At 38.4% G+C, this 230,686-nt stretch carries 216 protein-coding genes and 1 tRNA gene (1 of these 217 running past the window's edge); 122 read left to right on the top strand and 95 right to left on the bottom strand.

Annotated elements, in window-relative coordinates; all coding sequences use genetic code 11:
• Positions 1 to 37: 37 nt before the first annotated feature.
• Complete coding sequence (locus WAO84_RS03290) at positions 38 to 448, bottom strand: MerC domain-containing protein (RefSeq protein WP_340063604.1); 411 nt, start codon at positions 446 to 448, stop codon at positions 38 to 40.
• A gap of 146 nt (positions 449 to 594) precedes the next feature.
• On the opposite strand from WAO84_RS03290, the gene WAO84_RS03295 reads away from it, so the two are divergent.
• The 16 genes from WAO84_RS03295 to corA all read left to right on the top strand — a co-directional run bounded on the left by WAO84_RS03295 (position 595) and on the right by corA (position 16,848).
• A complete protein-coding gene (locus WAO84_RS03295) occupies positions 595 to 1,221 on the top strand; it encodes an ABC transporter ATP-binding protein (protein WP_340063605.1) in 627 nt (208 codons plus the stop codon).
• Positions 1,218 to 2,435, top strand: a complete 1,218-nt coding sequence (locus WAO84_RS03300; RefSeq protein WP_340063606.1) for an ABC transporter permease — start codon at positions 1,218 to 1,220, stop codon at positions 2,433 to 2,435. Before WAO84_RS03295 ends, WAO84_RS03300 begins: the two co-directional genes overlap by 4 nt.
• The gene (locus WAO84_RS03305; RefSeq protein ID WP_340063607.1) at positions 2,428 to 2,868 is read left to right on the top strand and encodes a hypothetical protein; all 441 of its coding nucleotides are present in this window, start codon (positions 2,428 to 2,430) and stop codon (positions 2,866 to 2,868) included. The genes WAO84_RS03300 and WAO84_RS03305 overlap by 8 nt, the downstream gene beginning before the upstream one ends.
• A gap of 4 nt (positions 2,869 to 2,872) precedes the next feature.
• On the top strand, positions 2,873 to 3,310 hold the full coding sequence (locus tag WAO84_RS03310; RefSeq protein WP_340063608.1) for a hypothetical protein: 438 nt from the start codon (positions 2,873 to 2,875) through the stop codon (positions 3,308 to 3,310).
• Between the two features lie 10 nt (positions 3,311 to 3,320).
• Positions 3,321 to 3,725, top strand: a complete 405-nt coding sequence (locus tag WAO84_RS03315) for a Fur family transcriptional regulator (protein ID WP_340063610.1) — start codon at positions 3,321 to 3,323, stop codon at positions 3,723 to 3,725.
• A 27-nt stretch (positions 3,726 to 3,752) separates the two neighbouring features.
• Positions 3,753 to 5,618, top strand: a complete 1,866-nt coding sequence (locus WAO84_RS03320; RefSeq protein WP_340063612.1) for a metallophosphoesterase family protein — start codon at positions 3,753 to 3,755, stop codon at positions 5,616 to 5,618.
• A gap of 168 nt (positions 5,619 to 5,786) precedes the next feature.
• A complete protein-coding gene (locus WAO84_RS03325; RefSeq protein ID WP_340063613.1) occupies positions 5,787 to 6,881 on the top strand; it encodes an AccI family restriction endonuclease in 1,095 nt (364 codons plus the stop codon).
• Between the two features lie 2 nt (positions 6,882 to 6,883).
• Complete coding sequence (locus tag WAO84_RS03330; protein ID WP_340063614.1) at positions 6,884 to 8,488, top strand: HsdM family class I SAM-dependent methyltransferase; 1,605 nt, start codon at positions 6,884 to 6,886, stop codon at positions 8,486 to 8,488.
• A gap of 614 nt (positions 8,489 to 9,102) precedes the next feature.
• Entirely contained in the window at positions 9,103 to 10,497 is a 1,395-nt protein-coding gene (locus tag WAO84_RS03335) for a type III PLP-dependent enzyme domain-containing protein (protein WP_340063615.1), read from the top strand.
• The gene (gene speB, locus WAO84_RS03340; RefSeq protein WP_340063616.1) at positions 10,490 to 11,431 is read left to right on the top strand and encodes an agmatinase; all 942 of its coding nucleotides are present in this window, start codon (positions 10,490 to 10,492) and stop codon (positions 11,429 to 11,431) included. Before WAO84_RS03335 ends, speB begins: the two co-directional genes overlap by 8 nt.
• The gene (locus WAO84_RS03345; RefSeq protein ID WP_340063617.1) at positions 11,421 to 12,392 is read left to right on the top strand and encodes a deoxyhypusine synthase family protein; all 972 of its coding nucleotides are present in this window, start codon (positions 11,421 to 11,423) and stop codon (positions 12,390 to 12,392) included. The genes speB and WAO84_RS03345 overlap by 11 nt, the downstream gene beginning before the upstream one ends.
• An 8-nt stretch (positions 12,393 to 12,400) precedes the next feature.
• Positions 12,401 to 12,688, top strand: coding sequence for a hypothetical protein (locus tag WAO84_RS03350; protein ID WP_340063618.1), 288 nt, complete (start codon positions 12,401 to 12,403; stop codon positions 12,686 to 12,688).
• A gap of 71 nt (positions 12,689 to 12,759) precedes the next feature.
• The gene (locus tag WAO84_RS03355) at positions 12,760 to 13,344 is read left to right on the top strand and encodes an SET domain-containing protein (RefSeq protein ID WP_340063619.1); all 585 of its coding nucleotides are present in this window, start codon (positions 12,760 to 12,762) and stop codon (positions 13,342 to 13,344) included.
• A 515-nt stretch (positions 13,345 to 13,859) separates the two neighbouring features.
• On the top strand, positions 13,860 to 14,759 hold the full coding sequence (locus WAO84_RS03360; RefSeq protein WP_340063620.1) for a hypothetical protein: 900 nt from the start codon (positions 13,860 to 13,862) through the stop codon (positions 14,757 to 14,759).
• Positions 14,747 to 15,667 carry a TraB/GumN family protein gene (locus WAO84_RS03365; protein ID WP_340063621.1) on the top strand — a complete coding sequence of 307 codons (921 nt, stop codon included), beginning with the start codon at positions 14,747 to 14,749 and terminating at the stop codon, positions 15,665 to 15,667. The genes WAO84_RS03360 and WAO84_RS03365 overlap by 13 nt, the downstream gene beginning before the upstream one ends.
• Positions 15,668 to 15,786: 119 nt before the next feature.
• Entirely contained in the window at positions 15,787 to 16,848 is a 1,062-nt protein-coding gene (corA, locus tag WAO84_RS03370) for a magnesium/cobalt transporter CorA (protein WP_340063622.1), read from the top strand.
• A 49-nt stretch (positions 16,849 to 16,897) separates the two neighbouring features.
• Here corA and WAO84_RS03375 read toward each other — a convergent pair whose 3' ends face one another.
• Both WAO84_RS03375 and WAO84_RS03380 read right to left on the bottom strand, forming a co-directional pair.
• Positions 16,898 to 18,040, bottom strand: a complete 1,143-nt coding sequence (locus tag WAO84_RS03375; RefSeq protein ID WP_340063623.1) for a saccharopine dehydrogenase family protein — start codon at positions 18,038 to 18,040, stop codon at positions 16,898 to 16,900.
• 42 nt (positions 18,041 to 18,082) lie between these two features.
• Positions 18,083 to 18,661: a DUF502 domain-containing protein gene (locus tag WAO84_RS03380; protein WP_340063624.1), complete on the bottom strand. Its 579-nt coding sequence runs from the start codon at positions 18,659 to 18,661 to the stop codon at positions 18,083 to 18,085.
• Between the two features lie 88 nt (positions 18,662 to 18,749).
• On the opposite strand from WAO84_RS03380, the gene WAO84_RS03385 reads away from it, so the two are divergent.
• Positions 18,750 to 18,923, top strand: a complete 174-nt coding sequence (locus tag WAO84_RS03385) for a hypothetical protein (RefSeq protein ID WP_340063625.1) — start codon at positions 18,750 to 18,752, stop codon at positions 18,921 to 18,923.
• 171 nt (positions 18,924 to 19,094) lie between these two features.
• On the opposite strand, the gene WAO84_RS03390 is transcribed toward WAO84_RS03385, so the two are convergent.
• Positions 19,095 to 19,460, bottom strand: a complete 366-nt coding sequence (locus tag WAO84_RS03390) for a hypothetical protein (RefSeq protein WP_340063626.1) — start codon at positions 19,458 to 19,460, stop codon at positions 19,095 to 19,097.
• A gap of 852 nt (positions 19,461 to 20,312) precedes the next feature.
• On the opposite strand from WAO84_RS03390, the gene WAO84_RS03395 reads away from it, so the two are divergent.
• Positions 20,313 to 21,230 (top strand): mechanosensitive ion channel family protein, encoded by a 918-nt coding sequence (locus tag WAO84_RS03395; protein ID WP_340063627.1) that lies wholly within the window; start codon positions 20,313 to 20,315, stop codon positions 21,228 to 21,230.
• Between the two features lie 411 nt (positions 21,231 to 21,641).
• Here the strand turns inward: WAO84_RS03395 and WAO84_RS03400 are convergent.
• A tRNA-Arg gene (locus WAO84_RS03400) sits at positions 21,642 to 21,715 on the bottom strand.
• A 114-nt stretch (positions 21,716 to 21,829) separates the two neighbouring features.
• Positions 21,830 to 22,102, bottom strand: coding sequence for a hypothetical protein (locus WAO84_RS03405; RefSeq protein WP_340063628.1), 273 nt, complete (start codon positions 22,100 to 22,102; stop codon positions 21,830 to 21,832).
• A 119-nt stretch (positions 22,103 to 22,221) separates the two neighbouring features.
• Here WAO84_RS03405 and WAO84_RS03410 point away from each other — a divergent pair, with 119 nt between their 5' ends.
• The 3 genes from WAO84_RS03410 (at position 22,222) to WAO84_RS03420 (ending at position 23,841) form a co-directional block, all read left to right on the top strand.
• Positions 22,222 to 22,605: a helix-turn-helix transcriptional regulator gene (locus tag WAO84_RS03410; protein ID WP_340063629.1), complete on the top strand. Its 384-nt coding sequence runs from the start codon at positions 22,222 to 22,224 to the stop codon at positions 22,603 to 22,605.
• A 273-nt stretch (positions 22,606 to 22,878) separates the two neighbouring features.
• Positions 22,879 to 23,253, top strand: a complete 375-nt coding sequence (locus WAO84_RS03415; RefSeq protein ID WP_340063630.1) for a hypothetical protein — start codon at positions 22,879 to 22,881, stop codon at positions 23,251 to 23,253.
• Positions 23,254 to 23,328: 75 nt separating this feature from the next.
• Positions 23,329 to 23,841: an adenine phosphoribosyltransferase gene (locus tag WAO84_RS03420; protein WP_340063631.1), complete on the top strand. Its 513-nt coding sequence runs from the start codon at positions 23,329 to 23,331 to the stop codon at positions 23,839 to 23,841.
• Here the strand turns inward: WAO84_RS03420 and WAO84_RS03425 are convergent.
• The 4 genes from WAO84_RS03425 to WAO84_RS03440 all read right to left on the bottom strand — a co-directional run bounded on the left by WAO84_RS03425 (position 23,838) and on the right by WAO84_RS03440 (position 27,879).
• Positions 23,838 to 23,999, bottom strand: a complete 162-nt coding sequence (locus tag WAO84_RS03425) for an SsrA-binding protein (protein WP_340063633.1) — start codon at positions 23,997 to 23,999, stop codon at positions 23,838 to 23,840. The genes WAO84_RS03420 and WAO84_RS03425 overlap by 4 nt on opposite strands.
• Positions 24,000 to 24,047: 48 nt before the next feature.
• Complete coding sequence (locus WAO84_RS03430) at positions 24,048 to 25,379, bottom strand: hypothetical protein (RefSeq protein ID WP_340063634.1); 1,332 nt, start codon at positions 25,377 to 25,379, stop codon at positions 24,048 to 24,050.
• 430 nt (positions 25,380 to 25,809) lie between these two features.
• Positions 25,810 to 27,516 carry a M56 family metallopeptidase gene (locus WAO84_RS03435; RefSeq protein WP_340063635.1) on the bottom strand — a complete coding sequence of 569 codons (1,707 nt, stop codon included), beginning with the start codon at positions 27,514 to 27,516 and terminating at the stop codon, positions 25,810 to 25,812.
• Complete coding sequence (locus WAO84_RS03440) at positions 27,517 to 27,879, bottom strand: BlaI/MecI/CopY family transcriptional regulator (RefSeq protein ID WP_340063636.1); 363 nt, start codon at positions 27,877 to 27,879, stop codon at positions 27,517 to 27,519.
• A 177-nt stretch (positions 27,880 to 28,056) separates the two neighbouring features.
• On the opposite strand from WAO84_RS03440, the gene WAO84_RS03445 reads away from it, so the two are divergent.
• A complete protein-coding gene (locus tag WAO84_RS03445) occupies positions 28,057 to 28,995 on the top strand; it encodes a calcium/sodium antiporter (protein ID WP_340063637.1) in 939 nt (312 codons plus the stop codon).
• Positions 28,996 to 29,252: 257 nt separating this feature from the next.
• On the opposite strand, the gene WAO84_RS03450 is transcribed toward WAO84_RS03445, so the two are convergent.
• A complete protein-coding gene (locus tag WAO84_RS03450) occupies positions 29,253 to 29,384 on the bottom strand; it encodes a hypothetical protein (RefSeq protein ID WP_340063638.1) in 132 nt (43 codons plus the stop codon).
• 524 nt (positions 29,385 to 29,908) lie between these two features.
• Between WAO84_RS03450 and WAO84_RS03455 the strand changes: the two genes are divergently transcribed.
• A complete protein-coding gene (locus WAO84_RS03455) occupies positions 29,909 to 32,095 on the top strand; it encodes a glutamine synthetase III family protein (protein WP_340063640.1) in 2,187 nt (728 codons plus the stop codon).
• A gap of 49 nt (positions 32,096 to 32,144) precedes the next feature.
• Here WAO84_RS03455 and WAO84_RS03460 read toward each other — a convergent pair whose 3' ends face one another.
• The gene (locus tag WAO84_RS03460) at positions 32,145 to 32,558 is read right to left on the bottom strand and encodes an RDD family protein (RefSeq protein WP_340063641.1); all 414 of its coding nucleotides are present in this window, start codon (positions 32,556 to 32,558) and stop codon (positions 32,145 to 32,147) included.
• 277 nt (positions 32,559 to 32,835) lie between these two features.
• On the opposite strand from WAO84_RS03460, the gene WAO84_RS03465 reads away from it, so the two are divergent.
• The 10 genes from WAO84_RS03465 to WAO84_RS03510 all read left to right on the top strand — a co-directional run bounded on the left by WAO84_RS03465 (position 32,836) and on the right by WAO84_RS03510 (position 41,420).
• Positions 32,836 to 34,017 (top strand): AIR synthase related protein, encoded by a 1,182-nt coding sequence (locus tag WAO84_RS03465; protein ID WP_340063642.1) that lies wholly within the window; start codon positions 32,836 to 32,838, stop codon positions 34,015 to 34,017.
• Between the two features lie 148 nt (positions 34,018 to 34,165).
• A complete protein-coding gene (locus tag WAO84_RS03470) occupies positions 34,166 to 34,609 on the top strand; it encodes a Rieske (2Fe-2S) protein (RefSeq protein ID WP_340063644.1) in 444 nt (147 codons plus the stop codon).
• 48 nt (positions 34,610 to 34,657) lie between these two features.
• Positions 34,658 to 35,107 carry a thioredoxin family protein gene (locus WAO84_RS03475; RefSeq protein WP_340063645.1) on the top strand — a complete coding sequence of 150 codons (450 nt, stop codon included), beginning with the start codon at positions 34,658 to 34,660 and terminating at the stop codon, positions 35,105 to 35,107.
• A complete protein-coding gene (locus tag WAO84_RS03480; RefSeq protein ID WP_340063646.1) occupies positions 35,104 to 36,096 on the top strand; it encodes an FAD:protein FMN transferase in 993 nt (330 codons plus the stop codon). Before WAO84_RS03475 ends, WAO84_RS03480 begins: the two co-directional genes overlap by 4 nt.
• The gene (locus tag WAO84_RS03485) at positions 36,093 to 36,302 is read left to right on the top strand and encodes a DUF4266 domain-containing protein (RefSeq protein ID WP_340063647.1); all 210 of its coding nucleotides are present in this window, start codon (positions 36,093 to 36,095) and stop codon (positions 36,300 to 36,302) included. Before WAO84_RS03480 ends, WAO84_RS03485 begins: the two co-directional genes overlap by 4 nt.
• Positions 36,303 to 36,327: 25 nt before the next feature.
• Positions 36,328 to 37,605 (top strand): DUF3570 domain-containing protein, encoded by a 1,278-nt coding sequence (locus tag WAO84_RS03490; RefSeq protein ID WP_340063648.1) that lies wholly within the window; start codon positions 36,328 to 36,330, stop codon positions 37,603 to 37,605.
• A 174-nt stretch (positions 37,606 to 37,779) separates the two neighbouring features.
• A complete protein-coding gene (gene prfA, locus WAO84_RS03495) occupies positions 37,780 to 38,856 on the top strand; it encodes a peptide chain release factor 1 (RefSeq protein ID WP_340063649.1) in 1,077 nt (358 codons plus the stop codon).
• Positions 38,857 to 38,926: 70 nt separating this feature from the next.
• Positions 38,927 to 39,748 carry an orotidine-5'-phosphate decarboxylase gene (gene pyrF / locus WAO84_RS03500; RefSeq protein WP_340063650.1) on the top strand — a complete coding sequence of 274 codons (822 nt, stop codon included), beginning with the start codon at positions 38,927 to 38,929 and terminating at the stop codon, positions 39,746 to 39,748.
• Positions 39,745 to 40,557 carry an ABC transporter substrate-binding protein gene (locus WAO84_RS03505; RefSeq protein ID WP_340063651.1) on the top strand — a complete coding sequence of 271 codons (813 nt, stop codon included), beginning with the start codon at positions 39,745 to 39,747 and terminating at the stop codon, positions 40,555 to 40,557. The genes pyrF and WAO84_RS03505 overlap by 4 nt, the downstream gene beginning before the upstream one ends.
• 86 nt (positions 40,558 to 40,643) lie before the next feature.
• A complete protein-coding gene (locus tag WAO84_RS03510) occupies positions 40,644 to 41,420 on the top strand; it encodes an alpha/beta fold hydrolase (RefSeq protein ID WP_340063652.1) in 777 nt (258 codons plus the stop codon).
• 199 nt (positions 41,421 to 41,619) lie between these two features.
• Here WAO84_RS03510 and WAO84_RS03515 read toward each other — a convergent pair whose 3' ends face one another.
• From WAO84_RS03515 to WAO84_RS03525, 3 genes are all read right to left on the bottom strand, one after another.
• The gene (locus tag WAO84_RS03515) at positions 41,620 to 42,975 is read right to left on the bottom strand and encodes a RagB/SusD family nutrient uptake outer membrane protein (protein WP_340063653.1); all 1,356 of its coding nucleotides are present in this window, start codon (positions 42,973 to 42,975) and stop codon (positions 41,620 to 41,622) included.
• Between the two features lie 11 nt (positions 42,976 to 42,986).
• Complete coding sequence (locus WAO84_RS03520) at positions 42,987 to 45,998, bottom strand: SusC/RagA family TonB-linked outer membrane protein (protein WP_340063654.1); 3,012 nt, start codon at positions 45,996 to 45,998, stop codon at positions 42,987 to 42,989.
• Positions 45,999 to 46,238: 240 nt separating this feature from the next.
• On the bottom strand, positions 46,239 to 47,747 hold the full coding sequence (locus WAO84_RS03525) for a helix-turn-helix domain-containing protein (RefSeq protein WP_340063655.1): 1,509 nt from the start codon (positions 47,745 to 47,747) through the stop codon (positions 46,239 to 46,241).
• A gap of 229 nt (positions 47,748 to 47,976) precedes the next feature.
• Between WAO84_RS03525 and WAO84_RS03530 the strand changes: the two genes are divergently transcribed.
• The gene (locus WAO84_RS03530; protein ID WP_340063656.1) at positions 47,977 to 48,495 is read left to right on the top strand and encodes a hypothetical protein; all 519 of its coding nucleotides are present in this window, start codon (positions 47,977 to 47,979) and stop codon (positions 48,493 to 48,495) included.
• Here the strand turns inward: WAO84_RS03530 and WAO84_RS03535 are convergent.
• Together WAO84_RS03535 and WAO84_RS03540 are read right to left on the bottom strand one after the other, a co-directional pair.
• Positions 48,486 to 49,454, bottom strand: a complete 969-nt coding sequence (locus WAO84_RS03535; protein ID WP_340063657.1) for a carbohydrate kinase family protein — start codon at positions 49,452 to 49,454, stop codon at positions 48,486 to 48,488. The two genes, WAO84_RS03530 and WAO84_RS03535, sit on opposite strands and share 10 nt — an antisense overlap.
• A 3-nt stretch (positions 49,455 to 49,457) precedes the next feature.
• On the bottom strand, positions 49,458 to 50,168 hold the full coding sequence (locus WAO84_RS03540; protein ID WP_340063659.1) for a DUF4197 domain-containing protein: 711 nt from the start codon (positions 50,166 to 50,168) through the stop codon (positions 49,458 to 49,460).
• A 50-nt stretch (positions 50,169 to 50,218) separates the two neighbouring features.
• Between WAO84_RS03540 and WAO84_RS03545 the strand changes: the two genes are divergently transcribed.
• Positions 50,219 to 51,160, top strand: a complete 942-nt coding sequence (locus tag WAO84_RS03545; RefSeq protein WP_340063661.1) for an MBL fold metallo-hydrolase — start codon at positions 50,219 to 50,221, stop codon at positions 51,158 to 51,160.
• A gap of 157 nt (positions 51,161 to 51,317) precedes the next feature.
• Positions 51,318 to 53,621: a S9 family peptidase gene (locus WAO84_RS03550; protein ID WP_340063662.1), complete on the top strand. Its 2,304-nt coding sequence runs from the start codon at positions 51,318 to 51,320 to the stop codon at positions 53,619 to 53,621.
• Positions 53,622 to 53,692: 71 nt separating this feature from the next.
• Here WAO84_RS03550 and WAO84_RS03555 read toward each other — a convergent pair whose 3' ends face one another.
• On the bottom strand, positions 53,693 to 56,143 hold the full coding sequence (locus tag WAO84_RS03555) for a M14 family metallopeptidase (protein ID WP_340063663.1): 2,451 nt from the start codon (positions 56,141 to 56,143) through the stop codon (positions 53,693 to 53,695).
• A 221-nt stretch (positions 56,144 to 56,364) separates the two neighbouring features.
• Between WAO84_RS03555 and bshC the strand changes: the two genes are divergently transcribed.
• Positions 56,365 to 57,966, top strand: coding sequence for a bacillithiol biosynthesis cysteine-adding enzyme BshC (gene bshC, locus WAO84_RS03560; protein WP_340063664.1), 1,602 nt, complete (start codon positions 56,365 to 56,367; stop codon positions 57,964 to 57,966).
• Here bshC and WAO84_RS03565 read toward each other — a convergent pair.
• Entirely contained in the window at positions 57,963 to 58,505 is a 543-nt protein-coding gene (locus tag WAO84_RS03565; RefSeq protein ID WP_340063666.1) for a pyridoxamine 5'-phosphate oxidase family protein, read from the bottom strand. The genes bshC and WAO84_RS03565 overlap by 4 nt on opposite strands.
• 117 nt (positions 58,506 to 58,622) lie before the next feature.
• On the opposite strand from WAO84_RS03565, the gene WAO84_RS03570 reads away from it, so the two are divergent.
• From WAO84_RS03570 to WAO84_RS03585, 4 genes are all read left to right on the top strand, one after another.
• Positions 58,623 to 59,993: a pyridoxal phosphate-dependent decarboxylase family protein gene (locus WAO84_RS03570; RefSeq protein ID WP_340063668.1), complete on the top strand. Its 1,371-nt coding sequence runs from the start codon at positions 58,623 to 58,625 to the stop codon at positions 59,991 to 59,993.
• Positions 59,994 to 60,395: 402 nt separating this feature from the next.
• On the top strand, positions 60,396 to 60,563 hold the full coding sequence (locus WAO84_RS03575) for a hypothetical protein (RefSeq protein ID WP_340063669.1): 168 nt from the start codon (positions 60,396 to 60,398) through the stop codon (positions 60,561 to 60,563).
• 231 nt (positions 60,564 to 60,794) lie between these two features.
• Positions 60,795 to 61,022: a hypothetical protein gene (locus tag WAO84_RS03580; protein ID WP_340063670.1), complete on the top strand. Its 228-nt coding sequence runs from the start codon at positions 60,795 to 60,797 to the stop codon at positions 61,020 to 61,022.
• 203 nt (positions 61,023 to 61,225) lie between these two features.
• A complete protein-coding gene (locus WAO84_RS03585; protein ID WP_340063671.1) occupies positions 61,226 to 61,435 on the top strand; it encodes a hypothetical protein in 210 nt (69 codons plus the stop codon).
• Between the two features lie 125 nt (positions 61,436 to 61,560).
• Here the strand turns inward: WAO84_RS03585 and WAO84_RS03590 are convergent, their stop codons facing one another.
• Positions 61,561 to 63,594: a kojibiose hydrolase gene (locus tag WAO84_RS03590; protein WP_340063672.1), complete on the bottom strand. Its 2,034-nt coding sequence runs from the start codon at positions 63,592 to 63,594 to the stop codon at positions 61,561 to 61,563.
• Between the two features lie 133 nt (positions 63,595 to 63,727).
• Between WAO84_RS03590 and guaA the strand changes: the two genes are divergently transcribed.
• The 7 genes from guaA (at position 63,728) to yidC (ending at position 72,158) form a co-directional block, all read left to right on the top strand.
• Entirely contained in the window at positions 63,728 to 65,257 is a 1,530-nt protein-coding gene (guaA, locus tag WAO84_RS03595; RefSeq protein ID WP_340063966.1) for a glutamine-hydrolyzing GMP synthase, read from the top strand.
• A gap of 12 nt (positions 65,258 to 65,269) precedes the next feature.
• Positions 65,270 to 67,219, top strand: coding sequence for a PBP1 and LysM peptidoglycan-binding domain-containing protein (locus WAO84_RS03600; protein WP_340063673.1), 1,950 nt, complete (start codon positions 65,270 to 65,272; stop codon positions 67,217 to 67,219).
• Positions 67,216 to 67,620 carry an OsmC family protein gene (locus tag WAO84_RS03605; RefSeq protein ID WP_340063674.1) on the top strand — a complete coding sequence of 135 codons (405 nt, stop codon included), beginning with the start codon at positions 67,216 to 67,218 and terminating at the stop codon, positions 67,618 to 67,620. The genes WAO84_RS03600 and WAO84_RS03605 overlap by 4 nt, the downstream gene beginning before the upstream one ends.
• Positions 67,617 to 68,168, top strand: a complete 552-nt coding sequence (locus WAO84_RS03610) for a DUF922 domain-containing protein (RefSeq protein ID WP_340063675.1) — start codon at positions 67,617 to 67,619, stop codon at positions 68,166 to 68,168. The genes WAO84_RS03605 and WAO84_RS03610 overlap by 4 nt, the downstream gene beginning before the upstream one ends.
• A gap of 29 nt (positions 68,169 to 68,197) precedes the next feature.
• Positions 68,198 to 68,431, top strand: coding sequence for a DUF3820 family protein (locus tag WAO84_RS03615; RefSeq protein ID WP_340063676.1), 234 nt, complete (start codon positions 68,198 to 68,200; stop codon positions 68,429 to 68,431).
• A gap of 139 nt (positions 68,432 to 68,570) precedes the next feature.
• Positions 68,571 to 70,205: a CTP synthase gene (locus WAO84_RS03620; RefSeq protein ID WP_340063677.1), complete on the top strand. Its 1,635-nt coding sequence runs from the start codon at positions 68,571 to 68,573 to the stop codon at positions 70,203 to 70,205.
• A gap of 87 nt (positions 70,206 to 70,292) precedes the next feature.
• On the top strand, positions 70,293 to 72,158 hold the full coding sequence (yidC, locus tag WAO84_RS03625) for a membrane protein insertase YidC (RefSeq protein WP_340063678.1): 1,866 nt from the start codon (positions 70,293 to 70,295) through the stop codon (positions 72,156 to 72,158).
• Between the two features lie 75 nt (positions 72,159 to 72,233).
• Here the strand turns inward: yidC and WAO84_RS03630 are convergent, their stop codons facing one another.
• Both WAO84_RS03630 and WAO84_RS03635 read right to left on the bottom strand, forming a co-directional pair.
• A complete protein-coding gene (locus WAO84_RS03630) occupies positions 72,234 to 73,214 on the bottom strand; it encodes a fasciclin domain-containing protein (protein WP_340063679.1) in 981 nt (326 codons plus the stop codon).
• Between the two features lie 111 nt (positions 73,215 to 73,325).
• Positions 73,326 to 75,230 (bottom strand): fasciclin domain-containing protein, encoded by a 1,905-nt coding sequence (locus tag WAO84_RS03635; RefSeq protein WP_340063680.1) that lies wholly within the window; start codon positions 75,228 to 75,230, stop codon positions 73,326 to 73,328.
• A gap of 318 nt (positions 75,231 to 75,548) precedes the next feature.
• Between WAO84_RS03635 and mnmA the strand changes: the two genes are divergently transcribed.
• Both mnmA and WAO84_RS03645 read left to right on the top strand, forming a co-directional pair.
• Positions 75,549 to 76,736 carry a tRNA 2-thiouridine(34) synthase MnmA gene (gene mnmA / locus WAO84_RS03640; protein WP_340063681.1) on the top strand — a complete coding sequence of 396 codons (1,188 nt, stop codon included), beginning with the start codon at positions 75,549 to 75,551 and terminating at the stop codon, positions 76,734 to 76,736.
• Positions 76,737 to 76,801: 65 nt separating this feature from the next.
• Positions 76,802 to 77,743 (top strand): NAD(P)H-dependent flavin oxidoreductase, encoded by a 942-nt coding sequence (locus tag WAO84_RS03645; RefSeq protein ID WP_340063682.1) that lies wholly within the window; start codon positions 76,802 to 76,804, stop codon positions 77,741 to 77,743.
• Between the two features lie 67 nt (positions 77,744 to 77,810).
• Here WAO84_RS03645 and WAO84_RS03650 read toward each other — a convergent pair whose 3' ends face one another.
• The 3 genes from WAO84_RS03650 to WAO84_RS03660 all read right to left on the bottom strand — a co-directional run bounded on the left by WAO84_RS03650 (position 77,811) and on the right by WAO84_RS03660 (position 82,649).
• A complete protein-coding gene (locus tag WAO84_RS03650; RefSeq protein ID WP_340063683.1) occupies positions 77,811 to 80,342 on the bottom strand; it encodes a M14 family metallopeptidase in 2,532 nt (843 codons plus the stop codon).
• Between the two features lie 90 nt (positions 80,343 to 80,432).
• Positions 80,433 to 80,813 carry a PUR family DNA/RNA-binding protein gene (locus WAO84_RS03655; RefSeq protein ID WP_340063684.1) on the bottom strand — a complete coding sequence of 127 codons (381 nt, stop codon included), beginning with the start codon at positions 80,811 to 80,813 and terminating at the stop codon, positions 80,433 to 80,435.
• Between the two features lie 78 nt (positions 80,814 to 80,891).
• Positions 80,892 to 82,649, bottom strand: coding sequence for an ABC transporter ATP-binding protein (locus WAO84_RS03660; protein WP_340063685.1), 1,758 nt, complete (start codon positions 82,647 to 82,649; stop codon positions 80,892 to 80,894).
• A gap of 147 nt (positions 82,650 to 82,796) precedes the next feature.
• Here WAO84_RS03660 and WAO84_RS03665 point away from each other — a divergent pair, with 147 nt between their 5' ends.
• The 4 genes from WAO84_RS03665 (at position 82,797) to yajC (ending at position 85,742) form a co-directional block, all read left to right on the top strand.
• Positions 82,797 to 83,894 (top strand): Leu/Phe/Val dehydrogenase, encoded by a 1,098-nt coding sequence (locus tag WAO84_RS03665; RefSeq protein ID WP_340063686.1) that lies wholly within the window; start codon positions 82,797 to 82,799, stop codon positions 83,892 to 83,894.
• A 76-nt stretch (positions 83,895 to 83,970) separates the two neighbouring features.
• Complete coding sequence (nusB, locus tag WAO84_RS03670; RefSeq protein WP_340063688.1) at positions 83,971 to 84,915, top strand: transcription antitermination factor NusB; 945 nt, start codon at positions 83,971 to 83,973, stop codon at positions 84,913 to 84,915.
• A gap of 42 nt (positions 84,916 to 84,957) precedes the next feature.
• Positions 84,958 to 85,437 carry a DUF1573 domain-containing protein gene (locus WAO84_RS03675; protein ID WP_340063968.1) on the top strand — a complete coding sequence of 160 codons (480 nt, stop codon included), beginning with the start codon at positions 84,958 to 84,960 and terminating at the stop codon, positions 85,435 to 85,437.
• Between the two features lie 17 nt (positions 85,438 to 85,454).
• Positions 85,455 to 85,742 (top strand): preprotein translocase subunit YajC, encoded by a 288-nt coding sequence (yajC, locus tag WAO84_RS03680; protein WP_340063690.1) that lies wholly within the window; start codon positions 85,455 to 85,457, stop codon positions 85,740 to 85,742.
• A gap of 130 nt (positions 85,743 to 85,872) precedes the next feature.
• Here the strand turns inward: yajC and WAO84_RS03685 are convergent, their stop codons facing one another.
• Together WAO84_RS03685 and pepT are read right to left on the bottom strand one after the other, a co-directional pair.
• On the bottom strand, positions 85,873 to 86,403 hold the full coding sequence (locus WAO84_RS03685) for a DinB family protein (protein WP_340063691.1): 531 nt from the start codon (positions 86,401 to 86,403) through the stop codon (positions 85,873 to 85,875).
• A gap of 37 nt (positions 86,404 to 86,440) precedes the next feature.
• Complete coding sequence (gene pepT, locus WAO84_RS03690; protein WP_340063693.1) at positions 86,441 to 87,673, bottom strand: peptidase T; 1,233 nt, start codon at positions 87,671 to 87,673, stop codon at positions 86,441 to 86,443.
• A 171-nt stretch (positions 87,674 to 87,844) separates the two neighbouring features.
• Here pepT and WAO84_RS03695 point away from each other — a divergent pair, with 171 nt between their 5' ends.
• Positions 87,845 to 88,870: a quinone-dependent dihydroorotate dehydrogenase gene (locus WAO84_RS03695; RefSeq protein ID WP_340063695.1), complete on the top strand. Its 1,026-nt coding sequence runs from the start codon at positions 87,845 to 87,847 to the stop codon at positions 88,868 to 88,870.
• Here WAO84_RS03695 and WAO84_RS03700 read toward each other — a convergent pair.
• The 8 genes from WAO84_RS03700 to WAO84_RS03735 all read right to left on the bottom strand — a co-directional run bounded on the left by WAO84_RS03700 (position 88,867) and on the right by WAO84_RS03735 (position 97,857).
• Entirely contained in the window at positions 88,867 to 89,271 is a 405-nt protein-coding gene (locus tag WAO84_RS03700; RefSeq protein WP_340063696.1) for a DUF1801 domain-containing protein, read from the bottom strand. The two genes, WAO84_RS03695 and WAO84_RS03700, sit on opposite strands and share 4 nt — an antisense overlap.
• Before the next feature lie 41 nt (positions 89,272 to 89,312).
• On the bottom strand, positions 89,313 to 90,518 hold the full coding sequence (locus tag WAO84_RS03705; RefSeq protein WP_340063698.1) for a succinylglutamate desuccinylase/aspartoacylase family protein: 1,206 nt from the start codon (positions 90,516 to 90,518) through the stop codon (positions 89,313 to 89,315).
• Positions 90,502 to 92,382 carry a glutamate-cysteine ligase family protein gene (locus WAO84_RS03710; protein ID WP_340063699.1) on the bottom strand — a complete coding sequence of 627 codons (1,881 nt, stop codon included), beginning with the start codon at positions 92,380 to 92,382 and terminating at the stop codon, positions 90,502 to 90,504. The genes WAO84_RS03705 and WAO84_RS03710 overlap by 17 nt, the downstream gene beginning before the upstream one ends.
• Positions 92,383 to 92,657: 275 nt before the next feature.
• Positions 92,658 to 92,873, bottom strand: a complete 216-nt coding sequence (locus tag WAO84_RS03715) for a heavy-metal-associated domain-containing protein (RefSeq protein WP_340063700.1) — start codon at positions 92,871 to 92,873, stop codon at positions 92,658 to 92,660.
• A gap of 11 nt (positions 92,874 to 92,884) precedes the next feature.
• Complete coding sequence (locus WAO84_RS03720; protein ID WP_340063702.1) at positions 92,885 to 95,095, bottom strand: heavy metal translocating P-type ATPase; 2,211 nt, start codon at positions 95,093 to 95,095, stop codon at positions 92,885 to 92,887.
• A gap of 105 nt (positions 95,096 to 95,200) precedes the next feature.
• Complete coding sequence (locus tag WAO84_RS03725; protein WP_340063703.1) at positions 95,201 to 95,767, bottom strand: helix-turn-helix domain-containing protein; 567 nt, start codon at positions 95,765 to 95,767, stop codon at positions 95,201 to 95,203.
• A 143-nt stretch (positions 95,768 to 95,910) separates the two neighbouring features.
• Positions 95,911 to 96,690: a carbonic anhydrase family protein gene (locus WAO84_RS03730; RefSeq protein WP_340063704.1), complete on the bottom strand. Its 780-nt coding sequence runs from the start codon at positions 96,688 to 96,690 to the stop codon at positions 95,911 to 95,913.
• Between the two features lie 264 nt (positions 96,691 to 96,954).
• On the bottom strand, positions 96,955 to 97,857 hold the full coding sequence (locus WAO84_RS03735) for a hypothetical protein (RefSeq protein ID WP_340063705.1): 903 nt from the start codon (positions 97,855 to 97,857) through the stop codon (positions 96,955 to 96,957).
• A 155-nt stretch (positions 97,858 to 98,012) separates the two neighbouring features.
• Here WAO84_RS03735 and mazG point away from each other — a divergent pair, with 155 nt between their 5' ends.
• From mazG to WAO84_RS03755, 4 genes are read left to right on the top strand one after another with little or no spacing between them, the layout of a single operon-like run.
• On the top strand, positions 98,013 to 98,786 hold the full coding sequence (mazG, locus tag WAO84_RS03740) for a nucleoside triphosphate pyrophosphohydrolase (RefSeq protein ID WP_340063706.1): 774 nt from the start codon (positions 98,013 to 98,015) through the stop codon (positions 98,784 to 98,786).
• Between the two features lie 55 nt (positions 98,787 to 98,841).
• Positions 98,842 to 100,224, top strand: coding sequence for an MATE family efflux transporter (locus tag WAO84_RS03745; protein WP_340063707.1), 1,383 nt, complete (start codon positions 98,842 to 98,844; stop codon positions 100,222 to 100,224).
• 44 nt (positions 100,225 to 100,268) lie between these two features.
• Entirely contained in the window at positions 100,269 to 100,496 is a 228-nt protein-coding gene (locus tag WAO84_RS03750; protein ID WP_340063708.1) for a hypothetical protein, read from the top strand.
• Between the two features lie 35 nt (positions 100,497 to 100,531).
• Positions 100,532 to 101,101 (top strand): phosphatase PAP2 family protein, encoded by a 570-nt coding sequence (locus tag WAO84_RS03755; RefSeq protein WP_340063710.1) that lies wholly within the window; start codon positions 100,532 to 100,534, stop codon positions 101,099 to 101,101.
• A 15-nt stretch (positions 101,102 to 101,116) separates the two neighbouring features.
• Here WAO84_RS03755 and WAO84_RS03760 read toward each other — a convergent pair whose 3' ends face one another.
• The 6 genes from WAO84_RS03760 to WAO84_RS03785 form a co-directional block, all read right to left on the bottom strand.
• Complete coding sequence (locus WAO84_RS03760) at positions 101,117 to 101,794, bottom strand: hypothetical protein (protein WP_340063711.1); 678 nt, start codon at positions 101,792 to 101,794, stop codon at positions 101,117 to 101,119.
• Between the two features lie 83 nt (positions 101,795 to 101,877).
• Positions 101,878 to 103,512 (bottom strand): ArnT family glycosyltransferase, encoded by a 1,635-nt coding sequence (locus WAO84_RS03765; protein WP_340063712.1) that lies wholly within the window; start codon positions 103,510 to 103,512, stop codon positions 101,878 to 101,880.
• Complete coding sequence (locus tag WAO84_RS03770; RefSeq protein WP_340063714.1) at positions 103,496 to 104,128, bottom strand: lipid-A-disaccharide synthase N-terminal domain-containing protein; 633 nt, start codon at positions 104,126 to 104,128, stop codon at positions 103,496 to 103,498. Before WAO84_RS03770 ends, WAO84_RS03765 begins: the two co-directional genes overlap by 17 nt.
• Positions 104,129 to 104,842 carry a glycosyltransferase gene (locus tag WAO84_RS03775; RefSeq protein ID WP_340063715.1) on the bottom strand — a complete coding sequence of 238 codons (714 nt, stop codon included), beginning with the start codon at positions 104,840 to 104,842 and terminating at the stop codon, positions 104,129 to 104,131.
• Between the two features lie 57 nt (positions 104,843 to 104,899).
• Positions 104,900 to 105,988: a methylmalonyl Co-A mutase-associated GTPase MeaB gene (gene meaB / locus WAO84_RS03780; protein ID WP_422614473.1), complete on the bottom strand. Its 1,089-nt coding sequence runs from the start codon at positions 105,986 to 105,988 to the stop codon at positions 104,900 to 104,902.
• Positions 105,985 to 106,542: a DUF2911 domain-containing protein gene (locus tag WAO84_RS03785; RefSeq protein WP_340063717.1), complete on the bottom strand. Its 558-nt coding sequence runs from the start codon at positions 106,540 to 106,542 to the stop codon at positions 105,985 to 105,987. The genes meaB and WAO84_RS03785 overlap by 4 nt, the downstream gene beginning before the upstream one ends.
• A 313-nt stretch (positions 106,543 to 106,855) precedes the next feature.
• On the opposite strand from WAO84_RS03785, the gene WAO84_RS03790 reads away from it, so the two are divergent.
• Genes WAO84_RS03790 through WAO84_RS03800 form a run of 3 tightly spaced genes read left to right on the top strand, consistent with a single transcriptional unit; the run spans position 106,856 to position 109,392 of the window.
• Positions 106,856 to 107,401 (top strand): RNA polymerase sigma factor, encoded by a 546-nt coding sequence (locus tag WAO84_RS03790; RefSeq protein ID WP_340063718.1) that lies wholly within the window; start codon positions 106,856 to 106,858, stop codon positions 107,399 to 107,401.
• Complete coding sequence (locus WAO84_RS03795) at positions 107,385 to 107,984, top strand: hypothetical protein (RefSeq protein WP_340063719.1); 600 nt, start codon at positions 107,385 to 107,387, stop codon at positions 107,982 to 107,984. Before WAO84_RS03790 ends, WAO84_RS03795 begins: the two co-directional genes overlap by 17 nt.
• Positions 107,956 to 109,392, top strand: a complete 1,437-nt coding sequence (locus WAO84_RS03800; RefSeq protein ID WP_340063720.1) for a DUF4097 family beta strand repeat-containing protein — start codon at positions 107,956 to 107,958, stop codon at positions 109,390 to 109,392. The genes WAO84_RS03795 and WAO84_RS03800 overlap by 29 nt, the downstream gene beginning before the upstream one ends.
• 5 nt (positions 109,393 to 109,397) lie before the next feature.
• Here the strand turns inward: WAO84_RS03800 and WAO84_RS03805 are convergent, their stop codons facing one another.
• The 3 genes from WAO84_RS03805 to WAO84_RS03815 all read right to left on the bottom strand — a co-directional run bounded on the left by WAO84_RS03805 (position 109,398) and on the right by WAO84_RS03815 (position 111,337).
• Positions 109,398 to 110,126, bottom strand: a complete 729-nt coding sequence (locus tag WAO84_RS03805) for a sugar-binding protein (RefSeq protein WP_340063721.1) — start codon at positions 110,124 to 110,126, stop codon at positions 109,398 to 109,400.
• A 46-nt stretch (positions 110,127 to 110,172) separates the two neighbouring features.
• The gene (gene msrA / locus WAO84_RS03810) at positions 110,173 to 110,838 is read right to left on the bottom strand and encodes a peptide-methionine (S)-S-oxide reductase MsrA (protein ID WP_340063722.1); all 666 of its coding nucleotides are present in this window, start codon (positions 110,836 to 110,838) and stop codon (positions 110,173 to 110,175) included.
• 154 nt (positions 110,839 to 110,992) lie between these two features.
• On the bottom strand, positions 110,993 to 111,337 hold the full coding sequence (locus WAO84_RS03815; protein ID WP_340063723.1) for a DUF6249 domain-containing protein: 345 nt from the start codon (positions 111,335 to 111,337) through the stop codon (positions 110,993 to 110,995).
• 136 nt (positions 111,338 to 111,473) lie between these two features.
• On the opposite strand from WAO84_RS03815, the gene WAO84_RS03820 reads away from it, so the two are divergent.
• The 3 genes from WAO84_RS03820 to WAO84_RS03830 are packed head-to-tail and all read left to right on the top strand — an operon-like array spanning position 111,474 to position 113,139.
• Positions 111,474 to 112,034 carry an RNA polymerase sigma factor gene (locus WAO84_RS03820; RefSeq protein ID WP_340063724.1) on the top strand — a complete coding sequence of 187 codons (561 nt, stop codon included), beginning with the start codon at positions 111,474 to 111,476 and terminating at the stop codon, positions 112,032 to 112,034.
• Positions 112,031 to 112,453, top strand: a complete 423-nt coding sequence (locus WAO84_RS03825; RefSeq protein WP_340063725.1) for a hypothetical protein — start codon at positions 112,031 to 112,033, stop codon at positions 112,451 to 112,453. The genes WAO84_RS03820 and WAO84_RS03825 overlap by 4 nt, the downstream gene beginning before the upstream one ends.
• The gene (locus WAO84_RS03830) at positions 112,453 to 113,139 is read left to right on the top strand and encodes a peptidoglycan DD-metalloendopeptidase family protein (protein ID WP_340063726.1); all 687 of its coding nucleotides are present in this window, start codon (positions 112,453 to 112,455) and stop codon (positions 113,137 to 113,139) included. Before WAO84_RS03825 ends, WAO84_RS03830 begins: the two co-directional genes overlap by 1 nt.
• Positions 113,140 to 113,147: 8 nt before the next feature.
• On the opposite strand, the gene WAO84_RS03835 is transcribed toward WAO84_RS03830, so the two are convergent.
• Positions 113,148 to 115,823 (bottom strand): M14 metallopeptidase family protein, encoded by a 2,676-nt coding sequence (locus WAO84_RS03835; protein WP_340063727.1) that lies wholly within the window; start codon positions 115,821 to 115,823, stop codon positions 113,148 to 113,150.
• Positions 115,824 to 115,847: 24 nt separating this feature from the next.
• Positions 115,848 to 117,113, bottom strand: a complete 1,266-nt coding sequence (locus WAO84_RS03840; protein ID WP_340063728.1) for a sterol desaturase family protein — start codon at positions 117,111 to 117,113, stop codon at positions 115,848 to 115,850.
• Positions 117,114 to 117,733: 620 nt separating this feature from the next.
• Between WAO84_RS03840 and WAO84_RS03845 the strand changes: the two genes are divergently transcribed.
• Positions 117,734 to 117,958, top strand: a complete 225-nt coding sequence (locus WAO84_RS03845; protein WP_340063730.1) for a hypothetical protein — start codon at positions 117,734 to 117,736, stop codon at positions 117,956 to 117,958.
• Positions 117,959 to 118,106: 148 nt separating this feature from the next.
• On the opposite strand, the gene secA is transcribed toward WAO84_RS03845, so the two are convergent.
• The 5 genes from secA to WAO84_RS03870 all read right to left on the bottom strand — a co-directional run bounded on the left by secA (position 118,107) and on the right by WAO84_RS03870 (position 125,235).
• Positions 118,107 to 121,472: a preprotein translocase subunit SecA gene (secA, locus tag WAO84_RS03850; protein WP_340063731.1), complete on the bottom strand. Its 3,366-nt coding sequence runs from the start codon at positions 121,470 to 121,472 to the stop codon at positions 118,107 to 118,109.
• 80 nt (positions 121,473 to 121,552) lie between these two features.
• Complete coding sequence (locus tag WAO84_RS03855) at positions 121,553 to 121,774, bottom strand: DUF2795 domain-containing protein (RefSeq protein WP_072315425.1); 222 nt, start codon at positions 121,772 to 121,774, stop codon at positions 121,553 to 121,555.
• Between the two features lie 149 nt (positions 121,775 to 121,923).
• Complete coding sequence (locus WAO84_RS03860; protein WP_340063733.1) at positions 121,924 to 122,499, bottom strand: cob(I)yrinic acid a,c-diamide adenosyltransferase; 576 nt, start codon at positions 122,497 to 122,499, stop codon at positions 121,924 to 121,926.
• An 84-nt stretch (positions 122,500 to 122,583) separates the two neighbouring features.
• The gene (locus WAO84_RS03865) at positions 122,584 to 123,348 is read right to left on the bottom strand and encodes an O-methyltransferase (protein WP_340063734.1); all 765 of its coding nucleotides are present in this window, start codon (positions 123,346 to 123,348) and stop codon (positions 122,584 to 122,586) included.
• Between the two features lie 27 nt (positions 123,349 to 123,375).
• Positions 123,376 to 125,235, bottom strand: a complete 1,860-nt coding sequence (locus tag WAO84_RS03870; RefSeq protein WP_340063735.1) for an ABC-F family ATP-binding cassette domain-containing protein — start codon at positions 125,233 to 125,235, stop codon at positions 123,376 to 123,378.
• A gap of 98 nt (positions 125,236 to 125,333) precedes the next feature.
• Here WAO84_RS03870 and WAO84_RS03875 point away from each other — a divergent pair, with 98 nt between their 5' ends.
• The 3 genes from WAO84_RS03875 to WAO84_RS03885 are packed head-to-tail and all read left to right on the top strand — an operon-like array spanning position 125,334 to position 129,206.
• Positions 125,334 to 126,131, top strand: a complete 798-nt coding sequence (locus WAO84_RS03875; protein WP_340063736.1) for a polysaccharide biosynthesis/export family protein — start codon at positions 125,334 to 125,336, stop codon at positions 126,129 to 126,131.
• Between the two features lie 4 nt (positions 126,132 to 126,135).
• The gene (locus WAO84_RS03880) at positions 126,136 to 128,595 is read left to right on the top strand and encodes a GumC family protein (RefSeq protein ID WP_340063737.1); all 2,460 of its coding nucleotides are present in this window, start codon (positions 126,136 to 126,138) and stop codon (positions 128,593 to 128,595) included.
• Positions 128,596 to 128,609: 14 nt separating this feature from the next.
• Positions 128,610 to 129,206: a sugar transferase gene (locus WAO84_RS03885; RefSeq protein WP_340063738.1), complete on the top strand. Its 597-nt coding sequence runs from the start codon at positions 128,610 to 128,612 to the stop codon at positions 129,204 to 129,206.
• Here the strand turns inward: WAO84_RS03885 and WAO84_RS03890 are convergent.
• Complete coding sequence (locus WAO84_RS03890; RefSeq protein WP_340063739.1) at positions 129,196 to 130,764, bottom strand: amidohydrolase family protein; 1,569 nt, start codon at positions 130,762 to 130,764, stop codon at positions 129,196 to 129,198. The genes WAO84_RS03885 and WAO84_RS03890 overlap by 11 nt on opposite strands.
• Before the next feature lie 537 nt (positions 130,765 to 131,301).
• Positions 131,302 to 132,513 (bottom strand): MFS transporter, encoded by a 1,212-nt coding sequence (locus tag WAO84_RS03895; RefSeq protein ID WP_340063740.1) that lies wholly within the window; start codon positions 132,511 to 132,513, stop codon positions 131,302 to 131,304.
• 221 nt (positions 132,514 to 132,734) lie between these two features.
• Between WAO84_RS03895 and WAO84_RS03900 the strand changes: the two genes are divergently transcribed.
• Positions 132,735 to 133,382, top strand: coding sequence for a DUF1684 domain-containing protein (locus WAO84_RS03900; RefSeq protein ID WP_340063742.1), 648 nt, complete (start codon positions 132,735 to 132,737; stop codon positions 133,380 to 133,382).
• 255 nt (positions 133,383 to 133,637) lie between these two features.
• On the opposite strand, the gene WAO84_RS03905 is transcribed toward WAO84_RS03900, so the two are convergent.
• The 4 genes from WAO84_RS03905 to WAO84_RS03920 all read right to left on the bottom strand — a co-directional run bounded on the left by WAO84_RS03905 (position 133,638) and on the right by WAO84_RS03920 (position 136,900).
• Positions 133,638 to 134,882: an ammonium transporter gene (locus tag WAO84_RS03905; RefSeq protein WP_340063743.1), complete on the bottom strand. Its 1,245-nt coding sequence runs from the start codon at positions 134,880 to 134,882 to the stop codon at positions 133,638 to 133,640.
• A gap of 32 nt (positions 134,883 to 134,914) precedes the next feature.
• On the bottom strand, positions 134,915 to 135,253 hold the full coding sequence (locus WAO84_RS03910; RefSeq protein WP_340063744.1) for a P-II family nitrogen regulator: 339 nt from the start codon (positions 135,251 to 135,253) through the stop codon (positions 134,915 to 134,917).
• A 196-nt stretch (positions 135,254 to 135,449) separates the two neighbouring features.
• On the bottom strand, positions 135,450 to 135,821 hold the full coding sequence (gene crcB, locus WAO84_RS03915) for a fluoride efflux transporter CrcB (protein WP_340063746.1): 372 nt from the start codon (positions 135,819 to 135,821) through the stop codon (positions 135,450 to 135,452).
• 53 nt (positions 135,822 to 135,874) lie between these two features.
• Positions 135,875 to 136,900: an SRPBCC family protein gene (locus tag WAO84_RS03920; RefSeq protein WP_340063748.1), complete on the bottom strand. Its 1,026-nt coding sequence runs from the start codon at positions 136,898 to 136,900 to the stop codon at positions 135,875 to 135,877.
• Between the two features lie 689 nt (positions 136,901 to 137,589).
• Between WAO84_RS03920 and WAO84_RS03925 the strand changes: the two genes are divergently transcribed.
• Positions 137,590 to 137,976: a pyrophosphohydrolase domain-containing protein gene (locus WAO84_RS03925; protein ID WP_340063749.1), complete on the top strand. Its 387-nt coding sequence runs from the start codon at positions 137,590 to 137,592 to the stop codon at positions 137,974 to 137,976.
• 17 nt (positions 137,977 to 137,993) lie between these two features.
• On the opposite strand, the gene WAO84_RS03930 is transcribed toward WAO84_RS03925, so the two are convergent.
• On the bottom strand, positions 137,994 to 139,061 hold the full coding sequence (locus WAO84_RS03930) for a branched-chain amino acid aminotransferase (RefSeq protein ID WP_340063750.1): 1,068 nt from the start codon (positions 139,059 to 139,061) through the stop codon (positions 137,994 to 137,996).
• Between the two features lie 241 nt (positions 139,062 to 139,302).
• Here WAO84_RS03930 and WAO84_RS03935 point away from each other — a divergent pair, with 241 nt between their 5' ends.
• The 10 genes from WAO84_RS03935 to WAO84_RS03980 all read left to right on the top strand — a co-directional run bounded on the left by WAO84_RS03935 (position 139,303) and on the right by WAO84_RS03980 (position 148,809).
• Positions 139,303 to 139,830 carry a DUF4920 domain-containing protein gene (locus WAO84_RS03935; RefSeq protein ID WP_340063751.1) on the top strand — a complete coding sequence of 176 codons (528 nt, stop codon included), beginning with the start codon at positions 139,303 to 139,305 and terminating at the stop codon, positions 139,828 to 139,830.
• Positions 139,831 to 140,496 (top strand): tRNA (5-methylaminomethyl-2-thiouridine)(34)-methyltransferase MnmC2, encoded by a 666-nt coding sequence (gene mnmC2, locus WAO84_RS03940; RefSeq protein ID WP_340063752.1) that lies wholly within the window; start codon positions 139,831 to 139,833, stop codon positions 140,494 to 140,496.
• A gap of 127 nt (positions 140,497 to 140,623) precedes the next feature.
• Positions 140,624 to 141,571, top strand: a complete 948-nt coding sequence (locus WAO84_RS03945) for a TIGR01777 family oxidoreductase (RefSeq protein ID WP_340063753.1) — start codon at positions 140,624 to 140,626, stop codon at positions 141,569 to 141,571.
• 118 nt (positions 141,572 to 141,689) lie between these two features.
• A complete protein-coding gene (locus tag WAO84_RS03950) occupies positions 141,690 to 142,229 on the top strand; it encodes a nucleotide exchange factor GrpE (RefSeq protein WP_340063754.1) in 540 nt (179 codons plus the stop codon).
• A 36-nt stretch (positions 142,230 to 142,265) separates the two neighbouring features.
• Positions 142,266 to 143,384, top strand: a complete 1,119-nt coding sequence (gene dnaJ, locus WAO84_RS03955) for a molecular chaperone DnaJ (RefSeq protein ID WP_340063755.1) — start codon at positions 142,266 to 142,268, stop codon at positions 143,382 to 143,384.
• 243 nt (positions 143,385 to 143,627) lie between these two features.
• A complete protein-coding gene (locus WAO84_RS03960; protein ID WP_340063756.1) occupies positions 143,628 to 144,551 on the top strand; it encodes an ABC transporter ATP-binding protein in 924 nt (307 codons plus the stop codon).
• Positions 144,552 to 144,559: 8 nt separating this feature from the next.
• A complete protein-coding gene (locus tag WAO84_RS03965) occupies positions 144,560 to 145,900 on the top strand; it encodes an ABC transporter permease (RefSeq protein WP_340063757.1) in 1,341 nt (446 codons plus the stop codon).
• Between the two features lies 1 nt (position 145,901).
• Positions 145,902 to 146,750, top strand: coding sequence for a mechanosensitive ion channel family protein (locus tag WAO84_RS03970; protein ID WP_340063758.1), 849 nt, complete (start codon positions 145,902 to 145,904; stop codon positions 146,748 to 146,750).
• A 40-nt stretch (positions 146,751 to 146,790) separates the two neighbouring features.
• Positions 146,791 to 147,636, top strand: coding sequence for a DUF6268 family outer membrane beta-barrel protein (locus tag WAO84_RS03975; RefSeq protein WP_340063759.1), 846 nt, complete (start codon positions 146,791 to 146,793; stop codon positions 147,634 to 147,636).
• Between the two features lie 9 nt (positions 147,637 to 147,645).
• Entirely contained in the window at positions 147,646 to 148,809 is a 1,164-nt protein-coding gene (locus tag WAO84_RS03980; RefSeq protein WP_340063760.1) for a sigma-54-dependent transcriptional regulator, read from the top strand.
• A gap of 83 nt (positions 148,810 to 148,892) precedes the next feature.
• On the opposite strand, the gene WAO84_RS03985 is transcribed toward WAO84_RS03980, so the two are convergent.
• A complete protein-coding gene (locus WAO84_RS03985; RefSeq protein ID WP_340063761.1) occupies positions 148,893 to 149,723 on the bottom strand; it encodes a hypothetical protein in 831 nt (276 codons plus the stop codon).
• A gap of 156 nt (positions 149,724 to 149,879) precedes the next feature.
• Between WAO84_RS03985 and WAO84_RS03990 the strand changes: the two genes are divergently transcribed.
• Positions 149,880 to 150,758 (top strand): PPK2 family polyphosphate kinase, encoded by an 879-nt coding sequence (locus WAO84_RS03990; protein ID WP_340063763.1) that lies wholly within the window; start codon positions 149,880 to 149,882, stop codon positions 150,756 to 150,758.
• 5 nt (positions 150,759 to 150,763) lie between these two features.
• A complete protein-coding gene (locus tag WAO84_RS03995; RefSeq protein WP_340063764.1) occupies positions 150,764 to 152,161 on the top strand; it encodes a M20/M25/M40 family metallo-hydrolase in 1,398 nt (465 codons plus the stop codon).
• Positions 152,162 to 152,183: 22 nt separating this feature from the next.
• Here WAO84_RS03995 and WAO84_RS04000 read toward each other — a convergent pair whose 3' ends face one another.
• Positions 152,184 to 152,534, bottom strand: a complete 351-nt coding sequence (locus WAO84_RS04000; RefSeq protein ID WP_340063766.1) for a hypothetical protein — start codon at positions 152,532 to 152,534, stop codon at positions 152,184 to 152,186.
• Positions 152,535 to 152,673: 139 nt separating this feature from the next.
• Between WAO84_RS04000 and WAO84_RS04005 the strand changes: the two genes are divergently transcribed.
• A complete protein-coding gene (locus WAO84_RS04005; protein WP_340063970.1) occupies positions 152,674 to 153,606 on the top strand; it encodes a peptidylprolyl isomerase in 933 nt (310 codons plus the stop codon).
• Positions 153,607 to 153,669: 63 nt separating this feature from the next.
• On the opposite strand, the gene WAO84_RS04010 is transcribed toward WAO84_RS04005, so the two are convergent.
• Positions 153,670 to 154,311: a peroxiredoxin gene (locus tag WAO84_RS04010; protein WP_340063767.1), complete on the bottom strand. Its 642-nt coding sequence runs from the start codon at positions 154,309 to 154,311 to the stop codon at positions 153,670 to 153,672.
• Positions 154,312 to 154,428: 117 nt separating this feature from the next.
• Here WAO84_RS04010 and WAO84_RS04015 point away from each other — a divergent pair, with 117 nt between their 5' ends.
• On the top strand, positions 154,429 to 154,980 hold the full coding sequence (locus tag WAO84_RS04015) for a YfiT family bacillithiol transferase (RefSeq protein WP_340063768.1): 552 nt from the start codon (positions 154,429 to 154,431) through the stop codon (positions 154,978 to 154,980).
• Between the two features lie 18 nt (positions 154,981 to 154,998).
• On the opposite strand, the gene WAO84_RS04020 is transcribed toward WAO84_RS04015, so the two are convergent.
• On the bottom strand, positions 154,999 to 155,556 hold the full coding sequence (locus WAO84_RS04020; protein WP_340063769.1) for a thioredoxin family protein: 558 nt from the start codon (positions 155,554 to 155,556) through the stop codon (positions 154,999 to 155,001).
• A gap of 105 nt (positions 155,557 to 155,661) precedes the next feature.
• Between WAO84_RS04020 and WAO84_RS04025 the strand changes: the two genes are divergently transcribed.
• Both WAO84_RS04025 and WAO84_RS04030 read left to right on the top strand, forming a co-directional pair.
• Entirely contained in the window at positions 155,662 to 156,126 is a 465-nt protein-coding gene (locus tag WAO84_RS04025) for an Mpo1 family 2-hydroxy fatty acid dioxygenase (RefSeq protein WP_340063770.1), read from the top strand.
• Between the two features lie 66 nt (positions 156,127 to 156,192).
• Positions 156,193 to 156,528, top strand: coding sequence for a tRNA-binding protein (locus tag WAO84_RS04030; protein ID WP_340063771.1), 336 nt, complete (start codon positions 156,193 to 156,195; stop codon positions 156,526 to 156,528).
• 3 nt (positions 156,529 to 156,531) lie between these two features.
• On the opposite strand, the gene WAO84_RS04035 is transcribed toward WAO84_RS04030, so the two are convergent.
• The 9 genes from WAO84_RS04035 to lysA all read right to left on the bottom strand — a co-directional run bounded on the left by WAO84_RS04035 (position 156,532) and on the right by lysA (position 166,261).
• Positions 156,532 to 157,698: an MFS transporter gene (locus tag WAO84_RS04035; RefSeq protein ID WP_340063772.1), complete on the bottom strand. Its 1,167-nt coding sequence runs from the start codon at positions 157,696 to 157,698 to the stop codon at positions 156,532 to 156,534.
• Between the two features lie 3 nt (positions 157,699 to 157,701).
• Positions 157,702 to 158,280 (bottom strand): NUDIX domain-containing protein, encoded by a 579-nt coding sequence (locus WAO84_RS04040; RefSeq protein ID WP_340063773.1) that lies wholly within the window; start codon positions 158,278 to 158,280, stop codon positions 157,702 to 157,704.
• Between the two features lie 46 nt (positions 158,281 to 158,326).
• Positions 158,327 to 159,058 carry a DUF6090 family protein gene (locus WAO84_RS04045; protein ID WP_340063774.1) on the bottom strand — a complete coding sequence of 244 codons (732 nt, stop codon included), beginning with the start codon at positions 159,056 to 159,058 and terminating at the stop codon, positions 158,327 to 158,329.
• A gap of 7 nt (positions 159,059 to 159,065) precedes the next feature.
• On the bottom strand, positions 159,066 to 161,768 hold the full coding sequence (locus tag WAO84_RS04050) for a S9 family peptidase (protein WP_340063775.1): 2,703 nt from the start codon (positions 161,766 to 161,768) through the stop codon (positions 159,066 to 159,068).
• Between the two features lie 165 nt (positions 161,769 to 161,933).
• Positions 161,934 to 162,449, bottom strand: coding sequence for an SRPBCC family protein (locus tag WAO84_RS04055; RefSeq protein WP_340063776.1), 516 nt, complete (start codon positions 162,447 to 162,449; stop codon positions 161,934 to 161,936).
• Positions 162,449 to 163,594 (bottom strand): serine hydrolase, encoded by a 1,146-nt coding sequence (locus tag WAO84_RS04060; RefSeq protein WP_340063777.1) that lies wholly within the window; start codon positions 163,592 to 163,594, stop codon positions 162,449 to 162,451. Before WAO84_RS04060 ends, WAO84_RS04055 begins: the two co-directional genes overlap by 1 nt.
• Positions 163,578 to 164,378: a M23 family metallopeptidase gene (locus WAO84_RS04065; protein WP_340063778.1), complete on the bottom strand. Its 801-nt coding sequence runs from the start codon at positions 164,376 to 164,378 to the stop codon at positions 163,578 to 163,580. The genes WAO84_RS04060 and WAO84_RS04065 overlap by 17 nt, the downstream gene beginning before the upstream one ends.
• 56 nt (positions 164,379 to 164,434) lie before the next feature.
• The gene (locus WAO84_RS04070; protein WP_340063779.1) at positions 164,435 to 164,965 is read right to left on the bottom strand and encodes a thioredoxin family protein; all 531 of its coding nucleotides are present in this window, start codon (positions 164,963 to 164,965) and stop codon (positions 164,435 to 164,437) included.
• Between the two features lie 60 nt (positions 164,966 to 165,025).
• Positions 165,026 to 166,261 (bottom strand): diaminopimelate decarboxylase, encoded by a 1,236-nt coding sequence (gene lysA, locus WAO84_RS04075; RefSeq protein ID WP_340063972.1) that lies wholly within the window; start codon positions 166,259 to 166,261, stop codon positions 165,026 to 165,028.
• Between the two features lie 166 nt (positions 166,262 to 166,427).
• On the opposite strand from lysA, the gene WAO84_RS04080 reads away from it, so the two are divergent.
• From WAO84_RS04080 to WAO84_RS04110, 7 genes are all read left to right on the top strand, one after another.
• Positions 166,428 to 167,066: an LON peptidase substrate-binding domain-containing protein gene (locus tag WAO84_RS04080; RefSeq protein WP_340063781.1), complete on the top strand. Its 639-nt coding sequence runs from the start codon at positions 166,428 to 166,430 to the stop codon at positions 167,064 to 167,066.
• Positions 167,067 to 167,169: 103 nt separating this feature from the next.
• A complete protein-coding gene (gene sucC / locus WAO84_RS04085) occupies positions 167,170 to 168,363 on the top strand; it encodes an ADP-forming succinate--CoA ligase subunit beta (protein ID WP_340063782.1) in 1,194 nt (397 codons plus the stop codon).
• A 726-nt stretch (positions 168,364 to 169,089) separates the two neighbouring features.
• Positions 169,090 to 169,233, top strand: a complete 144-nt coding sequence (locus tag WAO84_RS04090; RefSeq protein ID WP_340063783.1) for a hypothetical protein — start codon at positions 169,090 to 169,092, stop codon at positions 169,231 to 169,233.
• A 75-nt stretch (positions 169,234 to 169,308) separates the two neighbouring features.
• A complete protein-coding gene (locus WAO84_RS04095; RefSeq protein ID WP_340063784.1) occupies positions 169,309 to 170,484 on the top strand; it encodes a carboxypeptidase-like regulatory domain-containing protein in 1,176 nt (391 codons plus the stop codon).
• A 23-nt stretch (positions 170,485 to 170,507) separates the two neighbouring features.
• A complete protein-coding gene (locus WAO84_RS04100) occupies positions 170,508 to 172,478 on the top strand; it encodes a hypothetical protein (protein ID WP_340063785.1) in 1,971 nt (656 codons plus the stop codon).
• A gap of 4 nt (positions 172,479 to 172,482) precedes the next feature.
• Positions 172,483 to 173,694, top strand: coding sequence for a hypothetical protein (locus tag WAO84_RS04105; protein ID WP_340063786.1), 1,212 nt, complete (start codon positions 172,483 to 172,485; stop codon positions 173,692 to 173,694).
• A 492-nt stretch (positions 173,695 to 174,186) separates the two neighbouring features.
• Positions 174,187 to 174,624, top strand: a complete 438-nt coding sequence (locus tag WAO84_RS04110; RefSeq protein ID WP_340063787.1) for an Hsp20/alpha crystallin family protein — start codon at positions 174,187 to 174,189, stop codon at positions 174,622 to 174,624.
• A 60-nt stretch (positions 174,625 to 174,684) separates the two neighbouring features.
• Here the strand turns inward: WAO84_RS04110 and WAO84_RS04115 are convergent, their stop codons facing one another.
• A complete protein-coding gene (locus WAO84_RS04115) occupies positions 174,685 to 175,608 on the bottom strand; it encodes a LysR family transcriptional regulator (protein WP_340063788.1) in 924 nt (307 codons plus the stop codon).
• A gap of 196 nt (positions 175,609 to 175,804) precedes the next feature.
• Here WAO84_RS04115 and WAO84_RS04120 point away from each other — a divergent pair, with 196 nt between their 5' ends.
• Positions 175,805 to 176,767 carry a sodium-dependent bicarbonate transport family permease gene (locus WAO84_RS04120; protein WP_340063789.1) on the top strand — a complete coding sequence of 321 codons (963 nt, stop codon included), beginning with the start codon at positions 175,805 to 175,807 and terminating at the stop codon, positions 176,765 to 176,767.
• 19 nt (positions 176,768 to 176,786) lie between these two features.
• Here WAO84_RS04120 and uvrB read toward each other — a convergent pair whose 3' ends face one another.
• The 4 genes from uvrB to WAO84_RS04140 all read right to left on the bottom strand — a co-directional run bounded on the left by uvrB (position 176,787) and on the right by WAO84_RS04140 (position 183,388).
• Entirely contained in the window at positions 176,787 to 178,775 is a 1,989-nt protein-coding gene (uvrB, locus tag WAO84_RS04125; protein ID WP_340063790.1) for an excinuclease ABC subunit UvrB, read from the bottom strand.
• A gap of 75 nt (positions 178,776 to 178,850) precedes the next feature.
• A complete protein-coding gene (locus WAO84_RS04130) occupies positions 178,851 to 181,601 on the bottom strand; it encodes a T9SS type B sorting domain-containing protein (RefSeq protein WP_340063791.1) in 2,751 nt (916 codons plus the stop codon).
• Positions 181,602 to 181,627: 26 nt separating this feature from the next.
• Entirely contained in the window at positions 181,628 to 182,458 is an 831-nt protein-coding gene (locus WAO84_RS04135; protein ID WP_340063792.1) for an ABC transporter permease, read from the bottom strand.
• Positions 182,459 to 182,488: 30 nt separating this feature from the next.
• Positions 182,489 to 183,388 (bottom strand): ABC transporter ATP-binding protein, encoded by a 900-nt coding sequence (locus tag WAO84_RS04140; RefSeq protein WP_340063794.1) that lies wholly within the window; start codon positions 183,386 to 183,388, stop codon positions 182,489 to 182,491.
• Positions 183,389 to 183,480: 92 nt separating this feature from the next.
• Between WAO84_RS04140 and WAO84_RS04145 the strand changes: the two genes are divergently transcribed.
• A complete protein-coding gene (locus WAO84_RS04145; protein ID WP_340063795.1) occupies positions 183,481 to 184,551 on the top strand; it encodes a hypothetical protein in 1,071 nt (356 codons plus the stop codon).
• Between the two features lie 61 nt (positions 184,552 to 184,612).
• Here WAO84_RS04145 and WAO84_RS04150 read toward each other — a convergent pair whose 3' ends face one another.
• From WAO84_RS04150 to WAO84_RS04170, 5 genes are all read right to left on the bottom strand, one after another.
• The gene (locus WAO84_RS04150; protein ID WP_340063796.1) at positions 184,613 to 185,671 is read right to left on the bottom strand and encodes a nucleoid-associated protein; all 1,059 of its coding nucleotides are present in this window, start codon (positions 185,669 to 185,671) and stop codon (positions 184,613 to 184,615) included.
• A gap of 49 nt (positions 185,672 to 185,720) precedes the next feature.
• Positions 185,721 to 186,236 carry an IS1096 element passenger TnpR family protein gene (locus WAO84_RS04155; RefSeq protein ID WP_340063797.1) on the bottom strand — a complete coding sequence of 172 codons (516 nt, stop codon included), beginning with the start codon at positions 186,234 to 186,236 and terminating at the stop codon, positions 185,721 to 185,723.
• Positions 186,237 to 186,263: 27 nt separating this feature from the next.
• On the bottom strand, positions 186,264 to 187,310 hold the full coding sequence (locus WAO84_RS04160; RefSeq protein ID WP_340063798.1) for a COX15/CtaA family protein: 1,047 nt from the start codon (positions 187,308 to 187,310) through the stop codon (positions 186,264 to 186,266).
• Positions 187,311 to 187,344: 34 nt separating this feature from the next.
• Positions 187,345 to 188,769 carry a CCA tRNA nucleotidyltransferase gene (locus WAO84_RS04165; protein WP_340063799.1) on the bottom strand — a complete coding sequence of 475 codons (1,425 nt, stop codon included), beginning with the start codon at positions 188,767 to 188,769 and terminating at the stop codon, positions 187,345 to 187,347.
• Positions 188,770 to 188,836: 67 nt separating this feature from the next.
• Entirely contained in the window at positions 188,837 to 189,769 is a 933-nt protein-coding gene (locus WAO84_RS04170; RefSeq protein ID WP_340063800.1) for an ATP-grasp fold amidoligase family protein, read from the bottom strand.
• A gap of 85 nt (positions 189,770 to 189,854) precedes the next feature.
• On the opposite strand from WAO84_RS04170, the gene WAO84_RS04175 reads away from it, so the two are divergent.
• Positions 189,855 to 190,676 carry a glycosyltransferase family 2 protein gene (locus WAO84_RS04175; RefSeq protein ID WP_340063801.1) on the top strand — a complete coding sequence of 274 codons (822 nt, stop codon included), beginning with the start codon at positions 189,855 to 189,857 and terminating at the stop codon, positions 190,674 to 190,676.
• Between the two features lie 22 nt (positions 190,677 to 190,698).
• On the opposite strand, the gene WAO84_RS04180 is transcribed toward WAO84_RS04175, so the two are convergent.
• Complete coding sequence (locus WAO84_RS04180) at positions 190,699 to 191,466, bottom strand: glycosyltransferase family 2 protein (RefSeq protein WP_340063803.1); 768 nt, start codon at positions 191,464 to 191,466, stop codon at positions 190,699 to 190,701.
• Between the two features lie 35 nt (positions 191,467 to 191,501).
• Positions 191,502 to 192,317, bottom strand: coding sequence for a 2,3,4,5-tetrahydropyridine-2,6-dicarboxylate N-succinyltransferase (locus WAO84_RS04185; protein ID WP_340063805.1), 816 nt, complete (start codon positions 192,315 to 192,317; stop codon positions 191,502 to 191,504).
• 106 nt (positions 192,318 to 192,423) lie between these two features.
• Here WAO84_RS04185 and ruvX point away from each other — a divergent pair, with 106 nt between their 5' ends.
• From ruvX to WAO84_RS04265, 16 genes are all read left to right on the top strand, one after another.
• A complete protein-coding gene (ruvX, locus tag WAO84_RS04190) occupies positions 192,424 to 192,840 on the top strand; it encodes a Holliday junction resolvase RuvX (protein ID WP_340063975.1) in 417 nt (138 codons plus the stop codon).
• An 11-nt stretch (positions 192,841 to 192,851) separates the two neighbouring features.
• A complete protein-coding gene (gene def / locus WAO84_RS04195; RefSeq protein ID WP_340063806.1) occupies positions 192,852 to 193,442 on the top strand; it encodes a peptide deformylase in 591 nt (196 codons plus the stop codon).
• Positions 193,443 to 193,498: 56 nt separating this feature from the next.
• Positions 193,499 to 193,921 carry a DUF5606 family protein gene (locus WAO84_RS04200; RefSeq protein WP_340063807.1) on the top strand — a complete coding sequence of 141 codons (423 nt, stop codon included), beginning with the start codon at positions 193,499 to 193,501 and terminating at the stop codon, positions 193,919 to 193,921.
• Positions 193,922 to 194,156: 235 nt separating this feature from the next.
• Complete coding sequence (locus tag WAO84_RS04205) at positions 194,157 to 194,669, top strand: hypothetical protein (RefSeq protein WP_340063808.1); 513 nt, start codon at positions 194,157 to 194,159, stop codon at positions 194,667 to 194,669.
• Positions 194,657 to 195,370, top strand: a complete 714-nt coding sequence (locus WAO84_RS04210; RefSeq protein WP_340063809.1) for an NRDE family protein — start codon at positions 194,657 to 194,659, stop codon at positions 195,368 to 195,370. Before WAO84_RS04205 ends, WAO84_RS04210 begins: the two co-directional genes overlap by 13 nt.
• 121 nt (positions 195,371 to 195,491) lie before the next feature.
• Positions 195,492 to 196,400 (top strand): ATP-grasp domain-containing protein, encoded by a 909-nt coding sequence (locus WAO84_RS04215; RefSeq protein ID WP_340063810.1) that lies wholly within the window; start codon positions 195,492 to 195,494, stop codon positions 196,398 to 196,400.
• Positions 196,401 to 196,620: 220 nt separating this feature from the next.
• Positions 196,621 to 197,763, top strand: a complete 1,143-nt coding sequence (locus tag WAO84_RS04220) for a glycosyltransferase (RefSeq protein ID WP_340063811.1) — start codon at positions 196,621 to 196,623, stop codon at positions 197,761 to 197,763.
• A 401-nt stretch (positions 197,764 to 198,164) separates the two neighbouring features.
• Complete coding sequence (locus WAO84_RS04225; protein WP_340063813.1) at positions 198,165 to 198,698, top strand: RNA polymerase sigma factor; 534 nt, start codon at positions 198,165 to 198,167, stop codon at positions 198,696 to 198,698.
• Between the two features lie 27 nt (positions 198,699 to 198,725).
• Positions 198,726 to 199,490, top strand: coding sequence for an anti-sigma factor domain-containing protein (locus WAO84_RS04230; protein WP_340063815.1), 765 nt, complete (start codon positions 198,726 to 198,728; stop codon positions 199,488 to 199,490).
• An 83-nt stretch (positions 199,491 to 199,573) separates the two neighbouring features.
• Positions 199,574 to 199,780 (top strand): membrane or secreted protein, encoded by a 207-nt coding sequence (locus WAO84_RS04235; RefSeq protein WP_340063816.1) that lies wholly within the window; start codon positions 199,574 to 199,576, stop codon positions 199,778 to 199,780.
• A 41-nt stretch (positions 199,781 to 199,821) separates the two neighbouring features.
• The gene (locus WAO84_RS04240) at positions 199,822 to 200,910 is read left to right on the top strand and encodes a glycosyltransferase (RefSeq protein WP_340063817.1); all 1,089 of its coding nucleotides are present in this window, start codon (positions 199,822 to 199,824) and stop codon (positions 200,908 to 200,910) included.
• On the top strand, positions 200,901 to 201,470 hold the full coding sequence (locus tag WAO84_RS04245; RefSeq protein ID WP_340063819.1) for an RNA polymerase sigma factor: 570 nt from the start codon (positions 200,901 to 200,903) through the stop codon (positions 201,468 to 201,470). The genes WAO84_RS04240 and WAO84_RS04245 overlap by 10 nt, the downstream gene beginning before the upstream one ends.
• Complete coding sequence (locus tag WAO84_RS04250; protein WP_340063820.1) at positions 201,467 to 202,690, top strand: Nramp family divalent metal transporter; 1,224 nt, start codon at positions 201,467 to 201,469, stop codon at positions 202,688 to 202,690. The genes WAO84_RS04245 and WAO84_RS04250 overlap by 4 nt, the downstream gene beginning before the upstream one ends.
• 42 nt (positions 202,691 to 202,732) lie before the next feature.
• Complete coding sequence (gene lipA, locus WAO84_RS04255) at positions 202,733 to 203,608, top strand: lipoyl synthase (protein ID WP_340063822.1); 876 nt, start codon at positions 202,733 to 202,735, stop codon at positions 203,606 to 203,608.
• Between the two features lie 61 nt (positions 203,609 to 203,669).
• On the top strand, positions 203,670 to 204,671 hold the full coding sequence (gene gap, locus WAO84_RS04260) for a type I glyceraldehyde-3-phosphate dehydrogenase (protein ID WP_340063823.1): 1,002 nt from the start codon (positions 203,670 to 203,672) through the stop codon (positions 204,669 to 204,671).
• 26 nt (positions 204,672 to 204,697) lie between these two features.
• The gene (locus WAO84_RS04265) at positions 204,698 to 206,902 is read left to right on the top strand and encodes a response regulator (RefSeq protein WP_340063825.1); all 2,205 of its coding nucleotides are present in this window, start codon (positions 204,698 to 204,700) and stop codon (positions 206,900 to 206,902) included.
• A gap of 105 nt (positions 206,903 to 207,007) precedes the next feature.
• On the opposite strand, the gene lpxK is transcribed toward WAO84_RS04265, so the two are convergent.
• Entirely contained in the window at positions 207,008 to 208,024 is a 1,017-nt protein-coding gene (lpxK, locus tag WAO84_RS04270) for a tetraacyldisaccharide 4'-kinase (RefSeq protein ID WP_340063826.1), read from the bottom strand.
• Positions 208,025 to 208,068: 44 nt separating this feature from the next.
• Between lpxK and WAO84_RS04275 the strand changes: the two genes are divergently transcribed.
• The 8 genes from WAO84_RS04275 (at position 208,069) to WAO84_RS04310 (ending at position 214,387) form a co-directional block, all read left to right on the top strand.
• Positions 208,069 to 209,163 (top strand): Nif3-like dinuclear metal center hexameric protein, encoded by a 1,095-nt coding sequence (locus tag WAO84_RS04275; protein WP_340063977.1) that lies wholly within the window; start codon positions 208,069 to 208,071, stop codon positions 209,161 to 209,163.
• A 3-nt stretch (positions 209,164 to 209,166) separates the two neighbouring features.
• Positions 209,167 to 209,946 carry a zinc ribbon domain-containing protein gene (locus WAO84_RS04280; RefSeq protein ID WP_340063828.1) on the top strand — a complete coding sequence of 260 codons (780 nt, stop codon included), beginning with the start codon at positions 209,167 to 209,169 and terminating at the stop codon, positions 209,944 to 209,946.
• Between the two features lie 62 nt (positions 209,947 to 210,008).
• On the top strand, positions 210,009 to 210,695 hold the full coding sequence (locus WAO84_RS04285; RefSeq protein WP_340063829.1) for a hypothetical protein: 687 nt from the start codon (positions 210,009 to 210,011) through the stop codon (positions 210,693 to 210,695).
• Positions 210,696 to 210,865: 170 nt separating this feature from the next.
• Positions 210,866 to 211,501, top strand: a complete 636-nt coding sequence (locus WAO84_RS04290; RefSeq protein WP_340063830.1) for a tetratricopeptide repeat protein — start codon at positions 210,866 to 210,868, stop codon at positions 211,499 to 211,501.
• A 26-nt stretch (positions 211,502 to 211,527) separates the two neighbouring features.
• On the top strand, positions 211,528 to 212,859 hold the full coding sequence (locus tag WAO84_RS04295) for a 2TM domain-containing protein (RefSeq protein WP_340063831.1): 1,332 nt from the start codon (positions 211,528 to 211,530) through the stop codon (positions 212,857 to 212,859).
• A gap of 28 nt (positions 212,860 to 212,887) precedes the next feature.
• Positions 212,888 to 213,190, top strand: a complete 303-nt coding sequence (locus tag WAO84_RS04300) for a 2TM domain-containing protein (protein WP_340063832.1) — start codon at positions 212,888 to 212,890, stop codon at positions 213,188 to 213,190.
• 93 nt (positions 213,191 to 213,283) lie between these two features.
• Positions 213,284 to 213,610, top strand: coding sequence for a 2TM domain-containing protein (locus tag WAO84_RS04305; RefSeq protein WP_340063833.1), 327 nt, complete (start codon positions 213,284 to 213,286; stop codon positions 213,608 to 213,610).
• A 21-nt stretch (positions 213,611 to 213,631) separates the two neighbouring features.
• Positions 213,632 to 214,387, top strand: a complete 756-nt coding sequence (locus WAO84_RS04310; RefSeq protein ID WP_340063835.1) for a LytR/AlgR family response regulator transcription factor — start codon at positions 213,632 to 213,634, stop codon at positions 214,385 to 214,387.
• Between the two features lie 13 nt (positions 214,388 to 214,400).
• Here WAO84_RS04310 and WAO84_RS04315 read toward each other — a convergent pair whose 3' ends face one another.
• Positions 214,401 to 215,597 carry an LETM1-related biofilm-associated protein gene (locus WAO84_RS04315; protein WP_340063836.1) on the bottom strand — a complete coding sequence of 399 codons (1,197 nt, stop codon included), beginning with the start codon at positions 215,595 to 215,597 and terminating at the stop codon, positions 214,401 to 214,403.
• Positions 215,598 to 215,821: 224 nt separating this feature from the next.
• On the opposite strand from WAO84_RS04315, the gene WAO84_RS04320 reads away from it, so the two are divergent.
• Positions 215,822 to 217,063 carry a hypothetical protein gene (locus tag WAO84_RS04320; RefSeq protein ID WP_340063838.1) on the top strand — a complete coding sequence of 414 codons (1,242 nt, stop codon included), beginning with the start codon at positions 215,822 to 215,824 and terminating at the stop codon, positions 217,061 to 217,063.
• Positions 217,064 to 217,302: 239 nt separating this feature from the next.
• On the opposite strand, the gene WAO84_RS04325 is transcribed toward WAO84_RS04320, so the two are convergent.
• The 10 genes from WAO84_RS04325 to WAO84_RS04370 form a co-directional block, all read right to left on the bottom strand.
• Positions 217,303 to 218,040: a superoxide dismutase gene (locus WAO84_RS04325; RefSeq protein WP_340063840.1), complete on the bottom strand. Its 738-nt coding sequence runs from the start codon at positions 218,038 to 218,040 to the stop codon at positions 217,303 to 217,305.
• Between the two features lie 31 nt (positions 218,041 to 218,071).
• Positions 218,072 to 218,662, bottom strand: a complete 591-nt coding sequence (locus WAO84_RS04330; RefSeq protein ID WP_340063841.1) for a cysteine hydrolase family protein — start codon at positions 218,660 to 218,662, stop codon at positions 218,072 to 218,074.
• On the bottom strand, positions 218,655 to 219,875 hold the full coding sequence (locus tag WAO84_RS04335; RefSeq protein ID WP_340063843.1) for a bifunctional alpha/beta hydrolase/OsmC family protein: 1,221 nt from the start codon (positions 219,873 to 219,875) through the stop codon (positions 218,655 to 218,657). The genes WAO84_RS04330 and WAO84_RS04335 overlap by 8 nt, the downstream gene beginning before the upstream one ends.
• A gap of 139 nt (positions 219,876 to 220,014) precedes the next feature.
• On the bottom strand, positions 220,015 to 220,722 hold the full coding sequence (locus tag WAO84_RS04340; protein ID WP_340063844.1) for a DUF2490 domain-containing protein: 708 nt from the start codon (positions 220,720 to 220,722) through the stop codon (positions 220,015 to 220,017).
• Between the two features lie 75 nt (positions 220,723 to 220,797).
• Positions 220,798 to 224,022 (bottom strand): WD40/YVTN/BNR-like repeat-containing protein, encoded by a 3,225-nt coding sequence (locus WAO84_RS04345; RefSeq protein WP_340063845.1) that lies wholly within the window; start codon positions 224,020 to 224,022, stop codon positions 220,798 to 220,800.
• Between the two features lie 244 nt (positions 224,023 to 224,266).
• Positions 224,267 to 225,061 carry an arginase family protein gene (locus tag WAO84_RS04350; protein WP_340063847.1) on the bottom strand — a complete coding sequence of 265 codons (795 nt, stop codon included), beginning with the start codon at positions 225,059 to 225,061 and terminating at the stop codon, positions 224,267 to 224,269.
• Between the two features lie 56 nt (positions 225,062 to 225,117).
• Complete coding sequence (locus tag WAO84_RS04355) at positions 225,118 to 226,458, bottom strand: M28 family peptidase (RefSeq protein ID WP_340063848.1); 1,341 nt, start codon at positions 226,456 to 226,458, stop codon at positions 225,118 to 225,120.
• A 3-nt stretch (positions 226,459 to 226,461) separates the two neighbouring features.
• Complete coding sequence (locus WAO84_RS04360; protein ID WP_340063849.1) at positions 226,462 to 227,637, bottom strand: nuclear transport factor 2 family protein; 1,176 nt, start codon at positions 227,635 to 227,637, stop codon at positions 226,462 to 226,464.
• 98 nt (positions 227,638 to 227,735) lie between these two features.
• The gene (locus WAO84_RS04365; protein ID WP_340063850.1) at positions 227,736 to 229,538 is read right to left on the bottom strand and encodes an acyl-CoA dehydrogenase family protein; all 1,803 of its coding nucleotides are present in this window, start codon (positions 229,536 to 229,538) and stop codon (positions 227,736 to 227,738) included.
• A 54-nt stretch (positions 229,539 to 229,592) separates the two neighbouring features.
• Positions 229,593 to 230,686: the 3' portion of an acetyl-CoA C-acyltransferase gene (locus WAO84_RS04370; RefSeq protein WP_340063851.1), read on the bottom strand. 94 nt of this gene lie beyond the right edge of the window; 1,094 of the gene's 1,188 nt are visible here — the last part of the coding sequence; its start codon lies off the right edge, out of view; it ends in the stop codon at positions 229,593 to 229,595.

Consider the following 230,686-nt stretch of genomic DNA (forward strand, 5'->3'; position numbering starts at 1 on the left):
TTACAGATTTCAAAACGTCTTTACGAAATGTAATTTGTCAATGATCAATACAACAATTTTCACCTTTACAACGACAATAGCGATGATTATAAAAATGTAGTGCGATGAGGCCTATTGCGGGAAGATAAATAATCCATTCCGGCAAATGCCATACCTCAAGTTTTTCATTTACTATCAGTAATGACAAAAAGAGCCATGCGTACCAAAAGGCATGTTTAATCCATTTGCTCGAAGTGACCCGGGCAGACCAATAAATAGCGAGAAAAGAAATGACAAGGAATATCAGATCTAAAGTGCCCCACCACCAAGTATGCGTTTCTTCTATTATAGAAGTACCGGTATATGCAACAAAAAGAAAGGGTGTAGCCAGGCAGTGCAAAAAACATAAACTGCTGGCAATGATACCAATAATATCTGACCTGGAAGAGAAGTTTAGCCAATTTACCATTATCTAATTATTCTTTAAGGGATTTATGATTTTAAAAAAATATATCATGCCAATGAAGCTTTAAAAGGGTATGCAAATATAAGTTAATTTCTACAAATGCAACTTGGTTGCATTTGTATTTTTTCTATTTTTGTCAAAACACCAGAATGGTCAAAACATCGAATCTTACGTATGCCTATGAAAATGGAAAGCAATTTGCTTTTCCGGATATTGATCTGGTCCCCGGAAAACACCTGTTAGTGATCGGTCGGTCTGGTGTAGGGAAGACCACCCTTTTATATCTCATGGCGGGACTTCTATCGCCCATAGATGGTACCGTATCTATTGCCGGGACTACTCTGAATTCCCTGCCTCGTAATAAAATGGATAAATTTAGGGGGGAGCATATAGGCCTTATTTTTCAACAGTATCACTTCATTAAATCGCTAAATGTTTCTGATAATCTTCGCTTAAGACAAAGTTTCCCTAAAAAGGAGAATGATAAAAAGAGAAGGCATGAGCTTGCCGAAAGATTAGGGCTTACCGAACATTATAATAAAAGGGTAACGGCATTAAGCCAGGGACAACAGCAACGCCTTTCTATTGCACTGGGCCTTATTCACAGGCCCAGGATCATTTTTGCAGATGAGCCTACTTCTAACCTGGACGATGTGAACTGCGTAAAAGTTATAGATCTGCTTAAGGAGGAAGCCGAAATATGTAAGAGCAGCCTGTTGATCATTACACATGACCTCAGAGTAATGTCCCATTTTCAAAACCGGGTCATGCTATGAAACTAAGCTATCTCGCATACAAAAACATGGTTTCCAAACCACTCAATCTGTTATTGAGCCTTATGTTATTGCTGTTAAGCGTATCACTGGTAACTTTTGTTTTACAGTTAAGTAAACAACTGGGAGGGCAACTCAACAGGAATATTGCTCCTTTTGATATGGTGGTAGGGGCAAAGGGAAGCCCCCTGCAACTGGTTTTATCTTCCGTACTTCACATAGATATGCCTACGGGGAATATTAAACTAAATGAGGTAGCCATGCTAAAAAAGCATCCTTTTATTGAAACCGCTATTCCCGTTTCTTATGGTGATAACTTTAAAGGTTTTCGTATTCTGGGCACAGAAACCCGGTACCTTGATCAATATAACGCCCGCTTATTTGAAGGGGCACTGTTCGAGAAGTCATTTGAAGTAGTTGCGGGGAGTGGTGCAGCCCGGCAATTGGGGTTGAAAGTAGGGGACAGCTTTACCAGTTCTCATGGGTTGGTTACAGCCAATAGTGAAGCACACGATGACCACCCTTTTGTCGTGAAGGGTATTTTAAGACCAACCGGAACCGTGGTCGATCAACTATTGATCACCAGTCTGGAGAGTATCTGGGAAGCGCACGATCACGGAGAAAGCGTTCATCATAAAGAAAAAGCTGATAACCCGGAAGAACACCATGAAGAAAAAGAGATTACTTCATTACTGGTAACTTTCAGGAGCCCTTTAGGAATGGTACAGATACCCAGATTTATAAATGAGAACACCACCATGCAGGCCGCTTTGCCGGGTTTTGAAGTACAACGGCTCATGAAGTTACTTGGCTCGGGAGTACAGACCATACAGGGTATTGCACTGGCGATCCTTTTGGTTTCAGGATTAAGCATTTTTATCAGCCTTTTAAAAACTATAAGGGATAGAAGGCAGGAACTCGCACTATTGAGAACTTATGGTCTTCGTACCAGACAGCTTCTCAGATTAGTACTTTTCGAAGCTATGTTCCTTGCACTTATGGGGTATTTTCTGGGATGGCTTCTGGGACGATTGGGAATATGGGGCGTTTCCCGGTACATGCAGGTTTCGTATGGGTATAGTTTGCAAATTACAGGTCCTGAATTATTTGAACTTTTTCTATTGGGCCTTATACTGGCACTTGCCATAGTAGCCACTTTGCTGGCTTCTCTTTCTATTTTCAAACTGGATGTTGTAAAAACCTTATCAGATGCTTAGATCATTTTTAACCTTTTTATTTGTAGCTTTGGTATGTACCGTTGTATCGGGACAGGAACAACTGACATGGAAAGATTTTGCCGATGTAAATTTTGAACCTGAATACAACGAGAAGTATGAGATCTATTTTTTAATGCCAAAGTTTGGTGAGAAGATACGGTCTTACCAGGGAAAACAGGTGAGCATAAAAGGGTATTTTCTTGATATTTCGGGTAATGGAGAGGTGTTCCTGATCTCTCAAAACCCAATGGCATCCTGTTTTTTCTGTGGGGCTGCGGGGCCTGAGACTATTATTGAAGTTAATTTTAAAAAGCAACCTCCCTTTAAAACCGATCAAATGGTGACGGTTATCGGGGTGCTTGAACTCAATAAAGAGAATGTAGATCATTGTAACTATATTTTAAAAGAGGCTACAGGCCGGTTAGTAAATTAAAAAAATGCGATTTTTTCTTTTGATAGTAGTATTTTGGGTGGGAACGAATGGGTATACACAGACTATTTTAGACTGGCCCGATCTTACCGAAGGTATATCCTGGGCGCGTCCCTTCCCTAAAACAAGTATTCCCGAGTTTCAGAAAGCAACTTTTTCTCCTAAAATGAAGGCTTTGGAAGGAAAGCGGGTTATGCTTACCGGGTACCTGTTAGTATTAGATGGTCAGCAAACCGTATATCTTCTTTCTAAAAACCCCATGGCTTCCTGTTTTTTCTGTGGTAATGGCGGCCCTGAAACGGTGGTCGATTTACAGTTTGCCGAAAAGCAGTCTTTTGAAATGGATGATTTGCTCTCCATAGAAGGAACACTTTACCTGAACGAAAATGATCCCAATGCATCCTATTATCGAATTAAAGATGCACAGGGTATAAGTTTTAAATAAGTGACCGTAGATGAAAAATGAAAGCTGCAAACAACTTTTAGAACAGAAAGGATTAAAAAAGACAAGGGTACGTATGGCTTTGCTCCAACACTTTATGAATATGGAACGTGCCCAGTCTTATAACGATCTGCAGGCGGCACTGGTGAGCGAAGTAGATAAATCTACCCTTTACCGAAACCTGACGAGTTTTGAGCAGGCCGGCATTATTCATCGCATTAACGACCATTCCGGAATTACAAAATATGCATTTGGGAAGTCTCCGTCCGGAGGTTACGAACACGCCCATTTTGTTTGTGAATGTTGCGAAAATGTTTACTGTATGGAGGCACTTACCCCCATTCATTTCAGTGTTCCAAAAGGTTTCAGAACCAATAAAGTACAAACTATAATCAGGGGAATTTGCGCAAATTGTTGAGCATTGTTCCATTCAATAATAAGCCATATGAAAAAATGTATTCTTTTACCTATTCTGCTAATGGCCCAAACGATCATTGCCCAGACCGTAACCATTCCCAAAAGCTACAGTAATATTAGCAAAGATGAAAAAGGGTTGTATTTTCAGGATAGCGGCCAACGCTATTATGTATCCGAAACGAGTCCGCGTTACAGCCTTCAGCAGCTATTTGGAGACCCAAAAGGTACCGATGAAGGGGTAGAATTAGATTTTGGAGATTTCAGGGGAAGCATAACCTACGGTTTGATCCCATACGGCAAGGCACCGCATCCGCTCCCGGTTTTCAGGTTTGTAAAAACATTAGAAGCAGGTAAAGTAGCTATCAACATTAAGAAGGATTTCAGATACCCTTACGATTTTGTGGATTGGGAAAAAAACCAAATGCTCTCTATAGGCTATCGTTTAACCGATGAAACGGGTATGATAGTTTACGATGGTGAAATATCCCTGAAAGGAGGTGGTCCTTTCTCGGTTACATCTTCAATTTATGAAGGGCCTTTTGTAAACATGCTTACCCATACCGGCGTTACCATTTGGTTCAATACTACTTTACCCGTACCTGTAGAATTACGTATAAACGGTGAGACTATTGAAAGCCCTGTAGGTACACATCATGAAATAACCGTTTCCGGGCTGGCACCCGACACGAAATATGAATATTCGGTGAGTTATGGTGGTTTCACACAGCAGTACTACGTAAAAACGGCTCCAAAGCCGGGAAGCAGGATTCCCTTTGTATTTGCCTATACTAGCGATAGCAGACATGCTTCCGGTGGCGGTGAACGCAAAATTTACGGGGCCAATGCTTACATTATGAAGAAAATTGCGGCTGTAGCATATGCCCATGATGCGGCATTTATGCAATTTAGCGGAGATCTTATTAACGGGTACCTCGAAACTAATGCCGAAACCCAGTTACAATACACCAACTGGAAAAAAGCCGTAGAACCTTTTTGGCATTACATACCTTTTCAGGTAGGAATGGGAAATCACGAAGCCTTAGGGTATATTTTTAGAGATAGTACCGGGAGATCCAAGGCTTTTGTTGATAAGTTTCCTTTCAGTACAGAATCTGCAGAAATGGCTTTTGCAGAAGCTTTTGTAAATCCCGTGTCAACCCTTACCAGTGAAGATGGAAGTATGTATGACCCTTCTTCGCACACTATAGATTTTCCATCATATGCAGAAAATGTATATCAGTATCGATATGATAATGTGGCTGTGGTGGTGCTGAACAGTGACTATTGGTATGCGCCCAGCCTTTCACGAAATACAGCCACATCAGGCGGGCTGCACGGGTATATTATGGACAATCAGCTGAAATGGCTGGAAAAAACCATTACTTCTTTAGAAAAAGATCGTACTATTGACCATGTTTTTGTGACCCAGCATACCCCCGTTTTTCCCAATGGAGGGCACAGCCGTGATGATATGTGGTACAGCGGGAACAATGAAAAACGTCCCTTTGTGGCCGGTAAAGCCGTGAAGAAGGGAATTATAGAAAGACGGGACGAATACCTGGACCTCCTCATTAATAAAAGCAGTAAAGTATTGGCCGTATTGACCGGAGACGAGCATAACTACAACCGTTTACAGCTAACAAAAGAAGTCACTATATATCCTGAAGGGTATCCTCATAAAAAACTGAACGTATCAAGGCCCGTTTATCAAATTAATAACGGCGCGGCCGGGGCACCCTATTACGGGCAGGAAGTATTACCCTGGAGTGACCATACCAAAGCCTTTAGCGTAGAAAATGCCGTGTGCCTCTTTTATGTGGACGGTAAAAAAGTTCGTATGAAAGTGATCAACCCCGATACTTTAAATACCATTGATGAAATTGAATTACGGTGATATGCTTTTAATAATAAGTATCTTATTAAACCCTGAAAAATATATGATCGTCTGAAAAAATGGCCTTCTGTTTTGTTTTTTACGGGTTTGGTTAGTACATTCAAGGCTAAAAAAAGCGATTAAAGTTTTAAAAGCTACTGAGCAAGAAATAAAGTATCGAAAAACAATATGACCTACTTTGAAAAATTAAGAGAAATAACGAAATCTATTCCAACTTCCATTGTGGATTTCACAATCCCTAGAGACAGAACATCACCACCAACGCAGGCATCATCTAATTTTATTACGAATAAAGAGCAGGGAGATTGGGCAGAAGATTTAATTTTTAGAGCAATAAATGAAACTTCAAAGAATTATGTTGCTGTACGTTATGGTAAATCTGACGATTTAATTGCAGGTGATGTAGGGTTTGATAAATTCTATAAAGACTTTCAAGATGAACTTGACACTATTGGAAAACGTCCAGATCTATTGGTTTTCAGGAAAGAAGATTTTGATAGAAGGCTTGGTTTTGATGTAAGTAAAATTGAACACCCTCAAATAACTGAGTATGTGAAAATGGCTATTGCAGGTCTTGAAATTCGCTCGAGTGCATTTCTGATTGACAAATATGAAAATGAAATGAGGGAGAGAACCGCTTGTCACTTGAAAAAAGCATTAGATATTAGAGATGTTTTAATGAAAGACTTTGCAGAAGAATTTGAGCACCCTAAAAAGAAACCTTATTTAGAAGTGCTTAAGAGTATAAGCGGTGAAACAATAAATGCAATAACTTTTAAAAGACCAAGTTGGAATTCTACTGAAAAATTACAGAAATTGACTTTATTATTTAAAGATTTAAAAGAACACATTAAAATTGTCCAAAAAAGGGACTATTTAAGTATTACACCAAAAGTTGAAGATATAAAAGTTGTTTATAAATGGATAGAAACATTTAATGTTCCGCATTATTATTTTCAGGTTTTCTTTGATAAATCTTATGGAATATCGTTTAGCAACATTTTATCTCTAATTACGGATCCAGATAAGGAAGGCGAACATTATGAAATTAGCAAGGATATAAAAAATCAAAATAAAACAACTATTAAAATTAATACCCGAAATACAAATCAAGTTGCTTATAAAGTTGAAGAGCCGGAACACAAAAGTGTTAGACGAGAAATGGGTAGAGGTCGATTATTATTTTATGTCACCTTTGAAAAAGGAACTGCTTATTTAGACATTCATAGTCTAAAAAAATTACTGAACATAGAAGATTTTTAAATATGGAGTTAGAAAAAGCATACTCTAAAAATACTGCTCTTGAACACCGAAAAGAGTTTGCTCAATTTTTTACACCGCAACCAATAGCTAATCTTATGGCTGATTGGTTACTTGGTAATAAGTCTTTAAAAACTGTTTTAGAACCAGCCTTTGGCCTGGGTATATTTTCAAGAACACTACTTAAGAAGAAAAAAGATATAGAAATCAAAGGTTTTGATATTGATGAGACTATTTTTAAAGATGCTTCCGAATATTTTAAAACATATAAAAATGTTTCTTTAAGTCTTGAAGACTATATGTACAATGGTTGGAAAAATAAATACGATGGTATTATTTGTAATCCACCTTATTTGAAATTTCACGATTACGACAATAAAGAAATACTCAAAGAGGTAGAAAGCTATTTAAAGTTTAAGTTTAATGGGTTTACTAACCTTTATACTCTTTTCTTGCTTAAATCTATTTTTCAATTAAAAAAAGGTGGTAGAATAGCTTATATAATCCCATCCGAATTTTTAAATTCTGATTATGGCAAACTAATCAAAGAGTATCTTTTAAAAACAAAGACATTAAGGCATCTTTTTGTAATTGATTTTAAAGAGAATGTATTTGATGATGCAATGACAACTGCTTCAATTCTTCTCTTGGCAAATGATGAATATACGTATGAAATTGAAATAACGAATATTCAATCAAAATCTGACTTAAGATTAATTGGAGAATATATCAAATCATACCCAGATGCAAAAGGAGAATTTAGTTTTAAAACTAGTGAATTAGACCCTGGAATTAAATGGAGACAATATTATCAAATTCAAAATTCAAAAAATTATAAAAACCTAATCCCCTTCTCTACATATGCTAAAGTTGTAAGAGGTATTGCAACAGGTGCAAACGAGTATTTCACGTTTAAAAAATCTAAAATTGAAAAACATTCTATTCCAGATGAAAACTTATTGCCTTGTGTTTGCAAAGCAAAAGATGTAAAAGGTAATTTTTTTACCATATCAGATTATGAGCGTTTGATAGAAAATGATGAATTAGCATATTTATTCAATGGTAAGAGTCGTGATAACAAAAAAGTTTCTGATTACATTGTTTTAGGTGAAAATGAAAAAGTAAATGAAAAGTATTTAACAAAGAAAAGAAAGCCCTGGTATTCTTTAGAAAATAGACCACCTGCACCAATTTGGGTTTCCGTCTTTAATAGAAATGGGGTCAAATTTATTCGAAATGAAGCTAATGTTTCAAATCTAACAACCTTTCATTGTGTTTACCCGGTAAACTCAAATTTATTCTCAAATGTATCAATAGATTTATTGTTTGCTTATTTGCTCACAGACGTAGCAAAGGAAATTTTTAGTGATAATAGAAGAGAATATGGAAATGGATTGAAAAAATTTGAGCCTAACGACTTAAATAAATCTAAAATGCTTGATTTATCAAAGTTAAAAGAACAACAAACGGAACAGATATTGAACTTGTATTCAAACTTTAAAGAGAGTAAGGATGAAAAGTATATTGCAAAAGTTGATAAAATATTACGTTCGGAATTTGCCAACACTGAAAACCAGGTTGAACGAAAAAAAACCAGCTTACAATATTAGCAGGTGTTGTACAAACCTTTAATTTGAATGGAAGATGTTACTTTTTTAAACTACTTAAAATATGGACAGTATGTTAAGTTAGGCTTTAATCTTAAATTCACTGTCAAACAAGCAAAAACCATAAATTTCATTATCCAGAAGACTTATATTTTAAGAGTTTTGCAGTGATAGACTGGCTAAATGTTTTTACCAACAGCGCAAAAGGACCGGAAATTATATGGTGGTATATCATGACAAACCATATAGCTAAGACCTGATAAATTAAAATACAAAAAAATATACAACGTATTGTTTTTTGTGTTTTCTTCGTAGTCCTAAAACGTTGTATTCGTTTTTAGCTGAACATAATGATACATGTTTTTAAGTTCGGGTTTTTGAAAATTAGGAAGTCAAATTCAAAGACAGCTTACCGTTTAAGTAACCGAAATTTAAAGCTAGCTTCCAAAGATCATCTTATATCAAAATATGTTGACAAAGTGTTTTTTGTCACTCTTCTCTTTTATTTTTTAAGAATTTGAATCCTGTTTCCGTATTTTAGAATGTGTAAATTTTAACGGTTTTATGTATTCTTGTATTGTAAGAATACATTATTGTTTTACTTTTTTTCTTAAAAAATGAATACTAAATACAAAGATTTAATAGAGCAAACATTTGATTTTCCTCAGGAGGAATTCGAGGTAGAAAACGGCAATTTGTTTTTTCACGGTATTGATTTGATGAAGCTTACGGAAGAATATGGTACACCCTTAAAGTTTGTGTACTTGCCAAAAATTTCAGAAAATATAAACAGAGCTAAAAAATGGTTTCAAAATGCTATTGAAAAGCATAAATACGAAGGCACATATCATTATTCTTACTGTACTAAAAGCTCACATTTTAGTTATGTATTAGAAGAGGCTCTAAAAAATGAAGTTCATATTGAAACGTCATCTGCCTTTGATATCGATATCGTAAAATCACTTAAAAAGTCGGGTAAATTAAACGACCATACATATGTGCTTTGTAATGGGTTTAAAAGAGACCAATACATCACTAATATTATAAGCCTTATAAATGAAGGGCATAAAAACTGTATTCCGATTATTGATAATTATGAAGAGTTAAACCTTCTGTTAGACGGGTATAAAGGGAAATTAAATGTAGGTATCAGGATCGCTTCTGAAGAAGAGCCAAAATTTGAATTTTATACCAGCAGGTTAGGTATTGGATATAAAAACATAGTCTCCTTTTATGAGCGTACCCTGGCAAATAACCCCCAGGTAGAACTTAAAATGCTACATTTTTTCATTAATACCGGAATTAGGGATACTGCCTATTATTGGAATGAACTTTTAAAATGTATTAGCGTATATATAAGATTAAAAAAAGTTTGTCCTACATTAAACAGTCTCAATATTGGAGGAGGTTTCCCCGTTAAGAATTCACTGGCATTTGATTATGATTATCAATATATGGTTGATGAGATCATAAACCAAATAAACATAGCTTGTAAAGAGGCTGAAGTGGATGTTCCTGATATTTTCACAGAGTTCGGAAGCTTTACCGTTGGAGAAGCAGGAGGCGCTATTTATGAAGTACTGTATCAGAAAAAGCAAAATGACAGAGAAAAATGGAATATGATTAACTCTTCTTTTATTACAACACTTCCGGATTCCTGGGCTATTAACAAGAGGTTTATTATGCTGCCTGTTAATAAATGGAACCGACAGTATGAAAGAGTATTGTTGGGAGGGCTCACATGCGATAGCGATGATTATTATAACTCAGAGCAGCATATCAATGCAATTTACCTGCCCGTTTATGATAAAGACAAACCTTTATACATAGGTTTTTTTAATACCGGAGCCTATCAGGAAAACATTGGAGGCTTTGGGGGGTTACAGCATTGTTTAATTCCCCATCCAAAACTCGTTTTAATAAACAAAGATAAAAACGGAAACATAAGTAGTAAAGTTTTTAAAGAACAACAAAAAAGTAAAGAAATATTATCAATTTTAGGTTATGAATGATAAGAGAACATATGCTGGTATTCCCGATGCGTATGCCAGGTTAGAAAAAGCAAAGGTGGTACTAATTCCTGTACCATATGATGGTACAAGTACATGGCAAAAAGGGGCTGATAAAGGCCCGGAGGCATTTTTACAGGCATCCGAAAATATGGAGTTGTACGATATTGAAACTGACAGTGAGGTATATAAACAGGGAGTATTTTTAGCAGATGCTATTGAGGAATCATCTACCCCGGAAGCTATGGTAGCAGAAGTACATGCTATCACCAAAAAATATATAAATAAAAACAAGTTTGTTACCCTGTTTGGAGGAGAACACTCCATTTCAATTGGTTCAATAAGGGCTTTTAATGAGTGTTTTGATGATCTTACTGTTTTGCATATTGATGCCCATGCCGATTTGAGGAAAGAATATAACGGATCTTCCTGTAATCATGCATGCGCAGTATATGAGGCAAGTCAAAATGCCAATCTGGTTCAGGTAGGGATCAGAAGTATGGACATTGTTGAAACCACTGTATTGAACAAAGACAAAACCTTTTTTGCTCACGATATGGTTACCAATGAATACTGGATAGAAGAGGTGCTGGAGCAGCTCACTAACCATGTATTCATTACTTTCGACCTGGATGCCTTTGACCCTTCAATACTGCCAAGTACCGGCACTCCTGAGCCCGGAGGGCTTTTTTGGTATGAAACACTGGGTTTTCTCAAAAGAGTTTTTTCTGAGAAAACAGTAGTAGGATTTGATATTGTAGAACTCTGTCCTAATACACAGGATAGATCTTCCGACTTTTTAGCTGCCAAATTGTACTATAAAATGTTGAGTTATAAATTTTGTCTGGAGAATAAGAAAGAAGAAGAATATGAGGAAGATATGAACTCTTCCTTCGATAAACTATCAAAATTTAAGGATACTGAAGATGAATACTAACACCATAACAGAGTTTATTGAGAAATATTTTCTGCACTTTAATGCTGCTGCTTTGGTAGATGCAGCCAAAGCGTACGAATTACAATTAGAGAAAAAAGCAAAGATGCTGGTATCTTTAGCGGGAGCAATGAGTACAGCAGAGCTGGGTAAGATTTTTGCTGAAATGATACGTCAGGAAAAAGTACATATCATTTCCTGTACAGGTGCTAATCTGGAAGAGGATATCATGAATTTAGTAGCCCATTCTCATTATAAAAGAGTACCCAATTACAGAGATCTTACTCCTGCCGATGAAAGAGAGCTGTTGTCTCAGGGATTAAACAGGGTTACAGATACCTGTATTCCCGAAGAAGAAGCATTCAGAAGGTTACAAAAACATATTTTTAAGATCTGGAAAGAAGCCGATACCAAAGGAGAACGACTCTTTCCTCATGAGTTTATGTATAAACTCCTTTTATCCGGTGTTTTAGAAGATTACTATGAAATAGATGTGAAAGACTCATGGATGTATGCTGCAGCCAGTAAAAACCTTCCCATAGTCGTTCCAGGCTGGGAAGACAGCACTATGGGAAACATTTTCGCTTCCTATGTTCTCAAAGGAGAACTAAAAGCCAGTACAATGAAGTCAGGTATTGAATACATGACCTTTTTGGCAGACTGGTACACAGAAAATTCATCAAACGGGGTTGGTTTCTTTCAAATAGGAGGAGGTATAGCAGGTGATTTTCCTATTTGTGTGGTTCCCATGCTTTATCAGGATTTAGAAAGAACAGAAACTCCTTTTTGGAGCTATTTCTGTCAAATTTCAGATTCTACCACCAGTTACGGATCATATTCCGGTGCCATTCCCAACGAAAAGATTACCTGGGGAAAACTCGATATTGATACCCCAAAGTTTATTATTGAAAGTGATGCAACCATAGTTGCACCTTTAATTTTTGCTTATTTACTCAAAATGTAATTCAGATTATGATTCGCAAAATAGTTGATCACCAAAAATTAACCACAGAGATCATGAACCTTTTGGTTCAAAAGTTTCCCGATGGATATGATGACAATGATATTATTACTTTCAGAAACTCTAAAAATGAAGTTATTGAAGCTGTAGAAGTACGAACAGATGACACTATATACCTTGTTAAGGTTGGAAAAAGGCTGGTAAAGGCATTAGAAGATTTTGTTGAAGACCCGAATGATAAAGACGATGATAGTTCAGAAGACCTGGATACAGAAAACAATTTTGAAGATGAAGAGTAATGCCTGTTTTCAGTTACATGAAATCATTATCAATACATAAAACCCTTGTATGCGATTAAAAACTGTAGAAAATGATCCATCCCAATACTGAATTAAAGTTTATAAGCAATGAAGTGGGGTATGGTGTGGTTGCAACACAATTCATTCCAGCCGGAACTATTACCTGGGTTCTTGACAAACTCGACAGAGAGTTTACTCAACTAGAATTCCAAAATATGGAGCCTATATATCAAAATATTCTTGATACATACACCTTTAGGAACAATAATGGTAATTTAGTACTGTGCTGGGATAACGGCAGGTATGTAAACCATAGCTTTAACTCCAATTGCCTTACCACAGCGTATGACTTTGAAATCGCTATTCGAGATATTGAAGAGGGCGAACAATTGACAGATGATTATGGATACCTCAATATTACTCAACCTTTCAGGGGAATTAATGAAGGTACAAGAAGAAAAATAGTTTATCCCAATGATCTTTTGAAGTATTATAAAATCTGGGACAATAAAATAAAAAAAGTGTTTCACAAGATCACCATGGTAGATCAGCCATTACGGGAAATTTTAACCCAGGAATCCTGGAATAGAATAGAAAAAATAATAAACGGAGAAGTAGAATTAGAGTCTATATTGGCGAATTATTACAATGGATAAAATTGTAAACCATAAAAAGCACAAAACATACTCTTCAGCAAAACGCTGCCTAATTAGCTAAAGCACTGTCTATGCCATTTAGCTTATTTCTAGAATGAAAACGTTAGTTGCCTACTTACTTAAAAATAATTGAGGAGTTAAGTGTTGTACGAATTTATTAGACCTTTTGCAATTATACTGTTATATTCCTTTTTCTGATAAACTTCTAACCTGGTACAGGTAAGTATAGAGTACTTCCTGAAAATAACGTTTGTTAATGGTTTAATAAGACTTTCCGAACTGGTTTTTCCGGTTTGGATTATTGGGTCTTAATATAATTTTTAAGGACTTCAAAGACTTAAAGAGACCCTATTATGCCAAGAGTGTTAGAAGTTTTAAGGTATCTGACAAACTATAAGCTTACTGAATAAACAGTACTCTAAATAATTTCTCAGTGCAAACCTATATCTTTATACTAAATTTGAAAGACAGGGTTTTACCAAGCCTGTCATGTCATTAAAAGTAATTTAAGAAAGATGAAAACACTGGGGATTAAGAGCATTATTTTAACAACCATAGTGTTTTTATTAACATCTGTTGTATTTGCGCATCCTACCGGAAATTTGATAACTGCTGGAGAAAATGTACTATGGTCGTACGTAAATCCATTAGACGACCCTAATCACTATGCGTGTGTAATGATTTGGAAAAAAGGCTCTGAACCAAAAGTACTTATCAGGTCTGCATATGCCGCAAGCGATTATATGCTCTGGAATAACCAGAATGAGATCTATATAATAGAAAGAAAATATTTGCAGAAAACAGACCATTTTGAAGTAAGACTCTTAAAAACAGACTTAGAGAACAAACCAGAAGTAATATGGGACTGGTTCAAAGATGATCACAGAATGGGAGAAGGTGGCTTTTTTATGCTTTCTGATAATCAAATCGTTTTTGGAAAATATCCTGAAATCGTAACATTGACCAAAGGAGAAAAACCCAAAAGATATTTTAAATTCAACCAGCCAATAAAAAGGATTAGAGCAGTTCAAAACAACCAAATTCTTCTGTTAAGTAATAACTCGTGCTATTTGACACAACAAGATGGAACCGTCCTGAAACAATGGAATAAATTGATTGATCCGGGTGTGAAGAATGCTCCATTGAACCGAAATCAAATATTTGACGCAGATTATTCTAACGGAGAGTTGTTATTTTCATACTGGGGTAATAGGTCTTTTGATTTAATAGATGTAAATGGAAAGCGTAAAACCATATTAAAGCAAACTGAACCGCTCACACCACATTGGGTAGCATTTTTAAACTATAAGAAATTGTTGTTCTCTTCTAAGCTCATTTTTGATGGTAGTATGCCAAAACCTCATTTAGTCCTGCTAAATGAACAAAATTTAAAAAAGGTACTATGGAATATGTAATAAGCAGAATTATTAGCTTTCTTATAGTTGCATCATTACTCTCGCCCCTATTTGCGACAGCTCAAAACAGGAGTACAACAGATTCTGACTCTTTTACTACTGTATTGTTTAAAATAACTACTTCAGACCATGATAACATTTCTTATTTGTTTGGAACACACCACGCTTTTGGGAGATCTTTTTTTGATTCATTAACAAAAGCTAACCAGGCCTTAAAATCCTGTGATTTATTGATAAAAGAAAACCTGAACATTCCTGGAAAAACAGCAGAGGATATTATTAATAAAAGAACCAACAAAACCAGATGGAGTAAGTATCTGGCTGAAAAAGATCTCACTTTCATTAAAAATCTTTTTGCAGGAAGCCCTACCGATTATGAAAAAATGAGTCCTCCCGAAATGTATGCCTTTCTAAACCGGCACTTCAAACAGCAAGTATGTTTAAACAAAAACACCAGCGACACCTCTCTTTCTTTAGATGATTATATAAGCGTTAAGGCTGCCGAACAAAATATAGAACTCTACGGGCTTGAAATGACAGAAGAACAAATAGAACTAATTAATGAAGACGTAAAGGGAATGCCCCGAAGAAGCCATAAAAGAAGACTTGCGAATATTATTGATAAAATTAGAACCGAAAATTCAAATTACTGTGAAGAAACGCATTGGTATTCCAACATGCAAATAGACTTCAAATTCAATGAACCCTGCAGAAATTCTCTTATGTTAACCAACAGAAACCATAAATGGATGAGCAGTATTAAAGAAAAGCTTGAGTCAAATAATTGCTTTATAGCTGTCGGATTAAGTCATTTAATGTATGAATGCGGATTAATAAACCAATTAAAAAAGCTCGGTTACACCATTACTCCCATAGAAGTAAAACAAACTATAGTCAACAAGTCGTAAAAGTAATAGCAATAAGCACACAACCTATTAATATGCTGAGGTTGCCCGTGTCTTGATACATCTCTTCTTGAATTTTGAAGGCGCATTTGCTTTAAATTCCATAATTTTATCCTTTAACAATGGGAAAATCAAAAAACATAAAGAAAGGTTTAGGTCAGGCTCCGGGAACCATTATTTATACCGGTAGTAAAGAAAACACTGAACTATTTATAAATGTGTTTGATTACGATAAGGATTTCTTCGAAGAAAAAGAGTTAAATGTCATAGAAGATACCTTTAAGTATATAGATTCCAAACCTATTACATGGATCAACATCAATGGCCTGAACCATGTTGATACTATTGAGAAGATAGGTGAATATTGTAAACTACATTCTCTGATATTAGAAGATATCGCCAACACCCATCAACGTCCAAAACTGGACGAATACGATGATTATTTATTTGTGGTACTAAAAATGCTTCACTATAGCCCGGAGGAACGATTGCATATTGAGCACGTTAGCTTTGTTCTGGGAGATGGTTTTGTGTTGTCTTTTCAAGAAGCCGATGGGGACGTATTCGACCCGGTGAGAAACAGGCTTAGAAATTCCAAAGGACGCATACAGGCCAATGGTTCAGATTATCTTTTATATGCCCTTATGGATGCTGCGGTAGATAGTTATTTTACGCTTATTGAAGAAGTTGGTGATAAGATTGAAACCCTGGAAGATTCGCTGTTTGAAAATGGTTCAGATGATGATATTACTTATGAGATACAACATCTGAAAAAAGAAATTCTAAAAATAAGAAGAGCAGTGTTACCATTGCGTGAGGTAGTGAGCAGGATCGAAAAAAGTGACCACAAATTTATATCTGAAAAAACACAGTTGTACCTAAGGGATTTGTATGACCATATCATACAGGTTTCCGAGAATATTGATATGTATAGGGATATGATCTGGGGTTTGATGGATATCTACCTGACCACTATAAATAATAAAATGAATGAGGTAATGAAAGTATTAACTATTATTACTTCCTTATTCATTCCTCTTACTTTCTTGGCAGGCATCTACGGCATGAATTTCGAGAACATGCCAGAACTCAAATTCAGGTACGGTTATTTTGTTTTATGGGGTGTTATGATTATCATCTTTGTAGGGCTTATCTATTTTTTCAAGCGCAGGAAGTGGTTATAAGATTTAATTTTTTTATTAATTAAGAACAACTTCATAATTGTTTTTTGTATCACACGTTTCCATAAACGCTTTTTACAAAATCTCCTTTCAAGAATGTATCCGGATCTATCTTACTCTGCAAGACCACCCCTTTAAGGTTTGATTCCAGCAATAGCTGGGCAGATTGTATTAAAGGTACGGCCGTAGTTGCCTGAATGGCACGTAAACGGTACCTGCCTATTAACTGAGGAAAAATTTGTTTTGAAACCTCTCGCTTTCTTAACACCCCTGAGGAGTCCTTTCCCTCTACAGCCGCATACAGTATAATTTGATCATCTTCTACGTGTGGTATTTTTTCCTCCATTACATGCTGCAAGGCCGTGATAACATCTTCCTTAGGGCTAATACCTTTTATCTGGTTTGCTACCCATTCATAATGACCGGGATGGCGCAATGTTTTGTAATCAAGAGTACGTACTTTACCGGCTAGTGCATCAGGCAGATCAGCTGCGCCTCCGGAGGTTAAATCGTCTTCATAGGCAACCCCGTTTATAATAAGATGTGTTCTTTGGGACAGTGAAGGCAAAGTAGTTTTTTGGAAATTGCGCAGGGCTAGGGTATCTTTTACATATTCTGTTGCAACTCCTACAGGACTCCAAGTAAACCCATAAAAGTGCGGAGAAGCTGCATGGTTGGTCAATGCCCCCACTTTTAAACCCAGGTAATCTACTTTATTTACCTTAAAATCATCACAAAAATCCTGAAACATTTTATGTGCCAATACATTGATATATCCGGGTGCCAGTCCTGTTTGCAAAACAAAACCTGTTTCGGCATCCTTGGCCAAAGCCAATATTTGATTGGTCTCATCTACATACTCCGTAAGGTTGGCATAATGCAAATCATATTCTTTTGCATATTGCGCTATTTGGGGAGCAAGGCTTCCGGGAAGACAATCCAGGAGTATATCACCTTGCCGTAATATAGCTTTTGCCTCTTGATTTAGTTTATCCTGGTTGAGTTCAAATGCCTTCACCGAGCAAGGTTTAGAGGTGCCATTCTCAATCCATTTAGCAATACCTTGAGCTTTAGATAAGGTTCTGTTGCCAATAAAAACAGTAGGGGAAACCTTGCTTCGCTCGGCAAGAATAAGCCCAACCGCTTCTGCAATACCACCTGCTCCAGCTATAATTATGTTAAAGTGTTTGTTCATGCTTAATTACTGATTGGTTTTTCAAGATACTTTAAAAAATACTCATTCCTGGTGCTCCTGACCTATAAGCCCTGCCGAAACAATAAACTTCATAACCTCACTGGATGAAATGTCAAGGTAGGTTATATTCTCCTTAGGTACAATAACAAGTTCTCCTGAAATATTATAAGAATGTGGAAAATAAACAGCAACTTTGTTTTCTTGCTTCAGAAAGCCCAGATCCTCTTCAGTTACAAAGCCTAATTTTTCAAGCTCATAATGCATGTGCAGTTTTACCAATACAGGTTTATTAAACTTTTTTTCTTTGCCAACAAAAGCCGAGAATAGATCAGTTAGCGCAGAATGCACAAAACGAAGCAAAGGAACCGTATTCAGGGTTTTTCTAAATAATTTTTTTAAGGGTTTGGCAATTACTGTATTTCCCAAAAAACCCACCAAAACCAATAAAATGAGTAATGTTAGAACACCCAATCCGGGTATGCTGACATCAAAGAATTCTGTCAGGGTTTTTTGTAGCAAACTATCTGTTAACATAAAGACCCTGTACAGTACATAAGCTGTAATAACCAGAGGGGCAATGTACAAAATGCCCTGGAATAGGTAGTAAAGTATTCTTTTCATCAAATTATTTTTTCAATAATGGTTTATAGACTTTGGTTAGAGGCATCCACTTGAATTTAGTTCTTTTAGAAACCAAAAGTACCATTCTATGAACTTTTTTCATGCGTTGTTTGCAGGTTTCTTTGGGAAACTTAGGGATATTGTTTTTAAAGTATGGTTTAAAAAAACATCAAATGTTTTGTACGAACCCAATTTGGCTTTGCTGTGTTTCCTTAAGGCCTGTAAAGAGTATCTATACACCATTCCCGCTATTAAATGGTAACTAACCAATACTTTTTTCAAAGCATGCTACAAGTTAATGTTTTTAATCAATAACTGTCTTTTTGCCGAACAGGGTAATGTTATAAAAATAAATAGGCAAGATGCTTATAAAAGCCTGTTTTAGAAGATGACATTTTTTCGAAGGGGCAACATTTTAAGTCGCCCCGCTTCGTTATTGAACAGGTTTCAGGGAAATAATAGTGGTTTTTGTGTATTCAATTTCTTCGCCGTCCTCATCCTCTTCAACTACAATAGTTTCCTTGTAGGTGACCTCAAATTTTTTTCCTTCAAACTTTTTAGATTGAAGGTCAAACATTTCCAGAACACTGTCACTGGCATAATCAAAAAAGATGCTTTCCTCTTCACCATCATCATTTAGGAATAGAAAACTATAGCTACCAGTTATAAATCCATCATAAGTAGCAGTAATAGTGGTTATGGTATCTGCATCAATTTGTTCATTATCCTGTGCCGCTATGGTATTGCAGGCAAACAAAATGGTCATGGTAAGGACCAGTACTTTTTTAAATTTTTTCATTTTTAAATTTTTTACAGGTTATAGAATTTATTTTTCAATTCATATACTCGCATAAATCCTGGCTTTTGATGTTAACCATACAATGGTCGATATATGATTGTTTTTACCGCTTTTGACCCCATCCTGAAGTTTGGGTCACTCCTTAGGATAGATTTTTATCTAGTAAAGACACCAGAATGCCTAGAAGCAGTGAAAGCTTTATGGAGAAGAGTGAGAACCACTCCGGAGATCTGTAAAAGTGAAGGGTAACAGCCTAAGGCCAAAGCTCATAACATAAAGTAAAAGGGGTTTATGGCTCCTGCTGGAATAGCAGGAAGGCTGTCTTTAGTAAATAATAAATCAAGTAACTTCTATCCTCACATAAGTTATGAACGGTAGGGTAATCATTTTTACGCTGTTTTTTTGTAAAGAACTTTTGTCCATTATAAAACAACAACAAAGAAGTTGTCCACATTCAGAGAAAATCTATTAGCTGTCTAGTTATGTATTAAGCACAGCTACTATAGAGTTCAGTACACTGGAGTTAAGAACAAGTAATTTTTTCTCGATTTGGTGAATTTCTAATGAGAAAAGTCCTGTAACCATATCCACTGTATAATTTTAGTGGGTTGGCAAAACTGTTTTTCTATTGAAGATCAACAGATAAATAGCTAATAATAAGATACATGTCACCAAAGCTACCCGGCTAATCATCCGTTATTATGTTTTATTGAAGCCCGTTCAGGTTTTAAGAATTCCAGAATACATTCTTATAATTATCTGAAAATTATTTGCTTATCTGATGGTTGTCATACTATAATTTAATAAACACCTGTAATTTTGTTTTTGTTATAAAGCAAATAATGACCAACTTTGAAATCACTTGAATTTATCCAGAAATGGTTGGAAGAGCATCCCATAACCACATCTGTATTGAAATACCTGATATGGGTAGTCTTTATTGTGGCCATTGTCCAGTTTTTAAGAAAATTACTTCGTAAGAACTTACCCGATACCAATACCAGATATAAATCGCAGAAAGGAATTGAGGTCATAGGCTACCTTATTCTGATTTTTCTGACCATTTCCTATTTTACCGGAAATATCAAAGATTTTGGTTTGGCAATTGGTCTCTTTACTGCAGGGATAACCATTACACTTCAAGAGTTAATTTTGAGTATAGCCGGATCTATTTATATCTTTTTGGTAAAGGTCTATACGCCGGGTGACCGAATAGAAATAAATAAAATCAAGGGAGATGTTATTGATATAGATAGTATTTATACCACCATGATGGAGATAGGGGAATGGGTTAGTAGTGACAATTATAGCGGAAGGATAGTAAAACTTAGTAATGCTTTTGTTTTTCGAGGGCCCATTTATAACTATTCTCGTGATTTTCCATTTATATGGGATGAATTTAATGTGCCTATCAGGTATGGATCAGATATTGAGCTGGCAAAGAAAATTATAATCCGGATAGCCACAGAAAACTTATCTGAATATGTCACACAATCCGTCTCGAAATGGAAAAACGTTGTAGCCCGGTATTACATTGAGGATGCCCAGGTAGAGCCTACCTTAGCTATTACCATGACAGACAATTGGATGGAGTTCAATTTGAGATATATTGTAGATTATAAAAAAAGGAGGCATACCAAGCATCTTTTGAATGAATTAATAGGGAATGAAATTGAAAAAACCAAAGGAAAAGTTGTTTTGGCATCCTCCACCATTGAGGTGATCAGGATCCCGAACTTAAATGTACAGAAAAAAGATCAGGAAATATAAGTTTAAATTTTCGGCAGAACATGTCCGGAAAACCGCGATTTGCGGGAGTTTTGCAGTGAAATACCTTCAAACTGTGAGACCTTACAGGCTTTTCACAGAAGATACTGAATAAAATCACTGTTTTGAATAAGAAACCACGAGCGATCACTTGTGTTCCCTGTCTCATTCCAAAACCTTAAACGAGGTTTGTTTTTTTATAAAAATAAAGAACCATGTCATAAGCATGGTTTTCTTATTTGCTGTGACCTCGACAGGATTAGCAGTACACTTCCTTTGTGTTCTCGCCTGAAAATAGAAAATCCAATTGCCATGCAATTGATTTTATTTTTGCTCCGAACTTTAGGATTTTTGATTCAAGTTCTCCATAAAAACAAAAATCCATCACTGCAGTGATGGATTTTTTGCTTTAAGTGACCTCGGCAGGATTCAAACCTGCAACCTTCTGAGCCGTAATCAGATGCGCTATTCAGTTGCGCCACGAGGCCAAAACCTGACAAAACTTTCCTGTTTTGCGGGTGCAAATATATTTCATTTTCTGGGTGTTTACAAATGAAAACCTAAGAAATTATGTTTTGACAGGTGGTTTGGGGAGCAAATGCTTATGCTTCGTCTGGAGAAATACCCAATATTTTGTTCTTATAACGCTGTTCTTGTTGTATTTGCCTTTCTCGTTGTTTGTATACATCCAAGATAGCTTTTTCAATAGCAGAGTTTTCATAACGACCATTAAAAACATGACTTATCATTTTATCACTGTAAGGATTTCCTCGTTTACTTAAGATATTGCGGGAGGCCAGTTTCTTTTTAACATCTGAAATATAATTGCCTTTAAGAAGCATCTTTAACTTAACACGTTGTACGTCTGTAATCATTTTACCAAAACTATATTAAGAATTATATTTTAATTATTAAATTGCGAGATAATACGAAAACAAAATTATAAATTATAATCTATAAAATCAAGATTTTCGTAGATTAATTTAGATTTTTTATGAAAATAGTTGACAGAATAAAGCTATTTATTGAGTTTAAAAATATTAGCCTTCGTAATTTTGATGAATCTATTGGCATGAGCAAAGGCTATATGAGCCGCCAGATAAAAAGCAATGCTTCCATAGGTGGAGATGTCCTTGAGAAAATAATTGATGCGTATCCCGAACTCAATCCTGTGTGGTTGTTGAAAGGTAAAGGGGCTATGCTTTCACCAGGTAGTGATATTTTAGGGCCTACAGACTTTGATAAGCATAACATATACCAAAGAGAAGATGTTATGGCCAAGGCCATTAGCATGTATCTTGACCATCCGGTAGTAAGCGATAAACTTCGTCATATAATAGACAACCAGGTAAGTAAAAATGATCCTTCAGATCCTTAAGTATTTTGTTATAATACCATTATGAGTACTATTCACCTTTAGATTTTTATACTGTTACCAAGAAGGAAAGTATCATTTTTCCATAGGTAATTACGTGTTTTTTTATCCTATATCCCTGAATCCAAACCATTTTTGTTGATTGCCAATGAAAGACATCTGCTGATATAGTTATAGTGTTTATAGATTAATTATTAAATTGCGAGAAAATAACTAATAGTTTTGTAAACTATAGTCTATATAATTAGTATATTTGACTACCCAATGTGGTTTTATATGAAAATAGTAGATCGAATTAAGAAATTTATTGAGCATAAAGAGTTAAGTCTGCGGCGTTTTGATGAAAGTATAGGTATGAGTAAAGGGTATATGAGCCGTCAAATTAAAGCAAACGCCTCCATTGGAAGTGATGTTTTAGAGCGTATGCTGGATACCTATCCTGAATTAAACCCTATATGGCTATTGAAAGGGGAGGGAGAGATGCTGCTCCCAAACGGGAGAAAGGTGTCTGAGCCTAGTGAGCGGTATTACACCTATGATGACCTGGCTAGTTTTATAGTATCGTATCTGGATCACCCCATGGTAAGTGAAAGGCTCAGGTCTATTATTCAGGAAGAGACTATGAGTGACCATGATAAACTGGCACGTTAACTTCTTTCCAATTCTTGTAAAAGGTACTTTTCATTCTGCTAATGAATAGTTAAATTTGTATAAAAAATATTTGTTATGCAACTGGACACTTACATTAGAGAGATCAAAGACTTTCCTAAAAAAGGAGTGAATTTTAAAGATGTTACACCACTGCTCAACAACCCTTTGGCATTTAAGTTTGCTACCATATCACTACTAAACCTAATTGGCAACCGAAAAGTAGATAAAATAGTAGGGATGGAGAGTAGGGGCTTTTTCTTTTCTACCCTTATGGCTCAGGAGCTCAATGCAGGTTTTGTACCGGTTAGAAAGAGTAACAAACTGCCCGGAGAAACCATATCTGAAAGTTATACGTTGGAATATGGAAACAGTACTTTGGAAATGCACAAAGATGCCATAAGCAAAGGAGAAAGAGTAGTGATACATGATGATGTACTGGCTACGGGAGGTACGGCAAAAGCCGTATGTAAATTAGTAGAGCGTCTGGGGGGTAAGATAATACAGTGTAACTTTCTAATGGAACTCACAGAGCTTAAAGGGAGAGAAGTACTGGAGGGGATAGAAGTAAAGTCATTGATCACATATTAATCCAATGTATTTCGCGTAACATACCATTTCCATGCAATCACCAACATCTGAAATTTGGTGGCCTGAGTAAGGTCTAGCCGTTTTTTGGAATAAGAGGGGAGTACCTGTTTGTTGATCCTGGCCAGAAACTTAAATACACGCTTTTTAATAGTACCCATGTTTGTAAAAATACAAAAACTCCGGCAGCCCTGCCGGAGTTTTTTAAGCTACTCCTGTTTTTGTATCATATTACGGGCGAGTTCGGCCCCTATAAGCGATTCCAGAAGCGTATTACCATTTTTTGAGCCTTCCTGACCGTTGATAAAGATCTCAGGTAATCTTAGCTCCTTGAGCTCGCGTGCTACATATACGGCAGTTTTGTACTCCCACTCAGCTCTTTCCTGTGGTGTAAGCCCTGCATTTACCAGTTTAGCATTTTCATACGCCTGTGCATCGGCCAGTGTTTTCTTAGTCTTAGCCTTAAATTGTGCCACCTCATATTTTTTACGTTCTTCAATGAGGTTAAACTCAGCAACCTTGGCTTTGGTCTCTGCTTCAATGGTTTTCTGTATCTGCTCTTTTTCAAGGCGCGCACGCTCTGCTGCTTTTTCTGCTTCTCCTCGCGCTTTTTCTTTCTGGGCCCGGTAAAACTCACGTTCTGCCTGTTGTTTCTCCAGTTGCGTTTGCGCAACTTCTTCTTTTTGTAATTGCAGGCGGGTGTCAAAGGTAGGCTCCCAGTCTATTTCATTCACTACCGCCTGTATCACCGAGAGGCCGTAAGACCGTAACGAGTTTCCGTCAACACGTACAGGCTCTCCGTTTATATGTTTAATGCGGTACCGCTTTTGTTTAGATTCCTGCCCTGAGATCCTTCGAATGGTGGCACTGTCACCAATAATTTCAGGAGTTTCCTGAATGGTGTACTCTTCGAGTACATACATACCGTTTTCAAGCTGGTCTTGAAAGTATCGGTCAAAGTCAGCAGCCTGTCCCGAAATATAATCCTGGGCAGCCATAAGTTTACAAGTATTCTTAATGGCCTGATCAATATTGGGAATAATTCGGGAAAACACCAGATTGCGCTCTGTTTTATTACGGTCTGCTACCGAAAGGAACTGGTTTTGATCTGTTATATTAATCCCAATAACTACCGAAGTAGCGATCTTGCCTTTTACCGCATCGTTAAACTCCCACTCATTAGCAGCCTGGGCGTACGCATACTTGCTTTGCTCTCCCAATTCTCCCTCTCCATTGGGGATTACATATTTTATAGGAAGCTCAAACTGGATAGGGATGAGCCTGCCCCACATTTTAGTGTTGATTCCCTGCCGAAAAACAGCTTTTTGTCCTCCCCAGGGATATTGTACCGCATAAGCCGTCCCCGGCTCTGCGTAAAAGAACATTCCTGTTACTACGCTTAAAACAACACCCAGTCCTATCAGTTGCAGGCTTCTTTTGGGTGTAAACCAACGTAAGGCTTTTATGTCTTTGAACATAATGCCGGCAAGTAAAGTTGCGGCACCGATAATGATAATACTAATTCCTAAAAATGTTAGCATGGCTGTAAAGTTTTAAAAGGTTCATAAAGTAACAATCACATAAATGATGACTTGAACAATAAATTCAATAATGGTTTTTGCAATAGCGATCATTTCCAGTAAAAGTTTTTAAAGGTTCATAATTATAGTTTACCATACTTTGAAATGTGGAATGCTTTTATCGGCCGAAAAAAACAAAACTCCATACTACTTTTTGAAGTATGTTTATTTAAGCTACAATTTTTATGGATTATTTCCAAAACCCCTTATTTTATATAGGGCGGGCGTTTTATTTTTACACCGGGATTGTTTTTGCCTCTTTTTTAGTGCAGTTGGCAAACCAGTATGTAAAGTAAAAAAGCCATAAAAAAAATGAAAGAAAACACGTTGATAATAAAAAAGCAGCACCTAGCAGGTGCTGCTTTTCGCAAGTGGAAAAAGATAACTAACGTTAATTCTTGGTAGTTATTTCAATAACAGACTGTTCGTTTTCCTTTTTGATGATTTTAACGCTTTTAATAGTATTGGGATCCAATTTTTCAAATGCTTTTCTGGCAGATGCCTTGCCATTGATAAAAAAAATGGCATCATCAGCACCTTTTAATTCTAGTTTATGGTTCTCTTTATCAGTGTGGATCATAACCGCATTTTCATCTTGGTCTTTTTTGGTGTAAACTTTTATTTTGTTTTCTCCTTTTGCGACCTCTATGTGTGAGATTTTATCTGTCTCCAAATTAATAAGTTCTTCTTCAGTAACAACATCACCATCTACAACAATTACAGCTTTCGAGTTAGCATTACCGCCAGAGGCAGTAGCGATACGTACCTTTTTTACTCTCTCATTCTCATCATTCACTACTTTCATCACATCTATTACCTCAATTTCGCCGTCCGGGCCCATTATTTCAATAATTTCATCTTCCCCATCACTCGTAATAACCTTTACTTTTTTATAGTTTGAAGATTTTACCGTATTGCCTATAGATATATTCCTGCTATTACCTTCATTGTCAAAATCTTGACGAATGGTAAAACGCTCAATAGGATCCGTCTGTTTTACATTATAACTGGCCGTTTGCCCTTTGTTATCATCCATTTGAACCTTAATACCGGTAATTTTACCATTAGAATTTCGTTTCACTTTTGAAAACTTAAGATCCACATTCTTCTCCGCAAATTTTTCGCGGTAGCTGTCGAGGTCTTTGTCTTTCGTGTGGTTGTCTATAATTACTTCCAGCTTTTCAGTTGCTTTCCCATTGATCTTTAATTTGGTTTCCTGAACCTGGGCAATGGTTTTTACATTAAAAAAAGCAATAAACGCTATAAGCAGAGGAGCTATAAGACTGTATTTCCATGCTTTTCTTTTTTGAGATCTGTTTTTGTTGAGCATAACGATTCTTTTTTTTGTTAATGAATTGAAAAATGTATTCGAGAGGGCGAGTTGAAAATTCCCGGCAACATTTTTTATAAGGATATATTGATAGGTTTTTTGTGATGAGTATTGTGAACATACCTTTTTATCGGCCATGTACTCCAGGTTTTTTACAATACTTTTGCGATAGCTCCATACAAAGGGGTTTATCCATTGAAAAATCGCAAAAACATGGGCACACAGAATATCTGCCGAGTGTTTTTGTAACACGTGTTCTTTTTCATGTTCCAGAATTACAGGTAATTCTTTTTCGTTGTGCATTAGCGGATTAAACACTATAAATCTTAAAAACGAAAAGGGAGCAGTTTGGTCAGTAGTTTCTACAAACTTAAAACCTTCTTTTTCAAATACATTACTGCGGCGTATTAACTTCCGGAAAGAGAGTATTTGAAGTACAAGACGTAACAGTAAAAACAGAACGCCCATACCGTATATAAAAAAAACTACTTCCCATAAAGTAAAGGCAGGAGAGTGGGCAAGTCCCGAGGTTTCCTGTAGGCCTGTAGTATTTTCAGAAAAGGTAGTGTTGGTGACATTGGGAACAGCAACAATAACCGTGCGTGTAAACGTTACCAGCGGCAGTACTAATGCACAGGCCATACCCCCTAAGAGAAAAAAACGATTGGCCTTAAAAAAAGTTTCTTTTTGAAGCAGTAGTTCATACATTAAATAAAATAAAGTAAGTATGCCCGCCGATTTTAAGAAATAGGTAAAAAAAGTTTCCATTTAATCTTCCTTTTCAATATGTTTAATAATCTCTTTTAATTCTTCTACGCTAATTTTCTCTTCCTTTGCAAAAAAAGATACCAGGCTCTTATACGAGTTATTAAAATAATCTTCTATTGCCGAGTTGATAAACTTTTTACGATAGGCCTCTTTTGATATAACAGGATAGTAACGGTGTGTTTTGCCAAAAGCCTCATGAGCAACATATCCTTTTTCTTCCAGATTTCGAATAATGGTAGATAGGGTATTGTAATGTGGTTTTTTTTCATCCTGAAAAGCAGCCATAACGTCTTTAACAAAAGCTTTTTCAAGCTGCCAGAGCACTTTCATTACGGCTTCTTCTTTATTTGTGAGCTTCTGCATGATTACAATGTTTATTCAAATGTAACTAAAAAACTAGTTTTAAAACTATAAAAATAGTTATTTAACGATTTTTTTAGTTTTTTGAAGCTTTAAAAAATCAGAACACGAGTTCTTTTTACCTTTTGAAAATTGTATTTTAATTTAAAATCTTACTATATCTTCGCAAAAAAATTATCTATGAATATTTTGTTGGTTATTGCCGGACTCGTTTTGTTAATACTGGGAGGTAACTGGCTCCTTAAGGCAGCCGTATCTTTATCGTTAAAGCTTGAGATACCTAAGATAATTATCGGGATGACCGTAGTTTCCTTTGCTACTTCTGCACCCGAGCTTATTGTAAGCGTACGCTCTGCTCTAAGCGGTTTTCCCGATCTTGCCCTTGGAAATGTAGTGGGATCTAATATAGCGAACCTAGGGCTCGTATTGGCCATAACTATTATTCTCTCTGCCATACATGTAGAACGTAGTTTTTACACCACTAACTGGCCCGTCATGATGATTGCTTCCGGGCTATTTTATATGTTTATTGCGTATGATGCTGTGTTGGAACGTCATGAAGGAACCATCCTTTTTGTGTTACTGCTTGTATTTTTAGTGTATTTACTGCGTTTTCAAAAACGGGCAGTTAGCGATGACTTTTCAGAAGATGATGTGCAGATGCCTTTATATAAAACAGTAGCTTTTCTTATATTGGGAGGAGGAGTGCTGTGGGGCGGATCTGAACTGCTCATCACAGGGGCTGTGGGTATGGCAGAATTATTTGGTGTTAGCGAACGAATTATTGGAGTTACTGTAGTTTCCGTAGGCACCAGCATACCTGAACTGGCAGCTTCGGTAATAGCTGTACTCAAAAAAGAGAAAGCCATTTCATTGGGAAATCTCATCGGTTCTAATGTTTTCAATATTCTGGCTGTTTTGGGAATTACTGCGATGATCACTCCCATAGAAGCCAGGGACCACGGACTTCTCAATAGTGATATTTACTGGATGTTATTATTCGCCTTTATCGTTTTGCCTTTGGTATTTCTGCCAAAAGGGTTACGTTTAGGTTGGCGTGACGGCATTGTTTTACTGGGCTTATATGTAGCATTTTTATATACTACCGTATTAAGTTAAAAGACGGTTCGGGTATCCGAACCGTTTCTTGCCTACAAAATCAGGAGATCTAAGCATATGCTTAGATCTCCACAGTTTTTACAGTCTTTATAATTCTGGCAGCAATTATATAGGTAACCGTTAGAAGCCGGCTTTCGATATTCCGGCCAGCCTTTCCAGGCTTTTTCTACAGTACCTAGGTGAATATGCATGGAACGTACCATGGTTAAAGACTCCATAAGTAAATTCTGCAATAGCTTTTGTTTCATAGTCGCACGTCAGGCATCCGGATGTTTTTCAACGAGCTCGCGCCCATAAGCATTGGGGGCTCCAACGGAACCATAATAAAGGGTCTGAGGTGCCGGATATCCGTTTTCAGGAAATCTGGGGGATCGATTTCCGGATCGCATAAAAAATATTCCTGCTCAAAACCAAATCAGAAATCATTGTCATCATCAATCTGGGATCTTCTGTTGGTAACATGTGGAGAGTCATCCATATCTAAAAACTTTACACATCACCAGATACCCGTTTTTACGCTGTGGGCCTTCACATATAAAAACAGGCTGTAACCACCGTTTTAAGAACCTCCCAGAACCTGTTGTGTAGAAGGACCGTCTTCACAATCTTCGATCTTTCTCGAAAAAATTGCTTATAATCTTCGTTTTACTTCTATAAACTCCGGGTGAGCATATAACCATTCAGCCAAATGTACGCTGGTTTTGCTTTTCTCATGATAAAAGGGTTTATGTGCCATATATAACCATAACTAAAAAGTATATTTTTTAAGTTAAGTTTAAAAAAATAGGGGGTAATATGGTTTAAAATAATTAATTTTTTTCTCATACCCCTATTTTTAAAAGGGTAAAATATAAAAAATATGGATTGAGGAGTATAAATTTATATATTTGTAAAAACAAAAAATAAAAGTTTTATGCCTACAATCAGATTTCAGGCGATACAGGAGACTTTCAACAGAAAACCGGTCGCCATTAATGAAACCGGAAGACGCTCAGAACTCTTTGGTTCTAATGTTTTTAATGAGTCTGCCATGCGGCAGTTTATGACCAAAGATGCTTTTGACAGTGTCATGAATGCTACCAAGTTCGGTACCAAAATAGATCGTAAGATAGCAGATCAAATAGCTGCTGCGATGAAAGACTGGGCACTTGCCAAAGGTGCTACCCATTACACACACTGGTTCCAACCACTTACCGGAGCAACTGCCGAGAAGCACGATGCGTTTTTTGAACCCATAGGGAATGGTACCGCTGTAGAAAAGTTTGGTGGTGGGCAACTAGTGCAACAGGAACCCGATGCTTCCAGTTTTCCCAACGGAGGTATTAGAAATACTTTTGAGGCGCGGGGCTATACCGCCTGGGATCCTACCTCTCCCGCATTTATTTACGGTACCACTTTATGTATACCTACCATATTTGTATCTTATACCGGTGAGGCCCTGGATAATAAAACCCCTCTCTTAAGAGCTTTACAGGCAGTAGATCATGCGGCAACCGCCGTAGTTAAATATTTTGACAAAAATGTAACCAAAGTAAATGCCACTCTGGGATGGGAGCAGGAATATTTTCTGGTAGATGCTGCACTGGCCAATTCCAGACCGGATCTTGTATTAGCAGGAAGAACACTTTTGGGGCATGCTCCTGCCAAAGGGCAACAATTAGACGATCACTATTTTGGGTCTATATCAGAACGCGTTATGAGTTTTATGCGCGATCTTGAATTAGAATGTATGAAACTGGGAGTTCCCGTTAAAACCCGTCATAATGAAGTGGCACCCAATCAGTTTGAACTGGCTCCTATTTTTGAAGAAGCCAATCTCGCCGTTGATCACAATGCCCTGCTTATGGATGTTATGCAAAAAACGGCAGATCGTCATGATTTCAAAGTGCTCTTTCACGAAAAGCCGTATGCCGGTATTAATGGTTCTGGTAAGCATAACAACTGGTCACTGGCTACCGATACAGGTGTAAACCTTCTGGCACCCGGAAGCACCCCTATGAAAAACCTTCAGTTCCTTACGTTTTTTATAAATACCATAAAAGCCGTACACGATAACGAAGAACTTATTCGGGCATCCATCGCTTCCGCCAGTAATGACCACCGTCTGGGAGCTAACGAAGCCCCGCCGGCTATTATCTCTGTTTTTATAGGAGAACAACTTACCCGTGTACTGGATGGGCTCCTCGGAGTTTCAAAAGGAAAACTGTCTCCTCAGGAAAAAACCGATCTAAAATTGAATGTAGTAGGGAAGATCCCTGATGTTTTATTAGATAATACCGATAGAAACCGTACCTCTCCCTTTGCTTTTACCGGAAATAAGTTTGAATTAAGAGCCGTAGGATCCAAATCCAACTGTGCCAATCCAATGACTATACTTAATACCATCGTAGCAAAACAATTAGTCGATTTCAAAAAAGAAGTAGATGCACTAATAGAGAAGAAGAGTCTCAAAAAAGACGAAGCTATATTTAATATTTTAAGAGAGTATATAAAAGCTTCCCGAAAAATACGTTTTGAAGGAGACGGGTATAGTGAAGAATGGGAAAAAGAAGCTGCCCGAAGAGGGCTTAGCAACAATAAAACAACGCCCGAAGCTTTAAAAGCCATGGTTTCTAAAAAAACAATTGCACTTTTTGAAGAAATGAATGTAATGAGCAAGGTAGAAGTAGAGGCACGTCATGAAATAGAGCTTGATGAATACACCATGCGTATTCAGATAGAAGGCAGAGTGTTGGGCGATATTGCCAGGAACCACGTTATTCCTACTGCAGTACGTTACCAGAATACCTTAATAGAGAATGTAAGAGGACTTAAAGAAGTTTTTGGTGCCGATTTCAAAAAACTGGCTTCTGAACAAATAGATCTCATTGAATCTATTTCTTATCACATTGCAGAGATCAACTCCAAAGTGAATGATATGACAGAAGAACGTAAAAAAGCCAACAACATTGAGAATGCACAGCTTAAAGCAGAGACATACTGCTTTAAGGTAAAGCCTTTCTTTGAGCAAATACGATACCACTCAGACAAATTAGAACTGTTGGTAGATGACGCTTTATGGCCGCTTACCAAATACAGAGAATTATTGTTCACCAGATAGATTAAATAGATGTTAGAAAAGGTCTGCTTTCGGGCAGACTTTTTTTTGCTTAGTTGAGAATGGTTTTTGAATCAGATACTTTCTCGTGTATGGTAAAACCACCCCAACTAAAAAACAGAAGAATACTTAATGGGAGTAAAACAATGCTGAGTATTTTAAGAAGAGAACGGATAAAGCGCTTTTTAAAATCCAGAATATGGTTGTTAGAACTCTCAACCACTAAAATGCTGGAAGCCAACTTCCCAAGTGTCTGGCCTTCAAAGATCAGATCGAAAAGAAGGAAGTACAGAAGATAGCCTCCCAGAAAAACACCAGGTAAAAAAAATGGAGGAAACCACCCTAAGTTAAAGCTCGTAGGAGAGTAATTTTCATAAAGCAGACTAAAGCCAATGTTTATTAAAGTGACAATAAACAGCAGGTCAATAACAAAAGCTACAATCCTTTTTGCGTTTACTAAATTCATTCTTATACTCCAAATAGATTACTGTATATGCTTACAAATATATAAATCATTTTGACTTATTGATTAAGAATTTACCGCTAAATTAACTTTCTGCTATCAAAAATGGTATAAAACCGTAACTACTCGATTCTTACACTGTAATCTTGAATAATTTTCTGAAAATTTTTTGATCCAAAAGACAATTTAATTCTACTTTTTTTCCGGTAAAAAAAGCTTTTGACAGTTTTTATAGTCATATGTATAATACTTATTACTTTTGCAAGACTAAATTTATATCATGAGTTCATCAACTTCCGGACAGAGATATTCACAAAGAGGGGTTTCGGCCTCCAAAGAAGATGTACACAATGCTATTAAACATCTGGATAAAGGACTTTTTCCTAAAGCCTTTTGCAAAATAGTACCCGATTATCTTACCGGAGATCAGGACCATTGCTTGGTAATGCATGCTGATGGTGCCGGCACCAAGTCTTCACTGGCCTATATGTATTGGAAAGAGACCGGTGACCTTTCTGTTTGGAAAGGAATTGCACAGGATGCACTTGTTATGAATATTGATGATCTTTTATGCGTAGGGGCTACAGACAATATTCTTTTGTCCTCTACTATTGGGCGTAATAAGAACCTTATCCCGGGAGAAGTCATAGCAGCTATTATTAATGGCACAGAAGAACTTGTACAGGAGATGGCACAACATGGGGTGCATATACATGCCACAGGCGGAGAGACCGCAGATGTAGGCGATCTTGTAAGAACCATTATTGTAGATTCAACCGTTACAGCACGTATGCCTAAAGCCCGGGTTATTGATAATGCCCGTATTGAGTCTGGTAATGTAATTGTAGGACTCTCATCATATGGCCGTGCCTTGTATGAAAAAGAGTATAACGGGGGGATGGGAAGTAATGGTCTTACCTCTGCCAGACACGATGTATTTGAAAAATACCTGGCAGAAAAATATCCGGAAAGTTTTGATCCGGCAGTTCCTGAGTCGTTAATATATTCCGGTAAAGTAAGATTGACCGATTTTGTACCCGGAAGCCCCCTGAATGCCGGAAAACTGGTTCTTTCTCCTACACGAACCTATGCTCCCGTCATAAAAAAAGTGCTGGAAGAATGCTCTTTAAAACATATTCACGGGATGGTTCACTGCAGTGGTGGGGCCCAGACCAAAATACTACACTTTATAGAAGATCTTCACGTTATAAAAGATAATCTTTTTGAAGTACCTCCACTTTTTCAGCTTATCCAAAAACAGTCTGGAACAGACTGGAAAGAAATGTATCAGGTATTTAATTGTGGCCATCGTATGGAATTATACGTAAAAGAAGAGATAGCCGGGCAAATTATTGATATTTCAAAATCTTTTGAGATCGATGCGCAGGTAATAGGAAGAGTAGAAGCTTCAGAAACCAAAAAGCTTACCATAAAGAGCTCATACGGAACATTTACCTGGTAGTTTTACAAAATGACTAAAATCGCTTTTTACCGTGGTTTTAGAAAGTCTGTTGGCAATCCATTATTTGAGAGTAATTTCCTTAGTATATTTACTTTTTGTTAATACGAAAGTATTTTTTATTTCGTTTTATATAAAGTAATTTGTGAGTATGAACAGAAAAGAATTTCTAAGATCAATTGGAGCTGGGGCTGCTTTGGCGTTGGTGCTCCCCTGCGTTCAGGGATGCTCGGGAGGAGACAGTGGGCCTGATGGCCCTGTAGATACTACGGGGGAAGTGGACTTTACGGTAGATCTTACTTCTCCGGAAGCAGATGCCCTACAAAATAATGGTGGCTTTATTATTAAACCGGAGATAAATGACAATACCGGGGTTGTAGTAGCCCGTAACCTCAATGGTGAGTTTGTAGCGGCAACCCGCAGATGTAGCCATGAGGGAAACCGGCGGGTGATCTTTCAGGATAATGAGTTTTTCTGTCCCGTGCACGGAGCACGGTTTAGTCAGTCGGGAACAGGGTTAAACTCATTTGGCAGCGGTGGGCTTGTTGTGTATAATACCTCTTTGAACGGAAACATTCTCAGGGTTTTTTCATAATATCAAAACAAGAACCCGATTAGAGAACAAAAAATGTATCTTTATACTATGCAACGATTTACAAAATATGTTTTCTTATTTTGGATAGTACTTCTGCCGCTGGTATGCACCTCTCAGGAGTGGGTTGACAATTACGACACGGCAATAGCACTGGCTAAAGAGAAAGAGCAACCTATTGTCATGGTTTTTTCGGGGTCAGACTGGTGTGGCCCCTGTATTCTTATGGATAAAAAGATCTGGCAGACCGAAACTTTTAAGGAGTATGCCTCTGATAATTTAATAATGCTCAAAGTTGATTTTCCTAAAAAGAAAGCCAATCAGCTCTCAAAAGAACTACAGGAACAAAATAATAAGCTGGCTCGTAAATATAATCGTAAAGGGTATATCCCTCTGGTAGTAGTTCTTAATGCAAAAGGAAAAGTACTGGGTACTACCGGTTTTGAAAGGAAAATGTCACCTGAAACACTTATAGAGCTACTTAAATCATTTGAAAGTTGAAAAAAAAGATCTTGGTATTTCTTTTCTTTCTGTGCTCATGGTTTTTCATAAGTGCACAGGTAACAGAAAAGCGTACTGTAAAACTTATGGGAAGCCGCTTCGATATTACGATCGCGGCTGGATCTGAAGTACGGGCCCGGGATGCTGTTAATAAAGCGATTGCAGAAATACAGCGTATAGAAAAATGCATTTCTTCCTGGGATGCCAATTCGGAAACTTCTCAAATTAACCGCAACGCGGGCATACAACCCGTAAAAGTATCCAAAGAATTATTTGAGCTCATACAGAGAAGCCTGCAGGTATCTGCTGTTACCGGGGGCGCTTTCGATATTTCTTTTGCCTCTATTGATAAAGTCTGGTATTTTGACGGACGCATGACACAAATGCCCTCCGAAGAAAGTATTAAGGCATCTGTTGAAAAAGTAGGCTATAAAAACATTGTTTTGAATACCGATGAACAAACCGTTTTTTTAAAGCTCCCGGGAATGAAAATTGGTTTTGGGGCTATAGGGAAAGGCTATGCGGCCGATAAGGTGAGAACCCTAATGAAAGAAATGGGAATACCGGCAGGTATAATAAATGCTTCAGGAGACCTTACTACCTGGGGTTACCAGCCAGACGGTACCGAGTGGAAGGTAGGCATTACCAACCCGCTTAATCAGAATAAAGTATTTTCCTGGTTTCCCGTAGTAGAAGCAGCCGTTGCTACTTCTGGCAACTATGAAAAATACGTAGTTTTGAACGGAAAGAAATATACGCATATCATAGACCCCAGAACCGGATATCCTGCTTCAGGGCTGGTAAGCGTCACTGTTTTTGCCAAAAGTGCCGAATTATGTGATGCACTGGCCACAGCCATTTTTATCATGGGCACCCAGAGTGGTATTCATATGATAGATCAATTGCCCGGTATAGAATGTGTACTGGTAGATGAAAACAATAAAATACACACCTCTAAAAATATCCAACTAAATCCAGCCAACCCATGAAAAAAATACTAATGATTGTTCTAGCCTTTTTTTCTCTAACCTCTTGTGTAGCCGTTAGAGAATATGAAAAGGTATATATTAACGATGAAGAAATGATATTAGCTGCCAGATCAATTGAACGCTTTGAAACCAATTTTCATATTTACAGAGAGGCAGCCGCAGGGGCCAACGGAGGTAAAACCGGAGGTGGATGCGGTTGTAATTAATGATTCTCTTAAAAAGTTGATTTTCATGCGAAAACACATGTTCTTTTTGTGTTTTATGGGAAGTTTGTGTATGGTTTGGGCCCAGGAAACCAATACCTCCTATAAACAGAAGGTGCTGGAAACTGCCGAAATAGACCTGCTTTTCAGTTATTATGAGCAGGATGGGGTACATGCAGCCGTAACCGGAGGTGAAGGAAGTGAAGAACTTACTGATGTAACACCAACTATAATTGTAAGTGTACCATTGAGTGATGACCATGTACTTACGTTTGATACTGGTATATCTGCGTACACCTCTGCATCATCCAGTAATATTAATCCTTTTGACGGGACTAACCGGGCAGACCCGTTTATAGAATCGTCCGGTGCTTCCCGAAGTGATGTATGGGCCTATTTTAATCCTTCCTTATCATACAGTTCTGATGACAGGAATCATGTGCTAACGGCCAATGTGAACATTGCTGCCGAATACGATTATTTTTCCGTTGGGTTTGGAGGAAGTTATACACGTCTTTTCAATGAAAAAAACACAGAGCTTGGAGTAAGTGCCCAGGTATTCTTTGATACCTGGAACCCGCAATATCCCATAGAGTTACGTGAAGGTTTTTTTGATGATCGTATTACCGGAAATGGTACATACGCTCCGGTTTTTAATGCATTTGACAACGAAAGGAGAAACTCGTATTCCCTTTCTTTTAGCTTTTCACAGATCATGACCAAAAAACTACAGGCATCCTTGTTTTTTGACCTGGTACTTCAGGAGGGCCTGCTGTCCACCCCGCACCAAAGAGTTTATTTTGGTGATGTAAATGATTTTTTTATTCAGGAATTTCAATTAGCCGATGATGTGGAAAGACTGCCCGATACCCGTTTTAAAGTACCTCTTGGTGGCAGGCTGAACTATTATGTAAATGAGCGCATAGTGATTCGCAATTATTACAGGTATTATCTCGATGATTGGGGAATCACCTCACATACTTTAAACATAGAAGTTCCTGTTAAGTTAAATGATCGGTTTACCGTGTATCCTATGTACCGTTACTATCACCAAACCGCTGCCGATTATTTTTACGAAAAAGAACAGGCACTGTCAACCATGGACTTCTATACTTCCGATTATGATCTTTCGGGGTACGATGCCCATCAATATGGGGCCGGTATCACCTACAAAGATATTTTTACCAGGGCCCGTATTTGGAAATTGGGGCTCAAAAGTATTGACCTTCGGTTTAATCATTACGACCGTAGTGATGGCCTTACAGCCAATATACTTTCCTTCGGCATGAGATTTATAGGCAATTAACAGCCGGTGTTTTTTTAGCCGGTTCACAACCCGGTAAAATACCCTAAAACAAATTCATAATTACAGGATTACTTCCTGTAAAAAGATAATGAAACGAATACAGATCTCATTAAAATATGCTAAAAAATCTTAACTTTGCAGCCGCCCTTGAGGGCTTTAATTTGCAGAAAGAATATGTTAGATAAGCTTAATATTGTAAAGCAAAGATTTGATGAAGTATCTGATCTTATTATTCAACCAGATGTCATAGCCGATCAAAAGCGCTATGTGCAGCTAAATAAAGAATATAAAGACCTTAAGGAACTTGTAGAAAAACGGGAAGAATATAAAACCCTGCTGGATAACCTCGAAGAAGCTAAAGAGATCATAGCCGATGGCAGTGATGCCGAAATGGTAGAAATGGCTAAAATGCAGTTAGAAGAAGCACAGGGAGCTTTGGAACCTCTTGAAGAAGAGATTAAATACTTACTTATTCCCAAAGAGCCGGAAGATACCAAGAATGCCGTTATGGAAATACGCGCAGGAACCGGTGGTGATGAAGCCAGTATATTTGCGGGAGATCTGTACAGAATGTACTCAAAATACTGTGAGTCTAAAGGGTGGCGCACTTCAACGATCTCATTTAGTGAAGGGACCTCGGGAGGTTTTAAAGAGATCATTTTCAACATTGAGGGAGAAGATGTATATGGCACCCTTAAGTTTGAAGCCGGTGTGCATCGCGTACAGCGTGTACCGCAAACAGAGACCCAGGGACGTGTACATACCTCGGCAGCTACGGTTATGGTACTTCCGGAAGCAGAAGAGTTTGACGTTCAGTTAGACATGAATGAAGTTAAAGTAATACGAACTACTTCTACCGGGCCGGGAGGGCAAAGTGTAAACACGACCTACTCTGCCATTCATCTTATACATATTCCAACAGGAGTAGAAGCCCGTTGTCAAGATGAAAAGTCACAACATAAAAATCTGGAAAAGGCTATTAAAGTATTGCGCTCAAGATTATATGAAAAGGAACTTGCCAAGAAGCAGGAAGCAGATTCCGCCCGAAGAAAAAGTATGGTAAGCTCTGGAGACCGAAGTGCAAAGATCAGGACTTACAACTATCCGCAAAGTAGGGTGACCGATCATCGAATCGGGCTCACGCTGTATGATCTCGATAATATTATTAACGGAGATCTTGAAAAAGTAATTGACGAACTCAAAATGGCAGAGAATACCGAAAAGCTTAAAGAAGCCAACGAAATAATATAAAAATGGAAAAGGCCCTGAAGTTTCAGGGCTTTTTTATAACACCTCTTTTTTTAAATACAATAATAACGCTATGACCACGAAACAGCTTACCGAAGAGATATTGCGTAAAAGATCGTTTTTATGTATAGGGCTGGATGTAGATATCAATAAACTCCCCGTTCATTTACAGGAAAAAGAAGATCCTATTTTTGAGTTTAACAAAGCTATTATAGAGGCAACACACCACCTGGCAGTAGCGTATAAACCCAATACGGCCTTTTATGAAGCATACGGTGTAAAAGGGTGGGAGTCTCTGCAAAAAACGGTGGAGTATATAAACCTCAAGCACCCCGAGATTTTTATTATAGCCGATGCCAAAAGGGGTGATATTGGTAATACCAGCGGGATGTATGCCCGTGCTTTTTTTGAAGAGTTACAGTGTGATGCCGTAACGGTCGCCCCATATATGGGCAAAGACTCGGTTGAACCATTTCTAGCTTTTCACAACAGGCATACTATTTTACTGGCACTTACTTCTAATTTGGGAGCCTCTGATTTTCAAATAGATGAAGAACATAGCCTATACAAAAAGGTGATCCGTACTTCAAGGGAATGGACCAATAGTGAGAACCTTATGTATGTAGTAGGCGCTACCCAAGCCAACCGTTTAAAAGAAATACGCGCCCTTATACCGGAAAGTTTTTTATTGGTGCCCGGAGTGGGTGCTCAGGGAGGCAGCCTGGAAGAAGTGGCAAAGTATGGTATGAATGAACAGGTGGGCCTGTTGGTAAATTCTTCCAGAGGTATTATTTATGCATCTTCCGGCACTGATTTTGCTCAGGCTGCAGCTAATAAAGCCCGGGAACTACAAATTCTTATGGACCAAATACTCACGGTTAAATTAGAAAAGTGATCACACTTACAGATCAAACCGGAAGAGAGCTTTCCTTTAAAGAAATACCAGAACGAATTGTTTCTCTGGTACCTTCTCTAACAGAACTGTTATGTGAATTACAACTGGAAAGTGAACTTGTGGGAGTTACTAAATTTTGTGTACACCCGGCTCATATACGAAAGGAAAAGAAAGTAGTGGGCGGTACCAAACAGGTACATTATCATAAAGTGGCGGCACTTGAACCAGATATTATTTTATGTAATAAAGAAGAAAACACATTAGAAATGGTGCAGGAACTGGAAAAAATAGCCCCGGTTCATGTATCAGATATAGTTGATATTGATGATTGTATTGAAGTGATCTTACAGTACGGCACCCTTTTTAACAGAAAGGAGGAAGCGCATGCTCTTGCACAGAATATAACTACTGAGAAAAATAACTTTTTACAAGAGATACAAAACCTGCCTTCTAAAAAAGTAGCATATTTTATATGGAAAGATCCCTGGATGGTAGCCGGTAATAATACTTTTATCAATTATTTACTGGAGATCAATCATTTTGTAAATATATACAAGGATGCATCCAGATATCCGGAAGTACAGATAGAAACCCTGGAAGAAGAATATGCACCTGATTATCTATTTCTTTCATCTGAGCCGTTCCCGTTTACAGAAAAGCAGTTACCTCTGTTACAAACACATATAAAAAAGGCCCGTATGGTCCTGGTAGATGGTGAGTTTTTTAGTTGGTACGGTTCCAGATTGTTAAAAGCATTTACATATTTTAAACAATTGCATAAAGAGCTTACCGAAATTGATAAGGAATAGATGTACAAATTCAAAAAAAGTGTATTTCCGGTTCAATTCATGAAATTAGTTTATTACATTCGTAATTAAATGATAAAGGTTGCCATTTGCTTAATTACACGATTTATCAACATGCGGCTTCAGAAAACTGGGTAACTTTTGTACATGGTGCAGGAGGAAGTTCTTCTATATGGTACAAACAGGTACGTGAATTTAGAAAGCATTTTAATGTTTTACTATTGGATCTTCGTGGCCATGGCGATTCAAAAAATTTACAGGATACTTTCAAAAAGCGCTATACTTTTGAGTCTATTGCCAACGATATTGTAGAAGTATTAGATCATGAGAAAATTGCGTCTTCCCATTTTGTAGGCATTTCTCTGGGTACCATACTTATTCGTCAGGTGGCCGAGATGTATCCTCAAAAAGTGAAGAGCATGGTAATGGGTGGAGCTATTATGAAACTTAATGTACGGTCTCAGGTATTAATGCGAATAGGGGTTATCTTCAAATCGGTAGTACCGTATTTGTGGCTTTACCGGTTTTTTGCGTTTATCATTATGCCTAATAAAAATCACAGAGAATCGCGCTTACTTTTTATAGGGGAGGCCAAAAAACTGTATCAAAAAGAATTTATCAGATGGTTCAAACTTACTTCTGAGATCAACCCTTTACTGCGTTTTTTCAGAGCTGAAGAAGTATGTATCCCTACTTTTTATTTAATGGGCGAAGAAGATTATATGTTTTTGCCGGCTGTTCGCCAGGTGGTAAAGGCACATCGTTTTTCCAGCTTATATGTTTTTGAATCCTGCGGGCATGTTGTTAATGTAGAGCAACCACAAATATTCAATCAGCAGGCACTTCATTTTATGAAAGGGGTATAATAAAAAAACCAATTCTTTTCAGAATCGGTTTTTAACAGCTAACTCAAAACAATTTCGATCAAAGTATTAAATACGATGCAAAAGTCTGATTATTATTCCATTGACATGTTAACTCAGTATTAGCAATTCATTAATTTAGTTAAATGTTACAAATTGAATGTCAGCGCTTTAATTTTTATTTTGAGTGCTGTTACTGGTGTTAATTGGGTATTAGGTTAGGGTTGGCATCCAACTCCCTTTGTGGTATGGGTAACACCAGTCTGTTATCATCGTAAGCAAGGCTCCCAACAGTTCCCTGCGTCCTTTTTATGTCGTGTAAGGTAAAGCCTTCAAATGAGAGTTCACGTCTTCGCTCCAGCAAAATAATGTTCAGATCTAAGGTTATAAGCGGTGCAGCTCCTGAACGACCGCGTAATGCATTAATCTCAATTAGGGGGTCAAGTCCGAGAGCAGACCCTAATCGAAAATTACACTCGGCCCGAATGAGGTGCATTTCAGCTATGCGCAAAAAAGGAATATTAGCAAACTGAGACTGCCATTTGGTGGTGGCAGTTCCTCCAGGGTTCTCATAGAAAAAACTACGACGTTCGTCATCAGGATCATCATAAATATCAAAGTGAAGGGGCTCAACAGATACATCCGGGTTTCCTGCACGTCCTCCAAATACCTGGCCTGACCAGTAAGTGTTCATATTATTAATACTGTTCACTCCATCCTGACTGTTTTTTTGCCAGGTAAATATATCTTCGGGGCTGTCTGAATCGTTGTTAAAGGCCTCTTCAAAAGAGGTAGCGAGGATATGACCGCTATTGGTGAGAACATCATTGGCAGCGTCTCTGGCAGCGGCATAGTTGCCTTGTTGTAAATATAATCGGGCCAGAAGGGCCTGTGCGGCATAACGATCTGCAAAAAAGCTATTGGAGGCCGGGAGCAGGGCATAGGCATCGTTGAGATCCTGAATAGCTTGTTGATATACTTCATCAATAGTATTTCTGGAGGGAAAGGTTACTGACCCGGTTGTTATTACCGGATCGAGGACTATGGGAATGGCAGGGCCACTATTTTGTTGTCCTGTTTTAAAAGGCTGCCCAAAGAGACGTGCAAGATCAAACATGATAAGTCCGCGTAGAAATTTAGACTCTCCCTCCATACGGTCACGCTCTGTGGCATCTTCAAATCTGTCCAGATTAGCCAGTACAATATTTACCTGATTGTTTACTTCAAAACCGTTAAGCCAATAATCACGAACAAAGAAATTATCGGCTACTATGGCTTTTTCATTAAATTGAGCAGGTTCTTCAAAAGTTCCGTTCCATCTCAGTTCACCGGTATTGGCAATAAGTTCAACTGCGAGATTAATATCACCGCCATACGAGGATATCTGGCCTGCCTCATCATAAGCACCAATAAGGATGCTTCGAAGGTTGGCAGCTGAACTGACTACGGCTCCCGGAAGCAGCCCTTCTTCGGGACGTACATCCAGATTATCTGCACATGCAGTGATAATAAACAGGGATATGCTTGTAAATAGTTTATGATATATATGTTTTTTCATGATGTACAATTTTAAAATTCAATACTTAATCCAAGAGTATAGGTTTTAGCGGGAGGTGCCGAATAAAAATCAAGCCCTACTTCAATATTGCTGTCCCCGTTAAAATCTGCGGTAGATTCCGGATCGTACCCTCCGTCAAAATTGGTAATTGTGAGAAGGTTAAATCCGGTGAAGTACACCCGTAATCGTTGTACAAAGAATTTTTTTGATATATCATCCGGTAAGGTATATCCCAATGTAAGGTTTCGAAGACGAACAAAATCGGATCCGTCGAGATACCGTGTGGATGCTTGTTGTCCGTTAGTTTGAAAAAGCCTTGCTTGCGGTACATTGGTAATATCGCCGGGTTGTTGCCACCTGTTTAACTGATCGGCTGTTTGATTATCAAAAAATCGCGCATTACCAGACTGAAAACGGCCTGCATCGTTATAAATGGAGGCACCCCATTCACCCTGCAGTGTAAACGAAAAATCAAAACCTTTGTAATTCATGGTGTTGGTAAGTCCGGCAATCACATCGGGAAAAGGAGAACCGGCAATGATACGTTCGGCTTCACTAAAATCAGATGTGAGCGAACGATCCAGACTGCCATCGGCGTTTCTGGTATTCCTTACAAATAAAGCATCTCCATTGTCCGGATTCACACCTGCATACTCAACGAGGTAAAAGGAAGAAATGGTTTCACCTTCTCTAACGATGTTCCTGTTTTGTATAATATCCCCTCCGGGAAGATCTGTTATTTCATTTTTGAGTGTGGAGATATTTATGGAAGAGTTCCAGCTAAAGTTATCGTTTATAATATTTTTGGTGTTCAATACGAATTCGACCCCCTGGTTTCTTAGTTCACCTACATTACGGGTTATGATGGTGAAGCCATTTGTGCCCGGAATAGGCTCATCCAAAAGCAACTCATCTGTGTTTTTAACAAAATAATCGAGCTCTCCGGTGATACGATTGTTGGCAAAACCAAAGTCTATCCCAAAATCATATTGAGAGGTTCGTTCCCATTGCAGGCTGGGATCCCCTAATTGCGTTGGGGCCAGACCGGCACGCTGATTGTAAGGTGCCACCTGAAACAGGCTTAAACTGGCAAAATCTCCAATTTCTGCGTTACCGGTTATTCCCCAACTCGCCCTCAGTTTTAATAAGGTTATGATATCTGAATCTTTTATAAAATCTTCTTCTGAAAGTATCCATCCGGCTGATGCTGCCGGGAACCATCCATAGCGGTTATCTTCACCAAAACGGGAAGAACCGTCATAACGAACACTACCTTTAAGCAGGTATTTGTTATTTATAAAGAGTGTGGCTCTTCCAAAATAGGAGAGGAAATTAAACCGGCTTCTTCCCGAACTTCCAACAATTATTTCAGAAGCACTGCTTATGGTTTGCAGTTCATCTGAAGGAAAACCCTGCCCCTGAACGAGTTGTAACCGCCGGTTACTTTCTTCAAAGCTCATACCCACGGTAAGTTCCAGATCATAGATATCGTTAATGAGTTTATTATATGTGAAATAATTGTTTAGGTTGTATTTTTCTGTATTTACGGCATTGGCGGTGCCCAGTCCGCCTATTGAGGCAAATTCCGTAAGACTTCCCGAAAATCTTTCAGCTACCTGTGAAGTATAATCATACCCCAGTTCGGTTCTGAAATCAAGGGCTGGTGTAATTTGATATTGGAGGTACGAGTTGGCCAGAATACGCCAGATATTGGTTTGGAAATTACCATTAAATTGCTCCATAAGGAAGTTAAAGTACTCGGTAGTTTGGTTATTGGGAGTAATACCATCTTCCAGATATGCCGGAGAAAGCGGAACCTGTGCCACTGCCTGCATGGGTGTTGAAAAGGCATTATCATTGGCAATACGATCTATTTTTGATTTTGAGATGTTCACGTTAAGCCCTGCTTTGAATTTCTCGGAGATGGTATGGTCTATATTGGAACGTACATTATATCTTTCCAACACATTTCCCCTCACAATACCATCAGTGCGATTGTATGCAGTAGATAGGAAAAAGAGCGTTTTTTCATTTCCTCCTGAAATATTGAAATTTACATCCTGAATTGAGCCGTTAACCAGTGCGAGGTCCTGCCAGTCGGTATCTACTTCACCGTTTCTCCAGTCAAGCCCGTTGGCATAAAAATCAAATTGTCCTTCTATACCTGCCTGTGAGAACCCTGAATTAAGGGCAGCTTCTGTAAAAAGTTCTGCATATTCTTCAGCATTTAACCAGTCTCTTTTGTTGGTGGCGGTACTCCATCCGTATGATGTGTTTAACGATATTCGGGTTCTTCCGGCTTTACCTTGTTTGGTTTTGATAATAACTACGCCGTTGGTGCCTCGTGCCCCGTAAATAGCTGCTGCAGATGCATCTTTTAAAATGTCAATAGACTCGATGTCATTAGGATTAATAGTTACCAGGGGGTTAATGGGAGAATCATTAATAGATTCATCGGTATTGTTAATTGGAATGCCATCTACCACATACAGAGGTTCCTGAGATGATGAAATGGTAGCAACCCCACGAACCCTCACTTTTACGCCTCCTTCTACTTTACCGTTTATCTGGGTGATTCGAACCCCGGCTGCCTTACCTGTAAGGGCACTTTGCAGGCTGGGGGTAGGTACATTGTTAATTTGTTCTGATGAGAGAGAGGCAATATTGTCGGTTACTTTTCTTTTGGTTTGTTTACCAAAACCTACCAGAACAACTTCATCCAGTTCTGATACTTCGGGTTGTAGTACAACATTGATCACTAATTCTGAACCTACGGTTTGTTCTGTGGTTCTAAAACCAATGAAACTAAAAACGAGGATATTTCCCGAATCGGTAGTTATGGAGTAATTCCCGTCAAAATCGGTTTGCACACCCAGAGTTGTATTTTTCACCAATACATTTACTCCCGGAAGCGGTAAGCCTTCCTGATCGGTAACTTGCCCCGTGATGGTTCTCTGCTGTGCAACAACTGTCGCTATTCCCATTATATATAGCAACAGGGTTAAGTAGTTTTTTGCTTTCATATCTTGTCTTTCTTTGGTTAATTCTTATGATATGATGCAGTGGAAGAAAGGCAGGAAGTAAAGACTGGTTTGCTAATTCAAATTAATTATTTCGAAAAATGAGCCCAAAAGTTTAGTGGAGTTAATGGGTTTTTTTCAACTACGAACGCTGCCTTTTCTTACCGGACTGCTTAGTAAAAGAACCCATTATAAACGGTTTTAAGGGAATGCCTTATAAACGTTTCCCCTGCCGATACATGCTTACCTGTAATTTACGTGTACCTGCTTTTCGAAGGTTTTAAGGAATTGGGTAGGAGTGAGCTGTGTTTCCTTTTTAAATGCTTTGTTGAAGGTGACTTTGTTGTTAAAACCTACTTCATAAGCTACATCTATGATATGAAGATTACGGTGGGAATCGTTTTTAAGCATTTCTATGGCTTCCTCAATTCTAAAGGTATTTACCAGTTCAAAAAAGTTCATATTAAAATGCTCATTAATTACCTGTGAAGTATTATGTCTGGTAGTGCCTAAGCGCTCTGAAACAGAATCCAGGCTTATGGAGCTGTCTTTAAAAATTTTCTCTGCTTCAAAAAGATGTACTAATTGTTCTTTTAGTTCTATAGAAAATCTTTCCGTAAGTCCAGATTTCCGGTATTTGGGATCTTCATGAGCGGGCATAGGCATATTAAATACTTCCGGGCGTGCATAGGCAGAAAAACCTACATATAAAACTAACATAGACATAAGTATGATCTGAGGATGAATAAGAAAATCTATTTTTATGATCTTCATAAGAATAAGGCCATAAATGAGATAGGCAAAAATGTAACTCACATTAAAGATCACTATATTTCTTTGCCACTTTTTTACGGGCGCTTCATGCTTTTTATGTTTTGCCTTTACATATATTCTATATACAAGAAAACCATATATGGAAAGAGACAGTATTTTTAGAATAACCACCGTGACCATAAATGGAAACATGAGAGTATCCCTATTTATCATCATATGCAGTTTTTCTTCAGACGAAAGCAGATAGATGGGTAATATATAAATAGAAAGAACAATAGAAGGGAGCAGGTGTAAAAGGTCTATCAGCTTAAAATGATATTGTTGGGTAACCCGTTTGAAATAGAAAAACAACAAAGGGCCGTATAAAAATGAAAATGTAGCGGTTAAATATAGAGTATGTGGTATATAATAGGTGTAATTACTCAGGTACAGGGATACATTAATAATGAATAAAGAATGCAGTAATATGAAAATACTAATTAATAGATTGGCCAGGTAATCTTTGTTTTTTTTAAGGTTAATGATCAGTGCTATAAAAATGCCAATAAGCCCTGAATAGAAATAAAAAACGATCCAGCCATTTATTTTAGGAATGTATCTCTTATAAAATGTTTTAAAAGCTTTGGTCTCTCTTATATTGTCAAATGCATGATGATCCATAACATGCGGATCGTACTTCAGGTTGAGATAGTTTTGTAAGGCCAGCACCGTTTTTTCTCCATTGCCAAGCCCTGCATGAGACATCGCAATTCTGAGATAGAAGGTCATGGAGTCGGAATAGTTGTCACCCAGTGCCTTTTCATAGTAATAAATAGCTTTTTCATAATTTTTAACAGAGAAATGATAACTGGCAGCATACATCAAAGAGTCTTTATCTGAAGTATTGAAATAAGGGTTTGACCATGCCAACGTACTGTGAACAACACCTAGAAAAATAACTGTAAATATGCCAATATGTATAGTATAAAATGTTCTCATTTCTCATGAATCAGCGTTATGTTAAATTACGAAAAAAAGAGCCTTGCCGAAGCACTTTTACCTTTGAGCAGTAATTCCCGATAATAGTTTACCTGCACGGATCAATACAAAAACCACATAAAAAATACTGTAAAACCATATATTTCTGAAGCTTAGCGCTTTTTTTTAAGTTCGAGGTCATAAACTCCTTTTATTGTATATTTAACTTTTCTTTAAGTGAAAAACGGTCATGGAATCTTTTAAAACACTTCTTTTTTGCATCTTTTTGCTAGTTATTTCTTTTGTAAACGGGCAAAATACTGCTTGTAACTGTTGCTCGGAATCCCATAGATCGTTTGATTTCTGGCTGGGAGATTGGCAAGTGGCAGATGCTGAGGGAACGTTCCTGGGTACTAATACAATTGATAAAATACAGGGTAACTGCATTGTTCGGGAAAACTGGGTAAGTGCCCGTGCGGGATATACGGGTACCAGTTACAATTTTTATAACTCACAAACGGATGAATGGGAGCAATTGTGGATTGATAACAGCGGGCAAAGTTTACATCTTAAAGGGGGCTTGGAAAATGGAGCCATGGTACTGCTTAGTGACCCTATACCACAAAAGGAAGGCTATGATCTTATAAACAGGGTTACCTGGACTCCCGGTACCGACGGAACAGTTCGTCAACTTTGGGAAACATCTACAGATGAAGGTGCTGTGTGGAAAGTAGTTTTTGAGGGTATTTACCGCCGCACTCAGGAGTAAGTTCGCTTAAGGATCTCATTGGTTTCATCCCGGTTTTTGAAAACATCAAAAGTTTTCCCTTGGGTGCGCAGGGCGCCCAGGACATTTGCATATTGAGCGGCCTTTACAATATCTTTATGTACAGTAAGGCCATAGGCAAGGCCTCCTGCAAAAGAATCACCACAACCAGTGGTATCTACCACATGATCTACTTTTACCGATGGGACATGAAATTCATTAAGGGTCTGTTCATTTTTAGTATATACCTTAGCACCTCTGGAATCCAGAGTAATATATACTACAGAAACGCCTTTTTCTAAAACATAAGAGGCGAAGGCCTCCAGGTGGTCTAGTTGGGTTTCTTTAAAAATGGCTTCTCCCAATTGTTGATAGTCGCGATCAAACCAGCAACAAACAGACTCCTCAAGGTTCATTTTAAGAACATCTATATAAGGCAGCCATTCATCTTTGTCGGCCCAGTATCTCCGGTGCCGGTTACCATTAGTATCTAACAGCGTAGTAGGGCCGTGAGCGTCAAAAATAACCATACTGTCTGAATGAGATTTAATATATTCAAGTGTTTCGGGCCTTACTTCAAAATTGGTTATAGGCACAAAAACAAAAGCATCTGCATCTAGAAAGGGTTTTACATCGTCCGGTTCAATAGTGTGCATTTTGGCAATCTGTTTTTCCTGCCGGTTGTTTTGATCGAGAAACTTTAATTCAATAATGGTACCCTGGTCATGTTTAGTGTAGAGGCCCTGTGTACGTATGTTGGCATACGGGCTAAAAACACCGGTTACAGGTTGCAGATCTTCTTTGCAAATATGAGATATAGGATATACTTCGCCTTCATTTTCAAGCAGTTTAGCCAGGGCAATTACAGGATGTGTTACGCAGCCATACTTCTCAATAACTTCTCCTCTGTGGGTAATGATCGTGTCTCTGGGTATAGGGCCGGCAACTGCTATTTTATACATACGTTAAAAATTTTTGTCCTGTAAGGCAAATACTTTTCTCAGAAGGTCGGTTGTTCTGGCAGATACTTTATTCCGTATTTCTTTTTCCTCAACTGCGATCATAGTATATACTCCTTTCAAGGCTTCTGTAGTCACATAATCGGTGAGGTTGGGATTCACATTGTTTGTAAAAGGGAGGGTATTATATTTTTGTATGATGGTTTTCCATATATCATTGGCCCCTACTTTGTCAAGTGAAGATTGGATTATGGGGTTAAATTTATTATAAAGGGCTGTTTCTGTACGTTGGGAAAGGTACAGGGTTGCTGCATTGTCCTGACCCAGAAGTATATCGCGGGCATCGATAAAAGTAATTCCCTTTACGGCATCTACAAAAATGGGGGTAGCTTCTTTTACAGCATCTTCAGCGGCTCTGTTAAGTAGTTTAAGCCCATCATCGGCGAGGCTGCCAAGCCCTATATCTCTAAGGGCCTTGTCCACTTTCTGCAGTTCATCGGGCAATACTATTTTTACCAGTTCATTCTTAAAAAAACCGTCTTTAGAAGTTAGTTTGCTCACTTGTTTGTCAATACCAAATTGCAGCGCCTGCCTAAGGCCTAAAGCTATTTCGTTCGGGCTAGGAGCTCCTGTACCGGGTAACTGATTGACTACCTGTTGTAATTCTGCACAGGAAGTAAGAACAAGAAAACAACATAAGGCCACGGTTTTTTTCATGATAAACAGTATATTTATGGTTACGGCAACGATCCCAAATTTAAACTTTTATGTTTAAAAATATATTTTATGCATTTATTATTTGTACTATTTTGCTGTCATGCCAAAGTGACAAAGAGCCGGAGAAGGTGTCTTATGCACAATATCTGGTAGTTTTAGGTACGCTTCAGGATGCCGGTTTTCCACATATTGATCATTCTAATGAATTTGAAGCGGTAGCTGAAGGTACTTTGACCAAAGGCAGAGTGGTAAGCCTGGGGCTTATTGATAAAGAGGCCGGTAAAAAGTGGCTTTTTGAAGCGACACCAGATATGCCGCAGCAACTTTATGATCTTGAAAAACATGTAAAAACATCAGAACAGATAATTGATGGTGTATTTCTTACGCACGCGCATATTGGTCATTATACCGGACTCATGTATTTTGGAAAAGAAGCCATGAATGCCAGGGGCATACATACGTATGTTATGCCCGTAATGAAACATTTTCTGGAAAATAATGGCCCCTGGAGCCAGATGGTAACGCTTCAAAACCTGGCATTACAACCTTTACAGGCCGATAGTACGGTGCACTTAAACAAGAGCCTGAAAGTAACTCCTTTCCTTGTACCACATAGAGATGAGTATTCGGAAACAGTGGGATACCGAATAGAAGGCCCGGAAAAATCGGCACTCTTTATACCGGATATCAATAAATGGCATTTATGGGAGCGTGATATTGTAGAGGAAATACGAAAGGTTGATTACGCATTTCTGGATGCTACTTTTATGTCTGAAAATGAAATAAACCGCCCTATGAGTGAAGTACCGCATCCGTATATTCAGGAAACGGTTGCTCTTCTGGAAAAGGAACCCCGAAGTGTAAAGGCTAAGGTGGTTTTTATTCATTTTAACCACTCCAATCCCGCATGGTTTCCACAAAACCATTATCGAAAACAATGGGAGGCACAGGGATTTAAATTTGCAGAAGAAGGCCAGGTCTTCCAACTATAAAATGAAGTAACATATTCTCTTTCAGTGTTACAGGCAAAGTGCTTTTACCTGTGTATTTTCAGGCAGGTATATGTGGTAAATAAAGAGATATTGTAACAAAATGCCTTTATTGAAGTCTCATAGTCACAACCTTTTTTAATTTAATTTACACGTAACTATGAAAAGCATTTCCAAGTTCATTTGTTTTTTGTTGTTTTTCCTTTCTGTGACCGCTTTATGGTCACAGGAGGTTACAGGATCGTGGAAAGGAAACCTTTCGGTAGAGGGGTCAGACATTCCACTGGTTTTTCACGTAACTGAGGAAAACGGACAACTATCCTCTACCATGGACAGTCCTTCACAGGGGGCTACCGGAATACCCATGGATAACACTTTTTTTGAAAGTAATACGCTCACTATTGAATTTAAACAGGCAGGTATTAAGTATGTAGCCGGTTTGGAAGGAAACCAGCTAAAAGGAACATTCTACCAATCGGGAATGGAGTTCCCTTTAGTGATGGAAAAGACGGTCAACACCGTTCCCGGCAACCCGGAGCTGGTCACCAGTGAAGCAGATCTTATGGCCCTGGCAGCTATAGACAGCCTGGATTACCGGTACACGGTAGAAGATTATTTTGCAAGGCCTAAAGCCCGTTCTTTTCGTTTTTCTCCGGACGGTACTTATCTGTCTTATCGGGAAAAAGATGAAAACAATAAGAACCACGTGTACGTAAAACATCTGGAAACGGGTGTTGTTACAAGGGTCATAGAAGAAAAGGAAGAACTCATACGGGGGTATGGATGGGCTAATAATTCACGACTGGTATATGTAATGGATAAAGGGGGTAATGAGAATTACCATTTATTCGCAGCCAATATTGATGGTACCCACCAAAAAGAACTTACTCCGTTTGAGGGGGTTCGCGTGAATATCCTTGAAGATCTGAAAGATGATAAGGACCATATGATTATTTCTATGAACAAAAACAATCCGCAGATCTTTGAACCGTATAAAATCAATATAGTGACCGGTGACCTCAAACAACTTTTTAAGAATGAAGATGCAGAAAACCCTATTGTGGGGTTTACATTTGATAAAGAAGGAAACCTGAGGGCCTATGGAAAAATAAAGAATGGGGTGGATGTAGATCTTTTTTATGCCAATGATGACGGTTCTTTCAAACTTATGAAAACGCTGAGTTGGAAAGATAATTTCTCTATAGCAGAGTTTAACTATACAACCGATTATCCGCATGATGCATACGTAATTTCCAATCTGGAAAGCGACAAAGCCGAGGTGTATCTTTACGATCTGAAAGAAGACAAGCAGTTAAAAAGACTCTTTGGTCACGAAAAGTACGATGTATCTGGTATGGGTACTTCCAGAAACAGGAACTATGAACTGGATTACTTCATGTATGAAGGTGAAAAGCAGGTGATCGTGCCGGTAAGCACTTACTATAAACAGCTTCATGCCAAAATAGAAAAAGAGTTTCCGGGAATGCAATATTCTATACCTGATGCTACCGATGATGAAAGTAAGTATTTGATATTTGTGCAAAGTGACCGGCTTTATGGGGTATATTATTCATATGATGCTGAAACGGGGCAATTTGAGCTGTTGTATAATCTGATGCCTCAATTAAAAGCTGAAGATATGGCCGAAATGCGCCCTATAACTTTTACGAGTAGGGACGGTTTAACGCTTCACGGGTATATTACGCTCCCCAAAGCAGCATTGGCAGGTGAAAAAGTGCCACTTATTGTAAACCCTCACGGAGGGCCTCAGGGCATAAGGGATTCCTGGGGTTTTAATCCGGAAGCACAACTGTTTGCCAGTCGGGGGTATGCTACCCTTCACGTTAATTTCCGGATATCAGGAGGGTATGGAAGAGAATTCCTGGAAGCCGGATTTAAGCAAATAGGACGTAAAGCTATGGACGATGTGGAAGATGGTGTTAAATATGTCATAGAACAGGGATGGATAGACAAAGACAAAGTAGCGATATATGGTGGAAGTCATGGAGGGTATGCTGTGTTACGCGGCCTTACCAAAACTCCGGATCTCTATGCCTGCGGTGTAGATTATGTAGGGGTCTCGAATTTATTTACATTTATGAAAACCATTCCGCCTTACTGGAAGCCCTATTTAAAGATCATTAAGGAAATATGGTATGATGAAGATATACCGGAAGAAAAAAAGATCATGAAAGAAGTATCACCGGTTTATCAGATCGATAAGATCACGAAACCTTTGTTTGTGGTGCAGGGGGCCAATGATCCCAGAGTAAATATTGACGAATCAGACCAGATCGTGAGTGCGCTGAGGGAGAAAGGTTTTGATGTACCTTATATGGTGCGTTATGATGAGGGGCATGGTTTTGCAAAAGAAGAAAATTCTATTGCATTGTATAGGTCAATGATGGGCTTTTTTGCAAAACACCTTAACAAACAAGAGTTTAAAAAACCTTTAAAGAATTAGCAAGACCTTTTGTGATATATAAAAAGGCCCGATATCGCGATATCGGGCCTTTACTTTTTTATCGAATACTTTTATCGGTTATTAACCATAAAAAGGGCATTGGCAAAAAAGAGTTTTCCATTTTCCCAGAAACCTCTGAAGAGCGGATTATCTACCATATAGACCACACAGCCGGCACCTTTTTTTTCAACTCCGAAAACCAGTGATTCAGGAACCAGTTTTTGAGCTTCACTACCTGCGAACCCTGAAACCGGTTCTCCTTCTGATTCAATATAGGCAACATTACCATTTTCCAGATATTCATAAGCACCTCCCTGTAACCGAAGGGTGAAATAGGTATCACTGTATCCAAAAGCGAGAGGGTGTGTGGGGTCTAATTGTGCTTTAAAAACAGCCCCGGTAATGAGGTGTTTTATATAATTTCGCTCTCCGGACTGGTAGTTCTCAAGATCTGCGACAGTGTCCTTGGCAGTACTTTTTTTGCGAATACCAAAACCGTTTGCGCCAACCAGTGACTCTAAAGCCCCGCCGATAGCTATAAGTTTACCTCCTTTATTGATCCAGTCATTTAGGTTTTTTAACTGATTTTCGTTGAAATAAGGACTACCCCAAAGTTCGGGGAGAACTATGATATCATAATCAGATAATTTTACCCGGTTGTAATAATCTTTATCCAGTACCGTTACAGGGTATCCCAATTGTTGCTCGAAAAAGTGCCATACCTCACCAAAATTAAGGGTAGAGACCGAACCGCCGGCAAGAATGGCAATACGTGATTTAGGGATCATATTCACTGAACCGGAGCCAAAATCTTTGCCCTCATCTACAAAACCGGTAGCAGTGGGAGTTAATGATTTTTGATGTTTTGCGGCCAGTGCAGCCAGCTTTTGTGTAAAGTTTTTCAGGTTCTTATTATCGAGCCGTGTAATAATAAGACTTCCCTGTTTATAACTTTTGCCCTCTACTATAAAGGGTTTTGAGTGAAAGCGTACCCGTATATTTTCTTTAAGTAAGGCAGCCAGGAAACGAGCATCTTCCATGCTGGACCAGTCGGTAACATAGGCGTAGGCATCGTTAGTGAGCACAACGGGTGTATTTTTATCTTCTTTTTTTGCCGAATTTACCAGACTCTCTGAAGCTATGGTTTGCAGTCCGTAAGCATAGGGCAGTGACCATGCTGTAATATCATAGGTAAGCGAATCGCTTAATTTTGTTTTTGGTTCAAAGAGAACTTTTACAAGTTTACCTTTTACCTGATTGGTGCTTACCACCAGGTCATTGGGAGTGGTTTTCATGCTTCCGTTGCGTTGCTGGGCATAGTCATACCCTTTTATCGTATTTCCCTGGGCAAAGCCATAAACTATTTCATGGGCATCAAGCAATTGGGTTAATAAGTTAATTTTATCCTGGTCACCTTGTAGCACATAACTTTTATAGGTGAAAGAAGCATCGGTATAAAACTTTTTAAACTCTGCATTCAGCTTTTCGGCATTATCTGCAGATACTTCTATAGTTGACAGGCCGGTGGTATGATGATGTGCAATACGGTCTTTAAGGGTCAAAGTATCTCCATAAGAAGTAATAACTCCTAATCCGGCACGGCCGCTACCACCCTGTTCATAGGTCATACCAATCCCTCCGTTATAGGTAGGGTAGGTGTCTCCATAACTGGGATATAGCAGGTCAAACACTTCCTTGGTAAAGTAAAACCACCCTTCACGATCAAAATACCGGGCATGATTTTTACCAATGGTAACCTGAAACTCCCGTTGCCAGGGAGTTATGATCTCATGAAAAGGTTCAGCAGCAGGTGCAAAGTAATAAGGTTCATCTACGCCCTGCTCGTGAAAATCAACATGTACATGAGGTAACCATTTATTGAAAACCTTAAGACGTTGCTTGCTCTCTACCTGTGTGATCCAGGCCCAGTCGCGATTCAGATCAAACATATAATGATTAGGGCGCCCGCTTAACCAGGGTTCACGATGCTCTTTGCTGTTAGGATCCACCTGATGCGGAGTATTAGCAAACTGATTATACCAGTTTACATAACGATCCCTTCCATCGGGGTTGATACAGGGGTCTATGATCACTACTGTGTTAGAAAGCCAGTCTTTTTTGCTGGTAAGCAGTTCATATAACGTTTGCATAGAGGCCTCAGTACTTACACTTTCATTACCATGTACATTATAACTGAGCCACACAATGGCAGTTTTAGGATTGCCTTCTCCACGTGTGTTTTTTAAATGTTCCTGTCGTAAGTTTTCCAGGTTTTTTATATTTTCTGCATTAGATATGAATGCCAGCATAAGAGGGCGCTGTTCATAGGTCATACCATATCTTTCCGTTTTAACCATTTCAGGAAACATGCCGGCTACATACTCGTAGTAGTCTATAACACGATGGTGTCTTGTAAATTGAGTGCCCAGTTCGTAACCAAGAAATTCAGAAGGTGATTTTAACTCCTGGGCAGTGAGTATAACGCTTGTTAATACAAAGAAAAATGTAAACCTAATTCTCATAAGTAACGGTTAGTTTAGAGATGAATTTCCAAAGCTACTAAATAAATTGTTTAAAACAGAACAGTTCATCTTAACGTATTTTTTAGAACAGAAATGACAAAGAATTTTATCTTTACTGCGTGCCCAAGGGAATTAGGTGTCTTTATATCATTTCTCTGGCTGCAAAATGTAAGGCTTTGCATTAAAAAGTGTCTTACTTCAAATAATTTCTAAAGATTTCTATGCCTGCTGACTGTGTTTCTTTTAAGAAGACCGGATATTTCTCAGACCTTATATGTGATTATTTGGAAGAAAATCCACATCTACAGAACTTTTACAGCCGTTTTCCGAATGTAAAAAACTTTGCTGATCAGATCATTGATAAAAAAGATCACTTTTCGGCAGATACCAGAACTGCTCTGGTAACGGCATTGAGAGAGCAATATGCACATACAGAAGTTAGTAATACCACCCGGCTTCATCTTGAAAAGTTAAGTGAAACATCTACGTTTACCGTAACTACGGGTCATCAGTTAAACCTGTTCACAGGCCCGTTGTATTTTTTATATAAGATTATCAGTACCATTAATTTATGTGAGCAGTTGTCACGTGAATATCCGGAGTACCATTTTGTACCCGTTTACTGGATGGCTACCGAAGATCACGATTTTGAAGAGATTAACTTTTTCAATTTTAAAGGTAAAAAAATTCAGTGGCATCAGGATAAGGAGGGGGCTGTGGGCCGGCTTTCCACTGAGGGATTATCTGCTGTTTTTGAGCGTTTTTCCGCAGATCTGGGAACCGGCAAAAATGCAAATGCCTTACGTGATATGTTCACAAAAGCATATTTGGAGCACGATCATTTAAGTGAAGCAACCAGATATCTGGCCAACACACTCTTTGGAGAATATGGGTTACTGGTAATAGATGGAGATTCACCGGCACTTAAACGTCTTTTTGAGCCCTATATGAAAGAAGAACTGTTGGCGCAATCATCCTATACTGCAGTTATGCAAAAAGCGGAGGCTTTAAAGGCGCTAAACTATTCCGTTCAGGTGAATCCGAGAGAAATTAATTTGTTTTATCTCGATGAAGGTTTAAGAAAACGTATTGTACGAAATGAACATCGTTTTGAAGTACTTGATACCGATATCTACTTTACCCGTGAAAAACTTCTGGAAGAGTTAAGTAAACATCCGGAACGTTTTAGCCCAAATGTAGTTCTCAGGCCTTTGTATCAGGAAGTCATACTCCCCAATCTTTGTTACATAGGGGGCGGGGGAGAGCTGGCATATTGGTTAGAGCTAAAAGAAGTTTTTAACAGAGTGCAGGTGCCTTTCCCTATATTATTGCTGCGTAATTCAGCATTACTGATTTCTGAAAAGCAGGCGGGAAAACTTAAAAAACTGGAAATTTCCTATCATAGTTTGTTTTTAAAAAAGCACGTTTTTGAGAATACTAAAGTAAAAGAGTGGTCTGATATTACCATAGACCTTACCCCTCAGAAAAATCATTTAAAGAAACAATTTGAAGCACTTCATGAACTGGCGCGACAAACCGATGCTTCTTTTTTAGGAGCTGTAAATGCACAGGAAGTAAAACAGCTAAAAGGATTAGAGAATCTTGAAAAAAGATTAGTAAAGGCGCAAAAACGCAAACTCCAGGATCGGGTAAGCCGAAGCACCGAATTACAGGATCAATTATTTCCCGGGGGGTCTTTACAGGAGCGTAATCACAATTTTTCAGAATACTTTTTAGAGTATGGCCCCAATCTTATTCAACAAATAAAGGACGAACTGGATCCCTTACATATGGAATTTTATATACTTCTTTTAAAACATTAAGGAACCAGAAAAGAACCTTTCCAGTTTGTCCCCTGTTTTCTAAAAAGTGCTCTGATATGGTTAGGCCTTTTTAATCTGAGGTATTCTATTTGCTCCGGTATGAGATCTACCGCCAGGAAATAGTTTTTATGATCAAGATATTCAATAGTAGAAGGATCTTTTATTTCTTTACCCGGAGGTAGTTCTGTGGTGTAATCTTTCCGTGCTTTTGGGGTGATCGTGTTCCAAATAGTATTCAGTACCCGGTCATCAGTGATCATACTGGCTTTGGCATGCATCGTGATCTGTAGCAGGCGGGCGGTATCATAAAACAGCAAACTTACAGTATCGCTATTTTGTAAATGTTGTACTTTTTCTGAACGCCGATCTGTATAAACGGTAAGGTTTAACTGCTCATCTACATTTCGTAATACCATAGTACGAAGCCTTGGGGTTCCACCGGGGTCAACAGTGGCCATTGTAAAATACCGAAACGGATGAGTTTTTTGGTCAATTGCTTTTTTTAGATCACTTATAAGAGAAGCATAAATAATGTCCATTTTTCACAAATTGGTAAGGCTGTATAAAGTTACACATTTTAGTACTTTTTTATGGTATTTAGCCTATAACTTTCTTTTTTATCGATGATATTGCCTATACCTTTGTAAAAAAATTTTATGCATCAGGTAGATATTGATCTGGTAGAGATGACACTAGATGTCATGAAGTATGCCATTAATCGAATTACGGACAGATCTCCGCAATTGGGGCAACCCAAAAAGGAAGAAGTGTTGAAACAATTGGTGGGAGAAACTATTACCAAAGAAGGTATTGGAGGGGAAAAAGCCTTTACACTTTTTAAAGATGTTTTGGTAAAGGCTACAGTACCTATTGACCACCCCAGACATCTGGCTTTTGTTCCTGCTTCTCCCACACGGGCGGCAGTTATGTTTGATCTGGTAACTTCAGCATCCAGTATTCATGGTGCGTATTGGATGGAAGGTGCCGGCGCCATTTTCTGCGAAAATGAAGCCATGAAATGGCTTGTATCCCTTACAGGGCTCCCCGCCGGCGCTTTTGGCGTTTTTACCAGCGGAGGTACTGCCGCCAATCTCTCGGCAATGGTTACCGCACGTGAAGCATGGCGAAAGAACAGAGAAAACCAGAACAAAAAAGGGTTGATCATGACCTCCATCGGGGCCCATTCTTCCATAAAAGCGATGGCCAAAGTAATTGATGCCGATGTTATACTGGTAGATACCGAAGACCGACTCGAAGCTGCGTATTTGCAAAAAGCCATAGCTTCACTTTCGGCTTCACAGCGAAAACGTCTTTTTGCAGTAGTGGCAACCGGAGGTACCACCAATGCAGGTATTATAGATGATCTGGAAGGTATCGCACAGATATGTGCTAAAGAAAAATTGTGGTTTCACGTAGATGCAGCTTATGGTGGTGGCGCTTTGGCCGCCCGTTCTGTAAGACATCTTTTTAAAGGGATAGAAGAGGCAGATAGTATTACGATAGACCCTCATAAATGGCTTTTTTCACCCTATGATTGTGGTGCCGTAATTTATAAAGAGCCGGAACTGGCCAAAGAGGCCCATTCTCAGGAGGGCTCCTACCTTGATATCTTTAAAGACGAAGGCGCACAAGGATTTAATCCCGCAGATTACCAGATACAACTAACGCGCAGAGTACGCGGACTCCCCCTGTGGTTTTCCCTGGCCATGCACGGAACCAGTAAATATGAGTGGGCAGTAGAGCGAGGCATTCATCTCGCTGCGGAAGCAGGTAAAATGATAGAGGTACAACCCCATCTGGAACTGGTAAGAGAACCAGGACTGTCATGCGTACTTTTTAGAAGAAAAGGATGGTCTCCTGAGGACTACAAAAACTGGACTTATAAAAATCACAGAGAAGGATTCGCCCTTGTAACGCCTACCAAATGGAAAAAAGGAGATACGTATGAAACCGTTGCCCGTTTTTGCTTCATAAATCCTGATACGACCGAAAATGATATTCAAATGATTCTGGAAACGATGGACTAAAGCAAATTTTTGAAAATGTTTCCGGTTTTCGGTACCAAAATGTATATTTCACAGGCAGAACGAAACAGTAGGAAATAGTATTTATTTCAATAGAAGTAAAACAAGGCAACAAGCGGGGATTTCCTCGCTTTTTTGTGTTCTATGCTTTTATTTGGTTCGCTATAATTAACTTTACTTATAAAGAAAATACTTGCTATATACAGACAATATGATCTGCTATCTGTGAAAAGTAAGAATATTTGTAAACCCTTTAATTTATCATTAAACAAACTTTTTATTATAAAAAAAGTAGGTTTTTACCATAAAACTTTGATATATTTGAGGTATATTAACAAATAAATTTAAGTAATGAAAAAGAAAAATCTTAAGAATCTTCGATTAAGAAAAACAAACATTTCTAAATTGAACACAGGAACACTACAGGGAGGAAGAGGTCATAGCGATCACCCATGTATTGCAGATACAGATTTAGGTAAGCCTTCTCTGCATTGCGGTACACTGGGATGTGAAAGTGCTGGTTGTATCACTCCTTTCTGGACAGATAGTGATTGTGCAGTAATTCTTGGATAACACAGAAGTTATGAAAACTTGGAAAAGCGGGCTATGCCCGCTTTTTTTATTACATCAAGTGAAATTTTGTCAGAATACATATAGGAATTTAAAACCAGGTACACCATTTTAGTAGTAAACATTCAAAAAAACATATATGAATAATAGAAAAGGTTATACTTATAGCAACATATTACAAGCGTTTATGATACCTGCTTTCTAATTTTGAGGTAGTAATTAAAAAAATAAGATATGATCAGAAAAAACCTTAAGAATTTGCAATTGAAAAGAACAAGTATTTCAAAATTGAACACCAACACGGTACAGGGAGGGCGATATGCTCTCTTTTCTCAGCACCCCTGTATTAAGAACACAGATCAGGGTAAACCTTCTATGCACTGTGGGACATTAAGTGGTGACAGTTTTGAATGCGTAACCGAATTTTGGACAGACAGTCATTGTGCAACGACTCTTGAATAAAAATTCGCTTTGATTAAAACAATAAAAAAACGGGTATGGCCCGTTTTTTTATTGTTTAAGAACTAAAGTAGGTATTTATTGAACTCTGGTTAGGTACGTATAGTTTTAATAGATAAGTTTAACAATATTTATAATACAGTTAGTTTTTTCTTACATAATTTTAAAATAATTAAAAAGGTTTACTAATTATTAACTCAAAAATCATGAAAAAACTAAAAAAGGTTAAAGGAGGTACAGTTCTGAGTAAAGTAGAGCAGAGAACTGTTAAAGCAGGTATTGAAATTGTGGCACAGAACTGTCCCGGCCCGGGTGCAGCCCTATGTCCACGAGGATGCCATTGTGTTACCCCCCAGGGTACGTATTGCGTTTTTAGCAGTGGTCCTCGAGAGGGTCAGTTTTGTTTCGCTCTGTAAACATTTAATTTTTAAAGTCTCTGTTGTACATATCTGAAAGTTATGATGCAGAGGCTTTGATTTTTTGTATTCATAATACAGTAGGGTATATTAAAAAACCAAACCAGATCTATATACCTTCCCAATTACTCTATGATATATGTTTTTCTATCAGGGCCAATGCCTTTCAGGGTTAACGATTTCCAGTTTTTGGGCAGGATCGCATTTTTTTGTTCAATACCTTTATCGGTTATATGAAGACCACCAAAACCGAAAAGGACTACCTGAAGCATACCACCGGCTCCCGTAGCAAAATAAGGGTTGTTGCTGGTCGCAGCTTCTGCCAGGGCTCCGAAAGGCGGACGTTTGTTAGGTTCGTATGAACGTTTAAATAAACGAAAAGCTTCATCGGCGTTCCCTAAACGAGCGTAAATAACCGCAAAGATGGATTGCCCCATCGCCGGGCCTTCAGGTGAAAGCTTAGGCTCATAATACGCAAGATCTTTTACAACGATCTCAGGATCGGTAACCACATCTAAAGGATAGGTGAGCAGGTTTACATCTGCCTGTTTTATAATATCACCTGTATAGGTTTTATGTTCTTTGGTGGTACCGTCAGGAAATCTGTGAATAACAATACCGTTTGCTACTTCCTCCCATTCTGCATCCCGAGTATGCCCGGTTTCTCTGGCCGCCAGAGTAGCATATTGCAATGCGGTAATCGCAGCTCCGTTGGTAAAGGCATTATCATCTACATTGGGAGCAAATTCGTTAGCCCCAACTACATTTTTAATAGAGTAACTACCGTCTTCATTCCGGGTTACCCGGCTTACCCAGTAATTTGCAATTTCTTTTAACATGGGGTATCCCCGCTCTTGTAGCCACTTTTTATCTTTTGTGACCCTGTAATAGTTCCAAAAGGCAATGGCTACATCTGCCGTAATATGATGTTCAAATGTGCCTGTTAGTGCCCAGGCAGGCGTAGCTTCTTCTCCTGTATCGTCACTTTCCCACGGGAACATGGCTCCTTTGAACCCGAAGTTAATTGCTTTTTGACGTGCTTTCCCTAATCGGTCAGAACGATAGTTTACCAGAGATCTGGCAATATCCTGATTAAGCAGCAGCAGAGGAGGGTACATCCATAATTCAGTATCCCAGAAAATGTGTCCGTTATAGTTTTGGGATGATAATCCCATTGGAGCGATGCTTAGGTTTGAATCACCACGTGAAAACGCGTATAAGTGGTAAAGTGCCAGACGTACATCCTGTTGCGAGGTCAGGTCTCCTTCAATAATGATGTCTCCTTCCCATAGTTCCTCCCACAGAGCTTTGTGTCCTCCCAACAGATCTTTTACGGGTGACAGCAGATTAAAGATCACAAAACGCTCAGACTCGGTTTGCGGATCGTGAAAATCCTGAGAGGTACATTGTGCACCTGTCCATGCAAATTTGTAGGGTTGCCCGGCGTTTAATTTTTTTTCAAACATAAGCCCATGTTCGTATTCCGAAAGTTTTTGGTGCGTTAATTCCGGACGTTGATGTTCTCTTGTCGAGTTAATATCGTGCCAGATAAACGTGGCCGAAGTGGCCACTGTATGGCGACCCAGCCTGCTATCGGCTACCGTTTGTAAAATAGGCATAGTGGTCTCCAGATCTTTAAGTATCCTGAAAGTGCTTAATGGGTTCCGGTATTCTTTTGGGGTACTGATCTTACCGGTCACCTCTATCACAACATCTTTTTTGGGAACGATCTCAATGTCTATATATCCCGAATACGGGATATTTCGCAAAGCATACAGGGTGTAGGATATACTCGCTTTATCCTTAAAATCGAAGGAAGTAGTAAAGCCTGCTTCTTTCATGTTGAGCGTTTGTGACCAGTTGGACACGTTGGTCTCTGTAATACGCTCTCCGTCTATAGTTAAGTTAAGGTTCCCAAAGTTCATGCCCATAAGTATGCGACTTACGCCTAATGGCGATTCTTTGTCATATACATTGTTTAAAATTATAGATGCTGTTTCAAAAGGCCGGTCAGAGGGTAGGATCCCTATGCGTCCATTGGCAGCAACAATACCGGTATATTTAGTCACCTTACCGGAAGTGATAGTCCACCCTTCAGCATTTTCCTGTGCATGAACAGTCATAATACCGGCCCAAAAAAACAGGATTAATCTTTTCATAAATCAATTGATATTTATTGAGTTACAACTTCCTAAAATAGGAAAACTAAATGTAATTATAGAATTTAACAGGTTGTTTATAATTATTTTGACCCTGCATTTTCCCTTTTCACTTATTGTGGTATTTTTGCGCATGCAAAACCATGTATTAATTTTAGACTTCGGTTCGCAATACACGCAGTTGATTGCACGAAGAGTGAGAGAGCTTAACATTTATTGTGAAATTCACCCTTATAATCACCTTCCAACAGATCTTTCCGGTTTTAAAGCCGTCATCCTATCCGGATCACCTTTTTCGGTGAGAAGTTCAGATGCCCCCCATCCTGATCTATCAGGAATAAAAGGTAAAAAACCTTTGTTAGGAGTATGTTATGGTGCTCAGTATTTGGCGCATTTTAACGAAGGAGAAGTAGCTCCTTCAGACAGCCGGGAGTATGGTAGAGCCCATCTTACGGAAATAGAAGAAAATGACCCTTTTCTAAAAAATATTCCGGTGGGCAGCCAGGTATGGATGAGCCATAGCGATACCATTAAGCAACTTCCCGAAGGAGCCAGAAGACTGGCTAGTACAGGTGATGTAAAGAATGCAGCGTATAAATTTGAAGGAGAACCTACCTATGCGATTCAGTTCCATCCTGAAGTTTATCACTCTACACATGGAATACAATTGCTTGAGAACTTTCTGGTAACTATTGCGGGTGTAAAACAAACCTGGACCCCTGACAATTTTGTAGATATGACTGTAAAAAGTCTCAAAGAACAGATAGGGAAAGAGAAGGTGGTTCTCGGTTTGTCCGGAGGTGTTGATTCTACAGTAGCTGCTGTATTACTTCATCGTGCTATAGGCGATCATTTACACTGTATCTTTGTAAATAACGGGTTGCTCAGAAAAAATGAATTTGAAAATGTCCTACTCCAATACAAAGGTATGGGCCTCAATGTAAAAGGAGTAGATGCTTCGGCACGCTTTTTGAAAGCTTTAAAGGGAATTAGTGATCCCGAGTTAAAGCGAAAAGCCATTGGAAAAGTATTTATTGAAGTTTTTGACGATGAAGCGCATAAAATAGAAGATGCCGCCTGGTTAGGGCAGGGTACGATCTATCCGGATGTGATAGAATCTATATCAGTAAAAGGGCCTTCGGCAACTATTAAATCACATCACAACGTAGGAGGATTGCCTGATTATATGAAACTCAAGATCGTAGAGCCATTGCGAATGCTTTTTAAAGATGAAGTACGAAGAGTGGGCGCTTCTATGGGAATAGATCCTGAACTTTTAGGAAGGCACCCTTTTCCCGGACCGGGACTGGCCATTCGTATATTGGGAGATATTACCGAAGAAAAAGTACAGATGTTACAGGAAGTAGATGCAATTTTCATAAACGGCCTTAAAAAGTCCAACCTGTATAACTCTGTATGGCAGGCCGGTGCTATTTTACTCCCCGTGCAATCGGTTGGAGTAATGGGAGATGAGCGCACTTATGAAAAATGCGTAGCTTTAAGAGCCGTAGAAAGTACAGATGGAATGACTGCCGATTGGGTACATTTGCCTTATGATTTTTTACAAAAAACATCAAATGAAATAATAAACCGGGTTAAAGGCGTTAATAGAGTAGTGTATGATATCAGTTCCAAGCCACCGGCCACTATAGAATGGGAATAAGTAATTAGGAGTATGAGGAAATTTTTGATCGCTTTTTTTGTTGTTGTTTTTTCAGTTTCAGTGTCTTTTGCACAGCAATTTAAAACACATGCCGTAAAAGAAGGGGAAACCTTGGAAGAAATTGCCAGAGTATATAAGGTGTCTATTGCAGATATTACCAGGCTTAACCCCGAAATAAAAAACGGGTTAAAGCCCAATACCATTCTGGTAATACCAGTTACATCAGTACAGGTAAAACAAACCCCTGATATAACTGTACGCGTTCCTGAAGTAACTTTTATAAAACACAGAGTGCGGCGTAAAGAAACACTCTATAGTTTATCTAAAGAGTATGATATCACAGTAGATGATATTAAAAAATACAATAAGGAACTTTACAGTAGAGAACTCAAAAAAGGAGAACGTATTCGTATTCCCCAATTTCCGCAACGCCGGGAACTTGCTGCTCAGGATACCATTCCCGAAGGCCTTATGTTATATAAAGTAAAACCAAAGGAAGGCAAATGGAGAGTTGCTTATACTCATGGTATTACCCTAAATGAGCTGGAGGAACTCAACCCCGATATGAGTGAATACCTTACCGAAGGGCAAATGCTTTATGTGCCTGAGAAAGTAGAAGAAAAAAAGGTAAGAGTAATAGACTCTCTTTACAACTATTATACAGTAAAACCCAAAGAGGGCTTTTACAGGCTTAAAGTAAAACTGGGACTTACCAGAGAAGAGCTGGAAGAACTTAATCCGGATATTAAAAATACAGGTTTGAAAGCTGGAATGGTACTCAAAACCGGGAAAACAGTTCCAGATGCCTTTCTCGTTAACAATGGGTTATTAGTAGAAAAATTTTCATTGATAGACAGCCTTAATGTTTACAATACACCTCACATCGCGATTATGTTGCCTTTTAAAGCCCAGCAGGCCTTAACCAGTTCTGATGAGGCACTTAAAGAAAGAATTACCAGTGACAGGCTTATGAGTTATTCCCTTGATTTTTATACAGGGGTGTTAATGGCTATAGATTCTATTAAGAAACTGGGACTCTCGGTAAACGTTCGTGTTTTTGATACCGAGGCTAACGACAAAGTAACCCAAAGGCTTTTCTATAATGAATCTTTTGTAGGCGTAGATGCCGTAATTGGCCCTTTATTACCTAAAACTTTTAACGTAGCTTCCAGGGAATTATCTAAAATAAATATTCCCATATTTTCATTAGTAGGAAGTAAGAATTTTGAGCCTCAGCCCAATGTTTTTTTATCCTATCCCGATGATGAGGCCATGTATGTAAAAATGGCTTCCTTTCTAGATAGACATGCCAAAGAAGTAAATATGGTTATCATAGCTGATAAGAAAAATGAAGGGGTACGACAACGACTCACAACGCGTTTTCCCCAAGCTAAAATACTGGAACCGCATGAAGATAAGTTCATCCGCATAGATGATATCACCCCGTTACTGGCAACCGATGAAGAAAACTGGGTACTCGTAGAAACCGAAGAAGTCTCCTTAATAGCAAATATTACATCAGTACTTAACTCAACTCTAAGTGAAAAGTTTGCCATAAAAATGTTTACTACCAGGAAAAGTGATGCTTTTGAGGATATTAATATTTCCAATAGCTATCTTTCAAACCTTAACTTTCACTTTCCTTCGGTTAATGGTATCATTACTTCCAATAATCGGTTTTCCAGATTGTATCAGGACCGATATGGAACGCTGCCCGGCAAATATGCCGTTCGCGGGTTTGACCTTACTTTTGATATTCTCTTAAAATTGGGGTATCAGAAAAACCTTTTAGCCCTGGCACAAAGAATAGGTGAAACCGAGTATGTGGAGAATAAATTCAATTATGTAAAGAAATGGTCCGGGGTATATGCTAACAACTCAGTATATATTCTTTACTATGAAGACCTTGAAGTAAAACAGGAACCCGACGTTCAATTATCTGACCTATCATCTGCCAAATGACTTCTACAGTAACTTATGCCGGAGATTTGCGTACCGTATGCGTACACCTTAAATCAGGAAATGAATTTATTACTGATGCTCCCACCGACAACAACGGTAAAGGAGCGGCCTTTTCACCCACCGATACAGTTGCTACGGGCCTGGCAAGTTGTATGCTTACCGTTATGGGAATAAAAGCCAGAGAACTGGAAATAGACCTTACCGGAGCTTCTGCAACAGTCACCAAAGTTATGGCATCTAATCCCAGAAGAATAGCTGCTATAAAGGTAGTTTTTAATATTAATAATCATCCTGATATTAAAACCCGAAAAATACTGGAGCATACCGCAAATACCTGTCCGGTGCATTACAGCTTACACCCGGATATTCAAAAAGAGGTGATTTTTAACTGGAACACGTGAAAAAACTGTTTTACATTCAGGCACTGTTCTTTTTGTTGCTGTGTCCAGTACAAGGGCAGGCAGACGAAGAGCCTTCTGTTAAATGGAATTCAGCCCGCCCCCTTACATGGAGCGACTTTCAAGGGCCGGTAGATCCCGGTACAGATGCGGCGGCAGTAACTGCTTCCGGTATCACATATGGATTAAGTGCTACATTTACAGGAAACAGGATTACAGTAGATTGTGAAATAGAAACTTTTTTTTATCCGCAAAAATCATGGTATCGAAAAGAGCTGGGAGACAGTCTCGTTCTCAGGCATGAGCAATTGCATTTTGATATAACCGAGTTACATGCCCGCAAAATGCGAAAAGCAATACAAAGCAGCACCTTTACCGAAAATGTTCGTGAAGAAGTTAAGCGCATCTATCATAAAACCATTTCAGAACTTCAGGCCACCCAACGCCTGTATGACCGGGAAACCAATTTTTCAAGAAATCCTGACATACAGTCAAACTGGGAACGTAAAATAGCCAATGAACTTAACAAGTACAGTGCCTACCATCAGTAGTAGTTTTTTTAAATCCCGATTCATTACTTATGGACCTTCTTTCACAAAACAAAGAGTTTTTAGTAAAACTGGCCCATTATAAAATGCCTTTTGGAAAGTACAAAGACAGATACCTTTCAGATCTTCCAGAAGCCTATCTAAACTGGTTTGCACAAAAAGGATTCCCGAAAGGAAATCTGGGGATGATGCTACAGGCTATGCATGAGATCAAGATCAACGGGCTGGAGCCCCTTATATCCCGTATTAGAAAAGAGTACAGGTAAGCTTTGGTTACACACTACCGGCAAAATTTTTAAAAATGTACTTTGGCCATGTGTTAAACAATTTTCTTTTTAATAGAAATATTCCACAATCAATTCGTACCTTTACGCCCCGTAAGTACAATTTCAAACAGTTTTATTCATGTCTGATACTAAGTACATCTTCGTTACGGGAGGAGTTACTTCATCGTTAGGTAAAGGGATCATTGCAGCTTCACTGGGTAAGTTATTACAGGCCAGAGGTTATAAGACTACCATCCAGAAACTGGACCCGTATATCAATGTAGATCCGGGTACCTTAAACCCCTATGAACACGGAGAATGTTATGTGACAGATGACGGTGCCGAAACCGATCTTGATCTGGGGCACTACGAAAGGTTTTTAAACGTAAGTACTTCACAGGCCAATAACGTAACCACAGGAAGAATTTACCAAAGTGTTATTGAAAAAGAACGCAGAGGCGAATTTTTGGGTAAAACCGTACAGGTGATCCCTCATATTACCAATGAGATCAAAGAACGTATCCAGCTTTTGGGTAAAACAGGCGATTATGATATTGTAATCACTGAGATTGGAGGTACTGTGGGAGACATAGAGTCATTACCCTATATTGAAGCTGTGCGCCAACTTATGTGGGAGCTGGGAGATACCAATGCTATTGTCATACACCTTACCCTTATTCCTTTTTTATCGGCTGCCGGAGAGTTAAAAACCAAACCTACACAGCATTCAGTAAAAACACTTATGGAAAGTGGTATTCAGGCAGATATTCTTGTGTGCCGTACCGAACATGAATTGTCTGATGACCTTCGTGATAAACTGGCGCTTTTTTGTAATGTAAAAAGAGAAGCTGTTATTCAGTCTATAGATGCTTCTACCATTTATGATGTTCCCAATTTAATGCTTGATGAAGGCCTGGATCGTGTGGTTCTTAAAAAACTGGCATTGACAGAAGAGAGTGTACCCGACCTGACACAGTGGAACGAATTCCTGAACCGTCACAAAAACCCTAAAAACAACATAACCATTGGTTTAGTGGGTAAATATGTGGAACTACAGGATTCTTACAAGTCTATTCTGGAGTCTTTTATTCATGCCGGTGCCGAAAATGAAGTAAAAGTAAAAGTAGAGACCATTCACTCCGAATATCTTGATACAGAAAGTATAGTTGAAAAAATTGCTTATCTTGACGGGGTTTTGGTAGCGCCTGGTTTTGGAGAAAGAGGTATTGAAGGTAAAATAGCTACTGTAAAGTATGCGCGGGAACACAACATTCCGTTTTTAGGTATATGTCTGGGAATGCAAATGGCTGTTATAGAATATGCCCGTAACGTTCTGGGACTGGCAGAAGCTAATTCTACTGAGATGAATAGTGATACTCCCCATCCGGTAATTGATCTTATGGAAGAACAAAAAAATATTACCGATAAAGGCGGTACTATGAGACTTGGGGCCTGGAAATGCATACTTAAAGAAGGCAGTATTGTAAAAGAAGTGTACAATGCCGAAGAAATTTCAGAAAGACACAGGCATCGGTACGAATACAACAACATTTACAGAGATCAGTTTGAAGCCAAAGGGCTGGAGGCTACCGGTTTTAATCCGGACACCGGGTTGGTTGAGATTGTTGAAATAGCTTCTCACCCCTGGTTTGTTGGAGTACAGTATCATCCTGAATATAAAAGTACCGTAGCAGCACCCCATCCTCTGTTTGTAGCTTTCGTAAAAGCAGCCTTATCCTATAAAATGCAAAAAAAGAATGCCACTATGGCATAAAATAATAATTGGAGATATCTTTGCAGACCAAAATTGAGGAACTATACTTGAGATAGATTCCTCTTTCGCATAACTAAGAAAATGTAAATGGAAGAAAAAAAACTAGACATCAATTCGATTATTGGTTTTGTTTTAATCGGACTGATCATAATGTGGTATTTCTATACCAATCAACCAGTCCCTGAAGAAGCCAGTAATCAGCCTGCACCCACCGAAGAAGTCATCTCTGGAAATGAAACCATTCAAAAAGATACTATTGAGAATCCACAGATTACCAATGAACTTCAGGATTCTACACAAATGGCAGCGTATAAAAGTGCTTTGGGCGCTTTTGGCTATTCAGCAACCCTGCCCTCTGCCACAGATGATGTAACCGTGCTGGAAAACGATGTATTGTATCTTGCCATAAGTAATAAAGGAGGGCAAATTACAGAGGCCCGGATGAAACAATACGTAACTTACGATTCTGTACCCGTGTATCTTATACATAATGGAAATTCAGCTTTCAACCTTAATTTTGGCACCACCGATAACCGGACCCTTAACACCGGTGACCTCTATTTTGAGCCCGCCATGTCTTCCAATGGAGATGATAAAGTCTTGTCTATGAAGCTCAAGGTCTCTGATGACCGCTATCTGGAGTATCGCTATGAGTTAAAACCCGGTGAGTATATGGTAGATTTTACTATTCGTACCCGCGGGCTTGAACCCTATCTCAATACTGCCATGCCTATGGATATGGACTGGAGGCTTAAGGGTATCAGACATTCCAAAAGTGTAACTTATGAAAACAGATATACACGGCTCACCTATCAATATGAAGGATCGAAAATAAGTAAATTAAGCCCTTCCGGTAATGACGATGATACTGAAACCAACGTAGATTGGATCTCTTATCGTCAACATTTTTTTAGCTCCATACTGGTTGCAGACCAACCTTTTAAAACCGTATCATTTACCTCTGAAGATTTTGTGGAAGATGAGGATGAGAATACAAAGTTTACCAAAGCTTACAGTACTTCCATACCTATGGCTATTGAAGGGGGAGAAATAAACCGCAATCTTAAATGGTATTTTGGTCCTACCGATGTGGCTGTACTCGAGAAATATGAAGGGCTTAATCTGGATGATTCCATTCCCTTTGGATGGGGTATTTTTGGATGGATAAACAAGTATGTTTTCACACCCATGTATAACTGGCTTAGCGGTTTTCTGCCTTATGGTATTGCCATTATAGTAATGACTATACTGGTACGTATAGCACTTTCTCCGGTAACATACAAATCATATGTTTCTCAGGCCAAAATGAAAATATTACGTCCTGAGATCACAGCTATAAATGAAAAGTTCAAAGATGAGCCCATGAAAAAGCAGCAGGAGACCATGAAACTCTATGGGAAAGCAGGTGTAAGCCCTATGAGCGGTTGTATCCCGGCATTGTTGCAGCTTCCTATTTTCTATGCACTTTTCATGTTTTTCCCAACAGCATTTGCCCTAAGGCAAAAAAGCTTCTTATGGGCAGAAGATCTGGCTTCTTATGATGTAATTGCCAAATTACCCTTCCATATTCCCTTTTACGGAGACCATGTGAGTTTATTTCCAATTCTGGCTTCCATTGCTATCTTTATTTACATGATGATGACCACAGGGCAGAATATGCAAACACAACCGGGGATGCCCAATATGAAATTCATAATGTATCTTTCCCCGCTTTTAATGCTCTTTTTCTTTAATAATTATGCCAGTGGACTAAGTTTGTATTATTTTATTTCAAACCTGATCACTATTTTCATAATGTTGGCGATTAAACATTTCATTCTTAATGAAGAAAAAATACATGCCAAGATGGAAGAGCATAAGAAAAAACCCAAAAAAGAAAACAAATTTCAGCGTAAGATGCGGGAAATGATGGAACAGGCCGAACAACAACAAAAAAACAAAGGCAAAAAATAAAAAAAGCACCCGGATTAAAATACCCCCAAAAAGTTAGATACTATTTGGGGGTATTTTTATACAGTAATACTATACTTAAGGAAGCATAACTGTGCTCACTACATGAATAACTCCGTTCCATGCCTGTATATCATATACACTGAACAAGGCATCACGACCGTTACCATCGGTAATTCCTGCATTGGCGCCTGTACGTATGGTAAGGATACTTCCGTTCTTCATTTCAATAGTCATGTCATTAGTAAGGCTCATTTGCCTCTTTATACTGTTGAGGTGTATATGGGTATTAAGAATACCCTCCAGTTCGGTTTTTGGTACAGCGTTCAGGTCAGAATAGCTCAATTCTTCCAGTACATTGCCAAAGGCTGTGGCAGAAGGTACAAAAAGTGTAAAATCACGGTCACGATCAGCAAGCTCAGTAAGGAAGGAAAAAGTACTCTCCCTGTCTAAAGCCAGTGCCATACTGTTTAATTGAGGGTCTGCTTTCAGGAAGGTAGCTACCGTGGGTAGATCAAGCACTTCATTAACCTTATGAATAGTTCCATTAGTAGCTTCAATATTTCCCTGAGAAACACTAAAAGCATTGTTTATACGGGTTTGCCCCTGCACTTTGGTAAAATACATTTGTACGGCTGCCTGAGAAGAAAATTCTTTTGCCAGGGTATTGGTATATCCGGCTGTGAGTTGATCGAGGTTTCTGGCACCGCTTAACATGTGGTACTGTATGATCTGGGTGAGTAATCCCGTAGGGATACTCTTTACGTTACTTATTTGCAATTGAGATAAATAGCGTTCAAAAGCGTCATTATCGGGAGCGAAAAAAGTAAAAGAACTGGGGTTATCCAGTGCCTGACTGAACCCTATTTGCTCAATAGCTTCGCTGAGGATACTGTACTCGGGTCTGGATTCAAAATAAGCGGTGAGTGTTTGGGAAACAGCACCTCCGTTATCGGGAGGGTCCGTAGTAGTATCTTCACTATTGTCAGAACTACAACTGTTAAAAAAAGATAAAAAAATAAAACATAGCAGTAGTACTGCAGGCAGGTGTTTTTTCATGAAAATGGTATTTAAGTTTGGGTTTAAAAAAATATATAAATATGGTACTAACGAAAAAAGTTCCGGCATATTTTACCGGAACTTTTTAAAGTAATATATACTTGTTACCAGTTAAGGCAGGTTTGGGATTAAAACCGAACCAATAACATGAATAACACCATTAACAGCCTGTACATTTACATTGTCAATACTAATGTTATTGTTACCATTGCCATCTGTGATTACAAAACTGCTGCCTGCACTATTAAACAATAGGGTGTTTCCCTGAAGCGTAGCAGGAGATACCAGTTCGTCACTCAGATCTTCAGCCCGTATATTAGCATTAGCGATAACGTGATGTTGCAGTACTGCTGTAAGTAATGTTCCGTCTATATCTGCCAATGTATTCCATTCGCTGTTGCTGTCAAGCAGGGTCTGGAAGGCATCGTTATCAGGAGCAAAAACAGTAAAAGGCGCATCTGTACTTCCTGAAAGTGTCGCAACAAAATCAGGCTGATCATCTCTGGTGAGAGCAGCTACCAGTGAAGAGAAATTAGCATCAGCTTTTGCAAACGTTACTACAGTAGGCAGATTAATTACATTTTCTACTACATGTATCACCCCGTTTCGTACTTGATTGTCTGCATCTGCCACAGTAGTTCCTCCGTTAGCGGCTCCGCCGTTAAGTACTACACCGGTTTCGGTGTTGATATAAATACTAAGGTTATCTCCATCAGCATTGGTAGCAAGGGTATTTTCGTAACTGGTAGAAAGGTCTCCTGAAAGAGCTGTACCACTTATCACGTGATTCAATAATACCTGAGTAAGTGTTTCTACCGGTACTTCCTGTATGTTGGCAAAAGAATTGGCCTGTAAGAAAGCATTAAAAGCTGCATTTCCGGGTGCAAATACAGTATAGTCATTATCATCACTATCCAGAGCAGCTACCAGGTTAGCTCTTTGCACAGCTTCTAATAATAATGAGAAATCCGAATTCATTGCAACAAACCCGGCAATGGTGGGATTCACGGCATCCCAAATACTTTCGGGAAGTAATACTTTATCTATGGCATGAACAATACCATTGGTTCCCTGTACATCACTTTCCACTACATTGGTTTCCATATCAGAACCGTCAATAATACTTACAGCACTACCTTCTTTAGTAAAACTAATAGAGCTGCCTTCAAAAGTTTCTTCACTAGCTTCGTTGTTAATAGCCCCGGCAGTAATGTTTTTACCTGCAATTACGTGGTAATTGAGTACTGTTTGCAGGGTATTATCATCAATTTCATCTATAGAACTTACCCCTAAAAACGTAAAAAGGTTGTTAAACGCCTGATTAGTAGGAGCAAAAACTGTGAAAGGCGAACTTGCAGTTCCAGAAAGTAAATCTGTGTAGGTAGTACCAAAAGAAGCTCTGGTAAGAGCTGATACTAAAATAGAGAATTCAGGATTAGCAAGGGCATGATTCACAACATTAGGAAGCAGGATCACCCCGTTTACTTTATGAATAACCCCGTTGGAAGCCTCAATATCTGCAGAAGAAACTGTTGCTCCGCTGTTATCACTACCACCGTTTAAGACTACGCCTCCGTCAGTATTAAAATACAGGCTGAGACTGGTGTCTCCTGGTCCCGTTTCAGAAAGGGTGTTTACATATCCGGCTTCTTCTGAAGTTAGATCTGAAGCACGGATTTCTCCAGAAATTACATGATTTAAAAGTATGTTAGTTAAGGTGTTAACTTCTACCTCATTAATACTTGAGGCACCAAGATCGGCAAGAAGGTCTGTAAAAGCCTGATTGGTAGGAGCAAAAACCGTAAAAGTCCCTGTTCCATCTAAAGTAGCATCAAGGTTGGTTCTTTGTAATGCCTGAACCAGAATAGTAAGTTCAGTATCATTAGAAGCATTTTGTGTAATGGTGAGCTGATTTGAGGGTGTGGGACCTCCATCATCATCATTACTACAGGACAAGATGGTCAAACCAACCAAAAGTAAGATCATGGCCTTCGGTAATCTTAAAAAATGTTTCATACGAGTTAATTTAAGTGAGTTAATTTTTCTTTTTAGCAATTGAAACTATGCTTTTAAATATTTACGATAATTTTCTACTTAGTAGATATGTAATTTTTCATTAGTTGCTTTTGTTTAACGTTTTTTAGCATAAGTTTAACAAAAACAACTAATGAATGTAAGTAAATACTTAATAAAAAAAGACGACTCCACATTTTGAACCATTTTTCAAAGTATCTGTTCCGGCACTTTTTTTCTTTTTTGTAAGGTGTGTTTGTTTATTGTGACTATATTTTATACGCATTGAATTTTTGTAGATTTGCATTCGAATTGAGAATTATGAAAAGAGTAGTAGTAGGATTATCAGGAGGAGTAGATTCCAGTGTGGCCGCCTATCTTTTAAAAGAGCAGGGGTATGAGGTCATTGGTCTTTTTATGAAGAACTGGCATGATGATACAGTCACCATTTCAAATGAATGCCCCTGGCTGGAAGACAGTAACGATGCATTAATTGTAGCAGATAAATTAGGGATCCCTTTTCAAACGGTAGATCTCAGCAAAGAGTATAAAGAACGTATTGTAGATTATATGTTCAATGAATATGAACGGGGGCGTACCCCGAACCCGGATGTTTTATGCAATCGGGAAATTAAATTTGACGTTTTCCTGAAAATTGCTTTGAATTTGGGAGCAGATTTTGTGGCTACCGGACATTATTGCAGGAAAGCAGTTACTGAGGTCGATGGAAAAAAGATGTACAGACTTTTGTCTGGAAAAGACCCGAATAAAGATCAGTCATATTTTTTATGTCAGCTCTCTCAGGAACAACTGGAAAAAACGCTTTTTCCGATTGGAGAACTTACCAAGCGCGAAGTACGGGAAATAGCGGCAAGAGAAGGATTGATAACAGCTGATAAAAAAGATTCTCAGGGTCTTTGTTTTATTGGTAAAGTACGCCTCCCTGAGTTTTTACAACAAAAACTGAAGCCTCGTGAAGGGGTTATAGTAGAAGTACCGCAGACATTTGAAGAGTATCATCGGGAAATACCAGGGTTTGATTTGAAAAAAGAAGAACTGGCCTTTTATTCGGAAAAGTATAAATATTCGCCCAAAGACGGAAAAGTAGTAGGAAAACATCAGGGAGCACATTACTTTACTAAAGGGCAGCGTAAAGGGTTGAATGTTGGCGGTACCGCAGAACCGTTGTTTGTAATAGAAACCGATGTAGAAGAAAATATAATCTATACAGGCCAGGGAAAAGAGCATCCGGGCCTCTTTAGAAGAACACTTTTTGTATTGAATGAAGAACTTCACTGGGTGCGTCCGGACCTTGCACCTGCCATAGATGAAGCAATGGAAGTACAGGCCCGTATTCGATATAGGCAACCTTTACAAAAAGCAACATTGTACAGAATAGATGCAGGGATGTATGTTGATTTTGAGGAACCGCAAAGTGCAATTACCGAAGGCCAGTTTGTGGCCTGGTATCATCAAGATGAACTTATAGGCTCAGGGGTGATCTCCTAAAAAAGCATTCATTTTACTTTAAGGATAGGTGTAGAAACCGTATTACTAATATTTAAATTAATAAATTGGAAAACAGAATTACAGATCTTTTTGATATACGCTATCCCATCATACAGGCAGGTATGATCTGGGCCAGTGGGTGGAGACTGGCTTCTGCGGCTGCCAATGCAGGTATCTTAGGGCTTATTGGCGCAGGGTCTATGTACCCGGAGATCCTCAGAGAACATATTCAAAAATGTAAGAAAGCCACTAAAGAGCCCTTTGGAGTAAATGTTCCCATGTTGTATCCCGATATTGACAAGATCATGGAGATCATTGTAGAAGAAGGAGTGGAAATCGTTTTTACTTCTGCCGGCAATCCTAAAACCTGGACTGGGTATCTCAAAGAAAACGGGATCAAAGTGGTGCATGTGGTGAGTAGCGTAAAATTTGCATTAAAGGCCCAGGAAGCAGGCGTAGATGCCGTTGTTGCCGAAGGTTTTGAAGCCGGAGGGCATAATGGAAGGGAAGAGACCACTACTTTTACTCTTATTCCTATGGTTCGCGAAAAAATACATATACCTCTTATTGCTGCGGGAGGTATTGCCACAGGTGCAGGAATGCTGGCTGCTATGGTACTGGGAGCTGATGGGGTGCAGGTAGGCAGCCGTTTCGTAGCCAGTGAAGAGGCATCTTCTCATCCGCTTTTTAAACAAAAAGTGATAGAGGCAAAAGAAGGCGATACCGCACTTACGCTTAAAGAGCTCGCACCCGTACGCCTTATAAGGAATAAATTTTATAATGATATACAGGAACTCTACAAAACAGCCCCTTCTGCCGAAGAGTTAAAAGCTTTGTTAGGGAGAGCACGTGCCAAAAAAGGAATGTTTGAAGGAGATATGGAAGAAGGCGAACTGGAAATAGGGCAGATAGCTGGATTAATACACACTATTAAACCGACTGCACAAATTGTAAATGATATGATGAAAGAATTTGAAGAGGCCCGTTTACGTGTAAGTACCTTGTGAAGGTATCATGACTTTTAATAAAAAAAGGCTGTAGTTTACAGCCTTTTTTATGATAATATGTTAATAATTACATCATTTCTGAAAAGAAAATAGCATTCATTAAAAGTTTATTGGTACCGTACCAAAAAGCCCTGAAGTTGGTATTATCAGTAAATACGGTAACTCTTCCTTTTCCTGTAGAATGGGTCTGAAAGGGTACGGAATTTTTAATAAGCTCGAGGTTTTCTTCAGATATATAACCGCTTAACAAAGGCTCATTGGTGTATTGAATAGGGTTGTCGTAGCTTTGTTTACCGGGCTCCAGATATAAATTGGTATTTCTAAACATTGCGATTCGGTCATTTTTATAACCAAAACATATAGGGTGTGACCTGTCAATACGAGCCTCAAAAATAGTTCCTCCCGTTACCTGAGCTCCTCTGAAATCTCTTCTTTGCTCAAAGGTTATACCTTTAGCCAGCAATTCATTCTTTTTGAATGTTAACGGAATAAAGTCATCGCTCTTTAACCAGTTTAAAGAATTACGGAAACCAATAAGCGTGCCTCCTTTTTTTACCCAGTCTTTGAGTTTGTTTTTTCCATTTTGCGAAAGTGTGGATGAAGCGGCATCAGGAACAATAAAGGTAGTGTAACGGTCCAGATCTACCCGGTCAAAATATTCGGCATCAATTTTTGTGAGTTCTATATTATAACGCTGGTCAAAGAGGTGCCATATCTCTCCGGCATCGTATGATGATACTCCTCTGCCTGCCAAAATAGCAATTTTTGGTTTTTTAACCGTATCAAAGTCATTACTGCCCAGATCAATGCCTTCGGGAGTATAGCCTGTATTCACGGCATGAATGGTAAGATGACTTTCTTGAGCAACTTTTTTGAGAAAGGTGTGTAATTCATCTGCGTTCATTTTTTGGTTTTGAACAGGGATCATGATAGTGCCATAATCATACTTTTTACCCTCCAGGGTAAACTGAGTGGGTCCCATTTTTGCGCGAACTCCTTTTTTAAGAATTTGATACAGTGCTTTTGGAGTGTAATATTCATGCCATTCAAAAAGATAGGCATATTCACTTTTTCCGGTAACATTCCCTGGTCTCAATGCAGGTTCTGAAGGTACAGATTGGGCATCAGACAAGGTATTTACGGTGGTATAATCTAAATTAAATGCCAAAGGAAATGTCCACCCTGAAATATCATAGAACAGGCTGTCTTTAAACTGTGTTCTCTTTTCAAACATAGCATTGATAATGGTACTGTTTTTTTGGTCAAGCGGTACCATATAACTGTAGCCTTTTTTATAATTTTTTCCTTTTAAAGAAATGTCATTCTTTAGTTCATGAACTTTAATCTGGTGTCTCTGTAGGATTTCGGCAAGATGGTACGCCCTGGCGGCATCTTTTTCATCTCCAAATACAAAAGCCTTATTTTTAGATTTACTTTCACCGATGTTATTCCGGGCGTTCGTAAAAAAATCACGTTGGTAATCAAGTAGTTTGGTTCGCATACTTTTTGCAGCAGCTAGGGTGCTTAATGCTGCCGTTAACTGGTTACGAATGGTAAAGGGAAACGTAAGAATACCATTCTCGCTTTCCTGAATATGGCCACGTGAACTTCCCTGCTCAAACAGTATCCCTACGCTCCCGTTTATATCGGGAAACGTAGAACCTTTACCAAAATAATAATCATCAAAATTCTCTCCGGAATAATAAAGAGAGCCTATTTTGTCTAATGCTTTTACGTGGTATGTTGCAATTTCTGCGGTTAACTCCTGATTCTTAACGGGTGTTAAAGGATGTACTCGGGAGGGTTCTCCCGGCTGAAAGAAAAAGGTAGAGTTCGTTCCCATTTCATGATGATCGGTAAGGATATTGGGTAACCATTCGTGAAAAGTGCGTATGCGGGCCCTGCTTTCGGGTAGTTGTACGGGCAGCCAGTCACGGTTCATATCAAACCAGTAGTGGTTGGTCCTTCCTCCGGGCCATACCTCACGATATTCCCGATCATTAGGGTCAGGATTAAGGATGTGGCTCTTATTGGTGTTGGCCCAGTAAGCAAATCGTTGTAAACCATCGGGATTAAATGAAGGATCAAAAAGAATAATGGTTTTGTCCAGAAGTTCATCAATTTCTTTTCCTTGTGCAGCAGCAAGATGATAAGCGGCTAATATACTGGCATTTGCCCCGCTGGGTTCATTACCGTGTATGGAAAAACCCTGATATACTATTACAGGCATATCCTGGGTATTCAAAGAAGTTCCGTTTTGTTCGGTTAGTTGTATGTGCTGTTGCCTTAGCGTTTCCAGCTTTTGATGATTAGCAGGAGAGGTAATAACAAGTAGCAGGAGCTGGCGCCCTTCAAAAGTAGTTCCGCGTTCCTGCAGAGTTATCCTGTTTGAAGAATTTGCCAGGGTACGCATATACATTTCAAGTTTGTCATGAGTTACGTGCCATTCGCCAACTTCATGTCCGATAACCGATTTTGGCGTGGGAATAGAAGTGTTATAAGAGGCGCTTTCCGGTAAATAATAAGATAGAGAGATTTTTTCCTGTGCCTGAATGTAAAAACAGCATAAAATACATACCAGGAGTATTCTTTTTTTCATGTAGTGTGTTTTTGAATTAATCAAGATGCGTAAAGATAAAAAAAACCGCTTCGTTTGGGAAGCGGTTTAGAAATCCTTAAGATTTTAAGCTTAAATATCGTCAAAATCAATATCAGTAAAGTTTCCGGAATGGTTTTGTTCTGACCCCGGTGCTGATATGTCATGACTATCTTTTTTATAATCTTTTTGATGGCGCTCTGAGATGACTTCTTCTCCTTTATTACTTATAACATAGTCTGTCATTTCCGCAAGAATACTTTTAAAGGACTCAAAATCTTCTTTGTATAAATAAATTTTATGCTTTTTGTAATGAAAAGAACCATCTTCATGGGTGAATTTCTTACTTTCGGTAATGGTGAGGTAGTAATCTCCTGCTTTTGTGGCTCTTACATCAAAAAAATAGGTTCTTCTGCCCGCTCTAAGTACCTTGGAAAAGATTTCATCCTTTTCCAACAATTCTTTATCACTCATAATCCTCCTTAAAAATTAATTTGAAATGTTATTCTCCACTCAAAAATGTGAAAAAAAACTTAAGGAAACAAAAAAATTCTATAAATCTTTTTCCGAAAGCTGACTTAAATAGAGCTCTTTGTAGTATCCTTCGGTATTTAGTAATTGATTATGAGTGCCTTGTTGTACTATCTTCCCGTCTTCAAGTACAATAATCTTATCTGCATTTTTTGCCGATGAAATTCGATGACTCACAATAATAGTAGTTTTCTTTTGTACCGAGTTATGCAGATTGGCCAGAATTTCTTCTTCTGTTTCAGTATCAACGGCCGATAAACAATCGTCAAAAAGAAATATTTTGGGATCTTTAATCAAGGCCCTTGCTATAGAAATACGTTGTTTTTGTCCGCCGCTAAGCGTAATACCTCGTTCTCCGAGTACGGTATCATATTTTTTTGTAAAGCCTTCAATGTTTTTATGAACCGCTGCTTTGCGTGCAACTTCTACAATTTCTTCATGAGTAGCATTTTCTTTCCCGAATTTTATATTGTTTTTAATGGTGTCTGAGAAAAGAAAGGCATCTTGCGGTACGGCCCCTATGGCATTCCTAAGATCGTAGAGGTTAAGCTTTTTTACAGGAGTATCGTCTATATGTATCTCACCTTTGGTAGCATCATAGAGTCTGCCAATAAGGTCAAGCACTGTAGATTTTCCGGAACCCGTTCTGCCTATAATTGCAACCGTTTCTCCTTTTTCGGCTACAAACGATACATTTTTAAGAGCAGTGATATTTGTATCTTCATAAGTAAAAGACACATTTTTAAACTCTATTTTACCTTCTACAGGTGTTTGTTGGGTAACCGCATTTTGAATATCAGGTACCTGTTTTAAGAACTCATTGATCCGTGCCTGGGATGCTTCTGCTCTTTGTACTATAGAAGTAACCCAGCCAACGGTAGCTACCGGCCAGGTAAGGTAATTAACGTAAATAATGAATTCGGCAATTACTCCAATAGAGTCTATTTCACCCTTAATATACTGGCGGCCGCCTATGAATATAACAAAAATGGTACTTATACCTATTAAAAGGGCCATTAAAGGCATAAACCAGGCATTTACCCGAACCAGATCCATGCTTTTGTCTTTCCCTTCGTTAGAAAGTACTTCTGCTTCCGAGTTGATTCGTGACTCTATACCATAGGCTTTTATCACAGATACTCCCGAAAACGACTCTTGTGAAAATGTGGAAAGCTTAGAAAGAAACTCCTGTACAACCGTACTTCTTTTGTGAATAATTCTACTTATTTTATAAATTAATACAGAAAGTATGGGTAGGGGAATAAGAGTGTATATGGCCATAGTAGGAGATGAGTAAAACATCATGGGTATGACACAAACAAAAAGAGTGATGGTTTGAATGCTGTACATAATGGCAGGGCCCGAATACATGCGTACCTGACTCACATCTTCACTAATACGGTTCATAAGGTCACCGGTACGGTTCTTTTTATAAAAACTTAATGAAAGCCGCTGGTACTGCTGAAATATTTCATTCTTAAGATCAAATTCAATATATCTGGAAACATTAATAATGGTTTGGCGCATTAAAAAAGTGAAAAAAGCAGATAAAATAGCGGCTACAACAATAATGAGTATATAAGTTACAAGTTTTCCTTTAATGATTTCCGGGTCCTGATCGGGATCGAGGAGAAAGGCTTCTACGGCAGCCAGTGAATTTTTTATGTAAGGAGGGACCACCAATGAAAAAATGCGGGCAATGATAGTAATTACGATACCTATAAGTAACTTGTACTTATATTTGGAAAAAAATTTGTTGATATATTTTAATTCTTTCATATAAAGACGAGAACAATCTTGATTAACAAATTCATAATTTTTTGTTGAAAATAGTGCTTATGGTTAGGTAATTTACTAATTTTGCATATTCTTTTTAAGAAATTCTAAAAATTTAAAGTAGTATAATTTAATAATTACTATAATTTCATGACTTCAGAAGTTCTTTCTATTAACGAACTCAAAAAAGTTGCGCCTGTTTTTGGGCAACTCTCTTTTGACAATCACGAGCAAATTGTTTTTTGCAATGACAAAGATACAGGATTAAAGGCAATAATAGGTATTCACAATACCGTTTTGGGCCCTGCATTAGGAGGTACCCGTATGTGGGCTTATAATAGTGAATGGGAAGCTTTAAATGACGTGTTGAGGCTCTCCAGGGGAATGACCTACAAGTCGGCAATTACAGGCCTTCAACTGGGGGGTGGAAAAGCAGTTATTATAGGAGATGCAAAAACCCAGAAAACTCCCGAACTTATGAAAAAATTTGCCTTTTTCGTGAATTCGCTGGGAGGAAGATATATTACTGCTGAAGATGTAGGTATGGATACAGCCGATATGGACCTGGTTAGAGAAATCACACCCTACGTTACCGGAATATCAGAATCTAAAGGAGGTGCCGGAAATCCTTCGCCCGTTACGGCATATGGGGTGTTTATGGGGTTAAAAGCTGCCGTGAAGCATCACTATGGAAAAGATGACCTTACCGGTAAAAAAGTATTGGTACAGGGTATAGGTCACGTAGGAGAATCTTTGGTTTCTCATTTGGTAAAAGAAGGTGCTATGGTTGAAATTACAGATATCAATCAGGAGCGTCTGGAAAAAGTAAGTAAAAAATATAACGTATCTATCTATGAAGGAACAGATCCTTATCTGGCAGATGTAGATATTTATGCGCCCTGTGCGCTGGGAGCGACGGTGAATAATGATTCATTGTCAAAGCTAAAAGCCAAAATAATAGCGGGTGCTGCCAATAACCAATTAGAAGATGAGCAAAAACACGGTTTAATGCTTAAAGAAATGGGTATTACCTATGCTCCTGACTTTTTGATTAATGCAGGCGGGATAATTAATGTATTTGCTGAAATAGAAGGATATAACAGAGAAGAAATAATGCATAAAACTGAAAATATTTATAATACCACTCTTGAAATACTTTCACATGCCGATGCTACAGGTATTACTACACATCAGGCAGCGCTGAGTATTGCCCAATCAAGAATAGATGCTGAGAAACTTAAAAAATGAACAGGATTTTTATAAAATAAAGTACTATTTTCGCGGGCGAAAGATCATCTTTCGCCTTTTATTTAGTTCTTAACCTATGTTAACAAGAAGGCATATAAGAGTAAAAGTAATGCAGTCTGTGTATGCTTTTAACCAATCCAGCGAGACCAACCTTGACAAAGAAGAAAAATTTTTGTCGGTTAGTATGGAGAATATGTACAATTTATACCTTGTGCTCTTAAATCTTATGGTGTCAATTCATATCATGGCAGAGCAACACCTTACAGTTTCCAGCAAAAAATACCTGGCTACCGAAGAAGAAAAAAATCCGAATCGAAAATTTATCGATAACCTGGTCTTGAAAAAGCTTAGAAACAACACAGCGCTTCAGGAAGAGATTAAACAACGCAAGTTGATTGACTGGGATCTGGAAAATGAATATGTAAAGATAATATACAATGCTATAAAAGACAGTGAAGTATATGCGATTTATATGAGATCGGGTAAGCAAGATTTTAAGGAGGATCGCGACTTTTTAGAGCAGGTATTCAAAGAATATATAGCTACAAATGACAAGTTGTACGACTTTATTGAAGATAGCCGACTTACATGGATAGACGATCTTCCACTGGTAAATACACTTATCCTGAAAATTCTGAGAAAAACAAAACCTACTACCGTAGATAGTTGGTTTCTGCCTTCACTTTTTAAAGATGAAGAAGATCGTAACTTTGCAGTAAAACTGTTTCGCAAAACCATTTTGAAAAGCGAACAGTTACAGAAGGAAATAACAGGAAGGACCCCAAACTGGGATCTGGAGCGTATTACTGAAGTAGATGCTATACTGTTGAAAATGGCTATATGTGAGTTTAAAGAATTTCCGTCTATACCGATAAAAGTTACTATTAATGAGTATCTGGAAATAGCCAAAGAATACTCAACGCCTAAAAGTAGTATCTTCATTAATGGCATTCTTGACAAATTAGTGAAAGAGTACCAGTCTGAAAATACCTTAAATAAGACAGGGCGGGGACTTATGTAAAAAAATTATTTAGTATTTTTATGCATTAAAAAAATAAAGATGATGAAAAGAACTTTTTTAATTTTAGGATTAGCAGTGAGTATGGTTTTTGTTTCTTGTAAAGACAATAATGCTGCAAGTAAGATCAAGTCTGAAAATATGGAAGTAGCTGCACAACGCGATGAAGCTGCCAAAAAACTTCCGGTTATGACTTTTGATAAATCTGAACATGATTTCGGTACGATTGCGCAGGGAACAGCGGTTGAAACTAAATTTGTATTTACAAATACCGGAGACGCACCACTTATCATTACTAATGCTCAGAGTAGCTGCGGGTGTACCGTACCAAATTATCCTAAAGATACCCCCATTGCCCCAGGTGAATCTGGAGAGCTTTTAGTAAAGTTCAATGGCTCGGGAGCTAATCAGGTCACTAAAAATGTAACGGTTACCGCCAATACTGAAAAAGGCTCGGAAGTTTTGGTTATCAAGGCGTTTGTAACTCCTAAAACTGATAATCAAGTTCCGGTAGTAAGAAAATAATAACCTCATATATATTAATGGAAGCACTTAACTCACTGGCACCTTTTATTTTAATGTTTGTGGTGATCTACTTTTTTATGATCAGACCACAGATGAGACGTCAGAAACAGGAAAAAAAGTTTGCAAACGAATTAAAAAAAGGTGACCGTATTGTTACTAAAAGCGGCATGCATGGCAAAATAATCGATCTGGGAAGTGATAATACTACCTGTGTGATTGAAACCGGAGCTGGAAAAATCAAATTTGAACGTTCCGCTATTTCCATGGAAATGTCTCAAAAATTAAATGCTCCTGAAAAAAAGTAGGGGTTTTATAAAAAAGTAAAAAAACACCGCTGTAAAAGCGGTGTTTTTTGTTTTATGTGTATGTGTTAATTATATATTATATTTTCATTCAATACAAAGAAAAAAATCACTGGGTATCGATCTGTCGTTATTACCAGTTTCCTGCATATCGCAGGGACTCAGGTTCTGTGCTTTTATCATCAACACTACTTATGTTTGTTAGATAATCATGCTTGAGCTTAATGATCTGTCGTAAATGTATAAAGTCGTGTGCCAGCCATTCTGTAAGGAAGTATTTAGCAGTGAGAGTACCCTCTTCAGGATGTTCAAACGGCGTGTTCCATAGGTCAGTAGTAATAGATTTAAGCCATTGTACCGAGGTTTCTCTTTCTATCATGAATCGTTGTAAGTTACGGCTCAGATTTTGCGAGAGATAACCTCTCGATTCTGCCCAAATTACACTGTTGGTAACCGGCATGGGCTTTCCCTGTTGATTAATGGCCCATTGGGTTTTTACTCTGAAGTCTTCACGTTCTTTATCCAGTAAGTGGCATAGAACTTCCAATAAACACCATTGGTTTTTCTGGGGTTTCCAATACTGTAGTTTTTTATCTACGTTGCTGAATAATTTTAGAAAAATATTGATATTCTTCTGAAGCTGGAAGATGATTATCTCGTTCATTTGTTAAGATTTGGGCATAACAAATATACTAAAGTTTTTAATCTCTTCGCTCTTTTACGGTTAATTCACATATTTTAACAATCACTTTCACAGCTTTTTGCATACTTTCTACGGGAATATATTCATAAGGGCCGTGAAAATTATGCCCTCCGGCAAATATATTGGGGCAGGGCAAACCCATATACGATAATTGTGAGCCATCGGTACCGCCTCGTATAGGTTTTATAATAGGCTTTATCCCCATTACCTGCATAGCTTCTTCGGCAATTTCCACGATTTTGAAAACCGGCTCTACTTTTTCACGCATATTGAAATATTGATCTTTTATTTCTGCGGTAACAACGGGGCCGTATTTTTCTTTCAGATCTTCGGTAATTTGATGAATAAGTTTTTTTCGGGCTTCAAAAGTAGCCATGTCATGATCTCTTATAATACCTTTTAGCGTAGCTTTTTCTACCATAGCATCTACTTCATAAAAATGAAAAAAGCCTTCTCTCCCTTCTGTATGTTGTGGCACCTCACGTGCGGGCAGAACGCCTAAAAACTCATTGGCAATAAGTATCGCATTTACCATTTTATTTTTAGCATAACCGGGGTGTACACTTTTTCCTTTAATAGTAATGGTCACTCCTGCAGCATTAAAATTTTCATATTCCAGTTCACCTACCTGGCTCCCGTCTATAGTATAGGCCCAGTCTGCTCCAAATTTAGCCACGTCAAACTTGTGAGCACCCCGCCCTATCTCTTCATCCGGTGTAAAACCAACACGTATTTTACCATGGGGTATTTCAGGGTTTTTAATGAGGTACTGCATCGCCTCAATGATCTCTGTTATTCCCGCCTTATCGTCAGCACCTAGCAGGGTAGTACCATCGGTAGTGATAAGCGTCTGCCCTTTATACAGTAAAAGGTCTTCAAAATAAGAAGGAGACAGCACAATATTTTCTTTTTTGTTCAATATAATATCACTGCCGTCATAATTCTCCACTATTTGTGGATTCACATTCGTTCCTGTAAAATCAGGAGTAGTATCATAATGTGAAATGAATCCTATTACAGGTATATCACCTTCTACATTTGAAGGTAGGGTTGCCATAATGTATCCATGATCATCTATCGTTACTTCCTGCATTCCTATTTCCATAAGATCTAGCACCAGTTTATGGGCAAGATCCCATTGTTTTTTTGTGCTGGGAGTTGTTAGAGAAGCAGGATCAGATTGTGTGTCAATTTTGGCATACCGTATAAAACGGTCAATGAGTTCTTGCATGGTCAGAAATTTTTTCAAAAGTAGTATTTATAATTAATTTATGTTTGACCATATCGTTAAAAGTAAAAAGCTTTATGGAGGGGTATTTTACAGTAAGGAACCAGACTTCTGTTAAGGGTTTTCCATTCGTATTTTTTAAACTATTTTTGCGCTTACAGACTTACGATTACCATGTATAAACTCCTGATTAAGCCACTTCTTTTTCTGTTTGATCCTGAAAAGGTGCACCATTTTACTTTTGCAGTTATTCGTATCCTGAACAGGATCCCTCTGGTACCGGCACTTTTAAGGGAAATGTATGAAGTAAAAGATGCACAACTGGAAAGAGAAGTTTTTGGAATACGATTTAAAAACCCAGTGGGTCTGGCAGCCGGTTTTGATAAAAATGCGGTTCTGTACAAAGAATTATCAGCTTTTGGTTTTGGCTTTATTGAAATTGGAACAGTAACTCCCAAACCACAGCCGGGAAACCCTAAAAAACGATTATTCAGGCTTACAGCCGATGACGCCATTATTAACCGTATGGGCTTCAATAATGAAGGAGTAGAGGCAGCCGTAAACAGATTAAAAGAGAACAAAGATGTAATTATTGGAGGAAATATAGGTAAAAACAAAACTACTCCCAATGAGGAAGCTATAAGCGATTATGAGATATGTTTTGAAGCGCTGTATCCTTATGTAAATTATTTTGTGGTCAATGTAAGTTCTCCAAATACCCCTAACTTAAGAGCACTTCAGGATAAAGAGCCACTTCAGGAGCTTTTGCATACCCTGCAGCATCAAAACAATTGTAAACCGGTCGCTAAACCCATTTTGTTAAAAATCGCTCCTGATTTAAGTAATGAGCAATTACTGGACATTATAGATATTGTAAAGACAACTAAAATAGCGGGAGTAATTGCTACGAATACTACCATTGATAGATCGGGACTTGAATCTCCCCGAGATCTATGTAATGAGCAGGGGGGGCTTAGTGGAAAACCACTTAGGCAAAGAAGTACGGATGTGATTAGATTTTTAGCAGAGAAAAGCAATAAAGCTTTTCCAATAATTGGAGTAGGGGGCATACATACTCCTGATGATGCTCTTGAAAAACTGGAAGCCGGCGCAGATCTCGTGCAACTGTACACTGGTTTTATTTATGAGGGCCCTGCATTAATTAGAAAAATTAACCAGGAGATATTAAAAAAACGTTAGGGTTTTCTTTTGCTTGCATCCAAAGCAACTGCCTGAAAAATGTAACTTTTTAAAAGGGGTACATCAATTTCGTTTATTTTTTGGAAACTCACAGATCGTATTTGTTTTCTATTACCCTTTTCAAGAAAAGAAACAGTATTGTCTAAAAGGTATCCATCACAAAACCCTACTTGTACAGATCCTTCCGGTACTTTTCCCCAGGGAACAGCGCCGGGCCATAAATACAGTATTCTTCGAAATTTATAGTAAAAAGGAACGTTGTATGCAATTTTTTCCTGTACTCCCGGAATGCTCTCCAGTATCAGATCCCTCAAAAACAATAAAACCTCAAGTTCCTGGGTGGGTAGATAATCAAACAGTGCTTCAGTAGTACGAAAAGATATAGGTTGAAATTTAGGCATAATACTTTGTAAAACATGATTTCAGGAGAAGTGGTTAACTTTTACGAATGATCCCATGCGGCTACGGGATATTCTTCTTCCCTGGAGGCCGCTTCTCTGTTCTTCATAAGTATGTAGGTATCGTTGAGTTTTTTATTTCGGTATCCTAAAAGGTGAAAGAATTGTTTAGCAAAAAAACGGGCAATCTTTCTATTCACTAATAATGTATCTTTTTTATCAGAATCCCACCGAACTCCCGGTAAAAAAGGAAGAATACGGTCCACGCCTGCCTTCCTCAGAAAAGCAGAGAGTTTTAAGATCAAAGGAGCAATACTGCGTATAGTAAAAAAACCATCATCTCCCTGATTTTGATACAGTGGCATAAACATTCTCCCGTTCTCCGGAGCTATGACCTCTTTTTCATCACTTTTCGCAACGGGAGTCCCTTTTACTACAGGTTGAAAGTTAACAAAACCAGGTTTCATTTTAAATTGTTCTCCTTTTTGAATACCATAGCGATAAAAAATTTCATACACACCTTTTATACCACCTGAGGCCTGTAAAAGATTTTTATAACAATCATCAAAATGGGTATATTCACGATCTACAACCCCTGAAAACACTAATGACAAATAAATAAAGGCTACATGATTTTCATACGCCTGAAGCGCATCATGTTGCCCCGCCTCAAAACCAAAAGCCACATATCCCAACTCATTAATATAGCTTAGCAAAGGGCCCTCTAGATATTCCTCAATGCCCAGTATTACAGGTACCGGGTACTGAGATGTAAATTTTCTGTTTAACAAATTGTCATTGACTGTAAGAAAAGGAATGGTTTCGCTGGAGGTGGTATGGAGGTCAATAAAATAAAAAGGACCGGTTTCTATATGAATAATATCTGTGATGATCTCGCAAATTTCAGCCTGTTCTGCAGTTTCCCCCTGTATTCCTTTTGATGCGCCATTAACCAGATGCTGGATTTTTTCATCGATCCATATTCGGTTAAGGTCCTGTTTTTGAAATCTTTCATTTTTTTCAAGAGCAGGTAAATTACCTCCTAATGCATAAATATTACCCTTTACGGGGACTTCTTTTTTTTGAAGCGTTTCCAGTACGTGTTGTAAAGCAAATACCCCGGAAGGTTCATTACCATGAATACCACCTACAAAGATAATTGTAGGCCCCCCGGGATCCCCTTTAATTTTTCCAATAATTCTTTCAATTTCAATAGTTTGGTTTAGTGCTTTGCTATATACCTTCACCATGTTCCAGTAAACTTATATCTTTTTGTGTAACAATGCCCACAAGGTCATCATCCTGAATTACGGGTAAACATCCTATTTCATGTTTTTTCATCATGGCTTTCGCTTCGTCTAAAGTGGTTTTAGGTGTTACCGTAATCACATCAGTAATCATAATATCCGCCACACACAAGTCACCGTCATGCTTTTTTTCTTCTTTTTGATAGCGTTCTATATGAGACCAGGTAAGTAATCCGGTGAATTTACGAAAATTATTTTCTACAGGCACATGATGTATATTTTTCCATTGCATAATACTAGTTGCTAATTCGGCCAGATCGTTCTCATTAATAGAGAACAGGCGGGTGGACATGATATGACTAACCAGGGGTATTTTTTTATATTTTTTTTCAGGTACGATTTCCATAGGCCATTCGTGCACCGGAGATTCGGTTTGCTGATGGTCGTATATATTTTTTGTGAGTGCTACCAGGGCATCATCTTGTGTAAAATGCTTTTTTAAATGCCTGTAGTTGTGTATGATCCATTGCGCACCGGAAGCTTTATGGGTACGCTCTTCTATAATTTTCAAAAATCGGTTACTATCCTCTTCACTCACTCCGTGTTTTGCGAGTCCTGAATAGGCTATTGGGAGTAATTCTTTTGTTATGAGATCGCTTACCATTATCTTTTCTCCCATCCACCGCATTACCGATTCCTTTCCGGTTCTGGAAGCCTTGATAAAATTTGATTTAGCATCTCTGAAATCCATACAACCGGGCATATCATCAAACTTGGAAGGTCTTCCCAGCATAACTCCCGCCCAGAAAACAAAATTGGCCATTTCATCTAGTGTAGAAGGCCCGGAGGGAATGTATCGGTTTTCAATTCGGAGGTGTGCTTTTCCGCCACCCACCCCATAGCAGGCTCGGTTCCAGTGATACACGGTACCATTGTGAAGACACAGGGCTCTTAACCTGGGTACACGGCCGTGTTCAAGTTCATGCAGCGCATGTTCTTCAATGTCCCTGGTAAGTATAATGGGATATTTTGAAATGTCATCTTTAAAAATATCTGTTACGGTACCGGTGGCCCAGTGACTTCCAAAGCTTACTCTTGCTACTTGATCTTTCAAAGCATACGAAGAATTTCTGGTATCAATACTTTGCTGGAACAAGGCTATACGCGTTTCGTTCCATAGCTCTCTTCCCAGCAAGAGCGGTGAATTGGCACATATACCCAGTATGGGGCCGGAAATAGCTTGAGCCCAATTATAACTGGATATAAAATCGTTAGGGGTGATCTGAAGGTGTAGCTGAAAGCTGGTATTACAGGCTTCAAACAAAACTGAATCATGAATGATAGAGAGCTCATCTACCCCTTTGAGATGCAATGAAAAGTCAGTACCTCTTAATTGTTTGATGACATCATTCAGAGCTTTGTATCGCGGATTGGGAGTCATGTAATCAAATTCAAGCTCATTTTTGCTTATGGTAGGTAAGATCCCGGTAAGAACAATTTTATTTGAGTGCTTTTCTGCTTCTACAGCGGCTTTTTTTAATAAAGTATTGAGCTGCTTTTCCATAATTGAGAAACAGGAGCCTCCCAATTCTACCGGGTCCAGATTAATTTCCAGATTGTAACGAGCCAGTTCAGTGGTGAAATGCGGATCGTTAACCGCCTCCAGTATTTTATCTGATTTCATTGAGGGCCGCCATTGGTCATTTACAAGGCAAAACTCCTGTTCAGCACCAATTCGAATAATGTCGTCCTCAATAAGTCCTTTTTCCAGTAATATTTCCAGGGCCTTAATATCGTCCAGAAGATGTCGTACAAACTTTGTTCTTTCTTCCTGGTTTTGTGATTGTTGAACATTGTGTTCTCCCATATATTTTCATTTTACTGCCTAAGCGCAATTTAGTTAGCTTTTATGCAATATAAAAAAAACATAGATTTTTTGCTTGAAACTACGTACATATCAACGATTATTTAACTACTCACAGATTTTTTTGCACAGAAATGGAATACCAAAAGGAATATATTAAAAACCTTTAAGGGACCTCCTTAAAAAAGAACCTGTTAGACTTATCTTTATGCCCAGATAGTTAAGTAAGCTTAAAAAGGGTTTAGTACTCACAAAGAGTAAGGTTCTGGAAAGTACGTTCAATCTTCTGTAAGCTCGGCAATAAAACCGCATTTTTCTACGATCTCTTTTATAGTTTGAGGAGAAAGTACTGAGGTTTCTACCGTTAGCAAGCGTTCGTCACCGGTAAGATCTACGTGCCAGGTATCAATGAATGACTCATTATCGAGAAGAGGGGCTACTTTAGATACGCACCCTTCACATTTCATATTCGTTTTAAAAGTTAATGTACTCATGTTCTATTGTTTTATAATTTGATCCATTTTAAACGTAAACTATTGGTAACTACAGATACGGAACTAAAGGCCATGGCTGCTCCTGCAATCATGGGGTTTAATAGAAAACCGTTGAAAGGATAGAGAATACCTGCAGCCAGGGGAATCCCTATTAGATTGTAAATAAAGGCCCAAAACAGATTTTGCCGGATACCGCGTACCGTTTGCCTCGATAATTCAATGGCCTTAGGAATATACAAAAGGTCTGCAGTGGTCAATGTAATTTTGGCTACATCTATGGCAATATCTGTTCCTTTCCCCATAGCAATACTTACATCGGCCTGGGCCAGCGCTTGTGCATCATTTATACCATCGCCCGCCATAGCAACTATTTTTCCTTCTGCCTGTAATTTTTTAATAAAAAGTGCTTTATCCTCAGGAAGCATTCCGGCATGAAAATTATTAATACCCGTTTGTCTGGCAACGGCAGCAGCGGTTTCATAATTGTCACCGGTAAGCATATACACCGCTATCTTTTTTTGTTGAAGTTTGCTAATGGCCTGTGGGGAAGTTGGTTTCACGGTATCAGATATTGCTGCAATACTCAAAACCTCTTTTTCATTGGCAAAATATACCACCGTTTTGGCTTCTTTTTGCCATAAGGTTGCTTTACTTTTCATTTCTTCATCAATGGGAATACCATGTTGAGCCAACAGGTTTGCGGTCCCTGCAAAATACATGAGACCATCGTTTCCTCTCGCTGAAACCCCTTTACCGGTAATGCTGTTAAATTTGGAAACAGTGCCGGGCACAGTACCATCTTCTCCTAGCTTTTCTACCAGAGCTATGGCCAGGGGATGTTCGGAGGCCGACTCCAGGGCCATGAATACGGAAAGAACGGAGACCGGAACATTTTTTTTAAGATGTAAATGCACTACTTTGGGGGTACCTTTGGTTATGGTACCTGTTTTGTCTAAAACAACAGCGTTCACTTGATGTGCACGTTCCAGGCTTTCTGCATCTTTAATAAGGATGTTATTTTCAGCACCTTTACCTATCCCCACCATAATGGCGGTAGGAGTGGCTAATCCCAGAGCACATGGGCAGGCAATTACCAGCACGGTTATGGAAGTTAATAAGGCATGTGTAAAAGCATCTGTACCTCCAAAGATCATCCAGATGATAAAAGTTATAATTGCTATTACCAGTATGATCGGTACAAAAACCCCGGAAATCTTATCGGCCAGTTTTTGAACAGGAGCTTTACTTCCCTGGGCTTCGCGTACCATTTGAATGATTTGTGAAAGCAGAGTTTCACTTCCTACCTTTTGGGCCCTGAATGTGAAACTGCCTTTCTGGTTTACCGTACCTGTATATACTTTATCACCTTCTTGTTTTTCTACGGCTATGGGTTCTCCGGTAATCATACTTTCATCAACGTAAGAGTGCCCGTCTTCCACAACACCATCTACGGGGATTTTTTGTCCGGGACGCACAAGAATACGATCTCCTTTTTTTACAGAGGCAATGGTAACTTCGGTTTCATGCCCGTCTATGAGCAGGGTAACCGTTTTAGGCTGGAGCCCTATAAGCTTCTTTATAGCAGATGATGTATTGGATTTGGCTTTTTCTTCAAGTAGTTTGCCCAATAAAATAAAACTTATAATTACTGTAGCAGCTTCAAAATACACATGGGGCTCAATACCTCGTTGTACCCAGAATTCGGGGAACAGCGTGTTAAAAACGCTAAACAAAAAAGCAATACCGGTACTTAAAGCAACCAGTGTATCCATGTTAGCACGCTTTTGTCTCATTTGTTTATAGGCATTAACGAAAAAATGATTGCCAAACCAGAAGAGAACAGGTATAGATAATACCATGGATATCCATTTACCGGCATTCCATTCCATAAAGAACATGCCCAGTATAAAAACAGGCAGTGTAAACAATCCCGCTCCTAACGTTCGTCTTTTAATATGCTGGTAGTACTTATTTTGTATTTCTTGTTGTGCATCTGTAGGATCTTCGGTATCAATAATAAGGTCATACCCCGCAGCACGTAACCTTTCCTGCAGGGTTACTTCACTTACAACCGTTTCATAGGATATCTTAGCGGTTCCGGTAGCAAAATTTACGTCTGCATCAAAAACTCCGGGGGTATTGTTCAAAACACTAGTTACTCCCGATGCGCAGGCAGCGCATGACATACCGGTAACAGGAAATGTTTTTTCTATTTTTTTCATTTTTAAAAATTATGTGCGGTTCAGACAAAAACCGAAAACTTTAATCGGTCTCTGCAAAAATCTCAAAAAAGCGGAGGGAGAGCATTATAGAATTCTGGAAAAGAATTATAATGAATCTAAAGGGTCGTGCCCCGGTGTTTTTAGTTTTTTAAATGCAGACGGAGTCATTCCGGTTTCTTTTTTGAATTGAGAAGAAAGGTGTGCCGTGCTGCTGTATTGCAGATCAATAGCTATTTGAGAGAGGGAGCGTTCATTATAGAACAAGAGTTCTTTTACACGTTCAATTCTCTGCTTTACCCAATATTTTTCAATAGTAATGCCTTGTACTGATGAAAAAAGTTTACTTACATATGAATAATCATGATGTAATTCCTGAGTTAAAAGCTCGGAAAGTGTCAGATCTGAATAAGCCTCAGCATTGCGGATTTTTTCCAGTATCAGAGTTTTAATTTTTTCTATATGTTTTGATTTTTCGTCCTGAAGGATCTCAAACCCCTTACTTTTTAAGACTTTTGCCAATGAGTTTTTAGCATTTTCCGAGATTGGGCTACTAGTTTCTACTTCGCCCAATTTTACATAATTAATACGTATTTTTTGTTGAGCAAAAACCGTTTTTACTGCTTCAATACACCGAGGGCAAACCATGTTTTTAATATGAATTTTATTATTCATGGAAAACGTGTTAGAATAATAACAAAGGTAAGGAAAACAAATGTGCAAGAAAGATGTAAGCGTATGTTGAAAGGGAGGGGTACAATAACAATCCGACATCTTTTGTACAAAAGATGCCGGAAAGACTAGGTTTTAAAAATAATTTACAGTGCCGGAGCAGTAACTGCCTCGTCAATAAAAACTACTTCTCCCGTATCCATGTCATATATGGCACCAATGATCTTAATCTCATTGTTGCTTTCCATTTCATTAAGGATTTCACTGTTTACACGAATTTCATTAATGGTATTTATTATATTGTTTTCGCATACCATGTGAACAAATTCGTCATTTTTCGAGTTTTTTTCTCCTTCGTAATCGGCAGCCATGGCTACAGCCGGTTGTATTTTATCAAGCATGGTAGTGATATTTCCTAGCTTTACATTGTCTATGGTAGCTTTTACAGCACCACAATGTTCATGGCCCATTACCAGTATTAGTTTTGCTCCGGCTACTTTACAACCAAACTCCATACTACCCAGTATATCTTCATTCACGAAATTACCGGCTACACGTGCTACAAAAATGTCGCCTATACCCCGGTCAAAAACATCTTCTACAGGTACTCTGCTATCCAGACATGATAGGATTACTGCTTTGGGGAATTGCCCGTTAGTACTGTTTCTCACCTGTGCAGAATGATCTCTTGTAGTAAGATCATTATTCATAAACCGTTGGTTACCTTCCTTGAAAATACGTATTACTTCATCAGGTGTAAGCTTTGCCTGTTCTTCTGCAGAGAGTACCTTTTCAACCAAAGGTTTTACTTCCGGTTGCTCTATTTCCGTTTGAACCGTTTCTTCTTTTTGTTCTTTTTGGGTATTGCAGGCATAAAACCCAAAACACAACACCAGGACTACTAGTGTACTTGAAATCTTTCTCATAATAATAATTTTAAGATTGAGAATCCCGGTTATCTTTATAATTGATTAAAAAAACCGAAAATCACAATGCAGGTTTTAATGATTGCAAAAATACTCTGAAAAAGACATACTACCTGCTAAATAAGAACAATCTTAACTTTTTATTTAAATCGGATACTCATTTTTCAAGAAGAACCCCCTTCAGGTATGGAAAAGTGTACTTTGAAAGAAGAAAGCAGGTTTTCCATAAAAAGGACTAATCATAATAATGACCATGACTTTTATCTATGCCCATACATACGAGTTATAATATGTTAAAAGATTGGCTGACGTGATTTTATAAGCAGCCGCTACTTGCCAGTACGTATCGAGAATGGAAGTGATATGTTGCGAAACGATATCTCCTTTTGTGGTTGAATCTACCGCATTTTTTTTAATTCTCTCATGATCCAGCGTTCTCATCATGGAAAGCATAATGTCATCTTTAGTATAGCTTGGAGCCTTGCCATTCCTGATATTTTGTTCCTCTTTCTGTAATCCTCCTGCATTTGTAGCTTCGTTATGCCCTCCGGTAGAACCACCTTTGGTCTCAAGAGCAGTTAGTTTAAGGCGGTTTCTCACTTCGAGTATAAAGTTTGCATAATCCTGAATGTCCTGGGCAGTTACCGTTTTTGGATCTACTGCGCTCATATTGGTATGACGCTGGTCACTTTGGCTGGTAAGCCATTTGGCAGTTTGTGCATAACCGGGTAATGAGCGTATGGTATTATGAGTAACCACCAGTCCCTGCCATGCTTGTGCAGGAGTAACACCATAAACCGCATTGATGAGTTGATGTTCGAAAGTTACATAAGCGGTCGTATGGTCTCCCTGGCTACCTCCAGAGAGAGGGCCGGCGGGCCTCTTACCATCTCCTGTAGCCGTTATTCGCCCCTTTGAATTTTCCTTGACCGAGATCATACGTTGTACAACGCCCTTAGAAGCAACCCCGGCTTTTGTTCCCTCATTTGCTTTTCTTTGTAAAGTACTGAGTTTAGCTACCTCAGAACTCATTTGTGCATAGGTTTGAATTTGATTGATTTGCGCATCTATTTTTCGCACACCTTTAAATTGAGTAATTTGTGTCGATTTAGCTTGCGATAGATCTATTTTAGCAGGAGTCGGACTTTTTTTATTGTATGATCTCATGACCTTAGCTTTTGTAAACAGGAAATTCTATAAACACACATTGCTCACCAAGTAACATATTTGAGTGGGAGCCATGTAAAAATACGCTATTTACATCACTTAATAAAACAGAAAGGTTGATAGGAGAATTGTTTACTTTTGTGCAAAGCCATATTATGAATTCAAGAGAACACCAGTTACAGTCTATTGACCGCCTGCTAACCATAATGGATGAACTCAGAGAGCAATGTCCCTGGGATCGTAAACAAACTCTACAAAGTTTACGACATCTTACTATTGAAGAGACGTATGAATTGGGCGATGCTATTTTAGACAACGACCTTGAGGAAGTGAAAAAGGAATTAGGAGACCTGTTGCTGCACATTGTTTTTTATGCCAAAATAGGTAGTGAGAAAGGGGCTTTTGATATTGCAGAGGTCGCTAACACTATATGCGATAAATTAATTGACCGGCATCCTCATATCTATGGTGAAGTTGAAGTAAATGATGAAGAGGATGTAAAGCGGAACTGGGAGAACCTGAAATTAAAAGAAGGTAAAAAAAGTGTTTTAGAAGGGGTACCTCAAAGCCTGCCCGCCCTAGTAAAAGCCAATCGTATTCAGGATAAAGTAGCCGGTGTTGGATTTGACTGGGAACAACCTGAGCAGGTTTGGGAAAAATTAAAAGAAGAACTGGGTGAATTTGAAGAAGAAGTAGAGAGAGGTGATCATCAGGCTATCGAATCAGAGTTTGGAGATGTACTGTTTAGTATGATCAATTATGCCCGTTTTCTCAATGTAAATCCGGAAAATGCGTTGGAAAGAACCAACAAGAAATTTATAAAACGCTTTCAATACCTTGAAAAAAAGGCAAAGGAACAAGGAAGAGCACTTAAGGAAATGACTTTGGCTGAAATGGATGTTTTTTGGGAAGAAGCTAAAAAAATGTAAAAATGGCCAATTGTAATTGACTGCAAAATCTATCTTTGCAAATTCAATTCAGGTCATGCCACTTACTGCCTATACAAAAGAGTTTCGTTATAATGCCAAACTGGCCCTTCCCGTAATTGCCGGTATGTTAGGGCACACACTGGTACAATTTTTTGACAATGTGATGGTGGGGCAGTTGGGTACAGCCGAACTCGCAGCCGTATCATTGGGAAACAGCTTTATTTTTATTGCCATGAGTATTGGGATAGGCTTTTCAACGGCTATTACCCCTTTGGTGGCAGAAGCAGATGGTGCGGGTAATTTTGATAAAGGTAAACAGGCTTTTAAACATGGCCTTATATCATGTGCCGTAATTGGTACATTACTTTTTTTTATCCTACTGTTGGTGAAGCCTCTTATGTATGCACTTGACCAGCCTCCCGAAGTAGTTGTACTCGCAAAGCCTTATCTGGACCTGGTGGCTTTTTCACTTATCCCTCTGGTCGTATTTCAGGCATTTAAACAATTTTCTGACGGGCTTTCACAAACCAGATATGCCATGTATGCAGCACTGGTCTGTAATGTAATCAATATTGCACTTAATTATCTTCTTATTTATGGAAAGTTTGGTTTTCCCCAAATGGGTATTCTGGGAGCTGCTATCGGAACATTAGTATCCCGTTTTCTTATGGTCCTTTTTCTTTGGGCTATGATCCGAAATAAGGAAAAGTTTAGACCATATGTAACAAACATCAACTTTAGGGTAGTTTACAGTTCGGTTTTTAGGAAAATTGCAAGTTTAGGTTTTCCTTCTGCGTTACAAATGCTTTTTGAGGTGGCTATTTTTACGGCAGCTATCTGGTTAAGCGGGGTTTTGGGTAAAAATGCACAGGCAGCCAACAATATTGCTTTAAACCTCTCGTCATTTACTTTTATGTTTGTTATGGGGCTGGGTGCTGCTACCATGATACGGGTAGGCAACCAAAAAGGGCAAAGAAATTTTAAAGACTTACGGCGAATAGCACTCTCTTTTTTTATGATGACCCTTTTGTTACAAACTTTTTTTGCCACACTCTTCCTGATTTTTCACAAGCAGGCCCCCTGGATGTACATGGACCAGGCCAATACGGCAGATTACGCTAATACTATGGAAACTGCTTCAATGGCTGCGCAATTACTCATTGTAGCAGCTTTTTTCCAGATCTCAGACGGGATACAGGTAGTAGTATTGGGGGCTCTTAGGGGGATGCAGGACGTAAAAATACCTACGCTTATTACCTTTATTGCTTATTGGATTGTGGGTTTTCCCATTTCATGGATATTGGGGCTGTACACAGAACTTAAGAGTACCGGTATCTGGATAGGTTTACTGGCAGGGTTAACTACCTCTGCTGTTTTGTTGTATATTCGTTTTAATTTGCTTACCAATAAGTGGATCACGGAAAAAGCCCCCTTATGAACACCTTTAGTTAAAAAATAAAAACAGAAACAGAAAGTATCATTATGGAAGTACCAAAATTTTTACTGGGTGATAATACTGATTATCCTGATGCCCTGTTTGTTATTCATACAGATTTTCCTCGTTTTATTATTGACCTGGCTACTGATGAGCTGGAATGGCTGGAAGATCTGGACACTTCTGAAGCCAAAGAATTGGAAGAGGAAATGATACATCTGGTTCAGGAGGCTAATGCCTTTTATGACCGTGAGATAAGCCGTTATGAAGAATAATTGTAGTAAACGTAAACTACTTTATTAAGAAAATTATGTTTGACAAGCTTATTGAAATTGATAAAGAAGTATTTCTTTTTCTAAATACTATGGGTATTAAATCCTGGGATGGTTTCTGGATGTTCATGTCTAATAAATGGGCAGCGATTCCTCTCTACGTTGCTCTTTTGCTTTTGGTAATCGGCAAATTAAAATGGAAAAAAACCCTGTTGGTCTTATTATTTGTGGCACTTATGATAACTGCTACAGACCAGCTCGCCAATTTTTTTAAGTATGGAGTAGCACGTTTACGTCCGTGTCATGACGACTCTCTGGTAGATGTGATGCGTTTGGTAAAGTCGTCTTGCGGGGGAAAGTACGGTTATTTTTCGGCACATGCCGCTAATTCTTTTGCTGTCGCTACATTCTTTTCATTAATTCTGAGTCCCTATTTTCGGTTTTTACCGGTAGTCTTGATATTATGGGCCCTGTTGGTAGCGTATAGCCGTATTTACATAGGAGTTCACTTTCCGTTAGATGTGGTAACCGGTATTAGTATTGGAATGCTTTCAGGATGGTTGTTTTCCATTCTATATGAAAAGGCTGCTTTACGTATAAAAAATTAAAAGCAAGTGCAGAGGTCAGTGCACGTTCTCTTTCGTAAATACCCAACGGTTCAACGGATAAAGAAAAATAAGTAAAAAGATTACTCCGAAAGCCAGTTCATATACTTCCCATTTTCTACTGGAGGGATTCAGGGCAACCAGCCCGGTACTTATTAAAAATGCAATCGTATGGTGCCACTGAACGATAGGTATGGCAAACTTATTTACTAATTCTTTGAACCAGGTTATTTTTCGATACATGACCGGTGCAACCAGTAAATAAATAACCATGACCAGCATAAGTAATTGACTGAAAACAATTTTATTTATTTTTTTTCCTCCCACTACAAGATTATGTAAGTTGGTTTCTCCCTGGGCATTGTTTTCAGTAAAAAATGTACTAGATTGGATATCAAAAATTCGTTGGCCCCATGATATTTCTTCTCCTGCAGCAAAGAAAAAAAGAAGTGCAAACATAAAAGTACCTAAACGCCACGGTATTTTTTTAAGAGACCAAAGAGTAAAAAGCCTTTGCAGGCAAAGAATACTGATACAGAATAAGGCAAGGGTTGTACCCCATTCTACAGGGCCGTCTTCAACCGAAAAACTATGGTCAAAGTAGTCGAGGTCAGTGAAGCCAAAATACAGAGCTAATACAAAAACCAGTCCCAGAAAAAAATATCCAATACGGTCACTTCTACGTAGCCTTTTCATAAGTTATAAATTAAATATATGTATTTCTTTAGTACGATAACTTTGCATTCTAATGTTACGGATGGTATTATTTTTGAAATAAATCATTTTTTTGAAAGTATATACAATGTACTTACCAACCTTTTTTTATGGCCTTTTTCTCCAGGTCCGGAAGCGTAATTAAGATCAAAAACTTCTGTTTGTTTCATATCATACCCGGGAGCAAATATACGTTTAAATTCATTTTCCATTGCGGGAGTCAGCAAAACCCCATACTGCTCCTCATCAGGAAAAACCATATTTTCCGGTTGAATTATGGGGAGTGGGCTGCCATAGTACCATAACATCTCCGGTGCAATATCTCCAAAACCATACACGGGGGTTTCTTTCATTATCATTTTGTCTGCCAGAGTATCTATATTATGAAAAGCGGTGTTTTTTTGAAAAAGGCGAGCCAGCGGGAGGCCAAAGGCAGTAATGGCTATAATGAAACTAACAGTGGCTATAAACACTTTAAAAATATTTTTTTTAAAAAGTTGCCTTATGATCGTAATAGCTAGTACAAAAAGTGCTGTAGCTGTTAGTACAAAGGGAAGAACGGCACTGTTGCGGTCATCATCTAACAAAAAGAAACCTGCCAGCGGAAATATCAGTCCTATTAAGGCAATGAGTGAAAAATTAAAATAGACTACCCATTTTTCCCAGCTTTTTTTAATCTCTTGAAAATGGTTGATAAGATAGGTAATATAAAAACCGGTATTCATGGCCATGGGAATAAGTACCGGTGCCAGGTAGCGGGTTTTTTTCTCTGGGATTACCGATAAAAGGATCACTGCAAAAACGGTCCACAAGAAGGTAAGGCGGTAAGCAGAGGGGTTGGTTACTTTCTTTCGTAGGTAGGGATACATAAGTGCTACCAGCGAAGGAATTGCCCAAATACCACTTTGTGTAAAAAAGCTCCAGTAGTAGTAAAAAGGACGTATATTATAGCTGGCCCAGTTCCCTGTTTCCTTACGGGTAATCTCAATAAAGGCCCCGGGATCTGTGACCCTAACGTATATAAACCACCAGCTTGCCGTAACTAAAGCTGTACAGATATACAAAATAATAGAAAGGGTTTTCTTCTCAGAGGTTTTAAAACGGTAGCTTATGCCATAAGCGATACTAAAAGGCAAAAAGAGAGCATACAGGCCAATTGGGCCTTTACTCATAAAAGAAGCCCCAAAACAAAATCCGGCAAGCAGGGCATTTTGCCATTTTTTGGGTTTTTCCCGAAGTAATCGGAACAAAAAATAAATGGAGGTCAGCATAAAACCATGGGTATATATGTCCCAGGGTGCTTCATTGGTAATGGCAATGATATAAAAGGAGGTGAGCAATATTAAAGCATTTATTATACTTTGCAGTTTGCTGCCTACCAGTTTTAATGAAAAGAAATAGGTGATAATGGCCGTAAAAACGGCCATAAGTGCCGTTGGTAAGCGTAAAGCATAAACATGGAGGCCAAATATACTTCCAGATATGGCAGTGAACCAGGTAGGTAATGGTGGCTTCTCATAACGGGGTAATCCATTCATAGTGGTAAGCAGCCAGTGACCGTCAATGACCATTTCCCGGGCTGTAATAAAATTACGGGCTTCCATAATGGTTACGGGCAATATCTGTAGATGTAAAAGAAAAATAAGTATCCCGGCACCGGCAATAGTTTTAACCGGATGTTGTTCAAGCCACTTTTTCATGGGTTTTTTTTAGTAAAAACAGGTTTCGGGTATAAATTGCTATTCCCAGGGCATGGCCGGCAAATAATACCGGATCCCGTCGTATGATAGCATAGGTAAGGATCATGGAGGCTCCAATAAGACTAAGGAGCCAGAACCCCATGGGCAAACTGGATTTTTTACGTTTCTCTGAGTATAACCATTGATATACAAATCGAAAGGTAAATATTATCTGAGCAATACTACCGAGAAGAATGAGCCAAACAGGGATACTTTCATTTTTAAAGAAATCGTTGAGATCGTACGAATTGTTGTTATACCCATACACCACTACCATTACAGGGAACACCCATAAAAAGGCTCTGAAGGCCCAGGGTAATTTTTTCCATTCTCCCTGCAACTGTATGTTTCTTATGTAAATAAAGTAGGTAAGCGTTTGTCCAAGCATAATGGCAAAATCATCGCGTAACCAGCCATACACAAAAAGCAGGAAAGAAGCCAGAAGGCTTAGCTGCCAAAAAAGTCGCGGCGTGAGAACTTTTTTGTTTTTTTCGGACAGAACCCATTGCAATAACATTCTTCCGGAGAAAAGCAGTTGTGCCAAAAAGCCTATTGCATATATTAGCCAGTCTGCCATTTATTGTTTTTTAATAACCTGATAGTTAATATATTTCTTTTTCATCCACAGGTAAGCAAAACAATCAGATAATGGCCCCAGAAGGCGGTTCCACAAGCCAAACTTTGCAGTTCCTGCCATACGGGGAAAGTGGCGCACAGGCACTTGAATGATCTTACCGTTTTGCAGTAATATCATGGCAGGAAGAAAACGATGAAGCCCTCTGAACATAGGGATCCTTTTTGCATATTCGGTTTTAATTACTTTTAGGGGACAACCGGTATCATCCATGCCATCATTAGTAAAGGCCCTTCTTATACCATTGGCAATACGCGAAGAGATATTTTTTACAAAAGAGTCTTTTCGGTTTAAACGTACACCGGTTACCAGGTCGTACTCATTTATATACCCCAGTAAAATATTAAAATCTTCGGGAGAGGTTTGTAGGTCAGAATCTATATAACCTACCAGTCTGGTCTCTACATGGTCAAACCCTGCTTTTATCGCTGCACTGAGTCCGCGATTTTGTGCAAATTGCAGGTAATGAAATGCTTCATTACGGTTACAAATTGCTTCGATCAACGATTGGCTTTTATCTAAAGAGCCGTCATTTACAAACAGAATACGGGTTTTAAGTGAGGCGATATTTAGGTAGTTGAGAAGTTCTTTTTCTACCCTATCCAGGTTTTCCTCTTCATTATATACAGGAACAATGATAGTAAAGTCGTAATTCATTTGCAGTTAAAATGATTTTGCAAAGGTATTGTTTTATTGCGTATGGCAAGCGATGAATTAGGATTGTGCCAAGCCCAATATGAGTTCTGCAGCTTCAAAAGGGCTTATTTCATTATCATCCAGAGCTTTAAGCTGTTTTTCAAGGGCTTCCTGAACTTCAGGCCGCTGATAAAACCGTGTTTTAAGTTCCTCATTTATGGTATGGCGTAACCAAAATGCATTTTGCCGTTTTCTGTTTTTTTGAAAACTGCTGTTATCACTGGTAAACTGAACATATTCTTCTACCATTTTCCAGGTGGTATCAATTCCTTTGTTGTGAAGTGCAGAGCATATCTCTACTTTGGGAGACCATCCGTTTTCTTTCGGGGGGAATAAATGAAGAGCTCTCATAAACTCGGTTTTGGCATGGTGCGCCTGCTTGAGGTAATCGCCATCTGCTTTGTTAATAACCACAGCATCTGCCATTTCCATAATACCTCGCTTTATACCCTGTAGTTCATCTCCGGCACCTGCCAGTTTGAGAAGCAGAAAAAAATCGGTCATACTATGTACAGCGGTTTCACTTTGCCCCACACCAACGGTTTCAATAATAATAACATCATATCCTGCAGCTTCACAGAGTATAATGGTTTCTCTTGTTTTTCTGGCAACGCCGCCCAGAGATTCGCCTGCCGGAGAGGGTCTTATAAAGGCATTGTCGTCTTTTACCAACTGCTCCATACGGGTTTTGTCGCCCAGGATACTTCCCCTGGAAATGCTACTGGAAGGGTCAACCGCCAGTACAGCCACTCGTTTACCCATTGAGGTAAGGTGTTTGCCTAAAGCCTCAATAAATGTGCTTTTTCCAACTCCGGGAACACCGGTAATCCCAATGCGAACTGACTCATTGGCAAAAGGAAGACATCTTTTAAGGATTTCAGCAGCTTTGTTAACATGGGAGTCATGCGTACTTTCAATAAGAGTAATGGCTCTGCTCAAAGCTACTTTATCCTGTTGAATGATACCTAATACCAATTGATCTGTAGAAGGTTGTTTTTTCCGTATTTTACGAATTCGCGCCACGGCGTCTTCTCGTGTACTCTCCTGAGGCTTCACTCCACCTTTCTCCCTAAGCGCAGATTTTTTTTCTGGATTTTTCAAGTTTATTCAATAGGTATAACAATTCGTGCTTTTTCCCACTCCAGGGTCATTTGCAAAGAAGTATCTTCTTCAAAAGCAATAGTAAATATTTCTGTAAGTGTTTCTTTTTGGTTGACCGGTACACGTATGTTTAACACATCGTGATCACTTTCTCTGCTCACCTGTATTTTGGTGCCTTTTAAAGTAACACCCCATTCATATTGTTTACTGTTAAAGATCACTTCCCAGTACGCTTCTCCGGGAATGGTCCACAATGTATATGTGCCTGCCTTTAGAGGCTTCCCGTTAATCATGATATCGGTACCAGTAGTAAATACAGTTGCTTCATTGGCGCCCGTTCTCCAAACTTCTCCATAAGGAACAAGGTCTCCAAATATTACTCGCCCTTTCACAGAGGGCCTGTTATAATACACAGAAAGATCATACCCTTTTTGCTGATAATTAATGGTAGTTTCCGGACTGTGTTTTTTAGTTTGTTTTTTCATAATAGGGGGTACTATGAGGTAAATACCTATAAAAACAATAATAATCCCGGCAACCCATTTCAGTATTTTTTTCATGGTGGTTCAGTTTTAAGATCGGTCTTCCACCCCGCAAAGGCAGCTATATTTGTTTTACAAAGATATTCAAAATGCCATAGAGTCTCTTATGCATTGTGTTTCAATACCCTTTAAACTACTTATTTTACTGTTGAAACTATCAAAAAAGTATCAGTTGGTTAAAAGACAGATAATCCTTCTTATGTTAAAAAATGTATCTTTAAAAGACAACTTTAGTTAAAAAAAATTAAAGTTTAAAGAATTTGCAACGCTACTTTTTTTATATCGTCTTTAGGGTAGTTAGCAATTGTAATTAAACTAGAAACTAGCTGGCATGTTTCAAACCGAATTGATTGAAAAGTGCAAATTAAATGACCGAAAAGCGCAACTGTCTTTATACCGGCAGTACAGCGAAGCCATGTTTTATGTAGCTATGCGCTTTTTAAAAAACACTCAGGACGCTGAGGATGTTATGCAGGAGTCATTTATAAGAGCTTTTAAGCAAATGCATCAGTTTAAAGGAGAAGTCACCTTTGGTGCATGGTTAAAACGTATTGTCATTAATAAGTGTATTGATTTTTTAAAAATAAGAAAAAATGAGGCACTTTCTTTAGACGAAACCTACATGCACCTAACTGAGGAAGAAGATGACTGGAAGGTAGAAGCGGAAATAACGGTTAGTGAAGTTAAAAATGCTATTGAGGAACTGCCTGAAAATTACAAATATGTAGTTTCATTGTATTTGATTGAAGGGTACGACCATAGCGAGATTTCAGAAATACTGCAGATTTCAGAAATCAACTCCCGAACTCAGCTAATGCGGGGAAAACGAAAATTAAAACAACTTTTAACAAGTGCAAGATATGGAGCGAGATCTTAAAGAGATGTTTAAGGAACACAGGGAATTGTCACCTCATAAGCTTAGTAAAAGGCATGAAGCACTTTTTTTGGAGAAACTGGATAAGGAGCTGCCAGTGGTAAAGCACCAAAATTCATTTTTCTTCTTAAAAATAGCAGCTGTCATTGCCATAGTAGCTGCATTAGGATATGGACTTTTTTATATGAAAGATATGAACAGTCTTCCTGATGCCGGTAATGGTATAGTAGATACCCAGCCGGTTAAGAATGAGGAAACGCCTGCCATTACTCTTGGAGACCTTTCACCTGATCTTAAAAAAGTAGAGGAGTATTACCTGGCCAATATTAATCTCGAATTGGCCAACATTGAGGTTACCAAAGACAATAAAAAGCTCTTTGACGGCTATATTCAACGGTTATCTGAATTAAACGATGAATATGTAAATCTTAATAAAGAGCTCAATACCGTAGGGCCCAATGAAAAAACCGTATCTGCCATTATTACCAATTTGCAGCTAAAACTTCAATTGCTATACCGATTAAAAGAGAAGTTAAAAGAATTAAAAGAAAACAAAAATGAAAAATTTAACGATCAACAAATTTAAAGCAGCTATTGTATTGTTACTGGCGGTTTCTTTCACATACGCACAGAAACAATCTAAAACGTATAAAGAAACCTTTAATGTGAATAAAGATGTAACTATTGATCTTAACACCAGTTATACCAATATTGAATTTGAAACCTGGGATAAAGATGTGGTAGAAGTTACAGGTTATATTGAAATCGAAGATGCTACCAAAGAGAAAGCGGAAGCTTATTTTGACGGGTGGGGCTTCAAAGCTATTGGAAATAGTAGTGAGGTTTCTGTATCCAGCAATATTTCTCCAAATATTTTTTACTACGGAAGGCGTAATGAGCATATAATAAGTGATGATGATTTTAATTTTGTGGTTCCTGAAATGGTTGACTTTCCGGAGATCGCTCCTTTTGTGGTTGAAATGCCTGATATGCCACCTTTACCCCCGATGCCTCCCTTAGCTTTTGAAAGTATAGAATCAATTAACTTTGATTATGAGGCTTATAAAAAAGACGGGGATAAATATCTTGAAAAATGGAAAAAGAAGTTTAAAAAAGAGTTTGACGGTAACTTCAAAAAGCAAATGGAAGAATGGAAAGCAGAACTTGAAGAGCGCAAGGAAAGAATGGCAGAGCAACGTGAAGAAATGAAAGTGCAGGTATTGCGTATGAAAGAAGAAGTTAAAAAAACACAAGCAGAACGTGAAAAAAAGGTTCAGGAACTGCGAGAGCAAACACAAAGCATTCGAAAAGAACTTATTGAAAAAGCAGCCCGGGATAAAAAAGATAATTTTTTCATTTACCGAAATGCAGAGGGAAGAAACTCGAACCTTAATGTAAAGAAAACGATCAAGATTAAAATGCCTAAAGGTGCCAGGCTAAAGATCAATGTACGGCACGGAGAAGTAAAATTGGCCGAGAATATGAAAAATATCAAAGCAACCTTGTCACACACAAGGTTGCTTGCCGGTACCATTGACGGGTATAATACTTTTATTAAAGCTTCGTACTCGCCGCTTAAAGTACAGAACTGGAATTATGGTAATTTAAATGTGAATTATAGCAAAGAGGTAGAGCTTGAGAACGTAAAAAACATGAAGCTTACTTCAAACTCTTCAGATATACGTATTGGCTTAATTGCGAAACAAGGAGATATAGAAAGCGCATTTAGTAAACTCACTATTGATAAAATATCAGATTCTTTTGAATATCTGGATATACATCTGGACAATACCGATCTTGTTTTTTCACTCCCAAAGACCCCGTTTTCTATAGATTGTAAATCAATAAATTCTAAAATGCGTTATCCTGAAAACTTAAATCTAAAAGTATTAGAAGAAGGTGGACAAAAGTATGTTACAGGGTTTTTTAAGGATAAGAATTCCGGAAATACGATTACTATTTATGCAGACTTGAGTAATGTGACTATGCAGTAAGAACTCTACTCAATTAGATTAAGTGTACCGAAAACATGGGCATTGACCCATCCCTGATTCTTATCTTCTCCCGGTATATACACAGAGCCAATAAAGTTCTCTCTTTCTTCGCTTCTATCGTTATCACAATAGGCCAGTGTAAATCCAATTTTCTTCGTGGGATATAATCTCGCAGGGTTTGATGTTTTTCCGTCTTTAAAAGTATCATCGTAAATATATACCTTAAGTTCCCAGATGCTCACAGTATTATGAGTAATACGTTTTGAGGTGATATGTTCATTATAGAGATGTGGTTTTTTATCGGCCCCCAGATCAACCACATTGCCATCTAATGCTATGTGATAAGCAAAAGCATTATGATTAAACTGATGCTCACCTCCCGAGTTATCTTCATCTATAAAGATCTCAATGCAATCGTCATCCCACCACAAATAAAGCGGGTCTTTATACTGGTCGAATAAAACATCATCAGTAATCTCTACCAGGAGGTATAGAGCCTCAGGAGTCCAGGTGAGTTTATAGCGACCTTTAAAATCTGTAGCTAAATATGGCTTTCCCAGCCATCGCTGGTCCAGAGGAAGCCATGAAACCTGTTCCCAGACATTATCCTCAGAGTTCCCATCAATTACGGGAGCCCTCAATGCCTTTTTTACTGTGATAAGCTGATGGTCTTCTTTCGCAGGAGAAGAACAACCGGCCAGTAAAAGCAGACATCCGTACCAAAAAAGTTTCATAATTTAAATATAACAAAAAAGAGGTGTCGATAACCAGTATCTCTTTTTAGTGCTTTTCGGCAAGTAGTTCAGGAAACTTTTCCTGAAATTTTCGCAACCTCGGTATAGAGACATTTCTAATGTAAGCATTATTCGGGTGTCTTTTTTCAAAATCCTGATGGTAATCTTCTGCTTTGTAAAAAACAGTAAAGGGGACTACTTCGGTTACGATTTTTTTTGAATAGGTGCCGGCATCTTCCAGCTTTTTTATATAATCAGTGATAATATTTTTTTCACGCTCGTTTTTGTAAAAGGCAATAGAGCGGTATTGAGGCCCGCGATCCGGTCCCTGTCGGTTAAGTGTAGTAGGATCGTGAGAACCAAAAAATACTTCAACCAACGTTTCAAAACTCACCACGTCAGGATCGTAATACACCTCAACAGCTTCAGCATGTGTGGTAAACCCTCTGCCCACCTGGTCATATGTGGGATTAGGCTCTTTGCCCCCGGAATATCCGGAAATTACTTCCTTAACACCTTTTACGCTTTCAAAAATAGCCTCAACACACCAAAAACAACCACTCGCAAAATAGGCAGTTTCATAAGATGAGAGTTGGGTGGGTTTTATTGCTTCCTGCATTACGGGCTGTTCTTTCGTGTGGGTGTTTGAATGGCATGAAAGCATTGAAAACAACAAAATTGTGAATAGGGAATTTAATGATAATCTTTTCATCGTTATATAAGATTTTGGACATTAACGGTCTTAATATTACTAAATTCCTTACGTAAATCATTTATAAATTATGTTAAGATTTGTATATGCAAAAAGTGCTGCCTATGGCAGCACTTACATCTTTAAACTGTTGTTTTTTTGTATTGATGGTAGTTTAACTCAGGTTTTTAGACAGTTTAAAACCGGTAAATAATCCAATTCCGGCCATAAGGAAAAGAGTGCCGGGATATGCTATTTCCTCATCTACCCCCATACCGTAATGTACAATAGAACCAACAAACACACCTATACCAATACCCATTAACAATAACGAAAGATTGAGTATCAGGATTTTCCAAAAAGAAGGTGTTGCGCGTTTTCTGGAACTTACAAATATGGAAGCATCGGCTCCCTTTTCTATAAGAGCAAGACGTTCTTTATTACGGGTGGAATAGTGTAAATAAAATATCCCAAAGATTACCAAAAAAAGACTTACGAAAATAATCACTTCTGCAGGCATAGTATATAATTTAAAAGGTTATTAATTTGTTTTATAGGTATGACTGTTTAATGAGCAATGAGGTTACATATGGTGTCAAAAAAATTTTTTCTGTAAAACTGTAACCTTAAAAGAGTATTCAGAGTCTTATAGACAAATGACTAACCCATCAGACCAACACTATATCGATCAGACATTACAAGGCCATACCGATGCCTTTGCATTTTTGGTTAAAGAATATGAGGATATGGTTTTTACCATAGCACGTAAATTATTGAAGGATACAGAAGAAGCAGAAGACATGGCCCAGGAAGCTTTCATTAAAGCGTTTCGTGCACTACCGTCTTACAAAGGAGATGCCCGTTTTTCTACCTGGTTATATCGAATTACATATAACCTGTGTCTTGACAGGCTCAAGAAGAAAAAAAAATTGCCGGTAAATGATCTGGATGTGGTAGCGACCATAAAAGATTCAAGCGAGGATGCCTTGTCCCTTCTGGAAGATATTGATCGTAAGATGTTGATTAAGAGTGCCATTGCGAAATTAACTAAGAAGGATCAATTGTTAATTACGTTATATTATTATGAAGAGTTATCTTTGAAAGAGATAAAAGAAGTTACAGGACTCAAAGAGAATCTTATTAAGATACGATTGTATCGAAGCCGTAAAAAGCTTTTAGAGATATTAAAAGGTAAGGAAGCGATCTTAAAGTTATGAGTATTATGAAAAATGAAGAGAACTATTTTGATGAGCAAATAAAAGCTTTGGTAAAGGAAGCCGGGCTAGATAAACCTTCGGAAAACTTTGCACGCAATGTAATGCTCAATCTTGAGAGAGTGGAAATGGAAACGGTAACGTATAAGCCGCTAATTTCAGCACCTGTGTGGTGGATGATTGCGGGCGCTTTTGCTATTCTTGTGGGAAGTTCATTTTTCGCAGAAGGTTCACAATTTCTATCCAAATATATTTCATGGCCTTCCCTCAGTCTGCCTCGGCTGGATTTTACCATTTTTGGAGAATACTCCCTATCCGGATGGATATCGTATTCTATAATCCTTACCCTTGTATTGGTACTACTACAAATGTATTTATTCAAATCTCGTTTTGACCGATCACTTGACGTTTATCAAAAGTAATGACAGAAAATCTATCACAATTACTTAAGTGCTTATCAAAAGAAGCGGTTTTGCCTATGGATGCATCCATAGAACGTACAAAGTACACGCCTTTAGACCTTTCAGTACATAATACGGCTATTACGACAGACATCCTTACAGACCCTTACCGTATGGAAAGCTATTTAAACACATTTCTTTTGAAGAGACATGCACAGGTAGCCTATGGCGGATACAATGAAAATAGGGATCTATATAAAAACCGAAATCTGTTTGGTAATGCGGCCACAGAAGCCCGCACGGTTCATTTAGGGATGGATTTTTGGTGTACCGCAGGAACTACCGTATTGACTCCTTTGGATGGAAAAGTACATAGTTTTAAAGACAATGCCACTTCCGGTGATTACGGACCTACCATTATATTATACCATGAGGTTGACAACTTTCGCTTTTATACACTTTTTGGCCATTTATCCCGTACCTCGTTAGAAGGACTCTACCCTGGTAAACTTTTTAAGAAAGGAACACCCATAGCTACTTTAGGAACACCGGAAGAAAACGTAAACTATGCCCCGCATCTTCATTTTCAGATCATTGAAAATTTAAACGGATGCAGCGGAGATTATCCCGGTGTTACCACGGTTCATGAAAAGAACCGCTACCTCGCCAATTGCCCCAACCCAAATTTACTGTTCAATTTACCCTGATATTAATATTATTCGGGAACACGTATGTGATTGCCTAAAAACAAAGCATTTAAGAACAATCGGTTAGTGCCGTACCACGCCCCCCTAAAGTTAGGATTATCTGCAAAAAGAATTACTCTTCCTTTTCCAAGCGGACTCACGATAAGGGAAGAGGAAGGTTTAAGATAATTTTCCAGATTTTCAGCACTTATAAAGCCGTCTATATGAGGAGATGAAGTGTACCGTGCTACGGTAGAAAACACATTCTCAGAAGGTGCCAGCCATACTTCATTGTTTTTATAGACCGGTATTTCTGAACGTGTGTACCCAAAACCTAAAGGGTGGGTTACATCCAGTGAAACCTTAAAAATAGCACCTCCCAGACGTTCTTTTCCTAAGAGTTCTGGTGCATTAACATACGGTTGTCTTTTAGAAGTACCGTCTTCTTTTTGATTTTCAGAATTTGTGAGCCATTCTTTTACTATCTTATCATTAATAAGAGTGCCTACATTAACCAGAGTATTGTTATTCGCGAGTAAATAGTCCGTTATACGTTTACGTTGCAGAGAGTCCAACTTCGTGTAGTCTGCCGGTATAGGATTAGTAAGTTTTTCATTAACCATCTTTTTATCGATAAGCCATTTGGAGGCTGTACCTATGCTGATAAGGGTATTGCCTTTGGCAACCCAGTCTGATATACGTTTGCGTTGTACAGAATCTAACTGGTGATAACTGCCCGATACCATGATCATAGTAGTATATTTTTCCAAAGAGACTTGATGGAAATTGCGCATGGGGATCTTGGTAACTGGCATATGCACACGCTGATCTAAAAGATGCCAGATTTCACCGGCCTCATACGGTCGTACACCATCACCTATAAGCATAAAAGCTTTTGGTTTTTGAACTGGCCTTACATATTGACTACCTAAATCAATACCTCCCTGGTTATAACCACTGGAGACATTGTAAACAGATATATTAAAGGTTTTTGCTGCGTTGTCAATAATCTTAAAAAGAGAATCGCCGGTCATGGATTGCAGTGCTACGGGTATGACCAGTGCGTTGTGCGCAAAACTTTTTGTGCCCAGATGTGTTTCGGCAGAAAATGACTTGAACGCAGTACCAAGGTTAACTCCTTTGGATTGTAAATGATAAATAAATGCAAAAATATTATAATCACTATAATCAACTATATAGGCATAGTTTGAACGAACCGGAGGAGTTGGCGAAAAGATACTCTCGGGAGTTTTTACAGGCTCCCCTAAGGATACTTTTTTAGTGGAAGCTTCGTAATTAATATGATAAAAGTTGGCTACAGACCATGCAGAAGCATCATAAAACACACTGTCCCTGTAAGTTTTATAAGTCTCAAAAAAGGATTGAACCATGCGATATTGCGGTTGCTTTGTTGGTACTACAAACGCGTCTTTACCTGAAGGATCCCTATATACTTTAATTTTGTGAATAAGTAGTTTATCTATAAAGGCTTTAAGCCTGTTCTTGTCGTGAGTTTCTTTAAAAGTATAAGCAGTGGTTTTACTACGAGCCGCATTTTTTAATGCGCTTTTAAAAAAGTCTTGCTGGTATTTTCTAAGTAGTGCCTTGTTTTCTACGGCAGCTTTTATTGTGGTAATACTAGATAGAAACTGGTTACGAATAGTAAAGGGAAAGGTAATTTCTCCAAAAGCTGTTTTTTGGGCATGTCCCCGTGAACTGGCTTGCTCAAAAAGGATGCCCAGCCCACCCTGAAGATCGGGGTAGGAGGAACCATATCCCGGATAGGTACCGTCAAAAACTTCTTTTGTAAAATAAAAAGAGCCAATACTGTCCAGTGCCTTAGCATAATACTCTCCAAATGCATTGTTGAGGTCATTATAGTTTTCCTTAGGCATTATGGGGTTAAGTGAACCATTGGCCTTCATAGGTTCAAAAAAATAAGTGCTATTTGTGCCCATTTCATGAAAATCGGTAACTACATTGGGATACCATTGGTGATACCAGTTCAATTTTCCTCTGCTTTCGGGGTGAATGGCGAGCAGCCAGTCGCGGTTAAGGTCAAACCAATAATGGTTGGTTCTTCCCCCGGGCCAGTATTCATTGTGTTCTGCATCTTGTGGATCTGTTACCAAAGGACTGCCTTTATAGCTGTTAACCCATTGGGTATGGCGGTCCCTTCCGTCAGGGTTTATGGTAGGGTCAATAAATACAACGGCCTCCCGAAGATACTTTTTAATCTCAGGTGCATTAGATGCTACAAGGGTATATGCGGTAAGCATAGATGCTTCAGAACTGGAAGGTTCGTTGCCATGTACATTATACCCCAGGTTTATAAAAACAGGTACTTCATTGTAATTGGTAACTTCTTTGTCCGGATCGGTAAAAGCAAGATGCTGCTCTTTTAATTGCTCCAGTTGTTCCATGTTCTGAGAAGCAGTCACGGTTAGCATAACAAGTTGTCTGCCTTCATATGTTTTCCCATATTCATAGATAGAAGCTTTTTCAGAGAGTGTAGCCAGTGTTTTCAGATATGCGACTATTTGGTCATGGCGCGTATGCTGTTGCCCTACAGGATATCCTAAAAACTCTTCAGGGGAAGGTATTTGAGGATTAAAAGGCATATATTTTTTCAGAAAATATTCCTGTGCCTCCAGATACTGGGTACAACATAGCAAAAGGGATACTAGAATGTAAATTTTTTTCATAAATAATTTCTTGATCTGAGTGAATTACAGTGCGAGTTTTGAAGTTTGTTTTTTATTGGCATTGGAAAAATACAGAGTAGCGACTATGGTAACTACAAAATAAAGCATTGTCCATATATACCCGTAGGGAATTGAGTCATTTATACCAAACCAGTCTCCCGTTAACAGGATAATGCCAATACCTATTAAAGACCGTGTTATTTCGGTGATGACACCCACCAGGGTTCCGTCCATAAAAGAGGTATAACCAAAAACTGAAATAAAAATGTAAAAACCGTATATCCAAAGGTTTTGTGTGGTGAGTTCTCCAAAATTATAAAGCAAAAACAATAAAAGAAAGGTGGTGCCCACAAGCTGAAAGATGGTATAATATGAAAATGCAGGTGTGGTGTGGGTAGCATATTTTTTAAAGTTATATACATTTTTAATGGTTTCTACAGGGTATTGCTTTTTTACATCTTCTGGTCGCCAACCTGTAGGCATGATCCATATCCTGAGCTTATCCAGCCAGTTTTTAGTGCGCCAGGCATCTTTGAAGATCCTCCAGAAATGTTGAAAATTAATAATCATCGGGTTCCAGGTACCTGCCGGTTTAAGTACACCATATACGGGTGGAATATCTTTTCTTTCTTCCTGAAAGGTGCCAAACATACGATCCCAGATACAAAATATCTGTCCTAAGTTTTTATCAATATATTCCGGATTGATGGCGTGATGAACCCGATGTTGTGAAGGAGTAACGATTATGTATTCCAGCCATCCCAATTTACCTATATGGCGTGTGTGGTACCAAAACTGGGCAAACAGTTGAATAGGGGCCACTATATTTATAACTTTCTCAGGAACACCTAACAGTGCTGCGGGAATTAACAACAAAGGAAAGTAACCAATGATGTTAGAAACCGATTGTCTTAAGGCACAGGCGAGATTGAATTCTTCGCTGCTATGATGAATAACATGTTGATTCCAGAATATATTTACTTTATGGCATAGTCTGTGGTTCCAGTAACCGGCAAAGTCCACAATAACAAATGTAACTATATATACTGGTATGGAAGCTTGCATTTCAAATAAGGCCAGGTTTTTTAATAAATATGGATAAGATACCAGAATAACTGCAAGCCCTAAAGTATCTTTAATAATATTGGTGATACCGGAACTAAGGCTGGAAACGGTATCCATTAGGGTGTAAAATTGTTTTTTAGTGTAATGACTGTACAGTATTTCTGCAATAACCAATATAAGAAATACCGGAATGGCTATAAGTAAGGCAGTGGCATAGGTCTCCATGGCTTATTCCTTTTAATTCTATCAAATATACGTTATATGAGAAATTACAACAAGAATAAAAAAAGGGAGCCACTTTATATAAAGTCACTCCCCATCGCTATATTAATCAATTTAAACTACTACATTAATACGATATTTTCGCTTGAATTTGACCTATAAATAAGTCAACACCACGCAAACGCATTCTCTGAACTATCGCGAGATAATTCGAAAACGAATGTGGGGCATTTTTAATCTAATAAAGAGATGGGGAAAAGCTGGGCAAATATAATTTTTTTTTGATTTTATCAAAAGCTTTGTGATAAATTTTAGTTAAGATCACAAAAAAACAGATTAAATGATGCTTTTTTCATTTTTGTGTACTAAAAAAGCATTTTCTTCTTTCAGATCTATACAAACGGTTACTTACTTACGCAAAAAAAAAAGCGGTATAAACCGTTTACAGAAGGTTTCCTTCCATTGGTCTTCAGATATCTTCAGGTTAACGATTACAGAGTAGGGCAAACAGAAGATCGATGTACTTTTGAAATAAGAATTTGTCAAGCATGAGTAAAGAATTGAATCATAAATTTTCACCGCACTTTCTAACAAGGTGTTATTCATACGAAGCATACGAGCAAGTGTCGATTTACGTAGATATAGGAACCCAGATATTGTGGGCAGAAGTGAAAGGAAAAAAACAGTTGTTAGAGACGTTACCCTGGGTGTATAAATCTTATTTATTTGAACAGGTGAAGAGAGATCGTTCTTTTTTTGAAGTGTTGAGGAAATTTGCAGCTACCCGCGCTATAGATCTGTATATAAAAAGAAAGTATGTGTATTCAAACCCTGAAATATTGAATTAAATATAGTTTGATTAGTTTTTGTTAATTGTTGTTTTTTTAGTTAGTGTTTTATTGATCTTTAATGATTAGTATGAGAAAGGAGGTGAGAGTGAGGACTCACCTCCTTTTTTTTATGGGTATATAAGTGCTTTCATGACGCGCTCATATTTTATTCTTCTACTAACACCCAGTCGCCTTTATCCAGAAGAGGCTGTGCCTGCTTGTATTTCATTTCTTTATTTTCTCCGGTCATTACGTTTTTTATTATAACGCGGTCATTACGCCCTATTTTAGGACGTTCCCTTACAATAGTTTCGGTTACCGGGGGGCGTCCACCTCCTGCACTTTGGCCTACTGCACGATTACGGGCGGCAAGTTCATCACTGTTGAGTACTTCTTCTTTTGAGGTTTGCAGGTTTTCTTTTGGTCTTCGGCTAACCCGGGCTTCCTGTATAGTATCTGCGTTCTGGTTAGGGAGTTCGCCCTTAAACAGAAAAGATAAAATATCTTTGTTAACCCGGTCTATCATTGCTTTAAACAATTCAAATGCTTCAAACTTGTATATGAGCAAGGGGTCTTTTTGTTCGTGAACAGCTAATTGAACAGACTGTTTTAACTCGTCCATTTTGCGAAGGTGGGTTTTCCATTCTTCATCTATAATGGCCAAAGAGATATTTTTTTCAAAATCGGTAATAAGTCGTGCACCTTTACTTTCATAGGCCTCTTTTAGGTTAGTTACCACGTTAAGGGTTTTAGTGCCGTCTGTAAACGGTACTACGATCCTTTCGTATTGATCGCCCTGATTTTCAAATACGCTTTTAATAACCGGAAAGGCGGCTTTGGCACTTTTTTCTATTTTTTCCTGATACCTTTCATAACTGGTTTTATAAACGGCCTGGGCAATCTCGGTGGTTCCCATTTTTCCAAAATCGGTTTCTGAAATGGGAGCGGTAAGACCGAAATACTTGATAAGTTCAAACTCAAAGTTTTTATAATCGTTGGCAGCTTTATTGGTATCGGTTATAATTTCTGCGGTATCAAATATCATATTGGCGATATCTACCTTTAGTCTTTCTCCTTCCAGAGCATGGCGTCTTCTCTTGTAGATAACTTCCCGTTGAGCATTCATAACGTCATCGTATTCAAGCAGTCGTTTACGCACACCGAAGTTATTTTCTTCTACTTTTTTCTGGGCTCTTTCTATAGACTTGGTCATCATGGAGTGTTGAATAACTTCCCCCTCTTTAAGCCCCATACGGTCCATCATTTTTGCTACCCGGTCTGATCCGAACAATCGCATAAGGTTATCTTCGAGAGATACATAGAATTGTGAGCTACCGGGATCTCCCTGACGACCTGAACGTCCTCTTAACTGCCTGTCAACTCTTCGCGAATCATGTCTTTCTGTACCAATAATGGCGAGTCCGCCGGCTTTTTTAACTTCATTAGATAGCTTAATATCTGTACCCCGGCCAGCCATGTTAGTGGCTATGGTTACTACTCCTGCTTTACCGGCTTCGGCCACAATATCGGCTTCTTTTTTATGCAGTTTGGCATTAAGTACATTATGAGGTATTTTTTTTAGAGTGAGCATTTTACCCAGAAGCTCAGATATCTCAACAGATGTGGTACCTACGAGTACGGGACGCCCTTGTTGCACGAGTTTTACGATCTCTTCACTAACGGCATTATATTTTTCCCGTTTGGTTTTATAAATAAGGTCTTCGCGATCTATTCTTGCAATGGGCCGGTTGGTTGGGATCTCCATTACATCCAGTTTGTAGATCTCCCAGAATTCACCTGCTTCGGTAACAGCGGTTCCGGTCATACCGGAAAGCTTGCTGTACATTCTAAAGTAATTTTGCAGGGTAATAGTTGCAAAGGTTTGGGTGGCTGCTTCTATTTTAACATTCTCCTTAGCTTCAATAGCCTGGTGTAAACCGTCTGAATACCTTCGTCCATCCATGATACGACCGGTTTGTTCATCTACGATCATGACTTTGTTATCCATCACCACATACTCCACATCTTTTTCAAAAAGGGTATATGCTTTGAGAAGCTGGTTCATGGTATGAATACGTTCACTTTTTACACCAAAATCTCTGAAAAGCTCTTCTTTAAGGGCAGCTTCTTCTTCTATGGGTAATTCCTGCGATTCTATTTTGGCAATCTCAGAACCTATATCGGGCATGATAAAGAATTCTGGATCAGTATCTCCGGAAAGGTACTCGATACCTTTATCAGTAAGGTCTATCTGGTTATTTTTTTCTTCGATAACGAATAAAAGCTCTGAATCTACTATATGCATTTCACGATTGTTATCCTGCATATAGTGATTTTCAGTTTTTTGAAGTAGTTGTTTTACGCCTTCTTCACTCAAAAATTTGATAAGCGCCTTGTTTTTGGGGAGTCCGCGATGAACTCTTAACAACAATAAGCCTCCTTGTTTGGTGTCTCCTTCTTTTATGAGTTTTTTGGCCTCTGCGAGCACTCCGGTTAAGTATTGACGCTGTTTGCTTACCAGATCTGATATTTTGGGTTTAAGCTCATTAAATTCATGACGGTCTCCCTGCGGTACGGGTCCTGAGATAATAAGGGGGGTTCTGGCATCGTCAATAAGAACAGAATCAACCTCATCTACAATAGCATAATTATGTTTGGGTTGTACGAGGTCTGAAGGGGAATGGGCCATATTGTCCCTGAGGTAATCAAAGCCAAACTCGTTATTGGTGCCATAGGTAATATCGGCTTCATACGCATTTCTTCTGGCATCAGAATTAGGCTGGTGATAGTCTATACAATCTACAGAGAGCCCGTGAAACTGAAAAAGAGGGCCCATCCAGGCACTATCTCTTTTGGCAAGGTAATCGTTTACGGTTACCAGGTGTACCCCATTACCGGTAAGTGCATTGAGATATACGGGTAACGTGGCTACGAGTGTTTTTCCTTCACCGGTCATCATTTCTGCTATTTTACCCTGGTGCAGGGCAATACCTCCTATTAACTGTACATCATAATGTACCATATCCCAGACAACTTCTTTGCCGGCGGCATCCCACGAATTGCTCCAGACAGCAGTATCATTGTCCAGTGACACGAAATCTTTGGTTGCTGATAGCTCTCTGTCGTAAGGAGTAGCGGTAACTGTGAGGGTTTCATTTTCTTTAAACCGTCTGGCGGTTTCTTTAATAACAGCAAAGGCTTCCGGCAATAACTCATTGAGAAGAATTTCGGTAGATCTATACGCTTCTTCTTCCAGTTTGTCAATTTCAGAATATATATCTTCTTTACGATCTATATCGGTTGTGGTATTGGCTTCTTCTTTAAGATCCTGAATACGCGTATCAACCTCTTTTCTGTTTTCTTTTATTTTCTCTTTGAAAGTTATGGTCTTTTCTCTCAACTCATCATGGGAGAGTGCTGTAAGGCCAGACTCGAAGGATTTAATTTTATCAACTAAAGGCTGTATTTCCTTAATATCTTTCTTCGCTTTATCTCCTACAAATATCTTGATTACGGAATTTAATAAGCTCATAATGGTATATTGATTATAGATCAAAATTAAGCAAAAAAAAAGCCTCCTATGAGACTTTTTGCTTTTAATTCTTGATATCTTTAATATTCATCTTCATTCCAGAGGTAGTCTTCCTCTGTAGGGTAATCTGGCCAGATTTCTTCGATCGATTCGTAGATCTCTCCTTCATCTTCCATGGATTGTAAATTTTCAACTACTTCCAGAGGAGCACCTGTTCTAATAGCATAATCTATTAGTTCATCTTTTGTCGCTGGCCAGGGAGCATCGCTTAAGTAGGATGCCAGTTCTAAGGTCCAATACATATGCTACACGGTTTAAATTTTTGCAAAAATAAATTTTTATACGAAAAAGTCAAGTAAAAAATATATTAATTACACATTATTTATAAGAACTTTGCTTCTGGTATGTTAATTCAGTAAAAATCTGTAATCCAACCTACCCGTATGGTGAATTAGTCCTGCTTTTCAGGGATCCACTTAATTTCATTGGCTTTTAAATCTTGGGACAATTTTCGTGCCAATACAAAAAGATAGTCTGAAAGCCGGTTTAAATATTTAAGTACACGTTCGTCAAATGGTTCATTTTCATAGAGTTGTGTGGCCATACGTTCGGCTCTTCTACAAACACAGCGTGCAATGTGACAGAATGACACGGCAGGATGGCCGCCCGGTAATATAAAATGTGTCATAGGGGGGAGGTCTGTATTCATTTGGTCTATCTCTTTCTCGAGCCGTTTACTGTCTTCTTCGGTAACTTTTGGGATGTTCAACCGCTCTTTACCGCTTTTAAGTACTGCTTTTTCAGGATCAGTAGCAAGAATGGCACCTAATGTAAACAGCCGGTCCTGAATATGGATCAGGGTATTGGCCGTAAATTCATCTACAGGTTGATCTCGTAACAGCCCTATCCAGGAATTGAGTTCATCAACGGTTCCGTAACTGTCAATTCGAATGTGGTGTTTGGGTACGCGGGTCCCTCCAAAAAGTGCAGTGGTTCCCTTATCTCCTGTTTTTGTGTATATTTTCATGATGTGTTTTTATGATGCTATGCTTTTATGCATGGTGACATGCAAAAATAAGGGTTTTAAAGTTTTTTATTCTTTTGCTTAGTATTAAAACCTAACGGTAAAATGTTGTTTGGCTTTTACTTCTTTAAAAAATACAAGCCCCAGAGAGAAAATGTCAATAGTAAGGGTCACTTTTGAATGGGTTTTGATGGTGTTCCATGCGCTTTCCATATCGGAGGACCAGTGTATATCGTCAAAAATCAATAATGAGTTCTTTCCCGTATGTGCAATGAGCTTTTCGAAGTAACGCAGGGTAGGTTGTTTACTATGATGACCATCTATATAAATGAGATCAAATTTCTCATTGGTAAGGGAATCGAGAAAGGCATCAAAAGTACTGTTAACAACTTTACAATTGTAAATTTTGTATGCATCCAGTGTGTTTTGAGCTACCTGAGCAGTTTTTGAGCACCCCTCTACAGTGGTTACAAAGCATTGGTCATGTGCCGAAGCCATGGCACAACTTCCTATACCCAGGGAAGTACCCAATTCCAATACGGTACGTACATTAAAATAACGTATGATACGATTTAGCAAGTAAGCATTCCTTAAAGATATACCAGCGGTTCGGGCTATCTGAGTAACTTTTCTTTTTTGAGATGTAAATACGCGTGATCCTGCACCAAAATCAGTAATAAGTATGGTGCTTTTATCTTTGAGAAGTTTTTTGCGATACTGGTTTATGGTGTTGTAACTGGTATGGGGTGTACTATTGTAAAAACACCTGGTAACCAGGTCATACACAAATGGCGAGTGTATGCCATGCTGATTTACGGAACGAAAAAGATAGCGAAAATAGGCTCTGACCATGTAAAACAAGTTTTTACCCATAGTTTGCTATTCTTCAAGTTTCATGGATAGTTCAAACCACCTTTCTGTTTTTTGTTCAATATCATTAAGTATTTCCTGTAATTTAATGGAGTTTTCATTTATTTCTGTGCCTGACCACGCATTACTGGCAAATTCACTTTCTAATGTTTGTTTGTCTTTTTCCAGCTTTTGTATCTCTTTTTCCAGTTTTTTGTATTCTTTCTGTTCATGATAGGATAAGGTGATTTTCTTATCTCTATGCCATGTTTTCTTTTCTGTTTTTACCTGAGGGGTCTCTGCAGAGGGGGTACTTTCTTCATATGCTCTGAAATCTGAATAGTTGCCCGGGAAGTCTTCGATGTAACCATCGCCTTTAAATATAAATAAGTGATCGGTAATCTTATCCATAAAATAACGGTCGTGAGACACTACAATAAGACAACCGGGGAAATCCAGCAAAAAGGCTTCGAGAACATTAAGAGTAACAATATCCAGATCGTTGGTGGGTTCGTCCAGTATTAGAAAATTGGGGTTTTGAATAAGTACTGTACACAGATAAAGTCGTTTTTTCTCGCCCCCACTTAGCTTTTCTACATAGTCATATTGCTTTTTCCTGTCAAAAAGAAATCGTTCCAGAAGTTGAGCGGCTGATATTTGTTTCCCTTTGGTCAATGGGATGTATTCTCCATAGGCTTTAATTACATCAATTACTTTCTGGCCGGGAGTAATATCTAAGCCTTTTTGGGAATAATATCCAAATTTAACTGTTTCACCTATTACTACCTTTCCGGAGTCGGGAGGTAAAGCACCTGTAAGCAGGTTTAAAAAAGTGGTTTTGCCGGTACCGTTTTTACCAATAATACCTATACGCTCTTTTGTTTTAAATACATAAGTAAATTTTTCCAGAATTTTCTTATCTCCAAAAGCTTTGGACAGATTGTGAAGTTCCACGATCTTACTTCCCAACCGGTGCATATTGATCTCTAATTCTACTTTATGTTCTTTTCTTCGCTGTTGTGCCTGTTCTTTTATCTGATGAAAATCATCTATTCTGCTTTTGGATTTGGTGGTACGGGCTTTGGGCTGCCTGCGCATCCAGGTAAGTTCTCTTGAATACAGGTTCCTGGCTTTTTCAAGTGAAGCTTTTTCGGCCTGCATGCGAATTTCTTTTTTTTCCAGAAAATAGGAATAATTGCCTTTGTAACTATAAAGCTTGCCTTCGTCTAGTTCAACAATTTCATTGCACACTCTTTCCAGAAAATACCTGTCGTGGGTAACCATAAAAAGAGTAATATTTTCTTTTGCGAAATATTCCTCCAGCCACTCTATCATTTCAAGGTCAAGATGGTTGGTGGGTTCATCCAGTATTAGAAGATCTGGTTTACTTAAAATAACCGATGCCAGAGCCAGTCTTTTTTTTTGGCCACCAGAGAGGGTTTTTACCTTCTGGTTGAGGTTTTCGAGTTTAAGTTTAAAGAGAATTTGTTTGTACTGGGTCTCAAAGTCCCAGGCCTGATGTATCTCCATTTGCTCAAATGCCTTTTGGTAGCGGTCTGTGTTTTCCGGGTTCAAAAGGGCCTGTTCATAGGCATGAAGAACTTCTAAGGTTTTATGATCTGAACTAAAAATAGTTTCTTCTACGGTGTTCTCCGGAGAGAGATTGGGTTCCTGAGGTAAAAAGGCTATTTGAATACCTTTACGGGAAACTACCTGCCCTGTATCGGGAGTATCTTTACCGGTAAGGATATTTAGTAATGAGGTTTTTCCTGTTCCGTTTTTAGCAATGAAGGCTATTTTCTGATCTTTGTTAATACCAAATGAAATATCTGAGAACAAAACCCGTTCTCCGTAAGATTTAGCTATATTTTCTACCGAAAGGTAATTCACGACTGTTTTTTTGCAAAGTAACGCAAATTGAACATATCACAGAAGCCAGTTTTATTATTAAGGCTTAAAAACTATATTTGTTGTCTAAGTAGCCCGCTATGCGTATAAGATTATTACCGGTTTTTATTTTTTTTATGGTTTTATGGCATTCGTGTGTTCCTAATAAAGAACTGATATATCTGCAGGAAAATAAAGAGAAAACAGCGCCGGTTACTGATGAGATTACTGAAATGATAAGGCCGTACAGGGTACAGGTAAATGACATTCTGTATGTGGAACTAAAAGCATCAGATCCTGAGCTGGTAGCGATATTTAATACCGGCGGGGATCAGAATATACTTTTTAATAATCCGGGGGTATTGTATTTTCAGGGATATGCGGTAAATGTACATGGTAACATCAGGTTACCTATTCTGGGAGAAGTAAATGTACTGGGCTATACCGCAGATGAAATTAGAAAAATAATAGAAGAGAAACTTATTACCGGATATCTCAATGAATCTACCAATTTGTTTGTAAATGTAAAATTGGCAGGACTTAATTACAGCGTATTGGGAGAAGTGACCAATCCGGGAGTAAATGTGCTTTTTCAAGAACGTGTAAATGTACTTGAAGCGATTGCCGGGGTGGGAGATATAACCATAACCGGTAACCGGAAAGATGTACTTATTATACGGCAGTATCCGGATGGGAAAAAAATACACCATTTGGATCTAACCGATAAAGATATTCTCAAGTCTCCTTATTTCAATGTTTTACCCAATGATATTATTTATGTAAAACCGCTTAGGCAGAAGTCCTGGGGAGTTGGTACTACCGGTACACAAACACTTACTACGGTGTTATCTATTGTTTCTATTATTACCAGTACGGTATTACTTATAAGAAACCTGTAAACATATGCTTGAAAACGAATTAGATATAAAGAATTTTCAGAATACTTTTGAAATTAAAGGATTTCTGTTCCGTATTCTTCGTTTCTGGTATATTATCGTTTTAAGCATATTTATTGCGTTGGGTATTGCCTATTATGTGAATCTGCGAGCCGAAAGACAGTACCGGATGGAAACCCTTATAAGTATTAAGGAAGAACAAAACCCATTCTTTACCAGTACCCTTAATCTTACTTTTAACTGGGGAGGTGCCAGTGATAAAGTAGAAACAATTCGTACTATATTGGGGTCGCGTTCGCATAATGAAGAAGTTGTCCGGCTTTTACAATTGTATGTACATTATATGAAAGAAGGGCGTTTCAGGCTGGAAGATATTCATACAGATGCCCCGTTTATTGCAGATATAGATGAAACGGCCCCACAACTTTTAAATGTTCCGGTTAAGATAAAGTTTCTTGATAATCACTCTTTTGAACTATCATATACCCCTGAAGAAAATGAAGCAAATACGATCAATTATGCTAAAGGGAAGGTAGGGCCCCTTGAGAAAATATCGCCTTTTAAGGGTACGTTTAAGATGAATGAACCGGTTACATTACCATTTCTTTCTTTTGTTTTAAAGGAGCGGGATGAACGAAAACTGACAACAGGTTCTGAGTACTATTTGAAATTTACTGATATTAATAAAGAAATACGTAAATACAGGGATGTACGTATAGACCTTAAAACTAAAGGTGCCTCTATGCTTATTCTTAGCAAAACAGGGGCCAACAGAGATATCTTGTCTGATTATCTCAATGCTACGGTTAACCTATTAAGTATTAAACAACTTGAGCAAAAAAACCTGTTTGCTACCAATACGGTTAATTTTATTGACCAGCGTATAAAAGGAGTCTCCGACTCGTTAAAACAGGATGAAGATCGGTTAAAAGTTTTCAGACAGGAAAATAAAATTTTTGACCTTTCTTCCAAAGGAACTGCTCTTTTCGAGAAAATGACGGAGCTTGACAGGCAGAAAAATGAAGCTGCCATAAAGCTTGCTTATCTTGACCAGTTAGACAATTATCTTCGCAACAGTACAGATTATTCAGAACTGCCTGCTCCTGCTGCTTCGGGTCTTGATGACCCTAATTTGGTACTGAATATTACAGAAATGGTGAATCTTTCCGTGCAGCGATCCAATCTGCGTTCAAAAGTAAAAAACCCGCTTTTTTATGAGAAAATAGACCGCGAGATCGATGCACTTAAGAGCGTACTGTTTGAAAATGTAGCCAATGTAAGGGCATCGGTACAAATAGTACTCAACAGTATAGATTCACGTATTAAGCGGTTTAATTATGAGTATAGTAAATTACCGGCAGAGGAGCAACAACTTTTTAATATTGAACGTAGCTATAAAATAAGTGAAGCTTCTTATAATATGCTGCTGGAAAAAAGGAACGAAGCAGGTATTGTAAAGGCAGCAAATGTATCTGATATACGAGTAATTGACCCGGCACGAAATTTAAATCAACCTGCTATCTCTCCCGATCCATTACAAAATTATATGATGGCTACCTTTGCCGGGTTACTGGCTCCTGTACTTGTCATCTTATTCATATCTTTTATAGATACCAGCATCAGAGACCCGCAGGAGATTGAGCGGTTATCATCACTCCCCGTACTGGGTGTAGTGGGGAGAAGTTATTCAAAAGGGAATCTGGCTGTTTTGGAGAAACCCCGGTCTGCCGTATCGGAAGCTTTTCGTTCTATACGAAGCAGCCTTCAGTATTTTTATCGAAGCCGTTCCCTGGAAGGGAGTAAAATTATAATGATCACTTCTTCCATAAGTGGTGAAGGAAAAACGTTTTGTTCTATAAACATTGCTTCGGTTTTTGCATTGAGTAACAAAAAAACCGTATTGGTAGGCCTGGACCTGAGAAAACCAAGAATATTTGACGATTTTAAAATTGTTAATAGCAAGGGTGTGGTAAATTACCTTATTGGAGAGCAAGCATTAGATAACATAGTACAACATACCCGTTTTGACAATCTTGATGTCATAACTTCAGGGCCCGTACCTCCCAATCCGTCTGAGTTACTTATAAGTGAGAGAATGACAACCTTTATTAATGAGTTAAAAGACAATTATGAATATATCATATTAGATACGCCCCCTTTGGGTCTGGTTTCTGATGCGCTCGGTATTTCAATGTTTGCAGATGCATCTCTTTATGTGGTGAGACAGGGAAAAACAAGAAAGGGAATGCTTCAGGTTATTAATGATAAATACCGTAAAGGAGAAGTGAAAAACATTAGTTTTGTTCTAAACGATTATCGTCATAAGTCCCAATATGCTAAAGGCCATGGGTATGCCTATGGATATGGTTATGGATATGGAGGGTATGGCCAGGGATATCATGAAGATGATAGGAAACGCTCTATCTTTACACGACTCTTTAAACGATCTAAAAAAGGCAAGGAGTGATCTCAGCCCGAAATATGAGGTTAAAGCGGGCTTTTGATGTAGTACTGTCCGCTTTTTTGTTAACTGCTTTTTTAATCCCTATATGTATTTTGTGTTTTTATATAATGTTTGATACTGCCCGCTTTCCCTTTTTTTTCCAGACAAGAATAGGTAGGGACGGGAAACCTTTTAATTTATTGAAATTGCGAACGGTAAGGGGAGGAGTGGCCGCATCTTATGCCGGACATGAACAACCGGGAGTTACGCGTTTCGGTAATTTTTTGAGAAGAACTAAACTTAATGAGCTTCCGCAAATTGCAAATATTCTTATAGGAGATATGAGCTTTGTAGGGCCACGCCCGGATGTTAAGAAGTATGCCGATTCACTTAGGGGAAAAGAACGTACTATACTTCTCTTAAGACCAGGATTAACAGGTCCCGCTTCTCTTGTGTATTTTGAAGAAGAAACCTTGTTACGGTCTCAAAAAGAGCCGGAAGCATATTATGATAATGAAATATGGCCCGATAAGGTGCGACTCAATCGTGCGTATATAGAAAACTGGTCATTTACGGGAGACCTGAAAATCCTTTTTGAAACGGTTGTATTACTGTTTCGAAAAACTATTCTTTAATGCCCGGTTGCCTAATGGTGAAGTTCTCTTTTTCTTTAGCGGCGGTTACCATAGCTTTTACTTCTGCCAGTAGCTTTTTGGCATCGTACACAATGCCGTCTTTTACAGTATAGAGAACACCTCCTGCTCGTATTACTTCGTTATTTTCTGTGAGCTTCACAGCACCGGTACCATATAGTACTTTGAGATTGGCCAGAGGGTTTTCATCCAGTATTACAAAATCGGCCAGCTTTCCTATTTTTACAGAACCTATGAGCTTTTCGGCACCTAATGCTTCAGCACCGTTAAGTGTGGCAGCTCGTATTACTTCGAGTGGGTGGAAGCCGGCTTCTCTAAGCAATTCCAGCTCTCTAATGTAACCAAAGCCGTATAGTTGAAAAATAAACCCGGAATCTGACCCGGCTGTCACCCGGCCTCCCCGGTTTTTGTATTCGTTTACAAACATCATCCAAAGACGATAATTTTCTTTCCAGGCTATTTCCTGTTCGGTACCCCAATCATGCCAGTAAGACCCGTGTGATATCATACTGGGTTGATAAAATCGCCAAAGTGAAGGTAAGGTATAGTCTTCATGCCATTCTGCTCTGCGAGCGCGATGAAGGTCGCGACTGGCCTCGTATATATTAAATGTGGGGTCCAGGGTAAAGTCTAATGCCAGGAGTTCATTCATTACGGCATTCCAGTGTTGGGAGTATGGTTCAGCGGCTTGTTTCCAAAGTTTTCCTGCTTCCTCAAACCTATGTTGCTCATTTTGATAATTATAATTTGCCGGATAATCCTGTATGGTTTGATCCCAGAACAGAGCCTCGGGTAAGCCATACCAGTGCTCCATAGAGGTTAAACCGGCTCTGGCAGAATGCAACACGTTCCATCTGGCTACGCTGAGTTGTGCGTGGTGACAGGCAGAGCGCAGTCCGAGATTTTTATTCTCTTCAAGAGCAGCTTTCATGATCTCGGGTTCAGCACCAAAAAACTTGATACCATCGGCTCCTTTTTTTGCGTTTTTACGTACCCACTCGCGAGCCATTTCCGGAGTAGTTATGGGGCGTTCGCTATCCTGTCCAAAACGGGTATATGCATATATTCTGGGGGCTATAATGGTATTGTTACTGCTCTTTTGTTTGAGCTCCAATGCCCAGTCTATACCTCGTCCGCTGGGTTCTCTTACAGTAGTGATACCATGTGCCATCCAAAGCTTAAAAACATAATCCCAATCGGCTCCTTGTGCTACTCCGCCTATGTGCCCGTGCATATCAATAAAACCTGGAAGAAGATACATGCCTTCACATTGTAATTCTTTTCCTCCGGGTTTTAACTGTGGGCGATTTGAAGGTGAGATCTGTACTCCGGGATACCCTACCGTTTTTATGTCTGTAATGCGGTTTTTTTCAACTACAATATCTACAGGGCCTATGGGAGGTGATCCATCTCCGTTAATAAGGGTTACTCCGCGAATGATAAGTTGTGAGTAAGGACCATCTCCGGTATGAGGAGCCTGAGTAAAACCGATAAAAGGTAAAAAAAGAAAAAAATAGATAAAGGATATAAAAGTTTTCATAGAGTTTTGGTTAGTAGCTTCTAAAGATACTTATTTTACTTATATGCGGTTTATGGTTTTGTAACCACATGTGTTATTTTTCAGGTTCATGTCAATCTCTATACCACAAGGCGGTGAACAGGCAATATCTGCATTGTAGGATATGCACATACCTAATAACAGGGCTTAAAAACTTTTGGCACTTCGTGTCGAGGCAATATACCTGCCATCGAACACAAATTAGATACTGTTCTTTTACCTATAGTGAGGGAAAGGTTTTCCTGCAGGTCAAGATCATGTGGAAAAGTAATAGAGCCAACATAGCCTAATAATCTTGTTTTAGCTAAAACAAAAACTCTTTCAAAATGATACTTTACAGACATGGTTTTGATCACTTCCCAAAATACGATATCTTGAAAAACATTATAGGGAGCTGGTCAATTTGGTGTTATAGGCGCCATTCATGATAAGAAAGGCAACTTTTTAAAAATCAGGATTTTCATTGGGTAATATTTGTTATTGATTTGTAAATCCAGAGATAAAGACAGTTGTTCTTTTTCATCTTTTTTCTTTTTGTAACATTCGTATTAAAACAACAGTGAGTGATAAGCCTAAGATCCCGAGACTTCCCATAAATAACCAGTTGGCTGTATAGCCAAAGCGTTTGATAACAGAGAGCCCTATCTTTGAGGTGATAATATGTGCCATTGAAAAAGACATGGTATAGGCGCCCATATAGTTTCCTGCTTTTCCAAGTTTAGATCTTTTCATGGCAAAATCGTTTGCAAAAGGAAATCCGTACATTTCAGCAACGGTTATAAAAAGAATACTCACTACCAGCATACCTGCCCACCCTTCTATAACCATAACAAAGAACCCCATTGATAAGAGAAACATGCTAAATGCCAATATTTTAAGATTGCTTAAACCGGTTCTCTCGGCGTGATGTACTAAGGGCATTTCTAACATAAAGATAAGAAGACCGTTAAGTGCCAAAATAAGTCCGGTTTGAAACTCTGAAAGCTTGTATATATCGGCGTGGTACAGAGGTATTGTTGTAAACAGTTGAAAGAAAACCAGTGCCATAATAAAACTCACTACCAGAAATAACTGGTAGGGAACATCTGTGAGAACAGAAAGGGGAGTGTTTCCATTACCTACATCTTCTACCATATCTGTAGGTTTCTTTTCTTTGACAAGTAACCTGAAAATAAGGATAGCGGCAATACAGGTAAGCCCATCTATCCAGAAAAGCGAACCGTATCCCATAGTTACAATAATCAATCCTCCAATGGCCGGGCCTGCTGCGAATCCTAAATTAATAGCAAGGCGTATAAGGGTAAGTGCCCGGGTACGGTTATCGGGACGTGCATAAGTGTTAAGCGAGACAAAAATGGCAGGCCGGAACATATCGGCTATGGTCATTATAGAAAAAATGGCCAGGCAAAAGCCCCAGAAGGTTTTAACATATTGTAAACCGAAAAACATACATCCGCTTACAAAAAGACTGAAGAACATCACTTTGTAAAAGCCAATTTTGTCAGTAAGTTTCCCTCCCAGCCAGGAACCTAACAAGGAACCTGCTCCAAAGAAGATCATGATGCTTCCTACCTCATCCAGTGTAAACTGAATATCTTCTTTTAAATATTTGGTAAGAAATGGCAATACCATAGTGCCTGCTCTGTTTATTAGTGTGATCAGCGCAAGTATCCATATTTCCCGGGAGAACCCTTTAAATGATGAAATATAACCCAAATAAAGTTTTTTCATAATTAAAACTGTTGTAAAAAAAAAGCCCGGTATATACCGGACTTCTTTTGATAATATTTACTACCTGTTAGTTGTAAACCAAAAGAAATCCGCCCTTTTCATAAGGGGTATAGACCTTCTTTTGAGAAATATGTAACATGCTAATGATTTTTAGAAATACATGTACAAATCTAAATAAAAATATCTATAAATCGTATTTTTGAATTTCATTAAATGAGGCTATGAGATTTTATTTGATTTTAGGAGTATTTTTTCTTTTCTCCTGTAAAGAAGGAAAAAAATACCATGATGAACTGGGAACAGAGAAAGTAGAACAAAGACGCAAAACTACTTTTGACAAGACAATACAGGAACATCGAAAGGAACTAAACAAAGAATTTAGGGACCCGGCCACATCTCCTCTTAAAGAAAAAGACCGAAAGAAATTTATAGAACTCGATTTTTTCCAACCTGATGAAGCCTTTAAAATAAAGGCAAAATTTGAAAGAACTCCTAATGACCTTCCTTTTTTAATGCCAACTACTACCGGTGATACAAATAAAGAGGTGCGGTATGGAATTGTTTATTTCAAACTAGGCGAAAACAGTTTTAGCCTGAATGTGTACCAAAATCAAGTATTGAAGTTCAATGAGGGGTATGAAGATCATCTTTTTCTTCCTTTTTCTGATGATACAAATGGAAATGACACATACGGAGGAGGGCGTTATCTAAACCTCACTATCCCTAAAACAGACAGTATTATAATAGATTTCAACAAAGCTTATAACCCTTATTGTGCCTATAACGAAAAGTATTCATGTCCCATAGTGCCGGCTGAGAATCACATTGCATTTGAAGTAAAAGCAGGAGAGCGGGATTTTAAACCTTAGTATTTTACGTTCCTGGTAAAACGGAAATAGTTTATTATACCTTATTTCAAAAATCAACACTTAAAATACGGAAAACGGTATTTTTCCGATATTTGTTTGTGTAATTGTTTTTGGTAAGCAATTAGTTGATCGATGTTTTCATTGATGTTTTGCATCAATGGGTATGTTTTGTTTTATCAATCCATTTTTCCGGTAAACAATTATATTCAGAGTACTTGGCAGAGTACTTCGTTTTTTGTTTCAAGGTGTTTTTGGTTAATGTTGATTTAAACGAAAATCAGGATAGGCATCCATAGCGTGTTCATGGATATCCAGACCTTCGAGTTCTTCTTCCTTATTTACGCGTATCCCTATGGTTTTCTTTATGGCATACATAAAGACAAAAGAACTTATAGAGCAAAAGGCACCAATAATGAGTACTCCGTAGAGTTGAATAAGAAATTGTTGAAAACTGGCCAGTGCTCCAAAAATACCAACAGCCAATGTACCCCAAATGCCGCAAATAAGGTGTACGGCAATAGCACCCACAGGGTCATCCAGAGTGAGCCTGTCTATTAAGGCGACCCCAAGAACAATGATTGCTCCTGCAATAAGCCCTATGATAATGGCGCTTGTAGGTGCCATTTGGTTAGCACCGGCCGTAATACCTACCAGTCCGCCAAGAATTCCGTTTAAAAACATGGTAAGGTCATAGTTTTTATACAATACTGTAGAGAGTATAAAAGCGGCTACCCCGCCGGAAGCAGCTGCCAGACAAGTGGTTACCAGAGTGAGGGAAGTGGCTCCGGGTTCTGCAGAAAGTACAGATCCGCCATTAAACCCAAACCAGCCTAACCATAGAATAAATACACCGGCTGTGGCCATAGGCAGGTTATGACCCGGGATGGCTCTCGGTTTTCCGTTTTCATCAAATTTTCCAACTCTGGCTCCTAAAAGATATATGGCCATAAGAGCGGCCCAACCTCCTACAGAATGTACAAGGGTTGAACCTGCAAAATCATAAAACCCCCATGTTTCGAGAAAACCACCTCCCCATTTCCAGGAACCGACAATGGGATAGACAATACCAATGTACAAAACTGTAAAAAGCATAAAGCTGCCTAGTTTTATACGTTCGGCCACAGCTCCTGAAACGATGGTGGCTGCTGTGGCAGCAAACATCCCCTGAAACAGGAAATCGGTCCAGTAGGTGTACCCCTGGTTATAGGAAAGATCCAGTTTATTATCTAAAACGGGCGCACTAAGACCAAAGAGGTTTAAAAAATAGTCTGGTAAAACGCCGTTCCAGAAAGATTCAGGATACATCAAGTTAAACCCTATCAGGCAATATAATAACAGCCCCATACAGACTATAAAAACATTTTTAAACAAGATATTTATGGTGTTTTTCTGCCGGGTAAGGCCTACCTCAAGAAAAGCGAACCCCATATGCATGAAGAAAACCAGCGCAGTACAAATCATCATCCAAAGGTTGTTGGTAGTAAGTAAAGAAACTTCCATATGATAAACTTTAAATTTTGTGGTTTGTGTAATTAGTTAAGTGATTTTTTACCCGTTTCCCGAGTTCGTATGCGGTAAGCTTCGGTAATATTATATACAAATATTTTTCCATCACCTATATTACCGGTATAAGCGGCACTTAATATAGCTTCAATAGTGCGTTCCAGAAACTCATCAGATACTACTATCGATAGAAACCTTCGTTGAATATCGCTGGTGCTGTATGTGATACCCCTGTACACATGTCCTTCCTTTTCATTGCCAACCCCTGTCACATCCCAGTAACTAAAAAAGTTTACTTCAATTTCATGTAATTGCTTCTTCACGTCATTAAATTTTGATTTACGAATAATTGCTTCAATTTTTTTCATAAATAATTGATTTCTATGTTTAAATCTATATTAAAAAAAGATATACCCCAAAAAAAATGGGGTGTATTTGTGTTTTTTTATTGATTTTTAAAATTCAACCCCTTTAAAATGAGGGGTTATTGTGAATAATTAAAAAATTAATGCTAGAAAAATTGATTTTATTAGTAGAAGATGGAGGAGTGTTCTCAAAAAGATATTAACAGGCTTTTGCCAATAGAACCCCTCCCAGAACGGCAATAATGCTAATGGAAAGGCTTAACACGCTGTAAATTACAAAATTAAAGATATCTCCAGACTTTAGGAAAGAAAGGTTTTCATATGCAAAAGTGGAGAATGTGGTAAAACCTCCGCAGAAACCTACGGCCAGCAGCAGTATATGGTGCTGTGTAATAAAAGAATCTTTTGTTGCTGTTTCCAACAAAAAGCCTATAAATAGACTTCCCAGAATATTAGCTGAGAATGTACCCCACGGAATACCTGACAGGGCGGGGTTAAGTAGTTTACCCAACAAATAACGGGCAACGCTGCCGGCACCTCCTCCAATAAATACAAATAAGAGGTATTTCATAAAGTAAAAATAGAAAATACTACCTTATGAATGGCATTATGGGTTTTGAAAAATTATTCTTTCGATTTAACAGGTATGTATATTTCTGTGATCCATTTTGCAGGGTTGGGTTCCTGCATAGGGTCATTAGCATATACTTCTAAATATGGCCCGTCAATATCTTCAATTAGCTCATTTTCTGCTACATGAGCCATGGCAGTACTCCATGCGTCCTTAAGGTATTTGTAATCTCCGGTAAGGGTTGTTTTAAATGCCGTGAAAGCAGGCATTTCACCGGTGAGAACATCACTGCCTGCGGGAGTAATGACACGATCTTTAGTAGGTACACCACAGGAAAAAACAGCGGCATTATTTTTTTCATCCCATTTATGATAAAGAATAAAAGGTGCGCCTCCGTAAGTAATATTGTTTTCCTGAGCAAAAGCACCAACTTTAGGCATTAGCTTTTGTACTTCTTTTCCAATTTCGTCTAGTTTGGAAGAGCCGGTTACATATAAATAATAGCCGCCTCCGTGCTCGGTCACTCCATTAGCTGTAATATTGTATTTGCTCATATCTACTTTAATAACGCTGTCCAGTTTTTCTAAACCACTCTCATACATAGGTCCTATAGTTTCTTCCATCGAGCCTGCGAAGGTGGTAAACATTTTAAACATGAAATTTTTGGTGCCTTTCATGCCCCAGGTAGTTTTGGTACCTTCGGGCGTTTCTTCAAAGTTCCAGTAAACATCTGAGGGTTCAAAATCTTCAAAAGACAATTTTTGCAAAATGGTGCTGTGAGGTGTAACACTTACGGTTTCCATTTTTCCATTACCGTCTGAACTGGTCCATTCGTAATACCCGTTCACACCACTGGTGTTTTCAGGGTAACTGACAACTATGGTAGGATCTGCTTCTTTCCAGGGATTCCATGGTTCCCACGATCGAAAATCGTTTACATAACTAAAAACTACGGGGGCGGGTGCCTGTATAACCCTGGTTTTCTGAAAATCATATTCTGAAGGCTGAACAGATATATATACAGCTAAAACAATAATTGCAATTAAAACCAGGAAAAAAAAGTATTTTAAGGCTTTCATATCAGGTCGTTTTTGAGAAAGTTTCCAGCCTCTAAAATACAAAATATTGTCAAATCAGAAAAAGGGTTGAGTAAAGGCATAAAAAGCTTACAAGAAGAAACCAGGTAAGGTTTGTCTTGCAGGTAAAAGATGTAGGGCGGCTTATTTTAATTGGGAAGGGGGAATACTAATTAAACTGCTTTTTTGTACTTGTCGACTTCTAGTTTAGGTTCAGAAAAATCTTTTCTGTCTTTTAAGATAAGGCGCCTGTCTGCAGACGGTTTTTTATCTATTTTATTAACACTAAAGATTAAAAGAGCGACATTAATTAATAATAAGCCGGATAAAATAACAAAAAAAGTTATCATTTTTATCAAATTAAAACCACGGCACAAATTTAAGTTTTTTTTATGAAAAAACGGCTATTTAACTATGTTAATGTGCGAATTACCATCTCTTTGGGAAGATAATTTTAAAAAGAGTTAACTTTTGAGATTATACTTAATTAAAAAAAGAATACTTATGAAAAAGATAAAACCAATAAGTATTAACCATGATCCTTTATAAAACTTTTGATGAAGAATTTTATCTTTTCGGTAGCTTATTATCATAAGCAGAGTAAAAGCTATAACAAAAAGTACAGCAAAAATGAGTTGCCCTGTACTAAACATATATTATTTATTTTTGGCAAAATTAATCAAAATAAGTGTATGAAAGGTAAACTAAAAGCGGTGGAAGAATTTCATAAAGCATTTGGGTTGGGGATAAAAAACAAACCGGTTGCTTATCTCAGTAAAGAGAAAATTAAACTTCGCTTTCATTTAATGGCTGAAGAGAACGAGGAATATTATGAAGCGGCTCTTGAAAATAACATTGTTGAGGTAGCAGATGCTTTGGGTGATATGCTTTATATATTATGTGGTACGATACTGGAGCATGGTATGCAATACAAAATTGAAGAGGTTTTTGATGAAATACAAAAAAGTAATATGAGTAAACTGGGTACCGATGGCAAACCTATTTACAGAGAAGATGGAAAAGTGCTGAAAGGGCCCAATTACCACAAGCCGGATATTAAAAGAGTTCTGGAAAGTTAGTATCTCAATAATTCACTTCATACTTTGTATCGCCAGTTAAATGGGTCTTCTGAAATATTGTATTGAATATCCATCAGTCTTTTTTTGAAGTGTAAGGCCCATGATTTTTCAAGCTTGGGTAATTCAAAATTTTGCCCGTGATATCCAAATCCTGAAATAGGGTTGATAACTGCTGCCGTACCACTTCCAAAAATTTCTTTTAATGATCCGTTTTCAGCGGCCGCAATAATTTCTGATACCTTAATGGGTCTTTCTTCTACCTGAATTCCTTCATTATGTGCGAGGGCCAGTACACTTTTTCGGGTAACTCCGTCAAGGATACGGTCACTAAGCGGACAGGTTAACAGGGTGTCATTAATTCTGAAAAAAACATTCATGGTTCCAGCTTCTTCCAGATATTCATGCGTATTGGCATCGGTCCATATGATTTGCTGAAAACCCTCTTGCTTTGCAAGGTTTGTTGGGTAAAACTGTCCGGCATAGTTTCCAGCTGCCTTAGCAAAACCAAAACCTCCACTGGCAGCCCTGCTGTATTTTTCTGCGATCTTTACCCGTACTTCTCCTCCGTAATAAGACCGAGCAGGAGAACAGATAATCATAAATTTATATTGAGAAGAGGGAGAAGCCATGACACTGGGTTCGGTAGCAATTACAAAAGGCCTAATATATAATGAACTACCTATACCCTTAGGGATCCATTCTTTATCCAAATGAATCAGGGCTTTTAGCCCTTCAAAAAAAACATCATTGGGAATAGGTGGAATAGCAAGCCTTTCTGAAGATAGATTAAACCTTTTTAGGTTCTCATCCGGCCTGAAAAGCCATATTTTGTCATGGTCATCCTTGTATGCTTTCATTCCTTCAAAAACAGCCTGCCCATAATGAAAAACTCTTGCTGAAGGTTCCAGTGTTAAGGGCTGATAAGGTATGATTTTCGGGTTTTGCCACGCACCGTCTTTAAAATCACAAACCAGCATATGATCTGTAAAAGCATTCCCGAAAACCAGGTTTTCAAAATCCACAGAGGTAATTTTAGACGATGTTGTTTTTTCGATCTCAATGGTAACAATGGTTTCGTTTTTCATACTTAAAGGGCTTAATATATTAACGAATGATGGATGTATTTACAGGAAAAAAAGATTAAAAATCCTTATATGACTGATTATGATTAAATTAAACCAGATTAAACATTATTTTAACCTTAAGATTTCTTTATATAATGCAAAATTAGTCAATTAAATAAAGCTGCAAAACATAATGTTTCGAGAAAATAGATTTATTTTGTGATAAATTGTGTTTAACCAAATAATGTTCAAAAAGTAAGCCATGAAAAGATTATTAATACCTGTATTTTGTATGCTCGCTTTGGCAGGATGCAAAGAGAATAAGGATAAGGATAAGGAAACAGTTGTTGCCGAAAAAGAGATACAACCGGTAATAAATGAAAAACAAGAAGTGCAACTATTTGGAGAAACTTTTGAACCCGGTGATGTGTATGACTCAAAGAAAATGGCATTGACTCTTGACGGTATGGAAATTGGCGACAGTATTAATGTACAATTCACTGCTAAAGTGAATGATGTATGTAAAGCCAAGGGATGCTGGATGAAGCTTGATCTGGGAAAAGGAGAAGAGATGATGGTGAAGTTTAAGGATTATGGTTTTTTTGTTCCTATGGACATAGACGGTAAAGAAGTAGTTATTAACGGAAAAGCCTTTATAGGAGAAATGTCGGTAGATGAGCAGCGTCATTATGCTGAAGATGCAGGAAGTACACCCGAAGAAATTGCAGCTATTACTATTCCTAAAAAAACTTACTCGTACGAGGCGGTAGGGGTGATTATAAAACAATAGGTGAAGCGCAGCATAATAACTACGGCAGATGGTGCCCATACTATATTCTTAGAAGAATGGAACGAACAGTATCACTCCCGGCATGGAGCGGTACAGGAAGCCAGACACGTTTTTATTAAAATGGGCCTTAAGCTTTTTAGGAACCGCCATTTACGTATTCTGGAAATGGGATTTGGCACAGGTTTGAATGCCTTTATTACGCTACTTGAAGCTCCTTTATTACGACTCAAAGTCCAATATACAGGATTAGAGGCATATCCTGTGCCCAAAGAAGAATATCAACTTCTTAACTATCCGGAGAAACTGTGTGTACCTGAAAAGAAAGAGTTATTTGCAGAATTGCACACGTTGCCCTGGGAAGTCTCCTCATTTCTGACTCCTGATTTTGAAATCATAAAAAGAAAGCAGCGTTTTGAAGATTTTGCCGAAACTGCTGGTTTTGATTTAATTTATTTTGATGCTTTTGGTGCCCGGGTACAACCTGAACTCTGGACAGAGATCATGTTTGCTAAAATGTATAGTGCTTTAAATAACAACGGCGTGCTGGTAACCTATTCTGCCAAAGGAAGTGTAAGAAGAGCCATGCAATCAGTCGGTTTTGAGGTAGAGCGATTACCGGGCCCACCCGGAAAAAGAGAAATGCTGAGAGCCTTAAAATCAATATGATCCATCTTAATACAAGCGTATTTATAAATATGGCACTTTACTCCCGGCGAGCGTTGTGTTAAACCTTTTTAAAACCCTTCTCTTACCTGCTCAATAATATGTAACTTTAAAAAGTAAAGAAAAAAAAATGAAAATATTAATTACAGGAGCAACGGGGTTGGTAGGGAATGAAATTGTACGTCTCTGTCATAAAAAGGGTTTTCCTGTTCATTTTTTAACAACAAACCCTTCAAAGCGTGATCATTTGGAAGGCGCCAAAGGTTTTTACTGGAACCCTTCAAAAAATGAAATAGATATGGACTGTTTTGAAGGGGTAACAGCCATTATTAATCTGGCAGGTGCAAATATCGCACAGAGATGGACTGCATCTTACAAGAAAACCATTCTAAGAAGTCGGGTTGACTCCCTATCCCTTTTAAAACAGGCTATAGACCGGCTTGAGGATCATAATATTACCTCTTTCGTCTCTGCGTCTGCCATAGGGATCTATCCGTCTTCACTTTCAGAATATTATGAAGAAGATCTTGATAAGCCCGATACATCTTTTTTGGGTACGGTGACACAAAAATGGGAAAAGGCAGCTCTCGAAATTGAACAGACTAGTATCCCCGTTAGTATTATTCGTATAGGCTTGGTGCTGTCTTCTCAGGGAGGTGCTCTTCCTAAAATAGTAAAACCGGTTCGTTTGTATGCAGGAGCTGCTTTTGGAAGCGGAGAACAATGGCAGTCCTGGATTCATATAACTGACTTGGCAGATATGTTCCTGTTCCTGATCTCAAATGAGATGGAAGGTATATATAATGGAGTGGCACCCAATCCCATTACAAATAAAAAACTCGTAAATGAGACAGCATGTGTACTTCGTAAAAAAATAGTACTTCCCAATATTCCTTCTTTTGTTCTAAAAATGCTACTGGGTGAGATGAGCACTATTGTACTTTCGAGCCAAAGGGTAAGTAGTAAAAAAATAGAAAGAGAAGGTTTTGTGTTTAGACATCCAAATAGCAAAGGAGCATTAGAAGAAATCCTTCTTGAAAAAACAAATACTTCCAGCCAAGAACAGGCAGTAACTTAAACTGTTTTCTCAAACTTAAAAGTGTTTTAGGTATCTTTTTTTGTGACATTTTGACATTTTAAAAGAATTGGCAGTACTTTTGCCATCTTTTAAAAGATGCAAAAAAGTGGTAAAAAATATGAGTAAAGAAGATAAATCGGTAAAAAATAAAAAAACAAAAAGGGAAAATACAGCAACTGCGACTGCTGAAGACCGTGAAGTAGTTGTGAACCGCGAAGTAGAGTTACAGGAAGAACTGGCAAAAGAAAAAGATAAATTCCTGAGACTGTTTGCCGAATTTGAAAATTACAAAAAAAGAACTGCCAAAGAGCGTATAGATCTTTTTAAAACGGCTAATCAGGATGTATTACAGGCTCTGCTACCCATTTTAGATGATTTTGACCGTGCTCTTGCCGAAATAATCAAATCAGATAACAATGAACTTTTTAAGGGCGTTGTACTTATTTCAGATAAATTAAGAGAAACGCTTAAGAATAAGGGGCTAGAACAAATAGAGATCCAGGTGGGAGACGTTTTTGATGCAGATCTTCACGAAGCGGTTACGCAAATCCCTGCTCCTTCTAATGATATGAAAGGAAAGATCATTGATGTGATTGAGAAAGGATATAAGTTGGGAGATAAAGTAATCAGGTATCCCAAGGTGGTAGTTGGGCAGTAATACTCATTTATAAGACAACTACAGAAATACAAAAGTATGAAACAGGATTATTACGATATACTGGGGATAAATAAGGGTGCATCTGCGGCCGAAATTAAAAAGGCCTACAGAAAAAAAGCAATTGAATATCACCCCGACAAAAACCCGGGAGATAAAGAAGCAGAAGAAAAATTCAAACAAGCTGCCGAGGCATACGAGGTGTTGAGTGATCCCGACAAAAAAGCTAAGTATGACCAATATGGACATGCAGCATTTGAAGGGGCCGGAGGCTTTAATGGCGGAGGTATGAATATGGAGGATATATTCAGTCAGTTTGGTGATATTTTTGGAAGTGCTTTTGGTGGCGGATTTAGTGGATTTGGCGGTTTTAGCGGAGGCGGCCAGAGAAGAGTAAAAGGCAGTAATTTAAGAATACGCGTAAAGTTAGTCCTGGAAGAGATAGCCAACGGCGTTGAGAAAAAAGTAAAAGTAAGAAGGAAAGTTCAGGCACAGGGCGTCACCTATAAAACCTGTTCTACCTGTAATGGAATGGGACAAGTCACCAGAATTACCAATACCATATTAGGAAGAATGCAAACCTCTGCCCCCTGTAATACCTGTGGGGGAAGCGGGCAAATCATGGACCACCGCCCTTCAGGAACCGATGCACACGGTTTAATATTTAAAGAAGAAACCGTATCCATAAAAATACCACCGGGCGTAGTAGATGGAATGCAGCTAAAGGTATCAGGAAAAGGAAATGAAGCACCAGGTAATGGTATTTCGGGAGATCTTATAGTTGCTATTGAAGAGCAGGAGCATGCTACTCTTAAAAGAGAAGGGGACAACTTGCATTATGATCTGTATATAAGCTTTCCCGAAGCAGTTTTAGGTACCTCCAAAGAAATAGATACTGTTACCGGAAAAGTAAGGATCAAGCTGGAAGAAGGCATACAATCAGGAAAGATATTAAGGTTGCGAAGTAAAGGAATTCCCAGTGTAAATGGTTACGGAAAAGGAGACCTCCTGGTACATGTAAGTGTATGGACCCCGCAAAGCCTTACGAAAGAACAAAAAGAGTTTTTCGAGAAAATGGAAGAAGATCAAAATTTCATTCCAAAACCTCAAAAAGAAGACAAATCTTTTTTCGAAAAAGTGAAAGATATGTTTTCTTAAATTAATGTTTGTTTTAAATAAAAAAAATGTATATTTGATATACCGCTAGCAAAGCCTAGTGTTAATTTTTTCTTTTTCATAGCAATTTTTTCCCATCCTTGATATTCAAATTAAGGGTGGGTTTTGTTTTTAAAGCGTAATCTTTTGTAATAAATAGGCCATATCAAGGGTATTTCAATATCTTTGGCAACACATCGTTATTACACTGTAGAAACAGATGTAAACAGAATAATACCACTGCATATGAATTACTTGCTGGAAGCAAAAGAAGTCTCAAAAAAGTTCGGTGACTTTACAGCTTTGAATCAGGTGTCGATAGCTGTACCAACAGGCAGCATTTTTGGCTTATTAGGGCCTAATGGAGCCGGTAAAACTACATTAATTCGTATTATAAACCAAATAACCTATCCAGATGAAGGGACCGTTATACTTAATGGAAAACCCCTCCAGCCCCATCACATTGCCATGATAGGGTATTTGCCGGAAGAAAGAGGACTTTATAAAAGTATGAAGGTGGGAGAGCAGGCATTATATCTGGCCCGTCTTAAAGGAATGGAAAAACAGGAAGCACAGGCACAATTGAAATACTGGTTTGAACATCTTAATATAGGAGACTGGTGGAACAAAAAAGTACAAGAACTTTCCAAAGGGATGGCTCAAAAAGTACAATTCATAGTCACTGTTCTACACCGCCCCAAGCTTCTTATTTTTGATGAGCCTTTTAGTGGTTTTGACCCTATTAATGCCAACCTTATAAAAGATGAAATTCTCAAACTAAGACAGGAAGGTGCTACGGTCATTTTCTCAACGCATCGCATGGAGTCAGTAGAAGAGCTTTGTGACCATATTGCCCTTATCAATAGATCAGAAAAAATTCTCGATGGTAAGTTGATCGATATCAAAAAGCAATATCGAAACAATACTTTTGACATTGCCCTCGAAACAGAAAACAAACAAACGCTGAGAAGTGATCTGGAAACTAAATTTCAGGTTACCGATGCTTTTTTTAACACCGTGGGCGATGAATTGAAGCTTCGGGTTATGTTAAAAAATGGAGATTCTGCAAACGATTTGTTTGTATATCTTTCAAAAAAAGCACAAATCACTCATTTTACAGAAGTAATACCTTCTGTTAATGACATATTTATTCAAACCGTTAAAAACTAATGATTGCAATGGGGAAGTTAGGCTTAATCATTAAAAGGGAATACCTGGCCAAAGTAAGGAATAAATCCTTTATAGTGATGACTATATTGAGTCCGCTTTTAATTGTAGCTATGATAGCCCTTATAGTTTATCTGGCCCAGGTAAACAACGATGAGAAGAAAATTGTAGCTATCCTGGACGAGAGTACCTTTTTTGAAAATGTTTTCGAAACCAATTCGAAGATGTCGTACATCTATTTTAAAGATATTTCGCTGCAGCAAGCTAAAGATTCGGTAACGTCTTTTGGATATTTTGGACTTCTTCATATTCCCCGGGAAAACACTATTGAAGCAGTAGCACATAACGTTTCATTTTTCTCGGCAAAAGCACCCGGGATGAGTATTCTTGAGAAACTCGAATCAGTTATTAATAACAAGGTAAGGGAAGAAAAACTGAAAAATTACGGAGTACCGCTGGGCGATCTCAACAGCCTGAGTGAAAAATTCGAGATCACTACAGAAACATTTACCGGAGAGCGTAACCTTAAAGGGATAAGTGAGATAAAGGCCATTATTGGAGGGGTTTTCGGGTATCTTATTATGATGTTTATTATTGTGTACGGTGCTTTTGTGATGCGCAGTGTGATAGAAGAGAAAACCAGCCGTATCATAGAGGTAATTATTTCATCAGTAAAGCCTTTTCAGCTTATGATGGGTAAAATAATAGGGACATCCCTGGCCGGGATCACACAGTTTGTAATATGGATCATTTCTGCAGGAACCCTTTCCTTATTGGTTTTATCTTTAATGGGTATAGACACTCAAGAGTTAAACACCTTAGCACCTATGTCTTCCGAAGTATCGGAGACTATGAAAAAAGTTTCCGAAACCGAAACAGATACCTTCCAGCTTTATGCGTATGAGTTACTGAATATACCCTGGATAACACTTTTTGTTTCATTTATTTTATATTTCATTCTTGGATATTTAATATACAGCTCTATCTATGCGGCTATAGGTGCCGCTGTTGATAATGAGACAGACACCCAGCAATTCATGCTTCCGGTAATACTTCCGTTAATGCTGGCTATTTATGTGGGCTTCTTTTCGGTTTTTGATAATCCGCATGGGCCTATTGCCGTAGGGTTCTCTCTGTTTCCTTTAACATCACCCATAGTGATGCTCATGCGTTTACCATCGGGTATAGGAGCAGACGGTGTTCCCTGGTGGCAATTATTGGTTTCCATATTTTTGTTAATAATTACATTTATGGCTATTGTCTGGCTTGCTGCCAGAATTTACAGAGTAGGGATATTGATGTATGGTAAAAAGCCAAGCTATAAAGATCTTTACAAATGGTTAAAGTATTGATATGGAAAAAATAAAGGAATTTTTATCACTTATAATATACAAAAGTGAGGAGGTTTCTATAACCATTAGCACGGTATTATTCATTATTACCGGTTGTCTGGTAGCTTTTTATATGTTGAAGCTCATCAGACGGCTTATTACCGCCAAACTTCCCTTAGGCGATAAAAACAAGTTTATAAGCATATTCAAGTTTATAAATTACCTGGTTTATTTGTTAGTGGTTATTATCACTCTAAGCTCTTCCGGAGTAGATCTGACAGTCTTACTCACGGCTTCTGCCGCTCTTTTTGTAGGTTTAGGTTTTGCTTTACAATACCTCTTTCAGGATATTATCTCAGGTATTTTGATCATTCTTGACCAGTCTTTGCATGTAGGTGATGTTATTGAAGTAGAAGATAAAGTGGGAAAAGTAATTGATATTAAATTACGAACTACCCGAGCTGTAACCAGAGATGATAAAATCATCGTTATTCCCAATCATAAATTCCTGACAGACTCCATTTATAATTATACCCAAAACCACAGGATGACGAGGGAGTCAGTAAGTGTAGGAGTAGCTTATGGAAGTGATGTAAAGCTGGTTGAGAGACTATTGCTAGAATGTGCCGTAGAGCAAAAAGCAGTGCTTAAAAACCCCAAGCCATTTGTTTTGTTTGAAGACTTTGGCGATTCGGCACTACTTTTTAGTGTGTATTTTCATATAGGAGACAGTTTTACCGACCCCCTAATTAAAAGTGCCATACGGTTTAGAATAGATCAAAAGTTCAGAGATAATGGGGTTAAGATACCCTTTCCACAAAGAGATGTACATTTGTTCTATCCTGAAAAACCCTCTGAAAAACCTACCTGATGTACCTGTTTTTATGTTTAAAAATATCCTGATCATATATATGGCCTTTAATTTTGCAGTACCTGCCGTTATCGCTCAGGTAAATGATTTGGGTGGCGTGGAGTACACTGCTTTTTTGAATGCCGATAATGATCCTGACATCTCTTTTTTAAAAGTTTCGGCCAATATACCCACCAAAATAGGAGATAGAGGGCATTATATACTTAACGGAATAGGGTACACCAATGTGAGTATAGATTTTAAGACAGAGTATTCTTTTGATACCGCTGAACTTGGAAATTTTCATATTATCGAATACACATTCGGATATACTTTTCCCATGAATACACGGTGGCGATTTACCGCACAGTTGAATCCGGCCATAGCATCAAATTTAAGAGCATCTCTCGGTTTTGATGATTTGGCAATTAATGGCAGTATTATATTCATAAGATCGCTTGAAGGACCCAAAAAAAACAGATTGACACTCGGGCTCGCCTATAGCCAAACCAGTGGTATTCCCTTTCCACTCCCGTTTATTACCTATTTTAGAGAAATAACCCAAAACCTATCATACACAATAGGGGTTCCCATTACCAAGTTTAAATATTATTTAGGAAGAAGGAGAAACAGTGTAGAAGGTTTTTTGAGGTTGTCAGGTTTTTTCTCAAACTTAAGTAACCCTGTTGCCGTAAACGGGCAGGAAGCGACAGCTATCAACCTGTCTGGAATAGTAGCAGGTATAGGATACGACCGCTATATAGGAAAACGGTTTAACCTTTTTTTTAAAGCTGGTTACTTTTTCCGGGATCAATTACAGTTGAACGATGAAAATCGTGATGAAATATTTGATTTTAATCTTTCTGATACCTTTTATACAAGAGGAGGTTTTCAGTTTAATTTCTAAGAAAAAAATATGTCAAAGATTCTTATTATTGAAGATGAAGCAGCCATTAGAAGAGTATTGGTCAAGATACTCACAGAAGAGAATGATGCGTACAAAGTAGAAGAGGCCGAAGATGGGCTGGCAGGTATCAATAAGATCAAGAAAACCGATTATGATCTGGTATTATGTGATATCAAAATGCCCAAAATGGATGGAGTAGAAGTATTACAAATGGCTCGGGAACTTAAACCGGAAATTCCGTTTATTATGATCTCCGGGCATGGAGATATTGAAACAGCAGTAAACACGATGAGAATGGGTGCATTTGATTATATTTCAAAACCACCAGACTTGAACAGGTTACTCAATACAGTACGCAATGCCCTGGATAGAAAAGAGCTGGTAGTTCAGAACAAAGAACTTAAAAAGAAAGTGAGCAAGAACTACGAAATGGTAGGGGGAAGTGAGGCTATACAGCATATTAAAGAAATTATAGAAAAAGTAGCGCCTACCGATGCCAGGGTATTAATTACCGGCCCCAATGGTACCGGAAAAGAGCTGGTGGCTCACTGGCTGCATCAAAAAAGTGACCGTTCAACAGGGCCTATGGTAGAGGTTAACTGTGCCGCCATTCCCTCCGAGCTTATTGAAAGTGAACTGTTTGGCCACGTAAAAGGGGCCTTTACGTCTGCCGCCAAAGACCGGGCAGGGAAGTTTGAAGCTGCTAACGGAGGCACCATTTTTCTAGATGAGGTAGGAGATATGAGCCTCTCCGCCCAGGCAAAAGTATTAAGGGCACTTCAGGAAAACAAAATTTCCCGCGTAGGGAGTGATAAAGACGTTAAAGTAAATGTAAGAGTGCTTGCCGCTACCAATAAAGACCTTAAAAAAGAAATAGAAGAAGGTAAGTTTCGTGAGGATCTGTACCACCGTTTGGCCGTAATTTTAATAAAGGTACCCTCTCTCAATGATCGCAGGGATGACATTCCCTTACTGGTTGAGTATTTCGCAAAAAAGATAGGCCGGGAGCAGGGAACCGTACCCAAAAGCTTTTCTGAAGGTGCCATAAAGTTGTTACAGAATTATGACTGGACGGGAAATATACGGGAGTTGCGTAATGTAATAGAGCGCCTTATCATTTTGGGAGGTAAAGTAGTTTCAGAAGAGGATGTAGAGCTCTTTGCCAGTAAATAGTAAATAAGGTATAAAATCAAAAATCGGGACATTTTGTCCCGATTTTTTTCATCATTGCATAATATGAGGGTTCTTAATCTGACTTATTTCGAAGAGCCAATACACTGTTCCAAACCGTTTAAAGCCTGTCGTGCGATGGCTTTCGCTTTTTCAGTATAAAAACGTTGTGTACCGTTAAGAGATTCTGCTTCCAGTGCGCTTTCGGCTCTGACATAGCTGTCAAAAATGAGGTTATAGGCCTCTGTACACCCTAACACCTCTGTAAGTTCGGTAATTGATTTTTCAAAATTCTGTAAAGCCTGTTCTGCTTTTACTTTTAGTTTAATCTGTTGTTGAAGTTCCCGTTGGCGCTCCATTTCTCTTTGCTCCTGTAGCTTGCGTTGTTGTTCCATTTGCACGTCCAGGCGTTTTTGCTCCTCTTCCAGTTCTCGTTGTCGCGCCATTAAACGCTCTCGTTCTTCCTGTATCTTTTTTTCTTTAAGCTCCATTTCTTCATCGGCAATACTGCTAACGAGTACGCCATCAGTCTGGTAGGAAGTTTGTTTTCTTCTCGAATTGCACATTTCCAGATTTGCAATAAGGTTTTGTGCCTCGGCAAGTGCTTTTTTCGTAAAGTACCTACCTTTGTCCCAATCTTCGGGATCAGCGGCTTTTCGTAAGCTTTCAAGCCCCAGGTCTATGTTTACCCTGGCTTCAGTACATCCGCATTTTTCAACAAATGCCTGTGTTTTCTCAAAGGCTTCAATGGCTCTGGAGGCATAATACCTTTGGTGATCAAAGTTATCGGCTTTTAAAGATTTGTTCGTGTGGAAAACAGCATAGTTGGCCGCAGAATGGGCTTCTAAACAGCTGTCCTGGGAAAAACCAGAATACATTACAAAGAATAACCCCAGGAAAAAAATGGTGGTTTTCATGGTAAATTAAGTTATGTTAATAATTTGGGCATAACAATATTACGACTTTATAACCTAAAATAAAAGAAGCAATGCTAAATAATTAATAAAGCCCGATTATTTAGGGTATTTCTTAGTATATTTAGCCTTCACACGTAAATGACTGCAGCGCTTTGTATGAAAAAGATCGTAAGTAGAAAATATAAAGTAGATAGCCCTATTTCCTTACAACAATTATCTACATATGAAGACCTGGGTGCAGATGAGGATTCCTTAAAAGAGGTCTTAAGAAACACCAGAAAAAAGTTGGGTAAATTTCAGGATACTATGTATGCGCATGGTAAGTATAGTGTTCTCATTTGCCTTCAGGGAATGGATACCGCCGGGAAGGATAGTCTTGTAAGAGAAGTTTTTAAAGACTTTAACAGCAGAGGGGTCGTAGTTCATAGTTTTAAAGTGCCATCTACTAAGGAACTCAAACATGATTACTTGTGGCGCCACTACATAGCATTGCCCGAACGTGGCAAATTTGGAGTCTTTAACCGTACACATTATGAAAATGTACTGGTAACCAGGGTACATCCTGATTATATTCTAAATGAGAATTTACCCGATGTCAATTCTGTTGAAGAGATTACAAGTGATTTCTGGAATAAGCGGTTTGAGCAGATCCGTAATTTTGAAAAACACATAACTCAAAATGGTACCATTGTTTTCAAGTTTTTTTTACATCTCTCAAAAAGCGAACAAAAAAAACGACTGTTAAGAAGAATCGATCGTAAAGAAAAAAACTGGAAATTTTCCGCCGGAGATCTAAAAGAACGAAAACTATGGGATCGGTATCAGGTGTGTTATGAAGATGCTATTAACAGAACTTCCCGGTCATGGGCTCCCTGGTATATCATACCGGCCGATAATAAAAATACTGCCAGGCTTATTGTAGCCCATATATTGCTGGAATATTTAACAGCTATGAAAGATATTGATGAGCCCCGGCTGGATGCTGAAACCCTGGCTAATCTTGAAATGTATAAAAAAGAACTTGAATCTGAATAAAAGCAATGAAATATATTTTCCTACTTACCTTCCTTTATGCCAATGGTCTTGTTTTTGCGCAAACGACTGATGAAGACCGAATAAAAAAGTTTTATAGTACATCACTTACCGATGGTAAGGCGTATGACTGGCTCAATTACCTTTCAAATCAAATAGGCGGGCGCCTTTCAGGTTCTTTAAATGCAGAAAGAGCAGTAAAATATACAAAAGCACAACTTGACAGCCTGGGGCTGGATCGCGTATGGCTACAACCGGTAATGGTACCGAAATGGATAAGAGGTGTACCCGAGTTTGCCTATATTGAAACAAAACCCGGAAAAACCGTTAATGTACCTATTTGTGCCCTGGGCGGTTCAGTGGCAACTCCTGACGGAGGATTAAAAGCAGGAGTTGTTGAGGTGAAATCACTGGATGAACTGGTGCAGTTAGGAACTGAAAAAATAAAGGGAAAAATAGTATTCTTCAATCGCCCCATGCAGGCAGATCTTATTAACACCTTTGAAGCATATGGCGGGTGTGTTGATCAGCGATATGCAGGGGCTCAGGAAGCTGCAAAGTTTGGCGCTTCAGGAGTGATTGTACGTTCCATGAACCTCAGACTGGATGATTATCCGCATACCGGTTCCATGAGTTACGGCAACCTGCCCGTTTCCCGCAGAATACCGGCCGCAGCCATAAGTACCAATGGTGCAGAGTTATTGAGCTCGATGCTCACGTTATCGCCTAATCTTGAGTTTTATTTCAGGCAAACCTGTAAACAACTTCCCGATGTACAGTCACACAATGTAATAGGTGAAATTACAGGAAGTGTGTATCCCGATGAGATTATTGTAGTAGGGGCACATCTGGATTCCTGGGATCTGGGAGACGGTTCTCATGACGACGGTGCCGGATGCGTACAAAGTATGGAAGTATTACGCTTGTTTAAGAAAACAGGGTATCGCCCAAAGCGTACCATTCGTGTAGTACTGTTTATGAACGAAGAAAATGGTCTTAGAGGAGCCAAAGAATATGCAGAACAGGCATTGCGTAAGGGAGAGAATCACATAGTAGGCCTGGAAAGTGATGCGGGTGGTTTTACTCCGAGAGGATTTTCTTTTGATTGTTCTGACGAAGATTTTGAACGTATACTTGATTGGAAACCCTTATTTAAACCTTATTTAATACACTATTTTGAAAAAGGAGGCAGTGGCGCCGATGTAAACCCTCTTAAAGGCAAAGGAGTGGTACTCTCAGGATTAAGACCTGATTCACAACGCTATTTTGATCATCATCATGCCGAAAACGATACTTTTGAGCATGTAAACAAAAGAGAATTGCAATTGGGAGCCGCTACCATGGCAGCACTTATTTATCTTTTTGATACTTATGGAGTTGCCGAAAGCAAAAAAGTAAAAGGGTAAGTAAAAAAATTGCTTTTGCGATCTATCTGCTTTTTTCAATAAGTTCCTTAAGCTCTTCTGTACTCTCTTTGGTTAGTTTGTTCTGATCATTGAGTAATTGTACCATACATTCTATACCCTTGTTTGCCGTAATTCTCAATTTAGCTATACGTTGAACAAATTCATTAAGTTCTACCTGTTGTTGCCTCTTTAGTTTTGGGAGTATGGCATTGGCAAAATCGAGAAAATCATCAACAATGTTTTCATGTGTCTGATTTTCTTTAGCAAGCTCCTCTAGCAATACACTAATTTTTTGTCCGGTTTCATTGAAGTTTTTTGCTATTCGCTGTGTATATGCGAGCTTGACCAGGTTAACATTATTCTGAATCTCCATGGCACGTTTAAGTTGTTATTATTTGGGGTTAACAGTTTTAAAGAACAGTTATTCCTATTCTCTCTCTAATAACGTAAACAGACGTTCGTTATTGGATAAAGTAATTATTATCTTTGCTATTCACTATAAATTGAATGATATGCAAGACGGTATTTACGCAAAATTTACCACTAACCGAGGAGAAATACTGGTTAAACTTACTTACGATAAAACTCCCGGAACGGTAGGGAATTTTGTAGGACTGGCCGAAGGTACACTTGAGAATGAAGTAAAAGCAAAAGGAGAACCTTATTACAACGGGTTAAAGTTTCACCGGGTAATCAGTGATTTTATGATTCAGGGCGGATGCCCTCAGGGAAGCGGAGTAGGTGGCCCGGGATACCAGTTTGACGATGAGTTCCATCCCGAGCTAAAACACCATGGCCCCGGAGTACTATCCATGGCCAATGCAGGCCCCGGAACCAATGGCAGTCAGTTTTTTATTACTCATGTAGAAACCTCGTGGCTAAATGGAAAACATACTGTTTTTGGTTTTGTAGAACACGGTCAGGAAGTGGTAGATACCATTCAACAGGGAGATACCATAGAAACGCTTGAAATTGTGAGAGTAGGTGATGAGGCTGGCGCTTGGGACGCTTTGAAAGCGTTTAAAGATTTTGAAGCTTCTAAAAAGACCCGAGAGGCCGAAGCAAAAAAACAAGCTGAAGAAAAACTCAAGACACTTACTGAAGGTTTTGATAAAACAGAAAGCGGACTCTATTACAAATCTCTGGAAAAAGGAAATGGCGAAAAAGCTTCTAAAGGACAAAAAGTATCTGTTCACTATGAAGGAATGCTACCTGATGGCCAGATATTTGATTCGTCATTTAAAAGAAACCAACCTATTGACTTCAGTCTGGGAACCGGACAGGTGATTCCCGGATGGGATGAAGGCATTGCATTGCTGGAAGTAGGCGAAAAAGCACGTTTTGTAATTCCTCCGCATCTTGCCTATGGCAGCAGAGGAGCCGGAGGAGTAATACCTCCTAATGCCACTCTTGTTTTTGATGTGCAATTAGTAGCGATCAAATAGTTTTTTTACCATATATAGATCAAAAAAAGCTCTGAACAACAGAGCTTTTTTTATGAAATATCTTTAATCTATATCAGGTTGAGGGGTAAGGCGCAGATACGGCCTTACTTCTTTAAAGCCTTTAGGGAAAATATTTTTGGCATCTTCACTCGAAATAGCAGGGCTTATTACTACTTCTTCTCCGTGGTTCCAGTTGGCAGGAGTAGCTACTTTATGATATTCTGTAAGTTGCAAAGAATCAATTACCCGTAATAATTCATCAAAATTTCTTCCCGTCGAGGCAGGATAGGTGATGATAAGCTTTATAGACCTGTCCGGCCCGATAATGTACACTGACCTCACTGTTAAAGTAGCATTAGCATTGGGGTGTATCATATCGTATAACTCTGATACCTTACGGTCTTCATCTGCAATAATGGGAAAATCAACAGTAGTTTGTTGCGTATCATTAATATCCTTAATCCATCCCATGTGCGATTCAAGTCCGTCAACACTCAGAGCCAGCACTTTGGTATTGCGTTTTTCAAACTCTTTCTTATACTTTGCTACCGTACCCAATTCGGTGGTACAAACCGGCGTATAGTCTGCAGGGTGCGAAAAAAGAACACCCCATCCGTCACCCAGGTAGTCGTAAAAGTTAATTTCGCCTTCAGAGGTTTGTGCTGTAAAATCAGGAGCTTTATCTCCCAGTCTCAAGGTTGCCATGTATATAGTTTTTAATAATTATATTTAGTCTATAAAGTTACTATACTATTTTAAGAATTCCGATTTTCACCTTCAAAAAAAACCGTTAAAATTCAGGTATTTTAAGTATCTTTAAGTATGCACACAACAGATGAGAACCTTCTAAAATACCCCATAGGGCATTTTGAATGCCCTGAAAATATTACTTCTAAACACATCGAAGCCTGGATAGCAGTTCTGGAAGCTTTTCCAGCCAGATTATCGGTTTTGGTACAGCCTCTTAGTGAATCTCAACTGGAAACCCCGTATCGTCCGGGAGGGTGGACACTTCGCCAGTTGGTACACCATATAGCAGACAGTCATCACCACAGTTATATCCGTTTTAAGTGGGCACTTACTGAAAATAACCCGGTTATTAAACCGTATGACCAGGATGCATGGGCGGCCCTTTTTGATGCAAAAACAGCACCTTTGGCCCTATCTCTTGATCATATAAAAAGTGTACATGCCCGGTTGGTATATCTGTTAAGAAAACTGGATGACGACGCTTTGAACAGAGCTTTCATACATCCGGAATCCCGTGAGACCGTAACTCTCAAAAAGAACATTGGCATGTATGCATGGCACAGTGAACATCACTATGCACATATTCATGCTTTATTACTGAGAGAAGGCTGGTTGCCCCGTTAATTAATTAGGTCAGAAAGATCAGGGTTTCCATTTAATATTACACCCAATACTGGGTTTTTGCTCTTTTGTAACAGGTTTATTGCTCAAAAGTGCATCGAGCGCGTTTCGTATGTCTTTTCCACTAACCGGAATATTATTTCCGGGGCGCGAATCGTCCAGTTGTCCGCGATAAACGAGCTTTAACTGCCGGTCAAAAATATAGAAATCCGGAGTGCAGGCAGCATCATACTTTTTGGCTACTTCCTGAGTTTCATCAAATAAATACGGAAATAAAAATCCGTTTTCACGTGCATTGATCTTCATCTTATCAGGGGCATCCTCGGGGTAGTTCTCAATATCATTACTGGAAATAGCGACAAATCCAATTTTTTTGCCTTTATAGTCTTTTGCCAGTTGAACTATTTCGGCATTTACGTGTTTTACAAACGGACAATGGTTACAAATAAACATTACTACCGTGCCATTATCTCCTGATACGTCAGCCAGATCCAATACTTTGTCAGTCACGGTATCGGGTAACGAAAAATGAGGAGCCGTTGTACCCAAGGGTAACATATTACTTTCGGTTCGGGCCATTTTTTTTGTTTAAAATTACAAAGAATCTCAGGGACTGAACATGAATGCCTATTAAAAAAATCGTAAATTGTGATTTTGAATTGTATTAAAATTAAACGATTGTTCATGAAAACTTTAGATCAATGGTTTCGGGAATATGGGGTAAGTCACCAGAATAAGACCAATAAAGCCATTCACTATATTTGCGTACCTGCTATTTTTTTCTCCATAGTAGGGTTGTTAATGAGTATTCCTGCCGGTTTTTTAGAAAGATTATTTCCATTTGAAAACCCTTTAATAGAGAATTGGGCCACTATGGTGCTTATTGCTGTTCTCTTTTTTTATGTTCGTCTTTCATTGGTAATGGCACTGAAAATTTTGCTTTTTGCAGCAGTTTGTGTGATCGTTAATCACTGGATTGGACAATTTGCACCTCTTTGGATAGTATCTCTGGCTATTTTCGTGATAGCATGGATTGGACAATTTTACGGACATAAGATTGAGGGAAAGAAACCTTCTTTCCTAAAAGATCTTCAGTTCTTGTTAATAGGTCCTGCCTGGGTAATGGATAACATTTTTAAAAAATCGTAAGTAAACTAAAGTGATGTGTATTATTGATTATACAAAATGATCAACTTTAATAATTGAGATTCTGTCATGTCAGAGATCACCTGGAACGACTTTGAAAAAATTGATATGCGTGTAGGGACCATTGTATCGGTAAGTCCCTTTCCCAAAGCCCGTAAACCTGCTTATAAACTGATAATCGATTTTGGTGAAACTATAGGAAAACGAACATCTTCAGCACAAATAACCCGTAAATATACTTCCGAAATGTTGGTTGGTAAGCAAGTCATTGCGGTGATTAACTTTCCTCGTAAGCAAATAGCTGATTTTATGAGCGAATGTCTTGTTTTGGGTGCGGTAGATGGGGAAGACGTATTTTTGCTAGCGCCGGAACGGCCGGTAAGTAACGGACTTCGTATAAGTTAGGACTTATTTTCTCCATAAAGCGATGCTGCCTAATACGGGGCCGGGAACAAGCAGCAGGAAAACATATGTAATGGGTAAAAAACGGAGAGTAAAACTTATGAGCTCTATACTGAGTATGGTTAATGAAAACCCTATACAATTTACCAGTGTAAGCGATGTACCTTTTAATTCAGGAGTAGCATTTTTGGCTACTAATGTTGAGAATAAGGGTGAATCTGTAATAACCGCTATTCCCCACACGGTCAAATAACTAAAAAAGATCCAGGGGCCGGTATGAATGGCTAAAGGAGCAAGAAGGCAACAAATCCCCGAAAGAATCAGGGCTATGCGGGCTACTTTTTTCTCCCCGTGTTGCAGTGACAGGTATCCGCCTGAAACACATCCTATGGCACCTATGGCAATAACCCCAAAGGAAACAAGTGAAACAGACAAAGAAAAAGGCTGGTGCAGGGTCTCGTAATGTTCCAGAAGTAAAGGTACAAATGCCCAGAAAGCATACAATTCCCACATATGTCCAAAATACCCCAGAGCCGGTTTAAGGAAATCTTTATTCCTGAAAATTTTCCGTAGTCCGTTAAAGTGTAGTCTTGTTCCTGGTTTTCTATAGGGCCCGTCTTTAACTCCCAGGCCAATACACAATCCGCCTATAATACTCAGTGCGGAGGTGGTACTTATAACCGTTTTCCATGAAAGATTTAGCGATATTCCTTTAAGCAAATGCGGTAACGCAGTTCCTAAAACCAGGGCACCAACAAGATATCCCAATGCTTTTCCGAGACCCTTTTCATAATAATCGGCAGCTATTTTCATACCCACGGGATAGATGCCTGCCAGGAAAAAACCGGTTAAGAATCGCAGAATGACCATAGAGGTAAGTGTATGCCCTTCAAGGATCATTAGAATATTGGAAATACTTGCAGCAAAAGCACTCCACATAAAAACTTTAGAAGGGGAGAAACGATCGGCAATGGTAAACAGCGCGTAAAACAGTGTACCTGTAATGAAACCTAATTGCACAGCTGCGGTAATATGTCCCAGGGCATGAATGTCAAAACCAAAAGCATCAATAAGGTCTGAAATAACCGCATTCCCTGCAAACCATAAAGATGTACAGAAAAATTGTGCTGTCACAATATACACAATGAGTAAAGGAGGAGGTTTTACAGACATTTTTTACAGCAGGTTATTGATCTTCGCGTATTGAAGTAGCATTATGGTTTTTGCATCTTTAATATCTCCGGTTGCGATCATATCACAGGCTGTTTCAAAAGGGATTTCTATGGTCTCTATATATTCGGTTTCGTTCGGGTTACCGCCTCCGGCATCTTTTTTCATAGCAGCGTCATACTCGGCTATAAAAAAATGAAGGATCTCTGTAACGGCACCCGGAGACATATAGGCTTCAAATACTTTGGTAATAGTTTCAATGTGATATCCGGTTTCTTCCAATATCTCTTTTTTAATACTTTTTTCAGGACTATCTCCATCCAACAACCCTGCACATACTTCGATCATCATACCATTAGAGTTACCATTTACATAGGTAGGCATTCTAAACTGGCGAGTCAGGATAATGCTGTTTTGCGTTTTATTGTAAAGAAGTACCGCTGCACCATTACCCCGGTCGTACACCTCCCGGCTTTGCGACTGCCAGGAGCCGTTTTCTAACTGATATTCAAAATTCACTTTCTTAAGGGTGTACCAGTTATTTGAAAGTACCTGTTCTGTTTGATTTCTAACTTTTTTATTCATGTTGAGACATTTAGGAGCAGTGGGTTCTCAATAGTGAAGCCGGTAGTTATAGCTCTTTAAGTTTTTGATCGATCATCTTAATCAATGTGTCTGAAACCTGATTGAAACCGTTTAATAACGGAATATAATTGGAAGTATATAGGTTTTTTTGATAGTAAATTCGATTTTTATAATCATTACTTTCCATTAGGTACTTCATAAATGCTTCATTTGTTATCTTTTCTTCTGTTTCGAGGTGAAACCAGGGATAACTCTCTTTCCAGTGTTTTAAGTTGGCAGCCACATCTTCCTTTAAATATCCTCCAATCAAATCATTATAGCCAATAAAATAACGGTAAAACTGTACAATACCACTAGCCAGGGAATCTACACCAAAACGAGAATCATCTACATGATTCTCAAGCATATGGAAACCTTTGGTCTCTATGGTAAAAGGAGTAAAGTTTGTGATAATGTTGGCACAGTTTGGGCAACTGTCGTATTGTTGTTTCTTGAATTCTCCTTTTAAAACACGATCCAGAAGGTCTTCTCGTTCCCTGAATTTTTCCTGATAATAAAAAGATTCAACACTATCACTTACCAGATCCAACCGTACGGTACTTAAAATACTTTTGTAAGTGTCACGTTGTTTTTTACGCTCATTGTGGTTATTGATATTTACTGCAATAAGAATGCCTATCACTACTAATACAATTTCGCCTAAAGCATATAAAAGGTATTTATAAAACTTACGTAATTGTAAAAGGTTTAATTTTTGTTTTCTAAATATTCCCGGCATGTAGTGATCATTCTTTAACTACTCTGAAACCGGTACGTTTCAGGTTGGTTCTTTTTTGTTTTTTGGTATCTGCGTAATCATATGCACTGAATCCATATGTGTTTCCGTCTGCATCCAGTTCTGCCAGATTACCCCCGAGGTCGTATAATTCAGCTTCTTCCACTTTCACGGCTTTGAAATGGCCTACGGGCAGGAGAAGGGTTTCTTTTACTTCTTTTAATTTCTGGCTAAACTCTGCAATATCATCTTTAGTTATATCATAACCGGCCCAGTACTTGAGCGTGTTCTCGGAAGGCGCTGCTTTCAGGGCTTTTTTATGAAGTTTATCGGCTTCTCCGGCAGAAGGCAGGCGATAGGTTTTTCCGGTAAGCTGAGAGAGCCAGGATACATATCCTATGGCTTCCTCGTACGATACTTCTACGGGGTAGTTTCCGTGTCCGGGAAGATATGAATGGGCGTTTTTGTATTGTTTGTACTGCTCATGGGTCACTTCAAATCTACCCAGGGCTATGGAATCTTTTTTCAGAAGAACGGTTTCCGGGATCAGTTTTTCATTGTATTCAGTACCGTAAAAACCATTTTTTGAAGCATTTTCTTGTCTCTTTAAAAGTTCTGCCAGAGGACTACTCTCTTTGAAAGCCTCATTCTTTTGGGTTGGTTTTTCGAACAGATAGGTATTGATCCATTCAATCTCTTCTTTCATTTTACGAAGCTGATGTGTAATTTTCAAGAGTCCGTGTGGTTGTCCCGGAAACCATAAAAACCGCACAGGTGCTTCTCCCACCTGTTGCAGGGCACGATAGTATTCCCACCCCTGATCTCTGGGTACGGCACGGTCCTCACTACCGTGGAAAATAATGGTAGGTGTTTTTACTTTCTCCATTTCAAATAAAGGAGATTTTATAATGTAATTTTCGTTGTAAAAGGTGCCATTCATGTCATCCCAGGGAGCCCCGCCAAAATAACTTTGATCAAAACTAACACCAAAACGGCATGTGCCAAAATCAGATGTCCAGTTAACGTCACCTGCACCGGCAGCAGCCACCTTAAACATTTCTGGATACCGTACGGTAAGCATGGTGGTTAATATGGCCCCGTTTGACCAGCCCATGGCCCCCATTTTTTCTTTGTCTATCATACCCTTTTCATCTAACATGGCAATGGCTTTGGTAATATCTTCCAACTCTGGCTCATAGTAATTCCCTTTAATACTTTCTACATAGGCCAGCCCGTGATTAGCAGAACCGTGGTAGTTAGGTTTCAGAACAAAAGCTCCTTTTTGTGAAAGCAGGTTAGGGTAGGTACTCCAACGTTCGCTCCAGGTATCTGTATCCTGAGAAGCCGGCCCGCCGTGAATGGAAAGAACCAGAGGATACCGCTGCCCGGGCTTGTAGTTTTCGGGATAATATAAAATACCGGTGACCTCTTCATCTTTATATCCTTTCCAGGTAATTACTTCACTTTTAGTAATGGGCTTCTTAGACAGGTTTTTATTAAGCTGTATGATCTCTTTTTCATCACTTATTTTGTTGCTTTTTATGCGGGCGGTAAAATACTCAGGCATCTTAGAAGCTGTGGAGTATTGATATGCAATTCGGTCATTGTTTTCGGAAACATCCAGAATAAATGTATGTTCGGTTTTAGCTCCCAGATCAAAAGGGAGTTTGTTCCAGCTTTGGTTCTTTCCTTTTTTGTAATAGGCGAGCAGATATCTGGCTTTATTAGCGAGATTGGCAATAACGTCGTTACCTATTACCTGAAAACCGGCACCTACGCCTAATTCCCATTGCAGATCTAACTTTTGATACTGCATTTTTGACAGATCAAAATAATAAAGTTCCTCAATTCCGGCTCCGTTCCATTGAGGGTCGGAGGCATAACTGGATGTAAAATAAAATCCTCCATTATCTGCTGTAAATTGAAAGTTCCCTGAAGGAAACAGGAGTTCTTTTAATATTTGTGTGGTTTGCCCGGTCTTAAGGTTTTTGAGAAAATATAAAGGATCGGGCTGGGCATCTGCGGGGTAATGTCTGCTCTGTACCATACTGTACACCAGCCATTCACCATTTTTGGAAACGGAATAAGACCCTACTGGCTTTTCGTTTTCGGTTACTCTTTGAATACTCTTGGTTTTAAGGTGATAGGAAAATACTCTTGATGTTTTCCAGTGCAACGAATCTTCTACTACAACTACATTGTCTTTTTTATCTTCGAGTGTTTTCTCGTATAGTGTTTTTCCTTCATTAGAAACAAAAAGAAGTGTCTGTGCATCGAGCCATTTTATATTGGATATCCCGTTTTCAAATTCATTTACTTCTTCTGGTTCTCCTCCGTAAATACTCAGTTTCCAGAGCTTTTTTCCTTTATCTCTTGAAGAGAGAAAATATATATACTCTCCGTCTTTAGAGAAGAGAGGAGAACGATCGTTTTCATCGCGATGGGTTAATTGGGTGGTTAAAGGCTTGTTATCTTTCATTATATCCAGTCGGGTAAGATAGATATCAGACAAGAACTTGTCTTTTTCTTTATGACCTCTTCTTTTTGTCCATACCAGCATACTGCCATCGGGAGAAAAAGAAACACTTCTCATATATTCGGTATTAATAATATCTTCAGGAGTCCAGCGTGAAGGGTCTTTTTTATCCTGAGTGTAACTGTATTGGCATAGGAGTGAGATGCTGAAGAGCAGTGAGAACCAAAATTTTTTCATATGTTTTTTCAGGTTTGTTACAATATATTTTTTGAATTGTTTAATGGGCTTTTTTCATTAAAGCACTAGTTATTTGGAAGAAATTTACGGTTTATGCTCTAAAGATAGTGTAAAAGCCTGTTTTAATGAAAATGAGGTGTTTGTTTTTTTATTCATGTAGAGCTACTACATATTTACAAATTCCCATCCGGCAAGATTATCACCAGACAGGTCTATTTCTTTTTCATTTAACAGAATGCCGTGTTCCAGATACGCTTTGAGGTTTGTAAGCCAGAAGGTCCAGCCATTACTACATCCGTAATGAATTTTGAGTTTACTATCTTCATCTGTCGGAATATGATATTGCTCCAGGCAAAGTAGTGTATGCACTCCTTTATTGGTAAGGGTGATGCGTACTTCGCATGTTTCTGCAAAAGAAAAAACAAGTAGCTCTGGAGCAGCAACCTTTAAAATCATGCCGCTTTCACGACCCTCCCAATTATGCCATTCCCAGATGTAAGTATCTCCTGCTTCTATAAATTCATCAGAACGACGGTTTTTTCCCCTGGAGTTGCGATACTCGGCTGTTTTAAGGAACCATTCACAGATCCCTTCGGGGGTACTCCAACATCTGTACACTTCTTGTATGGAAGCTTTGAGGTATATTTTTTTGGTAAACCTGTTAAAAGATAACTTATTCATTACTTTACTCTTTTAAGCTCCATGGCGTATAATTGTCTTCCCAATTCTGCAAGAAAGGGAATGCCTGTATCGTCATATTCATAAGCATTGTCATTGAAAACCTGATCTTTATTTACCAATATGGTAGCACTTAACATAAATTCTATGTTATTTCGGGAGTCTTTTATATAAGCGCAGTCGGTTAAAGTGCCATAGGCATACCCAACTTTATTATAGATTTTAATGTAATCAGGAATGTTTTCTTTATCGTCCCCAAAAATGAAAAACTTCCCATAGCTGTCATAATAGGTGCTAGGATCGTATCCTGCAGCGGCTGGCAGGGTATGCATAGCATTTAACAGAAAATCACGATCACTTTGGTTTAGGGAGAACTGCTCATTTTGGTTGAATGCCTCGGGAAAAATAACTCTTTTTAGTGTATTGTGTAAGGTGCGTAATGGGAGGTGGTTTTTCAATGAAAAGTCAAATGGTTCTGTGACAAGAGAATCACCCTGATAAAAAGCTTTTCCTTTTCTTGTATTACGCAATGAAAGGGAAACAGGCTCTCGGTTAGCGATACTATTTATTTGTGTTATAGTGGTGTCGTTTTCATAAAGAATTATGGGTTTTGTATGAACGTCATTAGCATTGGGAGCAGAAAGCCTGTGCGATATTCGAACGGGCTGTAATCCTTTTTCATGCAGGTTGGTATTTATATAATCAGTGCCCAAAAATTCAAAGAGGCGATTATATGCTTCGTTATCGCTAACGGCAAAGATCTTGAGAACTTCGTCTTTAAAAGTGGTTTCTAACGAATCGCCTTCTATGAAAAAACGGGTGTCGGAGGTGAATTTTTTTTCACGATTCAGCTTTTCCAGCGCTAATACGGCAATAGGAAATTTTACTGAACTGGCAGGGTAAAAATAGTTGTCGCTGTTCACCTGAAATTCATAATCGGTAAATAAGGGGGTACCCTGAGAATCTCTATCTATTTGTGTAAAAAGTATTTGAATTTCATGTTGAGAAAGACTATTAATTACTTTTTTAATTTCAGGAGCTTCACTTCTCAAAACTTCCTGTAAGGGATTCTGTGTTTTTTCCGTATTACAGGAGATTAGAATAACGAGCACAAAAGCGCAGTAAAACAGCTTATTTTTTGCGAACATACTTTTTACCTTTTTTAATGATCTTTTTTTCATAACCTTCAAAATAAATGGGAACGGAAACGTCTCTTGCTTCTCTTACTACAAAATGAAGATGCGGGCCTCTGGTAAAACCGGTAAGCCCGGAAATGCCTATAGGTTGCCCTTTTTCAACATAGTCTCCCGGTTTTACCAACACTCCTTTATAATCCAGATGTACATAGGCTGCCAGGGTGCCATCGTCATGAAGTATTGTAATGAGATTGGCTTTACTTATAAATTCTTTTCCTCCGTGTTCTTTAAAATGGTCTTTTGTGCGAACCACTACTCCTTCGCGTGCAGCACAAATAGTATCTCCTATTCGCAAATCAAAATCAATGGCATATCTGGATTTAACGGTATTATGGGTAAAATTTCCATTAAATCCCTGTACTATTTTATATTTTTTTCCTTTGGGATAGGGGAGTGCATACCTGTAGTCTGTATTATGTTTTGCGTTTTCCGGATCTCCTAAAATGGCTTTTAGCGAAAAAAAATGATCCCATCGCATTGAATCTTTATTGGGAATAAGATGTAAAGGAATGGAGGCTACTCTGGATGAATCTCTTGCCTGTAAAACAAAATTAGGTTTTACAATAACAATACGATCTGCCAGTTCCTCAACAGGTTGTACTGTGATTTCTGTGGGGCCGTAAAGGTGATTGGCAAGGTTTAAAGTTATAGAATCTTTACCAACAGTTTTGAAGACAGACAGTTCCTGACCGGTAACCAGAACAGGGAACAAAATGCACAATAAAAATCTTTTCATCCCGATGTTTTTACTATAAGAGATGACTAAAGATACAAAATGTTACGGTTAAGGGTTTAACGACCGGCTTTGTTGTATTCCTGCCAGGTGGTGCCCTTAAAAATATCATCGCCTATGTATTTGGCGATTTTAAGGAAATTATTGGCATCCTGATATCCGGGGACTACGGTTATGATCTGAACTTTTTCATCCAGAAAAACGGTTGAGGGGTAGCTAAGGCGTCCGTTAAGAAGTGTTGCCGCCAGTTCATGATATCCTCTTCGGCCATTTGGAACAAACTTATAGGTTTTGTCTTTAAAAACAATATCTTGTTTACCTTCAGCATCCATTTTCACCATATAGAAATTTTGGGTCATATAGGAAGCTACTTCCATGTTACCAAAGGTGGTTTTATCCATCTTTTTACACCATCCGCACCAGTCGGTATAAACATCTACAAAGATCTTTTTGGGGTTCTCATCCTGCGAGGCCCGGGCAACCGCTTCTTCCCAGGTCATCCAGTTTATTTTTTCTACAGGGGTATTAAATGAAGAAGTAATACCTACCACGCAGATTAGCAGGGCTGTATATAAAATATTAACTCTCATATGTAAAGCATAAACAGGTTACTATAATGTAAATATAACAAAATCAGATAAAAACCGGCTTCACGACTCTGCCGGTTCATCTACTGAAAAGAGATTGGGGACATCTACCTGATTTTTAATCAGATCATCAAATGTTTCTCTTTTACGAATGAGATGTGCTTTGCCCCTGTGCCATAATACTTCTGCAGGCCGGTATCTTGAATTGTAATTACTTGCCATGGAAAAACAGTATGCTCCGGCATTTAGAAAACACAGAATATCACCTTCGGTAATCTCTGCAATCCTTCGGTTATTGGCAAAAGTATCGGTTTCACAAATGTATCCTACTACGGTGTAAAAACGGTCCCGCCCGTTAGGGTTTGAGATGTTGATGATTTCATGGTTAGCCCCGTAAAACATAGGTCTTATAAGGTGATTGAATCCAGAATCTACTCCTGCAAATACAGAAGAAGTAGTTTGTTTTACTACATTTACACTGGTTAGAAAATAACCGGCTTCACTTACCAGGAATTTTCCCGGTTCGAAAGACAGGGTAAGAGGTTTGCCATATTCATTGCAAAAATCATTAAAGCGCTTTGACAGCTTTTTTCCCAACTCTTCAATATTGGTTTCAATATCTCCTTTTTTGTATGGTACTTTAAAGCCACTACCAAAATCAATGAATTCCAGATCTTTGAAGTTCCGGGCGCTCTCAAACAATATTTCAGAAGCGTGCAGAAAAACTTCTATATCCAGAATATCACTTCCTGTGTGCATATGAATACCGTTTACCCGCATGCCCGTATTCTCGGTTATACGCAATATATGTGGCATTTGATGAATACTAATACCAAATTTTGAATCTATATGTCCTACAGAGATGTTAGAATTTCCACCAGCCATAACATGCGGATTAATACGAATGCAAACAGGTATATGGGGATGGCGGGAACCAAACTGTTCCAGAATAGAAAGATTGTCAATATTGATCTGGACCCCCAAAGCTGCTACTTCCTCTATTTCTTCAAGAGAAACACCGTTGGGAGTAAAAATGATCATCTCGGGAGCAACCCCGGCCTGTAACCCCAATCTAACTTCCTGAATAGAAACCGTATCGAGTCCGGCTCCTAATGAATTCATTAATTTAAGGATGGCAATGTTAGACAATGCTTTTACTGCATAGTTTAACCGTAGATTTGGTACCTTACTAAAGGCAGATGTAAGCCTTTGGTATTGCGAAATAATTTTTTCAGAATCGTACACATACAGTGGACTCCCGAATTCTTCTGCGATGTTTAAGAGATCTTTGTGATGCATTTTAAGAGCTAATTTATACAAAGCTATAACTAAATTTTTTTTCTGGTGAAAAGAATTTTGTTTTTTATAAAAATAAAACAAAATGTTTGTTTTGTAACAAGTGATTCTGGCTTTTCAAGATCACTATGGAGTAAATTATGCTTATTTTTGTGTAAAACATTTTGGCATGATTCTACTTCCTCTGTTCCCGCTTCAAATAGTTGTTTTTCCCGGTGAGACATTACCGCTGCATATTTTTGAAAAGCGCTACAGAGAACTGTTAAGTGATTGTGAGCAGGAAGGTACTTCTTTTGGTATTCCTACGGTTTTAGATGGTAAAATCACCTTTGGTACTGAAATAGAATTGTTACGTGTTGAGGAGCGATATGAAAACGGAAATCTGGATATTGTTTGCAGAGGTAAGGGGGTATTTCGTGTAGAGCGATTTATTAACCCTATGGAAGATAAGCTGTATCCGGGAGGTAGCATACAGTTTTTAAGTAATATTGAAGACGGTACACCTTCTCAACGCAAGAAAGTACACAAACTCATTAAGGAGCTTTATCATGAGATGAGTGTAGAAATGCCAAAAGTAGATGCGGAAAGTTTCAATAGCTTTACACTTGCACATAAAATAGGGATGTCTGTAAAACAGGAGTTAGAGCTTTTACAGCTAATTTATGAAAGTGAACGACTTAAATATCTCATTTCACATCTAAAAACTATTATTCCTGTAATAAAAGAAGTAAACAGGACCAAAGAGATTATACAACTCAACGGACATTTTCGAAGTTTTGACCCCATGGATTTCAAGAGTATTAAGTAATTACGGTTAGAGTTACTTACTAAAATAGAGGCTTTGAAAATTTAATTGGTTTAATACCCCGTGTTTTCTATTTTTGCAAAGCTTAAATATAGAAGACATTGTTATGAATCTACACGAGTATCAGGGAAAAGAAATACTAGCAAGTTTTGGGGTAAAAGTTCAAAGAGGTATTGTGGCACACAATGCTAACGAGGCTGTTGCTGCTGCAAAACAATTAACCGAGGAAACCGGTACCGGCTGGCATGTTATTAAAGCACAAATACATGCAGGTGGTCGTGGTAAAGGCGGGGGTGTGAAACTGGCTAAGAACCTTAAAGAGGTAGAAACCATTTCAGAGCAAATTATTGGTATGCAGCTCATAACTCCACAAACACCGCCCGAAGGTAAAAAAGTACATCAGGTATTGATTGCAGAAGATGTATATTACCCTGGAGACTCTGAGACTTCCGAGTTCTATATGTCGGTTTTGCTAAACAGGGAAAAAGGAAGAAACATGATCATGTATTCTACCGAAGGAGGTATGGATATTGAAGAAGTGGCTGAAAAAACACCACATCTTATTTTTACAGAAGAAATAGATCCTTCTGTAGGCTTGATGCCTTTTCAGGCACGAAGAGTTGCTTTTAATCTTGGGTTAGAAGGTAATGCTTTTAAAGAAATGACCCGTTTTGTAAGTGCCCTTTATAAATCGTATGTAGCCAGTGATGCTTCTCTGTTTGAAATAAACCCTGTTTTGAAAACTTCAGACAACAAGATTTTAGCAGTAGATGCAAAAGTTACCTTAGATGACAATGCGCTTTACAGACATAAGAATTATGCTGAAATGCGGGATCTGAGAGAAGAAAATCCTATAGAGGTGGAAGCAAAAGCAGTAGGGCTCAACTATGTAGATCTGGATGGTAATGTTGGTTGTATGGTAAACGGTGCAGGATTGGCCATGGCCACAATGGACCTTATTAAGCAGGCAGGAGGAGAACCGGCAAACTTTTTAGATGTTGGTGGTACTGCCGATGCAAAACGTGTAGAAACCGCTTTTAGAATTATACTTAAGGATCCTAATGTAAAAGCTATTCTCGTAAATATCTTTGGTGGTATTGTGCGCTGTGACCGTGTAGCTCAGGGTATTGTAGATGCTTACAAGAATATGGGAGATGCAATTAAGGTACCTATTATTGTAAGGCTCCAGGGAACCAATGCAGAAATTGCCAAAGAACTTATCGATAATTCTGGACTTGCCGTTCATTCAGCCGTACTCTTCCAGGAAGCGGCCGATAAAGTAAAAGAAGTACTGGCATAATTAAATAAGAGTAATCAATATATACGAACCCGGGAAATCTAATTTCCCGGTTTTTTTTATTGTTGGAGTGACTTAAACTTTTTTGGATCAAAAAAGGAAGGATCACAGAATTTTGTGTTGCAAAACATAAACAATACGAAAACAGCCCTTTAAGTAGAAAGATTAGATACTACAATTAAAGGCTGGAAAGTGTTTAACTATCTCTAGTTCAACGTGTAGCCCCTTAAAAAACTAAAACAAAAAGGTTAAATCACTTCGATTTTAAAGTTTTTAATAAACCTGCAAAATGAACTTTCCTATTAAAAAAGAAATTGAGTGATTGATCTTCAAGGATTAGTCAAAATAGCTTTTCAAATAGAGTCTGTTTCAGAAAAAAAGATGCAATTGTAATTAAAGAGAATATTCTAAAATTGCAAATTAATTATATCAAGGCAATAATTCTATTTGAGAATTTTATGAAATTTTAGATTAAAAAATGGTTAAATAATGGTTTTATTATGCTTTTTTTTAATTGTTTTTAAAGTATAACTAATTGATTTACAGTTAAATAATATTTTTCTTACTCATAGTACATAAAATCCTTAAATAATATACGGTTTTTGTGTAAAACCAATTTATATATTTCTTATATTTAAATGATGTAATTATTGGAGGTATTATCTCAATTATATGCAGGCGTATCTGAAAAGCCTTTAACAGAGTAAGGTCAACTTTAAATTATTAATTATGAGTACTAAAAAAAGTTTAGAAAACTTTAAAGTAGAAGAGTTAGAACAACGTTTGGAAATGGGAAGCTGGGAAGCTTCTGGAAGCGGTAGTGTTTCAAACGATGGATGGGAAGTTGAAGGTAGGCTGGTTTACAGATTTTAACACACCACCTTATTAAGTAATTATGAAAATAGCTTGTTCACATGAATAAGCTATTTTCTTCTGTATTAAGAGTTTATGAAGTGTCTTAGTCTATTTTTTTTTCTGTTATCTATAATTTGTAGTAATGCTCAAAATATTCATATTGTAGATTCTGAAGACTTACAACCACTATCCGGTGTATCTATCGTAGCTGAAACTGGGCACGGTACGATTACCAATGCTGACGGGGTTTTTGACCTTTCCTTTTCTGAAGCGTATATCAAAGTAACTATTAGCCATATTTCCTACCAAACGCAAACCATAGAAAGAAACCTTATTCAAGATACGATACGATTACAACTTTCTCCAATACGTCTCGATGAAGTCACAGTGTCTAATTTTAATGCAAAGGATTCATTGGAAAAAGCCATACGTAGTATTCCGAAAAACTATGTTAGGGAGCCTTATAATTCTTTTGGGTTTTTTAGACAAAGTCTTGAAGAGGATGGTAAAGGGGTAGAAATGATTGAAGTTAGCTTTATAGGATATTATAATCCCACTTCAGAAAAAAAACCTTTCCAGGTAGAAATTAGAGACGGTAAAAAAACCGATAATCTCTCCAAATTTAAAGTAGAAACGGTAGGGGGTGTATTGGCTTTGATAGAAGGTGGGGATTTTGTACGAAATCAAAACTATTTCCTCGACCTTAATAAAATGGAAAACTATGTATTTTCTTATGAAGGCTTTATCGAAAAAGAGAATGACTCAAAGATTTATATCATTGCTTTTGAACCTTCGATGGAAGCAGACTTATCTTATCTGAGACAAGGGAAACTTTTTATACATAGTGAGAGTTTCGCGATTGTAGAAATTGATTATCGTTTTGATGAAGAACGAGTGCAGATTATATTTGACCAGTTAAATAGTAAAAATGAGGGCTCCCGTCCGAAGTATTTGCTAAAAGGAGTTAGTGCAAAGATAAAGTACTCTAAAAATACCAACAACAAATGGTCTCTCTCTTATGTTGATGTAGTAAACGATCAACTAGGTGTCTTTCAAGGAGAACAATACCTCTATTCTATTCTGGGAAAATTGGTTATAACCAATAACCGATTCTCAAAAGTATATAAGGCTAAAACCAATTATAACTTGAAAGAGAACTTTACTAAATCGGTTAAGGAAATCAGCAAAGCGTCAAATTGGGATGCTTTACATTCAATTCTAATGTCAGACAGAGAAAAAGAAGCATTGAAAAATATCTTTAATCTTTAATCATTTTGAACCAATCTATTAATATGATACTTGAAGTAAATCCCATCTTGTCTGATAGAGAAATACGGGACAAAGTATTTTTAAGCCTTAGAGAATATCTTAGTCGGAGATCTTTCCCAAGTCATATTCAGAATGAAATTCTTGATGAAGGCTTTATTGAAGCGAACCCAAAATATTATCTCTACTATCCGTATTTATTTAGTGATTTTTTCGATATCAAGGATGAAGCTGTATTAATAAAGCTTTCTGTTGCAGGTTTTTTATATTATAAGGCTACAATTTTTTTTGATGAAATTTTTGATAAATCATATCAGAAGGGAGCTTTTCAAAAATTTGTAGTAGGCAATATCTGTCAGGAAGAAACAGTTAAAATATTGTCTTCGATATTCCCATTGGATTCAAAATTCTGGTTTTTATGGAACATGCGTAAATCAGAGTTTGCCAAGGCATTCCAAATGGGAAATGTAGCCCCAACTATTTCCAGTATGGCAGAATATGAAAAGTTGGCAGACTACAAATGTGCTTTTGGAAAAATTGCTCTGGACGCCTTATTTAGTTATTCTGGATTTAAAAATGAAAAAATATACACCGCTCTTTTAGAATCTCATAAAAGCTTTTATGTGGCCTTTCAAATTTTAGATGATATTGCAGATTTTGAAGAAGATTTAGAAGAGAATCAGTTTAACATTGCGTGTTTTAAACTTGAAGAACACTTTTCGGCTAAAAGAACACTTTTGAACAACTATTCGGCTAAAGAGCGAAAAAAAATGTTGTTTTTAGATGGGTTAGCACAAGAGTTATATTATATGGCTTTAGATTACCTTAAAAAAGCAAAACAAACATCACTTATTGAGTCAGATCAAGAGAAAGGGCATTTTTGGCATAGCGAAATTCAAAAATTACATAATACTAGTGTTATCCACAATCTGAATATTAAAGGGTATATTAACCATTTTCAGAAAATAACACAGGAAGCTTCTGGTAAAACCACAAAAAATTCTGGAGATGCTTTGGAAAGGGCAATCTCATATCTTGTAAAAGAGCAAGAGAATAATGGAAGTTGGATAGATTATTTTAATGATGCCGGAGTGAGTGATGTATGGACTACAGGATATTTGGGTAGTTTTTTAAGTAGTCTTGAAGCTTCAGAAGTAATGAGCAAGTCTCTTAAGAAAGCATACGCCTTTATGCACAAAAGTAAATGGGAAAGTACACATTGTTGGGGGTATAATACCTCTTGGATTCCTGACGCAGATTCTACATCTTTTGGGATCTTATTTTCTTGGCGGCAAACAAAGAAGATTTCTTCAGAGACATTAGCAGGATGGAAAAGATATCAAAACCCGGATGGCGGATTCAGCACATATAATGACGCATCTTCTTTAAAGGCGTCTTTAAACATCGATAAGATTATTAATGTTGAAGGATGGATGCAATCCCATTTTTGTGTTAGTGCAGTAGCGTATTATGTTTTCTGTAATTTAGGGATTCGGGACAATCAATTTGAGCTTTTGGAAAAGTATGTTATCCGAGAATTACATGTGGCAGACCACCACCATGCATACTGGTGGAATGATTTCTTTTATGTGATATCCTTTTTGCTAAAAGGTGCTGTACTCACAAAAAATCAAATAATAATAAATCTTTGCCAAGATTATATAGATCAAAATAAAGAGAATCTGATAGAAATGGAGAATGCCTTTTACTGCGGCTTATTGTTAGACGCATTGGTTGTGGAGAAGACTTTATTTCAAAAAAATAAGGAGTTGGCTGTTACACTTGCCGCCTTAATTGAGAAACGGCAAAACCCAAACGGATCTTGGCATGGAAATCTGTCTCTACGAATGCCACATCCCGAGATTCTAAATCCAGGAACTTCATCAATTGATTGGATTCCAGATACTAAGGGCACAAATATTCTGGTTAAAGATTTTAATGGTTTCTTTACCACAGTAGTTTGCCTTTCAAGTCTGTATCACTTCCGCAAATATTAATATTATGGTAAAGAGTATAGATTTGGTTCCAAAAAAAACAGGTTATTTAGAAGTGTACCCTTTTAAAGAGAATGAGTATGTGCTTCACCAGAACCAGTTGGGGTATCACATTAACGTAAATCAAGATACTGTAAAGTTACTGGACTTGGTAGATAATTCTAGAACTGTTCAGGAAATTACTCAAATATATAGTGAAAAAGAAGGTATTTCTATTGAACCGGAAACGGTTTACGATTTATTGTTTCAGAAATTAGCTAAGTATGGCATTATTGAGAGTCATTTAGTAAACCCTGAAAAGAAACAGGTGGCATCGTATCTCAAGTTGAGTTTTACGCTTATAAAAGACTCCTATATTACATTCTTTACCAGGATTCTCAAACCTATTATCCCCGTTAAGCGGTTCTATATGATCCTTTTTGCTTTTTTGGGGATTAGTTTTGGAACCCTCATTTATAACTATAAGATTTTACTTATAAGCTTAGACAGTTTATCTCCTAGCTCATGGGGATTATTGTTTCTTTTAGCTGGAGGATTCCTTTTTCTACATGAATTTGGACATGCTACGACTTGCGCTAAGTTTGGGGCTACGCATGGCCATATTGGCTTTGGATTTTATTTGTTTACTCCAGTCATGTACGCAGATGTCTCAGACATATGGCGACTGGATAAGTACAAGCGAGTTCTAGTTAATCTCTCCGGTATTTATATGGACAGTTTGATGGCAGCCCTTTTAAGCGGAGCTTTTTGGATAACGGGCAATGGTATTTTTTTAATTATTGCCGGTATGTTAGTACTTAATACCTTTAAAAACCTAAATCCATTTTTAAGATACGATGGGTACTGGGTGCTTTCTGATATGACAGAGATTTCCAACCTTCGGCATAAATCTAACCAATTGTTAGGAGCATTTGTTCGGCATCTTTTCTCACGGAAACCATTCATCTTCTCAAAGACAAATTTGTTTTTAGTAAGCTACGCCTTTATTAGTATTTTCTTTATCCTGATAGTATTAACAATTTTTGTTTTAAAAGACCCTAATCATTTTCTACGCTTCCCGATAGTGCTAGTCACTTACTTACAGGCTATATTAACTGGGCAAAAGACTTTTGTTTTTTCAGATTTATATGGTTTTGTCCTTCCGGCACTATTGTATTATCTGGTAGGAAAACTTGTGGTTTCTGCGTTTTTGAGATGGTTTAGAAAAAGACCAAGATAACCGTGTTATGGGCCTCCGGCTATTCTAGAACTCCGAATAGCCTCATCGAGAGATAAAATGACATGATTACTCCAGAAATTGGTCTCATATATAGAAAGGTACGCGGCATGAACATTCTTGTTTCTCTTCATATTTTGGTATTGTTGCAGAAATAATTTCTCAAAGAAGCTATTTAAACTTTTTTTGGATAGAAAAGGAAGGGTTGCGGAAAACATAAACAATACCGAAACAGCCCTTTATGTACAAAGATTCGATACTATAGTTGAAGGCTGAAAATTATTCAACTATCCCTAATTCATCCTGTATCCCTTAAAAAACTAATACGAAAAAGGTTAAATGAGTTCATTAATAATATTTTAGTACCAGCTTTAACGAGTAATAAAAGACAAAATGTCATTATTAAAAGCTATTTAAGTGACAAAAAGTCGTTTTTTTGGTAATGGAATACCTTTTGCCTAGTAGGAGTTGTATTGAAACCTTAAAAAAGATAAAATGAGCTTACTAAAAAAAGATAACAGTTTTTGGATCCCTTCGTTGTTTGACGAATTTTTTAAACCGGAGATCAATAGAAATATTCAGCAATGGAACAGAACAAATATCCCTGCGGTGAACATAAAAGAGTCTGAAGAAGATTTTACGATTGAGGTGGCAGCTCCCGGCCTTCAGAAAGAAGATTTTAAAATCGAGATCGATCAGGGTGTATTAACTGTTTCTTCAGAAAAAGAACATACCGGAGAAGATGTTTCTGACGAAGGAAGATTTACTCGTAAGGAGTTTAGTTTTACTTCTTTCCAACGGTCTTTTACTTTACCTGAAACTATTCAGGAAGATGCTATAAAGGCGGTATATACTAACGGAGTGTTACATGTAACGCTTCCTAAAGCACAAAAAGAATTGCCTGAGCCAAAAAAATATATTGAAGTTTCATAAAGTTTGGTTTATTAATTACAGTTGGAAAAGAGGCGGTGTACTGCCTCTTTTTTTATTTCCTTAATAACATTCAAACCATTCAAAATTCTCGCGAGCGATCTTACTTTTTTCTTGTTTTATGTGTTCCAGATACGAAGCGGCTACCGGAGAGAATTTTTTGTTTTGAAGCCAGATAAGGTTCCAGTCGCTTATAATAGGGAACCCTTGTACAGGAATAATCTGAAGGTCGTTGTTCTGAAGTTCATTTTTAATACCTATTAATGGCATTATTGAGTATCCCAGGCCGGCAATTACTGCCTGTTTTACAGCTTCGTTAGAGGTAAGTTCCATTTTTTTTACTACGCTTAACTTGTGATCGCCTATGAATTGTTCCATAGCCAGACGGGTAGCCGAACCTTCTTCCCGGTATATTAACGGAAGCGATTCCAGAATATCATACTCATACATTTTTTCAACAAAAGGGAAACGGGTACTCCCTACAAGAAATAACTTATTTTGAAAAAGGCTTACTTTATCAATTTGCAGTTTTTCCGGTAAGAGAGACACCATGGCAAAATCTACTTCATTGGCTTCTAGGCTTCTTATAACCCGGGCACGGTTGGTAACATCCATTTCAAGTTCTACACCTTCATGGTTCTTTATAAAACCATATAAAAAATAAGGCATTACATATTTAGCAGTAGAAACTATGGTTAACTTCAATTTACCTGCGAGGCTCCCTTTATATGCCAGTGTTTTGTATTTAATAGCATTTACTTCATCTAAAATTCTCTTACCGGCGATAGCTATTTCATTACCAAAATCGGTAACATACAGTTTTCTCCCTACAATTTCGGTTAACGGGATTTCAAATTGATCCTGAAGTTTTTTTAACTGAATGGAAACTGCCGGTTGTGTAAGGTGTAATTCTTCAGCAGCTTTTGTAATGCTTTTGGTTTGAGCAATTTTTAAAAATATACGGAGTTGATGAAGTGTATAATCCATTAATTAAAGTTATGTTGCTTATTTCAAATATAAATAAAAATAAATGAATTGAACTTCTCAAATTTGCACGCGAATTCAAAAAAGCGGTTTTTGAAAAAACACGTATCAAAAATAGCACAACAAGCCCTGGTTCTTCCCCTGTTTACTTATTCTATCCGAGTACGTTATCAACACCAAACACAAACCTTTATTTTCAATGGACTTTCATCTGCTAATTGACAACCTGACGAATCCTGCACTACTGTTTTTCTTTCTGGGTATTATTGCTGTACTTTTTAAGAGTGACCTGGAGATCCCTTCTAATTCTTCTAAGTTTATTTCGTTATACCTTCTTTTTTCTATTGGTTTTAAAGGGGGGCAGGAACTGGCACATAGCGATTTTGACATGGAAATAGTCTGGTCTTTATTATTTGGTATATTCCTGGCATTGGTGGTTCCGGTATATTGTTTTTTTATTTTAAGAAAAAGACTAGGGGTGTTTAATGCGGGAGCCATTGCCGCTGCTTACGGATCTGTAAGTGCTGTGACTTTTGTAACGGCTGTTTCTTTTCTGGAAATCCAAAAAATAGATTTTGGGGGACATATGGTAGCGGTAATGGCTTTAATGGAGGCTCCTTCTATCATAATTGGGGTTTTGTTAATGGCACTTTTTGCCAAAGGAAAAGGACGTAAAATGAGCTTTGCGGGTTTGTTTGCCCATTCTGTTACCAACGGTAGTGTTTTGCTTATTCTGGGAAGTCTTTTAATCGGGTTTTTAGCAAGCGATCAGCAGGCAGAGGGGATCAAGCCTTTTACCACAGATATTTTTAAAGGTTTTCTGGCTGTTTTTCTTTTGGATATGGGAATTACCAGTGGTAAAAAACTATCTTCATTCATTAAAAAAGGGGCATTCCCCTTTCTTTTTGCCATAGTGGTTCCTCTGGTAAATGGTACTATCACAGCTTTTGTGAGCAGGATAATAACAGATGATGCCGGAAACCGGTTTCTTTTTGCCATACTGGCTGCAAGTGCTTCATATATTGCGGTACCTGCAGCTATGAAACTGGCGGCACCCAAAGCAAACCCGGGATTGTATATCCCTATGGCACTAGCCATTACTTTTCCGTTTAATATTACGCTGGGAATGCCTTTGTATTTATTTATTATCCAGATGTCTTGATGACACAACTTACCTTAGGTTACTTACGTTCCTGAAGTACTTTGATCTCATCTCTTAGTTTGGCTGCCTGCATGAAGTCCAGCTCTTTCGCTGCTTTTTCCATAGCTTTACGCTTATCACGTATCAGCTTATCCAACTGGGGTTTGGTCAGGTAATCGGTATCCGGTTCTGCCGCTATTGATAAATCTTCTTTTACTGTCTTAGAAAAGGCCGGGTTTTTGGCTAAAGGACTATCCAGGCTCTTTTTAAGTGCTTTGGGAACAATATTATTATCAAGGTTCCATTTCATCTGCTTCTCTCGCCTGTAATTAGTTTCATCTATGGTTTTCTGCATACTGTTCGTAATGGTATCGGCATACATGATGGCTTTACCATTCAGGTTTCGGGCAGCCCGCCCCACGGTCTGGGTCAGCGATCGGTTACTTCTTAAAAATCCTTCTTTATCGGCATCCATAACAGCCACAAGCGATACTTCCGGAAGATCAAGCCCCTCCCGTAAGAGATTTACACCTATTAAAACATCAAAAAGTCCCTTTCGCAGATCCTGCATGATCTCTACACGTTCTAACGTATCTACATCACTGTGAATATATCGGCATCGAATACCTACACGTGTGAGGTATTTAGTAAGTTCTTCTGCCATACGCTTGGTAAGAGTGGTTACCAGTACTCTTTCGTCTTTTTCTTCCCGTATCCTGATCTCTTCCACCAAATCGTCTATTTGGTTTTTACTGGGGCGTACTTCAATTTCCGGGTCGAGGAGTCCGGTAGGGCGTATAACCTGCTCTACATAAACACCATCACTTTTTTGTAATTCATAATCTGCCGGAGTAGCGCTCACGTAAATCACCTGATTCTGTAAAGCTTCAAATTCTTCAAATTTTAGAGGGCGGTTATCCATAGCTGCCTGTAAACGGAAACCATAAGCTACCAGATTTTCTTTTCGGCTTCGGTCTCCTCCATACATAGCATGAACCTGCGGAATGGTCACATGGCTTTCATCAATTACCATCAAATAATCTTCAGGAAAATAATCGAGAAGGCAGAAAGGGCGGGTTCCCGGTTCTCTGCCATCCAGATATCGTGAATAATTCTCTATACCTGAACAATATCCCAATTCACGTATCATTTCCAGGTCAAAATTGGTGCGCTCTTCCAGTCGTTTTGCTTCCAGAGGTTTACCGGTTTCTTTAAAATAATTTACCTGCGCCACCATATCCTGCTGGATCTGCCAGATGGCCTTTTGTAATATTTCGGGAGAGGTAACAAAAATATTGGCAGGATAAATATTGAGTTTGTCATACTTGTCAATGACCTGATTGGTTTCCGGATCAAATGCTTCTATCTCTTCTATTTCATCTCCAAAAAAATGTACTCTGAACGCATCGTCTGCATATCCCGGATAAATATCAAGAACGTCACCTTTTACCCGAAAACTACCGCGCTTAAATTCTGCAGTGGTTCTGGAATACAAACTTTGAACCAGTCTGTGCATAAAACGTGTACGCGAAAGTACCTGGTCCCGTTCAATGGAAATGACATTTTTTTGAAATTCAAGAGGATTCCCAATACCGTATAAGCAAGATACAGAAGCTACCACCAGAACGTCCCTTCTTCCTGAAAGCAATGAAGAAGTAGTACTTAATCGTAGTTTTTCTATCTCCTCATTAATCGAAAGATCTTTTTCTATATAGGTTCCTGTTACGGGAATATAGGCTTCCGGTTGATAATAATCGTAATAGGAAACAAAATATTCAATCGCATTCTCAGGAAAAAACTGCTTGAACTCTGAGTACAGTTGGGCAGCCAGTGTTTTGTTGTGTGCGAGTACCAGGGTGGGTCTTTGTACCTGCTCTACAACATTAGCAATCGTAAAGGTCTTTCCAGAACCGGTAACCCCCAGTAAGGTTTGATACCTTTCCTGTTGCCTCATACCATCTACAAGTTGTTTAATGGCATCTGGCTGGTCTCCTGTCGGGGTAAAACTGGACTTGATCTTGAATTTCATATCACAAAACTAACAAACAAAAAAGACAGCAACTCTCCTTTTGGGTATAAATGTTGGTTACACTTTTACTTATTCTTAGCGCTTTAGTGAAAAGTGCCCTTCAAATTCGCGCCCATCTTCAAGTTGTACCCTGAACCAATAATCAGAAGCGGGCATAGGAGAGCCATTAAAAGTGCCATCCCATCCGGTATCTCCCGGGGTGAGTTGTTTGAGTGGTTTCCCAAACCTGTCAAAAATGAGTATGGTAGAGTTTCCCAGGAAGTTTTCATTAATACCGCGAATTTGCCAGTTGTCATTAAACCCATCACCATTAGGAGTAAAAAATCGGGGATACCCAATAATAGCGATATCGCGGCTTACAACACCGCAACCGTTTTTATCACGAACATATAAGGTGGCAAACCCGGGAGGTAGATTTTCAAAAACGTTACGATCCTGATAAGGGCCGTTCAAATCGTTGAAAGCAAACTCATAATCGCCTTCTCCGGAAACAATGACCTCAACCCGATTGTTCCTTGAAATATCGGTAATATTCAGATTGCTTATGGTGGCAATGTTGGACGGGAGTACTTCAAATATTTTAGAATTACTGCAACTACCCTGAGTACCTGCGTTGTTATAAAGTGTAGTAAGCTCCAGACGATATGTACCGTCAATAGAGAGGGTAGTTAAACGATCGTTCGAGACCAATGTTTCCGTATTTCCATTTTGCAGGTACCATGCATATCCCTCAAATCCGGGAGCAGCTTCTACGCTAAGAGCAGGGGTGTTAAGGCAGATCAAAAGAGTATCGGGAAAAAGTACTTCCGGTAAGGGCCTCACAATAAGTTCTACGGCTTCTATGCCCTCGCACTGCCCGGCATTTTCCAGTCTTACGTACACAAAGGTATTTTCAGAAATGATATCGCCGGATAATTCATTTATCTCCATGGTAGCATCTTCCCTGTTCGCATAGATGTTGACATCCGGAGAGGTATAGGATGCCTTAATTGCTTCCAGGTCAAAAAGGCCCTCTAATGTGTTGTCAGAAGGATCAAGCTTGCAGGCGAAAAACTGTGTTGCATTCGCCAGATCAATAACCTCCGGGTTAACCACCAGATTAAGTGTTGAGGTCACAGAACAACCGGAGGAAGAAGTAACCAGCGCATAAAGTGTCTGATTGAAAGCGGTGGTATTCCTATAATTTTCCGGTGTATTGATTGCAATATTGTTTTGAATATCTGAGAGGCTTTCATAGAAGCTTACGGTAAGCGAGGCATTACCATTGGTAAAAATCTCTCTCATTTGTAACAGATTAAAACGGGTAATCCCGTCAGAGGCATTTCCCTCCTCAATATCACATTGTTCAAGAATACTATTAGTAACGACCGGTAATGGATTTATGTTAACTAATGCGGATCCCTCCAGAGGGCAGCTTCCGTCATTTCTATCTATTTCTAACCGGTAAATACCTGCATCTGCCATAGATGCATTAGCTAATGTATATGTATTGGAGGTAGAACCTAATGTAACTTCAGTGTTTCCATTATCAAAATACCAGGTATAGGAGGCTCCCGAAAGTACAGGTGCTGAAAAGGTAAAAGATTCATTTTCACATAACTCAAGGCTGTTATTGCCTGCATTGTTATTACTTCCCGGATCTATAATATCTACTACTTCATTGAAGAGGGATTGAATAAAGGGAGGTAATCCAAAGGTTGCAGCACGTGTTCCCAGACTTTGTTGACGCCTTATAAAATCAGCGCCTGATCCAAGAATATTAGGGTTATTTATAACATTAAGTGTATTGGCCCCAAACTGAGAATTGTAAATCTTTCCATTAATAGCGAGTTGAAGACCACCGTTAACCAAATCTCCCAGTGAAATTTTTGAACCGGAAATATCGGAAGCTGTCAGATCATATTGAAAGATCTCCCCGTTTTCAATCATGCCGATAGCATTATAATAATCTATGGTGGCATATAATACCTGATTGTTAGGAGAGAACTCCACACCATAGGGAGAACCATTATTAGCATCAAGTTCAAATTCGTTAGATACCTGTCCGGTAGCGGTATCAAAATCATACAGCAAAAGTTTTCCCGGGTTTAATCTTGAGGTAGTGTTGCCAACGGTGCTATGAGCTACTGCAAGCCTGGTACCATCAGGAGATGCTTTTAAATAACCTATGGCATTATATCGATATCCTCCCAAAGGAACCAGTGTAGGTGTTGTTGAAACTACCGGAGTATTGTTTACTCCCAGAGGAGTTACCTGATAGGCATAAAAAGTATCAAGAAAGTGAGTAATGACCCATATAGATGAGCAATCTGCCGAACGTACGGCAGTGATTTTTTCGGAATTAGGAATTAGCAAAGGCTGCCCGTTGTTTCCTCTGGCAATCACATCACCATTAGGTCCTGCAGTCATATCTACTATATAATAGTTGAGCCCCCTGAGTAAAGAGGTGTTATGAATATCACCCCCCAGAGCGTGCACTGTAAAAATATAATAGAGGTTAGAATTACCGGGATTAGGAACAATAATGGCCGATTGTGTACTGGAAGGGTCTCCCAGCAGGCCGTTACCGTTTGGCATAATGTTATGGGTACGGTCCCACACGGTGATGCCATCGGTATAAAAAAGAAGATTACCAAATTTATCTGATATAGAGGCACACCCTTCATTGGTACTCAAACGCCCATCGGTAAGGGGCACCACTGTGCCATCACCATTAAAACGAATACCTGCATTAAGACCAAAATACCAGTTGGCAGCTTCTCTTTGTGCAGATAATGTACCAATAAAAATTAAAAATAGCCCCCAAAAAAAGAGAATCTTTTTCATTAGTCATAGGGAAAGGACTAAATATACTATAAATCGCGCTTTTTTAATAATAAGTAAGACCAATAAATGAAAAAAGCGGTCCAAACTACTACAATCAGGATCTGGTACCAATGCACCGAATAGTCTTTTGTAAATTCTTCTCCCACCTGGCTTGCAACAGATCTTACTGCGGAAAGGCGACTTCCGGGCTCTTTAATAAGGTTACTCATGGCATTAAGGGGAAAGAATCTGGAAATAGCATCAGCCATACTGGCATCGAGTTTCCATCGCATGAGTAAATAAAATAATCCTTCTACTACCTGCCAGATAATGAGAAAGCCCAGAGCAAAAGCAGATCGCTTTACCAGAATACCCAGAAAAAGACAAAATGCGAAAAAACCGGTGAGCTTTATAAAAAAAGCAAGAAGATATTCAAGATCTGAAAAAACAATAGATAGCTCGTTATAATCGGAATACATAAACCCTAAAATCAGGGAAACTATAAAAATGAACAACGTAGAGATTAATGAAAATGCAATTACCATTAGGAACTTTGATCGTATAAACTCTTTTTTACTCAACCCGTCAATAAGATTTTGCTTGAGTGTTTTATTACTGTATTCATTGGCCATCATAGAAACGATCACAATAGCCAGGAAAAGTTTAAAAAACGCGGCTACATAAGTATTAAAATGCCATATATACGGGAAATTGAAAATTCCCTGTTCTGCCAGATGGAACTTAATGGGACCTATATCAAATTTTATAGCAGCAATCAATGCAATAGAGGTAAGTAGTATAAAATAGGAGAGTATAAGGAACCTGCTGGCCCTGTTATTCCAAAGTTTAATAAACTCAATATATAGTAATCTTTTCATAGAGTTGGTTTGAAGATGCCCGCAGGCGTATTAGTTTACATTGCCGGTTAGTGTAAGGAACTGCTCCTCAAGGCTTTCCTTTCGTTTCACCAGATGTGAAAGGATAATTTGATCTTTATGGAGTAATTCATTTAAAGTGGCAGATTCCATGTTCTCTGAAAGGAAAGCTGTGATAAGACCGTTATCTTGTTTAATACCTGAAAATGAAGGGTGTTTTTCCAGCCATGAAAGAAGTTTTTGAGGCTCTGAGGCTTTTAGCTCAAAAAAGCCATGACTTGCAATCATTTCATCTACTCTCCCGGAATAGAGTTTTTTTCCTTTTCTTAAAATAACCACATGACTACACACTTTTTCAACTTCATCCAAAAGGTGAGATGCCAGTAAAATGGTAGTTCCTCCCGCTGCAATTTTTTTAATAAGCTCCCTGATCTGATGAATACCCTGAGGGTCCAAACCATTGGTAGGTTCATCGAGAATAAGTATTTCAGGATCGTTTAGCAGGGCAGAGGCGATGGCCAGACGCTGTTTCATTCCTAAAGAATAGGTTCTGAACTTACTGTCTCTGCGGTCTAGCAGTCCTACCAGTTCTAATTTCTCATTTACTTTTTCAGTAGGGACCTCCTTAATGGCACATACCAGTTCCAGGTTCTTACTCGCACTCATATACGGGTAAAAGTTGGGCCGTTCTATAATGGCTCCTACTTTTTTCAAGGCATCATGTGTAGATGTTTTTCCGTCAAACCAGAAAAAAGACCCCTCGCTGGGATTTACTACATTGAGTACCATACCGAGAGTGGTAGATTTACCACTTCCGTTAGGTCCGAGTATGCCATACACATTTCCTTTTTCTATAGTAAATGAAAGATCTTTAACAGCAGTAAGCGGCCCAAATTTTTTAGTAAGGTTATTAATTGTGAGTATTGTTTCCAAAATATGCTAGGTATGTTTAGAAGTTGTACTTAGTTGACGACTATAAACAGATTTTGTTACAATAAGCCGTAAATTTGAACAAACCAATTTGTATGAGTGGACGTCTAATATCAAAAAAGAAGCCTATGTATAAAGTAAATGCGCTTCTTGAAGAGTATCTTAAAAAGTATAACAGGATCATAAAGATCCCTGTTTTTTATGAAGATCTGCTCCGGTTTTCCGGCTCGGTAGTGGTGTATGATGAAAATGATAACGATACTTTATGGGTACGTGTGTTCTATTCGGAGTTTGAACGAAATGAAATTGATCATAACCTGAAAAAAGTATATACTATATTACACTCTGACGGAGATGAAGCAACCATCCCGTATCTCAATATTGATGCGATAGATTACTGCACGTTTGGAAATTCAAAGCCTTTTCGGGTTAAGATCCGTAATATCCTGAATGATAATTATACGTATTTCTACATCAAAAAAGCTGATGCTTCCCGCATATACGGTTTGGAGTTGGAACATATATTATCTCCTGACCGTATTAATTTCCTGGTGCATAAAAATACGCTGATTGAAGAACACATAGCAGGTATTCCGGGCGATGTTTTTATCAAAGAAATGCTCCCCAATTGTTCAGAAGCTCAAAAATCGCAAATATCCAAAGAGTTTGTCAAGTTTAATGAACGTGTTATGATCCGCCTGTTGGGCGATATGCGCTCATATAATTATGTGATTATTCCTGTGCATGATTTTGACCATGTTATTTTTAAAATACGGGCAATTGATTTTGATCAACAGTGTTATGAAAGTAATTTTAAAGTATATCGCCCGCAATTTTTTAAAGAAAATTATGAGATGGTAAAGATGGTAGAACAACGGTTGAAAGCCGCCTCTATAGAACAGTATAAAAAAGAAGAGCGATCTATTATAGCCAAACGTATTTTGAGTGCCAATAAACGAATTAAATTATTATTAAAGATCATGGCAAAAGATCGTATTGCACCTTATGAAAACGTTCAGGCCTTAAAAAAGCAGCTGTATGATTTTACACTGGATATGCGTTTTAAAAGATGCCGGTCTATGGGGCATATTGTAAAAGTGGCTCTGGAATTTGTAAAACGCAATTACGAAGATGTAAGTACCAAGAGACTATTACAAAACGAATGAATACAACAACCTCGATAAACTCCTATTTTTTCACACGGTTATTTTACCTTATTATGGAGAGTTAATTTTTTTCTTCCCGGTTAAAATACACAAGATAATAGTACATTTGGCGTTCTTCATCCCAGCCTTTTTCAACAAACTTCTCTGCAGATTCAGGATTTACAAAGTCCATTTTAATCTGTATATGCGTATCCAGGTTAATTACATTCTTAATTTTTTTTCGGGCGTCAGATACTGCTTTATTTGCTATAGGGAAGTTTGAAACATCTTCAATACTGTATTTTGGCCCTTTTTCAACTTTGTAATGTTTAAATTCCGGAATAAGATCGGGATTGTCCATTACTTCATTCAGGAAGTTAGTTTCTTCAAACGTGTCGTTTTTCGCAAAATGGTTAACAGCTCTGTTCATAAACATCACTTCTTCTTTCTTATCTTCAGCCGGCCTTACCACATCTTTTGCAAAATCCTGGCAGAATTTAAGGTACTTTTTGGTAAAAAAGTTTTCATCAGTCAGGGCATCTACGCCCAGAAAATTCTCTAACCAGTATTTGGTGTCATATCGATTGCTGTCTATCGAAAGTATTTTATACCCTTCTTCTTTATTAAGATTAAAGATAAGGCAGCCTTTATCTAACTTATGGATGTTAATACCTTGCTGTATCACTATTTCAAGGTGTGTAGCTTTCTCTTCAAATTGAAGAAAATCGTGTTTTAGCTCACTTTTAAAAATACCAATGGCATTTGTTTTTTCATTATCCACAATCACATCTGTAAAATGTGCGATGTACACTTCACCGCTTTTAATATGAGGATGATTGGATTGTTCAAAAAGGTGGGTAGCTATTTTTTTGGAATTTTCATGAGTAACTGAAGGGTCTTTAAAAACATCGGTAACTATGGGGAACAAAGTAGCAAACTCAATATCAACTTCATGCACAAAACGAAAGTAGTTTTCTTCTTTTTCGCGAAAAGACTTAAAGAAGTACTCCTTCAAAACGGCTGATATCTCATCGTTAAGCGGGTATGGTTCTGAGGAAAGGAAAACACTTTCATTACGGCTTTTGTTTCCTACTCGGTGTACTGAAAGGCTGTCTATCTGAGCATTATATAGATTGATCATGGATTTTATTTACAGGTTGATATTGTGTGTGGCTACTATGTATTGAAAGTTAGTTCCAGTTTTCTTCAAAGTCCAGGTCATCATAATCCTGTGTGTCTATTCCCGGTTCTTCCATATCCAGGTCAAGATCACCGGTGTTATCTGATTCGAATGTTTTTTCCGGGGGGACTTCGGGCAGATTTCCAAAAGCAAATAACAAATTTGGATATGATCTTCCGCTTTCTTCTTCAGCCATATCGGCAAGTTCTACAAAAAAAGTCCACATGTTCAGGAAGTCATAAATGTAGATAAGATTTCTATTATCTTCGTTTAGGATGCTTTCTAAAGTGGTGGTATGCATTAATGGGGTATTGGGGTCGTTATCTCCCATATCGAAAAGGGGTATCTCTTCTCCCTGATTCCATTGGTCATCAGATATGTAAAAGGAAGCCATCTCACCTCCGTCAAAACCAAACGCCTGACTAATTGCATTGTGGAAGTCTTCTAATGTATTATCGGCCTGTATTTCCAGGTCTCTGAAAATGTCTTCCTGAGCATCCAGTATGACCCTGAATTTATAAATCATAGTGTTTAATTTTCTTTTGTGTTAAAGTTACGAAGTTACCATCACCTTTTTTCTGCGAATGGACTCCAATACCATATAAAATTGCACTCCAAAGAAAAGAGACGCAATAACCAGGTGTAAAGGTTGGGAGCCAAAAGGGAAATCAAAATAATACATGGCAAGCCCGGTTGCAATCTCAATTATGAGTAAAAAAAGCACCCAGTTCATAAGGGTGAACCCTAATCTTTTTGTTTGGTTGCGAACAAGGAGAAACACGTTCACGACCAGGATAAGTATGGAGAATGAACGGTGAATATAGAACTGTGCTTCGGGTTGTTCGAGCCATCGTTCTTTGGCCATATGCCCAACCATATCTGCCTGCTCATCTACAAACTGCCGTACCTGTGTTCCTAAAACCACCTGAACAACGGTGAGCAGTAACGCCCCGATCAATACATTTTGAAATGTACGGTCTTTTGGTAAAGGGCTGATTTTTGTTTTTGCTATTTGTAAAAGGTAAAGTAAAAGTGCTACGATAGCGAGGGCCATTACCATATGAATGGTGATCTTAACGGGCTGTAAAACGGAATAGACCACTTTGGCACCCAGCCAGGCCTGAAAAACCATAGCTGCTACAGTGAGCCAGGATAGCCAAACTACTTTTTTGTCTTGTTTCCAGAAACCCAGAGAGGCAATAGCCATTAATAAAGTGGCCAGACCTGCTAATGCTCCTATAAGCCGGTTTATGAACTCTGTCCAGGTATGTACGGGATTGAAAACTGCATAATCATGTCTGGTATAGTCTTCCCAGTTCACCGGATCAAAGGTGCTCCCGGTGGTAAAGTTTTTTGAAGCGACCTTTAATGATTCTTCCCAGATAATAACCTGCCCTTTTTTAAACGATCTTTCCGGTTGCCATTCTAACTGGGCACGTTCTGTAGGGGGAATAAGATACCCAAAGCACTTAGGCCAGTCCGGACACCCCATACCACTACCGGTCATTCTTACCACGGCCCCTGCAATGATAACCAGATATACTAGGATAAGGCTGGCCAGTACAATTTTCCGATATTTGTTTTTTAAACTTTGTATCATACCTTTTTATGAGTTGTTTGGTTTGCTGAGGTTATTAATGGTCTTTTAAGCCTAATTCTTTGCCTTTTTTTAACATAAAAGCTTTGGCGGCTTCATATTCATTAGGTATGTCACCTTCCAGGATAGCTTCTTTTATAGCGTCTTTAATGATACCTACTTCTCTGGAAGGAGTAAGGTTAAAAGCATGCATAATCTCTTCTCCGCTTACAGGGGGTTGAAAGTTTCTGACATGATCCCGCTCTTCAACTTCTACTATTTTATTTCGTACCAGTTTAAAGTTATTGAGGTACCGGGCAAACCTTTTTGGGTTTTTGGTGGTTATGTCTGCTTCGCATAATGTCATCAGGTCATCTACATGATCTCCCGCATCAAAAATAAGCCTTCGTACTGCAGAATCTGTCACACAATCATTAGATAATGCTATGGGCCGAGAGCTCATAAGCACCATTTTCTGTACAAATTTCATTTTTTCATTAAGAGGCATTCGCAGGCGTTTAAAAAGGCGATACACCATTTTAGAACCTACAAACTCGTGCCCGTGAAACGTCCAGCCTGTTTTTTTGCTAAACCGTTTGGTGGGGGCTTTGCCTATATCATGTAATAAAGCAGCCCACCGAAGCCATAGATCATCTGTTTTTGCAGCAATATTATCTACCACTTCCAGTGTATGAAAAAAATTGTCTTTATGGCGCTGCCCTTCTATTTCCTCAATACCTTGCAGGGCCGTGATTTCCGGAAGAATAATTGACAGTAAACCGGTTTTGTGCAGGAGCTTAAACCCTACGGAGGGCTGATTGCTTAACAGTATTTTATTAAGCTCTTCTATAATTCTTTCTTTAGATATTATTTTAATGCGGTCTTTATTGCGCGTTATTGCCTCTAACGATTTTTTTTCGATGTGAAACTGTAATTGGGAGGCAAACCTGATAGCACGCATCATCCGTAAAGGATCATCAGAATATGTAATATCAGGATCAAGTGGAGTCCTGATAATTTTTTTATTCAGATCGTCTAAACCGTTAAAAGGATCAAGCAGTAACCCAAAACTTTCCGGGTTAAGCGATAATGCGAGAGCATTGATGGTGAAATCTCTTCTGTTCTGATCATCTTCCAGAGTGCCGTTTTCTATGGCAGGCTTTCTGCTCTCTCTTTGGTAACTTTCTTTACGTGCCCCAACAAACTCAACTTCGGTGTTTTGTGTTTTGAGCATGGCTGTACCAAAATTTTTAAAGACTTTAATTTCCGGTTTTTGAGGAAGAAGCTGAGCTACTGCTTTGGCAAGTTCTATACCACTGCCTACCGCTACGATATCAATATCCCGGGGAGCGGGCCTACCCATAATATAATCGCGAACATAACCGCCGATTACATAGGTTTCCAGTTGGGTTTGCCTGGCTGCTTCGGAAATAGTGGTAAATATTTTTGGTTGTAAAGCTTCTGTGTAATTTGCTTTGAACATATGCCAATACTGCTAGCTATTAAAAAAGAGTACAAAGGTACAATTTACTTTTAGGTAAGACAAAAATCTAAGCAAGCTGAGGATGTACGGTAATGTATTTTTCTCCGGGTTTCAGGTCTGGTAATTTCAACATATCCCCGAGAATACGATTGTATTCGGGAGGCACAAATTCTTTTCGCCCGTCTGACGGATAAAAAGTCATCTCTCCAAATATCACTTTACCGTTTATGTTGTAGAGATCTACCCTGACAAAAGGGAAACCTTCACATAATTTGCTAACTACCCAGATCATTTCATCAAAGTTTTCCGGTTTTTCTACCTCTTCAGGGTAAAAAGGATTTTTTTCTGAAGTAAACGGTTGTTTTACCCAGTCAAGATCATAAAAACAACGGTAATCTTCAATTCCGCGTTCTACATCTACCTGAAGAAATTTAGGCTCGCCGTTAAAACAAAAAAACTTGTAGTCATTTATGATTTCCTTCCCCATTTCTTCCAGATACTTTTCTGCAATAAGACGTGGTTTAACATCTTTATACGCCCATTCCAATCCACCGCGATAATACTGATTCTTAGCCATCCATTTTTTTAATTTCAAACGGGAACGAAAAATATTAAGACGGGCCTTGTCTTTAACAATAAGATTAAAATGACAGCCGTGTACTCCTTTTATCACAAATTTTTCAGGAAGTGTATCAAAATCTACATCCTCTGCACGGTCATACACAGCGAGGGTTTCATTCAGATATTTTTCACCTACCTTTTCTTTAACATAGGCTTTTACAGCATACTTATCTACCAGTTGGTTGAGTATTGCGGGTCTGTAAAATACTTTTAACCATTGTACTTTCTCATTAAATAACAAAGGGTTGTTTAGATCCAGTTTTTTTCCGGTGTAATATTCATAATAGATCTTAACATAAAACTCCTGAGGAAGGAATTTCATTTTTTTGAGTATTCCGTAACCAAATTTTTTTAAGGTGTGCAGAACTGCTTTCAACATTTTTACTTTGTCATTAAGATGGAAAAATCGCAAAAAGCAAAGATATGTAAATTGGCATTCATATTTTTGCCGTAAATAAAACGGGATGCACAAGTTACAGATATCGGTAATTATAAGTACATACAATGCTGAAGCATGGCTTGAAAAAGTATTATGGGGGTATAATCAGCAAACATTCAAAAGTTTTGAAGTGGTGATCGCAGATGATGGCTCAGGACCCACAACCGCACAATTGATCGAAAGGATGCAAAACGAAGTTTTTTATCCCATAGTGCACGTATGGCAGGAGGACGATGGATTTCAGAAATCTAAAATACTCAATAAAGCAATTGTTAGCTGCCGTGCAGAATATATTGTAATGAGTGATGGTGATTGCATTCCCCGAAAAGATTTTCTTAAAGTGCATTTTGATCAAAAAGAAAAAGGCTATTTTTTATCAGGAGGGTATTTTATGTTACCTATGGATATCTCTCAAAACATTACGAAAGAAGATATTGCTTCGGGAAATTGTTTTTCGGTTTCGTGGCTGACAGATCAGGGGCTCAAACCGTCCTTTAAAAACAATAAACTCACAGCCAGCGGATTTAAGGCAAGACTACTCAATAGATTTACCCCTACCAATGCCAGCTGGAACGGGCACAACGCTTCGGGTTGGAAAACCGATATTGTAGCAGTGAACGGTTTTGACGAGCGCATGCAATACGGAGGACAGGATCGGGAACTGGGAGAACGTCTTTTTAATTACGGAATCAAATCCAAACAGATACGTTACAGTGCTGTTTGTGTGCATCTGGATCACAAACGCGGCTATAAAACCCCGGAATCTATTGCCAAAAATCAGTCAATACGCCAACATACCCGTTCCCAAAAAGTACAGCGAACTCCTTATGGAATTGAAAAGGAATAATTTTTGATTTGTAATTTGGAAGTTATTGACGGTTGCGTCTGTGTAACCACAGTTTTATGTACCTCATAAGTACTACATACCCCTGAATATAACCAATCATAAGCCCGGGAACCCCGTCGCGGAATCCACTTTGAAAAAAGTAATGTTTTACAAAACCCCAGGCGGGTTTTATGACAAAGTGGTACGGGGTGAGCTTACCTGTTTTTTCATCGTAATCTATAGCTTGTAAATACGCATAACGATTTAATTTTTGCAAATATTGGTCCATTGAGCTATAAGAGTAATGATACAATCTGTTTTTGAGATAGGCCAACTCACCTTTGGCAATTATTTCTTCATGTACACGCTTGTGGTTATAGTGACAAAGGTGCTTTTTGAAAAGACGTACCACTTTGTCGTTTCGCCACCCGCTGTAATGAATACGCTGCCCCATAAAATGATTGATCCTTTTGATCCAATATCCTGCTATTGCATCATTCTTAGGCTGGGCAAGAAGGTGCAGTATTTCAGATCTCAGTTCCGGCGATATTCGTTCATCGGCATCTACCAGCAGTATCCATGTATGTGAAGCTTGTTGTATGGCCCAGTTTTTCTGAGATGCATACGAATCAAATTTCCTCTGGAGCAATCGGGGAGAAAACGCTTTAGCTATAGTTACTGTACGGTCTGTACTAAAGGAATCAACTACCAGTATCTCATCGGCAAAAGAAACCGATTGCAGCACGTCCTTTATATGGTGCTCTTCATTATATACGGGAATGATTACTGTAAGTTTTTCTCGGGTTTCCAAAAGTCACTCTTTAATGAATACTACTCGTATATGGATCATACAGCTACATCATACTCCCGCAATGCATTATTAAGCGAAGTTTTTTTGTCGGTACTCTCTTTACGTTTCCCGATAATGAGTGCGCAGGGCACCTGATAGGAACCGGCATTAAATTGTTTGGTATAACTACCGGGAATGACCACCGATCTTGAAGGCACATATCCTTTCATTTCAACAGGTTCGTTTCCGGTTACATCAATGATTTTTGTAGAAGCAGTTAAAACCACATTAGCGCCAAGAACAGCTTCTTTTTCAATTCGTACACCTTCCACAACAATACATCGGGAACCAATAAATGCATTATCCTCAATAATAACCGGTGCTGCCTGCAAAGGCTCCAGAACTCCGCCAATACCTACTCCGCCACTCAGGTGGACATTTTTTCCTATCTGGGCACAACTGCCTACCGTGGCCCAAGTATCTACCATCGTGCCGGCATCAACATAAGCGCCGATATTTACATAACTGGGCATCATGATAACCCCGGAAGAAATGTAGGCACCGTGTCTTGCAATTGCGTGTGGTACTACACGTATTCCTTTATCGGCATAGTTTTTTTTAAGAGGTATTTTATCGTGAAACTCAAGAATACCAGCCTCTAATGTTTCCATCTTTTTGATGGGAAAATACAATACAACCGCCTTTTTTATCCATTCATGAACCTGCCATTTCCCGTTTTCCAAAGATGCCACTCTCAATGAGCCAGAGTCCAGTTGGTTTATTACCTCTTCTATAGCTTCAATAGTATTGGTTTCTGATAACAAAGCTCTGTTATTCCAGGCTTTTTCAATAATTTCTTTTAGTTGTGACATCTTTTATGGTTTTGAGAAATAACGAACAAATATAAAGCCTAAAATGCAATATCTTCTCTGGTTTTACACTTATAACAATTTAAACCTTATTTTTGCCAAAAAAACATTGGGAAGGATACTGGCCATTGATTTCGGGACGAAACGCACCGGTATCGCGGTGACAGACGAGTTACAATTAATAGCATCTGGCCTTACCACGGTGCCTACAGGCGAGTTGCTGGGCTTTTTGAAAGAGTATATAGCAAACGAAAATGTAGAAACTTTGGTAATAGGCGAGCCAAAACAAATGAATAACTTACCATCCGAAAGTGAAGCAGCAATCCGTAGCTTTATAGATACGCTTGATAAAGAGTTGCCCAAATTAAAAGTGATTAGGGTTGATGAGCGCTTTACTTCAAAGATGGCCGTAAGAACAATGGTTGACAGCGGTTTGAAAAAAAGTAAACGAAGAGACAAGAAACTGCTGGATGAAATAAGTGCTACCATTATTTTACAAAGTTACCTTTCCAGCATAAAATTATAAATAGTACAAAGATGATTTTACCCATAGTCGCATACGGTGACCCGGTACTCAGAAAAGTTGGAGAGCCCATAGATAAAGAATATGAGGGGCTAGATGAACTTTTAGAAAACATGTTTGAAACCATGTATAACGCTTCAGGTGTTGGTTTGGCAGCTCCTCAGGTTGGCCTGCCCATAAGGCTCTTTATTGTAGATGCTACCCCATTTGCCGATGATGAAGATTTAAGTGAAGAAGAACAGGAACTGCTGAGTGGATTTAAGAAGGTGTTTATCAATGCACACGTAGAAGAAGAAACCGGAAATGAATGGGCCTTTAATGAAGGATGCCTCAGTATTCCCGATATACGTGAAGATGTTTTTCGCCCCGAAAAGGTACAAATATCATATTACGATGAAAACTTTAAACATCATACAGATACCTACACGGGAATGGCAGCCAGGATTATACAGCACGAGTATGACCATATAGAGGGCGTTTTGTTTACAGACAAACTTTCTCCACTTAAAAAGCGTCTTATAAAAGGGAAGCTATCCAATATTTCGAAAGGACTTGTGAAAATAGATTATCGCATGCGCTTTCCCGTATTGAAAAAAGGACGTTAATTTTTTTTGAAATTCATGTGAAAGATTGAATCTTTGCTGTTAAAATAAAAATTGCAATGACGCTAGACAAAATTTTGGCTATTTCAGGAAAGCAGGGTTTGTATGAACTAAAAACACAAACCAGAACCGGTTTTGTGGCAGAATCTTTATTAGATGGTAAACGAATTACCGTAGGGCTCAGGAACAACGTGAGTATATTATCTGAAATAGCGATTTATACACTTAAAGAGGAAATTCCTTTGGGAGAGGTCTTTAAAAAGATCAGAGAAAAAGAAAACGGTAATGAAACCAGTATAAGCCATAAAGTACCTAAAGAAGACCTGGAGGCTTACTTTTTCGAAGTACTTCCCGATTATGATGAAGACAGGGTATATCCCAGTGATATTAAAAAAGTAATACAGTGGTATAACCTTTTAACCTCAAAAGGGTATATTGATTTTGATACTCCTGAAACAGAGGCGGAAGAAAAAACCGAATAATCACTAAATTTTTATCTTTTTAAGAAAAGTCTTCCCGCTAAAGGAAGACTTTTCTTTTTTGAAGATATCTTTTTCAATATACAAACCTAGTTTTGAGAGCATTCACAGCTTCTTTTACGTTTTTTTGTTTGTAAATTAGTGAGCAAATAAATGTGAAATTATTAAAAGTTTAACGTAAGTTTGATAGAAACCTACGACTTAAAACAAGATATTAATTTCCCGCAAACTTTTTCTAATGCTTACGGAAGCTACAACACACAATCTAAAACAACTTAAAAGCATTTTAGAACAATTAACAGATAAGCAGTTTACGACACCGCTTGTGGTTTTAGACAAAGCTACCATAGGAATGCATGTTAGACACATTCTTGAGTTTTACAATTGTTTGATAAATGCGCAAAGTCAAGGTACTCTGGATTATGACACCCGAAAAAGAGATATTCTTCTGGAAACAAGCACTAATGCCTGTATTGTTAGTATAACCCATATCATCGATTCTTTAAATAGTGTTAAGGGCAACCCCTCTTTACAACTCATAGTAAATTACAGTACAGACCCTGATATAGACCATACAGTAGGTATGGTAACCTCATTTTATAGGGAACTGCAATATAATATTGAACATACAGTGCATCATTATGCAATTCTTAAGATAGGTATAAATGCATTAGACACAACGGTAACCTTGGATAAAGACTTTGGGGTGGCTCCTTCAACTATAAGAAACAGGAAGTTATGTGTACAGTAAGTTATATACCCTATCATGAAGGTTTTATACTTACCTCAAATAGAGATGAAAGCCCCTTTAGAGAAACTATAAAGCCTCGAAAAATACAATTGAACACTCACAATGAGGTTTTTGCGCCTTTAGATAAAGAAAATGGAGGTACCTGGATAGCACTGGATGTTAACAGAAAAAAAGCGGCCTGCCTGCTTAATGGCGCATTTGTAAAACACCACCGAAAATTACCTTACAGAAAAAGCAGAGGGCTTATTGTGTTAGAATCTTTTCAACATCCCTCATTTGCTGCTTTTGTGAATGCAGTTAGTTTAGAAAATATCGAACCTTTCACGCTAATACTTGCCGAAAAAGACAACCTTCGCGTTCTGGTATGGGACGGTGTAAAAAAACATGAGCAGATACTCGATAGTACTAAAAGTTATTTGTGGTCTTCAAGCACTTTATATAATATAAGGGAAAAGCAGGAAAAAGAAAAAGTCTTCGAAAATTTTTTAGAGAATTTTCCCGTTGCCCCAAATACCGTGTTCGATCTTCACGGAAAACAGCAAAAGCCACATTTTATTCTTGACCGTGAAGAAGTAAAAACAGTAAGTATTACCCAAATACTTGTCAATACTAAGAAAGCTTCATTAAATTATTATCCTTTACCCCTTACTAAAGAATTTTTCTTTTTGGAGGAGGGGTCCGGCATCTATGAAACAGATTAAAAAACATCCTTTTTTTATTAAACTTTTAAGCTGGGAGTACTGGCCTATGTGGGTATTGTATATACCTGTTTATATACAACATTTCTATTTGTCATTAAGATCATTTAATATATTTTTCTTCTTGAGCACCAATCCGGCTATCAAAGAAGGGTTTATTTTAAGTGATTCCAAATTCCAAACCTTAAAGCTCGTGCCCGAACCCCATTGTCCGCGTTGTTTTAAAATACTTCCGGGAGAGAAGAGTACCCATGTTTTACAGAAAATGAAAGAAAAAGGAATAGTTTTTCCCATTATACTAAAACCTGATATAGGCTTTAGAGGACTCCTGGTGCATAAAGTAAATGATAAAAAGGGCCTTTCTTCACTACTTACTACTTTAAATGTGGCATATTTGCTACAGGAATACATTGCGTACCCCCTTGAAATAGGGATCTTTTATTACCGGTTCCCTAACGAAAAAACAGGGCATATCCCTTCTATAACGATCAAAGAATTTTTAAAAGTACGGGGTGATGGCCAGGCAACCCTTGAAGAGCTCGTAAGTAGAAATCCAAGAGCCATCTTACAGCGGGTAAGGCTCCGGAGGATATTTAAAGAGAGTTGGGAATGTATAGTGCCCAAAGAGGAGGAGTTAATTCTCGAGCCAATTGGCAATCACAACAGAGGCACCAAATTTGTAAATGGAGAGCAAGAGTACGATGAAAACCTGCAAAAAGTATTTGATACTCTGAGCCACCAAATGAAAGGTTTTTATTTTGGTAGGTTTGATATTAGAGCTGCATCTGTCGAGGCACTTAAGAAAGGAAAAGAATTTTATATTCTTGAAGTAAACGGAGTAGGAGCAGAGCCCACCCATATTTATGATCCCGAATATAAACTTTTTAATGCCTGGAAAGAACTCCTTCTTTTATGGCGTATTGTGTGGCGAATAGCCAGTATTAACCGCCGCGAAGGCGTGACTTTCCCTAGTTTTTCAGAGGGAAAACACAGGTGGGATACATTTAAGCGATACAAACAGGCGTTGAGGTAATACACTAATTGCAAGAGGTTAAGAGCGCTTTCAGTAACTTTATAGTACTTTTAACAACCAGAATATTATAGTTTTTTGATTTCAGCAAAGTAAAAAAACATAATTTATAATAACTTTGTTTCTTTATTTGTGGTTTTAGTAGATATATTATATTCCGGATGAAATACGTGGTTATTGTAATTACACCCAGTACTTTTTTGAAAGCCGGATTAGCTGAATTATGATTGACTTTGACGTTTTATTCAAACATTATTTAAATTTTTTTAAGTTTAAAAGTTATCGTCGTTACAAAAAGGTACTCTCAAAATATCCCAAGGTAGTTCCTGGTAATGATGGTAATGCTAGCGTTATTTCGTCCAAAGCATTTTTTAGACTTAACGGTATGCACTGGCATTATGATTGGGGCCGATACACCTACTTATTAATAAAAAGTTTTCACGCGTATAACTTTGATATCTATTTGGAAAAAAAATACAGCCTGCTTTCCAGATTGATCAAATACAAAGCCTTTTTACAAGACATAGATCTTGGTATGTTTGATACCGGAGATGCGCCTTTTGAGGAAAATGAAAAAAACGTGTTACTGCTTCGGCATAATGGTGTTGAGAAAAAAGTAATACTTGTTTTTCCATCGGGTATGCAGGTACTCCCTGAAAACAACTTTGTCATGCCTTATATGATGCATCCGGTAATGTATCATAAAGGGTATTATAAAGAAGTTGTAAAATACAGAGAAAACCCGTCGCGAATGAAAATTCTTTTTGCCGGAAACGTGGATAAAAAAGAATATTCAAGAAAAATTTTAAAAGAGAGATTTAATAAAACACATCGGTTTGAAATTATTTCTTCATTGTTAAAGACCGGAAAAAAAGATGAAATAGAACTCGTAACGAAAAAGGAACAGTTGATACCAACTGAAAATAAGCATGATCGTCTTTTCATAGTTAGGTCTTCCGACTATAAAATACCGTTTGAACAATGGCTAGAGGTACTTTCGAGAGCCGTTTTTTTCCTTGCTTGTTCAGGATCTAAAATGCCCATGTGCCACAATGTGGTAGAAGCCATGTCCGTAGGAACTATTCCTATACTTGAGTATCCTGAATTTTTTTCTCCCCCGTTAGAACATAAGAAAAATTGTATCGTGTATTCGGGAGTCGATGATCTTCATGAAAAAATTCATGAAGTCTTACACATGCCTTCTTCTGAAATTATTGAGATGAAAGCCAATGCTATTGCGTATTACGAGAAATGGTTAACCCCTGAAACATGGGTAGAGCAATTAGTAAATAAACCCTTTAAAAATATAACCCTGATAATGAATGCACATTTGTTACCACGCTGTGAAGAGAAAGAAATGGCCTAAAAGGTTTTTACAACAGGTACCCTGTAAAAAGAAAACCCCGAAGAATAAGATCTTCGGAGTTTTCATCCCAAACTTAACTAACCAAAAGAACTACGATTACTTCGGTACCAAAAATATTCTTAAACATGAATACTTTTAATGGTAACTGTAGTATATCCTCCCTTTCGTTGGTTAAACGTTGTTACCAGCAACGCTTATTGTATATTTCCGGATTCACACTCTGGTTTTACATGTTAAAATATAATTGCGGCTTCCGGAAAATTTAAATGAATTTTATGTTTTCAGAAAATTGATTTTTTAATTAATAAATTTGAATGTTTTTCGTTTTCATTTGTTATATCTACGTTTTCTAATTTTACTTTGGATGTGTAAATCATCTTAAAGTTTTGTTAACCTTTACTATGGCCCAATTATTTGAAAAACACATCGTGGAACTCCTTCTTCAAAAAGATGAAAAAGGCATGTCTCTTTTGTATGATTATTATGGAGACGCCCTTTATGGCGTGGCTTATAAAATTACTAAAGATGAAGACCTTGCTAAAGATGTACTTCAGGAAGGCCTGGTGAAAGTCTGGAAAAAGATAGAACAATACGATGCTAAAAAAGCTAAACTCTTTACCTGGCTTTTTCGAATTATCAGAAATACGGCCATTGATAAAATAAGAAGTTATCAGGTAAAATCAGATCAGGAAATCCAAGTTGAAGTTTCTAACGTATATAATGTAGGGGTAAATAGTATAGTACCCGAGCATATAGACGTACAAAAACACATGAATTCCCTTGATGAAAAGTATAAAGTTGTTCTCGAAGCTTTATTCTTTATGGGAATGACCCAACAGGAAGCCAGCGAAGCCTTAGACATGCCTTTGGGAACGGTAAAATCGAGATTAAAAATAGGTCTCAGGGAATTGCGAAAAATTTTTGAGGCCTCTTAAGCAAAGTATTAATAATCAGGTATAACCATGAAAACGGATGTTAAAGCATTTTTAGAAAGCGATCTGCTGGAACGATATCTCCTGGGTGATGTAACCGAGCAGGAAGAACTGCAGATTATGCATTTTATAGCGACTTATCCGGAGGTAAGAAAACAGTATAACACATTGGAGCAGGACCTTGAAAACTATGCAAAATCTTTTGCAATACCAGCTCCTGAAGATGTGAAAGAGAAACTTATAAACGGTCTCTCTGTTAAATATGAGGTTAGGTCGTTTCGTTGGTATTTCATAGCAGCAAGTGTGGCAGCTATTGTTTTTGCAGCCAGTACACTTATGTTATGGAATAAGAACACAATACTCATGAACGAAAATGAAATAGTTTCAAATGAGATATTGAGTCTTAAAGAAGATATTGTTGCTACCAATGTTAAATTGGAAGATATTAAAAATCAATTTGTAGTGTTAAACAATCCCGAAACCAGAAAGTATGTAATTCGGGGAAACCAGAATGCCAGAAACCTTCAAACAGTTGCTTACATTAATCCGGTAGAAAAGCTTTCTCTCGTAAATGTGATATCTCTTCCCGAATTACCCGAAGAGAAAGTATATCAAATGTGGGCCGATGTAAATGGTGAAATGGTGAGTCTCGGGGTATTAAAGCAATCTAATAACAGGTTACTCTCCATACCTTTTAAAGAAAATGCAAAAAGCTATAATATTACCATTGAACCTAAAGGGGGCAATGTACAGGCTACGGTTGAGAATATTGTGGCAAATGTTTCTTTTGAGTAATCTTTTTTACAAGTTATAATCTTCTTAAAAACTTAGTCTTTTAGGGCTAAGTTTTTGTATTTTTGTACAAATATTTATAGCAAATGAAGTTAATTTTACTTAGTATAGGTCTTATGGGGCTTGCTTTTGCCGGGATAGCCATAAAAATTTGGGCTAAGAAAGATGGAAAGTTTGCCGGCACTTGCGCAAGTCAGAGCCCGTTTTTAAACAAAAACGGTGAAGCCTGTGGTTTTTGTGGGAAACTTCCCGATGAGCAGGATTGCAAAAGGCCTAATCCGCAACATAATTAATCATCCATTTTGTTGGATATACGATACTGTTTTATGCATTTTTGCTAATTGTATCAATACGTTTTTTTTTCCTGGTTTTTATTTTCAGGAAATTTACTTTCCACCGGCCCATATTAGATAGGGCCAAAACCAATAATACCCCACCGGTTTCTGTAATTATCTGTGCCAAAAATGAATCAGAAAACCTTCAGGCAAATCTTCATCATATACATGAGCAGGAATACCCCGACTTTGAAATAGTTCTTATTAACGATGCTTCTTCCGATGATACAGCAGAAGTAATGGATGCGTTTGCTATGGAGCATACAAACATAAAAGTAGTGCACGTAGCCAATACCGAGGTATTCTGGGGTAATAAGAAATATGCACTCACACTGGGTATAAAATCTGCTTCCTATGACCACCTGCTTTTTACAGATGCAGATTGCCGCCCCGTTTCTAAATACTGGATAGCGAATATGGTAAACGGGTTTAGTGATTCAAATACCATAGTATTGGGGTATAGCCCTTATCAATACAAAAAAGGCTCTTTAATTAATGTTATCATACGTTTTGAGACCCTTTTAACCGCAGTACAATACTATTCTTATGCCATGATAGGGTTGCCTTACATGGGAGTAGGCAGAAACATGGCGTATCACAGATCGGCCTTTAACAAATCAAAAGGCTTTGTTACCCATATGCATTTACTAAGTGGAGATGATGACCTTTTTGTAAACCAAAATGCAACGAGGTACAATGTAAGTTGCTGCTTTACTCCGGATAGCTTTGTGGTATCTGCCCCCAAGGAAAGCTTTTTAGAATGGTTCCGGCAAAAGCGAAGGCATGTAACTACTGCTGCATTTTACAAGTCTCTTCATAAACGTTTATTGGCAGTTTTTTATCTGAGCGGGTTTCTATACTGGTTTTTTATAGGAGTACTTCTGTTTAACCGGAAATTTACATGGGAAGTGCTGGTACTCATTTTATTCTTTCATGTAATACAGTTCATTTTTTATAAAAAAGCCTTTGCAAAACTGGGAGATAAAAAAATGTGGTGGGCAACTCCTTTATTAGAAGGGTTTCTCATTAGCGCTCAATTTAGTATTTTTATCGCTAACAGAATTTCAAAACCCAAATATTGGAAATAACTCCGGAAACTATTCAAAACTTTATAGAAAGAGCTAAAGAAGGCGATCAAAAGGCCTTTAGTTTTTTGTTAGATCATTTTTGGAACGATGTTTATGGGTTTCAATTAAAAAGAACAAGAAGCGAAAATATTGCGGAAGACATAACTATTCGTAGTTTTTCAAGAGCTTTTGACAAGATAAGCACCTATGATTCTGCTTATAATTTCAGAACCTGGCTTATAACCATATCCCGCAATATTCATGTGGACATGGTTAGAAAGCAGCAGAGTAATATCATAGAACAGGCCCTTAAAACACAAAATGAAGAAGCGTATGCTATAGCAGATGAATCTCCCAGTGCAGAAGATCGTTTGATCCGTGAACAAAACCTGGATAAACTATTAAGGTGTATTAAACGACTTAAAGTACCGTATCAACAAATTATTAATTTGAGATATTTTCAGGAGCTGTCTTACAAAGAAATCGCCGCCGAACTTAATGAGCCATTAAATAACGTGAAAGTAAAATTGTTAAGAGCTAAAAAACTTCTTGCAGAGATTATCCAAAACAAAACACAATGAAAGGCTTTATAAAAGTCATTGGCCCCGGTTTATTATTTGCCGGAGCATCCATAGGAGTATCTCATCTTGTGCAAAGTACACGAGCAGGCGCCGATTATGGATATGGCTTGATTTGGGCCCTTTTGCTAGTGCACTTGTTTAAATATCCTTTTTTTCAGTTCGGTCCCCGTTATGCACTGGCCACCGGTGAAAATTTATTGGATGGTTATCGGCGCCTCGGGAAAAGTGTATTAATAATATACTTTATCTTGACATTTTGTACCATGTTTACTATTCAGACAGCGGTAACCATAGTTACAGCAGGTTTGGCATCCCGCTTATTCGGTTTTAGTGATGATGCAGTTCTTTGGAGTATGGTTATTACTCTGGTTTGTTTACTTATATTGATAATTGGCAGATATAGTTTGTTGGACCGTTTTATTAAGTTTGTGATTGCCATACTTGCCCTAAGTACCCTGTTTGCTGTTTTTTTTGCATCTGCAAATAGTCAGGGGGTTTCAGATTTTACACAAATACTTCCGGGAGACACAGCAGGAATTGCTTTTTTAATAGCCTTTATGGGGTGGATGCCGGCCCCTTTAGATATTTCAGTATGGCACTCATTATGGGCCATTGAAAAAAAGAACAATCAGCCTGCCTATAACCTTAAAGCTGCCATTAAAGACTTTAATTTTGGCTTTGCGGGAGCTATTATTCTGGGTGTGTGTTTTGTAGCATTGGGAGCACTGGTAATGTATGGCACAGGAGAAAAGTTTGATAACAGTGCTATAGGGTTTGCATCACAACTTATTACCATGTACACCAATAGTTTGGGAGAATGGACATATGTAATTATTGCTTTAGCTGCATTTACTACTATGTTTAGTACTACATTAACCACCCTTGATGCTTCGCCCAGGGCTATGGCACATACTTCCAAATTGTTTTTTGGAAAATATATCAAGCATTCCTATATATTTTGGATGGGCACTTTGGTAGTGGGAACCTGCGGGATCTTATTCTTTTTCCTCTCAGAGATGAAATTACTTATAGATATAGCTACCATTTTGTCTTTTGTCACCGCTCCTTTCTATGCAATTGCCAATTATGTTCTTATTACCTCTTCCCATACTCCTGAAAAGCACCGCCCTGGCCTTTTTATGAGAATTATGAGTTTAACAGGGATCTTGTTTTTAATTAGTTTTAGTATATGGTATCTTATGACCTTAAAGGTTTTTTAAGAGATTAGTTTGTATCTTTGCACCTTACTAATTATTCCATTAATGAACGTAGATACTTTAGAAAGCACCGCTCCGGTAAAAGGGAAACCCAAATGGCTGCGTGTAAAGTTACCAACCGGCAAAAAATATACAGAACTCAGAGGGCTGGTAGACAAATATAATCTTCATACCATTTGTACTTCAGGAAGTTGTCCTAATATGGGAGAATGTTGGGGAGAAGGGACCGCTACTTTTATGATATTGGGGAATATATGTACGAGATCGTGTGGTTTCTGTGGTGTTAAGACCGGAAGGCCTGAAACTGTTGACTGGGAAGAGCCTGAAAAGGTGGCACGCTCTATCAAGATCATGAAGATAAAGCATGCAGTAGTTACTTCTGTGGACAGGGATGATCTTAAAGATATGGGGTCTATTATTTGGGCAGAAACCGTGAAGGCTATTCGCCGAATGAATCCTGAAACGACTCTGGAGACGCTCATTCCTGATTTCCAAGGTGTAGAGCGTAACATAGATCGCATTATTGATGTAATGCCTGAAGTAGTTTCTCATAATATGGAAACCGTTAGAAGGCTTACCAGAGAAGTACGTATTCAGGCCAAATACGACCGTAGCCTTGAAGTACTTACCTATCTTAAGAACAATGGGGTAAGGAGAACAAAATCAGGTATTATGCTTGGTCTTGGTGAAACCGAAGAAGAGCTTATAGAAACCCTTAAAGACCTAAAAAAAGCCAAAGTAGATATTGTTACAATAGGGCAGTACCTGCAACCTTCAAAAAAACATTTACCGGTTAAAGAATTTATTCTTCCCGAACAGTTTGAAAAATACAAGGAAATAGGTCTTGATATGGGGTTCCGGCATGTAGAAAGCGGGGCACTCGTGCGCTCATCATATAAAGCCCATAAACATATTGAATAAAGATCAACGTAATATTTTAAAAAATATATTCCCGCTTAGTTGCGGGTTTTTTTGTTAACACATGAAAAAAGTACGTATTGCCATAAACGGTTTCGGAAGAATAGGAAGAACACTTTTCAGGTTATTGCAGGGACATCCTGAAATAGAAGTAGTAGTAATTAATGACTTGGCCGATACCAGGACCCTCGCACATTTATTAAAATATGACAGTATTCATGGAGTTTTCCCGGGTTCAATATCTCATGATGAATACCATATTAAAGTAGAAGGGCAAAAGTTTCCGGTTATGCGAGAGCCGGATATAGATCTTATAAACTGGGAACCTTTTGATGTAGATATAGTAGTTGAGGCTACAGGTAAATTCAAGACCCGTGAGCAACTACAGGCACATCTTAGCAATGGTGCCGGGTGTGTAATACTTTCGGTACCTCCAATGGATGAATCTATTAAAACCATTGTTATGGGGGTTAATGACAGCCTTTTAAACGGTGATGAAAAAATCATTTCCAATGCCTCATGTACTACCAATAATGCAGCACCTATGATTAAAATCATTAATGACCTTTGTGGTGTTGAACAGGCTTATATTACTACCATACATTCATATACAACAGATCAAAGTCTGCATGATCAGCCTCATCGTGACCTAAGGCGTGCACGTGCTGCGGGACTCTCAATAGTGCCTACTACCACCGGTGCAGCCAAAGCTCTCACACGTATTTTTCCGGAGTTGAGTAAAGTAATTGGAGGGTGCGGTATAAGAGTGCCCGTACCTGATGGATCACTTACAGATATTACCTTTAATGTACAAAGAGAAACTACCATTAAAGAAGTAAATGCCGCATTTAAACGTGCATCACAAAATGAGTTAAAAGGAATTTTGTCTTATACCGAGGATCCAATTGTTTCCGTAGATGTCATCAATAGCCCCTTTTCCTGTGTTTTTGATTCACTAATGACATCTGTGATCGGGAAGATGGTAAAGATCATTGGGTGGTATGACAACGAGACCGGATACAGCCAGAGAATTATTGATTTAATCACCTTCATTTCACAGAAATAGTTATATTTACGTATTAAAGTTTGCCTATGAATCGTTACCAGATATGTCTTGTAATGGCATTGTTCTGTACTTTTATTCTGCCTGCGCAGAGTACAGAAGCTATGCGAGATAGTCTAAACGATTTCATTCGTAAAGTATATTATTTCAAGAATAAATCAGACTTTAACACGGCAATAAAAACGCTTGATAAAGCTTTTAAAGTAGCAGAAGATCTTGAAGATAAAAGCAGAATTATAGATTGTTATAATCTATATGCCCAACTGCATATAGATTTTGAAAGATATGAAGATGCGGGTATATATCTCGATATTCCCAGTGAAACGCTCAAATTTTACGATTACCGTGTGGGAGAAGTAAAATTAATGGGACTCAGATCACTTCTGTTCGCAGAGAAAAAGCAGTATTACGAAGCTATTCAATTATTGCGGGATGCCAAAGAACGCCTCACTTTTAGGGATGAGTCGCTTCAAAGTACCCTTTCCTACTACGAAGGGATCGTACATTTTAAAAGGCGGGACTACAAAAAATCACTTGTCATTTTCGAAAAATTACTTCCTGTTAACAACAAGGAAGAACCCGAATATATAAATGCCCGTATTTTGCTTTACATTTCAGAAATACACCAGGCACTGGGAAACTATAACAATGCCATGTTAAACGCAGGGAACGCACTGGCAAAAGCAAAAGGCAATGATTTTGCCAGACTCATATTTCAGGCGCATACCTTAATGCATACCATTTCGGCTAAGATTGGTTCGTATCAGCAGGCGTATCATCATTTAAAAGAAGCAGATAAGGTGAAGGACATCTTTATGACTCCCGAAATCGTAAATACAGAAGAAACGCTCAGTGCTGATCATTATAAAACATTTTTGGAAAGAGTTATCAACCAGATGAACATTGATGCTAAAGAGCAGCAAAAGCGTGTAAATATGTCCAAGCTTACCTCTGTATTAAGCTCTGCACTTCTTATTATTATTTCATTACTCACTATTTCTTTATACAGGAATAATCAAATAAAGTTTAAAACCAATGATCTTCTCTTAAAGAAAAATATGGAGTTAGAAGCGGCAAAAGAAGAGGCAGAACGGGCTATGCAGGCAAAAGCCCAGTTTTTATCTACCGTGAGTCATGAATTGAGAACACCTTTGTACGCCGTAACCGGACTCACACATTTACTCCTGGAAGAGAATCCCAGTGAAAGTCAAAAAGAACACTTAAAATCTCTTAAGTTTTCAGGCGAATACTTATTGAACTTTATTAATGATATTCTTCAGATCAATAAAATAGAGGCAAAAAAATTATCAGTACAAGAAATACCTCTTAACATTAATAAAGTTTTACAGGATGTGGTGGACTCTCTTTTGCAAACGGCTAAAGAAAACCACAATACCATAGCACTGGAAATTGATAGGAAAACCCCTTTAGAACTCATTGGAGACCCGTTAAAGCTTTCTCAAATAATGATCAACTTAATTGGCAATGCCTGCAAGTTTACCAAAAAAGGAGAGATCAAGGTCATAACCGAAGTTAAAGAAGTAAACCCCGAAAATATTACCATTACCTTTAAAGTAAAAGACAATGGAATTGGTATTTCTAAAGAAATGCAAGAAACCATTTTCGACAGCTTTGCACAGGGTTCTGTACAAATTAATCGAAAATACGGAGGTACCGGACTGGGATTAACTATCGTTAAAAGCCTTTTATCTCTTTTTGATTCAGAAATACGACTCGAAAGTTCAGTAGGTAAAGGAAGTTGTTTTATGTTTGATCTTACCTTCGGAGTTCCTGTTAAAGCAGAAGAAATAGAAGTTGAAACCGTGAAAATAGCGGTAGATGATCAATTCTTTAATAATCTTCACCTGTTGTTGGTAGAAGACAATAAAATTAACCAGGTCATTACCAAAAAAATGCTTTCTAAAAAAGGAATGACCTGTGATATCGCCAACGATGGGTATGAGGCCATTGAAAAGGCCAAGAAATCTATTTATAATGCTATTTTAATGGATATTCATATGCCTGGTATTTCCGGCTTGAAAGCTACTAAAGAAATCAGGAAATTCAATAAAAAGGTACCCATTATTGCACTTACTGCGATTTCATTAGATGAAAGCACAGACGATTTTTATGAAGCCGGTTGTAACGATGTAGTTACCAAACCATTCAAACCAGAAGTTTTCTACGAGAAAATAGGAAACAATATCCTCAGAAATATAGAGGTGGATATTTAATAACTAACTTTTTGGCATGAACCTTGCCGTACATGTATTGTAAGACGTTTGTATTTCTTATTTATTTTAAATTTGAGTTAGTTAGTTTTCTGGAAAGCGTGGTGTTCACTCCGCGCTTTTAGACTTTATATACTTCTCAATTTTTTCATTAAAACGTTTTCCTCCTTTTTCATCTATAAAATATGTTTCTATGGGTAGATAAAAACAATTTTTCAACAGGCTTCCCATCCGTACAAAATCTTTTTCGGTCGTTATAACCCGTTCCAGCTTGTTAAGAGCAGCTATGTCTTCTTTCGTAAAAAAGTGATGATCGCGGTACTTCTTATGTTGAAAAGAAAACTTTTTGTTTTCCAGAAACCTAACCATAGGCCCGGGATCTGCAATACCGGTAACCAATGTGAAGGGGAGGCTCCGGTAGTTGTCAAGAAGAATTTTTTGGGTACCATTGGTAAGATAATCTGCATAACGTATGCCTGCAAAAAACAACTCCTGATGTTTTTCGGGAGCTATTTTATTAACAATCTCATTACGCTTCTCGTAAGTAAGAGAATCAGGACATTTAGTAACAACAATGATATTTGCTTTTCTGGCGCGACCTTTTATATCTCTAAGATCTCCTGCGGGAAGTAATACATCGTCTGTATAAAGTTTGTGGTAGGCGGTGAGCAATATAGTAAGTCCCGCTTTAATTTTACGATGTTGCAATGCATCGTCCAGAATAATTACTTCGGGTTTGTAGAGCGAATAAAGTTTAGAAACACCTCGTACCCTGTTAGCATCTACGGCTACTTTAACAGATGGGAACTTTTGGAAATATTGAAAAGGCTCATCACCCAGTTGTTTTACCGTTGTTCTTTCATCAGCTACCAGAAAACCTCTGGATGTTCTTTTGTAACCGCGGCTTAGGGTGGCTATGGAATGATTGTTTTGTAATACACGAATAAGGTATTCTACCATAGGTGTTTTACCAGTTCCACCAACACTCAGGTTACCTACACAAATTACAGGAAATGAAAACGATGAAGAAGTAAACAATCCCTTATCATAGCACCAGTGTCTGCATCTTATAATAAAGCCGTAGAGCAGGGAAAAAGGAAAAAGTAATTTTCTCAAAGCAGACATATTGGCGAAAGTATAATATTTTATCTTTGAAAAAAAATGTTGAGATGATCGTTCAGGATGTTATTGACCATATAGAAGAACTATGTCCCACTTATTATGCAGAAGATTTTGATAATACCGGTTTACTGGTGGGAGAGAAAACGGCCCGGGTCACCGGTATTCTGGTAACCTTAGATACTCTTGAAAATGTTGTAGAAGAAGCTATCCAAAAAAAGTGCAACCTCATTGTTAGCTTTCATCCAATACTGTTTTCGGGTCTAAAAAAGCTTACCGGAGCCACTTACGTAGAACGCGTAGTTATGAAAGCGCTCAGGCACGAAATACACATTTACGCAATGCATACCGCTCTTGATAATAATTTTCATGGAGTGAATGCAAGAATTTGTGATGTGTTGGGGCTGGTAGATCGAAAAATACTTATACCCAAACAAAAAACCATTAAAAAACTAGTAACCTATGTGCCGCATAAACAACTGGAGAGTGTAAGACAGGCGTTGTTTGATGCCGGGGCGGGTGCCATTGGTAATTACGATCATTGTAGTTTTAATTTATCCGGAATCGGCTCTTTCAGACCCGGAGAGGATACTAATCCAACTCTGGGGGAGAAGGGAACCACCCATTTTGAAGCAGAGACCCTGTTAAGCATGATTTTCCCCGCACATTTAGAAAAGAAGATACTTGCAGAGCTTTTTGCTAATCACCCGTATGAAGAAGTTGCTTATGAAATAACTACCCTGGAAAATACAAATGAGTATATAGGAATGGGTATGACCGGCATTTTAAAAACCCCAATGAAGGAGCAGGATTTTCTTCAACACCTAAAAGAAAAAATGAAAGTTTCCTGTATTCGGCACTCGGCTTTGCTGGATAAACAGGTAAGTAGCGTAGCTGTTTTGGGAGGTAGTGGCGCTTTTGCTATCGAGGCAGCTAAAAGCGCCGGTGTACAATTTTATATCACTGCAGATGTAAAGTACCACCAGTTTTATCAGGCAGAAAAAAAACTGGTAATCGCAGACATAGGACACTATGAGACAGAGCAGTTTACAAAAAATCTTTTAGTTGAGTATCTTAAGGAAAAAATTCATAATTTTGCAATCGTTTTATCAGACACCAATACAAATCCCATCAAGTACTTTTAAAATATGGCGAAGAAAACCGAAGTGACCGTCGAGGATAAGTTAAGAGCCCTTTACGATCTACAGTTAATTGATTCTCGTGTAGATGAGATAAGGAATGTAAGAGGAGAACTTCCCCTGGAAGTAGAAGACCTTGAAGATGAAGTAACAGGATTGAAAACCCGCCTTGACAAGTTCAATGACGAAATGGAGAGCCTCAATCTGGAAATTACAGGAAAAAAGAATCTTATTGAAGAAGCCAAAGCGCTCATCAAAAAGTATAACGAGCAACAAAAAAACGTTCGTAATAACAGAGAATATAACTCTTTGAGTAAAGAAATAGAGTTTCAGGAACTGGAAATACAATTGGCGGAAAAAAATATTAAGGAGTTTAAGGCACAAATTGAACAGAAGAAAGAAGTAATCGCTCAGAACAAAGAGCGTCTTTCTGAAAGAGAAAATCACCTCAAGCATAAAAAAGGCGAGTTAGAAGCAATTCTGGCAGAAACCGAAAAAGAAGAGCAGGCACTTATAGCCAAGTCAGAAGAGTTCCAGAAAATGATTGAAGATCGCTTGGTAGATGCCTATAAGCGCATTCGTAAAAATGTGAAAAACGGGCTGGCCGTAGTTCCTGTGGAAAGAGGAGCTTCAGGAGGGTCTTTCTTTACGATCCCTCCTCAGGTTCAAATGGAAATTGCATCCCGAAAAAAGATCATTACAGATGAACATAGCGGTCGTATTCTTATAGATCCTGCCATGGCAGAAGAAGAAAAAGAAAAAATGGGACAATTATTTAATTCCCTTTAATCGAAATATACAAATAAAAAACCCGCTAAACAGCGGGTTTTTTTATACCTTTTTATACCTCTATGGCACAAACCACAGTGATATCGGTTTTTAAATATAAAGGACTGCCTTCAAAATGGCGTGCTTTTGTACGTATGGGGTTTCCTCCTTTACAGAGCAAAACTATTCCCGGACTCCGGTTTTGGAGACCCATGGGTAGTGGTGCAGGAAATGGTTTTTCCATAAAACCCGACTTCTCCGTTTATGCACTGGTTACAGTATTTGAAAACGAAACATACGCACGGGATTTTATAAAAGGAAGTATTGTTCATGAATATCTTGCCGGTGCTTCACAGCACAGCCATGTCTTCATGCATAATGCTCAAACACATGGAATCTGGAACGGGCAAACCCCATTTGTATCGGAAATCCCGCTTGATAGAAAAAAACCTCTTTGTGTAATTACACGCGCTACTATTAAACCTGCACTGGTGCATAGTTTTTGGAAGAATGTACCTTCGGTTTCAAAAAGTATGGAGAATTTTGATGGACTGGTGTTTTCAAAAGGTATTGGTGAGTGGCCCTTATTCATGCAGGCGACCTTCTCAGTATGGGAATCTATGGAGCACATGATGAATTATGCTTACAAGAATAAAAAGCATGCACAAGTGATAAAAAAAACAAGAGAAACCGGATGGTACCGTGAAGAGCTTTTTGCACGTTTTCACCCTTTTGATCAATCAGGAGATTATATACCTTCTTTCCTTTAAAACAAAGCTTGTATTTATTGCAATATTAGCTTTTACATTTCATCCTTGATATTTAACAGTTCGGTAAGAGTTCTTTTTAAAATCACCTACTGCAGTGGATATTTGTACTGTGATTTAAAATATTTTTTTATTAAAAATGAGCAGATAAATAACGATTTAAACTTTTCAGGATGATACGATTAACTTTTTATATTCTTGTAACTTTACTAGGCATCATAAATGCGTATGCCCAAAATAGCGAATACGAGAAAGGAATGCAAAAAGCATTTGAATTATGGCAACAGCAAAAAACATCTGAGGCTTCCAACTTGTTTGAACGTATTGCAAACGCCGAGGAAGAAAACTGGATACCCTATTACTATACAGCGTATATAAATACAATATACAGCTTCGGGGAAAAAGATGCCGCCAAACACCATGCACAACTGGAAAAAGCCCAGCTTTATGTAGATAAAGCATTTGGTATAAGCAAAAACAACCCCGAGCTTATAGTACTTCAGGCACTTATTCATACAGCATGGATTGCTTTTGACGGACAAACCTATGGTATGGCCCTTTCGGGAAAGACCAATCAGCTTTATAGAGAAGCACTGGCAATCGCTCCTGAAAACCCAAGAGTATTGCTTTCATATGCAGAATGGAATATGGGTAGTGCCCGTTTTTTCGGGAAAGACACAACACCCTATTGTAAAGACGTTGAGAAAGCCTTACAACTTTTTGTTACCTTTAAAGAAGAAACACCCTTTTATCCCTCTTGGGGTAAAAGCAGGGCAGAAGAAGTACTTGCCTCCTGTAAGGTTGAATAATATAAAATAAAGATAGACCCGGAATTATGAAAAAACTAGTAAATACACTTGTAACCGGTATGATGATCGGACTGCTGTTAACTATTCTTTTTAATGTATATGAGATAGCAAATGGAGGTGTATTTAAACTTGACACCCGGTTTTTTCAGGACTTTTTTTACAACGTACTTTTCTCAACAGTAATTACTTTTATCAATGTGTATTACTTTGATTATATCAATCACAAAGTAAACTGGGTAAAGTATAGAAAGTACCGGTTGTTAATTGGTGCTTCGGGAAGCATAACCCTCACTATGATGGGGATCTTTTTTACCCGAATGATCATTGAAATTGTGTTTGAAGGAGAGAGTTGGGATGAGTTCATTTCAGGAGAACGATTCTCTTTTTATATCAATTCATTGCTTATTACAATTTTCATTTCAGCTCTTTTTCATGTAATATATCTTTATAAAGAGATCCAAAAGAATAAAATACGGGAACAAAAAATAATTGCAGGAACAGCGTCTGCTCAATTTGACGCTTTAAAAAATCAACTGGATCCTCACTTTTTATTCAATAGCCTTAACGTATTAACCGCTTTGATTGAAGAAGATCCCGATGCAGCACAGAAATTTACTACTTCACTTTCCAAAGTCTATCGTTATGTCCTTGAGCAAAAAAATAAAGAGTTGGTTACCGTCCAGGAAGAGTTGGATTTTGCTAGGTTGTATGTTGGACTGTTGAAAATGAGATTTGAAGATAGTATTGTATTTGAAATACCCGAAAAGGTAAACAATCCTGAAGCAAAAGTAGTGCCTTTGTCCTTACAGTTGTTACTTGAAAATGCCGTAAAGCATAATATGGTAACCCCATCGTCTCCTTTATTACTAACCATTCTTGAGGAAAACGGAAACCTTGTGGTACGTAACAAACTTCAACCCAAACAGGTTTTAAATAAAAGTACGGGAGTGGGGTTAATTAATATACAACAGCGTTACGGTATTCTCTCTGACAGAAAAGTAGAAATAGAAAAAACAAACAATACCTTTTCGGTAAAATTACCATTATTAACAAAACAAAAAAGTAGTATGGAAACACAAAAAACATATATAGAAGATAAGAGATACGAGCGTGCCCGTGAACGTGTAGAAGCCATTAAATCATTTTATGGCAACCTTACATCATACATTATAGTAATTCCATTATTAGCATATCTCAATTACCTCACATCCGATTTTCCCTGGGCCATTTTTCCGGCAGTAGGCTGGGGACTTGGAGTGATCGCACACGGTATGGAAGCCTTTGGATATAACCCATTTTTAGGAAAAAACTGGGAGCAAAAAAAGATCAAAGAATACATGGAAAAAGATAAATCATAAAAATATAACCATCAAATAAACACCAATTATGGAAAACCCTGAAAAAGAGAGTAGTTATCTCAAAGCAAAGGAGAAAGTAGAGAATATTAAAAAGTTCTATACCAGTATCATTTCATATATAGTAGTTATTTCTGGTCTGGCAGCTTTGAATTACTGGATAAATGAATGGAGATATGCATGGTTTCTTTGGGCCGCTTTTGGCTGGGGTATAGGTCTGGTTTTTCAAGCGCTCAGGGCTTTTGAGATCAACCCGTTCTTTAATAAAGACTGGGAAGAACGCAAGATCAGAGAATTTATGGATAAAGACGATCGAAGAAATCGCTGGGAGTAACAACCATATAGAGATACACCTATTCCTGTGAAAGGGATGAAATACTCCCGGAACATCGTAACCTGCATACTAAATAAACTTAAGACATACAAAATGAATAATTCACAATACAATGAAAAATATTCGCTGGCTAAGCGAAAAGTTGACAAGCTAAAAGGATTTTACTGGCATTTACTTATTTATTTGGTAATGAATACCGTTATTGTTTTCTTATCAGGTAAATACATAGAAGAAGCAGGGGGAGATTTTTGGGAATTTGGCACATTTGCCACAGCCATTTTCTGGGGTATAGGCCTTGTTATACATGGGTTGAGCGTTTTAAGCCCTTTATCCCGTTTTGAGAAATCCTGGGAAGAACGTAAAATAAGGGAGTTTATGGAAAAAGAGGAAAAAGAGTATCAGCGTAGTAAAAGCCAATAAAACTGTTAATAACCACTATCAATGCATATTATAATAATAGAAGATGAGAAGCCGTCAGCAAGACGTTTGCAAAGATTGCTCGAAAAACAAAATGTTACTGTAGATGTATTACTTCATTCTGTAGAAGAATCTGTTAACTGGTTTAGTAACCATAAAAATCCGGATCTGATTTTTCTGGATATCCAATTATCAGACGGGTTGTCTTTTGAGATATTTGATCATGTAGATATTAAAAGCCCTATTATTTTCACCACTGCCTTTGATGAATATGCACTACAGGCTTTTAAATTAAACAGTATAGATTATCTTCTTAAACCCATTGATGAAGATGATCTGGTAACTGCTATTAATAAATTCAAAGAAAGATTGCCTTCTAAAGACAAAGTAAGTATTGATTTTGAAGATATTAAAAAATTGTTGATAAACCCACTAGAACGCGAGTACAAAAAGCGATTCACGGTAAAAGTGGGACAGCACCTTAAAATGATCACCACCGATGAGATAGAGTGTTTTTACAGTGAAAATAAAGGAACGTATGCGCATACTGCAGACGGGAGAAACTACCTGCTGGAAACCACGCTCGAAAACCTTGAAAAAGAATTGGCGCCCGATATGTTTTTTAGAGTAAGCCGTAAGTTTGTAGTGAATGTAAACCACATACGGGACATGATCTCCTATACAAACTCACGTTTACAGGTGAAAATGAATAAGTTTAATGATATTGAAATTGTAGTTAGCAGGGAGCGGGTAAAAGACTTTAAAGACTGGCTCAGCTAGTGTAACACTCAGGTCATTCTTCTGTTATTCGGTTTTCATCAAAGGCAGAGGGGAGTAATGTAGGGATGAATTTTACCAGCAATGGCAATAAAACAGCTCCTCCGGGAAGTGCAAAAACCGCTAAAGAAGGGATACTTTTACATAGATCTATTAATAGCTTTCGCATACGCCGCTTTTCTTCTATGTTTAATTCTTTTACCGAAGACCGGGTTAACAACACCATTAACTCTCCGCTTTCACTGAGTTCTTGTAAAAGTCTTTTTTTATTTCTCAAAATGAGTTTAGTAACCGTTTTAGAAGATTGGTCGTAAAAGGCTTTCACCGGATTGGTTGATTGAAAAAAAGAAATACGGTCTTCATATCGATGAATAAAATCCCTGATATGCTCAAGTGATTTTACCATCTCTTCAGAAGATATGCTGAGTTTTTGGCAAAGGCTTTGTAAGTAACTTTCTTCTTTCGGGTCCAGAAGCACATCACCCCATAAGGCCATACAGGCAAGATCCATCATATACATACGCTCTTCTCTGGAATTAAAAAGATGGGGAGAGTAACCGGTCTCTTCTTGAATTTCGGTTTGCGATAATTCCTGGTACCGTAATGATGACTCCACCAACCTTATAAGCAATTCATCGTATTCCGATTTTTTCTCTTTTGAATTAAGGGCCTCAAATATTTCATGAGTAAGTGCTTTTTCCAATTGTATAGCATACTGCTCCAGATAATCTTCCTTGTTTAAATACCGGATAAAGGCTAATACATCAGAATAAAGAAGGGCATTGGTAATAAGGTTATTAAAGTTTTTAGTAATAAGATTACCGGTAATACGTATCCTGCTGTCAAGTAACTTTTCTAATTGTGAAGAGCAGCGTTTGCCTATGAGTATTTTTTCCAGAAAATTAAAATTACGGGCATTCAGTTTTTCATAAAAGTTCAAAATAACCTCAATACCTTGATTTAAGGAGGTATCCGGATGTTTTTGGCTGTAGTAGTACAGAAGTGCGGTTAACAGATTTACCTTTGTAATCTCATCTTCAGAAAGTGTATGCTGTGTAACAAGGTCAGGAACGGTTTTCACATTGGCACCATAAATAAATCCCGAGGCTCTTAAGCCCTCGTAAAAATCGACTTTCCGTTCAGTATGCATTAAACAATCTTTAGAAAGAATAGTAATTAGCTTATCAATCCAGCCGGATGCCGAAGGGTTCATGTGCTCTAAATTAAGTACTAAAATTACACTTTAAAATCAAAAATTAAATGTTTTCAGGTTAAATAAATGGTTATATCACTATCAGAAAAGAATGTAGAGATAACTAGAAAGTGTCTATTTCTTGGCGGATAAGGCAGATACAGATGTTAAAATATCTTAATTGTAAGAAAAAACTTGCTTACTATTATCAAAGATCATATTTTTGAGTTAAAACTTACAAAAAAATGAGGAAAAAACACTTATTTACTTTTGCTATGTTCCTGGTTATGATCTCCTGTGAAAAAAATGGGGTGACACAGGATGTTTACCAGGATGAACTGTCTATTGATAATGTGAACAGTACCGTGCTTTCTTCAGGATGGATCAATGGTTCATTACCACAGAGTGGTGCACCTTCACAATTAATTGTTCCAGATGCACAACTCAATGATCTCAATGTTGTAAGAAGCGGCCCGGCTGTTTATAAAAGTAATAATCCCGAGATTTTTCAAGGTAACGGCTGGCTAATGCAAAGCGCAAGAACTGATGCCAGCAGGGGAGGACAGCGATATCTGTTGAACGGTTCTAATGTGATCTATTTATTTCATATAAACCGATCCGGACGGAATCGTTATCTACACGTGCTTGCTTCAAATCCTAACAGCTCTAATATTTCCGTTTCTTACAGAGGCTCCGGTTACACTAATAGCCTGTCTGAAAGACCGTTGTTCGGAAAAGGTACGGGACCTTCATATGGAGTAGCGGAAGACTGGCTGAACAATAATCTTCCTGTAAGTGGTACTACCGGAAGTTTTGGTACAGGAAATATAAGACAGATATATCGTAAGCTTATGGGTAATACGAATATGTTGGATGCCCGTTTTGAAGTCACGTCAACTGGTCCTTGTATTTATTATGTGGTGGTAACCAGTTCCGGTTCTTTAACAGATGCCATTAATGCTTCTCAGGGATCGTTTGCAGCCGGTGATTATAGAATAGAATCTGCTAGTACCTTTGCACGTGAGGCAGGTATTTATGAAACCGGTACGGTCACAGCCGATAATACGATCACATTACCTTCGGGTCCTGCTCATATTGGTTTTAGTCTGAATACATCAAACAAATTTGCGCAGGTAGAAGATCAAACCAGCCCTTCTTTAATGACACTGGCTGGCTCTTCATCCCGAACTTATGGTAATTACGGGCATTATTACAAAGTAACTACCCGTATTCGTAATACGGGTTCTACAACCAGAAACGTAAAGTTTTATTTCGCATCAAATGCTACCGGTTCTCAGAGCAACGCTACTTACAATGGGCCGGTTAGGAGTAATGGAGTTGTGTTTGATGTATATACACAGTTCAATAATCCCAGACAACAAATAGCCAGTTGGAATATTAGCCCCGGCTCTTTTACCAATACAATTGAGTTTTATGTGCCCGGACTTATTACCACCAATCAACAAATTATATACGAAGTAAACTAATGTAATATAATATAGCATGAGGTTATCGTAAAGTAAATAAAAGAAAATTAAGACTGCAGACACAAAGAAAATGTAAATATCAACAACAATTTTTCTTATAGTTACTTAATTTGTTACGTTAGTTTCAGGCCCCTGTTTTTTTACAAAGCAGGGGTTTTGTTATTATTTGATGAAAGTATTACATATTAAAAAAACCGCGTGATGGCGCGGTTTATATTTTTATAAGTAGAAAATGTGTATTATGATAACCTTTCTTCTACTTTGGTCCAGTTAACAATGTTTAGAATATTGTTGAGGTATTCTCCTCGTTTGTTCTGGTATTTAAGGTAATATGCGTGCTCCCAAACATCAATACCTGCAAGGGGATGCCCTTGCTTATCTGCCACTTTCATTAATGGGTTATCCTGATTGGGAGTAGAGGTAACAAATAATTTCTTGTCGCTGTCTTCACATAACCATGCCCAACCCGAGCCAAACCTTTTAAGACCGGCCTGAGTGATCTCATTCATAAAAGCTTCTTTGCTGCCAAAATCCCTTACCAGTAATTTTTCAAAATTTTCAGACATGGCACCTCCGGGTGTAAGGATCTCCCAAAAAAGCGAATGATTGTAATGTCCGCCACCATTATTCCGTACCCCGTCAGATAGTTTTTCTTTTTTTAAGATGTCATCAATGGACGAAGTGGTTATTCCCTGTTCTGAAACGGCCTTATTTAGCTTGTTTACGTATCCCTGATGATGCTTGGAATAGTGTATTTCCATGGTCATGGCATCTACAGTATCTGTAAAGGCATCATATGCATAAGGTAATTGAGGAAGTACGAAGACGGGTGTGGTCAATGCTGCCTTTTCTGAATTTTCAGCAGGTGCTTTAGCATCTTTTTCATTGGTTTTACACGCTGATAGTATTAAAGACGGAGCAATGGCTGTTCCCGAAGAGAATAAGGCGGTAGTTTTTAAAAATTTTCTTTTGTCCATGAGATGTGTTTTGCTCCCTAAAATTAAGCAATCAATTTTTTTGCAACAAATTATTTATGGTAAAAGCGATTTCCCGGGTAGATACTACGGTCGCAAACTCTTTATGCAGGCTGGCGATGGCGGTATCATGAATAAGCTGTGCGGGATAGTTTTCACCTCTGGGGCCTTTTTTGGAAAAGGTAGCGGTTGCATCTTCTACTAAAAATGTTTGAAAACCATAATTTCCTGCCATCCTTGTTGTGGTGGAAACGCAATGATCGGTAGTAAGGCCTGCAATAACCAGTGTATTTATACGCAATTTTTCGAGTTGCTCTTTTAAAGAAGTACCAATAAAAGCGCTATTCACTTCTTTTTCTATAATGGGTTCATTGCTTTTAGGAACAATAAAGTCTTTAAAGTCATTTCCGGTAACACCTTTTCTTAAGGGGGAGTCGCTAACTACTGAGCAATGCTTGATATGAAAAACCGGGAATTTTTTTTGGCGCCAGAGTTGTAGCAGGCTTTCGATGTTTTTTTCGGCATGGGGATTGTTGCGTTCACCTCCCCAATAATCTAGGTTATCCATTCCTTTTTGTACATCTACCAGAAGTAGTGCGGGTCTGGGGTCTTTTATATCAGGCATCTATCAATACGGTTTTGATATTGACTTCATTGTTATGTAAGGTTCTGTGTACGGGACATTTGTTGGCAATATCTAATATTTTACTTCGTTGTACTTCACTTAAGGGCCCGCTTACCTTTATTTCACGCATAAAGGTGTCAATTTTGGAGGTTTCTTTTTCACAATTCTCACAGTCACTGGCATGTACTCTGTCAAAGTTTACATGTACTTCTACGTTTTCAAGGGGCCATTTTTTAAAATCGGTATATATTTTAAGGGTCATTGCGGTACATGCGGCGAGACCTGCGGAAACATAATCATAAGGAGTAGGGCCAAAGTTATGTCCTCCAACGCTTTCTGGTTCGTCTGCCGTGAGGTAATGATCTCCGGCTTTTAAACGGGTAGTAAAACCGTTTTCTGTATCCAGATTGGCTACTACCTGATGTTCTGAGCGCAATTTGGTAGCTTCGGGAAGTTTTACGTAACGTTTGGCCCAGGAAGCAATAAGCTCACCTACATACAGCGAATCGGTTTTGTTGCTCAATAAGTGGTCTGCACCATCCAGAGAAACAAAACTTTTTGGGTGAAAAGCGGCATCGTATATTTCTTTGGCATTTTCCACTTCTACTATTGTGTCCTGAGGAGAATGCATAATAAGGATGGATTTACGCATTTCATTTACGGTATCGGGAAGTGATTTGGTCTCGAGATCTTCAATAAATTGTTTTTTAATGGTGAAGTCCCGGCCTCCCAGATTTACTAATGCTTTCCCTTCTTCTTTTATATTTTTAATATTATTTTTAAAAAGGTGTTTTACGTGTTTGGGATTGGAAGGTGCTCCAATAGTTGCAATGGCTTTAATACTCTCTATTTGGGATGCTGCGAAAATGGAAGCAGCTCCGCCCAGAGAGTGGCCTACAATTAAAGAGGGGGCCTGGTAATGTTCCTTCAGATAGTCTGCTGCTGCCACAAGGTCTTCAACGTTTCCGGAAAAATTGGTATCTGCAAAGTCGCCTTCACTTTCTCCTAAACCGGTAAAATCAAAACGTAAAACACCAAAACCGCTGTTGGTAAGGGCCCTGCTTATATTGCGTACGGCTGCCAGGTTTTTGTTACAGGTGAAACAATGAGCAAAGACGGCAAAATTATGGGGATGCTGATCTAATGGTAACTCAAGCCTTCCTGATAATGCTTGTCCGTCCTTATTAGTGAAATTAATTTTTTGTGTATTCATAGTTTGCATCATTAGGTTTTTCCGGTTTAAAGAAAAACGTAAAGTTTGTATGCTTTTTTGGTCGTATTAAAGGTAAACAACTTTCTTTAAAGATCGGGATTGTAATAAATACTTTATACTGGGGGAAAAGTACTTTGTATTATTGTGAGACATCTTTTTTCCTAAAGTCTAGATTATAGAAAAGTGCCAGCTGAAGCCTGTCAAAATGTACATTGCTAAAATGGTTTTTTAAATAGCCAAACTGTATATTGGCATTTTTTTTAAACCGGTATCCTACGGCACCATAGATCCTGTTCTGATTAAAAAGCGGATCCTGTAAGTTTATAAAGATTTCGTTATAAGCACTTAAAAACCATTTTTCATTTAAGGGTAATGTCAGCAAAACACGATATCGGGCACGATGCTCTGTGAAAGAAGAAAAACTATCTTCAAAAAAGCGTTGTTCCAAACGGTAACGGTGCTCTACTTCAACTGTTTTGATTTTATTGCGTAAAATGAATTGTTGAAATATACGATGCTCTTTAAGGGTGTTTTCCAGAAAAGATGCTTCACCGGGAACGGCATCTTCAAAAGTGGGATCGGTATCGATATAAGCATATCCCAGGGTTACCATTGCTTCGGGAGTAATGTCGTAATTAAGCCCTGTTCTGAGCAGTAACTGATTAAAATTATCGTATAAATGATAGTATCGAAACTGGGCTTCAGAATGAATACTCCACTTGTCAGCTATTCTGTTTTGCCCAAAATACATGTACCAGGACCCCAAACGGTCTTCACCGGTATTCTGTCCATAGCCGGGTAATACATATCCTAACAGAAGAAAAACAAATATGCGAGAAAATTTCATGATTTTTACGTAGGGAATGAGATATTATAGAAAAACCGCCACACCCGAATTTTCAGGTGTGGCGGTTTGTAGTTCTTAATCTATAGAAAATGTTTTTGTTTCTTTAAAAGGGGATATTTCCAGTTTTTCCATTTCTGCTCTATACTCTTTCCAGTCTTTGTTGAAGAAGGCATTGGTTTTCTCCAATGCAGATTCCAGCGCATTGCGGGCATGTTCCATTAGTTTTTGCTCTGTTTTGGTAAGGCCTGTTGTTCGGGTACCTACATAAAAACCAGCAGTTTGAATACGACCTACTACTGTAGGATCGTTACTTCTGGTTATTCCCTGGCGTTTATCTATTTTACCAAGATACAGATCAATAATACTATCTGCCTTTTTACTGATTTCCTTTGAGGCTTTTATGTGTTCTTTATGTAATTCCTTATCTGCTTTTTTAAGGTCTTTTTCCATAGCGTCTGCTACTTCTTTACTTTGCACTAATTGTTCAACGGCATCTGTGGCCGTTTTTAAATAGCCTTCCAGTTTTTTACCGGCGGTATATATTTCGTTTATATCACCTGGGTTTAATTTAAGCCGTGGATCGGAGGCTACTTCAATGGTAGTTTCCTGAGTAGTCTCACCAAAGATCAGTTTTAACCGGTATGTACCTGGTTTTACGGGAACGCCTCCTGTCTCTCTTTTGGTTTTACTTATTTTCCGGGCCGGCCGGTTAGGCCCTTTTTCGCGCATACCCCAGTACATGCGGTGTATCCCGTTCTCTTTTGGGGTCTTCATTTTTAAGGTCCTTATGAGTCGGTTTCCATCGTAAATCTCTAGTTTAATAGAATCCTGGGTGACTTTATCTTTCTTGGGCTCTTCGTCAGGCTCGGTTTCTTCTTTGGGTTCCTTTTTATCTTTGCTATCTTTTTTAGCAGCGGGTTCTTCTTTTCTTTTGTTAAGGTAAAAGGTGATCATGGCACCGCGTTTACGGTTTTCGGCGTTGTATTCAGCATCTGCCCCAAAGCGGGTTCCTGAAGGCTGTTGATAGGCCGCCTGATAGGCGGTGGGAGGTTCAAACAAAACAACTTCTTTATTCAGAAGTGAAGGATCTGAGGCAATATCACGTAAAGGGCGAATATCATCCAGTACCCATGCGGCTCTTCCGAAAGTGCCTATTACAAGGTCGTGTTCCCGGGGTTGTATAACGAGATCTTTGGTAGATACTGTTGGGTAGCCTTCAGTCCACTTGGTCCAGTTTTCACCGGCATCAATAGAAACATAGAGTCCGTCATCAGTACCTAAAAACAGTAAATTGGGATTTACGGGATCTTCTACGATGCTTAGGGTGTAACTTTTAGCATCATTTTCATCTACGATTCTTTCCCATGTTTTTCCGTAGTCTTTGGTTCGGTATGCATACGGTATATAATTAAACCTGCGATAATCATTAGCAATTAAGAGTGCTTCTCCTTTATTTTTATTGGAAGCCTTTATTTGTGCAATCCAGCTACCTTTGGGTAATCCCTTTAGTTTGGAGGTGACATTGGTCCAGGTTGTACCTCCGTCACGGGTTACCTGAACGTTTCCGTCATCTGTTCCTACCCACAGCATATCTTTTTCAAGAGGTGAAGGTTCAATTACTAATATGGTACAGTGATTCTCTGCTCCGGTAGCATCCATGGTGAGTCCGCCACTTTCACTCTGTTTTTGTTTTTCGGGGTCATTGGTGGAAAGGTCGGGGGAGATAATACTCCAGGTGAGTCCTTTATCGGTGCTTTTATGTACAAACTGACTACCAAAGTAAACGGTGTTTTTATCAAAAGGATCCTGGCCGATCCCTGAATTCCAGTTGAAACGAAGTTTTACATCGGGATCGGGATGTGTGGGCCTTACGGTATAGTTGTTACCGGTTTCGGCATCATAACGTGAAACGAAGCCCTGCTGGCTCATGGCATAGCCGTAACGGGCATTGTCCTGATCGGGTACTACATCAAAGCCATCTCCAAAGGCAATTTCCTGCCAGTATGAGTTTCGTATGCCTTGGTCTTTCCATACATAGGCGGGACCTTTCCAGGAGCCGTTGTCCTGCATACCTCCATATACGTTGTATGGAAACTCGTTATCTACATTAATATGATAAAACTGAGCTACTGGTAGATTGCCAATGAAGCGCCAGCTTTTACCACCGTCGTAGGTAATGTTAAGACCACCATCGTTACCGTCTATCATAAAACTTCCGTCTTCAGGGTGTATCCACCAGGCATGGTGATCTGGGTGTACTCCGTTTGCTACGCCATATGCGGGCATAAGCTCTTTAAAATTCAGTCCACCATCCTGCGAAACATTTACATAGGTAAAAATAGAATATACTCTGTTTTCGTTTTGGGGATCGACATAGATCTCGGAATAATAGAACGGACGGTTCCCGATATCTCTTTTGTCGTTTATTTTTTCCCATTTAAAACCTCCGTCCTCTGATTTGTAGAGTGCATTTTTCTTAGCCTCTATGAGTGCATATACGATGTTGGGCTTACTTCTTGAAATGGCAATACCTATTCTCCCGAGATCTCCTTTAGGAAGCCCTTCTTTTTCTGTTCTTTTTTCCCATGTTTTACCACCGTCATGAGTGATATATAGTCCACTGCCGGGCCCACCGGAATTAAAGAACCAGGGGTCTCTTTTGTGTTCCCACATGGCTGCAATTAACTTATTGGGATTTGTGGGGTCCATAACAAGGTCTGCCACTCCGGTTTTGTTGTTCACAAAAAGGATCTTTTCCCAGGTTTCTCCTCCGTCGGTTGTTTTGAAAACCCCTCTTTCAGGGTGCTCTCCCCAGGGAGATCCTATGGCACCCACATATACGGTATTAGGGTTGTGAGGGTCAATTATAACTCTGTGTATGTGTCTTGTTTTCTCCAGCCCCATGAGTTTCCAGTTTTTTCCACCATCGAGAGACTTGTAGATACCGTAACCACCGTTAAGGCTGTTTCTGGGATTTCCTTCACCGGTTCCCACCCATATAACACTGGGGTTAGATTGTTGAATAGCAACTGCTCCAATGGAGGCGGTAACTTCTTCATCAAATACGGGTTTCCAGGTAATACCCTGTGATTCTGATTTCCACAAACCACCGGATGCGGTCCCCACATACATAATGTCGGGGTTGGAATGTACCACATCAATGGCGGTTACACGCCCACTCATGCCCCCGGGGCCTATATTTCTGGGTTTCATTCCTTTCACAGATTCCATTTGAAGCTTTTGGGCGCATAATGGAAGGGCTATAAAAAGAAGAATAAAAAAGGTAGATAAATGCTTCATCTTTTGGTCAATTAGTTAAACGTTTTTGATCTCTATTAAATATATTTAGCTGTAATGTATTCTGTTTACAGAAAAAAAGGAGGAATGTAAAGCAGGAAGATGTATTATCCTTCATGCAAAAGTGATTTTAACGGTTAGTTGTCGCCTAAAATTACAGAAAAGTAGCTTAGATATTCTTAAAGAGATGTTAATTAGGAATTAGGATCTTTAAAGGATACTGCTGTTTGCCAAAAAAGGGAAAATATTAGGCGAAAAGCATTTTTATAATGGGGTCAATGGTATGTAACTGGCTTTTATGAGATGCTACTGATTCCAGTAAACTACTTCCCACGGTATTAAAATGTTCTTTTAAAGTTTTAATATAGGTTATTGCTTCATGAATATGGAGACCGCCAGGTACCTGATAAAAGGTATGTGCGTATGCTGAAGGGTCTAAAACATCTGTATCAAAATGTATGTAGATATGTTTTATCTGGTTTGCTCTTAAAGCGTTCACAAGTGCAAAAGGATCGGTCTGGCGGGTTGTAAACAGTTTGTGTTTTTTAATAAATACTTTTTCCTGGGGATCTGTTTCTCTAAGACCTACATAAAATATTTGGGAAGGCAGGAGTTTTGAGAATAAGAGAGGTATCATGGCTTCCGGTCCTTCACCAGTAAGGGTTCGTAACGGCATACCGTGAAAGTTATGGCTGGGAGATTCATGAGGAAGGTTACTATCGGCATGTGCATCAAACCAAATGGCGGCAAAATGGGGTGCATACTTATGGTTAAGATAAGAAACCGGAATGATCTCCAGACCACAGTCACCTCCTAAAATTTGGAGGGTTTCGGGCTTTTTTTCTTCCAGTACACTTCGAAATTTTGAAAGCTGATCTACCAGAGATCCATGATAATTTACTTTTGATGACGGGGTACTGTCTTTTTCAGATAACGGGATCTTATAAAAGTTTTGTTCGTCCAATGTATTTAAAAGGGCTTTTGCTCCGTTAAGAACACTTTTATTACCGGCACCCTGCCATTGTGGAAAATAAATTTTCATTCCTGAATGTTAAAAAGAGAATGATGGTTCCCGGTGCATCAAAAATGCATATTTTTTTACCTGAAGGTCCCCGAAGGAAAGACCACTAAACTTTCATGTCCGTTTTTATGTACGGCAGCAACACCAAAATAATAATTGTCTATCACGATCCCTTCCAGAGTTACACTATTTACGTTCCCTACAAACCTGCTGTTATCCCAGGTAGGAGAGGTGGTGAGCCGCCAATACACTTTATACCCTATGATATCAGGGTCGTTATTTGCCTCCCAACGGAGTTTTGTTGAAGGCTCTACAATACCGCCAATCTCTACGTTTTGAGGTGCAGGTGGGGCAGAGGCGAGGCTGGCCAGGTTAATAGCATTGACAGCGGTAAGCTTTTTGGCATACTCAAAGTTTACGCCTTCAATAACATCGCCATAATCAATTCCGTTTTCGGTTCTAATGTCCTGATGCTGCCGGTTATAGTTTTCATGTGCCTCCATAATGCGAATACCGGCATAGCCAAGGTCGTTAAATGGCCGGTGATGCCCTCCTCGCCCAAAGCGATCCAAACGGTAAATCATCATAGGGTTCATTTCGGGCATATATTGTTTTACGGTTTTGTGAACATACCGGGCCAACTGCCGGGAAATACCATCTACTTCACCTCCGTAAAACCGTCTTGCCCTGCGTTGTTTTTCGGTTTCATTGGGAGGTACGGGTTCTGAGAAAATCCTAAAAGTGCGGTTATCGATCACCCCGTCAACTCCTTCAATATTACCTATCATGTCATTATTGAGTACGCCAATAATATCCCAGTTGTTCTCTTTTGCATACCGGGCCAGTCCTGCTCCTCCAAACAGTCCCTGTTCCTCCCCGGAAAGCCCTACATATACAATACTACTTTCAAATGTATATTTGGAAAGTACTCTGGCTGCTTCTATGGCACCGGCCATTCCTGAGGCATTGTCATTAGCCCCCGGAGCATCTATTTCGTAATTTAATGGGTCTGAAGCACGAGAATCGATATCACCGCTCATAATAATATAACGATTGGGATATTTAGTACCTCTTTGAATAGCTACTACATTCACGATCCAGGCGTCTTTTACAATTCTGGGACCCTCTCCTTTCTTTACAAAATCTTTTTGGTAAAACACTTCCAGGCAGTTGTTACACTCGGCAGCTATTTTATCAAATTCTTTTTTTATCCACCTGCGGGCGGCACCTATGCCTCGGGTTTCGGAAATAGTATCACTAAAGGTATTTCGGGTTCCGAAACCTGCCAGGATACGAATATCGTTTTCAAGCCTGTTTTCTGATACGTCATTAATGACATCATACAATTTGATATCTGTCTGGCTGTAAGAAAGGGCTACTGTTAAAAAAAATATTACAATACTAATTCTCTTTTTCATAATCTATTGTATGAAGGTTACTTTATTAATTTTTCCTTTTTCAATTTCGTAAATAGCAATGGCATTGAGGTATTGACCATTTATCCTTACATATTCCTGATCAATCACTTTGTTGCCCTGAATGATTCGGTTTTTAATCTCACAATGCAGATCAGGTGTATTTTGGAAAAAGGATTCATATTGTTTTCTAAGGGCTATTTTGCCTCTGCTGATAAGTGTGTTAGGAAATTTATACAGTGCAATATCATCGGAGAAAGTATCTAAGAAAGCAAAGATATCACGATTGTTATATGCGTCTAATTGTTGTTGAACAATAGCCTCCGGAGGCTGTTCGGTTATTACGATAGCCATTTTCCTGCCATCGGGGCTTATGGCCATTCTGGTAATGCCGCCCAAGCCAAATTCTGCCAGGTTTTGCCCATAGTTCCAGCTTTTACTTCGTTTGGTATCATACTCATATAATTGGGTTCCGTGTGCCATAAGGATAATGCCGTTGGGTGTCCAACATATGTCTTCGGTGTTTTCATGAACCTGTGTTATGAGTTTCATGTCACCTGTTATGGGGTGAAGTGACCTGATCTCCCAGGTATCATTCTGCTTACTTATATAACTTATTAGTTCTGAATCGGGGATACGGTGAAGGGATCTCCCTATATTTTTTTGATATACCAGATTGGTATTTTTTACCAGATCTGAAACTACCAATGAAGACTCTTCTCCCAAAACAAAAGATACAAGTATGCCGGGACTGTACCATGTATGATATCCAACAACGAAATCACTAACAAGTACTTCGGAAGTTTTAAAGTCGAGATCGTATAAAAAAAGTTGCTGTTTTCCATCGGTTTCAAGCCTTATGGACGAAAGGGCATTTCTACCGGGTACTTTAAGCGGTGAGTATTCACTTCCATCGGTTTGGGTAACCCAGGTAGCTTCCATAGTTTGGAGATCCAGTTTTTTTATATCGGTTTGTCCGTTTCTGGTAGCTGAAAATACGAGGGTTTCATTATCGGGAAAAGAAGGTTGATTGTCATATGCTCCCGGGTTTTTAGAAACGTTTACAGGGTTGCTGAGTCCGTATTCAGGATGAAAATCAAAGAGATAAACTTCTGTGTTGGTTTGTGCTAGAATACAAATACTAAACAAAAGAGAGGCAAAAAGCAGGTATTTTTTCTTCATTCATTTTAGTTTGTATAAAGGTACTAAAAAACGCCCTGAAAATTTCAAGGCGTTTTTGAATCATATCATAATACTAAAGGTATTTACTCTGGAACAGCTTAAAAACAGTATTGATTTTCTGATGTAAGTTTTTCGGCTATGATGTTTCTAAGCTTCACTACATTGGGAAGATTCGTATATTTGGTAAACCTTTTGAGTCCCATAAGCATCATACGTTGCTCATCACCCTCGGCAAACGATACGATCGCTTCTTTTCCTTTACTGCTAATTATTTCAACGGCATTGAACAGGTTGAGTCTGGCCATGGCTATTTGATGTACCAGTGCCTCTTCGCCCAGTTTTTTGGCATTTTTTTCTGTCCTTAGAATGGCTGATTCTGCCATATAGATCTGGATCAGAATATCTGCCGCAGCCATAAGCAGTTGCTGGTGTTCTTCTAATTGAGGCCCATATTTTTGCACTCCGGCACCGGCGATCATAAGAAAGGCTTTTTTCAGCCTGCCTATAATCTCTTTTTCTTCTGAGAAAAGTTCTGAATAATCGGGTGAATCAAAAGAAGGAATGCCCATGAGCTCATCTGCTACTTTCATTGCAGGTCCCAGCAGGTCCACGTGCCCTTTCATACCCTTTTTAATAAGCATACCCACGGCGAGCATACGGTTTATTTCATTGGTGCCTTCATAAATACGTGAAATACGGGCATCTCTCCAGGCAGACTCCATAGGAGTATCTGCCGAAAACCCCATACCTCCGAATATCTGGATGCCTTCATCGGTACAGTTTTGTGCGTCTTCTGAAACGGCCACTTTTAGAATAGAACATTCTATGGCGTATTCTTCTACTCCTTTTAATTCTGCTTCCTGGTGACTGTTTCCTTCTGCAACACGAAGTGCAATACGGTCTTCAATGTTTTTGGATGCTCTGTAGCATGCTGACTCTCCTACATAAGTAGCTGTGGCCATTTGGGCAAGTTTGGCTTTAATGGCACCAAATTGTGCAATAGGGGTTTTAAACTGAACACGCTCATTTGCATATTTTATAGCTTCGGTAGTAACCCGTCGTTGCGCATCTAAACAGGCAGCCGCGAGTTTAATACGTCCTACGTTAAGGGCATTCATGGCAATTTTAAAGCCATTTTGCCTTTCTGAAAGCATGTTTTCAACAGGAACTACGGTTTCGTTAAAAAATACCTGTCTGGTAGAGGAGGAGTGAATTCCCAGTTTGTGTTCTTCTTCTCCCAGAGTAATTCCGTTTGAAGGATCGTTCTCTACAATAAAACCGGTAATATTCTTATCATCTTCAATACGCGCAAAAACAATAAAGACATCGGCAAAACCTGCGTTTGATATCCACATTTTCTGACCGCTTATCTTGTAGTGGGTACCATCATCTGAAAGTACGGCTTTGGTTTTTCCGCTATTGGCATCAGAACCGGCTTCGGGCTCTGTTAAGCAGTAAGCGCCAAACCATTCTCCGGTAGCCAGTTTAGGTACATATTTTTTCTTTTGTTCTTCTGTACCATACAGTGTAATGGGCATGGTTCCTATTCCGGTATGGGCCCCAAATGCTGTAGCAACCGAACCGGTGGCTCCTGAGATATAATCACAAACCAATACGGTGGTTACAAAGCCCATGCCCAGTCCGCCATAGGCTTCGGGTACAGCAATTCCCAAAAGACCGAGTTCACCGGCTTTCTGCATGATCGATTCGGTAAGTGCATAGTTTTTCTTTTCAAACTCTTCCTTTTTGGGCCATATTTCACGATCTACAAACTCTTTTACAGAGTCGCGCATCATTTTTTGCTCTTCGGTAAAATCTTCTGGTGTAAAAACATCCTCTGCCAGGGTTTCCTTTACCAGAAACTCTCCTCCTCTTGTTAAATTTTTGCTAAGTGTTTCCATTATTTTTTAGTATTTGATATGAAAGTATCCTGATTGAGGATACACATACTGATATTAATTTAAAAATTCATAAATTCCCGCGGCTCCTTGTCCGGTACCTACACACATGGTAACCATACCGTATTTATTGCCACGTTTACGCATCTCATCAAATAGTTGTACGGACAGTTTGGCACCTGTACATCCCAGAGGATGCCCCAGTGCAATGGCGCCGCCGTTTACGTTTATGATCTCGGGATTAAGATCGAGTTCTCTTATCACTGCGAGTGATTGGGAAGCAAAAGCTTCATTAAGTTCTATGAGGTCAATATTTTCTTGTTTCATACCGGCCTGATCTAAAGCTTTAGGAATGGCTTTCACTGGGCCTATTCCCATAATGCGGGGTTCTACACCTGCGGCTGCATAACTTACCATACGGGCAATAGGTTCAAGATTGAGCTCTTTTACCATTTCTTCGCTCATAATCAGTACAAATGCGGCACCATCACTCATTTGTGAAGAGTTACCTGCGGTTACGCTTCCCCCGGCAGCAAATACCGGTTTTAACCTGGCAAGTGCTTCTTTATTGGTATCGGCCCTGGGACCTTCATCTACTGAAACGGTGTAGGTTTCTGATGTTTTTTTACCATCTTTTACATACGTATGTTCTACGGATATAGGAACAATTTGCTCATTAAACTTTTTCTCTTCCAGTGCTTTTAGTGCTTTCATATGAGAATTATAGGCAAATTCGTCCTGATCTTCTCTAGAAACTTTAAATTGATTGGCTACTGCCTCGGCAGTAAGTCCCATTCCCCAATAGTAATCTTCATGTCCTTCTTTGGCCAGACGATAATCTGGTACAGGTTTGTAGCCTCCCATGGGAATATAGCTCATGCTTTCGGCCCCTCCAGCGATAATACAATCGGCCATACCGGTTTGGATCTTTGCTGTTGCAATACCAATGGTCTCTAAACCGGAAGCACAATAGCGATTTACGGTTACTCCGGGAACATCTTCAATTTTTAATCCCATAAGTGAGATAAGCCGGGCCATGTTCAGACCCTGTTCAGCTTCGGGCATGGCATTTCCTACGATCACATCATCAATACGTTTTTTATCTAATTGGGGGATGTCTTTTAACAAATGTTCTATAGTTTCTGCTGCCA

Source organism: Ascidiimonas aurantiaca (genome assembly GCF_037646345.1).
GTDB lineage: Bacteria > Bacteroidota > Bacteroidia > Flavobacteriales > Flavobacteriaceae > Ascidiimonas > Ascidiimonas aurantiaca.

Excerpts from the sequence above, each read along its gene's own strand:
- WAO84_RS03950 (WP_340063754.1), top strand. The coding sequence starts at position 141,690 with ATGAGTAAAGAAGATAAATCGGTAAAAAATAAAAAAACAAAAAGGGAA.
- WAO84_RS04065 (WP_340063778.1), bottom strand. The coding sequence starts at position 164,378 with ATGAAAAGATTTTTATTGTGCATTTTGTTCCCTGTTCTGGTTACCGGT.
- WAO84_RS03350 (WP_340063618.1), top strand. The coding sequence starts at position 12,401 with ATGATTCGCAAAATAGTTGATCACCAAAAATTAACCACAGAGATCATG.
- WAO84_RS04120 (WP_340063789.1), top strand. The coding sequence starts at position 175,805 with ATGGACTTTCATCTGCTAATTGACAACCTGACGAATCCTGCACTACTG.
- WAO84_RS03720 (WP_340063702.1), bottom strand. The coding sequence starts at position 95,095 with ATGAAAAAAATAGAAAAAACATTTCCTGTTACCGGTATGTCATGCGCT.
- WAO84_RS03960 (WP_340063756.1), top strand. The coding sequence starts at position 143,628 with ATGAATTACTTGCTGGAAGCAAAAGAAGTCTCAAAAAAGTTCGGTGAC.
- WAO84_RS03525 (WP_340063655.1), bottom strand. The coding sequence starts at position 47,747 with ATGAGAACATTTTATACTATACATATTGGCATATTTACAGTTATTTTT.
- lpxK (WP_340063826.1), bottom strand. The coding sequence starts at position 208,024 with ATGTCTGCTTTGAGAAAATTACTTTTTCCTTTTTCCCTGCTCTACGGC.
- WAO84_RS04350 (WP_340063847.1), bottom strand. The coding sequence starts at position 225,061 with ATGAAAATTTATTTTCCACAATGGCAGGGTGCCGGTAATAAAAGTGTT.
- yidC (WP_340063678.1), top strand. The coding sequence starts at position 70,293 with ATGGAAGAAAAAAAACTAGACATCAATTCGATTATTGGTTTTGTTTTA.
- WAO84_RS03535 (WP_340063657.1), bottom strand. The coding sequence starts at position 49,454 with ATGTATAAAATAGCAGTTGCCGGCCCTATACCCAGAGACACGATCATT.
- WAO84_RS03840 (WP_340063728.1), bottom strand. The coding sequence starts at position 117,113 with ATGGAGACCTATGCCACTGCCTTACTTATAGCCATTCCGGTATTTCTT.
- WAO84_RS04165 (WP_340063799.1), bottom strand. The coding sequence starts at position 188,769 with ATGTTCAAAGCAAATTACACAGAAGCTTTACAACCAAAAATATTTACC.
- WAO84_RS04320 (WP_340063838.1), top strand. The coding sequence starts at position 215,822 with ATGAGGAAAAAACACTTATTTACTTTTGCTATGTTCCTGGTTATGATC.
- WAO84_RS04265 (WP_340063825.1), top strand. The coding sequence starts at position 204,698 with ATGAATCGTTACCAGATATGTCTTGTAATGGCATTGTTCTGTACTTTT.
- WAO84_RS03615 (WP_340063676.1), top strand. The coding sequence starts at position 68,198 with ATGGACCTTCTTTCACAAAACAAAGAGTTTTTAGTAAAACTGGCCCAT.
- WAO84_RS03475 (WP_340063645.1), top strand. The coding sequence starts at position 34,658 with ATGCAACGATTTACAAAATATGTTTTCTTATTTTGGATAGTACTTCTG.
- lipA (WP_340063822.1), top strand. The coding sequence starts at position 202,733 with ATGAACGTAGATACTTTAGAAAGCACCGCTCCGGTAAAAGGGAAACCC.
- WAO84_RS03545 (WP_340063661.1), top strand. The coding sequence starts at position 50,219 with ATGTTTAAAAATATATTTTATGCATTTATTATTTGTACTATTTTGCTG.
- WAO84_RS04290 (WP_340063830.1), top strand. The coding sequence starts at position 210,866 with ATGATACGATTAACTTTTTATATTCTTGTAACTTTACTAGGCATCATA.
- WAO84_RS04115 (WP_340063788.1), bottom strand. The coding sequence starts at position 175,608 with ATGGATTATACACTTCATCAACTCCGTATATTTTTAAAAATTGCTCAA.
- WAO84_RS04175 (WP_340063801.1), top strand. The coding sequence starts at position 189,855 with ATGCACAAGTTACAGATATCGGTAATTATAAGTACATACAATGCTGAA.
- WAO84_RS03825 (WP_340063725.1), top strand. The coding sequence starts at position 112,031 with ATGAGTATTATGAAAAATGAAGAGAACTATTTTGATGAGCAAATAAAA.
- WAO84_RS04305 (WP_340063833.1), top strand. The coding sequence starts at position 213,284 with ATGAATAATTCACAATACAATGAAAAATATTCGCTGGCTAAGCGAAAA.
- mnmA (WP_340063681.1), top strand. The coding sequence starts at position 75,549 with ATGAAAAGAGTAGTAGTAGGATTATCAGGAGGAGTAGATTCCAGTGTG.
- WAO84_RS03970 (WP_340063758.1), top strand. The coding sequence starts at position 145,902 with ATGGAAAAAATAAAGGAATTTTTATCACTTATAATATACAAAAGTGAG.
- WAO84_RS04335 (WP_340063843.1), bottom strand. The coding sequence starts at position 219,875 with ATGAATACACAAAAAATTAATTTCACTAATAAGGACGGACAAGCATTA.
- WAO84_RS03605 (WP_340063674.1), top strand. The coding sequence starts at position 67,216 with ATGACTTCTACAGTAACTTATGCCGGAGATTTGCGTACCGTATGCGTA.
- WAO84_RS03910 (WP_340063744.1), bottom strand. The coding sequence starts at position 135,253 with ATGAAAAAAATTGAAGCAATTATTCGTAAATCAAAATTTAATGACGTG.
- WAO84_RS03630 (WP_340063679.1), bottom strand. The coding sequence starts at position 73,214 with ATGAAAAAACACCTGCCTGCAGTACTACTGCTATGTTTTATTTTTTTA.
- WAO84_RS04225 (WP_340063813.1), top strand. The coding sequence starts at position 198,165 with ATGGCCCAATTATTTGAAAAACACATCGTGGAACTCCTTCTTCAAAAA.
- WAO84_RS04170 (WP_340063800.1), bottom strand. The coding sequence starts at position 189,769 with ATGTTGAAAGCAGTTCTGCACACCTTAAAAAAATTTGGTTACGGAATA.
- WAO84_RS03460 (WP_340063641.1), bottom strand. The coding sequence starts at position 32,558 with ATGAATTTAGTAAACGCAAAAAGGATTGTAGCTTTTGTTATTGACCTG.
- WAO84_RS04020 (WP_340063769.1), bottom strand. The coding sequence starts at position 155,556 with ATGGCCCGAACCGAAAGTAATATGTTACCCTTGGGTACAACGGCTCCT.
- WAO84_RS03860 (WP_340063733.1), bottom strand. The coding sequence starts at position 122,499 with ATGAAAATATACACAAAAACAGGAGATAAGGGAACCACTGCACTTTTT.
- WAO84_RS04285 (WP_340063829.1), top strand. The coding sequence starts at position 210,009 with ATGGCACAAACCACAGTGATATCGGTTTTTAAATATAAAGGACTGCCT.
- WAO84_RS03590 (WP_340063672.1), bottom strand. The coding sequence starts at position 63,594 with ATGAAAAGATTAATCCTGTTTTTTTGGGCCGGTATTATGACTGTTCAT.
- gap (WP_340063823.1), top strand. The coding sequence starts at position 203,670 with ATGAAAAAAGTACGTATTGCCATAAACGGTTTCGGAAGAATAGGAAGA.
- WAO84_RS04200 (WP_340063807.1), top strand. The coding sequence starts at position 193,499 with ATGACGCTAGACAAAATTTTGGCTATTTCAGGAAAGCAGGGTTTGTAT.
- msrA (WP_340063722.1), bottom strand. The coding sequence starts at position 110,838 with ATGAAAAGATTATCATTAAATTCCCTATTCACAATTTTGTTGTTTTCA.
- WAO84_RS03660 (WP_340063685.1), bottom strand. The coding sequence starts at position 82,649 with ATGAAAGAATTAAAATATATCAACAAATTTTTTTCCAAATATAAGTAC.
- WAO84_RS04295 (WP_340063831.1), top strand. The coding sequence starts at position 211,528 with ATGAAAAAACTAGTAAATACACTTGTAACCGGTATGATGATCGGACTG.
- WAO84_RS03315 (WP_340063610.1), top strand. The coding sequence starts at position 3,321 with ATGAAAAATGAAAGCTGCAAACAACTTTTAGAACAGAAAGGATTAAAA.
- WAO84_RS03900 (WP_340063742.1), top strand. The coding sequence starts at position 132,735 with ATGAGATTTTATTTGATTTTAGGAGTATTTTTTCTTTTCTCCTGTAAA.
- secA (WP_340063731.1), bottom strand. The coding sequence starts at position 121,472 with ATGAGCTTATTAAATTCCGTAATCAAGATATTTGTAGGAGATAAAGCG.
- WAO84_RS04095 (WP_340063784.1), top strand. The coding sequence starts at position 169,309 with ATGAAGTGTCTTAGTCTATTTTTTTTTCTGTTATCTATAATTTGTAGT.
- WAO84_RS03435 (WP_340063635.1), bottom strand. The coding sequence starts at position 27,516 with ATGGAAACTTTTTTTACCTATTTCTTAAAATCGGCGGGCATACTTACT.
- WAO84_RS04040 (WP_340063773.1), bottom strand. The coding sequence starts at position 158,280 with ATGAATAAAAAAGTTAGAAATCAAACAGAACAGGTACTTTCAAATAAC.
- WAO84_RS04310 (WP_340063835.1), top strand. The coding sequence starts at position 213,632 with ATGCATATTATAATAATAGAAGATGAGAAGCCGTCAGCAAGACGTTTG.
- WAO84_RS03795 (WP_340063719.1), top strand. The coding sequence starts at position 107,385 with ATGGAGCGAGATCTTAAAGAGATGTTTAAGGAACACAGGGAATTGTCA.
- WAO84_RS03730 (WP_340063704.1), bottom strand. The coding sequence starts at position 96,690 with ATGAGAAAGATTTCAAGTACACTAGTAGTCCTGGTGTTGTGTTTTGGG.
- WAO84_RS03710 (WP_340063699.1), bottom strand. The coding sequence starts at position 92,382 with ATGGGAGAACACAATGTTCAACAATCACAAAACCAGGAAGAAAGAACA.
- WAO84_RS03375 (WP_340063623.1), bottom strand. The coding sequence starts at position 18,040 with ATGAACAAACACTTTAACATAATTATAGCTGGAGCAGGTGGTATTGCA.
- WAO84_RS03445 (WP_340063637.1), top strand. The coding sequence starts at position 28,057 with ATGAATATTTTGTTGGTTATTGCCGGACTCGTTTTGTTAATACTGGGA.
- WAO84_RS04185 (WP_340063805.1), bottom strand. The coding sequence starts at position 192,317 with ATGTCACAACTAAAAGAAATTATTGAAAAAGCCTGGAATAACAGAGCT.
- WAO84_RS04135 (WP_340063792.1), bottom strand. The coding sequence starts at position 182,458 with ATGAAAAGATTACTATATATTGAGTTTATTAAACTTTGGAATAACAGG.
- WAO84_RS04155 (WP_340063797.1), bottom strand. The coding sequence starts at position 186,236 with ATGATTTATAAATTCAGGGTCATACTGGATGCTCAGGAAGACATTTTC.
- WAO84_RS03835 (WP_340063727.1), bottom strand. The coding sequence starts at position 115,823 with ATGAAAAAAATTTACATTCTAGTATCCCTTTTGCTATGTTGTACCCAG.
- WAO84_RS03300 (WP_340063606.1), top strand. The coding sequence starts at position 1,218 with ATGAAACTAAGCTATCTCGCATACAAAAACATGGTTTCCAAACCACTC.
- WAO84_RS04105 (WP_340063786.1), top strand. The coding sequence starts at position 172,483 with ATGGTAAAGAGTATAGATTTGGTTCCAAAAAAAACAGGTTATTTAGAA.
- WAO84_RS03635 (WP_340063680.1), bottom strand. The coding sequence starts at position 75,230 with ATGAAACATTTTTTAAGATTACCGAAGGCCATGATCTTACTTTTGGTT.
- WAO84_RS04070 (WP_340063779.1), bottom strand. The coding sequence starts at position 164,965 with ATGAGAGTTAATATTTTATATACAGCCCTGCTAATCTGCGTGGTAGGT.
- WAO84_RS04250 (WP_340063820.1), top strand. The coding sequence starts at position 201,467 with ATGAAAGGCTTTATAAAAGTCATTGGCCCCGGTTTATTATTTGCCGGA.
- WAO84_RS04025 (WP_340063770.1), top strand. The coding sequence starts at position 155,662 with ATGAAAACTTTAGATCAATGGTTTCGGGAATATGGGGTAAGTCACCAG.
- WAO84_RS03980 (WP_340063760.1), top strand. The coding sequence starts at position 147,646 with ATGTCAAAGATTCTTATTATTGAAGATGAAGCAGCCATTAGAAGAGTA.
- WAO84_RS04210 (WP_340063809.1), top strand. The coding sequence starts at position 194,657 with ATGTGTACAGTAAGTTATATACCCTATCATGAAGGTTTTATACTTACC.
- WAO84_RS03450 (WP_340063638.1), bottom strand. The coding sequence starts at position 29,384 with ATGCGATCCGGAAATCGATCCCCCAGATTTCCTGAAAACGGATATCCG.
- WAO84_RS03930 (WP_340063750.1), bottom strand. The coding sequence starts at position 139,061 with ATGAAAAACGAAACCATTGTTACCATTGAGATCGAAAAAACAACATCG.
- WAO84_RS03755 (WP_340063710.1), top strand. The coding sequence starts at position 100,532 with ATGTTTGACAAGCTTATTGAAATTGATAAAGAAGTATTTCTTTTTCTA.
- WAO84_RS03830 (WP_340063726.1), top strand. The coding sequence starts at position 112,453 with ATGACAGAAAATCTATCACAATTACTTAAGTGCTTATCAAAAGAAGCG.
- WAO84_RS04100 (WP_340063785.1), top strand. The coding sequence starts at position 170,508 with ATGATACTTGAAGTAAATCCCATCTTGTCTGATAGAGAAATACGGGAC.
- WAO84_RS03290 (WP_340063604.1), bottom strand. The coding sequence starts at position 448 with ATGGTAAATTGGCTAAACTTCTCTTCCAGGTCAGATATTATTGGTATC.
- WAO84_RS03890 (WP_340063739.1), bottom strand. The coding sequence starts at position 130,764 with ATGAAAACTTTTATATCCTTTATCTATTTTTTTCTTTTTTTACCTTTT.
- WAO84_RS04130 (WP_340063791.1), bottom strand. The coding sequence starts at position 181,601 with ATGAAAAAGATTCTCTTTTTTTGGGGGCTATTTTTAATTTTTATTGGT.
- WAO84_RS03295 (WP_340063605.1), top strand. The coding sequence starts at position 595 with ATGGTCAAAACATCGAATCTTACGTATGCCTATGAAAATGGAAAGCAA.
- WAO84_RS04235 (WP_340063816.1), top strand. The coding sequence starts at position 199,574 with ATGAAGTTAATTTTACTTAGTATAGGTCTTATGGGGCTTGCTTTTGCC.
- WAO84_RS04045 (WP_340063774.1), bottom strand. The coding sequence starts at position 159,058 with ATGCCGGGAATATTTAGAAAACAAAAATTAAACCTTTTACAATTACGT.
- WAO84_RS03705 (WP_340063698.1), bottom strand. The coding sequence starts at position 90,518 with ATGGTGAAGGTATATAGCAAAGCACTAAACCAAACTATTGAAATTGAA.
- WAO84_RS04340 (WP_340063844.1), bottom strand. The coding sequence starts at position 220,722 with ATGAAATTTTCTCGCATATTTGTTTTTCTTCTGTTAGGATATGTATTA.
- WAO84_RS03385 (WP_340063625.1), top strand. The coding sequence starts at position 18,750 with ATGAACTTTTTTCATGCGTTGTTTGCAGGTTTCTTTGGGAAACTTAGG.
- WAO84_RS03750 (WP_340063708.1), top strand. The coding sequence starts at position 100,269 with ATGGAAGTACCAAAATTTTTACTGGGTGATAATACTGATTATCCTGAT.
- WAO84_RS04220 (WP_340063811.1), top strand. The coding sequence starts at position 196,621 with ATGATTGACTTTGACGTTTTATTCAAACATTATTTAAATTTTTTTAAG.
- WAO84_RS03490 (WP_340063648.1), top strand. The coding sequence starts at position 36,328 with ATGCGAAAACACATGTTCTTTTTGTGTTTTATGGGAAGTTTGTGTATG.
- WAO84_RS04030 (WP_340063771.1), top strand. The coding sequence starts at position 156,193 with ATGTCAGAGATCACCTGGAACGACTTTGAAAAAATTGATATGCGTGTA.
- pyrF (WP_340063650.1), top strand. The coding sequence starts at position 38,927 with ATGACCACGAAACAGCTTACCGAAGAGATATTGCGTAAAAGATCGTTT.
- WAO84_RS03880 (WP_340063737.1), top strand. The coding sequence starts at position 126,136 with ATGCTTGAAAACGAATTAGATATAAAGAATTTTCAGAATACTTTTGAA.
- WAO84_RS03760 (WP_340063711.1), bottom strand. The coding sequence starts at position 101,794 with ATGAAAAGGCTACGTAGAAGTGACCGTATTGGATATTTTTTTCTGGGA.
- WAO84_RS03440 (WP_340063636.1), bottom strand. The coding sequence starts at position 27,879 with ATGCAGAAGCTCACAAATAAAGAAGAAGCCGTAATGAAAGTGCTCTGG.
- WAO84_RS03775 (WP_340063715.1), bottom strand. The coding sequence starts at position 104,842 with ATGAATTACGACTTTACTATCATTGTTCCTGTATATAATGAAGAGGAA.
- WAO84_RS04315 (WP_340063836.1), bottom strand. The coding sequence starts at position 215,597 with ATGAACCCTTCGGCATCCGGCTGGATTGATAAGCTAATTACTATTCTT.
- WAO84_RS04080 (WP_340063781.1), top strand. The coding sequence starts at position 166,428 with ATGATTCTACTTCCTCTGTTCCCGCTTCAAATAGTTGTTTTTCCCGGT.
- WAO84_RS04230 (WP_340063815.1), top strand. The coding sequence starts at position 198,726 with ATGAAAACGGATGTTAAAGCATTTTTAGAAAGCGATCTGCTGGAACGA.
- WAO84_RS04280 (WP_340063828.1), top strand. The coding sequence starts at position 209,167 with ATGGCGAAGAAAACCGAAGTGACCGTCGAGGATAAGTTAAGAGCCCTT.
- WAO84_RS03425 (WP_340063633.1), bottom strand. The coding sequence starts at position 23,999 with ATGGGTACTATTAAAAAGCGTGTATTTAAGTTTCTGGCCAGGATCAAC.
- WAO84_RS03995 (WP_340063764.1), top strand. The coding sequence starts at position 150,764 with ATGAAATATATTTTCCTACTTACCTTCCTTTATGCCAATGGTCTTGTT.
- WAO84_RS04365 (WP_340063850.1), bottom strand. The coding sequence starts at position 229,538 with ATGGAAACACTTAGCAAAAATTTAACAAGAGGAGGAGAGTTTCTGGTA.
- WAO84_RS03815 (WP_340063723.1), bottom strand. The coding sequence starts at position 111,337 with ATGCCTGCAGAAGTGATTATTTTCGTAAGTCTTTTTTTGGTAATCTTT.
- WAO84_RS03555 (WP_340063663.1), bottom strand. The coding sequence starts at position 56,143 with ATGAGAATTAGGTTTACATTTTTCTTTGTATTAACAAGCGTTATACTC.
- WAO84_RS03895 (WP_340063740.1), bottom strand. The coding sequence starts at position 132,513 with ATGAAAAAACTTTATTTGGGTTATATTTCATCATTTAAAGGGTTCTCC.
- WAO84_RS03715 (WP_340063700.1), bottom strand. The coding sequence starts at position 92,873 with ATGAGTACATTAACTTTTAAAACGAATATGAAATGTGAAGGGTGCGTA.
- WAO84_RS04110 (WP_340063787.1), top strand. The coding sequence starts at position 174,187 with ATGAGCTTACTAAAAAAAGATAACAGTTTTTGGATCCCTTCGTTGTTT.
- WAO84_RS04145 (WP_340063795.1), top strand. The coding sequence starts at position 183,481 with ATGAGTGGACGTCTAATATCAAAAAAGAAGCCTATGTATAAAGTAAAT.
- WAO84_RS03785 (WP_340063717.1), bottom strand. The coding sequence starts at position 106,542 with ATGAAAAAAATACTGAAATGGGTTGCCGGGATTATTATTGTTTTTATA.
- WAO84_RS03965 (WP_340063757.1), top strand. The coding sequence starts at position 144,560 with ATGGGGAAGTTAGGCTTAATCATTAAAAGGGAATACCTGGCCAAAGTA.
- WAO84_RS03355 (WP_340063619.1), top strand. The coding sequence starts at position 12,760 with ATGATCCATCCCAATACTGAATTAAAGTTTATAAGCAATGAAGTGGGG.
- WAO84_RS03430 (WP_340063634.1), bottom strand. The coding sequence starts at position 25,379 with ATGCTAACATTTTTAGGAATTAGTATTATCATTATCGGTGCCGCAACT.
- WAO84_RS03865 (WP_340063734.1), bottom strand. The coding sequence starts at position 123,348 with ATGGTCAGAGCCTATTTTCGCTATCTTTTTCGTTCCGTAAATCAGCAT.
- WAO84_RS03885 (WP_340063738.1), top strand. The coding sequence starts at position 128,610 with ATGAGGTTAAAGCGGGCTTTTGATGTAGTACTGTCCGCTTTTTTGTTA.
- mazG (WP_340063706.1), top strand. The coding sequence starts at position 98,013 with ATGAATTCAAGAGAACACCAGTTACAGTCTATTGACCGCCTGCTAACC.
- bshC (WP_340063664.1), top strand. The coding sequence starts at position 56,365 with ATGCCTGCTGACTGTGTTTCTTTTAAGAAGACCGGATATTTCTCAGAC.
- WAO84_RS03580 (WP_340063670.1), top strand. The coding sequence starts at position 60,795 with ATGATCAGAAAAAACCTTAAGAATTTGCAATTGAAAAGAACAAGTATT.
- WAO84_RS03990 (WP_340063763.1), top strand. The coding sequence starts at position 149,880 with ATGAAAAAGATCGTAAGTAGAAAATATAAAGTAGATAGCCCTATTTCC.
- WAO84_RS03650 (WP_340063683.1), bottom strand. The coding sequence starts at position 80,342 with ATGAAAAAAAGAATACTCCTGGTATGTATTTTATGCTGTTTTTACATT.
- WAO84_RS03415 (WP_340063630.1), top strand. The coding sequence starts at position 22,879 with ATGAAAATAGTAGATCGAATTAAGAAATTTATTGAGCATAAAGAGTTA.
- WAO84_RS03790 (WP_340063718.1), top strand. The coding sequence starts at position 106,856 with ATGTTTCAAACCGAATTGATTGAAAAGTGCAAATTAAATGACCGAAAA.
- WAO84_RS04345 (WP_340063845.1), bottom strand. The coding sequence starts at position 224,022 with ATGAAGCATTTATCTACCTTTTTTATTCTTCTTTTTATAGCCCTTCCA.
- sucC (WP_340063782.1), top strand. The coding sequence starts at position 167,170 with ATGAATCTACACGAGTATCAGGGAAAAGAAATACTAGCAAGTTTTGGG.
- WAO84_RS03765 (WP_340063712.1), bottom strand. The coding sequence starts at position 103,512 with ATGAAAAAGTGGCTTGAACAACATCCGGTTAAAACTATTGCCGGTGCC.
- WAO84_RS03695 (WP_340063695.1), top strand. The coding sequence starts at position 87,845 with ATGTATAAACTCCTGATTAAGCCACTTCTTTTTCTGTTTGATCCTGAA.
- WAO84_RS03405 (WP_340063628.1), bottom strand. The coding sequence starts at position 22,102 with ATGATTACAGACGTACAACGTGTTAAGTTAAAGATGCTTCTTAAAGGC.
- WAO84_RS03360 (WP_340063620.1), top strand. The coding sequence starts at position 13,860 with ATGAAAACACTGGGGATTAAGAGCATTATTTTAACAACCATAGTGTTT.
- pepT (WP_340063693.1), bottom strand. The coding sequence starts at position 87,673 with ATGCAAGAACTCATTGACCGTTTTATACGGTATGCCAAAATTGACACA.
- uvrB (WP_340063790.1), bottom strand. The coding sequence starts at position 178,775 with ATGAAATTCAAGATCAAGTCCAGTTTTACCCCGACAGGAGACCAGCCA.
- WAO84_RS03600 (WP_340063673.1), top strand. The coding sequence starts at position 65,270 with ATGAGGAAATTTTTGATCGCTTTTTTTGTTGTTGTTTTTTCAGTTTCA.
- WAO84_RS03410 (WP_340063629.1), top strand. The coding sequence starts at position 22,222 with ATGAAAATAGTTGACAGAATAAAGCTATTTATTGAGTTTAAAAATATT.
- WAO84_RS03735 (WP_340063705.1), bottom strand. The coding sequence starts at position 97,857 with ATGAGATCATACAATAAAAAAAGTCCGACTCCTGCTAAAATAGATCTA.
- WAO84_RS03700 (WP_340063696.1), bottom strand. The coding sequence starts at position 89,271 with ATGCCTAAATTTCAACCTATATCTTTTCGTACTACTGAAGCACTGTTT.
- WAO84_RS03985 (WP_340063761.1), bottom strand. The coding sequence starts at position 149,723 with ATGAAAACCACCATTTTTTTCCTGGGGTTATTCTTTGTAATGTATTCT.
- WAO84_RS04005 (WP_340063970.1), top strand. The coding sequence starts at position 152,674 with ATGCAAGACGGTATTTACGCAAAATTTACCACTAACCGAGGAGAAATA.
- WAO84_RS03805 (WP_340063721.1), bottom strand. The coding sequence starts at position 110,126 with ATGAAACTTTTTTGGTACGGATGTCTGCTTTTACTGGCCGGTTGTTCT.
- def (WP_340063806.1), top strand. The coding sequence starts at position 192,852 with ATGATTTTACCCATAGTCGCATACGGTGACCCGGTACTCAGAAAAGTT.
- WAO84_RS03305 (WP_340063607.1), top strand. The coding sequence starts at position 2,428 with ATGCTTAGATCATTTTTAACCTTTTTATTTGTAGCTTTGGTATGTACC.
- WAO84_RS04150 (WP_340063796.1), bottom strand. The coding sequence starts at position 185,671 with ATGATCAATCTATATAATGCTCAGATAGACAGCCTTTCAGTACACCGA.
- WAO84_RS03390 (WP_340063626.1), bottom strand. The coding sequence starts at position 19,460 with ATGAAAAAATTTAAAAAAGTACTGGTCCTTACCATGACCATTTTGTTT.
- WAO84_RS04090 (WP_340063783.1), top strand. The coding sequence starts at position 169,090 with ATGAGTACTAAAAAAAGTTTAGAAAACTTTAAAGTAGAAGAGTTAGAA.
- WAO84_RS03570 (WP_340063668.1), top strand. The coding sequence starts at position 58,623 with ATGCATCAGGTAGATATTGATCTGGTAGAGATGACACTAGATGTCATG.
- WAO84_RS03550 (WP_340063662.1), top strand. The coding sequence starts at position 51,318 with ATGAAAAGCATTTCCAAGTTCATTTGTTTTTTGTTGTTTTTCCTTTCT.
- WAO84_RS04360 (WP_340063849.1), bottom strand. The coding sequence starts at position 227,637 with ATGAAGAAAAAATACCTGCTTTTTGCCTCTCTTTTGTTTAGTATTTGT.
- WAO84_RS03380 (WP_340063624.1), bottom strand. The coding sequence starts at position 18,661 with ATGAAAAGAATACTTTACTACCTATTCCAGGGCATTTTGTACATTGCC.
- WAO84_RS03655 (WP_340063684.1), bottom strand. The coding sequence starts at position 80,813 with ATGAGTGATAAAGAATTGTTGGAAAAGGATGAAATCTTTTCCAAGGTA.
- WAO84_RS03325 (WP_340063613.1), top strand. The coding sequence starts at position 5,787 with ATGACCTACTTTGAAAAATTAAGAGAAATAACGAAATCTATTCCAACT.
- WAO84_RS03685 (WP_340063691.1), bottom strand. The coding sequence starts at position 86,403 with ATGAACGAGATAATCATCTTCCAGCTTCAGAAGAATATCAATATTTTT.
- WAO84_RS04300 (WP_340063832.1), top strand. The coding sequence starts at position 212,888 with ATGGAAAACCCTGAAAAAGAGAGTAGTTATCTCAAAGCAAAGGAGAAA.
- WAO84_RS03520 (WP_340063654.1), bottom strand. The coding sequence starts at position 45,998 with ATGAAAGCAAAAAACTACTTAACCCTGTTGCTATATATAATGGGAATA.
- WAO84_RS03565 (WP_340063666.1), bottom strand. The coding sequence starts at position 58,505 with ATGGACATTATTTATGCTTCTCTTATAAGTGATCTAAAAAAAGCAATT.
- WAO84_RS04205 (WP_340063808.1), top strand. The coding sequence starts at position 194,157 with ATGCTTACGGAAGCTACAACACACAATCTAAAACAACTTAAAAGCATT.
- WAO84_RS03455 (WP_340063640.1), top strand. The coding sequence starts at position 29,909 with ATGCCTACAATCAGATTTCAGGCGATACAGGAGACTTTCAACAGAAAA.
- WAO84_RS03770 (WP_340063714.1), bottom strand. The coding sequence starts at position 104,128 with ATGGCAGACTGGCTAATATATGCAATAGGCTTTTTGGCACAACTGCTT.
- WAO84_RS04055 (WP_340063776.1), bottom strand. The coding sequence starts at position 162,449 with ATGAATAAGTTATCTTTTAACAGGTTTACCAAAAAAATATACCTCAAA.
- nusB (WP_340063688.1), top strand. The coding sequence starts at position 83,971 with ATGTTAACAAGAAGGCATATAAGAGTAAAAGTAATGCAGTCTGTGTAT.
- WAO84_RS03330 (WP_340063614.1), top strand. The coding sequence starts at position 6,884 with ATGGAGTTAGAAAAAGCATACTCTAAAAATACTGCTCTTGAACACCGA.
- WAO84_RS04035 (WP_340063772.1), bottom strand. The coding sequence starts at position 157,698 with ATGTCTGTAAAACCTCCTCCTTTACTCATTGTGTATATTGTGACAGCA.
- WAO84_RS03975 (WP_340063759.1), top strand. The coding sequence starts at position 146,791 with ATGGCCTTTAATTTTGCAGTACCTGCCGTTATCGCTCAGGTAAATGAT.
- crcB (WP_340063746.1), bottom strand. The coding sequence starts at position 135,821 with ATGAAATACCTCTTATTTGTATTTATTGGAGGAGGTGCCGGCAGCGTT.
- WAO84_RS03820 (WP_340063724.1), top strand. The coding sequence starts at position 111,474 with ATGACTAACCCATCAGACCAACACTATATCGATCAGACATTACAAGGC.
- WAO84_RS04355 (WP_340063848.1), bottom strand. The coding sequence starts at position 226,458 with ATGAAAAAGAGAATTAGTATTGTAATATTTTTTTTAACAGTAGCCCTT.
- corA (WP_340063622.1), top strand. The coding sequence starts at position 15,787 with ATGGGAAAATCAAAAAACATAAAGAAAGGTTTAGGTCAGGCTCCGGGA.
- WAO84_RS04160 (WP_340063798.1), bottom strand. The coding sequence starts at position 187,310 with ATGATACAAAGTTTAAAAAACAAATATCGGAAAATTGTACTGGCCAGC.
- dnaJ (WP_340063755.1), top strand. The coding sequence starts at position 142,266 with ATGAAACAGGATTATTACGATATACTGGGGATAAATAAGGGTGCATCT.
- WAO84_RS04325 (WP_340063840.1), bottom strand. The coding sequence starts at position 218,040 with ATGGACAAAAGAAAATTTTTAAAAACTACCGCCTTATTCTCTTCGGGA.
- WAO84_RS03420 (WP_340063631.1), top strand. The coding sequence starts at position 23,329 with ATGCAACTGGACACTTACATTAGAGAGATCAAAGACTTTCCTAAAAAA.
- WAO84_RS03745 (WP_340063707.1), top strand. The coding sequence starts at position 98,842 with ATGCCACTTACTGCCTATACAAAAGAGTTTCGTTATAATGCCAAACTG.
- lysA (WP_340063972.1), bottom strand. The coding sequence starts at position 166,261 with ATGCATCACAAAGATCTCTTAAACATCGCAGAAGAATTCGGGAGTCCA.
- WAO84_RS04330 (WP_340063841.1), bottom strand. The coding sequence starts at position 218,662 with ATGCCTGATATAAAAGACCCCAGACCCGCACTACTTCTGGTAGATGTA.
- WAO84_RS03920 (WP_340063748.1), bottom strand. The coding sequence starts at position 136,900 with ATGAAAGCCTTAAAATACTTTTTTTTCCTGGTTTTAATTGCAATTATT.
- WAO84_RS03470 (WP_340063644.1), top strand. The coding sequence starts at position 34,166 with ATGAACAGAAAAGAATTTCTAAGATCAATTGGAGCTGGGGCTGCTTTG.
- WAO84_RS04015 (WP_340063768.1), top strand. The coding sequence starts at position 154,429 with ATGCACACAACAGATGAGAACCTTCTAAAATACCCCATAGGGCATTTT.
- WAO84_RS03800 (WP_340063720.1), top strand. The coding sequence starts at position 107,956 with ATGAAAAATTTAACGATCAACAAATTTAAAGCAGCTATTGTATTGTTA.
- WAO84_RS04010 (WP_340063767.1), bottom strand. The coding sequence starts at position 154,311 with ATGGCAACCTTGAGACTGGGAGATAAAGCTCCTGATTTTACAGCACAA.
- guaA (WP_340063966.1), top strand. The coding sequence starts at position 63,728 with ATGCAAAACCATGTATTAATTTTAGACTTCGGTTCGCAATACACGCAG.
- WAO84_RS03945 (WP_340063753.1), top strand. The coding sequence starts at position 140,624 with ATGAAAATATTAATTACAGGAGCAACGGGGTTGGTAGGGAATGAAATT.
- WAO84_RS03310 (WP_340063608.1), top strand. The coding sequence starts at position 2,873 with ATGCGATTTTTTCTTTTGATAGTAGTATTTTGGGTGGGAACGAATGGG.
- WAO84_RS03935 (WP_340063751.1), top strand. The coding sequence starts at position 139,303 with ATGAAAAGATTATTAATACCTGTATTTTGTATGCTCGCTTTGGCAGGA.
- speB (WP_340063616.1), top strand. The coding sequence starts at position 10,490 with ATGAATGATAAGAGAACATATGCTGGTATTCCCGATGCGTATGCCAGG.
- WAO84_RS04060 (WP_340063777.1), bottom strand. The coding sequence starts at position 163,594 with ATGTTCGCAAAAAATAAGCTGTTTTACTGCGCTTTTGTGCTCGTTATT.
- WAO84_RS04050 (WP_340063775.1), bottom strand. The coding sequence starts at position 161,768 with ATGAAAAAATTTTGGTTCTCACTGCTCTTCAGCATCTCACTCCTATGC.
- WAO84_RS03585 (WP_340063671.1), top strand. The coding sequence starts at position 61,226 with ATGAAAAAACTAAAAAAGGTTAAAGGAGGTACAGTTCTGAGTAAAGTA.
- yajC (WP_340063690.1), top strand. The coding sequence starts at position 85,455 with ATGGAAGCACTTAACTCACTGGCACCTTTTATTTTAATGTTTGTGGTG.
- WAO84_RS03345 (WP_340063617.1), top strand. The coding sequence starts at position 11,421 with ATGAATACTAACACCATAACAGAGTTTATTGAGAAATATTTTCTGCAC.
- WAO84_RS03855 (WP_072315425.1), bottom strand. The coding sequence starts at position 121,774 with ATGTATTGGACCTTAGAACTGGCATCCTACTTAAGCGATGCTCCCTGG.
- WAO84_RS03485 (WP_340063647.1), top strand. The coding sequence starts at position 36,093 with ATGAAAAAAATACTAATGATTGTTCTAGCCTTTTTTTCTCTAACCTCT.
- WAO84_RS03465 (WP_340063642.1), top strand. The coding sequence starts at position 32,836 with ATGAGTTCATCAACTTCCGGACAGAGATATTCACAAAGAGGGGTTTCG.
- WAO84_RS03875 (WP_340063736.1), top strand. The coding sequence starts at position 125,334 with ATGCGTATAAGATTATTACCGGTTTTTATTTTTTTTATGGTTTTATGG.
- WAO84_RS03335 (WP_340063615.1), top strand. The coding sequence starts at position 9,103 with ATGAATACTAAATACAAAGATTTAATAGAGCAAACATTTGATTTTCCT.
- WAO84_RS03675 (WP_340063968.1), top strand. The coding sequence starts at position 84,958 with ATGAAAAGAACTTTTTTAATTTTAGGATTAGCAGTGAGTATGGTTTTT.
- WAO84_RS03620 (WP_340063677.1), top strand. The coding sequence starts at position 68,571 with ATGTCTGATACTAAGTACATCTTCGTTACGGGAGGAGTTACTTCATCG.
- WAO84_RS03905 (WP_340063743.1), bottom strand. The coding sequence starts at position 134,882 with ATGGAAGTTTCTTTACTTACTACCAACAACCTTTGGATGATGATTTGT.
- WAO84_RS03540 (WP_340063659.1), bottom strand. The coding sequence starts at position 50,168 with ATGAAAAAAACCGTGGCCTTATGTTGTTTTCTTGTTCTTACTTCCTGT.
- WAO84_RS03320 (WP_340063612.1), top strand. The coding sequence starts at position 3,753 with ATGAAAAAATGTATTCTTTTACCTATTCTGCTAATGGCCCAAACGATC.
- WAO84_RS03925 (WP_340063749.1), top strand. The coding sequence starts at position 137,590 with ATGAAAGGTAAACTAAAAGCGGTGGAAGAATTTCATAAAGCATTTGGG.
- WAO84_RS04000 (WP_340063766.1), bottom strand. The coding sequence starts at position 152,534 with ATGGAGATTCAGAATAATGTTAACCTGGTCAAGCTCGCATATACACAG.
- WAO84_RS03515 (WP_340063653.1), bottom strand. The coding sequence starts at position 42,975 with ATGAAAAAACATATATATCATAAACTATTTACAAGCATATCCCTGTTT.
- WAO84_RS03725 (WP_340063703.1), bottom strand. The coding sequence starts at position 95,767 with ATGAATAATAAAATTCATATTAAAAACATGGTTTGCCCTCGGTGTATT.
- WAO84_RS04275 (WP_340063977.1), top strand. The coding sequence starts at position 208,069 with ATGATCGTTCAGGATGTTATTGACCATATAGAAGAACTATGTCCCACT.
- WAO84_RS03365 (WP_340063621.1), top strand. The coding sequence starts at position 14,747 with ATGGAATATGTAATAAGCAGAATTATTAGCTTTCTTATAGTTGCATCA.
- WAO84_RS03665 (WP_340063686.1), top strand. The coding sequence starts at position 82,797 with ATGACTTCAGAAGTTCTTTCTATTAACGAACTCAAAAAAGTTGCGCCT.
- WAO84_RS03530 (WP_340063656.1), top strand. The coding sequence starts at position 47,977 with ATGGAATCTTTTAAAACACTTCTTTTTTGCATCTTTTTGCTAGTTATT.
- prfA (WP_340063649.1), top strand. The coding sequence starts at position 37,780 with ATGTTAGATAAGCTTAATATTGTAAAGCAAAGATTTGATGAAGTATCT.